Raw genomic sequence first — 193,025 nt, 5'->3', positions numbered from 1 at the left:
CGACTAAACAATCGTTCTACTGCCTACTGCCTACTGCCTTCCTACTTTCTACTTCCTACTCCCCTACTCCCCTACTCCCCTACTGCCTAACTCCTGAGGTCCCCCATGCCTTCCCACTTTCTCGGCATCGATGTCGGCACCGGCAGCGCGCGCGCCGGCGTCTTTGACGAGCGCGGCGAGCTGCTCGCTTCCGCCAAGCGCGACATCGCGCTCTTCGTCGAGCCCGGCGAGATCGCCGAGCAGTCGAGCCGGGACATCTGGCAGGCGGTGTGCGCCAGCGTGCGCGACGCGGTCGGGAAATCGGGCGTCGGTCCCGGGGAAATCGGCGGCATCGGCTTCGACGCTACCTGTTCCCTCGTGGTGGTCGGCGATGATGGCGAGGCTTTGCCGGTCGGTCGCTCGGGAGATAGCGACATGAACATCATCGTCTGGATGGACCACCGCGCCCTCGACCAGACTAGGCGCATCAACGCCCTCCGGCACCCGGTCCTCGACTATGTCGGCGGCGTCATTTCGCCCGAGATGGAGACGCCGAAGCTTTTGTGGCTGAAGGAGAACCTGCCGGCGACCTTTGCCCAAGCGCGGCATTTCTTCGACCTGGCCGATTACCTGACCTGGCGCGCCACCGGCAGCCTTGCCCGCTCGGTCTGCACGCTCGCCTGCAAATGGACCTATCTCGGCCACGAACGGCGCTGGGACGAAAGCTATTTCCATGCCGTGGGGCTTGGTGAGCTTGCCGACGAGGATTTTGCCCGCATCGGCACCGACGTGGTCGATCCCGGCACGGCGCTGGGCGCCGGCCTGACGGAAGCGGCGGCCGCTGAATTGGGACTGGTCGCAGGCACGGTTGTCGCTGCCGGGCTGATCGACGCTCACGCCGGCGGCGTCGGCACCGTGGGGGCCGCGGGCGACGCCGGCACCATCGCCTCGCGCATGGCCTATGTGCTCGGCACCTCTGCCTGCACCATGGCAAGCAGCGAAGGGCCGGCCTTCGTTCCGGGGGTCTGGGGACCCTATTATTCCGCCATGGTGCCCGGGCTCTGGCTGAGCGAAGGCGGCCAGTCGGCGGCCGGAGCGGCCATCGATCTCCTGGTGCATTTCCACCCGGCCGAGGCCGAAGCCTCCGCGCGTGCAGCTGCCGAAGGCAAATCGCTGGTCGATTGGCTGGCCGCGGCCGCCACGGCGGGCTCGCCCGACCTGTCGGCCGCCGCCACGCTCGCGGGAAGCATCCATGTCGTTCCCGAATTCCTCGGCAATCGCTCGCCATTGGCCGATCCGGACGCGCGCGGCCTGATTGCCGGACTCGGCACCGACCGTTCCGTCGAAAATCTCGTCGGCCTCTACGTGGCCGGGCTTTGCGGCCTCGGCTACGGCGTGCGCCAGATCGTGGCGGCGATGGCGTCATCCGGTCTTGCCGTCGACACCATCGTCATCAGCGGCGGCGCCGGGCAGTCGCCGCTGGTGCGGCAATTGCTTGCCGACGCCGCCGGCTTGGCGGTCGCCGCGTCGCAATCGCCCGAACCGGTGCTGCTGGGCGCTGCGATGCTCGGAGCTGTCGCGGCCGGCCGGTATGCGGACCTTTCAAGCGCCATGCCTGCCATGTCCCGGCTTGGCGATGTTTTCACCCCGGCGACCGGTGAAATGCGGGCTTGGCACGACAAACGTTACGAAGCCTTCCTGTCGCTGCAGGCGGTGGGACGCAGCATACGTTGAGAGACCGTTTTGTTTCTGCGCGATTCCGGACGCTTGGACCAAGCGCGAAGGTTCGCTTGCCCCAACGAAGCAATCGCAGACTCCGGAGATCAGCGCAGCGTCCGAGCTTCGTCATCCACGGGCGGAGCGGGAGCGCAGCGGACGCGTAGACCCGAGGATCCATTCCGTGACCTTGGCCGTGGGATGCAGCGGAGTAGAATTCTGCACCGTAGAAGCGCCTCAAAGTAACGGAATGATTCCAGGGTCTGCGCGCGTCGCTTCGCTCCTTGCTCCGCCATAGAATGACGAAATCGCGAAGGCCACGGCCAATCTCAAGGTTGCAATTGCCATTCAAAATTCTACGCCGAATTACATCCGGCTGGTAATCCAGGAAAAGTGGACGCGGTTTTCCGGTTGTCAGGCCCATCCTCGGCTCTACGCGTTCGCGGTGCTCCCGCTCCGCCCGTGGATGACGAAATCCAAGCAAAATCCGCGTGACAAAAGTTGACGTTTACGTAAAAAGAAGGCGTGAGGCCGGCCCAAAGGTGGATGGCTTCGCTTCGGCCATGCGCCTACGCTCGGCCGGAATGGGAGGAGCGGACATGTATCGCGCGCCGGTCGAGGACATCGCCTTCACGCTGAAGCAGGTGGCGGGGCTGAAGCCGGCGCTTGACGCCGGCATTTTTGGCGATCTCGGCGAGGACCTTGTCGACGCGATCCTGGCCGAGGCAGGCCGCTTCGCCAGCGAGGAAGTGGCCCCCCTCTACAAGATCGGCGACGAGCAAGGCGCTGTGCTGAAGGACGCCGCCGTCACCACGCCGCCCGGCTGGAAGGAGCTCTACCGGCGCTGGATCGAGGGTGGCTGGAACGCGCTGTCCGGTCCGGAGGAATTCGGCGGCCAAGGCCTGCCGACCATGCTCGGCGTCGCCGCGCTCGAAATGTGGAACTCCGCCGCCATGGCCTTCGGTATTGGTCCGACGCTAACCATGGGCGCGGTCGAGGCGCTCGACAAACACGCATCGGAGGAACTCAAGGCCAAATACCTGGCAAAACTCGTCTCCGGCGAGTGGATGGGGACGATGAACCTGACCGAGCCGCAGGCGGGCTCGGACCTCGCCGCCTTGCGTACGCGCGCCGAGCCGGTCGGCGACGGCACTTACCGCATCTTCGGGCAGAAGATATTCATCACCTATGGCGAGCACGATTTCACCGACAACATCGTGCATCTGGTGCTGGCCAGGCTGCCCGACGCGCCGGCCGGCACGCGCGGCATCTCGCTGTTTTTGGTGCCGAAGTTTTTCGTCAACGACGACGGCTCGCTCGGCGCCCGCAACGACGTCTTCTGTTCCGGCCTCGAGCACAAGCTTGGCATCCATGCCTCGCCGACCTGCACCATGATCTACGGCGACGCTTTTCAGGGCTCCACACCCGGCGCCATCGGCTGGCTGATCGGCGAGGAGAACAAGGGTCTGGCCTGCATGTTCACTATGATGAACAACGCCCGCCTTGCCGTCGGCATGCAGGGCGTGGCCGTGGCTGAGGCCGCCACGCAGAAGGCGATCGCCTATGCCAACGAGCGCCGCCAAGGCAAGGCTTCCGCTGATACGGGCGCTGGCATGGCGCCGATCGTCCATCACCCCGATGTACAGCGCAACCTGCTCACCATGAAGGCGCTGACTCAGATCGCGCGCTCGATCAGCTATTCCTGCGCCCACGCCATCGACCGCGCGCGCGTCGGCCAGGGCGAGGCCGCCGCCAATTGGCGCGACCGCGCCAGCCTGCTGACGCCGCTTGCCAAAGCCTTCTCGACTGACATCGGCGTCGAGGTTGCTTCTCTCGGTGTCCAGGTGCATGGCGGCATGGGCTTCATTGAGGAGACAGGTGCCGCAGCGCTTTATCGCGACGCGCGCATCGCGCCGATCTATGAAGGCACTAACGGCATCCAGGCGATCGACCTTGTGGCGCGAAAGCTGCCGCTCGGCGGCGGCGAGCATGTGCATTCCTATATCGGCGAATTGAAAGCGGTGGCCGATGCGGTGCGTATCTCCAACATTGAGGGTTTCGGCCGCACCGCCGACAATCTCGACCGTGCGCTGGCCGATCTCGAAGAGGCGACGCGTTTCCTGCAGAAGCTCATGGCCGATGGCAAGACCGACGCCGCGATGGCCGGTGCCACGCCCTATCTGCGCCTGATCTCGCTCGCTGCCGGCGGCGCCTATCTGGCGCAGGCCGGGCTGGCCGACCGCGGCCGCGTCGCGCTCTGCCGCTTCTTTGCCGAGAACCTGCTCGGCGAGACGCGCGCCCTGAAGGAGCGTGTCGTCAATGGCGCCGAGAGCCTCGCCGCCGCCGGCAAGCAACTGATTTCCGCTTGACGTTCACAAGGAAAAAATCGTGACAGACCATATCCTCGTCGAGCGCCAGGGCGCCGTGCAGATCATCCGCATCAACCGCCCGGACAAGAAGAACGCGCTGACGCGCGCCATGTATGCGAAGATGTCGGCGGCGCTGGCCGAAGGCGATGCCGATCCGGCGGTCCGCGTCCATGTCTTCCTCGGCGTTCCAGGCGCCTTTTCCGCCGGCAACGACCTGGCCGATTTCCTGGTCATCGCCACAGGCGGCGAGGGCGGCAACGAGGTCTGGGATTTCCTGATGGCGCTGGCCAAGGCCGAAAAGCCGATGGTGTCGGGCGTCGACGGCATCGCCGTCGGCATCGGCACCACGCTCAACCTGCATTGCGACCTGACCTTCGCCACGCCGCGCACGCTGTTCCGCACGCCCTTCGTCGATCTCGGCCTGGTGCCTGAAGCCGGCTCCAGTCTGATCGCGCCGCGGCTGCTTGGCCGGCAGGGCGCCTTCGCGCTGCTCGGCCTCGGCGAAGGCTTTTCGGCCGAGCGCGCCAAGGCCGCCGGTATGATCTACGATGTCGTCGCGGAAGAGGCCCTCGAAAGCGCCGTGTTGGCGGCCGCCGCCGACATCGCGGCCAAGCCGCCAGAGGCGCTGAAGATCGCGCGCGACCTGATGCGCGCGCCGCGCGAGGAATTGATCGCCCGCATCGAGGTCGAAAGCGAGCATTTCCGCGAGCGGCTCAAGTCGGATGAGGCGCGCGGGGCGCTCACCGCCTTCATGACGCGCAAGAAGGGCTGAGCCCTTCGCCTGCGGCACCGTTCAAGGATAAAGCCGCGTCTTGTCCCAGCCGGCGGCGTTGCGCGAGAAAAGGATGCGGTCGTGCAGGCGGAACGGCCTGTCCTGCCAGAACTCGATCGTCTGCGGCAGGATGCGGAAACCCGACCAATGTTTCGGTCGCGGGATCTCGCCGATGGCGTAGCGCGCCGTGTATTCGGCTACCGCCTTTTCCAGCGCGAACCGGCTTTCCAGCGGCCGCGACTGTTTCGAGGCCCAGGCGCCGATGCGGCTGCCGCGCGGGCGTGTCGCGTAATAGGCGTCGGCCTCGGCGTCGCTGACGATCTCCACCGGCCCGCGTATACGCACCTGGCGGCGCAGCGATTTCCAGTGGAAGCACATCGCCGCCTTCATGCTGCCAAGAATCTCGCGGCCCTTGGCGCTCTCGAAATTCGTGTAGAAGACAAATCCCTTTTCGTCGAACCCCTTGAGCAGCACCATTCGCACATCCGGCATGCCGTCGGCGTCGACGGTTGCCAGCGCTACGCCGTTGGGATCGTTGGGCTCGCTTTTGGTGGCGTCCTCCAGCCATGCGGCAAAGAGCCTGAACGGCTCCGCGGCCTCGGTGAAGTCACTGCTTGTTAACTCAGTTTCGTTCATAGTTTTCCGAATTTTTACCGTTGCGGGAGGAGTTGGCCGATTGTCGCGTATCGCGCAAGCTTTTGACAGCAGGCAATGGGGCGTTATCGCTTCTGCCAGCGTCAAGGCTGTGGTCGTGACGTTGGCGCTTCCGCTTGCCGCTTGCGGTGCCGGCGGCTTCAGCCTCGAAAAGGCCGACGTCGACCGCTCGATCATCACCTCCAGCGCGCCATCCTCGCCGGCTGCCCCGGCGGCTGATAAGGACTCCGACCAGACCACCATCGGCAACGCCGTTTCCTCCGCCGACTTGAAGGAGCTTGCCGGCCAAGCGGTGCCATGGGCCAATGCCGGGACCGGGTCCCGCGGCGCGATCACCGAACTGGTGGAACTGAAGGATGGCGGCCTGACCTGCCGCCGCTTCAGCGCCACGCGCGAGAGCTTCGACGGCGTCGCCCTCTACAAGGGCGAGCTGTGCCTAGCCGAGGCCGGCGGTTGGCGCATGCAGGAATTCAAGGCGCTCTGATTATCCGGCACTCCGATTTTCGGGCGCCATTGCCCTTGCGCCACTGGAATTTCTTCCTATGCGAGCGCATATAGGAGGCGACTCATAAATCCATTCTCTCATGCAGGCAGGAAGCATGCGCGACCCCTATGAGGTGCTGGGCGTTGCCAAGAACGCATCGGCCAAGGACATAAAATCGGCTTACCGCAAGCTCGCCAAGAAGTATCATCCGGACCAGAATCCGAATGATCCGAAGGCGAAGGACCGTTTTGCCGCCGCCAACCAGGCTTACGAGATCGTCGGCGATGAGAAGACGCGCGCCGCCTACGATCGCGGCGAGATCGACGCCGACGGCAAGCCTAAATTCCAGGGCTTTGAAGGCGCAGCCGGCGGCGATCCGTTTGCCGGATTCCGCCGTCAGCAAGGCCCCGGCGGCGCGCATTTCGAATTTCGCAGCGGGCGCCCGGGCGGCGATCCGTTCGACGGCAACAGCGACATCTTCAGCCAGATTTTTGGCGATGCCTTCTCCGGCGCCCGCGGCGCCGGCCGGGCCGACCGCCGTCAGCCGGTCCAGGCCGCGGACCTCAACGTCACCATGGATATCAGTGTCGAGGAGGCAGCCACCGCCGATAAGGTGACGGCGATGTTCCCCGACGGCCGCAAGGTGGCGGTCAAGCTGCCGGCCTATGTCGAGGATGGCCAGACGATCCGCTTGAAGGGCCAGGGCGAGCAGGGTCCGGGCCAGCCTGGCGACGCGCTGGTCAAGATCCACATCCGCCGCCATTCGCGCTATCGCATCGAAGGCCGCGACCTGCATGTCGATCTTCCCGTCGATCTGGCCGATGCGGTGCTTGGCGCCAAAGTGGCGGTCGAGACGCCGACCGGCAAGCTCGCGGTCAACGTGCCCGCATGGTCGAGCTCGGACAAGGTGCTGCGCCTCAAGGGCAGGGGCCTGCCGGAAAAGGCAGGCGGCCATGGCGATCTCTATGCCCATGTTCGGCTGATGCTGCCGGAGGGCGGCGATGCCGAGCTCGAGGCCCTGATGCGCCGCAGAAAAGGCTGATTGAGGGAATTTTGTTCCTGTTGCAGTGTCTTTTGAGCGCTTGAAGGGGCTTTGTGCCTGTGCGATAGGCTCTCCACAAAGCAGATATTCTTGCGGAGAGCTTGCACATGGCGGGTGGACAGGGCCTGATGGCCGGTAAGCGGGGCCTGATCCTGGGCGTCGCCAACAATCGGTCGATCGCTTTCGGCATCGCCAAGGCCTGCGTCGATCACGGCGCCGAAATCGCTCTGACCTATCAGGGCGAGGCCTTCAGGAAGCGCGTCGAGCCGCTCGCGGCCGAACTCAACGCGCATGTCGCAGGCCATTGCGACGTCACCGACCCGGAAAGCCTCGACGCGGTCTTCGCCGACATCGCCAAGCACTGGGGCAAGCTCGACTTCCTCGTCCACGCCATCGCCTTTTCCGACAAGGACGAGCTCACCGGCCGTTATGTCGAGACGACGCGCGACAATTTCCTGCGGACCATGGACATTTCGGTCTATTCCTTCACCACCATCGCCAAGCGCGCCGAGCCGCTGATGACCGATGGCGGCTCGCTTTTGACGCTGACCTATTACGGCGCCGAGAAGGTGATGCCACATTACAACGTCATGGGCGTCGCCAAGGCGGCGCTCGAGGCCAGCGTACGCTATCTCGCGGTCGATCTCGGGGCCAAGAAGATCCGCGTCAACGCGATCTCCGCCGGTCCGATCAAGACGCTGGCCGCCTCCGGCATCGGCGATTTCCGCTACATCCTGAAGTGGAACGAGTACAATTCGCCGCTGAAGCAGACGGTCACCCAGGAAGAGGTCGGTGATTCCGGCGTCTATTTCCTGTCGGACCTGTCGCGCGGCGTGACCGGCGAGGTTCATCATGTCGATTCCGGCTACCATGTCGTCGGCATGAAGGCGGTCGACGCGCCGGATATCTCGACCGTCAAGGACTGATCCTCTCCGCTTATCCAGCGTCCAAGCAACTTCCAGGAAAAGTGCGAAGCGGTTTTCCGTCCGGAATTGCTTGAAAAGCAAAAAGCGCCCGACCTTGGAAGACCTGATGTATCCGCTCGTCTACATCGCGCGTCACGGCCAGACCGAGTGGAATGCCGAGCGCCGCCTGCAGGGCCAGGCCGATACCGATATCAACGAACTTGGCCGCGAGCAGGCGACGCAAAACGGCCGACGGTTGGCGGAACTCATCGGAAATCCTGCGGATTTCGATTTTGTCGCCAGCCCGATGCGGCGCACGCGCGAGACGATGGAGCTGATGCGCGCTGCGATGGGGCTCGATCCTTCCGCCTACCGCACCGATCCACGCCTGGTGGAGCTAAGCTTCGGCGACTGGCAGGGTTTCACCTTTGCCGAACTCGAAAAGCGTGTCCCGGGTTCGACCAAAAGTCGCCGCGCAGCGAAGTGGGATTTCCAGCCGCCGGGCGAGGGCGCGGAAAGCTACGAAATGCTGCTCGAGCGGATAAAGCCGTGGCTGGACGCGCTACGCCGGCCGACGGTCTGCATCACCCATGGCGGCGTCATGCGCTGCTTCTTCCGCTTGGTCACTGGCATTTCCAAGGAGGAGGCCGCCAGCCTCGATGTCCCGCAGGACCGCCTGCTCCGGCTGGAGGGCCGCAGCCTGGAGTGGCTTTGAAGGCACTCCGCTTCGTCATTCTAGGGCGAAGCAGGAGCGAAGCTCCGTCGCGGAGACGCTAGGCGCGGCCTGGCGAATTCAGGTCAGGCCGAGTCGAAAATGGTGGGTTCCGAGAACCGGCCTACGCCGGCCGTAGCCTTCATAGCGCGGAGACCCTCATGAGAGCTTCGGCCGGCGAAGGCCGGAGCGGAGCGTACTTTTCATACGTGAGCACCGGAAGCGCAGGAAGCCGCCATTTGCAGGCCGGCCTCACCTGAATTCAGTTCTGGTCGCTGTCGGGCAACTGCATGTCCGTCACGACATTCTCGCCATTGGTCACGTCATAGGCGATGACGATGTCCATGCCGGGCTTCAGCGAGTCGATGTCGGTCTCGGCGTTGAGCTTGTAGGCCTTGCCGTCGTCGAGCGTCAGCGTCAGCGTGTCCTTGTCGACCTTCTTGATCAGGCCTTCGGTCTGGCCGGCGAACGCGGCGGCGGTGGAAATCAGCAACATGGCGCAGGCCGCGCCAATCAGGGTACGCATCGTCGTCCTCTTTAGGTCATTGCGCCGGCTTGTCAACGGCGGGTCCTCAACGGCGGATGGGAAGAGAGCAGAAACCAACCGAATGTGTCAAAACTAAATCCGCCACATCACAGTTTGATGCACACCCGATCAGCGTTTGACCACTGTGGAAAACGCCAATAGAAGGCAGCCTTAACCGGGTTCCCTCACCGGGCAGGGCGTATCCTCATGTCGCACAACACATTCGGCCACCTCTTTCGAGTCACCACCTGGGGTGAAAGCCATGGCGCCGCGCTCGGCTGCGTTGTCGACGGCTGCCCGCCCGGCATCCGCTTCAAGCGCGAGGATATCCAGGCCGAGCTCGACCGCCGGCGGCCCGGACAGTCGCGCTTCGTCACCCAGCGCCGCGAGCCGGACGAGGTGAAGATCCTGTCCGGCTTCATCCTAGACGAGGACGGCGAGACGATGATCACCACCGGCACGCCGGTGTCGATGCTGATCGAGAATGTCGACCAGCGCTCCAAGGACTATGGCGAGATCGCCCGCCAGTATCGGCCGGGCCATGCCGACTACACCTACGACGTCAAATACGGCCTGCGCGATCACCGCGGCGGCGGCCGCTCTTCGGCGCGTGAGACGGCAGCGCGGGTGGCGGCGGGCGCCCTGGCGCGCAGGATAGTGCCCGGCATGGTGGTGCGCGGCGCGCTGGTCTCGATGGGCGAAAAGTCGATCGACCGCGCCAACTGGAACTGGAATTTCGTCGGCGACGCCGAGAACCCGTTCTTCACCCCGGATCCGGCCTCGGTCCCGGTCTTTACCGCCTATCTCGACGGCATCCGCAAGGCCGGCTCTTCGGTCGGCGCGGTGATCGAGATCGTCGCCGACGGCGTGCCGCCCGGCCTCGGCGCGCCGATCTATGCCAAGCTCGACCAGGATATCGCCTCCGGCCTGATGTCGATCAACGCCGTCAAGGGCGTCGAGATCGGCAATGGTTTCGAGGCGGCCCGCATCACCGGCGAACAGAACGCCGATGAGATGCGCATGGGCAATGACGGCAAGCCGGTGTTCCTGTCCAACAATGCCGGCGGCATACTGGGCGGCATCTCGACCGGCCAGGCGATCGTCGCCCGCTTCGCCGTCAAGCCGACCTCGTCGATCCTGACCCCGCGCCAGTCGATCGACAAGGATGGCAAGGATGTCGAGGTGATGACCAAGGGCCGCCACGACCCGTGCGTCGGCATCCGCGCCGTGCCGATCGGCGAGGCCATGGTTGCCTGCGCGATCGCGGATCATTATCTGCGGCACAGAGGACAGACAGGGAAGGGCGTAGGCAGTGGGGATTAGGCAGTAGACCGCCCGACACAGCCATTTTCTTTCTTCTACTGCCTACTGCCTACTGCCTACTGCCTACTGCCTACTGCCTAATTCCTGCGAGCGAAGCGAGCGCCGATGCCCTACGACCAGAAGAAGATCGTCGAAGCGATCCGTGCTTTCGAGCGCGGTGAGATCGTCGTTGTCATGGACGATGACGGGCGCGAGAACGAGGGCGACCTGATCGTCGCCGCCGTCCACTGCACGCCGGAGAAGATGGCCTTCATCGTGCGCAACACCTCCGGCATCGTCTGCACGCCGATGCTGCGCGAGGACGCGAGGCGGCTGAACCTCGCGCCGATGGTGGCGGACAATGATTCCGCGCACACCACTGCCTTCACGGTCAGCGTCGATTTCAAGCATGGCACGACAACAGGCATTTCCGCCGACGACCGCACGCTCACCGTGCGCAACCTTGCCAATGGCAATGTCGGCCCGTCGGATTTCGTGCGTCCCGGCCACATCTTCCCGCTGATCGCGCGCGAAGGCGGCGTCTTGATGCGCTCCGGCCATACGGAGGCCGCGGTCGATCTCTGCAAGCTCGCCGGCCTGCCGCCGGTCGGCGTCATCTCTGAGCTGGTCAATGACGACGGCACGGTCAAGCGCGGGCCGCAAGTGCAGGCCTTTGCCGAGGAACATGGGCTGAAGCAGGTCTCGGTCGCCGACCTCATCGCCTATCGCCAGCGCAAGGAGACGCTGGTCGAACGCGTCGCCTGCTCCGACATCGACACGCCCGGCGGCAAGGCCCAGGCCTTCACCTACACGCTGCCCTGGGATTCCATGCACCATCTCGCGGTCGTCTTCGGCGATATCCGCGATGGCGAAGAGGTGCCGGTACGGCTGCACTCGGAAGATGTCGTCACCGACGTCTTCGGCACCAGCCACCGGCTCGACGGCATCATGAAGGCCATGGGCGAGCGCAGGCGCGGCGTCATCGTCTATCTGCGTGAAGGCTCGGTCGGTGTCGCCCATCAGGAGCGTAAGCGGCCCGCGAGCGGCGACCGCGAGGACCATGAGGAAGCCCGCCGCCGCGAGAACGAATGGCGAGAGATCGGTCTCGGCGCCCAGATTCTCAAGGACCTGGGTATCTCCTCGATCAACCTGATCGCCTCGCGCGAGCGCCACTATGTCGGCCTCGAGGGATTTGGCATCCATATCGCCAAGACCGAGATTCTGTAGTCCGTCGAAGGACCTGACGCGCCAGAGGTCCTAGCGGCAGTCTGATTGATGGAGCCTCCGCGACGCAGGCGATTGGCGGAAGCCTCCGCGACGTCGTCATCCACGGGCGGAGCAAGGAGCGAAGCGACGCGCGCAGACCCGAGGATCCATTCCGTGACCTCGAAGCGCCGCGACGGTTTCAGAATTCTGCTTCGCTGCGCTCTACGATCAAGGTCGCGGAATGGATCCTCGGGTCTGCGCTCCGCTTCGCGTCGCTCCGCCCGTGGATGACGAAGTCATTGAGGCTCCGGCTAACCGCCAACGTCTGCGATGATGATCGGACGGCCGAATAACCGTCACTCCGCCGGAACCACCGCCTCGCCCCTGTCCACATCGCAATCATCCGTCGCCAGCCGACATTGGCCGGCGAGCACGGTGACCAGCGCGATGGCGCCGGCCGCGACCGAAACCGAAAACCCGTTCTGCGGACCGAAAGTGTCGACCATCCAGCCGGCGGCGAAGGAACCCAGCGCCATGCCGATGCCGATGCCGGTCGTCACCCAGGTGACGCCTTCGGTGAGCATCGCCGGCGGCACGTGGCGCTCGATCAGGCCGAAGGCGGTGATGAAGGTCGGCGAGATCGCGACGCCGCTGACGAAGACGGCGAGCGCCAGCGTCGGCACCGTGTCGGCAAAGAGCAGCGGCAAGGTGGTGAGCGCGATCACGGTGACTGCAAGGGCCAATTGCCGCTGCAGCGGCACCTTGAGGCTGAGCGCGCCGACGATGATGCCCAGCACGAAGGATCCCAGTGCATAGACGCCGATGACGAGGCTCGCCGCCTCAGGCTGGCCAAGCTCCTTGGTGATCGCCACCGTCGTCACTTCCGTCGTGGCGAAGGTCGCGCCGACGAATATCAGTGCGAAGGTGATGATCTGCACCGGCCGCAGGCGGATCGCCGAGCCGGCCGCGCCATGTTCGGCCGGGCGGACCGGCGGCTCGGACGAGCGCTGCAGCAGGAATGCCGCCGAGCCGAGCGCAAGCAGCAATGTGCTGACCACTATGCCGGCTTCCGGGAACAGCGCGGCGCTCAAGCCCACCGACAGCGAGGCGCCGGCGACATAGACCAGTTCGTCGGCGGCCGATTCGAAGGCGAACGCCGTGTTGAGCTCCGGCCGGTCGCGGAAGATCTCGGTCCAGCGCGCCCGGACCAGCGCCGGGATGCTGGGCATGGCGGCGGCAAGTAGCGCCGAGCTGAACAACGTCCAGATAGGCCAGTGCTGGTTGGCCGCGACGATCAATGTCGCGAAGGAAAGCACCGAGACGAGCGTCATGGGTGCTGCGATCGCCGTCTGGCCACGTCGGTCCACCAGCCGCGACACTTGCGGCGACAGGAAAGCATTGACCAGCGCATAGGTCGCCGAGACGGCGCCGGCCAGCCAGTATTCGCCATGTGTCTGCGACAGCATCGCCACGATGCCGATCGGGGCCATGGCGATCGGCAAGCGCGCGATGAAAGCCGCCGCGGCGAAGCCTTTCGTGCCGGGAGCCCGAAAGATGTCCGAATAAGGGTTTCGCATGATCCTGCTCCTCGACAACGGTGCATACTAAAATTACATACGCTGCGTATGACTGTGAGATAGTTCATACGCCACGTATGTCAATTGGCATACGAGGCGTATGTGAGTAGGGCCAGAACCATGCACAGACCGCGCAAGGAGATGATCGCCGAGACGCGCGCCAAGCTGATCGCGGCCGCTCGCCATGCTTTCGGCACGATCGGCTATGCCGAGGCCTCGATGGACGATTTCACCGCGTCGGCCGGCCTCACGCGCGGCGCGCTCTACCATCATTTCGGCGACAAGAAGGGACTGCTGCAGGCGGTGATCGCGGAGATCGACGGCGAAATGGCTGTGCGGGTGAACGAGGTGGCTTCGAAAGCGCCCACCCGCTGGCAGCATTTCGTCGACGAATGCACCACCTATATCGAGATGGCGCTCGAGCCGGAAATCCAGCGCATCATGTTCCGCGATGGCCCGGCGGTGCTCGGCGATCCGGCGCAGTGGCCGAATGCCAGCGCCTGCACCGCCTCGATGACCAACCATCTGACCAGGCTGCAGGAAGAGGGCGAGGTCGTTCCGGAGCTTGATCCCGAGACGACCTCACGGCTGATCAATGGCGCCAGCAGCCAGGCCGCGCAGCGCATCGCCAATTCGACGGACCCCGAGGCGACCTCGAAAAAAGCGATCACGGCCTTCAAGCAGTTGCTCGAAGGCTTGCGAAAGAAGCCTTGACGGCACGCTCGGGTAACCGAGCCACCGGCTTATGCACCGGTTTCGGGCCGGCGCAACCCTGCCGCGATTGACAATCGCCGGGGCGAGCGCATCCTCCACCGCCAACTCTGAAGGTGAGGGGAGTCGGGGCCATGTGGGACTTCAGCATCGCCAGATCCGTGTCGATCATGATGCGGACATGGCCGTTCATCGTCTTTCGCATGATCGTCTATTTTGGCATCACGGTCGCCTACATCATGGCGACCGGTACGGGCGCCAGCGTCGGCTACGGCGTCGGCCACATCTCCACCGATCCCGACGGCCCGATGTCCTTCGCGCTGTGGGGTGGCGTGGTCGGCTTCGGCGTCGTCTCGATCGCCGTCTACTGGATACGCGAATACATCCTCTATGTGTTGAAAGCGGGCCATATCGCTGTCATGGTGCATCTGATCGACGGCCAAGATGTCCCCGACGGCCAGGGCCAGATCGCCTACGCGAAGGAAGTGGTCACCCAGCGTTTTGCCGAGGCCAACATCCTTTTCGTCGTCGACCAGCTGGTCAAGGGCGCCATCCGTGCCATCACCGGCCTGATCGGCGGCATCGCCGCCTTCCTGCCCGTTCCGGGCTTGAGCGGCATCGTCAGCTTCATCAACACGGTGATCCGCCTGTCGCTGACCTATGTCGACGAGATCATCCTCGGCTACAACATCCGCATCAATTCGAGCTCGCCTTTCGAGACGGCAAGGCAAGGCGTCGTGCTCTACGCGCAGAACGGCAAGCACATGGTCAAGAACGCCGTCTGGCTGGCGGCGATCATGTGGGGAGTGTCCTTCGTCATCTTCCTGTTGATGCTAGCGCCTGCGGCCGCCATTCTGTGGGTCATGCCGGGCCAGCTTGCCGGCTGGGCCTTCGTGCTGGCCATCGTCTTTGCCTGGGCCTTCAAGGCAGCCTTCATCGAGCCCTTCGCCATCGCCTCGCTGATGCAGGTCTATTTCGAAGCCATCGAAGGCCAGGCGCCCAATCCCGAATGGGACCGCCGGCTCGCCGAGACCTCGTCCAAATTCAGGGAACTGCGCGACAAGGCGCTGGGCTCTTTTGGCGGCGGCTCGCGCTGGGATACGCCGAGGGCCGCCTGATCATGGCTTTGATGCGCTGCCGAGCTTTGCGATTGCCGATTTAAGCGGCGCCTCGCCGGCGCCGCGAAACGTCTCGCTCATCACCAGTTCGGGCAGCGGCAGGCGCTTGCCCCAGCCATGCGCCTCGAGGTCCGGCTTCGGCGCGAAGGCCGAGACGCGGCCGACGCAAAGATAGGCGATCGGCGTGACATGCTCCGGGATCGCGAGAAGCCGCTTCAATGCCTCGGTTTCGATGATGCTCACCCAGCCAACGCCGACGCCTTCGGCCCGCGCCGCCAGCCAGAAATTCTGCACCGCGCAGACAGTGCTGTAGAGATCCATCTCCGGATTGTGCCAACGCCCGAGAGGCGAGTCCTTCGAGCGCTGCCGGTCGCAGGTGATGCACAGGTTGAGCGCGCTTTCGCAGATGCCCTCGAGTTTCAGCTTGCGGTAGAGCGCCTGGCGTTCCGCGTCGATCGCCGGCAACTCCTGCTCGCGCGCGGCGAGGAACAGGTCGCGCACTTGTCTGCGCCGCTCGGCGTCGCGGATGACGATGAAATTCCACGGCTGCATATAGCCGACCGACGGGGCGTGATGCGCGGCGGTGATGAGCCGCGCCAGCACATTGTCATCGAGATCGTCGGGGACGAAATGGCTGCGCACGTCGCGCCTGGTGAACATGGCCCGGTAGACCGCGTCGCGCGCCAATTGGTCAAAGTCGTCGCCGCTCGCGGCGATCGCTGCTGCCGTCATCGCTTTTCCCCTTGCGACAAGCAGTTCCCCGCCTGACCAAGCGGAAAACCATGTCTGCCGGGCCGGTCTTCTGGCTCGGGATCGTCCCGCATCCGGCGCCTTCCCGTCTTCGACAGTGGCGTTTGCCGGCGCGGTCCCCCTTACAGTGTTGGGCACGCCACGGAATTCAACCGTGTTCCCGATTCTCCCGCGTCGCGGGCACCTGGCAGCGACGCGACCTTACAGAGAAGCTTGGGCCGCGCCAATGGCGTTAGCGACACGGCAAGACGCGATTTTCCCCAGCCATTCGGCTGCCAAACATGGTCATTGCGGTCATAGGTCCCTAGATTAGGCGCCATGGCCACCCGTCTCTACACGCATCCGATCTTCCTCGAACACCTCACGCCGCCCGGTCACCCCGAGCGGCCCGACCGCCTGCGCGCCATCGAGCGCGTGCTCGACGACGAGGCTTTTTCGGCGCTCGACCGTGTCAAGGCGCCGGAAGGCGACGAGAAAACGATCCTCTATGCGCACCCGCAGGATTTCGTTGAGCGCGTGCGCGGGGCGATCCCTGAGAGCGGGATCGTGTCGATCGACGCCGATACCAGCGCCAGCCCGAAAAGCTGGCAGGCCGTGGTGACGGCGATCGGCGGTGCCAACGCGGCGGTGGACGACGTCTTCGAGGGCCGTGCGGCAAACGTCTTCGTCGCCGCGCGTCCGCCTGGACATCATGCCGAAAAGACCACGGCGATGGGCTTCTGCCTGTTCAACACGGCGGCGATCGCCGCCCGATACGCGCAGAAGAAACACCAGGCCGAGCGCGTCGCCATCGTCGACTGGGATGTCCACCACGGCAACGGCACGCAGGACATCTTCTGGGACGACCCGTCGGTTCTCTACTGCTCGACGCACCAGATGCCGCTTTACCCAGGCACCGGCGCGAAGAGCGAGACCGGCGCCGGCAATATCGTCAACGCGCCGCTGGCGCCGCAGACCGGCAGCGATCTCTTCCGCGACGCCTTCTTGTCGCGCGTGCTGCCCTCGATCGACGCGTTCGCGCCGGACCTGATCATCATTTCCGCCGGCTTCGATGCGCACCATCGCGACCCGTTGGCCGAGATCAACCTGACCGAGGACGATTTCGACTGGGCGACCGGGCAATTGATGGAACGCGCCGGGCGCCATAGCTCCAACAGGCTCGTCAGCCTGTTGGAAGGCGGCTACGATCTGCAGGGACTGGCATTTTCAGTCGCCGCCCATGTCGGGCGGCTGATGAAGGGATAGGGTATGGCATTGGAAGGCAATGAGGACGTCAAGGCGATGAGCTTCGAACAGGCGCTCGACGCGTTGGAGAAGATCGTCGATGATCTTGAGCGCGGCGACGTCCCGCTCGACCAGTCGATCAAGATCTATGAGCGCGGCGAGGCGCTGAAGGCGCATTGCGACCGGCTGCTGAAAGCGGCCGAGGACAAGGTCGAGAAGATCAGATTGTCGCGCGACGGCAAGCCAGTGGGAACGGAGCCGCTGGATGCCGACTGAGGTGTTGATATTCAGGTGAGGCCGGCCTGCAAATGGCAACTTCCTGCGCTTCCGGTGCTCACGTACTTCAAGTACGCTCCGCTCCGGTTCTCGGAAACCACCATTTTCGGCTCGGCCTGACCTGAATCTCAACACCTCAGCGGATGATCTCAGACCGGGTAAGGGCAAAGAAAGCAGGTAAGGAGTTCAAGCCATGTGCCGCAACATCAAGACCTTGGCCAATTTCGAGCCGCCGGCGACCAATGACGAGGTGCATGACGCAGCGCTGCAATTCGTGCGCAAGCTGAGCGGCTCGACCAAGCCGTCCAAGCGCAACGAGCATGCCTTCTACCATGCCGTCGAGGCGATCGCCGCTGTCGCGCGCGAATTGATCGATTCGCTCGAAACCAACCAGGAGCCGCGCAACCGCGAGGAAGAAGCTGCCAAGGCGAAGGCCAGGTCTGCGCTGCGTTTCGCCTGAGGATACGACATGAGCTTCTTTCCGGGAAACGATCCCGAACCCGGCGATGCCTTCGCCTGCGACCAGATCGAGCTGATGGTCGTTCCGAACGCCAAGGACATTGGCGGCTTCGAGGTGCGCCGCGCCCTGCCGACGGCAAAGCGCCGCCTGGTCGGGCCGTTCATCTTCTTCGACCGCATGGGCCCTGCGATCCTGCGCGCCGGCCATGCGCTCGACGTGCGCCCGCATCCGCATATCGGGCTGTCCACCGTCACCTATCTGTTCGACGGCAGGATCAGGCATCGCGACTCGCTCGGCACCGAAATGGTGATCGCGCCGGGCGACGTGAATCTGATGACAGCCGGGCGCGGCATCGTTCATTCAGAGCGCACGCCACAGGAATTGCGCGGCGCGCCGATGTCGGTCTCCGGCCTGCAGACCTGGCTGGCGCTGCCCGACGGCAAGGAGGAGATTGCTCCGGTATTCGCGAATACGTCGGTGGCCCGCTTGCCGCAGATCGATGCCGAGGGTGTCAGCGGCCGCGTCGTCATTGGCGCGTTCTCAGGCCTGCGCTCGCCCGTGGCGACCGCTTCCGACACGCTCTACGCCGATCTCAGGCTGGCCGCCGGCGCCAGCGTGAAGATTCCGGCCGATGCCGAGGAGCGCGCCATCTACACGCTGGAAGGCGACGTCTCGATCGCCGGCGATGTTTTCCCGGCCGAGCGGCTCCTGGTGTTCAAGCCGGGCGAGGAGATAGTCGTTTCCTCCGAACGCGGCGCGCATTTCATGCTGTTCGGCGGCGCTTCGCTGGGCTCCAAGCGCTACATCTGGTGGAATTTCGTCTCGTCCTCCAAGGAACGCATCGAGCAGGCCAAGCAGGAATGGAAGACGGGCCGCTTCGATATCGTTCCTGGCGATGAGGAAGAGTTTATTCCGCTGCCCGAGAACTAAGGTGTGTTGATATTCAGGTGAGGCCGGCCTGCAAATGCCGGTTTCCTGCGCTTCCGGTGCTCACGTACTTTGAGTACGCTCCGCTCCGGTTCTCGGAATCCATCATTTTCGGCGCGGCCTAACCTGAATCTCAATACACCTTGCAGCGTAGCACGCGTCACTGACGCACATTTACATTCGCCCGCCGGCGGACTATTGCCGCGCATGATTATGGCGCAATCTGCTGATAGCGCCGTGTTCGATCGATAAGGCAGGACGCGCCCGAGTGAAGCCAGACACGCCGCTGCTCGATAAGGTCCGCATTCCGGCGGATTTGCGGACGCTTGATGAGAGCGCGCTGCCGCAGCTTGCCGCGGAACTCCGCGCCGAGCTCATCGACGCCGTGTCGCAGACCGGCGGCCATCTCGGCGCCGGCCTCGGCGTCGTCGAACTGACCGTCGCGCTGCATTATGTCTTCAACACCCCGCAGGATCGGCTGATCTGGGACGTCGGCCACCAGGCCTATCCGCATAAGATCCTGACCGGCCGCCGCGACCGCATCCGCACGCTGCGCCAGGAAGGCGGCCTCTCTGGTTTCACCCGGCGGGCCGAGAGCGAATACGACCCGTTCGGCGCCGCGCATTCCTCGACCTCAATTTCGGCCGGTCTCGGCATGGCCATGGCCCGCGACTTGTCGGGCGGCCGCAACAATGTCATTTCCGTCATCGGCGACGGCTCGATGTCGGCCGGCATGGCTTTCGAGGCGCTGAACAATGCCGGCGCGCTCGACGCCCGGCTGATTGTCATCCTCAACGACAATGACATGTCGATCGCGCCGCCGACCGGCGCCATGAGCGCCTATCTGGCGAGGCTCGCCTCCGGCAAGGCCTATCTGGGCCTTCGCGATTTCGGCAAGAAGCTGACATCCTATCTAGGCAAGCGCGCCGACCGCGCCATCACCCGTGCGGTCGAGCATGCGCGTGGTTACGTCACCGGCGGCACCTTGTTCGAGGAGCTCGGCTTCTACCATATCGGCCCCATCGACGGTCACAATCTCGAACATCTGATCCCGGTGCTGAGGAACGTCCGTGACAATGGCAAAGGCCCAGTGCTGATCCATGTCGTGACCCAGAAGGGCAAGGGCTACGCGCCGGCGGAAGCCGCGGCCGACAAATATCACGGCGTCAACAAGTTCGACGTCATCACCGGCGCGCAGGCCAAGGCGCCGGCCAACGCGCCCGCCTACACCAAGGTCTTCGCCGAAAGCCTGATCCAGGAAGCGCGCGAGGACGACCGCATCGTCGCCATCACCGCCGCCATGCCGAGCGGCACCGGTCTCGATCTCTTCGGCGAGGTGTTTCCGAAGCGAACCTTCGATGTCGGCATTGCCGAGCAGCATGCGGTGACCTTCGCCGCGGGGTTGGCCACCGAAGGCTACAAGCCTTTCGCCGCCATCTATTCAACCTTCCTGCAGCGCGCCTACGACCAGGTCGTCCACGACGTTGCGATCCAGAAACTGCCGGTGCGCTTCCCGATCGACCGCGCCGGTTTCGTCGGTGCCGACGGCGCCACCCACTGCGGCGCTTTCGATACGACCTTCCTGGCCACGCTGCCGGGCTTCGTTGTCATGGCCGCCGCCGATGAGGCGGAGCTGCGTCATATGGTGCGCACCGCGGCGGCCTATGATGACGGCCCGATTGCCTTCCGCTATCCGCGCGGCAACGGCGTCGGCGTCGACATGCCGGAGCGCGGCTCGCTGCTGGAGATCGGCAGGGGCCGCATCCTCAAGGAAGGGACCAAGGTCGCGCTGCTTTCCTTCGGCACGCGGCTGCAGGATTGCCTGTTGGCGGCCGAGGAACTTGGCGCTGCCGGTCTTTCTACTACCGTTGCCGACGCCCGCTTCGCCAAGCCGCTGGACGAGGATCTCATCCGGCGGCTCGCCCGTTCGCATGAGGTGCTGGTGACCGTGGAAGAGGGCGCCATCGGCGGCTTCGCCAGCCAGGTGCTGCACTTCCTCGCCCATGAAGGCCTTCTCGAAAGCGGCCTCAAGGTGCGCCCGCTGATGCTGCCGGACGCGTTCACCGACCATGCCAAGCCGGAGAAGATGTATGCCGATGCCGGGCTGGATTCGGCAGGCATCGTGTGCACGGTCTTCGCCGCGCTCGGTCGCGGCGTGCAGGCGCAGCGCGCCTGAATCAGAACGTCAAGACGCTGAATCGGTTTGCCGGATGCCAGATGTAAGTATCTGTTAACGCTCCCGTTTGGCGGTTCGCTTACCCTGTCTCTTGGCCGATTTTCAACGGCGCCCTGCTAAAAGCTCGGGCCAGGCAGGGAGACAACCAAAAATGAAAACGCTTCTGTGCGGAGTGGCCCTTTTGGCGGCCGTGACGGCGCCGGCGACAGCGGAGACGCGCTACGACCGCAACCTTGAAAAGGCGGTGCTGGACATCGTTGCTGGCAAGATGGGCAACATCCGCGGCGGCTTTTCCTATAAGCAGGTTCCTCAACTCGTCGTGCTGCCGGATGCAGGTCTCGTCGCGCCCACTCCGGTTGAGCCGCCGCGCAAGCAAGCCTCCGGCAATGACGGCCTGATGCCCGCCGTCGAGCGCCAGATTTCGCGCACCATTTTCTAGAACCACATATCGCGCACGCAGCGGCCGTCGCGCGGCAGGTCGTCAAAAGTGTCGAGGCCGTCGAAATGGTCGATCGGCAGGTCGGCGACCTCCTCGGGCGGCGCAAGCCTGACATTGACAGCGATACGCGTGCGGCCGCTTTCGCCGGAGCGCAGGCCACGCCAGGCGACCACGCAGGCGCAGGTCGGACAGAACAGGATTTCCAGCGCGGGCTCCGCCACCTCGGCGCGTGTGTACGATTTCAGCGGTCCGGCGACGCGGATGCGCTCATCGACATAGTCATAGGCCCAGAGCGCGCCGTAGCGGCGGCAAAGCGTGCAATTGCATGCGGTGATTGCGCCGGGATCGCCTTCCAGCGTCCAATGAACTGCGCCGCAATGACAGGTACCCCTCAGCATTGCCACCTCCACCGGCTGACGAACCGCCTGTTCCTCTCGGCATTCTGCAGCCTCTTGGGCCATATTCAACCATTGCGTTCGCGCCCGGCTTTCGCCAATGAAGGCCGATGAGTTCCCCTTTGCCAGCCAGCCGGCGCCAGCGGCTCGACGAATTGCTCGTCGGGCGCGGTCTGTTTGCCAGCCGTTCGCGCGCCCGCGACGCGATCGAGCGCGGCACGGTGACGGTTGACGGCGCCGTCGCCCGCAAGCCCGGCCAACCCGTCGCTTCGGACTGCCTGATCGCCATCGATGATCCGGCGCAGGCCTATGTGTCGCGCGCGGCGCTGAAGCTGATCGCCGGCCTCGACCGTTTCGGCCTCGATCCTTCCGGCAGCGAAGCGCTCGATGTCGGCGCCTCGACGGGCGGCTTCACCCAGGTGCTGCTCGAGCGCCGCGCGGCCCATGTCACGGCGATCGATGTCGGTCACGGCCAGATCCATCCCGACATTGCCGGCGACCCGCGTGTGACGGTGATCGAAGGACTGAACGCCCGCGATCTGACGGCAGCCGATCTCGGCGGCCGCGTTCCCGCTTTCCTTGTCTGTGACGTCAGCTTCATCTCGCTGAAGCTGGCGCTGCCGCCGGCGCTGGAATTGGCGGGTGAGGGCGCCAAGGCAGTTCTGCTGGTCAAGCCGCAATTCGAGGCGGGCCGCGAGGCCATCGGCAAGGGCGGCCTGCTCAAGGATCCGGGCGATGCCGGGCGCATTGCTGCAAATTTGCGCGACTGGCTGGCCGGCATTCCCGGCTGGCGCGTGCTGGGACTCGAGCCGTCGCCGATCGAAGGCGGCGACGGAAACCGCGAGTTCCTGCTAGCCGCCATGAAGGACGGGCGATGAGCACACGCTTCACCATCGCGAGGCTCGGTTCGCAGGGCGACGGTATCGCCAATGCCGAAGGCGGGGAGGTCTTCATCCCGTTCACGCTACCGGGCGAGACGGTAACGGCCGCGCGCCAGAAGGACCGCGCCGCGCTGATGTCGGTATTGGAAGCCTCGCCGCTCAGGATCGACCCGGCCTGCCGCCATTTCACCGAATGCGGCGGCTGCGCGCTGCAGCATTACGAGGCCGAAGCCTACCGGCAATGGAAGCGCGAGAAGGTTGTGCAGGCGCTGAAGGCCAAGGGCATTGCTTGCGAGATCGCCGCGCTGGTGCCTTGCGCGCCGCACACCCGCCGCCGCGTCACCTTCAGCGCCAGGCGCACGGATGCCGGCATGCTGCTCGGCTTCGTGCGTGCGCTGTCTTCCGAGATCATCCCGATCGAGGAATGCCCGATCTCGCTGCCCGCGATCGTCTCGGCGCTTGATAAATTGCGCGCCCTGGCCGGGTTGGTCTGCGCCACCCCGAAGGCATTTCATATGACGGTGACCGTCACCGCTTCAGGCCTCGACGTGGCTGTGCACGATGCCGGCAAGCTTGGCGACCATCAGCGCCGTATCGCGTCCAATTTCGTCATGGCCGAAGGCCTGGCGCGGCTTTCCGTCGACGGCGAGATCGTCGTCGAGCCGAAGAAGCCGGTGGTGCAGTTCGGGCCCGTCGCGGTCGCCGTGCCGCCGGGCGCCTTCCTGCAGGCGACGGAGGCCGCCGAGCGGGCGATGGCAAGCCTCGTCGGCCAGCATCTGTCGCGCGCCAGGAAGGTCGCGGACCTGTTTGCCGGCTGCGGCAGCTTCGCGCTCAGGCTCGGCGCGCAATCCGAGGTCCATGCCGTCGAGGGCGATGCGCCGGCGCTTGCCGCGCTCGACCGCGCCTTCCGCTTTGCCAGCGGCCTGAAGCGCGTGACCAGCGAACGCCGCGACCTGTTCCGCCGGCCGCTGACCTTCAAGGAGTTGAACGCCTTCGACGGGCTGGTCTTCGATCCGCCGCGCGCCGGCGCCGAGGACCAGTCGAAGCAGATCGCCCGTTCCGACGTGCCGCTGGTCGCCGCGGTGTCCTGCAATCCGGTGACGCTGGCACGGGACCTGCGCATCTTGATCGATGGCGGCTACAGGCTGAAGAGCGTCACGCCGATCGACCAGTTCCTGTGGTCGCCGCATGTCGAGGCCGTCGCGCTTTTGGAGAAGCCGAAGCGGCGGCGGTAGCTCGCGGCCGGAGGCTCGCGTGAAAACTGTGAAGCCTCTGTTCTTTCGACGAAATTGCGCCCTAAAGCCGCCTTTTTGCAGGGTCTTAATTCTGTGGTTAGGGAAACATTCCTGCCTCTCCGGCGTTATCGCGTTGGACGAAATGGCGGACAAGGATGGCGGATTGCAATGCGCTCGCTTCGGAAAGTCATCGGCCTTGTCGTCGTTCTCATCGCGTTCGCCGTCGCGTCCACGACGGGCGCGCTCGCCCAACAGCAGAAACGTCTCGCATTCGTCATCGGCAACGCCGCCTATCCGTCGGATGCGCTGGTCACCTCTGCGAATGACGCCGGCCTGATTGCGCAGACCCTGCAGGCAGCAGGGTTCGATGTGGTCGGCGCGCGCGATGTCGACCAGGAATCGTTACGCGGCGCGTTGCGCGATTTCCTTGGAAAGGTTTCCGCCGCCGGTCCGGACGCGACCGTTTTCGTATACCTCGCCGGCCGCGGCGTGCAGTTCGAAGGCGAGAACTATTTCTTGCCGGTCGACGCCCAGATCGCCAATCCGGCCGACGTGCCGCTGCAGGCCATGCGGCTCTCCGATATCACCAAGTCCCTGGCGGGATTGCCGGCAAAGGTCAATATCGTCGTCCTCGACGCGGCACGGCCTAGTGCTCTTCCGAAAATGAGCCAGCCGCTGGCCGGCGGTCTCGCTCTGGTCGACCCCGACCCCAACATGCTGATTGCGTTCAACGCGGCGCCCGGAACGGTTGCGCCGGAAGGGAAGGGCCCATACGGCGCCTATGCTCAGGCGCTCGCCGAGATGATGCGCGAAGGGGGCTTGTCGCTTGACGATGTTTTCGACCGCACGCGGCTACGCGTCAACGAGGTGACGCAAGGCGCCGAAATCCCGTGGGACGCCTCGAAGATCAGCGCGCCTTTCGTCTTCTTCGAACGCGCTCCGGACGCGCCGCCGCCGAAGGTTTCGGAGGCCGAAGAACGGGCCAACCGGACCAGGCCGATCCGCGACTTCAATGCGCATGACGCCTATGTCGCGGCACTCGACCGCGATACGATGCGCGGCTACGAGGAATTCCTCGTCGCCTATCCGCACGATCCGATGGCCAAGCGTGTGCGCGCCATCATCGCTGCGCGGCGCGAGGCGATCACCTGGCGCGAAACATGGCTGCGGGATACGCCGGAGGCTTATTGGTCCTACCTCGAGCGCTATCCGCACGGGCTGCATGCCTGGGACGCTCGCCGCCGGCTGGAGCATTTCGACGCCGAGCTCGAGCCACCGACGAGCTTCACCGTCATCGTCTACGACGTGCCGCCGCCGCCGCCGGAGGAAATCATCTATGTCGACAGGCCGGTGCTCTATTTCGACGATCCCGATTTCGACTTCGAGCCGCCGCCGCCGATCGACGTGATATTCCTGCCGCCGCCGCCACCGGATTTCGTCGTGCTGCCGCCGCCCCCGCCGCCGGTCGATGTTTACGTCCTGCCGACGCCGGTCTTCGTCCCCGTGCCGGTCTGGGTCAGGCCGCCGCGTGACATCGTGCCGCCGCCGAACGACATCATCTTCAACAACATTCACAACACGACCGTCATCAACAACAACACGACGATCAACAACGAGCCGGCCAATCAGGCCGGACAGCCGAGCGCCAATGCACCGAGCGGTCTCACCACCGGGCAGAAGATGGCGGTTGGCGCGGGCGCGGCCGCGCTGGCGGCCAAGGTGGCGCTGCCGCCGGTGCTGCAGAAAAGGGCGGTGCTGTTCAAGCAAAATCAGGGCGGCCAGCCGCCGAAGCCGGGCCAGGCTGCCACGCAGGGCCAGCAGCCTGGTGCCACGCCGCAATCGCTGAAACCGGGCCAGGCTGTCACGCAGGGCCAGCAGCCGGGTGCGACGCCGCAGGCGAAGACGATGGGCAAGCTCTCGACCGATCACGCCTTGCCGGGAGCCGACGGCAAAGCGCTGCCGCTCGTCAACGGCAAACCGGTGCTCAACGGCCAAAACGCGCCCAACAGGAAGGTGCTGGGCAAGCAAGGCACGGTGAGTGGCAACCAGCAGGCTACCGGGAATGCCGGCGCCCCCGTTACGGGCAATGACCAGCAGAACGGAGCCGTCAACGGTCAAGACAAGAATAACAAGTTCCGCAAGTTGCCGACCGTCAATGGCGCGCCGGGCGAGAACGGGCAGAACGCCCAGCAGAGGTTCGGGAAGAACAATCCGAATGCGTTGTCCGGCCAGAACGAAGGCAGACCGAGGAAGCTGACACGCAAGGATCTGTCGGCAGGCCAGACAGCTGTCGGCCCGAGCGATCAAGGCACGGTCAACGGAGGCGATAGAGGTAAGAAGCTCCGCAAGCTGCCGACCGTCAATGGCGCGCCGGGCGAGAACGGGCAGAACGCCCGGCAGAGGTTCGGGAAGAACAATCCGAATGCGTTGTCCGGCCAGAACGAAGGCAGACCGAGGAAGCTGACACGCAAAGATTTGTCGGCAGGCCAGACAACTGTCGGCCCGAGCGATCAAGGCTCGGTCAACGGAGGCGACAGGGGCAAGAAGTTCCGCAAGCTGCCGACCGTGAATGGCGCGCCGGCCGACAACCGGGCGAGCGTGCAGGAGCGGCTCAGGAGAAACAATCCGAGTGTGTTCTCCGACCAGAATCAGGGTTCGGCCAACGCAAACAGGAAGTTTCGCAGGCTGCCGAACGCCGAAGAGGGTTCCGCCGGCGCAGGCATCAACGTCCAGCGCAGCTTCAAGCAAGAAAGGCCGAACGTGCAGGTGCTCAGGCCGCAAAGGCCGGAGTTCCAGTCGCAGCCAAGGCCTCAGATGCAAGAGAGACGCCTGCAGCAGTTGAGGCCTGAGCCTCAGATGCAAGAAAGACGCTTGCAGCAGCTACGGCCTCAGCCTCAGATACAGGAACGGCGCCTGCCGCAGCAGCCCAAGGAGCAGCCGCCGCAGGGAAACAAGAAGCCGACCTGCGGGCGTCCTGGCGAGCCGCCCTGCCAGCAGTAGGCCAGCAAGGCTTGCCTGGCCGCAGGCGGCAACGCCCGTTCATGGGCCGGATTTTCCGGCCTATGAATTTGCGAGGTGGAGAATGTGACGGATCAGTCCGTCAAAGCAGACAAGACCGCTCTGGTCACGCCGGGAGCGATTGCGGGAAAGGTGAAAGGTTCGGGCTCGCCGACTTCACCATAGCTTTCCGTGCAGAATTGCATCCCCGGGCGAGAGAGCGGCTCGCCGTTTCCGTGAAACGCTCTGGCCCTTACGAACTCGGAGACAGTCGTTTCGCCGTGCCGCCGCGCTGGTTGATCGACACCCAGGTGTTCGGGTTCTGCTGCGACTGGCGTTTCAGGAAATAATAGCCGGTGGCGTTCCAGGGGCGGATTTCGTCGACCAGATTGTCCAGCACGAGATCGCCCTTGTCGGTCTTCACCGTCAGAATGGTGTGGCCCTCATTGTGGAGGTCGCGCACCACCGTCATCAGCAGCGCCTGCCGGGGGAAGCCGGCTTCCAGGAGCAGCTTGCGCTTGTAGAGCGCGTAGATCTTGCAGTCGCCCTTGCCGTCCGTCGGATAGTCCCAGTGGTCCATCGTCGTGCCCCAGTGGTCGTAATTGCTGACGGGCTTGATGGAACGGTTCGCCTTCTGGTTTACCCGCTTGAGGATGCCCATGTTCTGCGCTGTCAGCCTGACGCTTGTGGCAGGCAGGGCAGGCACTTTGCATTCCTTCGGCCGGCGACGACAGAAATCGAGCCAGCCATATGGGACGCTGGTGCTGCCGCCGACTGCGGCGGAACTCGCAGCCGTTAGCTTGAACAGCGACGACTGCGCCGCTGCGGGGCCGACTTGCAGCGATGATGCGCCAACCAGGGAAACGAGGCCAATGAGGAAAGAAGAAGTCAGGACGCCAGGGGAACGCTGCATTGCCGACACCACCGCAACGAGAAGACTGGCGACAAGCTAATGCGCAAACGCTCGCCCCGCCAATTAAACAATTAATAATGTCCTAACACGATTGTGTTCACTTCAAGGTGGAGGATGCATTCACGCCGGAATCAACCGCCTGGCGCGCGGAGACTGCTCGGGATGGTCGTTCGTCAGGCAGTGGACGACAGACCCTCAAACCCTGGTGCCGCCCACCGTCATCTGGTTCATCCGCAGATGCGGCTGGCCGACGCCGACAGGCACACCCTGTCCGGCCTTGCCGCACATGCCGATGCCGGTGTCGAGCTTCATGTCGTTGCCGATCATGCTCACGCGGTGCATGGCGTCGGGCCCATTGCCGATCAGCATCGCGCCCTTGATCGGCTGCGTTACCTTGCCGTTCTCGATCATATAGGCTTCGGTGCAGCCGAACACGAACTTGCCCGACGTGATGTCGACCTGGCCGCCGCCGAAGGAAACGGCGTAGATGCCGTTCTTGACCGAGGCGATGATCTCTTCCGGCTCCATGTCGCCCGAGGTCATGTAGGTGTTGGTCATGCGCGGCATCGGCTGGTGCGCGTAGCCTTCGCGGCGGCCGTTGCCGGTGGCCTTCATGCCCATCAACCTGGCGTTCTGGCGATCCTGCATATAGCCGACGAGCTTGCCGTCCTCGATCAGCACGTTGCGCGCCGAGGGCGTCCCTTCATCGTCGACGGTCAGCGAGCCGCGCCGCTCGGGGATGGTGCCATCATCGACCACGGTGACACCCTTCGCCGCCACCTGTTGGCCCATCAGGCCGGCGAAAGCTGATGTCTTCTTGCGGTTGAAGTCGCCTTCGAGCCCGTGCCCGACCGCCTCGTGCAGCATCACGCCCGGCCAGCCGCTGGACAGCACGATGTCGAACGTGCCCGCCGGCGCAGGGACGGCCTCGAGATTAACCAGCGCCTGCCGCAGCGCCTCGCTGGCGGCATGCTTCCAGCTTTCCTCGCCGACGAACTCGCCAAAACTCTTGCGGCCGCCCATGCCGTAGGAGCCGCTCTCCTGCCGGTCGCCATCGCCGACCACCACGGAAACGTTGATCCGCACCAGCGGGCGGATGTCGCGCACAATCTGGCCGTCGCCGCGCACGATCTCGACATGCTGCCACGAGGCGGCAAGCGACGCCGTCACCTGGCGCACGCGCGGATCCTTGGCGCGCAGCCAGCCGTCGATCTCCTGCAACAGCTTGGCCTTGGCCTCGAAGGAAGGCGAGGGGATAGGGTTCTCGTCGCCATAAAGATGGCGGTTGGTGCGGGCGGGCGCTCCGGCCAATGTGCCGGAATAGCCGCCTTTGACAGCCGAGACTGCATCCGCCGCGCGCAACAGCGAGGCTTCGGAGAGATCGCTCGAATGCGCATAACCGCTGGCCTCGCCGGCCACGGCGCGCAGGCCGAACCCCTGGTCGGTGTTGAAATTGGCCGTCTTCAGCCGGCCATTATCGAACATCAGCGCTTCGTTCTCGCTGTATTCGAGGAACAACTCGCCGTCGTCGGCGCCCTTGATGGTCTCGGTGACGATCTCCTTGACGCGATCGTCGGAAATGTCGAATTGGCCGATCAGGCTGTTCATGGCAAATCCATTCGTGGAAACAAATCGTTCCTCGGCATGTAGGCGCGAAGCCGCCGTCGCACAATCGCCAACTGGGTCAAGCCGACGATTGCGCCGCCATCACTTGCCGCTGACGAAGTCCTTGATGTTGCCGGCCATCGCGTTCCAATTGGAAAACTGCTCCTCGAGATTGGCCCTGGTGATGCCGCCGGCAAAGCTGACATCCATCCTGAAATTCGAGCCGTCGCCCGAATAGGCCCTCACCCACCGGTATTTTGCGTTCCAGGCGTTGGCTTGGTCAGCGGTAAGCGGGTCGGCGTAGCCGGTCGCGAATTGCAGCGACTTGCAGTTCTCGCGGTCTTCGCAGCCGTAGAAATAGATCAGGTATTTAACGCCGTCGATCCGCCCCGAAATCATCGGATCGCCGTTGTCGTCCTTGCCCATCCTGGCGGAACCGAAGCCCTTGGCGATATCGAGGATCGCCGCCGGGTCGGGGCTCTGGAGGATTTCGGCGTCCTCGGCCCGGGCGACCGAAACCGCACCGGCCAGCGCCAGCCCAGCGATGAAAGCGGACAATGACGTGCGCATGGAGCCTCCTGCCGCCAAATCCGCATTCGCCATCCGACCTCAGCGTCGGAAATGGCCGCGGTGGATGGGCAAGAAGATCAAGGTAGGGCGGCGAAGCCGTCCGCAAAGCCCTTGAGGTCGACGGGAATACCGATGCCTTCCTCGGGCGTCTGGAAGACGATGAAGGTGGCCGACGTGCCGCTCTTCAACGTGTCGAGCAGCGGTTTTTCAAGGATCACCTCGGCGTAGCAGCCGTCCTGGAAGCAGCGCACGAAATAGGCGCGGCCGATATCCTTGCCGTCGACGTTGAGGCCAAGCCCGTTGGGCAGGAGCACGCCGAGCGGCGCCAGCACGCGCAGGATCTCGGCCTTGTTGTCGGCTGTGCGCAGCACCACGACCGAAAGCCCCATTTCAGGGCGGTCCTCGGCGACGACGTTCTGCATCATCACGCATTGCTCTGAGGTAGCACCTGCAGGCGTATCGCAGATGATCGACCACGCGCCATGCGTCGACTTCACCGTGCCGCTCGGCGGCTTGGCGTCGTTAGGCGAGGCGGGGGCGCCGACGGCTACGCCGACACCGAGCAAGGCGACGGCAAGGACGACCTTCGCCAGGGTTCTCGAAAGCCAGGAAGTCATAACGGCTCCATTGCGAATCACGGCACTTTAAGCCGCGCCGGGGCCAAGTAAAGGACGAGACCTCCGCCGGTCCGCCCCGATACCGGCAATTGCATGCTTTTCCAAAGCAAATTCGCCCGAATTGCGACCGTCGCGCATATAGCATGGCGGGCGCCGAACGCAGCCTTCGGCCTGCGCGCAAAAATGCCGCACGGTTTCCTCCGCTCCTTTCTTGCGGAGGGAAATAGAGTATGGTTTGAACCAGCCTCGGGACAGCCCGGGATTCCCAATTCCGGTGTCGTCCGTTATTGGTGCGACCAGATCGCGGGAAGTGGGAGACGAGAGGGCGATGAGGAAATTCCTGGCAAGCGCTGAATTCTTGGCAGGTACGGCAGCTTCGGCCGTGCTCTTCTCCAGTGCGGCGGCTCGTGCCGACCAGCCGCGGGAATGGGAGATGACCTTCCAGGCGCCCGCGACCGACATGATGCGGCAGATCGAGCGGTTTGGGAACTACACCATGTGGTTCATCGTCCCGATCACCATCCTTGTGCTGGTGCTTCTGCTGGTCTGCATCGTCAGGTTCCGCGCCAGTGCCAATCCAGTGCCGTCCAGGACCAGCCACAACACGCTGATCGAGGTGATCTGGACGGTCGGGCCGGTGATCGTGCTCCTGCTCATCGCCATTCCCTCCTTCCAGCTGCTCACGGCGCAGTACACGCCGCCGGAAGAAGCCAAGCTCACCGTCAAGGCGACCGGCAACCAGTGGAACTGGGATTACGAGTACCAGGTCGACAAGACCTTCTCCTTCAACTCGGCGGTTCTTCAGGATGCCGACCGCGCCAAGGCCGGCAAGGAAGATCGCGCCCGCTATCCGCGTCTGCTGGCGGTCGACAACGAGCTGGTCGTGCCGGTCAACACCATGACCCGCGTGCTGATCACCGCCACCGATGTCATCCACTCCTTCGCCGTGCCGTCCTTCGGCATCAAGATGGATGCCGTCCCCGGCCGCACCAACGAGACCTGGTTCAAGGCGGAGAAGGAAGGCCTCTACTACGGCCAGTGCTCGCAGCTCTGCGGCAAGGACCATGCCTTCATGCCGATCGCCGTGCGCGTCGTGTCCGATGCGCAGTTCAAGACCTGGCTGGATACGGCCAAGACCGACGTGCCCGCCGCCAACAAGGCGCTGATGGCCGAGATCGATGGTACCAACAAGGTAGCGGCCGCCGGCAACTGATGCTGCGGGTTAGCAAGATTTAGGGAACGGAGCGGAACATGGCAGAGGCTGCAGCTCACGATCACGGCGACCACAGGCCGCATGGCTGGGTCCGCTGGGTCTACTCGACCAACCACAAGGACATCGGCACGCTCTACCTGATCTTCGCGATCATGGCCGGCATCATCGGCGCCGCGCTCTCGGTCGCCATCCGCATGGAGCTGCAGGAGCCGGGCATCCAGATCTTCAGCGGCCTGGCGCAGATGGTCTACGGCATGCAGGGCGACGCCGCCGTCGACGGCGGCAAGAGCATGTACAACGCCTTCGGCGCCGCGCACGGCCTGATCATGATCTTCTTCATGGTCATGCCGGCGCTCATCGGCGGCTTCGCCAACTGGATGGTGCCGATCATGATCGGCGCGCCGGACATGGCCTTCCCGCGCATGAACAACATCTCGTTCTGGCTGCTGCCGCCTGCCTTCATCCTGCTGCTCTCCTCGATGTTCGTGCCGAGCGCGCCGGGCGCCTTCGGCGTCGGCGGCGGCTGGACCATTTATCCGCCGCTCTCGACGTCCGGCCAGCCAGGCCCGGCGATGGACCTGGCGATCCTCTCGATCCATATCGCCGGCGCGTCGTCGATCCTCGGCGCCATCAACTTCATCACCACCATCTTCAACATGCGCGCTCCCGGCATGACGCTGCACAAGATGCCGCTGTTTGCCTGGGCGGTGCTGATCACCGCTTTCCTGCTGCTGCTGTCGCTGCCGGTTCTGGCGGGCGCCATCACCATGCTGCTCACCGATCGCAATTTCGGCACTGCTTTCTTCGTGCCGGATCAGGGCGGTGACCCGATCCTCTTCCAGCATCTGTTCTGGTTCTTCGGCCATCCCGAGGTGTACATCCTGATCCTGCCGGGCTTCGGCATCATCAGCCATATCGTCTCGACCTTCTCGAAGAAGCCGGTGTTCGGCTATCTCGGCATGGCCTACGCCATGGTCGCGATCGGCGCCGTCGGCTTCATCGTCTGGGCGCACCACATGTACACGACCGGCCTGTCGCTCGACACGCAGCGTTACTTCGTGTTCGCCACCATGGTCATCGCGGTGCCGACCGGCGTGAAGATCTTCTCCTGGATCGCCACCATGTGGGGCGGTTCGATCTCCTTCAAGCCGCCGATGCTGTGGGCGCTGGGCTTCATCTTCCTGTTCACCATCGGTGGCGTCACCGGCGTTCAACTGGCCAATGCCGGTCTCGACCGCTCGCTGCACGACACCTATTTCGTGATCGCCCACTTCCACTACGTGCTGTCGCTGGGCGCGGTGTTTGCCATCTTCGCCGGCTGGTACTACTGGTTCCCGAAGATGACCGGCTACATGTACTCGCCGGTTATCGCCAACACCCACTTCTGGGTGACCTTCGTCGGCGTCAACCTGATCTTCTTCCCGCAGCACTTCCTCGGCCTCGCCGGCATGCCGCGCCGTACCGTCGACTATCCGGACGCGTTCGCCGGCTGGAACATGGTGTCGTCCTACGGCTCCTACATCGCGGCCGTTGGCGTTGCGATCTTCCTCTACGGCGTGTTCGAGGCCTTCCAGAAGAAGCGCGTCGCCGGCGCCAACCCGTGGGGCGAGGGCGCCACCACGCTCGAATGGCAGCTGCCTTCGCCGCCGCCGTTCCACCAGTGGGAACAGCTGCCGAAGATCAGGTAGGCAGCGTCCCGACGCATACGAGGCCGCCGGCTTGCCCGGCGGTCTTGGCCAACGGAATGATGGACTTTAAGTACGCATGGCCCTTGCCGAAGACAGATTGATGGAGGAAGCGGGTTTTCGCATGTCGGAAGCGACCGCAGGCGATTTCTTCGCCCTCCTGAAGCCGCGTGTCATGTCGCTGGTCGTCTTCACGGCCTTTGTCGGCATGATCGCGGCGCCCGTCGCCATCAATCCGCTCATGGCGGTGATCGCCATCCTCGCAATCGCCATTGGCGCCGGTGCTTCCGGCGCGCTCAACATGTGGTACGATGCCGACATCGACGCCGTGATGACGAGGACCGCCGGCCGCCCGGTGCCGTCCGGTCGCGTCACCCCAGGCGAGGCGTTGAGCTTTGGCCTTGTGCTGTCGGTGCTGTCGGTGATGACGCTCGGCGTGCTGGTCAACTGGCTGTCGGCATCGCTTCTCGCCTTCACCATCTTCTTCTACGCCGTCATCTACACCATGTGGCTGAAGCGCTGGACGCCGCAGAACATTGTCATCGGCGGCGCCGCCGGCGCCATCCCGCCGGTAATCGGCTGGGCCGCCGTGACCGGCTCGGTCAGCCTCGAAAGCGTGATCCTGTTCCTGATCATCTTCCTGTGGACGCCGCCGCATTTCTGGGCGCTGGCTCTCTTCAAATCCGACGACTACGCCCGCGCCGGCATCCCGATGATGCCGAATGTCGCCGGCCATGCCTCGACCCGTAGGCAGATCTTTGCTTATGCGCTGATCCTGGCGCCGGTCGGGGTGCTGCCCTGGGCGCTCGGCTACACCACGGCCGGCTACGGCGTCGTCTCGGCGGCCCTCGGCGCGGGCTTCGTCTGGTATGCCTGGAAAGTGCTTGCCATGGCCGACGACGATCGCGCGATGAAGCCGGCCAAGGCCCTGTTCGGCTACTCGCTGCTCTATCTCTTCGCTATCTTTGCCGCCTATCTCATCGATTGCGTGATTGGGCGCGCCCTCATGATGGGGGGAGCATGATCGTGGCTGACAAGAAACTCGAACTGGTCACGCTGACCGAACGCCAGCAGAAGGCCCGCCGCAACCGCTCCATCGCCATCGGTCTTGCGCTGGCAGCGCTGGTCGTCGTCTTCTATGCCGCCACCATCGTGCGCTTCGGTCACAGCGGAGCCAGCATCACCAGCTCCGGCCTGCTGGGAGGCGGCTGATGGGCGGCGAGACCAGCAGCAAGCCCCGCAAGGTGAACAACGGCATCGTCGCCGCCGTCTGCCTCGCCTTCTTCACCGGCATGGTCGGCATGGCCTATGCGGCGGTTCCGCTCTATAAGATGTTCTGCCAGGTCACCGGCTATGGCGGGACCACGCAGCGCGCCGAGAAGCAATATGCCGGCCGCGTGCTCGACCGTGATATCACCATCCGCTTCGATGCCAACACCAACGGCATTCCATGGCAGTTCGAGCCTGTCGCCCGCTCGGTGACGATCAAGATCGGCGCGACGGCGCAGGCGCATTACAGCGCCACCAACAAGTTCGACCGCACCATCACTGGCCGCGCCTCGTTCAACGTGCAGCCGGAAATGGCCGGCGCCTATTTCAACAAGGTGGAGTGCTTCTGCTTCACCGACACGACGCTGAAGCCCGGCGAGACGCTGGACATGCCGGTCGTGTTCTATGTCGATCCAGACATCGTCAACGTGCCGGAACTCAAGGACTTGAAGACCATCACCCTGTCCTACACGATGTTCCCGGTCGAAAATAAACAGCCGGTCGCCTCCTCGGCGCCGGCCGCTGGCAGCAGCAACAAAGTTCCAGATTCCGACGCAAGCCTCGGGGGTTGATATGGCAGACGCGCACGCAAAACCACAACACGACTACCATCTCGTCAACCCGAGCCCCTGGCCTTTCCTGGGCTCGATCGGCGCGCTGGTCACCGCCATCGGCGGCGTCTGCCTGATGCAGTATCTGAAGGGCGGCAACTTCCCGGTCTTCGGCCACAACATCGCCAATCCGTGGCTGTTTTTCATCGGGATGATCATCGTGCTCTACACGATGTTCGCCTGGTGGTCGGACACCATCAAGGAAGCGCATGAGGGTCACCACACGCGCGTCGTGTCGCTGCATCTGCGCTATGGCATGATCATGTTCATCGCCTCCGAGGTGATGTTCTTCGTCGCCTGGTTCTGGGCCTTCTTCGACGCAAGTCTCTTCCCCGGCGAGGCGAACCAGTATGCCCGCACCGCCTTCACCGGCGGCGTGTGGCCGCCGAAGGGGCTTGAAGTCCTCGATCCCTTCCACTTGCCGCTCTACAACACCATCATCCTGCTTCTGTCGGGCACGACGGTGACCTGGGCGCACCACGCGCTTCTGCATGGCGACCGCAAGGGCCTGATCAACGGCCTGGTGCTGACCGTCGGCCTCGGCATGCTGTTCACCATGGTGCAGGCCTACGAGTATATGCACGCTCCGTTCGGCTTCAGGGATTCGATCTACGGCGCCACCTTCTTCATGGCGACCGGCTTCCACGGCTTCCACGTCATCATCGGCACCATCTTCCTGCTGGTCTGCCTGATCCGCGCGTGGCGCGGCGACTTCACCCCGAAACAGCATTTCGGCTTCGAGGCGGCCGCCTGGTATTGGCACTTCGTTGACGTGGTCTGGCTGTTCCTGTTCAGCGCAATCTATGTCTGGGCCTCCAACGGCGCACTGATCGAAGGCCATTAAACCGACTGGTTTAGGAATCCCAAGGGGCGGCTGCGGCGACGTGGCCGCCTTATTCTTTGGGGCAAAAAGGTCTAGGGTGGGAACATGAGCGAAGACAAGGCGATCTGGCCACCTATCGATCCGATCTCGGCCGGTCTGCATGGCCGCTGTCCGCGCTGCGGCGAAGGCAAGCTGTTCTCGGGTTTCCTCACCGTCGGCAAGCGCTGCTATAATTGCGGACTCGACTATTCCTTCGCCGATGCGGGCGACGGGCCGGCCGTGTTCGTCATCCTGATCATCGGCTTCGTCGTCGTCGGCCTCGCATTGTGGATGGAGGTGACGTTCAGTCCGCCGCTCTGGCTGCACTTTATGTTGTGGATACCGCTGGCGCTGGTGCTCTGCCTGACGGCGCTACGCCTGATCAAGGGCGTGCTGATCACCTTGCAGTATTCGAAGAAGGCCTCAGAGGGCAGGCTGGATTCCAACGAATGAGCGAGACGACCGGTTTGGTTGGCGGCCCTTCGCGGCCGCGCACGGCGTTGCTGCTTGGCCTCGGCCTTGTCCTGTTCGCCGTCCTGATCGGGCTCGGCACCTGGCAGGTCCAGCGCCTGCATTGGAAGGAAGGCCTGCTCGCAACCATCGACAAGCGCACCCATTCCGCACCGCTGGCTCTAGCGGACGTGGAGAAGGAATTCGCCGCTTCCCATGATGTCGACTACACGCCCGTGACGGTAACAGGCACTTTCCTGCATCAGGGCGAGCGGCACTTCTTTTCCACTTGGCAAGGCGACAGCGGCTTCAACGTCTACACGCCCCTGCAGCTCGAGGACGGCCGCTTCGTGCTCGTCAACCGCGGCTTCGTTCCCTATGACCTCAAGGATCCCTCCAAGCGCCGGCAGGGCGAAGTCGCCGGCAAGGTGACCGTGACCGGACTTGCCCGCAATCCGCTGCCTGCAAAGCCGTCGATGATGCTTCCCGACAATGACGTCGCCAAGAACATCTTCTATTGGAAGGACCGCGACGTCATGGCGGCGACCGCCGGTCTGCCTGCCGGGTTCGTGCTGGTGCCGTTCTTCGTCGATGCCGACAAGACGCCGAATCCTGGCGGCCTGCCGGTCGGTGGCGTCACCATCATCGACCTGCCGAACAACCATTTGCAATATGCCGTCACGTGGTACGGGCTGGCCGCCGCCCTTGCAGCCGTGCTGATCCTGAGGTTGCGCCGCCCGGCGAAGGAGCAGTGAGCGTCCTCGCTCTTGACAGGGCAGGGGTGCGCACCTCATTTCGCCTAATCAAACAGATAGAGCATGATGTCGTCCGAAAACCGCCTCACACTTTTCGGCATCATGTTCTTGGTTCCGACTGAATCGGCCTTGCATTCATGACCCAGAAAAAGCCACCGCTGACGATCAGGCTCTGCCAGCCGCGCGGCTTCTGCGCCGGTGTCGACCGCGCCATCCAGATCGTCGTGCTGGCGCTGAAGAAATACGGTGCGCCGGTCTATGTCCGCCACGAGATCGTGCACAACCGCTACGTCGTCGAAGGGCTGCAGAGCCTGGGCGCCGTCTTCATCGAGGAACTGTCCGAGATTCCGCCGGAGCATCGCCAGTCGCCCGTGGTCTTTTCCGCGCATGGCGTGCCGAAATCGGTGCCGGCGGACGCGCAGGCGCGCAATCTCTTTTACCTCGACGCCACGTGCCCGCTCGTCTCCAAGGTGCACAAGCAGGCGATGCGCCACCAGCGGCTTGGTCGCCATGTGCTTTTGATCGGCCATGCCGGCCACCCGGAGGTGATCGGCACGATGGGCCAATTGCCGGAAGGCGCGGTGACGCTGATCGAGACGGAGGCTGACGCCGCGCGTTTCGTGCCTGTCGACGCTTCGGCGCTGGGCTTCGTCACCCAGACGACCTTGTCGGTCGAGGACACGGCGGGCATCATTCGCGCGCTCCAGGAGCGGTTTCCCGAACTGCATGCGGCCGCGGCCGAATCGATCTGCTACGCCACTACCAACCGCCAGGAAGCGGTGAAGGAGACAGCGGCCGGCGCCGATCTTTTCCTTATCGTCGGCGCTCCCAATTCGTCCAATTCGCGTCGTCTTGTCGAAGTGGCGGAGCGCGCGGGCGCCACAATGTCGCTTCTCGTGCAGCGCGCCGCCGAAATTCCGTGGGATGAGATCGCCGGGATCAGGACGCTCGGCCTGTCGGCCGGCGCCTCGGCGCCGGAAATCATCGTCGACGAGATCATCGACGCGTTCCGGCAACGCTTCGACGTCACCATCGATCTGGCCGTCACGGCCACGGAAACGGAGGATTTTCCGGTGATGCGGGTGTTGCGCGATGTCGAACTGACGGCGGCCGACATGGCCTTCGTCAACGGAGCGGCGTGAAACCGGATGGCCGTCTACACCGACGTCAACGAAGGCGAGCTGACCGCATTCCTCAAGGCCTATCCGGTGGGTGAGCTGCTCTCCTACAAGGGCATCGCCGAAGGCACCGAGAATTCCAATTTCCTGGTCCACGCCTCGACCGGCTCCTACATCCTGACGCTCTACGAGAAGCGGGTCGACAAGGCCGACCTGCCGTTCTTTCTCGGCCTGATGGGCCATCTTGCCAGGAAAGGCATTTCCTGCCCGCTGCCGGTCACCGCGCATGACGGCACCGTCATCGGCACGCTGGCCGGCCGGCCCGCCGTCATCATCACCTTCCTCGAAGGCCTGTCGCTCAGGCGGCCGACGGCGGCGCATTGCGGCGAAGTCGGCAAGGCGCTCGCCAGCCTGCATCTTGCCGGCCAGGATTTTCAGATGCGAAGGCCGAACGCGCTGGCGATCGAGGGCTGGCGCAAGCTCTGGGCTGCCTCGCGCGAGCGCGCCGACGAGGTCGAGCCAGGGCTGGCGGCCGAGGTCGACGCCGACTTCAGCGATTTCGAGCGCAACTGGCCCACCGGCCTGCCGAAGGGCATCATCCATGCCGACCTGTTCCCGGACAATGTCTTCTTCCTCGGCGAGAAACTGTCCGGGCTGATCGACTTCTATTTCGCCTGCGACGACCTCTACGCCTATGATGTCGCCACCTGCCTCAACGCCTGGTGCTTCGAGAAGGATTTTTCCTTCAACCTGACCAAGGGGACGGCGCTGCTGGCCGGCTACCAGTCGGTGCGGCCGCTTCAGGGCGACGAGAAGGCGGCGCTGCCGATGCTGGCGCGCGGCTCGGCGCTGCGCTTCATGCTGACCCGCCTCTATGACTGGCTGACCATTCCGGATGGCGGGCTGGTGATGAAGCGCGATCCGACCGAATATATCCGCCGCATGCGCTTCCATCGCGCCATCAAGTCGCCATCCGAATACGGGCTGACATGAACAAGCAGATCGAGATCTTCACCGACGGCGCCTGCTCGGGCAATCCCGGGCCGGGCGGCTGGGGCGCAGTGCTTCGCTACAACGGCGTCACCAAGGAGCTGTCCGGCGGCGAGGCCGAGACCACCAACAACCGCATGGAGCTGCTGGCCGCCATCACCGCGCTCAACGCGCTGAAGGAGCCTTGCGCGGTCGACCTCTACACCGACAGCAAATACGTCATGGACGGCATCTCCAAATGGATCCACGGCTGGAAGAAGAACGGCTGGAAGACCGGCGACAGGAAGCCGGTCAAGAATGGCGAGCTCTGGCAGGCGCTCGATGAGGCCAACCGGCGTCACAAGGTCGTCTGGCACTGGGTTAAGGGCCATGCCGGCCACCCGGAGAACGAGCGCGCTGACGAACTGGCCCGGCAGGGCATGGCACCGTTCAAGAAGGGCCCGGTGAAGCCTGTTTTGGCGGCGCAGCCCGCAGCGCAGCCGAAGCGGCCGGCGGTTGCGAAGGCGCGACGCTCGACCCAGAGCTACTGATCGGCCATCGAGCCCGCATCTGATCGGAGAAAGTTTGCCTTGCCGATCGCCTATTACATTACCCATCCGCAGGTTCGGATCGACGCCAACATTCCGGTGCCGGAATGGGGGCTGTCTGACATCGGCCGGGCAAGGGCTGTTGCGATGCTCGATCAGCCCTGGATCGGCTCGATTGGGCGCATCGTGTCGTCCGCTGAACGCAAGGCGGTCGAAACTGCGAAAATCCTGGCGAAGCATCTTCATCTTGAGGTCGAGGTGCGGGAGCGGATGCACGAGAACGACCGGTCGGCGACGGGCTTCCTGCCGCCGCCGGAATTCGAAGCGGTTGCCGACGAGTTCTTCGCCAGGCCGCACGACAGTATCCGCGGATGGGAAAGGGCGATAGACGCACAGCAGCGCATCATGGACGAAGTCGACGCCGTGCTTGGCACCGGCCTCACCGGCAACTTGGCTTTCATTGGCCATGGAGGCGTGGGGACACTTCTGCTGCTTCTGCTCGATTCCCGCCAAATCAGTCGTGTCGCGGATCAGCCGGCGGGCGGCGGCAATTACTTCGCCTATGACATTGAGGCTCGCCGCATCCTGCACGGCTGGCGCCCCATCGACGAACTGGCGCCGCATAGCGGCATTTGATCGTCAGCGGATCAGCAGCGCCGTCGAGAACATGCCGAGCGCGAACACCGTGTGCGCCAGGAGGTTGAGCGCGCGCACATTCATCGGATTGGGAAGCTTGGACGCCGCCCAGCCGGCGCCCATGCCCGGCGCAAGCAGGAACCAGCCCGCCCCGACCGTGACGATGCCGAGGATGAAGGCCGGCAGGAATGTCGGCGCCGCCAGCCAGCCCGCGCCGGCGAGCACGACAAGGATCACGCCGTAGAGAATGCCGACGAGGTAGTGGAATGCCCAGCCGAGCGCCTTTTCATGCGCATAAGGTGCCGCCTTGCCGATATCGTCGTGAAAAACCCTCTTCGGCAGATGCCGCACCCAGCGTCCGACCATGCCCCAGTTGGGCAATGGCAGGCCGAACGCCTTGTTGAGGACGATCGCCCAGACATCCATGAATACTGTGGCGCCGATGCCGATCGCCACTGCGCGCCAGACGGTGTCAAACATCAGAGCATGATCCTGAACCGAAGGTCAGCGAACGCAAAAAGTGGAACTGGTTTTCGGACAAGATCATGGGGCCAACGAAACCTGACCTGATCTAGAGCTGCTCGAGGATTTTTGCCGCGCCACTCTCGTCGACGCCCGGCTTGGTCTCGACATTGAGCGCCACGACCTTGCCGTCGTCGACGATCATTGAGAAGCGCTTCGAACGCAGGCCCATGCCGGCCCCGGAAAGATCGTTGTCGAGTCCCACCGATTTGGCGAAATCGCCGCTGCCGTCGGCGAGATAGAGGATCTTGCCTTCGCCGCCGGTGAACCGCGCCCAAGCGCCCATGACATGCACGTCGTTGACCGAGACGACGGCGACCGTGTCGACGCCGCGGGCCAGGATGGCGTCATGATTCTCCAGATAACCAGGCAGGTGGTTGTTGCTGCAGGTCGGCGTGAAGGCGCCGGGAACGCCGAACAGCACGACTTTCTTGCCGGCGAAGATCTCATCGCCGGTGATCGACTTTGCGCCGTCCGCGGTCATGGTCTTGAAGGTCGCTTCGGGCAGTTTTTCGCCAACCGCAATGGTCATGGGGTGCCTCGCTTGGGGGATGGGAAGGATCGATGCCTTCGATATCGGACTGCGCGGGCTCCGGCAACTCTTCAGAGCAATTCCAGGAAAAGTGTGCAGCGGTTTTCCGTCCGGAATTGCGGCTCAGAAAGACCCTGGATCAAGGGAAAGGCAGCAGCCCGTCCACCGAACCCTCGGCACTGGTCAGCGTGTAATACAGCCCGCCATCGGTCGGCGCCGCCGACGGCCGGTCGAGGATCGGCACGGTGAAGACGAGCTTGCCATCCTTCTGACTGCGCACCGGCGCGCCGAACATGTAGTCGCGCTCGCCGGCGATGAAGAGATCGACGGATTGCGGATCGCCGGGCGACTGCGCCTGGACGACAAGGGTCTCATGGTCGCTGGACAGCACGCTGATGCCGAAATCGGACCGGGCCGGGGAGGGCAGCGTTGCAAGTGCGGTTTTCACCAGGGCCGCGTCGGTCGCGTTATCGGGGTCGGACCCGGGATCGACGCTGAGCCGGGTCTGCACTGGAATGCAGATCGTCTCGCAGATGCCGAGGAAGATATTGGCATCGATGGTCGCCGGCTGGTCGGGCGAAGACAGCGTGAACGTCACCGGCAGCGACACCGGACGATCGTAGCCGGCCCATTTGCCATAGCCGTCGTCATGCCGCTGCGGCGGCGGGAACGACAATTGCGCGTCGGCGACATTGGTGCTGCCCGATATGTCGAGTTGCGGCGGCACGCCGGCGTCGCCTGGATCGCGCCAATAGGTTTTCCAGCCGGGCTTCAACGCGATGTCGAGCACGCCGTGGATCTTGCCGGCCTGGTCGGGCTTGCCGGTGGTCACCAGCCGAACCTTGCCGCCTTCACTGTTGTACCAGTTCGAGGAGGAGGCCTCGGCCGATGGGCTTGTAGCCCACCCGAAAACGACGCCGAGAACCAGTAATTTCATGTATCGCATGCGGTGATTTGACCGTCCGTTCTTGGCCGCGCAATGACTTCATCGCTCTCCCGGTATCATATTTGCGTGACATCGGGGACTGGCACCATCTTTTCGGCGCTGCCGAAACGCGTTACGCTGAGGCCATGGACTTGCTGCGCCACAAGAAGTCGGCCGCCGGACGCGGTTTCCTCGACGATCAGTTCCTGATTGCCATGCCCGGCATGAAGGACGACCGTTTCGCGCGCTCCGTCATCTACATCTGCGCCCATAGCGACGAGGGCGCGATGGGCCTGATCATCAATCAGACGCAGCAGATGCTGTTTCCGGACCTGCTTGTGCAACTCGGCATCATGAACGAGCAGGAAGCGATCCGCCTGCCGGCGCATACGCGCGATTTCGTCGTGCGCAACGGCGGGCCCGTCGACCGCAGCCGCGGCTTCGTGCTGCATTCGGGCGACTATCGCGTGGAATCCTCGCTCAACGTCTCCGACGATATCTGTCTGACGGCAACCGTCGATATTCTGCGCGCCATCTCGACCGGCCGCGGCCCGCGCCATGCCCTCATGGCGCTCGGCTATTCCGGCTGGGGCGCCGGCCAGCTCGAAACGGAGATCTCCGAGAATGGCTGGCTCACCTGTCCGGCGACGCCGGAGCTTCTCTTCGACACCGATATCGAGCGCAAATACGACCGTATCCTTGCCTCGATCGGCATCGACCTCGCCCATCTGAGCGCCGCCGCCGGGCACGCTTAGCACGTTCGTCATCCTAGGGCGGAGCAAAAGCGACGCGCGCAGACCCTAGGATCCATGCCGTTACATCGAGCATAGAGTGCAGCGGTGCAGAACTCTGCAACGCTTTTCAATGCGTTAACGTCACGGAATGGATTCTCGGGTCAAGCCCGAGAATGACGATGTGATGGACGTAACGGCCAATCGCAGAGTGTCTCGCTACTCGATTGGAACGACCGGCCGTATCAAGCGCGCCAACCTAAGCCTGGGTCAGCGGATACTGCTCCCTCAGCGTCTTCAGCACCTGGTCGCCGGGCATCGGCGCGCCGAACATGAAGCTCTGCACATATTCGCAGCCCATCTGGCGCAGCTCCAGCGCGTCGCTTTCATCCGAAATGCCTTCCGCCACGACCGAAAGCCCCAGCTCATGCGCCATGTTGACCATCGATTTGAGCAGCACGGCACGCTTCGGCGTGGCGTCGTCGACGAAGCTCTTGTCGATCTTGATGGTGTCGAAGGGGAAGCGCGTCAGGTAGGAGAGCGAGGAATAGCCGGTGCCGAAATCGTCGAGCGACAATCCGATGCCGAGCTGCTTCAGCTTGGTCAGCACATGCGCGGTCTGCTCGGGATTGTCCATCACCAGGGACTCGGTGAGCTCCAGCCGGAAGCAGCGCGGTTTCAGATTGGCGCGCGCTATGACCGAGCGGACGTCGCTGACCAGGTCGCGGCGGATGAGCTGGCGGCTGGACAGGTTGACCGACACCGACAGCGGCGCGTCGCCGATCTGCTTCTGCCAGGTCGCGAGGTCCTCGGCCGCCTGCTGCATGGCGAACAGGCCGAGCTGCACGATCAGCCCGCAATTCTCGGCGACCGGAATGAAGTCCCCCGGCGGGATCATGCCGCGGCGCGGATGGTCCCAGCGCAGCAGCGCCTCGAAGCCGGCGACGCTGCCATCCTCCAGCCGCACGATCGGCTGGTAGGCAAGCGTGAACTCGCGCCGCTCGATAGCGCGGCGAAGGTCGGATTCGAACTGCAGCCGGTCGGTGCCGACGGTGCGGAAGGCGGGACGGAAGGGCTCGATCCTGTCGCCGCCGAAACGCTTGGCCTGGTGCATGGCAAGCTCGGCGTCCTTGACCATGTCCTCGGCCGAAGTCTGCGCCGTCGTCCAGGTGATCAGGCCGATCGATGCGGTGAGCACGATTTCTCGCTTGGCGAAGGTGATCGGATTGTTGATCGCGTGCTTGATGGCGTCCGCCATGGCAGCGATGCGGGCCGGGTCCTGTTCCGAAAGCAGCATCAGCGCGAACTGGTCGCCGGCAAAGCGCGACAGCGAATCCTTCGGCTTGAGCAGCCGGTGCAGCCGGCGCGCGACGGTGAGCAGAATGGTGTCGCCGGCGGAGATGCCAAGGCCGTCATTGACCTGCTTGAAGCGATCGATGTCGATGATGAAGACCGTCGGGCGCACCTTCTCCTCGGTGCGGGCGATCGAGATGATCGCTTCCAGTCGGTTCATGAACAATTCGCGGTTCGGCAGGCCGGTCAAATTGTCATGCACGGCGTCGTGCAGCAGCCTTTCCTCGGATTTCTTCTGCTCGGTGACGTCAATCATGGTGCCGACGCAGCGGATCACCTCGCCGTCGGAGCCGATCACCGGGCGGGCGCGCAGCGAGAACCAGTGGTAATGGCCGTCGGCGCCGCGCAGGCGGAAGTTCTGCGCTACCTTGCCGCGCCTATGCTCCAGCACCACGTCGAGCGTGGTGCGGAACGTGTCGCGGTCGTCGGCATGCAGCACCGGCAGCCAGTTGCGGGCCGCACCCCCAAGGCTGTTGGGCGCAAGGCCGAGCTGCAGGCTGATGTCGGGCTTGGTCACCACGCGGTCGCGCAGCACGTCCCAATCCCAGACGATGTCGCCCGAGCCGGCGACGGCGAGCGCCTGCCGCTCCAGGTCGGAGAACAGGCCCTGATGCAGCGCGCCGCCGGCAAAGGCGTGCTGCATGACCGTGAAGCCGATCAAGAGGATGATCAGGATCAGCCCGCCGCCCAGCGCCGGCTGGGCGATGTCGTTGTCCAGCATGCCGGTGATCGCCATCCACGATCCGCATAGCCATAGCAGCACCATCACCCAGCTCGGCACCAGCATGATCGCGCGGTCATAGCCGCGGATGCCGAGGAAGATGATGAGGCCGAGGCCGGTGAGCGCGGTGGCGGCGAACGAGATGCGGGCAACGCCGGCGGCGACCGCCGGATCGACGATGGCCACCCCCGCGATCAACAGCAGCCCGAGGATCCAGACCAGCGCGCCGTAGCTGAAATGACCATGCCACCGGTTGAGGTTGAGATAGGCGAACAGGAACACCACGAAGGTTCCGGCCAGGGCCACCTCCGTGCCGGCCCGCCAGATCTGCTCGTTGCCGGGCGATATCTCGATGATCTTGTTGAGGAAGCCGAAGTCGACGCAGATATAGGCCAGCACCGCCCAGGCGAGCGCCGCGGTCGCCGGGAACATCGAGGTTCCCTTGACCACGAACAGGATCGTCAGGAACAGCGCAAGAAGCCCCGAAATGCCGATGACGATGCCGCGGAACAGCGTGTAGGAGTTGACCGAGTCCTTGTAGGAATCCGGCTCCCAGAGATAGACCTGCGGCAGTTTCGGCGAGGCGAGCTCGGCGATGAAGGTCACCACCGTTCCGGGGTTCAGCGTCACCCGGAATACGTCGGCGTCGGGGCTTGTCTGGCGGTCGAGCGCGAAGCCCTCGCTGGGCGTGATGGCGGCGATGCGCGTGGAGCCGAGATCCGGCCAGAAGATGCCGGAATTCACCAGCCGGAAATGCGGCGCGACGATCAGCCGGTCGAGCTGCTGGTCGGTGGTGTTGGCGAGCGCGAAGACGGCCCAGTCGCCGCTCGAGCGAGCATCATTGGCTTCCACTTCGATGCGCCGCACGATGCCGTCGGGGCCGGGCGCCGTCGAGACCTGGAAATTCTCACCCTGGTTCCGGTAGATTTCCACGGCGCGCGATAGGTCCAGCGCCTTGTCGTCGCGCGCGATTTTGATCGGCTCGACGGCAAAAGCCGGCATGGCCGAAAAAAGCGTGACGACGACCGTCATGATGAGGGCGAATAGCGACGCTAATCGCGGAAAATTCGTCACAATCAGCCCTTCGTTCCATCGCCCGGCGGATCGTCCGCGATCCGGGCGTAGAGGTAGTGATCCTGCCAGATGCCGTTGATCCTGAGATAGGATCGCAGAAGTCCTTCGCGCCGGAATCCGGCTTTTTCAAGCACACGGATCGACCGGGCATTTTCGGGAATACAGGCAGCTTCGATCCGGTGCAACCGCAGCGTATCGAAGGCGAAGCGCGACACCAGCTTGACCGCCTCTGTCATCATGCCGCGGCCGCCGAAGCGTTCACCGATCCAGTAGCCGATATGGCCGCTCTGCGCGACGCCGTGGCGGATGTTGCCGAGCGTGATGCCGCCGGCGAGCTTGCCGCTCGATTTTTCGAAGATGAAGAAGGCGATAGCCGTGCCCTGGGCATAATCCTCGCGGTAGCGGCTGATGCGCAGGCGCCAGGCATTGCGGTCGAGCTCGTCCGGCTGCCAGCGCGGCTCCCAGGGTTCGAGGAAGGCGCGGCTTTCGCCGCGCACCGCCGACCATTCGCGATAGTCGTTGGTCAAGGGCACGCGCAGCGTGACCTTGTCGCCCTTCAGTGCCGGCAGGTCGCGGCGAAAGAAAGGGAGCGCGAACACGGTTTTGGTCGAAGATCAGACGGCGAGCCGGCGGGCCGTCGTCTGCGGGCCCGCAAGCGATTCGAGGATCGCCTCGTAGGGCGCCAGCGTGCCCACGGGACCGACCGCGGTAAGCGTCGGTCTGGTCGAGAACAGCCGCGAGGAGAGATCGGTCAGCCGCTCGACGGTCAGCGCCGAAAGCCGCTCCATCAATTCCTCTTTGGCAATCGGCCGCCCGAACAACAGCAGTTGCCGGGCAATCTGCGAGGCGCGGCTCGCTGGGCTTTCGGCCGACATGATCAGGCCGGCGCGATATTGCGCCCGCGCCCGGTCGAGCTCGTCCTGCTGGATGCTCTCGCCGGCCTTCTGCAATTCGCCGATGATCACCGGCACCAGCTTGGCGATGTCGCTCTGCCCGGTGGCGGCATGCACGCCGAAGATGCCGGTGTCGGAAAAACCCCAGTGGAAGGCATAGACTGAGTAGCAGAGGCCACGCTTCTCGCGCACCTCCTGGAACAGCCGCGACGACATGCCGCCGCCCAGGATCATCGACAGCACCTGCGAGGCGTAGAAATCGCGCACATGGTAGGCGCGGCCCTCGAAGCCGAGCACGATCTGCGCATCCATCAGGTCGCGGTCCTCGCGGAAGTCGCCGCCGACATATTGCGCATATTGCGGGATATTGCCCGCCGCCTTGGCGCGGAAGCCGCCAAGCCGCTTCTCGACCTCGCGCACGAAATTGTCGTGCTTGACGTCGCCGGCGGCCACGACGACCATCCGCTCCGCGTCATATTGGCGCTCGATGAAGCTGTGCAACTGTTTGGAGGTGAAGGATTTGACCGTCTTCGGCGTGCCGAGGATCGAGCGGCCGATGGTCTGATGACGGAAAGCCGTTTCGGTGAAGCGGTCGAAGACGATGTCGTCGGGCGTGTCGTGCGCGGCGCCGATCTCCTGCAGGATCACATGCTGCTCGCGCTCCAGCTCGTCGGGATCGAATTCGGATTCCTGCAGGATGTCGGCCAGGATATCGACCGCCAGCGGCACGTCGTCGGAAAGCACCCTGGCGTAGTAGGAGGTCGTCTCGACGCTGGTGGCGGCGTTGATCTCGCCGCCGACATTCTCGATTTCCGAGGCGATCTCGAATGCGCTGCGGCGCTTCGTGCCCTTGAACGCCATGTGCTCGAGCAGATGGGCCATGCCATGCTCTTCGTCGCGCTCGTTGCGGGCGCCTGACTTGACCCAGACACCAAGGGCAACCGATTCGATGCTTGGAAGGGTTTCGGTGGCGACTGTCAGGCCGTTCGACAGACGGCTTACCTCAACACCCATATGGCAAGTACTCCCTAACGCGCCGCCCGCGAGTGGCGGTCCACGTAATCTTCCACCATTTTCAAGTCGGATGGAAGTATCGTGTATTTTTCGTCGGCTGTCATCAAGCCGCCTAGCCATGCGGGCAGGGCAGGGGTGATGCCGCTCGCGGCCTCGACCGCCGCCGGGAATTTCGCCGGATGCGCGGTGCCGAGCACCACCATGGGCACCGCGCCGGAGTCCTGGGTGGCGGCGACACGGACGGCTGCGGCCGTATGCGGATCGAGCAGGTAGTTGCTCGCCTCGAGCGTCGCGCGGATGGTGGCGGCGACCTCGTCGACGCTAGCGCGGCCGGCATCGAACTCGGCGCGGATGCGCTTGAGCTCGCCCTCCTCGATGGTGAAGGCGCCCGACTGCTTCAAGCCGTTCATATAGCGCCGCACCGTCTCGGCATTGCGGCCCGCGGCCTCGAACAGCAGCCGCTCGAAATTAGACGACACCTGGATGTCCATCGACGGCGAGGTCGTGGCGAACACGCCCTTGGTGCGGTATTCGCCGCTCGCCAGCGTCCGCGCCAGGATGTCATTGTCGTTGGTGGCGATAATCAGCCGCTCGATCGGCAGGCCCATGCGCTTGGCGGCGTAACCGGCGAAAATATCGCCGAAATTGCCCGTCGGCACGGTGAAGGAGACCGGCCTGTCGGGCGCACCGAGCGACAGGGCCGACGAGAAGTAATAGACGATCTGGGCCATGATGCGGGCCCAGTTGATCGAATTCACACCCGACAGCGACACCCTGTCGCGAAAGGCGTGGTCGTTGAACATGTCCTTCACCAGGCCCTGGCAGTCGTCGAAATTGCCTTCGACCGCCAACGCATGGACGTTTGCCGCGCTCGACGTCGTCATCTGGCGCTGCTGCACCGGCGATACCTTGCCGTGCGGGAACAGGATGAAGATGTCGGTGCGGTCGCGGCCGGCGAACGCATCGATCGCGGCACCCCCGGTGTCGCCCGAGGTCGCGCCAACGATGGTGGCGCGTTTGCCCCGTTCCGAAAGCACATGATCCATCAGCCGCGCCAGCAACTGCATCGCCACGTCCTTGAAGGCCAGCGTCGGGCCGTGGAACAGCTCGAGGATGAAGGTGTTTTTCCCGGTCTGCACCAGCGGGCAGACGGCCTGATGCCGGAAAGTCGCATAGGCCTCGCGCACCAGCCGCTCGAAGACGGGCGCCGCGATCTCGCCGCCGAGGAACGGCGTCAGCACGCGGATGGCAAGGTCCGGATAGGCAAGGCCGCGCATGGCGCGGATGTCGGCGGCCGAAAACTGTGGCCACTCGCGCGGCACGTAGAGCCCGCCGTCGCGCGCCAGGCCGGCCAGCACAGCGTCGGAAAATCCAAGCGCGGGCGCATCCCCGCGGGTACTCACATATTGCATCGTCAAAGGCCTATTGCTGCCGGTCGCGTCATCCACGGCAATTGGTTAATTTTCCGAGCCCGCTCAGTCGCATTTTTGCCGCGCGGTTGCTATACGTCACCGGCTTTGTGAGAGGGAAGTGCAGTTTCATGGCGTTTTATTCGGTCAACCGTCGTTTTGTCGCGGGTCTGGCGCTCACCGGCTTTATGCTTGCCGCCGCCGGCTGCCAATCGAGCGACAATGGTATTCTTAACTTTGGTTTAACCAAGAAGGATCCCGTCGCGCCGCCGCCGCCGCAGGATCCCAAGATCCTTGCCAGCCAGCTGCGAGCCTATTGTCCGAAGGTGACGCTGCGCGACGGCACTGCCTATTTCAACACCTATGCCAAGGGCACGACGGCGAAGCCCAAGAAAAAGAAGGTTGACGCCGCGGCCGACGCCGAGGCCGAGGCAGCCGCCGCGGCCGCACAGACCGGACCCAACGGCCAGCCGATCGATCCCGCTCACGATCCGTCGAAGATTATCTACCAGGCGTCGATCACCGACGTGACGCGCGATTGCACCCATGCCAACGGCCAGATGTCGATGAAGATAGCCGTCGCCGGCAAGATCGTGCCGGGGCCGATGTTTGCGCCCGGCACCGTCACCATGCCGATCCGCATCGCAGTTCAGCATGGCGACGAGGTGCTTTATTCGCAGCTGCATCCGTACCAGGTGCAGGTTACCGACCCATCGGCCGCTACCCAATTCGTCTTCGTCGACAGCAATGTCGTGGTGCCGGAGCCGACCGCGCGCGACTACCAGGCCTATGCCGGCTATGACGAGAACACGCCGGTCGCCTCGGCGGACAAGCCGAAAGGCAAGAGGAAGAAGCGCGCTCCGGCGACCAACTGAGCAAGGGCCAGGATTCGAACGATCCTCAAGCGTCTTCCGACCACTCCGACAGCGCCGCGATCGTGCTGTTGAGCTCCGCCCAGCGCCGGATGACCGTTTCGGCGCCGGCCTCGGTCAGCGCATCGGCATGGCCCGGATAGCTGTGCCCGGCGCCGGTGAAGCCGATGACGCGCATGCCGGCGGCCCTGGCGCCGGCGATGCCGTGCACGGAATCCTCGATCACGAAAGTGTTCTTCGGCTTGGCGCCGAGCTTTTCGGCGGCGTAGAGAAACACGTCCGGCGCCGGCTTGGTCTTCTTGCTGGGAATATCGAGGCCCGAAAAGATGCGGCCGGCGAAGAACGGCAGCAGCCGCACCTTCTCCAGCATGAATTCGACCCGCTCAGTGCGTGAATTGGAGCAGACGGCGCGCGGCGCGGTTACGGCCGCCACCGCCTCGCGGGCGCCGTCGATGATGCGCACGTCTGCGCGCAGCTTGCGGTCGACGAGTTCCTCCTCGCGGTCGATCAGCGAGGCCTGGAACGGGATCCGCGACTTCTCCTCGACCCGCAACATGATGTCCTTGAAGGTCAGGCCGGCATAGGTCTCGGCAAGCTCCTCGGCCGAAATCTCGAATCCGGCCGACGTCAGAAGCTCGGCATCGATGCGCGCGGCAATGATTTCGGAATCGACGAGCACGCCGTCGCAATCGAAGATGACAAGGTCTGGCTGGGGCATGGCAATCCGGACGTTGAGAAGGGGAGCGTGGCATGGCTGGCCCAAGCGGTGCGGCATACACCAACAGGCCGCTCTTCGCAAACCGAGCAAGCGTCTGGAGCCTTCACTGAATGTTTACGCTGATCGGTAACCATAACAGTCAGTAAACCGTAACGCGTGCTTTGGGTGTTTTGATGTCTGCCATGCGTCTTCTCGACGAGCTTTCCCACGCTCCCCAGCGGTCCGAATGGCTGGATACCATCCTGAAAGGCGATTGCGTCGCCGCGCTTGACCGCCTGCCGGAAAAGTCGATCGACATCATCTTCGCCGACCCGCCCTATAATCTGCAGCTCGACGGCGACCTGCACCGGCCCGACCAGTCCAAGGTCGACGCCGTCGACGACGACTGGGACCAGTTCGAGAGTTTCGAGGCCTATGACGCCTTTACACGTGCCTGGCTGCTCGCGGCGCGCCGCGTGCTGAAGCCCAGCGGCACCATCTGGGTCATCGGCTCCTATCACAACATCTTCCGCGTCGGCGCCCGCATGCAGGATCTCGGCTTCTGGATCCTGAACGACATCGTCTGGCGCAAGACCAACCCGATGCCGAATTTCCGTGGCCGGCGCTTCCAGAACGCGCATGAGACGATGATCTGGGCCTCTCGAGACCAGAAGGCCAAGGGCTACACCTTCAATTACGAGTCCCTGAAAGCCTCGAACGACGACCTGCAGATGCGCTCCGACTGGCTGTTCCCGATCTGCACCGGCGGCGAGCGGCTCAAGGACGAGAATGGCAACAAGCTGCATCCGACGCAGAAGCCGGAGGCCTTGCTTGCCCGCATCATGATGGCCTCGACCAAGCCGGGCGACGTCGTGCTCGATCCCTTCTTCGGTTCCGGCACCACCGGCGCCGTCGCCAAGCGCCTGGGCCGCCACTTTGTCGGCATCGAGCGCGAGCAAGCCTATATCGATGCCGCCAATGAGCGCATCGCCGCGGTACGGCCCCTGGAAAGCGCCGATCTCACCGTGCTGTCCGGCAAGCGCGCCGAACCGCGCGTCGCCTTCATCAGCCTGCTCGACAATGGCCTGGTGGCCCCGGGCGCGACGCTCTACGACGCCAAGAAGCGCTGGGCGGCCAAAGTGCGCGCCGACGGCACGCTGGCCATCGGCGACAGCGCCGGCTCCATCCACAAGATCGGCGCCGAGGTGCAGGGGCTGGATGCCTGCAATGGCTGGACCTTCTGGCACTATGAGCGCAGCGGCGGCTTGACCCCGATCGACGAGCTGCGCCGCATCGCCCGCCTCGGCATGGAGCGGGCAGGGGGCTGATTCGCCTGAAGCTGAACCAAAACATCAACGGATCGCCGCAAGCGATTCAGATCAGGCAGCAATCCCCAGCCGCTCAAGGTCTGCTTTAAGCGTCTCGGCGTCGGTGAACAGCACCGCCTGCCAGCTGGCGGCCTTGGCGCCGTCGACATTCTTCTGGCTGTCGTCGATGAATAGCGAAGCCGCCGGATCGAGCCCGAACGAAGCGACGTGATAATCGTAGATGGCGCGGTCCGGCTTGATCAGGCCGATGTCGCCGGAGACCGTGATGCCGCGCGGCTTTTCAAGGAACGGAAAACGGGCGCGAGCCTCGCGGAATGTGTCCGACGCCCAGTTGGTGAGCAGGGTCACGTCGCGGCCGTCATCGATCAGGCCCTCGAGCAGCGCGACGCTGTCGTCATAGGCATGCGGCACCATATCGTGCCAGTGGCGGCGGAAGTTGCGGATGTTCTCGGCGTGGTCGGGATGTTCGGCGATCAGCGCCGCCTCGGCCTCTTCCCATGTCCGCCCGCGATCCTGCTCGATGTTCCAGGCGCTGGTGCAGACATTGTCGAAGAACCACCTCCGCTCCTCGGCATCGGGGATCAGGCGGCTGAATGGAATGTCCGGATCATAATGGATAAGCACCTTGCCGATGTCGAAGACGATATGGCGGATTTCGGTCATTGCGGTCCTTTCAATGCGGGTGCTGCTTTTTGGTCGCGCCCGGTATGGCCGTCTCGATTACCTTTTTCATGACGGTGGGCAGCGCTTCCCCCGAAATTTCATGGGCCACCGACCAGAAATGCCCCGCCGGCGCATCGCGCTTGACGTGGGCATGGAAGATTTCGAGCTCGAGAGCGAAATGGGTGAAGACGTGGCCGATCTGCCCGGCGCGCCGCCAATCGGCGGGAAAAGGCGCGGCATCCGCCGTCGTCGCGCCATCCACCCTGGCGGTCCAGGCGGTGGTCGGCACCTCCGTCATGCCGCCGAGTAGGCCCTTATCGGGCCGCTTGCGCAAGAGGATGGCGCCGTCGTCGCGCTCGGCGACGAAGGCGGCACCCTTGCGCAGCGGCTTGTCGTCTTTCGGCAGGCGGACCGGAAAGCGTTCCGGATCGCCGCTGAGAATGGCGCTGCAATCCTCGCGCACCGGGCACAGCATGCAGCGCGGTCGCTTCGGCGTGCAGATCGTCGCGCCGAGATCCATCATCGCCTGGGCGAAATCGCCGGGCCGCGTTTGCGGGACCAGCTTTTCCACCAGGGCGCGGATTTGCGGTTTGGCTTCGCTAAGCGGCGTCTCGATCGAATAGAGCCGGGCCACGACCCGCTCGACATTGCCGTCGACGACCGCCGCCGGCCGATCGAAGGCGATCGCCGCGATCGCCGCCGCGGTGTAGGCACCAATGCCGGGCAATTCGCGCAGGCCCGCCTCGGTGTCGGGAAAACGGCCGCCTCGCAGCGCCACGAGGTCGGCGCAGGCCTTCAGGTTGCGCGCCCTTGAGTAATAGCCGAGCCCGGCCCAGGCCTTCATCACGTCCTCGGCGGGTGCCGCCGCCAGCGCCTCGACCGTCGGCCATTTCTCGACGAAATTGCGGAAATAGGCTTTTACCGCCTCGACCGTGGTCTGTTGCAGCATCACCTCGGACAACCAAACGCGATAGGGGTCGGGCCTTGCGCCTCGCGCAAACGCGCTTGGCGTCACACGCCAGGGCAGGTCACGATGATGCGCATCATACCAGGCAAGCAGGCGGGCCCCGATATCCCGGGATCCAGCTTTGCTGGCATCTCCGGATCCCGCGTCGCCGGATGCGGCCTGCTGTGATGCCTTGCGGGTCTGGTTTAGTGGTGCCATTGATCGGATGAACTGGGGACTGGAGAACGCACATGGCAGGGAAAAGGCCCTTCGGCAATCCCGTTCCGGTCAGCGATCTCGCGACCGAGATCCTCGATCCGGTGCTGAAGAAGCGCGCCGGCATCTCGATAGGGTTGGTACAGTCCTGGGAAGAGATCGCCGGACCGCGCCTTGCTGCCTACTCGCGGCCGGAAAAGATCCAGTGGCCGCGCCGGCTGCATGAGGACGACCCGTTCGAGCCGGCGACATTGATCATCGCCTGCGAGGGCATGGCGGCGCTGCATCTGCAGCACGAGGCCGGCGAGGTGATCAATCGCGTCAACGCCTTCCTGGGTTTCAATGCGGTCGGCCGCATCAAGATTCTGCAAAAACCGGTGCTTTCGCAAAAGGCGCGCCCAAAGCCGGCGCCGCGGCCTTTGAGCGAGGCGGAGAAATCGAAGCTTTCGCGCATGGTCGGCAAGATCGAGGACGACGGCCTGCGCGGTTCGCTGGAGCGGCTCGGCGCCACAATTATGGGTGAAAGGAAGCCCAAAGGGTCGTAAGAAGCGTCATGAATGCGTTACCGATCTCGCGCATTCGTGATGCTTGTGATCAAGTTTCCCGATTAGATTGGGGATCGCGATGCCTTAATTCGCGCCAACTCTCGCCTTTTCTAGCCCTTGCATTGCAAAATCCAACCGATATCAGGTGATTCGCATGAACCGTGCCCCGTTTGGCAAAAGTCTGTCTCGCAGAAACCTTCTGACCACGCTGGCTGCTGTTCCTGCGGTGGCGCTGCTTGCAGCGTGCAGCGACTCCGGCGAGGAGGCCAAGGCCGCCGATGTGAAGCCGGCCAACCCGTCGACGCCTGCCAAGCCGGCCGCGACGCCGGCGGCGGCCCAGGTGCCCGAGGCGCAGGGCACCGTCGACATGGCGGAGCTGCTGAAGCCCGGCGCGCTGCCCGACAAGCAGCTCGGCAAGGACGACGCCAAGGTCACAATCGTCGAATACGCATCGATGACCTGCCCGCATTGCGCGCATTTCAACGACACCACCTTCCCTCAGTTGAAGTCGAAATACATCGACACCGGCAAGGTCCGTTACATCCTGCGCGAATTTCCATTCGACCCGAGCGCTGAGGCCGGCTTCATGCTGGCGCGCTGCTCGAAGGATAATTACTTCGCCATGGTCGACGTGCTGTTCAAGCAGCAGCCGAGCTGGGTTGGCGTCAGCAACACCAAGGAAGCGCTGCTGCAGATCTCGAAGCTCGCCGGTTTTACACAGGAGTCCTTTGAGTCCTGCTTGACGGACCAGAAACTTCTGGACGATGTGAGAGCAGTCCAGAAACGCGGAGCGGACGAGTTCAAGGTCGACTCGACGCCGACCTTCTTCATCAATGGAAAGACCTACAAAGGGGCGATGTCGATTGAGGAAATGTCGGCCATCATCGACCCTCTGCTCTGACATCCAGGCCGCGCCGAAGCGGTCCGGCTTCGGCGCGCACCCCTGTAGTGTTGGGCGGCGCGAATGAAGTTTTCGCGCCTTCGCCTCCTTGGTTTCAAGTCCTTCGTGGAGCCCGGCGAGTTCGTCATCGAACGCGGGCTGACCGGCATTGTCGGGCCGAACGGCTGCGGCAAGTCGAACCTCGTCGAAGCGCTGCGCTGGGTGATGGGCGAAAGCTCCTATAAGAACATGCGCGCGTCCGGCATGGACGACGTGATCTTCTCGGGCTCCGGTGCCCGGCCGGCGCGCAACACCGCCGAAGTCACGCTTTTCCTCGACAACACCGACCGCACGGCACCCGCCGCCTTCAACGATGCCGATGAATTGCAGGTGTCGCGCCGCATCGAGCGCGAGGCGGGCTCGCTCTACCGCATCAACGGCAAGGAAGCGCGCGCCAAGGACGTGCAGCTTCTGTTCGCCGACCAGTCGACCGGCGCGCGCTCGCCCTCGATGGTCGGGCAGGGCCGCATCGGCGAGCTGATCCAGGCCAAGCCCCAGGCCCGTCGCGCGCTGCTCGAAGAAGCCGCCGGCATCTCCGGCCTGCATACGCGCCGGCATGAGGCCGAGCTCAGACTGAAGGGTGCCGAGCAGAATCTCGAGCGGTTGGACGACGTCGTCGGCGAGCTGGAGGGCCAGATCGAGAACCTGAAGCGCCAGGCGCGCCAGGCCTCGCGCTTCAAGAATCTCTCGGCCGATATCCGCAAGGCCGAGGCAACGCTCTTGCATCTGCGCTGGACGCTGGCCAAGACGCAGGAAGGCGAGGCGCGTTCAGCACTTGCCGTCGCCACCACGCTGGTCGGCGACCGCGCAGCCGCCCAGATGGCGGCGGCCAGGGAGCAGGGCATCGCCGCGCACCGGCTGCCGGATCTTCGCGACGCCGAAGCCGCCGCCGCCGCCGCCTTCCAGCGCCTGTCGATCGCCAAGACCCAGATCGAGGAAGAGGCCGGCCGCATTCGCGCCCGCCAGACCGAGCTCGAACGCCGGCTGCAGCAGCTCGACGCCGACATCGCCCGCGAGGAGCGGATGGTGCGCGACAATGCCGACATCCTCGAGCGCCTGCGCACCGAGGAAGCCGAGCTCAACTCGGAAAATGCAGGTGCTGCCGAGCGCGAGGCGACCACGCGCGCCGCCTTCGAGCAGGCCGGCGCGACGCTCTCGCAAAGCGAGGCAAAACTTGCCGCGCTGACCGCCGAGCGCGCCGAGGCGGCTGCCTCGCGCCACCAGATCGAGCGCACGCTGCGCGAGACCGCCGAACGCCGCGACCGCTTCGCCCGCCAGCTTGCCGAGGTCGACCGCGAGCTGTCCGATATCGTCGCGCGGATTTCCGGCCTGCCCGATCCGGCCGAAAAGCGCCTGCTGGTCGAGGACGCGCTGGCTCGGCTGGAAGAGAGCGAGGCCGGCGCCATTTCCGCCGAGCAGGCCGTCGCCGAGGCTCGCGCGGCCGAAAGCGCCGCTCGCCCACCGCTGCAGGATGCAAGGGCCGAACTGGCGCGCATCGAGACCGAAGCGCGCACGCTGGCGAAGATCCTCAATGCCGCCAGCGGCGATCTCTTTCCGTCCGTGCTGGAGCAGATCAATGTCGAGCGCGGCTATGAAACCGCGCTTGGCGCGGCCCTCGGCGAGGATCTCGACGTCCCGCTCGACCGCAGCGCCCCGGTGCATTGGGGCGAAAGCGCGGTGCAGCCCGGCGATGCGGCGCTGCCTGAAGGCGTGAAGAGCCTTGCCAGCGCCGTGCGCGCGCCGCCGCAGCTTGCCCGCCGCCTCGCGCAGATCGGCATCGTCGACGGCGCCGACGGCCGTCGTATTCAGGCCCAGCTTGCGCCCGGCCAGCGGCTGGTCAGCCGCGACGGCGCGCTCTGGCGCTGGGACGGCCTGACGGCGAGCGCCGATGCCCCGACCGCCGCCGCGCAGCGGCTGGCGCAGAAGAACCGCCTGGCCGAGCTCGACGCCGAAGCCGTGCAGGCGACGCGCGTCGTGCGCGAGGCCGAGGAAGCGCTGGCTCGCGCCGAGCAGGGGATGCGCCTGGCAAGTGAGGCCGAGCGCAATGCGCGCCAGGCCGGCCGCGATGCCCAGCATGCGCTGGATGCCGCGCGTAACGCGCTGGCCGAGGCCGAGAAGGCTGGCGGCGAGCTGTTGAGCCGGCGCGCCGCGCTAGAAGAGGCACGCGCTCGCATCGTTGACAGCCACGAGGAGACGCAGGCCTCCTTCCTCGAAGCCGAGGAGATGCTGAAGGACGCGCCCGATCTCGGCGACCTGCAGCTTCAGCTCGAACAGGCTTCCGCCAACGTCTCGCGCGACCGCGCCACGCTTGCCGATGCACGCGCCGTGCATGAAGGGCTGCGGCGCGAGGCTGAGACGCGCATGCGCCGGCTGGACGCCATCGGCGCCGAGCGCAAAAACTGGGTGGAGCGCGCCGAAAATGCCTCGACGCAGATCGCCGCCCTTGGCGAGCGCAAGGCAGAAGCCGAAGCCGAGCGCGAGCGGCTGGCCGATGCGCCCGACGAGATCGACGCCAAGCGCCGTGCCCTGCTGACGCAGCTTTCCGAGGCCGAGGCGCTGCGCAAGGCTGCCGGCGACCGCCTGCAGGAGGCGGAAAACAAGCAGGCGGAGCTCGACAAGGCGGCCACCGCTGCCATCCAGTCGCTCGCCGAATCGCGCGAAACCCGCGTTCGCGCCGAGGAGCGGCTGACCGCGGCGGATGAACGCCGCGCCGAGGTCGAGGCGCGCATCCAGGAGGCGCTGAACACGCCGCCACATCTGGTCATCAAGCATACCGGCCTCGAAGCCGACGATCCGATGCCCGACATGGCCGAAATCGAACGCCAGCTCGACCGGCTGAAGATCGAGCGCGAGCGGCTCGGCGCCGTGAACCTGCGCGCCGAGGAGGAGCAGAAGGAACTGTCCGACAGGCTGGAAACCATCGTTTCCGAGCGCGAGGACATCATCGAGGCGATCCGCAAGCTGCGCCAGGCAATCCAGAGCCTCAACCGCGAGGGCCGCGAGCGGCTGCTGTCGGCCTTCGAGGTGGTCAACGGCCACTTCCAGCGGCTGTTCTCGCATCTCTTCGGCGGCGGCACGGCCGAGCTGCAGTTGGTCGAGTCGGAGGATCCGCTGGAGGCGGGGCTGGAAATCCTCGCCCGCCCGCCCGGCAAGAAGCCGCAGACTATGACGCTGCTTTCCGGCGGCGAGCAGGCGCTGACGGCGATGTCGCTGATCTTCGCGGTGTTCCTCACCAACCCCGCGCCGATTTGCGTGCTCGACGAGGTCGACGCGCCGCTCGACGATCACAATGTCGAGCGCTTCTGCAATTTGATGGACGAGATGTCGAAGACCACCGAGACGCGCTTCGTCATCATCACCCACAACCCCATCACCATGGCGCGCATGGACCGGCTGTTCGGCGTCACCATGGCCGAGCAGGGCGTCAGCCAGCTGGTCTCGGTCGATCTGCAGGCTGCCGAAGCGATGCGCGAGGCGAGCTGAAAGCTCGGCCGGTTCAGGCCGGCGAACCTGCTCTACTTCTCCGCAGCCGTAGCAGGCGCCGTATAGCGGCGGCGCACGGCGTCGATCACCAGCTTGCGGCTCTCGTCGGCCGACAATGTCTTGTTCTTCTCCGCCTCAGCCGTTTCTCGGGCGAGGTCCTTGTCCCTGATCTGTTGGCGGAACCATTTGGAATAGTCGCCGGCGCGCAGATGGTATTCCCATGTCTTGTCGTCGATGCCTTCCGCCATCTGCGCGAAGATAATGAGATTGTGGGCCCTGAGGTTCATCGCCTTCCTCGGACCGGTGAAGTAGAAGCTGCCTGCCTCGTCGAGCTCGCCTTCGGCATATTTGCGGCTGTGGCGCTTCAGCGACTGGTCCGGCTCGATTGCCTTTACCGTGATCGGCTTCTTGCCGTCGTGCGGCCGCCAGAACAGTACCCGGTCGCCCTTGGGCAACGGAATGCTCTTTGGAGCCTGGAGCCCCGTTTCCTTGCAGAAGGTCTTGATCACGCCCTTCGCCTTGGGCCCAAGCGCAATCACCGCCGTCACCAGGCCGAGCGCATCGGTCGAGATCGCTTCCGGATGGACAGTAATCAGCACTGTGCCGGGTAGCTCGATCGAAAGCACGGATCGCGTATCCCCACGTCGCTTGGGCATCAAATGATGCGCCTCGTCGATGATCAGCCAGTGCGGCCTTGCCGTGCGATAGCGGACATTGCCGAGGCCCGGCAGCAATTCAGCGAAGAAATCGGGCCTCTCATCGACCTTCAACGCCAGGCCGTTGACCACGATATTGGTCTGCGGTTTCTCGATTAATTCCAGCAACTGTTCCTTGTTCGGTGCAGTCGAGCCGTTGCCGAGCGGCACCGCGCCTTTCAGTCCGTCATAGTCGCCCTCGGGGTCGAAAATGCAGAATTGCAAACCCTTTTCGACCAGCCGCTCGGTGAGCGCCGTGGCCAAGGTCGATTTGCCGATGCCCGAGCTGCCGGCGATCAGCACTGTTTCCATCGGCGACAAGTAGATGTCCTTGCCGCGTGAGGTCCCGAGCAGCACGCCGCGCAAGCGTTTTTTAGCCAGCAGATGATCGTGCTTGACCAGCCTGCGGATCAGCTCCTCGACGCCCTTGCCGCGCGTTTCCTTAGTGACGAGGTCGGCGGTTTCCTTGACGGCGGGCAGCGCATTGGCCACCGCGACGCTGCAGCCCGAAGCCCTGAGGAAGGCGTGGTCGTTTTCGGCGTCGCCGACGGCCACGACATTGTGCGGCGACAGCTTCAGGTCGTCGAGCGCCGCCGCCAAGCCGGTCGCCTTGTTGATGCCGGAAGGCAGGATCATAACCGCGCCCTTGTTGAAGATGATCTCCAGCTCCAGCCCAAGCTGCTTGATGACGTCGAGCACGGTGGCTTGGTGCGGCTCCCAGGTGGCGACGATCGAGCGGCCGACGGACAGCGGCTTCACGCCGCGCTTCTTGAGCCTGTCGACAAGATCCGCGGAAGGCGAGGGGGCGATCGTGCGCTCTTCCTCGCTGGCCGGCGTGTAGACCAGCGCGCCGTTTTCGGCGACCACCTTGTCGAACAGGGAAAGTTCGGGAAACACCTCCTTGAGATCGGGCAGTTCCCGCCCGGTGACCAGGATCAGCTTGCGCCCGGACTTCTTCAGCTTCTCCAGCGCCGAGATCGTGCTGGCCGCGACCAGGCCATCATGCGCCAGCGTGCCATCATAATCGGTGGCCAATGCCATGAAATACATCGGTTGAAACCTCTCCGAACGGTGTTTGTCGGTCCGTCTGGAACGAACAACGCCTGTCGGCGGAAAAGGTTTAGGCCGATGGTTGGCGTCGAAACGATCGCTGTGTTTCGCCCAGCTCACGGCCCATACAGCGCGCCGCCCAGCCGAATTGGAGCGTACGCCGATGGGAACCCGGTCGGCAGGATCACGTTCGGTCTTGACGAGGTTGCTCCCGCACAAGCGCTCGAGCTGGAGTGAGAGGCCGATCCGATGTATGTCTTTCTGGAGGTCCTGACCGTCGTCCTTGTGGCCGGTGCGATGGCCATGGCGCTCGCCCACGCGCTGGAGCTGCCGGGCAAGTTGCGACTCGGCAGGCCAGAGTATTTCGTTGTCCAACGCATCTACTACCCGGGTTTCACGATTGGAGGCGGCATCGCGGAGATCGGTGGGATCCTCGCGACTTTTGCGCTGATGCTGACGTCGAGCGGTGCGCTCCATGTCTGGCTGATCGCCGGCGCCTTGATCGCGCTCCTCGCCATGCAGTTTGTCTTCTGGTTCATGACCCAGCCGGTCAACAAGCACTGGCTGCAAGACGTGGAATTGAACGCGCCGGCCAAGCGCTTCTTCGCGACTGAAGGCAGCGACGGAGCTCCGCTCCCACCAGCGCAGGAGTGGACGGCGCTGCGCAACCGCTGGGAACTGTCGCATGTTATCCGCGCGGCACTGGCGATGCTGAGTCTGATCCTGCTCACCACCGCAATCGCCATTCAAGGCGCCTGATGTCCGACCGGCTTTCCGGTCAAACCACGCGATGCTTCAAACGCCTTGGCCGATCGTCCGTTCGAGCTTGGCGTTGATGTGGAGGTTGGCTGGGGCGCCAGGATTCGAACCTGGGAATGTCGGTACCAAAAACCGATGCCTTACCACTTGGCGACGCCCCAGCAGGCGGGCATGCCGCGCTGCGCGCGGCCTTATAGGACGAGGCGACGCAAAGCTCAATGCCGGGAGATCAACTAAAATCGGCAGTGACGCGGGGCCGCCATTTCCGCCAGTTCGTCGCCCGATCGCCGGCGGTGGATCGTAAGCCGCACACGCCGCGCGCCAGCTTCGGGCGGTGCGGGCGCGGGAGCGGCTCAGCTCCGCGTTCAGGGACGCAGGCGATGCATCCTTGCCTAGGCCTGGGCCACGCGCGCGCGGCAATCCTCCAGGACGGCCGCAAGCGTATCCTCGAAGGGATGCTCGGGCGCCCAGCCGAGCAGGGTCCGGGCGCGGGTCGCATCGCCGACGATGCATGGCAGATCGCTCGGCCGCAGCCGCAGCGGATCCTGCTCCGTGACGATCTTGACGCTGCTGCGGGCCAGCAGCCGATCGAGGATGTCTCCCATCCGCCAGGAGAGGCCGGACGCAAGGTTGAAAATGGCGTTCGGCGCAAGATCGCGGCTCTTCAGAACCGCGCGCGCATAGGCGTTGGCGATGTCGCGCGCATCCAGGAAATCGCGCCTCGCATCGAGATTGCCGACGCGGATCACCGGCGGAGCCAGGCCCGCTTCGATCCGGGCGATCTGCATGGCGAAGGCCGGCACGGCAAATGCCTCGGTCTGGCCCGGGCCCGTATGGTTGAACGGGCGCATTCGGACACACTTCAATCCCTGGCGCGAAAGCGCGCCGAGCGCGAGGTCGGCCGCGGCCTTGGTCACGGCGTAGTCGTCGATCGGAGCAAGCAGCGTGCCTTCGTCGAGCGGGCGTCCGGTCTTGGCGCTTTCGCCATAGACCAGGCCCGATCCGACATGAACCAGCCAGCAGTCCGGTGCTTTGTCGAGGATGGCATGGGCCACGTTGAGCGCGCCGTCCACATGAATGCGCCATGTGTTGCGGGGATCGGCCTGGGCGGCACCCAGGGCCGCGACCGCCGCCATGTGAATGACATGGGTGGGCTGGTGACGGGCAATGGCATCATGGACGGCGGCCGGATCGGTCACGTCCAGTTCTTCGACCTGGCCGAAGGCGGGATGCGGTCCACCATCCTTGGAGGTCGCGGCAATGACAATTTCGCGGCCGCAAATCCTGCGCAGCGCGTCGCCCACATAGGGCCCGACGAAACCGTTGGCGCCGGTTATCAAAACGCGCATGCCGGCCTCACGGACCACGACGAATTGTCCGCATGCGGATGCGTGACGGAAGACGGTGCGTCAAGTCATCGACCTGTTGATGCAAGAGCTTCCTTTCAATTCCTGGCAGCCGAGTGGCGCGCCAGATCGGCGTCCACCATTTCGCGGATCATATCCTCCAGGGAGATCGTCGCTTCCCATCCGAGCTTCGCCTTGGCCTTGGCCGGATTGCCGCGAAGGATTTCGACTTCCGCCGGCCTGAACAGGTCGGGATCGATGACAAGATGGTCATCCATCTCCAGCCCGACATGCTCGAACGCGATCCTGCACATATCGCGCACCGTCGTCGTCCTGCCGGTGGCGACCACATAGTCGTCGGGCTGATCCTGCTGCAGCATCAGCCACATGGCGCGGACATAGTCCCTGGAGTGGCCCCAGTCGCGCTTGGCGTCGATGTTGCCCAGGCGCAGTTCCTTGGCCATGCCCTTCTTGATGCGCGCGACGGCGTCCGTGACTTTGCGTGTCACGAATTCGATGCCGCGAAGCGGCGATTCGTGATTGAACAGGATGCCGCTCGAAGCGTGCAGGCCGAAGCTCTCGCGATAATTGACGGTGATCCAGTGACCATAGACCTTCGCCACCGCATAGGGAGAGCGGGGATGGAAAGGCGTGGTCTCCGACTGCACCGGCTCCTGGATAAGGCCGTACATCTCCGACGACGACGCCTGGTAGAAACGCGCTTCGGGGTTCTCGAGACGCAGCGCCTCGAGAACATTGGTGACGCCGATACCGGTGACGTTGCCTGTCAGGATCGGCTGCTGCCACGAGGATCTGACGAAAGACTGTGCGGCCAGGTTGTAGACCTCGTCCGGTCTTACGTCGCGCATGGTTCGACTAAGACCCGACAAGTCCGTCAGGTTGCCGTCCACGATCCGCACATCGTTTTCGATCCCCAGCCATTTCAGGCGCATGGTGTTGACGTCGGCTGTGCTCGACCGCCGCGCCAGCCCGTGGACTCGGTAACCCTTCGAAAGCAGGAGCTGGGCCAGATAGGCGCCATCCTGCCCCGTAATGCCGGTTATCAACGCCGTTCTTGTCATCGATGCTCTCAGGGCTCGAGCGAGACGTGGGGCACGAGTCCCCGTTATTGTAGAGCGGGCCGCGCCCCAAGCCTGCGGCGATCGCCGGCTCCATCTTCGTTATACGGCTTCTGATTCATCTGCCAGTGTGGTGTCGCGCGCTCGTTCCAGCGCCATTGCCACAATCTCGCTCGCCCTGTCATGGCTGGCGGCCTCGGCATAGCACCGAAATTCGGGAGCGTTGCCGGAAGGCCGCAGATGGATGATCTCGCCGCTGGTCATCCGTGCCCTGAGACCATCGGTCTCATCGACGTCCAAGACGCTGCCGAAGGGGGCAAGGAAGTGTTGCAAAGCATCACGGTCGGCGAGCTTTCGCATCAAGCCGCGCGATTTCTCGACAGGGAAGTTCTCGAGCCGTTCGCTGGCGCAGACCGGAAGGCTCCAGGTTTGGCGCAGGCCGGAAAGCGATTTTCCGGACGATGCCATCGTGCCTAGCACCGCCAGGATCGGCAAAAATGAATCCCGTGTCGGCAACGCCGACAAGATCTTGCCGTTCACCACGCAGTCCGACCCCAGAAGAACCCCGCCATTGGCTTCGAAGCCGACGATAATGCCGCCTGCCTGCCGCGCGGCCTCCATTTCCGCTATGACGAAAGGGGATCCGACCTTCGTTCTCCTGACGCCGAATCCGAAAGCATCGGAGATGCCTGAATTGGAGGTGATCGGCGTCACCACAATGTCGGCCTTAAGGAACAGCGCCGTGGCCAGCCCGATCAGGTCGCCGCGGAACAGTTCGCCACTGTCGTCGATGACAAGCGGACGATCGGCATCGGCGTCGGCCGAGAGCACCGCGTCGAATTCGAATTCGCGCACCCAGCCTTGCACCCTCGCCATCGTTTCCTGGCCGACGGCCTCCGTATCGACGGGCACGAAGGTTTCCGTTTTCCCGACGGGGATCACCTCGGCGCCGTAGGACCGCAGGACCTCGACCAGCAACTCCGCCGCAACCGTGCTGTGCTGGTAGACGCCGAGCTTCATTCCGGAAAGGGCGCCAGGGGGCAGAATGCCATCGACACGATCTCGAAAGGCCGCGAGCGCCTGTTCATGGCCGGCTTGCCGGTTCGCATGGGCCGGAGGCCAGGGATATCGATCCGACAGTTCCGCAACGTGACTGGTGATGGCGGCCTCGTCCGCCTTGTCGATCTCGCCCCTCGGCCCATAGAATTTGATGCCGTTGCGGTCGGCGGGAATATGCGACCCCGTCACCATAAGCGCCGCAGCGCCATGCAGGCGGGCGTAAAAGGCGAGCGCGGGCGTGGGGATGGGACCGCAATCGACCGGCTGGAAGCCGGCCGCGGCCAATGCTGCCATGCAGTCTTCGGCAATCGTTGGACTGCTGTCGCGCAAATCGTGCCCGACGAAGACCTTGCCATGCTGAAATCCGGTCGACCGCAAGCGCCGGGCGAAACCCTCGGTATAAAGTCCGCTTGGCCTTCCCACCAATTCGGAAGCCAAACCCCGAACGCCGCTTGAGCCGAATTTCATCAGTCTGCTTTGCTATTGGAAGATTGCCGCCGCTCAACGGAATGAGCCCGGCTGCCCCCGGCTGTCAACATCAAAAACAACTCGAAATCCGCGTCTTTCCTGGAGCAATTCCAGGAAAAGTGTGAGCGGCTTTCCGTCCGGAATTGCGTAAATCAAAGAGTTAGAGCGGTTTACCGTTTCAGTAAAACGGTGAAGCGCTCTAATGTCCCCAAACGGCCAGTTCGTTGCCGGCCGGATCAGTGAAGTGGAACCGCCTGCCGCCCGGGAAAGAAAAGATCGGCTTGACGATGGTGCCGCCGGCACTCTCGACCGCGTCCAGCGTTTCCTCGAGATTTTCGGAGTAGATGACCGGAAGCGGCTTGGCCGGCGCTTCGCCGGCATCTGCCTGAAAGCCGCCGTCGAGGCCTTCGGCAAAGGCTGCGTAAGTCGGACCGTAGTCGGTGAACGACCATGAAAAGGCGGCGCTGTAGAAAGATTTTACGCTGTCCAGCGTGCCGCCCGTCGCCGGCAGTTCAAGATAGTCGAGTTTTCCATTGAGTTTCATCACGCTACTCCACTGCGTTCCCGTTATGTTCTATATCGGTCGTTTCCCTCCAGCAAGTCTTTTTGACGCAGCTTTTGCTTAATCGATTGTAGCCGCAGTGGTTGCTTGCCGGTGCCTTGCCTTTCGCAGTGCAGCATCCTATCGCTCGGAGCGGGGAAGGCGGGAAACGGCCATCATCCGGATGTTTCTATCTTCCACGAACTGGAGGGCAAGCATGACCAAGTGGGTTTACACCTTCGGCGACGGCGCCGCCGAGGGCCGTGCCGGCGACCGCAACCTTCTCGGCGGCAAGGGTGCCAATCTGGCCGAGATGTGCAGCCTTGGGCTGCCGGTGCCGCCCGGTTTCACCATCACCACGGAGGTCTGCAACGCCTATTACGCCAACGGCCGCACCTATCCCAGCGGGCTTGAGACGGATGTCGTCTCCGCTCTCGACCATATCGGCCGGATTACCGGCCGCCGCTTCGGCGATCCGTCGAAGCTGCTTCTGGTCTCCGTGCGCTCCGGTGCTCGCGCCTCGATGCCCGGCATGATGGATACTGTGCTCAATCTTGGCCTCAACGACGAGACCGTCGAGGCTTTGGCCGCCGATTCCGGTGATGCGCGTTTCGCCTATGACAGCTACCGCCGCTTCATCCAGATGTATTCCGACGTCGTCATGGGCCTGGACCACGAAGTGTTCGAGGAGATCCTCGAGGACCAGAAAGCCAGTCTCGGCCATGAGCTCGACACCGGCCTGTCGGCCCAGGAATGGCAAGGCGTGATTTCGCTCTACAAGGCCAAGGTTGAGGAAGAGCTCGGCAAGCCGTTCCCGCAAGATCCGCAGGAACAGCTCTGGGGCGCGATCGGCGCCGTGTTCTCGAGCTGGATGAACAACCGCGCGATCACCTACCGGCGCCTGCACGACATCCCGGAAAGCTGGGGCACCGCCGTCAACGTCCAGGCCATGGTATTCGGAAATATGGGCGACACGTCCGCGACCGGCGTCGCCTTCACGCGCAATCCCTCGACCGGCGAGAGGCAGCTCTACGGCGAATTCCTGGTCAATGCCCAGGGCGAGGACGTGGTGGCCGGCATCCGCACGCCGCAGAACATCACCGAGGCGGCGCGCATCGCCGCCGGCTCCGACAAGCCGTCACTGCAGAAGCTTATGCCTGACGCCTTCCAGGCTTTCGTCGACATCTCCGACCGGCTGGAAAAGCACTACCGCGACATGCAGGATCTCGAATTCACCATCGAACGCGGCAAATTGTGGATGTTGCAAACCCGCTCCGGCAAGCGCACCGCCAAAGCTGCGCTGAAGATTGCCGTCGAGATGGCCAAGGATGGGCTGATCACCAGGGAGGAGGCGGTCGCCCGCATCGATCCGGCCTCGCTCGATCAACTGCTCCATCCGACCATCGACCCGAATGCCGCGCGCGATGTCATAGGCATGGGCCTGCCGGCGTCGCCCGGCGCCGCCACCGGCGAGATCGTTTTTTCCTCCAGCGATGCCGAGGACGCCAGGGCGCAAGGCCGCAAGGTAATCCTGGTGCGCATCGAAACCAGCCCGGAGGACATCCACGGCATGCATGCCGCCGAAGGCATCCTCACCACGCGCGGCGGCATGACCAGCCACGCCGCGGTGGTGGCACGCGGCATGGGCAAGCCCTGCGTGTCCGGCGCCGGCTCGCTGCGTGTCGACTACAAGGCCGGCACGCTGCTCTCGATGGGCCAGACTTTCCGCAAAGGCGACATCATCACTATCGATGGCGGCAACGGCCAGGTGCTCAAAGGGGCGGTCGCCATGCTGCAGCCGGAGCTGTCGGGCGATTTCGCCGCCATCATGGAATGGGCCGACGCCGCGCGCCGCATGAAGGTGCGCACCAACGCCGAAACGCCGCTCGACGCCCGCATGGCGCGCTCTTTCGGCGCCGAGGGCATCGGGCTTTGCCGTACCGAGCACATGTTCTTCGATGGCGACCGTATCGTCGCCATGCGCGAGATGATCCTGGCCGACACCGAGAAGGACAGGCGTGCGGCCTTGGACAAGCTCTTGCCCATGCAGCGCTCGGACTTTCTCGAGCTGTTCGAGATCATGGCCGGCCTGCCGGTGACGATCCGTCTGCTCGACCCGCCGCTGCACGAATTCCTGCCGAAGACCGAGGCCGAGCTCGCCGAGGTCGCCTCCGCCATGAACGTGTCGGCCGACAAGCTCAGGCAGCGTACGGAAGCGCTGCACGAATTCAACCCGATGCTGGGCCATCGCGGCTGCCGGCTCGCCGTCTCCTATCCCGAGATCGCCGAGATGCAGGCGCGCGCCATCTTCGAGGCGGCGGTCGAGGCCGGCCACAAGGCCGGCGCGCTGGTCGTGCCGGAGATCATGGTGCCGCTGGTCGGCCTGGTGAAGGAGCTGCAATACGTTAAGGCGCGCATCGATGCGGTCGCGCAAAGCGTCATGCAGGAGACCGGCACCAAGATCGACTATCTGACCGGCACGATGATCGAATTGCCGCGCGCGGCGATCCGCGCGCATGTCATTGCCGAAGCGGCCGAATTCTTCTCCTTCGGCACCAATGATCTCACGCAGACCACGTTCGGCATCTCGCGCGACGATGCGGCGTCCTTCCTCGAAACCTACCGGCAGAAGGGCATCATCGAACAGGATCCGTTCGTGTCGCTCGACATTGACGGCGTCGGCGAGCTGGTGCGGATCGCGGCCGAAAAGGGCAAGGCGACGCGGCCGGGCATCAAGCTCGGCATCTGCGGCGAGCATGGCGGCGACCCGGCCTCGATCCGCTTCTGTGAGGAAGTCGGCCTCGACTATGTGTCGTGCTCGCCCTACCGCGTGCCGATCGCCAGGCTGGCCGCCGCGCAGGCGGCCGTGGCGGCAGCGAAGGGCGCGACAAAACGCGCCTGACATCCCGACACCTTACGGTTTTGTATGCAATGTCACGCGAACGTGCGCGTGACGGCCCTGAATCTCGACACCGTTCCAAGCGACTTTTCGACACCGAATTTATTTGTGTCGGAAAACCCATGTTGCAGATTTCCCCATCCGTTTACCGATCGATCCTAATCCTGCAGACCAAGTTCATTGGCGACATCGTGCTTGCCTCGGCGTTGGCGAAGAACCTGCAGCTTCAATATCCGGGCGTCAGGATCGTGTTTCTCTGCGAAGCCCATTTCGCCGGCTTCCTGACTGCCCATGGCATAGCTTCCGAGGTCGTCCCCTTCAGCCGTGCCAAGATGCGTGGCTCGCCGCTCGAGCGAGGGCGCGAGCTCTTCCGGATGGTGCGCACGTTGCGGCAGCACCGCTTCGATATGACCGTCGACATCACAGATTCCAAGACCTCGCGGATCATTTCCGGACTGGTCAACGCTCCGGTCAGGGTCGGCTATTTTCCGACGGAGCGGCCTTTGCGCTGGCACGAGCGTCAACCCGCCAACGTCAGGATGAAGCCGTTCGGATTCGGCAAGAAGCACTATCTCTACCGTTATTTGTCTCCGCTGGAGGCGCTGGGCATCGATCTGCGCGTCAGGGCGCCGGCCATCCGGCCGCTGCCCTTCGAGACGACGCGCGTCCTGGCCTTGCTCGCCAGGCACCAGATCCAGCCAAACGCTTTTGTTGCGGTCCATGCCGGAGCAAGCTTCGCGGGGCGGCGCTGGCAGCCGGAACGCTTTGCCGAGACAATCGACAGGATCGTCCGCGAAACCGGCCTGCGCGTGGTCCTGGTCGGCGGTCCGGACGAGGTTGAGGCGACCGACAGGATCATGGCCGCGGCGAAGACGCCCGTCGTCAACCTGGCGGGCACGCTGCGGCTGGAAATGCTGCTGGCGCTGCTCAGGGAGGCGCGGCTGTTTCTCGGCAACGAAAGCGGACCGATGCATATGGCAGCAGCGGCCGGAACGCCGGTCGTCGGCCTGTTCGGCCTGACCAACCCGGTCCTTTGGGCGCCGGTCGGCGTGCCCAGCATTTCGTTGCGGCCATCGATGCCTTGCGACTGCATCGGGGGCGATCTGTGCCGCCGAACCGACCCGAGCAAGGCATGCTGCGTCTGGCGCCTGGAAGTCGATCCGGTGGTGGACGCGGCGCTGGAACTCCTGGCGCGCACCCAGATGGTCCTGGAAGCCGCGGTCTGACATTTGCTGGAATTGCGGACCGCCCGCCGGCCGCGTCCCCCGCTTTGCGCAAGCCAGGAAAAAGTGTGAAACGGTCAGGTCCTGGGACTTCGCCTTGGCCTTGCGTCCGGAATTGCGTCAAAGACGACGAAATAGCGCATTCTCCGCGGTTTCCGAGAAACGGTGAAACGCTCTATCCGCGCGCGAGAGTCCGATGGTCCGCGACCGTGTCGTCTTGTATAAGATCACGTGAAAATGCGCCTGATGGTTCCACATGTCGACATCTCAACCCAGCTTCGCGAACTCCGGTCTGTCCGGAGCTCAGACACCGATGTTGCGGGCTCCCTTTGCAGTCCGCTCGATCCTGATCTTGCAGACGAAGCACATTGGCGATCTCGTTCTTGCCTCCGCGCTGGCGAAGAACCTGCAGCTCGAATATTCCGACGCCCGCATCGTCTTCCTCTGCGACGCCCGCTTCGGCGGTCTCCTCACCGCCAACGGCATCGCCTCGGAGGTTGTGGCCTTCCGCCGTTCCCATATGCGCGGCACGCCGCTGCTACGCCTGCAGGAACTCGTTCTCACGCTCTTTAAGTTGCGCCGCTACCATTTCGACATGGCCATCGACATCACCGACACCAAGACGTCGCGGTTCATCTTGGGGCTGGTCGGCGCACGGGTTCGCGTGGGATATCACCCGTCCGAAAGGCCCCTGGGTTGGTTTGCGCGCCAACCTGCCAATGTGAAGGCCAAGCCGTTCGGGTATGGCGAGCAGCACTTTCTCTATCGTTATCTTTCCCCGCTGGAGGCACTTGGCGTGGACTTGCGCGCGCGGGCTCCCGCCTTCCGGCCGCTGCCGTTCGAGACGACGAAAGCCTTGGCGCTGCTGGACAAGCTGCACCTTCGGCCGAACGCCTTTGTCGCGGTGCATGCCGGGGCAAGCTTCCCTGGGCGCCGCTGGCAGCCCGAGCGCTTTGCCGCCGCAATCGATCGGATAGCGGCCGAAACCGGTCTCGACGTCGCCCTGGTCGGCGGCCCGGACGAGAACGAGGTGGCCGAGAAGATTCTGGCGACTGCGAAGACGCCGATCGTCAACCTGGTCGGGGCGCTCCCGCTCGAAACGTTGCCGGCGCTGTTCAAGCAGGCGCGGCTGTTTCTCGGCAACGACAGCGGCCCCATGCACATGGCTGCCGCGGTCGGCACCCCCGTCGTCGGCCTGTTCGGCCTGCAGAGCCCGATCCACTGGGGGCCAGTCGGCGCGCCGAGCGTCGCGGTATGCCCGTCCATGCCTTGTGACTGCGTCGGTGGCGACCTGTGCGAACGGCCCGACCCCAACAAGGCATGCTGCGTTTGGCGTCTGGAGGTCGACGCGGTCGTCGAGGCAGCGCTCCAGTTGCTGGCCCGAACCGAGATGCCTCTGGAAGCAGCGGTATAAGCGAAAGCAAATTTTCGCGATTGCTGTTTTTACGCTGTTTGCCGTCCCGATTTTCGCCTAGATGCCGGTCTTCTAGAGACAAGTTTTTGACGCGGCGCGCAGGATGATGCCGAGCGTGCCGGTTTGGAATGAATGATGGGTCTGCTTCGAAACTCCCTTTGCGCGATGGCGCTGTTCGCGGCGTCGGCGGGCAATGCCGCGACGCTGCTCGAACCGACGCTGCATCTGAAGCCGCAGGGCGTTGAAGGCGGCGGTCGCGTCGCCTTGACGCTCGATGCCTGCGGCGGAACGACTGACACAAGGATACTTTCGGCGCTTGTCGACAACAGGATACCAGCGACGATCTTCGTTACCGGCATCTGGCTGAAGCGCAATGCCGAGGCCGTCGAGATCATGCGGGCGCATCCCGACCTGTTCGAGCTGGAAAATCACGGCGGCCGCCACGTTCCGGCGGTCGATACGCCGCGGAAAATCTTCGGCATCCGCAGCGCCGGCAGCCCGGACGCCGTGCAGGCCGAGGTTGAATCCGGCGCCGCCGCCCTGGCCGGCGCGGGCGGCCCTGCGGCAAAATGGTTTCGCGGCGCCACCGCCGAATACAGTCCCTCGGCGATCGCCATGATCCGCAGGCTGGGCTTCAAGATCGCAGGCTTCTCGGTCAATGGCGACGGCGGTTCGCTGCTCGGCGCGAAGGAAACGGCGCGCCGCATCGGCGCCGCCAAGGACGGCGATGTCATCATCGCCCACATCAACCAGCCGACCCATGCCGCCGGCGAGGGCGTGGTTCAGGGCTTGCTGGCCTTGAAGCAGAAGGGCATGACCTTCGTGCGCCTCGACGATGCCGAGGGCGTCGGCAATGACGGCACCACCGATTGAGAGCGCGGCGCGAGGGTGGCGACCGCTGAATTTTGGCGGCCACATCATTCCGAGATCGACCTAAGCGCCCCTCTCTTTACGGCTCAGTCCGGCGTGGCTTCGACCGTCACCTTGTTCGTGTAGAACGCGCCGTGATTGCGGATCTCGACCATTTCGTCGAACGGATGCTCATAAGCCCACATCGCGTTCTCGCCGGCTTCGCCGGCCGGCTGGACGCTCCAGTAGCTGGCATCGCCCTTGTATGGGCAATGTGTCGAATGGTCGGTCGGGGTGAGCTTGCCGAAATCGATATCGTCGAACGGGATGTAGAAGACGGCCGGGTAAGGTGGCTCCGAGAGAACCTTTGCCGCAGTCGATGTGGCGATGATCCTGTCGCCGGCCCGGACCGTGACGGTGCCGCGATAAGGTTCGACGGTGATCACCTTGTCCGGGTTGCGCTGGAAGCCGGGGGCTGGATTGGCAAGCTTGTCCATGAATGGTCTCCTGGAGCAATTCTAGAAAAAGTGCGAAGCGGTTTTCCGTCCGGAATTGCGTCAAACAAAGAGAGAGCGTTTCGTTGTTTCCGCGAAACGGTGAAACGTTCTCAGGGGAGACTTACATGTGTCGGGCAGGCGGGTCGCGCAAGCGCGCGTCACGCTTGGCGTCATCACCATTCATTGAACGTCTGCTTCCGGTCGTCAGGCGGCCGTCTTGAAGGCGTCCATGAGGCCGGCATAGGCGGCGGCAATGCCCGCGACCGGATTGGTGCTTCTCGCCGCCGTCTCGACCTTCAGCGCGCCGCCGGTGGTCGGCAGCGTGAGCAGCAGGAACTGACGATTGTCGGCGTTGCCGATGCAGGCCGCGGCGACATGCTCGCCCTCGGCGCCGTTTTCAACGCGCATCTTGAACAGCAGCGTTCCGCCGACGGCCTCCAGCGCACCGCCGACGACTTCGGCAAATTCATCTTCGGAAACGGTTTTGATGTCCGGCGTCAGATCGTCCAGACTTTCGGCAAGCGTGCTTTCGAGGGCTTTTTCGTCGAGCTGCGGGTCCATGCGAATCTCTCCATTCGCCAATCTCACCCAGCCCGTTAACGAAGCTTAACGGCGACGATGGCCGGATTATGGCGGTTTTCCCGGTCCTTCGATCCATCCACTGGCTTCGACTTATGGCGGCTGGACAAACCGCCGGTTCGTTTCACAATGCGTGAAACAAATGACGCGAATGCGCAAAGGGAGGAATTGATGCTTGGATTGATGCAGGAATGGCCGCTGCTTTGCCATAAGCTGCTCGACCATGCGGAACGCCAGCACGGCAGCCGGGAGGTCGTGTCGCGTTCGATCGAAGGCCCGATCGTGCGCACCAGCTATGCCGAAATCCATCACCGTTCGCTCAAGGTGGCGCAACGGCTGGAGCGTGACGGCTTCAGGCTCGGCGACCGCATCGCGACCCTTGCCTGGAACACCGCCCGCCATATCGAGGCCTGGTACGGCATCATGGGCATCGGCGCGATCTATCACACGCTCAACCCGAGGCTTTTTCCTGAGCAGATCGCCTGGATCATGAACAACGCCGAGGACAAGGCGATCTTCGTCGACCTGACCTTCGTGCCGATCCTGGAAAAGATCGCCGGCGCGGTCCGATCGCTGCGACGGGTTATCGTGCTGACCGACCTGGCGCATATGCCGCAAACGTCGCTGCCGAACGCCGTCGCTTACGAGGAATGGCTGGCCGAAGCCGACGGCGCCTTCACCTGGAAGACGTTCGACGAGAATACCGCCGCCGGCATGTGCTACACGTCGGGCACGACGGGCGACCCGAAGGGCGTTCTCTACAGCCACCGCTCCAATGTCCTTCACGCCTTGATGGCCGCCATGCCCGACGCCATGGGCATGTCCACCCGAGACGTGATCCTGCCGGTCGTGCCGATGTTTCACGCCAATGCCTGGGGGCTCGGCCAGAGCGGGCCGATGATCGGCGCCAAGCTGGTGATGCCGGGCTGCAAGATGGACGGCGCCTCGATCTATGAGCTGCTCGACACCGAAAAGGTGACGTTCAGCGCCGCCGTGCCCACCGTCTGGATGATGCTGCTGCAATATCTGGAGGAGACGGGAAAGGAGCTGCCTTATCTGAAGAAGGTCGTCATCGGCGGGGCGTCCTGTCCGCGCGCCATAACCGCCAAGTTCCAGGACAATTACGGCGTGCAGGTGGTGCATGCCTGGGGCATGACCGAGATGTCGCCGCTGGGCACCCTCTGCACCTTGAAGCCGCAATATGAGGCGCTGACCGGCGAGGCGCGGCTTGACGTGCAGGGGAAGCAGGGTTTTCCCCCCTTCGGCGTCGAGATGAAAGTGACAGACGACGACAACAACGCGCTGCCCTGGGACGGCAAGACCTTCGGACATCTCAAGGTGCGCGGCCCCGCGGTGGCCCGAGCATATTATGGCGGCGCCGGCGCCGAGCAGTTCGACGCCGACGGCTGGTTCGACACCGGCGACGTCGCCCATATCAACGCCAGCGGCTATATGCAGATCACCGATCGCGCCAAGGACGTCATCAAGTCCGGCGGCGAGTGGATATCGACCATCGATCTCGAGAACCTTGCCGTCGGCCATCCGGACGTTGCGGAGGCAGCGGCCATCGGCATCCCGCATTCCAAATGGGGCGAGCGGCCTTTGCTCGTCGTCGTGCGCAAGCCCGGCAAGGAGCCGACCAAGACCGACATCCTCGCCTTCATGAACGGCAAGGTGGCGAAGTGGTGGATGCCCGACGACGTCGCCTTCGTCGGCGAAATTCCGCACACCGCCACCGGCAAGATCCAGAAGACCAGTTTGCGTGCCCAGTTCAAGGATTACCGCCTGCCGACGGATTGACGAAAAATGTTCGATCTTTCGGCTTCAAGCCGGCGCCAAAAACCTCTAAGTCTCGGTTCGGACTGGGGTAATGCGGCAGACAATGGCTACAATTCCTGAACGGCAGACGTCGAAGGCGGCCGGCTGGTCGCGGCGGATCGGGGCATTCTCTTTCGTCCTTTTGCTCACCGCCGTTGCCGCTTACAGGCTGGGTCTCGTCGAGACGCCGCCTTTCCTGTGGGTCCTGGCGCTCGTGGCGCTGCTGGCTGCGCTTGCCCTGTTGCTGGCCGGTCTCGGCTTGGCCAGGGTCTGGAGCTTCGGCGATCGCGGCGGCCGCGATCTCTCCATCGGCGCGCTGCTGGCGCTGCTGGTGCTGGCACCCTACGGCGTCGCCGTCTACTGGGCGACGATCTATCCGCCGCTGCGCGACATCTCGACCGATCTCGACGATCCGCCCGCGTTAGACACGAGCGACCGCACCGCCGACATGAACGAGCTGTCGCCGCCGACCCCGGGCGAACAGGCCCTGCAGGCCGAGGCCTATCCGCTGGTCAGCGGGCGCAGCTACAATCTGCCTTTCGAAACCGTCGTCGACGCTGTCGAAACCGTGCTCGACCGCCGCGACTGGCAGTTGACGGCGCCTTATCCCGACATCAACGGGCAAAGCGAGGCGACGATCAACGCGCTGGCCAGGGGCTTTGTGCTCGGACTACCGGCCGACGTCGCCATCCGCATCACCGACGACGGCGAGCAGGTCATCGTCGACATGCGCTCGGCCTCGCGCTACGGCCGCTACGACCTTGGCGACAACGCCGCCCGCATCACCGATTTCCTTGGCGAGCTGGACCAGCAAGTCGCCGGGCAGGTCGGCGCGGCGCCGGCTGAGTGATCACGCGGCGGGGCTGAAAATGCCGTCGATCGCCGGATCGCCTTCTGTGGCCACGAGGCCGCGTGCAACCAGATCCTCGAGATGGGCAAGCACCGAAAGACCGGCGGCGCCGTATAGCCGCGGGTCGGTGTCGCGATAGATCGCCGCGACCATTTCCGCGATCGTCCGGTCTCCGGCGCGGATGCGCTCCAGGATCGCCCTTTCGCGCATCTTGCGATGCGTCTTCAGGCCGCGCATGAAGCTTTGGGGCGCGGCCACAGGTCCGCCGTGGCCAGGCAAAAGCAAGCGATCGTCGCGCGTCAAAAGCTTGTCGAGGGAGCTCATATAGTCGGCCATGGCGCCGTCCGGCGGCGCGACGATCGAGGTCGACCAGGCCATGACATGGTCGGCTGAAAACAGCGTTCCGGTTCCCTCGAGGGCAAACACGGCGTGGTTGGCGGCGTGGCCGGGCGTCAGCACGGTGCGGATGGCCCAGCCGTTGCCCTCAGTCAGCGCATTATCGGCCAGCACGACATCGGGAACGAAGGCGAGATCGGCGCTGGCGTCGAGCGGATTGACCTCGCCGATGCGCAAGGGGCGCGCCGGCCGATGCGGGCCTTCGGCAAGCGTTGCCGCGCCGGTGCGCTCTTTCAGCCGCGCCGCCAAAGGCGAATGATCGCGATGGGTGTGGCTGACGAAGATGTGGCTGACCGGTCGGCCGCCGATCGCCTTGAGCAGTGTTTCGAGATGGGCGTCGTCTTCCGGCCCTGGATCGATCACCGCCAGCGTGTCGCTGCCGACGAGATAGCTGTTGGTGCCGTGGAAGGTGAAAGGACCCGGATTTCTTGCGGTGATGCGCAGCACATCCGGCGCAACCGGAACCGCCCGGCCGTAGGCGGGAGCGAAGCTGGTGTCGAATTCAAGGGCCATGCCTGCGGGCTCCGTTGCGATGCGGCAAAGTGATTGCCGTCCGATACGGAAGCCAATATAGGAAAATCAATGGATGTCGCCCAAAACTGCGCAGCGGTTTTTGGGAGAACGACATGCATCAAGACAATTCTAAAGCGCGTCGCCTGAATGCGTTTCTGCGCGATGGGCTTTAAGAGCCAGCTAATCAGCCACCCGGCAAATCAGCCAGAATGGGGAAGACCATGGCAACTGCAACCACGATGCGCCCGCTTGTTTCTCTCACCCTGCCGGATCGGGGTGTTGCCCGGCTGGCGACCCAGCTTTTCCTGGCGCTCGCCGGAACCCTGCTGCTGACGCTTTCGGCCAAGACCAAGGTGGTGCTCGGCCCGGTCGACATCTCGCTGCAGACGCTGGCCGTGCTGCTGATCGCCTCGGCCTTCGGCCTGCGCCTTGCCGTCGCGACGCTCCTTCTCTACCTCGCCGAGGGCGCTTTTGGCCTGCCGGTCTTCCAGGGCACGCCGGAAAAGGGCATCGGCATTGTCTATATGCTGGGCTCGACGGGCGGCTATCTCGCCGGCTTCGTGGTCATGGCGGCGATCGCCGGCTGGGCCGCCGACCGCGGCTGGGACCGCGACCCGTTCAAGCTGTTCGGCGCCATGCTGATAGCGGAGGTTGTCATGATGGCCATGGGCTTTGCCTGGCTGGCCACGCTCATCGGGCCGGAAAAGTCCTGGCAGTTCGGCGTCCTGCCCTTCATCGTCGGCGACCTGATCAAGGTGGCTTTGGCCGCCAGCCTGGTGCCGGCCGTGTGGACATTGCTCAAGCGCGGCTGAGAACAATCGACGAGAAAAGGGCCGGCGGGCGACAAGCGCCCGCCGGCCCTTTTTCATGGCGCAGTCGGATTTCGCTCGAAACCGCCTTATACCAGATGATAGAAAGCGATGAAGTAACGTCGGGAAGCAGTCAAAGCCGACATTGACAAGCCAGCGCCCGAAAACTAAGCACGGGCAACTTGGCGTCGAGGCGGGGGCCGCGGTAGTTCAAGGAGAGCTTGTTGAAAGGAATTATCCTTGCGGGTGGCAGCGGAACACGTCTTTATCCGCTAACATTAGCGGTTTCTAAGCAAATATTGCCGATCTACGACAAGCCGATGATCTATTACCCGCTGAGCGTGCTGATGCTCGCGGGAATTCGCCAGATTCTGGTCATTTCAACTCCGCGCGACTTGCCGGTCTTCCAGGCGTTGCTGGGCGACGGTTCTGAATTCGGGCTGGAATTGTCCTATGCCGTGCAGGCGCAGCCCAACGGCCTCGCCGAGGCCTTCATCATCGGCCGCGACTTCATCGGCAAGGACAGCGTGTCGATGATTCTCGGCGACAACATCTATTTCGGCGGTGGCCTGTCGCAGCTCTGCCGCGAGGCGGCGACGCGCGACGGCGGCGCATCGGTCTTCGCCTATTATGTCGACGATCCCGAGCGCTATGGCGTGGTCTCCTTCGACAAGGCCACCGGCAAGGCTCTGACGATCGAGGAGAAGCCGCAAAAGCCGAAGTCCAACTGGGCCGTCACCGGTCTTTATTTCTACGACAACAAGGTAGTCGATATCGCCTCGACGATCCGCCCTTCGGCGCGCGGCGAGCTCGAGATCACCGCGGTCAACAATGTCTACCTCGATCGTGGCGAGTTGCATGTCCACCGCCTCGGCCGCGGCTATGCCTGGCTGGACACCGGCACGCATGACAGCCTGCTCGAGGCATCGTCTTTCGTGCGCACGATCGAGCATCGCCAGGGCATCAAGATCGCGTGTCCGGAGGAGATTGCGCTGGAACAGCGCTGGATCAGCGCCGACAAGGTGCTGGATCGCGCCGCGCGGCTCGGCAAGAACGAATATGCCGCCTATCTGCGCCGGCGAGTGGCCGATCTGATGGAGGAGCGCGGTGCTTGAGGTCAGGCGGCTCGGCCTCGACGGCGTGCTGGAGATCGTGCCGAAGCGGCATGGCGATGCGCGCGGTTTTTTCAGCGAGACCTGGAATGCCGAGCGCTTCGCCGAAGCCGGCATCGATCTCGTTTTCGTGCAGGACAATCACTCCTATTCCGCCGCGGCCGGCGTGCTGCGCGGCCTACATTACCAGCTGCCGCCGCGCGCGCAAGCCAAGCTGCTGCGCGTCATCCGTGGCAGCGTGCTCGATGTCGCGGTCGACATCCGCCGTTCTTCGCCCACTTTCGGCAAATGGGAAGCGCTGGAGATATCGGCCGACAAGGGCAACCAGGTCCTGGTGCCGCAGGGCTTCGCGCATGGTTTCGTAACGCTCGTGCCGCATACCGAGGTGCTCTATAAGGTGACCGACACCTATTCGCCCGGGCACGACCGCTCGATCCGCTTCGACGACCCGGCGATCGGCATCGCATGGCCGGAGATCGCGGGCGGCTTCCAGCTTTCGGACAAGGACCGCAACGCGCCGCTGCTCGGCGCGGCGGAGGTGTTCGCGTGAGGAGGGACGGCGGCATGAATTTCCTGGTCACCGGCGGCGCCGGCTTCATCGGCTCGGCCGTGTGCCGGCATCTGTGCGCCAATCCGGCCTACCGCGTCACCAATCTCGACAAGCTCACCTATGCCGGTAACCTCGCCTCGCTGCGGCCGATCGAGAACGCGCATAATTACCGCTTCGAGCACGCCGACATCTGCGACGAGCGCGCGGTGCTGGAGATCCTGCGCCGCGACGATATCGACATCGTCATGAACCTCGCCGCCGAGAGCCATGTCGACCGCTCGATCGACGGTCCAGGCGCCTTCATCGAGACCAACATCGTCGGCACCTACCGCATCCTGAACGCGGCGCTGGAATATTGGCGCGGCCTGTCCGACGAGCGCAAGGCGGGATTCCGCTTCCATCATGTCTCGACCGACGAGGTCTTCGGCGACCTGCCCTTCGACGGCGGCATGTTCGTCGAGGAGACGCCCTATGCGCCGTCCTCGCCCTATTCGGCCTCCAAGGCAGCCTCCGACCATCTGGTGCGGGCCTGGCACGAGACCTACGGCCTGCCGGTGGTGCTTTCCAACTGCTCGAACAATTACGGCCCCTACCATTTCCCGGAAAAGCTGATCCCTCTGGTCATCCTCAACGCGCTCGACGAGAAGCCGCTGCCCGTCTACGGCGCCGGTGCCAATGTGCGCGACTGGCTGTTCGTCGAGGACCACGCGCGCGCCCTGGAGCTGGTGGCGACCAGGGGGCGGCCGGGCGAGAGCTACAATGTCGGCGGCAATTCCGAGCGCACCAATCTCGGCGTCGTCGAGGCGATCTGCGACCTGCTCGATCTCAGGCGGCCGCGCGCCGGCGGCAAGCGCCATCGCGAACTGATCACCTTCGTCACCGACCGCCCCGGCCATGACCGGCGCTATGCGATCGACGCCTCCAAGATCGCGCGCGACCTCGGCTGGGCGCCGCGGGAGGATTTCGACAGCGGCCTGGCCCGGACCGTCGACTGGTATCTCGACAACAAATGGTGGTGGGGGCCGATCCGCGAGCAGCGCTACGATGGCGCGCGGCTGGGCCGGGCTGCGGCGCGCCCGGTCGAGAACGCCCCAGCCGAGAATGCCTTGATCGGCAACGCCCCGATCGGCACTGCAAAGACCGAAAGCGGCCCGGCGGGGGACGCGGCCGAGAGTAGGAAGGTGACCACGTGAGGCTTGCCGTCACCGGACGCGAAGGCCAAGTTGCCGCAAGCCTGGTCGAGGCGGCGCGGGGTCGCGACGATGTCGAAGTCGTCGCCGTCGGCCGCCCGGCGCTGGACCTTGCGCGACCCGACACCGTGCTCGCGGCCCTTGAAGCGGCAAGGCCCGACATCGTCGTGTCCGCCGCCGCCTACACCGCCGTCGACCAGGCCGAGGACGAGAAGGACCTGGCCTTCGCCGTGAACGCAACCGGCGCCGGCAAGGTAGCGCAAGCCGCCGCAAGGCTCGGCGTTCCCGTCATACATCTGTCGACCGACTATGTCTTCGACGGCGCCAAGGACGGCGCCTATGTCGAGACCGACCCGACCGCCCCGCTCGGCGTCTACGGCGCCTCCAAGCTCGCCGGCGAGGAGGCGGTCGCCGCGGCCAACCCGCGCCACCTCATCCTGCGCACGGCCTGGGTCTACAGCCCCTTCGGAAGGAACTTCGTCAAGACCATGCTGAGGCTGGCCGCCGACCGCGACGAGATATCGGTCGTCGCCGACCAGTGGGGCAATCCGACCTCGGCGCTCGACATCGCCGACGCGATCCTGCATGCGGCGCCGAGGCTGGTCGGCGACGGCAGTTTCGCCGCCTTCGGCGTCTATCATCTGGCGGGCGAGGGCGACACCAACTGGAGCGGCTTTGCCCGTCACATCCTCGACACAAGCCGGGCGTTTGGTGGCCCGCACGCGAAAGTGCGAGATATCGCGACGGCGGATTATCCGACCAAGGCCAGGCGGCCGCAAAATTCGCGGCTTTCGAGTGCGAAGTTTGCAAGCGTGTTCGGGTGGCAGGCGCCGGGGTGGCGCGAGTCGAGCGAAAATGTGGTTCGGCGGCTGGGGGGCGGCGAGACGAAACAGGCATTGAGTGCATGAACAAGCATCCAGCACCGGAGCAACTGCGCGATGCGAGCGCGCAGTCGGCCGATCAAGCGGCGCCGAAGAAGGGCGCCAGGGCCAAGTCCGCGAAGACCAAGCCCGCGAAGCGCACCTGCATCATGGTGCTCGGCATGCACCGCTCGGGGACGAGCGCGCTCACGAGGGTGCTCAGTCTGCTTGGCGCGGAACTGCCGAAGAATTTGCTCGGGGCAAATCCGACAAACCCAACGGGCCACTGGGAACCCTCGCAACTGATCGAGTTGCACGACCAGATGTTGGAGGAGGCGGGCAGCAGATGGGATGACTGGCGGAGCTTCGATCTCGGCAACTTGCCGAACGCACGAGCCCAATTCTACAGAGCCGAGATCGCACGCATTATCGACGAGGAATATAGCGATGCGTCTTTTTTGGTGCTCAAGGAGCCGCGCATCTCACGTTTTGTGCCGCTCTACGCGAACATTTTAAAATCGATGAAAATCGACGTGCGGTACGTTCTGGCAAGTCGCAATCCGCTTGCGGTCATAGCTTCGCTTGGCAAACGGGATCGCTCAACACCAGGCTTCGGTGCCCTGCTTTGGCTTCGCCATGAACTTGACGCGGAGCGATCGACGCGGGGTTCGCTGCGTGCGTTCGTTTCCTACGAGGGGATAATGCAGGACTGGCGGCTAAGGCTGGACAGGATTGCGGAGGCGCTTTCGGTTACGTGGCCAAGGCCGATAGAAGAGGCCGCAGCTGAAATTGATGCCCATATATCCCAGGACCATCAACACCATGCGGCGTCTGATGGCGCGCTCTTCGCCGACGAGCGTGTCGCCAGCTGGGTCAAAGATGCCTATTCGGCACTCAGGGCTTTGGAGACAGACCCCAATGACCCCGACGCCATGGAGGTTCTTGATCGCATCAAGTCTGGGTTCGACGCCGTCGCCCCGGTTTTCGGCGAAGCGTTTTTTCCTGAGCTGCAGGCACGACAGCAGGTTCTTTCCGAAGCGCAGGTGGGTTTGCAGCGAACTTTAGAAGACCAAGCGACCAGGGCTGCTCAGCTTGCAGTTGAGATTCAGCAGAAAAACACAGAGATAGCCCGATATGGTCGCCGTCTTGCGGAAGCTCAAGCCGCAATGGATGAGGTAATCGAACGTAACGCCGAAGAGAAAGAGAAACTTAGCTCCAATCTTTCGACGGCTATAGAAAACAATTTAAGATTATCAGAAATGTTGAATAAAGCTAAGTCGGAAATTATCGCGGAGAGAGTTCGAGCGTTGTCGGAGCGCCAGAACGGCGCGCTCGAATCTCAGATAACGCAAGAAGATATTTCGGGCCTCTCTGGTGGGAAAAGTGATCCTTTGCGAATAGCCCGGCCGGAGCGAATGAATGCCACTAGGCTTTTCCGGCGCTTACGGCAGTCCCGTACGCATCGTGGCAGCTGGTTAAATGTGGCAAAGGCTATCTATAGCAGGGTAGCTCTGAAAGGGGTAAGGCAGACCACCCTCGATGGGCTCTCCCTTCTTCGTCTTCCAGATGCCCAAATCGCCGAAAATCTTCTTAGGGAAAAAGAAGAGGTGTCATCTCGCCTTAAGCTGTCGACGTTTTCAACGTCCAGTCTTTCCGGTCCAACCATATCCGTGTTGATGCCGGTTTACAGGTCGCCACCCAAGTTTCTGGAGCGGGCGATACTGTCCGTAGTAGCTCAGGAATACCAAAATTGGGAGCTCGTGATAGTCGACGATTGTTCGCAAGACAGTGAAATCACGAACCTCCTGGAGAGGTACGCTTCTCTCGACAGTCGGATAAAGGTGAGCGGTCTTCTTGAGAATGGAGGCATATCCGAAGCCACCAATCGCGCGCTAGATCAGTCGTCTGGTCAGTACATTGCCCTCTTAGATCATGATGATCTCCTTACAAAGGATGCGCTTCTGCGTATCGCAGAAGTTATAGTGGAAGATCCTGCTGTCGATTTCCTCTATTCCGACGAGTGCAAGATCGATGCTGATGATCGCCCTGTGGAAATTTTTTGCAAACCGGACTGGAGTCCTCATCTCCTATTCAACTGCATGTATACCGCTCATCTAACTGCGTATCGAAAGAGCCTTGTTCATGAGGTTGGCGGCTTCCGCAGCGAATATGATTTCTCGCAAGACTATGATCTGGCCTTGCGGGTATCAGAGTGCTTCAAGAAAGTCGTGCATATAGAGCGTGTTCTCTACGGTTGGCGAATGATCGAAGGGTCGGCGTCGGTAGGCGGGAAGGACTATGCTCGAATTTCAAATGTCGCCGCGCTCGAAGATGCAATTCGGCGCCGAAATTATGGTGGTCAAGCATTGGCTCTGCCATATGCGAACCGAGTTTATCGAGATTCAAGTCTCTTTTCGGATGTATTTGTATCAATTGTAATCCCATCCGATAGTGCGGAGAATATCAAATCCTCAATAGATTCAATCTTTAGTAAAACAGATTATGGCTTCTTCGAAATCGTCGTTGTGACGAATACGAAAATAGCGGAAAATTTATCAAAAGAATATAGAAAAGTTAAATTTTCCATATTTGATAAAGTATTTAATTTTTCTGAAAAGTGTAATCAGGGAGCGCGCGATTCGCTCGGAAAGTACATAGTATTCTTTAATGATGATGTTCGGGTAATTTCGAGGGATTGGCTTTCGAGCTTACTGGAGATCGCGACGCTGGAGGGCGTCGGCGTCGTAGGCCCGAAGTTGCTCTATGAGAATGGTTTGATTCAGCATGCGGGAATGGTGACCGGGGTCCGGGGGCTAGTTGGAACTGCGTTTCATTGCCTCCCCGACATGACAGCGGAACATTACAACTTTGCTCAGTCCGTCCGCGATGTGTCTTTAATTTGTGGCGCGTGCTTGATGATAGCTCGTGACATATTTTTCGAGATTGAAGGGTTTGACGACGAGAATTTCCCGATCTCACATTCTGACGTCGATCTGTGCCTTAAGGTAAGAGATAGAGGATACAGCTGCGTTTACTCACCATATTCACGCTTATACCACATAGGTCATGCATCTATCGGCGAGGAAGAAAAGAAAGACACGAAGCACAAAAAGGATAAGGCTGATATCAACCTTATAAAAAGGTGGACAAACGCGATTAGCCGAGACCCTTTCTACACCAGGAAGATGAAAGCATTGTTATATCACGACTCGCAGGAGGAATTTCAGGTATATCCTGGAACCAGAGCGGTTAGCCAATTAGATCGCCTGTATAGCACTGGCCGGGATATATTAATAATTTCTCATGATATGACTGAAAGTGGTGCGCCGCGCGTTGTTCTCGATCTAGCTAAGGCGCTTTCAGATGCAGGAAACTTCGTTGTTGTGGCTGCGCCTACCGACGGCCCGATGCGATCGTATATCAACGAGCTTGGCATAACGGTTATCGTTGATGAACTTCTCCTCGCGCGCCATGAAACCGTTCTCAAGTTCGGCAGGAATTTCGATGCGGTAATCGTGAATACGGTGGTCGGGTGGCCGGTTGTATCTCAGCTTGCCGAAGCGGTACCCACCTTTTGGTACATCCACGAAAGCGAATTCGCGAAGGATCTTTTCTCATCGAATCTAGATGCCAGGCAGGCTCTGGAGAAAGCTGCAGGCGTCTGGGTCGGGAGCCAGATTGCCGGCCGCGCGGTCGAGCCGTTCTTTCGGGACTATTCCGTTGTCCCGTATGGCACGTCGACGATCGGCTCAGTTCCGAAGCTTCAGGAATCGAAAGTCAGCGAGACCGACAGAGTCGTCATTTCGGTGCTGGGCTCTTACGAGCCACGCAAGGGGCAGGACTTGGCGATTCTGGCTCTGGATAAGTTGGAGAAAAACGCTCGGCGTATGTGTGAGTTGCGATTGGCTGGCCGAATTCTCAACCTGGGGTACTACACCCAGATTAACGAGATGGCGGACATTAGAGTGGGTGTTTCGATGGAGGGCGCTCTCAGCCATGCGGAATACGAGAGGGCGCTGCATGAAACAGACATACTTCTTGTCTCTTCGCGCGATGACACGCTGCCACTGGTCTCGATCGATGCTCTGCGGTGTGGAAAGATTCTAATATGCTCGACCACCGTCGGGACCGCTGAGTTTATTAAGGATGGCGTGTCCGGTTATGTGGCCGAGGATCCCAGTCCAGCTAATCTCGCGGCTGCCCTCAAACGGGCGATTGGCGAGAGAACAAAATGGTGCGATATCGGAGATGCTGCCAAGGCAGTTTTTGAAGCCCATTTTTCGTCGGAAGCCTTTGCTCGCGAAATACTGCAGCGTTTGACATCCCGTTTGGACAGAGACGAAAAGCGTGCGGCATGAGCCAGTTTGAAGCTGTGCCCTACCGCCCTGACTGTCCGAAGCTGAATGAAATGGACCCGATGCCGAAAGGGGCACGTGGATGATCGGCATTTTTGGAGCTTCCGGATTTATTGGGCGAAACCTCGTCGATCTTTTCGCCCAGAAGAAAGTTCCATTCCGCGGCTTTGTTCGGCGGGAGCGGTTTGTCCAGTCGCCCAATATGACACTTGTTGATTTCGATGATCCTTCAACCTATCGCGATCATCTCAGCGGCCTGGACGCAGTAGTGCTGCTTGTCAGCGCATCCGTTCCGGCCACCTTTGCAAATGATCTCGTTTCCGAGGTGAACCGGAACGTCCTCCCGCATATCAAATTCCTGCAAAGTATCCGCGGAACCTCAATACGACATGTGATCTATCTCTCGTCGGGTGGAACTATCTACGGAGTGCCCCAGCAGTCGAGCATCACTGAAGCCCATCCAACACTCCCTATAAGTACCTACGGATGCGGCAAGCTTATGATTGAGAATGCCATAAGAACGATGTCAGTCGGAGGAGAATGGAGTTACTCAATTCTTCGCGCATCCAACCCCATTGGTAAATATCAGTCGCCTGAGAAGGGACAGGGCCTTGTGGCTGCTGCCGTCCGAGCTGCCTTTCTTGGTGTGCCGATTGATATTTGGGGTAACGGCGAAGCTTTGCGCGATTACATGGACGTACGGGATCTTTGCGTTGCCATTGATACGATGCTGAGACCGCAGTTGCGGCGAAACGCAATATACAACGTTGGCTTGGGGAGGTCGTTCACTGTAAATCAGATAATCGATCTTTGCTCCTATGCGTGCGGCCGGCCGGTCCGCCGAAATTACATTTCTGAAAAGCCGTTCCTTGTCAAAGATGTAGAGTTAAACTGTGATGCCATACGCCGCGATACGGGATGGAGCGCTGTTTATGATGTTTCTGACGCAATACAGAGTTTAGTTCTCGAGTACGAAACAAAGATTCAGCCCGTAACATGAACTTAAGTTTGCTTATAATTTCCTTGATTCGCCGTGAAGTTGTCGGACGGTATCGCGGTTCTGCGCTTGGCCTGCTGTGGTCTCTGCTGAATCCATTGTTTATGCTTGCTGTATACACCTTTATTTTCGGCGTAGTTATGAAGTCTCGATGGACGATGCCTAATCAGCAGAGCGCCACGGATTCCACTGGTGAGTATGCGGTTGTCCTGTTCTGCGGACTGATCGTCTTTCAGTTTTTCGCAGAGGTCATTTCGCTGGCGCCCAGCTTGATTGTAGGCAACGCAAACTATGTCAAGAAGATCGTCTTCCCGATCCAGATACTGCCGGTAGTTTCGGCCGGCGCGGCGTTATTCCATACCGCTGTCAGCCTGCTTGTGCTGCTTGTTTTTGCTTACGTCGTGTTCGGTCATGTTCCGCTGTCGGTGTTTCTGGCGCCGTTAGCATTTATGCCGCTAGTTGCCCTGGTTCTAGGTATAGCCTGGGTGTTGGCATCGGTCGGCGTTTATTTTCGTGACATGGGCCAGATCGTGGCGCCACTGATAACAGCAACAATGTTCTTGTCGCCGGTTTTCTTCCAGAGAACTGCGCTGCCGACTTGGCTTCAACCTTGGCTTTCGCTCAACCCGTTGGCAATTCCGGTCGAGAGTTTCAGAAACGTAGTCATTTTCGGCGTACAACCGGACTGGGCAGCACTCGGTTATTATTCACTGGTGGCAATTGTGATTGCGTATCTCGGCTACCAGTTTTTCCAAAAGACCCGCAGGGGCTTTGCCGATGTCCTTTAAAGCGCTCGACATCGGCTCTGATCGCCACGGACACCTAGATGTTGCCATTCGGGTGCGCGACGTATCCAAACACCACGTCATGTTTGAGCGGCCGGAGGATCGGTTCAAACAGATGGTGATCCCGCGCGTTGAGCGTTTGGTCGGCAGACCACCGCGCCGCTATTTTCGTGATTTCGCCGCTTTGTCTGGCATTTCATTCGAGATAGGTCGGGGCGAAACGGTTGGCATCATCGGCCGCAACGGCTCGGGTAAATCAACATTGCTGCAGATTGTCTGCGGCACGCTTCCGCCAACCAGCGGTTCGGTTGAGGTGAACGGCCGCATAGCGGCCCTGCTTGAACTTGGAGCTGGTTTCAATCCAGAATTCACAGGCCGCGAAAACGTCTTCCTCAACGCCTCGATTCTCGGCATTCCACGTAAGGAAATGGAATGGCGTTTTGACGACATCGCGCGCTTTGCCGATATCGGACCTTTTGTCGACCAACCGGTGAAGACATATTCGTCCGGCATGTATGTGCGCCTGGCCTTTGCGACTGCGATCAACGTCGATCCGGACATTTTGGTGGTGGATGAGGCTCTGTCAGTGGGGGATGAGGCGTTCCAACGCAAATGTTTCGCCCGCATCGAAGACATTAAGGACAAGGGCGGTACTATCTTGTTCGTTAGCCACAGCGCTCAGACTATCGTACAACTGTGCAGCAGAGCGATGCTTATTGATGCTGGCGAGAAGATACTTGAGGGCCGACCGAAAGCTGTGGTGAGTCAATATCAGCGGCTGGTGAACGCAAGTGCTGATGGCGCGGCGGAAATCAGGGCGGGCATCGTTGCCATGTGGAACCCAGCGTCATCGCCCCTTGACCCAGCTGGAGCAGATCTTGACACAGGAGCTAGACTTGATCCGGGCGCTGAAAATTCGCAGCGATCCATCGACCAGGCTGAACGTAGTAAACTCGCAGCCGAACAAAATATAGAATCTTCAGACCGATTTGATCTATCGCTGATCTCAAAGTCGACAGTCTATCAAGAGGAAAGAGGCGCTCGAATTCACGGCGTTCGCATTCTCACCGTAGGTGGCGAGCAGGTAAACGTTCTCAGGCTCGGACGACGATATGTCGTGGAATATTCGTGCGATTTTTCTATCGACGCCACACGCGTGGGGTTCGGCATCGGCATCACGACGGCTACAGGCCTTCATGTGGCGGGCGCGAAATGCCAAGCGTCTCGAATCGACGTGGCGAGGAAAGGTTCATCCATTAGGTCGCGCTTCGAATTCACGTGCCTGCTGCTGCCTGGTCATTACTTCGTAACGTGCCAAGTGCGCGGATTGCCGGAGATGGACGAGGTTCCTCTTCATCGAGTCATTGATGCTCTCACCTTCAAAGTCGCCGAGGAACATGACAATCTAGCTGCTGGCCTCGTCGATCTCTCTATGGTCGTAGCAGTTGATCGGTGAGCAAATGTCCGTGCCATTAACTGGGCTCGAAGCGCAATTCCCGGCTGTTTCGATCGGTAGCAACGGAACGACGTTGTCGTTCGTGCATGCTTGGCCTTCGACATTCAATATCGGGGACTATCTTTCTAGCCCCCGTCATTATTTCGATTTCGAGTGTTACCCAGCGTCAGAAAGTGGGTTCTCTCGAGTTCTTATTTTGGGCGGTGGTGCCTTCAACGACATTGGAGCCTACGCCAGTTCTTTGGTGGAGGCGGACCAGAAAATCGCATGGGGCATTGGCCGGAGCGTCCCGTCGCCAGAGGATTTCGGGAAATCCGGTCCGTCAATCCCGGCGAATTTTTCCGCCTTTGGCTCAAGGGACCGCGCCCTTGTTGCAGCCAACCGTCCTTTGGTCCCTTGCGCCAGCGTGATGGGAGACATTGTAGATATCCCCCGCGGAGATGCGCTGGGTTTTTTTCTCAATCAGAATCCGGCTGTCAGTGGAGAGTCGCTCGTCGACATCTTTTCGACGATCGATTCTGAGGCGGTAGTCGGCACCAATTCACTTTCGGAAACCGAATTCCGGGCCAAGTTCGCGCTGACCGCAAAGATTGTGACCAACTCCTACCATGTCGCCTATTGGGGGCTTCTATCAGGTCGACAAGTTGCTTTGATCGGCTACTCCTCCAAATTTGCCAGCATTTTAGACCTCTTCGAACTTCCCGACAGCGTCGTCCAATATCAACGCGGCGACGGTGTCAGACTGTTGGGAGCAATTGAACGCGCGCTACGGAGTGATTCGTTTTCTCGCCTCGCGTCGCCGATGGAAACCAAACGGGCTTTTCGACAGGCCAATGTCGACTACGCTCAGCACCTCGTGACCACCGGCCTTTTCCGGCAAATTGAAGCCTTGGATGAATCGAGTATTCGTCGGAAGAAGCGGGAAATCGAGGTCTGGCGAGCATATTCGCTCACCCGCCGCTAAGCTAAACTTCCCATTTGGTCGGTTCCACAGTATGCAGCATTTGGAACCGCCGGAAGACCGTATTGTTCATATGAAGCCTGCGAAATATCTCGTTGAGAATACTTGAGGCGGTGGTTGGTTTGTCGCAAATGGATTTTAATCTTGCGTTCAGGTTTGCCACCATGTCTCCGCCGCCCACCATGAAAGGCGTTACGCCGTCAAAGAGTGTTATGCCGCTCTCCGGAAAACGCTGATATTCCTCGGCTTCTGTGGTCTTCATCCAAATTTCGGTTTCATAGAGTTTGACCGTATTCACCAGGAGCGATCCGGCCAGCGCCAGCGCGCGCTCGGCTCTGTCGGAAGAATAGTCAGCAATTGTATCGCAAGCTGAGACAAGCCATCGCGTACTCAATCGCTGCAGCAACAACGTCTCGCATTCTTGCCACATCTGTTGGAAACGTTTCCAGCTACGCTCCTCCGCTACGCCTCGGCGTAGAAGAACGTTCATCGCGGCATGAGCAAATTCAATTTCGGTTCTCCCGATGAATTCCCGCCTTACCATCTCAAGATGCTCCGAAAGATCTTGCTTACGTCCAACCGGAAGAGAGGGGGCCTCTCCAAGGACCACGCTACTTGCAAGGTCGTGAAGTTGACGAGTGAAGAGGGGCTCTAGACCTCCAACAGATCCCCGGCTGCGTTTCTGGAAAGCCCGTCTGATCCGAAACATCTAAGATTCTCTCTTGTCTCCGTCAAAGGTCGATATCGCGAGTCTCATGTAGCAATGCCGACTTGGGGAAGAGCGCGCAAACGCTAGAGATTGATGTCGCCAAAGCTTGTTTGGACCTGTTATGGAGGCCCGATGTTCGGGACGCTTCGCCTCTTTCTGGCAATACTGGTTGTCTACACCCATCTCGGGCCACCGCACGGCTCTTCGCTCGGAAAGCACGCGGTGTTTGGCTTCTATGTCCTATCTGGCTATCTGATGACACGGGTCTTGAATGAAATCTATCGGTTTCGCATAGGCCCGTTTGCGCTAAACCGATTCCTTCGCCTTTACCCTATGTACCTTCTGGTGGCGGTTCTGTCGGTGCCGGCAGTGATTTTTTTGGACGACCCTGGTGAGTTTAACAATAGGTACGGAATGCCGGATGGCGCCTGGCCGTGGCTGCAGAGCTTTCTTTTGCTGCCGACAGTCAACATGCCACCGTTCCGGCTGGTTCCGGTGAGCTGGTCGATTGCCGTGGAATTGATCAACTATGCGATATTGTGTGCTTTTTCTGCGCGCAATTCACGCTTCGCGTGGATGGCCTTCGTTGTGTCTGTTGCCGTGCATGCGGTGGTCCTCCTGGTCACAGATGACCACAACGTACGCTATTTCCCATGGTATGCAGCGATGCTGCCATTCTCGGTCGGTGCGCTGAGCTACTTCTATGGTAAGGACGTTATGCAAGCATTGGCGCGTTTGAGTCGGCATTGGCGACTGATGGTTGGGGCTGGCTGGGCCGGCATTCTGGCGATAGCATTTTATCTCGGTGCCATTGACCGCCTGGCGCCAGAAATTGTCTCCTATCTCAGCATAGTATCCATGGGTACGATCGTTATCGCACTGCAAGATTTGAAGCCTGGCAATGCAGACAAAGCTATGGGTGAACTGGCCTATCCCATCTTCTTGACGCACTATCTAGTGGCGGTTGCTGTGGATCGTCTCATCCTTGGCTCGATGCCGAGAGGCTTGATCCTGTTTTTTGTGTCGCTGATTGTGATGCTAGTACTGTCTCAAGTGCTGGTAGTGCTCCAACGTGCCTTTGTCGATCCGATCAGAGACCGGGTTCGTGAGGAAGGCCGGGCAAAGCAGCCGTTCATTGCAACCGCCACTATGCGCCGTTCTTTCTAAGTACAAAGAGTGCCTCGTTCCTGATCGCGGACTCAAAGCATTTCTCAAAGCCGAACAATGCAGATAGCCGGTCGAGATGTTCCGAAAACGTCTCCCTCATCCACGTATGGACATGGATATCTATGCGGTTCTTCAGACCGTTTTCGGCCGCTGGCATCAGCTCGAAATCTGCAAACGCCGGTTGCGAAAGCGGGTGCACGTAGCGGCAGTGTTCAACATATGCCGCCAGGAGTGTCGGTTCCCCGCCGGTCCTCAAATCTTCCATGAGATGATCGAATGATGTCGGCGGTCGGTAGCGGTCGGTAGTGAATCTCATATCTGGCACCGCGATGATGTAGACTCCTCCAGGTTTCAATCGGGCTAATCCTTCGCGGATAGAGCCAAAGGGATTGGCCAAATGCTCGATCACATGCGCCGAAATGATGAAGTCGAGGCTATTAAGCTTTGTCCCGGCAAAGGTCTCCGCATCGATAAAGCCACCTTCGGTGATATTTCGGTCTGCAAAGTGATTCCTCAACGTCTCATTGTCGCGGATATCGCCGTAGATTACAGTGGCCATCGACGGCACCGGAAAGGGGCGATTGCCCGCACCGACTTCGATCCCGACGCCATTGACAAAGGCATTAGAAATCAGCGTCCTTGCACCAACGACCTCGTTAAGACCCGTCTTGTCTTCGACGCGCCGACGATCACGATGTAACGCTGCAGCGACATTAGCTAGTTCGCGGTGCGGGCGTTCCAACCAAAACTCTACCATCTCGTCCGCATGTGTTTCGGTCACGGGTGAACGGCTCCTGCCTGCAAGTTTTCGAATCACGCCGATCGGCCACTGAAGGAAAGGGAATTTCCGAGCGATTTCCGTGCTTCGCATCTTGCGTTCCCTACATCATTCTTTTTGGTAACCCAAGAGTGGGCGGTGACACATTAATTTTCCAATCCGGACGCACGTGATGGAGATACTATTGGTACGTGCCAAAAACCTCTGGCCGTCCCGTCCTAGGCGATTACCGGGCGACGGGGTCGGAGATTTGCAATCTTAAGTAGCGGTGGGCGATATTTTGTCCGCGGCCGTTCTGATAGTGTGCCCGCGCCAGCCTGCCGAATACGCCGGCATCATGGCCACCGAGACCGCCGCCCGGATCGAGGAGGGGCGTATCAGCATCGTCTGCGCAGTATCCATCGAGAAACCAGGAAATTGAGCATCGTCGTGACGACAAGCGTTGCAAAGAACGCCGCCGCTCGGCTTTGCAGCGCTCGCTCGAGAAGATGAAGGCTTACCAAGCCTGCCACAAACACCGCGGCGACCGAGCCGCCGACCGTCAGCCGGTCCGTCAAGCCGGTGCGCCCGCCGGGAAAGACGCGGCCGGGATAGAACGCCATCACGAATGCGAGGCCTGCGAGCCAGGCAATCGTGTAGGAAACGCCCGACGACAGCATCGTCAGGCCGGCAAAGTAGACGGCACTCGTCAGCGCGGTGTTCAGTCCTCCCGCCGCAAGAAAACGGATCGCATCCGAGCCTATCCGGTCATCGGTCATCCGGCCCGACCGTCGCGAGGAAATCCGAATAGTCCCTGATATAATCGCTTGCGTCATATGGATGCGAGGCCATGACGAGCAAGACCGTGTCCGGCTGGAACTTGTATTGGATACCCCACACGCCGGGCGGCAGATAGAGCCCGACCGAGGGATCCGCCAGCGACACTTCCTTTCTGCCGTGACCGTCATCGACGACCACCGACAGGCGGCCATGGGTGGCAATCAGGAATTGCTGGCACTGGCGGTGGGCATGCTCGCCCCTGACCTTGTCGGAACGAACGCCGTAAACGAGAAACGAGCGCAAGGGCTTGAAGGGCAGGTTCTGTCCGAACTCGAGCGGGGCCAACTCGCCGCGAAGGTCGCTGAAATGCGGCAGCCGCCAGAGCTCGCATCCGCCGACGCCCAGCGCCATCCTGTCGCCCGCGGCGCCGGGGGCCGCTTGCGTCATCACAGGCTCGACCTGCGGACCGGTCTGATAGCCGACGATGACGGCGGGATTTCCAACCACGACGGCGTTGGCCGGCACGTTCTTGGTCACCACGGCGCCGGCGCCGATCATCGCCTGGCGGCCAATCGTTATGCCCGGCAGGATCGTTGCGTTGGCGCCGATCGACGCGCCGTCCTCGACGATCGTCTGGAGAAACTGCTCCGGATAGTGTTTCGAACGCGGGAAGCGGTCGTTGGTGAAGGTCGCATTCGGGCCGACGAACACGCGATTGCCCAGCCGGACGCCGTCCCATAGCTGAACGCCGCTTTTTATCGTGACGTCATCGCCGACGCTCACGTCATTTTCGATGAAGACATGATCGCAGATGTTGCAGTTCGCGCCGATCACGGCGCCTGGGAGGACGTGAGCAAACGCCCATACGCGTGTTCCGTTGCCGACGCGCGTGCTTTCGCAGATACCGCGGTCATGGACGAAAAATGGTTTGTCGTTCATGCGGACGTCCCGTCAACAATGCGGCTTATTATCCGCAATGGGCGCGATTTGGTATTTTCAACCGCCCGCCAAAGATAACAGCCAAGGATGCCTTGCACCGCGAGGATCGCTGATCCAAAGCCCACGATCAGCAGCACCAGGGTCGTGTATCCGGCCAGATCGATCTTGCCCAGCAAGCGGGCGACGACGGTGATCACGGCAAACACAAGACTGAGCACGCAGCCCGCAATGCCTACCCAGAGTATGAAAACGATCGGAAAATCGGAAAACGAGAAGATCGAATCCATCATATATCTGAGCCGGCGCCCAATGCCCCAGGCACTCTTCCCATGCTCCCGCTCGCGCCGCCGGTAGGGCACGAACTCCCGCCTGAACCCGACCCAGAACAGCTGAACCACAAGCGAGCTGTTTGGCTCCTCGATTGACAGGATCGCATCGAGCGCCTGGCGGTTGCAGGCAAATATATCCACGCCGCCGCTCGGCATGCTGGGCAAGATCAGCCTGCGGTAGACGCTCCAGAAGGCCCGGGACAGGAAACGTGTCAGAAGGGGATCGTCGCGGCCGGTTCTGCGGCCAAACACGACGTCGGCCGTATCCTTTTCCAGCATCGAAAAGAATTCGACAATGAGTTCGGGCGGCTCCTGGAGGTCGGCAGCCATCGCGGCCACATGTTTGCCGGATGCATGCTCAAGCCCCGTCCGAATGGCCGTGAAGGAGCCAAAATTCCGGCTGTGGAAGATAATCTTGTACCTGTAGCTGGCGTCCTTCAAAGCCCTGACCAGCAGGCCGCCCGACTGGTCGGGCGATCCATCGATGACGAAGACAAACTCGATGTCGCCCTCATACATGGCGTCGAATTTGGCGACGGCCTGCAACAGGGAAGGAATGTTCGGCTCATTGCGGTAAATGGGAAAAACAAGAGAGCGCGCAGTCACATTGCCTCCCATTCGCTCAGGGCCCCGCCCACTTGCTCGACCTCGTCATTCGTCATGTCCGGGTAGCACGGGACGGAACAGAGACGACTGATGCTTGCCCTGGAGATTGCGAGATTTTCGGTCCCTTTCATGGGCAGGGCAGCCCAACCAACCTGATCGCAATCGAGTACGGGATAGTGGACATCGGTATCGACCCCGCGCTCCTTCATGAAAGTGCGGAATGCGTCCCGGTCGTCACACAGCAGAACCGCGAGGTGTGCGACGGCGCCGTTGCCGCCGTCAAGGAATTTGAGCCGGCGTCCGGTGGCGGCCTTAAATCGGCCAAGGATGCTACGGCGTTGTTCGTTGCGGCTGTTCAAGTCCGGAAGCAGCACATCCAAAATCGCGGCCTGGACCTCGTCCATGCGAGAGTTGCGCCCTCCCGGCAGGGCCACATGATATTTGGAACTCCAGCCATATTGATGAAGCTGACGAACGCGCTCCGCCAGTCTTGGGTTGGAGGTGAGGACTGCGCCGCCGTCACCCATCGCGCCGAGATTTTTGGTCGGATAGAAGCTGAAAGTTGCGATGTCTCCAAGCGATCCAGCCGTTTCACCCCTAATGCGAGCACCATGTGCCTGGGCGCAATCCTCGATGAGCGGTATGTGCGACATGCCGGCATTGACAAGTCCTGCCCGGATAGCTGGTACATCGACCACGCCGCCGTAAAGATGGGTAACGACAATGGCAGCCGTGTCGGTACTCACCGCTTCCAGCACCGACTGGACGCTTGCAAGTTGGCTGGCTGGTTCGATATCGACGTAGTGTGGAATGAGGTCGTTGTGCCAGCACGCGCAACTGGCATATCCCCCGGCATTCGCCGCCACGATCACCTCGCGTCCATGCGCATCGCCAAGCCCGACGATAGAGCGTAAGGCGAGTTCAAGGGCGTCCGTTCCGTTTGCGACGAGGATGCAATCCGAGGCTCCTGCAAACGTCGCAAAGTTCGCTGCGAATCGCTTCCCTGCCGCGCCGTTGAGCCACCATCCGGACCGCAGCGTGCTCGCTACTTCGCGCGCGATTTCAACCTCATAGCGCTGGTACAGACGCTTGAGATCATTCATCGGAACGGCATTCGGCTTCGTCATCAACAACTCGACGGCGTGTCTTGTTCGTTCCGGCGTGTTCGCCGGCAAACATTCGGAAATTCAGATGATTCTGACATGACTCAGTTAAGAATACTTGCATCGCGGAAACAGCGGAAAGCCGGAACCGCGTGCCCAACTATTGAGATTCCGGCTCGGTCGCGACAAGCTGGCGTCATTTTGTGGGACGCTGCGAGCCTAGGGGCTGGCCAAACCGCTTCCGCAGACCTGATCGGCACCGCCGTCAGCGACTCCACTCGGCCGCTCGCCGAGCTCGCTGAAGCCAAAGATGGAAGCCGGATCGTCACATCGTGACATTTATTAGCTTTCCCTGTTGGGTATCTGACAGTTTCTCTGAACGACTGGCAATCCAGCCTGAGTTATTGCGGCTTCAAGTCAAATCATCCGCACAATCGAATATCGCCCAAAAAACCTCTAGCCCTCCCGCCCTCTCCGCGCTAAGGCGGTAACCGGGTGACGGGGTTGGGGATTGCAATCTGAAGTGGCGGTGGGCGATGTGTTTTGTCCGCGGCCGTTCTGATAGTATCACCGCGCCTGGAGTCAGTACTGCCCAATGACCGCATACGTAGAAGCCGTATCGGAACTCCGACCGAGGATGCGGCGCGCCATCATCATGGTCCAGGATCTCGTCATGGTCCTGGTCGCGGTGGCGCTTAGTCTCATCCTGTCGCAGTCGCGGCTTTCCTTCGACGCGTTCTCCGTCGGCGGGCTGGCCTGCTGGGCGCTCATCGTGCTCATCGCCCATCTGCTGTTCCGATCCAGCGGCCTCTACAACACCGTCTGGCGCTTTGCCTCCACGCCCGACTTTTTCAACATCCTCAAGGGCTGCGGCAGCCTGACGGTGGTGCTCTATCTGGCCTCGCTTACCTTCCGCTTCTTCTTCCAGCCGGTCGCCGGCCTCAACGAGCGCCAGTTCATCGTCTTCTTCCTGGTCTCCTTCACCATCATCTCGGCGCCCAGGCTCTATTATCGCTTCCTGCGCGACGGCGCGAGCTGGCGCATCCTGCGCCGCGCCGCCGGCGATGCCTCGACCAAGCAGGCGCTGTTCATCGGCCGGCTGGGCGAAGCGGATCTGATCGTGCGCTTCACCCGCACGGCGCAGCCCGCCGAATACGCCATCGCCGGCATAATGGCCACCGAGAGCGCCGCGCCGCTCGGCACGCGGATCCAGGGCGTTCCGGTCGTGGCGCTGCGACCGCGCCTGGTCGAGGTGCTGGAAGACTATGTCAAAGGCACGCAAAGCCTCGACCTCCTGATCTTCGGCCAGGGGGTCGAGCGCGAGATCGAAGACTATGCCGAGCTGGTGCGCGTTGCCCGCCATAGCGGCATCGCCGTCGTCCAGTTTGCAGGCCTGTCGGAACTGGGGCAGGGCGGCAAGCTGGTTCTCGATGCCGTCGAGATGGAAACCATCATGCGCCGTTCGGCGGTCGCCACCGATACCACGCGCATCGGCGCCTTCGTCGGCGGCAAGCGCGTGATGGTCACCGGCGGCGCCGGCTCCATCGGCCGCGTGCTCGTCAAGCGCGCGCTGGAGCTGGGCGCCGAGGCGGTGCTGGTGGCCGACAATTCCGAGTTCGGCATTTTCCAGCTCGATCAGCAGACCGACGACGCCGACCGCGACCGGCTGACCAGCCGCATCGTCGACGTCGCCGACCGGCCCCACATGACGCGCCTCGTCAGCGAGTTCAAACCCGCGATTATCTTTCATGCCGCGGCTCTGAAGCATGTGCCGCTGCTCGAGGAGAACTGGGAAGCGGCGATCGAGACCAATGTCTTCGGCACGCTCGCCTGCGCCGAGATCGCCGCCGAATGCAGGGTGCCGCAGTTCCTGCTGATTTCCAGCGACAAGGCCGTCGACCCGACCTCGGTGCTGGGCGTCACCAAGCGTGCGGCCGAACAGATCGTGTCCTCGCTGCATGAGGCCCAGGCGGCCTCGCCGCCGCCGCGTGCCGGCGCGGCGAACGGCCATGCCGGCCCCGTTGATCTGCGTCATTCGGGCACGAAATTCATCGCCGTGCGCTTCGGCAACGTCTTCGGCTCCAACGGCTCGGTGGCGACGGTCTTCCAGGCGCAGATCGAGGCCGGCGGGCCGGTCACCATCACCGACCGGCGCATGACCCGCTATTTCATGACCATGGCCGAGGCCGTCGACCTCGTCATTATGTCGGCCGCCGATGCCGAGCAGCGCCAGGGCAAGGACGACTACGCCATCTACATGCTCGACATGGGCAAGCCGGTGCCGATCCTCGAAGTCGCCGAAACCATGATCCGCATGGCCGGCAAAAGCCCCTACACCGATATTCCGATCCGCTTCACCGGCATCAGGCCAGGCGAGAAGCTGCACGAGACGCTGCACGCCGAGAACGAGGAGGTGGTCAAGCTCGACACCGCCAAGATCTTCGGCCTCAGGACCGGCGTCGTCGAATGGCCGAGGATCGAGGCGGCCCTGCCGGCGCTGGCGGCCGCGATGCAAGCTCGCGACAAGACCGCGGCACTTGCCATCCTGGCCGGGCTCTATCGGGCGGAAGAAGACATGGGCGGCGTGCGCGAAGAGGCGGTGCCGAAAGCGGCCGGGCAGGTCGGTTAAAACTTTGCCGCGGGCCCGCAATTAGCTATTGAAAACCTTTCAAGCACCTCGCGGGCAAGTGATTCCAAAGCCGTGACCAGCAAAGATCAGCGCGTGGCCGTTCTCATGGGCACGAAGGATGGCGCGGCCTATATCGGCGAACAATTGGAATCCTTGGCTACGCAATCCTGGCCGCTCGTCGATCTCTGGGTCTCCGACGACGGCTCGTCGGACGCCACGGCCGCGATCGTCGAGGCGTGGCGATCCCGCTGGACCAAGGGGTCGCTGACACTTTTGCAGGGCCCGCGAAGGGGCTTCGCCGCCAATTTCCGCTCCATGATACTCGATCCGCGCATCGATGCCGACTGCTACGCCTTTTGCGACCAGGACGATGTCTGGGAGCCGGATCGGCTGGAGGCCGCCATCCGCTGGATGGAGGGAGAGGACATGGAAACGCCGCTCCTGTTCTGCTCGCGCACGGCGACTATCTCTGAGGCCGGCGCTCCGGCCGGCTACTCGCCGCTCTTTCGGCGCCCGCCGTCCTTCCGCAACGCGCTGGTGCAAAGCATCGCCGGCGGCAACACCATGCTCTTCAACCGCAAGGCGCGCGACCTTCTGGCAAAAGCGTCAGCCAGAACCGAATTCGTCAGCCATGACTGGTGGGCGTATCTCATCGTCACCGCCGCCGGCGGCAAGGTCCGCTACGAGCCGCGGCCGCTGGTCAGATACCGCCAGCACGCGGCAAACCTCGTCGGCGCCAACGTTTCATGGAAAGCGAGGTTTTCAAGGCTGGGCCGCCTGTTCAAGGGCCAGTTCGCCACCTGGACGGACACCAATCTGCGCGGCCTAGCCGTCAACCGCGACCTCATCGCGCGCGATGCAGCGCTTTGCCTTCGCCTGTTCATCAGGGCGCGCAAGGGCAATGTCTTCAGGCGCTTCGGCCTGCTCGGCAAAAGCGGTGTCTACCGGCAGACATTCATGGGCACGGTCGGGCTCTATGTCGCTTTCCTCTGGCGCCGGATCTGAGCCATGACGGCAAAGCGCGCGCTCGACCTGGCGGTCGCCGTTCCGATGCTGGCGGTGGCGTCGCCGGTCCTGCTTGTCGCGATGCTGGCGATCCGGGCGACGTCGACCGGCCCCGCCATCTTCTCGCAGATCCGCGTCGGCCGGGGAGGAGCCCTCTTCGCCTGCCACAAGCTGCGCACCATGTATCGGGAAACCCCTTCCTTGCCCACCCACGAGGCGCCGTCCGGTTCGGTCACCGCGGTCGGCAAGGTTCTGCGCGCAACCAAGATCGACGAACTGCCGCAGCTCTGGAACGTGCTGAAGGGTGAGATGAGCCTTGTCGGCCCTCGTCCATGCCTGCCGACGCAGGCGGAACTGATCGAACGGCGCAAGGAACTGGGCGTGCTGGCAGCACTTCCAGGCATCACAGGGCTGGCGCAGGTCAAGGGCATCGACATGTCCGATCCAAAACTTTGCGCGGAAACCGATGCGGCCTACGTCAAGGCCGCCTCGACCGGCCTGGACCTCAAGATATTGCTGGGCACGTTCTTCCGCACATAGAGCGGTTCACCGCTCACGGAAGCGGCGAACGGCTCCTCTGTCGCGCCAGTTCTTCAAGCCGGCCGAGTGTGTCGGCCTCCCGTTCCCAGCCTTCCGACGCAAGCAACGACGAATCACAGACCTGCGTCGCCACCAGAGCTTGCCACGCGGCCCGTCTGCCGCTGAGCGTGGCCAGCATTCGGAACGGCCAGGCCGGCACGGGAAGGAGCCGGGCCGGCCGGCCATATCCGCGCCGGAACGCGGTGACGATTTCGGACACCGCAACCGGCGAAGCATCGCCCAGCACATAAGTTGGGAGCGGCGCCGTGGGACGGCTCAAAAGATGCGTCACGGCGCCGGCCACGGCGTCATGCGAGACGAGCGAACGAACCGCCGTCAGAGCGGCTGTCGGCAGCGGCAGGCCGGTGGCGGCCAACCGCATCAGCCCGCGCAGATTTCCCTTCATGCCTTCGCCATAGGCCGGCGCCAACCGCAGCGCCGTCGCGCCGGCGCGTCCGGCCGTTGCAAAAGCCTCCAGCATTGCGATCTCGCCTTCGCGCTTGGAGCGCCCGTAAGCGCATTGCGGGGCAGGGGGCGTGGCCTCGTCGATCCTGCCGCTGAACCTTGCCCCCACCACGGCGCGAATCGAGGAGAGATAGACGAAGCGCCCGTGGATACGCGTGGCCGCCGCTTGGGCCAGCCGTCCGGTCAGCGTCGCGTTGACGGCTCGCAAGTCGGCCGCGCCGGCACTGCGGTCATTATTGAGCGCCGCGCAGTGAACGACATGCGTCACGTCACGCATCAGGGCCAGAAAGGCCTCCTGCGGTGCATCGGTACCGGGCAGCGCGACGGCATCGTCCTCGCCTGCCAGCCGCTGCGGCAGGCGCGATGCAATCCGTATGTCGAATCCGGCCTCGCCCAACCGGCTGACGATCCGGCGTCCAATGAAGCCCGTCGCGCCGGTGACCAGGACCTTCATGGTTGCGGGCTGGCGCCCGGCGCCATGGTGGGCGCGCTTTTTCCGGTCGGTTCTATCGTCCGTCCGGAAGCAAGGTAGGTTCCCGAGATCAGGAACACCATTAGCGTCGCGTCGAGGATATCGTGGCCGACCAGGATTCCGGCCATTCCGCCGGTGAGATAGGTGATGACGGCGACCAGGATCATCGTCGCGCCGAACCTCTCCACCGGATCGGCGCTGCGGCGCAGCGTCCGTGCCGCGTTCCGTGCGGCAACGACGAAGATCGACGCCAGGGCCAATGCCCCCAGCAGGCCGGCCTCGACCAGCGCCGTCAGGAAGCCGTTGTGGAAATGGCTGAAACCCTGCTGTAGGCCGAACTGGTCCTGCAAGCCGTGCTTCATCAGCGCCCGGCTCGCCGAGATGCCGTGGCCGAAAATCGGCATCTCGCGAAACGCGGAAAAACCGATTTCCCACATCGCTACGCGCAAGCCGAGCGCGGTCGAATGGTCGCCATTGACATTCAGCGCATCCCAGTCGCTAACCAGGAAATCGGCCCGGTCCAGGATGACGCGAGAGCCGATGGCGGCAATCACAAGGGTGACCACGACGCCAATCGCCACGAAGCGCGCCACGCTGGCGCCGGTAAACCGGCGGCGGTTGATGAGAAGCACGACGATGCCGGCAATCGGCACGGCCATCCAGATCATGCGCGATCCCGAATAGACGATCGCCAGGGCTCCGGCTATCGCTGCCAGGACCTGCAGCTTCCAGCGTTTCTCGATGCCTGACAGCGCGCCGGCAAGGCATGTCATGGCGGCAAGGCACGTGACGGTAGCGAAGACGATCGGATTGCCGGCGCCGCCCTCCGCCCTCACACCGAGCCGGTGGGACTGGAACACGGCCATCGCGAGCGCGCCGAAGCAGGCCGCGGTGCTGGCCAGAATGGCGATGCGTGCCAGCGCGGTCTTCTCGGTGATGCTCCACGTCGAATAGGAGAGGGGGAAAAGCAGGAAGGTGATCAACGGCAGGAAGAACCGCAAATCGGCAGCAAGCGTGCCGTTGACGATCGAAGCGAGAACCATCGCCGCGCAATAGGCATAGATCGCCGCCGTGACGGCGAGCATCGGCCGGTCGATATTGAAGCGTCGCCGCTTCGCGGCCACCAGCATCGCCGACCACACGCCACCGGCATTGAAGGCGATGCTGACCAGCGATCCAAGCACCGGCGGCGAAAAAAAGCAGACGATCGAGAAATAGATGTTGATCTGTGCGGGCGTGAGGTGGCGCCGGAGCGTTGTAGACGGGTTCAAATGCTTGCTTCGCAATTCCAGGTTGCGCCCGGATCCATCGAGCCAGCCAAAGGCCGCCTCGCCGGTCTCCGTTTGCCGCGCCTTGCCCGTACCCCGAACCCATATAGCGGCTGGCGCCGATCCGCGATAGTGCGGTCGACAATGTTGCGACAGAAATCCCCTGGTCTGGCGAGGATCGGGGAACTCAGGAATTTTCTGGGCGCCACGGCTTTTCCCGCTCAGCGCTTTCGATGGCTCCGGCAGGATTTTCCGCTTTGCCGGGCGTGTTTGGAAAATTCGTTCTCCAATCACTGCGCGCCGTGCGGGTCTTGCATTGTTATCGGCGGCACCGATCTGTTAGAACGCCCGCACGAAACAGTTTGTCCGAAGTGAAGTTTGCACCCGGGTGGCACGGGATTGCCCCTGCGGTGCAAGATTCCGCCCGACGGCACGAGAGAACGCTCGACGCTCCATGAATATCGCGCTCACGCATCTGCAGCGGCTCGAGGCCGAATCCATCCACATCTTCCGCGAGGTCGCGGCGTCTTTCTCCAAGCCGGTGATGCTCTATTCGGTCGGCAAGGATTCTTCCGTGCTGATGCATCTGGCGATGAAGGCCTTTTATCCGGCCAAGCCGCCTTTCCCGTTCCTGCATGTCGACACCACCTGGAAATTCCGCGAGATGATCGCCTTTCGCGATCAGATGGCGCAGAAGCTAGGCTTCGACCTTTTGGTCCACGTCAACGAGGATGGTGTGCGCGACGGCATCAATCCCTTCGACCATGGTTCCAACACCCACACCCATGTCATGAAGACGGTGGCGCTGCGCCAGGCGCTCGACAAATATGGCTTCGACGCGGCGTTCGGCGGCGCCCGTCGCGACGAGGAGAAGTCGCGCGCCAAGGAGCGGATCTTTTCCTTCCGCAACGCCCAGCACGCCTGGGACCCGAAGAACCAGCGGCCGGAAATGTGGAAGATATTCAACACCCGCATCGCGCCGGGCGAATCGATCCGCGTCTTTCCGCTGTCCAACTGGACTGAGCTCGATATCTGGCAGTACATCCTGCAGGAGAACATCCCAATCGTGCCGCTCTATTTCGCCAAAGAGCGGCCGGTGGTCGAGCGCGACGGCATGCTCATCATGAAGGATGACGACCGCATGCAACTGCATCCCGGCGAGGCGGTCGAGAACCGCCTGGTGCGCTTCCGCACGCTGGGCTGCTATCCGCTGACCGGCGCGATCGAGTCGGATGCCGACACGCTGGAAGCCATCGTCGGCGAGATGCTGACCGCACGCACCTCCGAGCGCCAGGGCCGCCTTATCGACCGCGACGAGGCCGGCTCCATGGAAAAGAAGAAGCGCGAAGGGTATTTCTGATAATGCGCCACATGATGGCCAAGAGCCTCGCCCCCACCGATTCGATCCGCGACTACATGGCCGCGCAGGAGAAGAAGTCACTGCTGCGCTTCCTCACCTGCGGCTCGGTCGACGACGGCAAGTCGACACTGATCGGCCGGCTGCTCTCCGACACCAAGCAGATATTCGAGGACCAGCTCGCCGCGCTCGAAAAGGATTCGCGCAAGCACGGCACGACCGGCGACGACATCGACTTCGCGCTGCTGGTCGACGGGCTGGAGGCTGAGCGCGAGCAAGGCATCACCATCGACGTCGCTTACCGCTTCTTCGCCACGCCGAAGCGCAAGTTCATCGTCGCCGACACGCCCGGTCATGAGCAGTACACGCGCAACATGGCGACCGGCGCCTCGACAGCCGATCTCGCGATCGTGCTGATCGACGCGCGCCAGGGCGTGCTTCGCCAGACCCGGCGTCACTCCATCATCGCCTCGCTGCTCGGCATCCGGCATATCGTGCTTGCGGTCAACAAGATCGACCTCGTCGGCTTCGACAAGACCGTGTTCGACCGGATCGTCGCCGACTACGGCGAATTCGCCAAGGAACTGGGCTTCATGAGCGTCGCGCCGATCCCGATGTCGGCGCGCTTTGGCGACAACGTCACCAGCCGCTCGGAGCGCACGCCCTGGTATTCCGGGCCGTCGCTGATCGAGCATCTGGAAACCGTGTCTGTCGACGAGGCCGCCGTCGAGCTGCCGTTTCGCTTCCCCGTCCAGTATGTGAACCGTCCGAACCTCGATTTCCGCGGCTTTGCCGGCACCATCGCCTCGGGCACCGTCTCTGAAGGAGACGAGGTCGTCGTCGCGAAATCCGGCAAGGCGTCCCGGGTCAAGCGCATCGTCGCGCAAGGCGGCGACCTTGAGCAGGCGGTCGCTGGCCAGGCGATCACGCTCGTCCTCGAGGACGAAGTGGAGGTATCGCGCGGCAATCTGCTGGTGTCGCCGGCCGCCCGTCCGCAGGTCGCCGACCAGTTCGCCGCCAACATCGTCTGGTTCGACGAGCAGGCGCTGCTGCCCGGCCGCTCCTACATCCTGCGCACCGAAACCGACCAGGTGAGCGCGACTGTCACCGACCTGAAATACCGGGTCAACGTCAACGATTTCGCGCATGAGGCGGCGAAGTCGCTCGACATCAACGAGGTGGGCGTCTGCAACCTGTCGACCCGCGCGCCGATCGCTTTCGATCCCTTCGCCGAGAACCGCACCACCGGCGCCTTCATCCTGATCGACCGCATCACCAACGCCACTGTCGGCGCCGGCATGATCCTGCATTCGCTGCGCCGTGCCGAAAACATCCACTGGCAGTCGCTCGATGTCGGCAAGCGCGGCCGTTCCGACCTGAAGAACCAGCGGCCGGCCGTGTTCTGGTTCACCGGGCTTTCCGGTTCAGGCAAGTCGACCATCGCCAATCTGTTCGAGAAGAAGCTGTTCGCGTCCGGCCGCCACACCTACATCCTCGACGGCGACAATGTCCGCCACGGCCTCAACCGCGATCTCGGCTTCACCGACGCCGACCGCGTGGAAAACATCCGCCGCGTCGCCGAGGTGGCCAAGCTGATGGCCGATGCCGGCTTGATCGTAATCGTCTCCTTCATCTCGCCCTTCAGCGCCGAACGGCGCATGGCGCGCGAGCTGATGGCCGAGGGCGAGTTCGTCGAGGTGTTCGTCGACACCCCGTTCGAGGAATGCGCCCGCCGCGATCCGAAAGGCCTCTACGCGCGCGCCTTGAGCGGCGAGATCAAGAATTTCACCGGCGTGGATTCTCCTTATGAAGCGCCGCAGAATCCGGAAATTCACTTGAAGACCCTCGGCAGGAGCCCGCAGGAAATGGCGGAAGCCTTGGAACACTGGCTGACCGAGCGCGACATTGCCGAGGAGCAGTATGACAATGGCGGCGGTATCTGACGAGGCGATGCTCGGCGTCTTCGAGCGCCTGGCGCTGGAAGCGGGGCGCAAGGTGATGCGCGTCTTCCATGAAGGCTGCGCCGTCGACAGCAAGGCCGATACTTCGCCGGTGACGGAAGCCGACCGCGAAAGCGAGAAGATCATCCTGGCCGGCCTGCGCGCCGCCTATCCGGACATCCCCTGCGTGGCCGAGGAGGAGGTCGCAGCGGGAATTGCAACGCCCGATCTCGACGGCGCCTTCTTCCTGATCGATCCGCTCGACGGCACCAAGGAATTCGTCAACCGCCGCACCGATTTCACCGTCAACATCGCGCTGATCCGCCATGGCGTTCCGGAAGTCGGCGTCGTTTTCGCGCCGTGCACGGGACGCTTTTTCTCCGGGCGACCGGGCAAGGCCGAGGCGCTGGAGGTCGATGCCGACTATCGCATCGCCGGCCGCCGGCCGATCACGGTGCGGGCAGGGGGCACGCCGCTCGCGGTCGTCGCCAGCCGCTCGCACAACACGCCGGAAACCGAGGAATTCATCCGCGATCTCGGCGCCGCGGAAATCGTCTCGATCGGCTCGTCATTGAAATTCTGCCTGCTCGCCGCGGCGGAAGCCGATGTCTATCCGCGCTTCGGCCGCACCATGGAATGGGACACGGCCGCCGGCGACGCAGTGCTGCGCGCCGCCGGTGGCATGACGCGCACGCTGGACGGCCAGCCGCTCGTCTACGGCAAGCGTAACCAGGCCAGCGACGGCGATTTCGCCAATCCGCATTTCATTGCGCGAGGGAAGGGCGCGTAACCTCGCCGCTTGAGGGGGGATGGCCGGCAGGTCAGAAGGGGATCGGCGCCGACATTTGCGTTTCGCTCCGGCGCGATTCGTCGCAAGCTGCGCCTGACGAGGAGCCCTTTCGCACCCTTACAAGAGGTCTGCGTTGCTGATCTTAGGCCCAGTCATCCACGGCGGTGCTGTGGGCACGTCCTCGATGGCGCCAACCTTGCGGGCCCAAGTCGTAAAGGCCTTGTGCGCGGCCTCGACTGGTTTCCGACCGTCATAGGCCGAGTAGCACGCCTCGCAGGCCGCCGCGTGAAGCAGGCCACGTCTCTCCACAGGCCATTCTTCCAAAAACTCAATGGCATCCATCACGCAGTCAATCTTTTGGATGTAGCCATTCTCCCCTACGAAAACTGGCTGCTTGAAAGCATCACTTTCCATAGTGACCTCCCTTCAACAACTGACCCCGTTGATCGTTTCCGCAGATGCACCGCTAATATTCGAACACCTGCACGCCCGGCTGGGGACAAGAGAAAAGATTGGAAGCAGCTCTTTTCAGTTCAAGAGGAGCCTGCGAGACGTCGCCAGCAGAACCTCGATGCTACAGTGAGCATCGATGGCAGGCCCTGCTGTCCCGGTTCCTAAGAACGAACGACCAGCGGCACTAAGCCCTCGTGCCGTTCGCCGAGATAGCAGACGACCCGGTCGCCGACGCGCTGGAAATTGAGGTCGACCTTCGCCTCGCCCACGGCTAAGTGCCGGATGACGATGTTGTCGATGCCTATCGGCAACCGTGGGCGTTCGACATTGATCTCGCGCTTCCAACCATCGATGCGGATCCCCAGGCAGGCCTGCAGCATCATGAACGCGGAACCGGCCGACCATGCCTGCGGCAGACAGGCGACGGGATAGGCGATCGGCGCATCCCCGATCGCCCGCGTAAAGCCGCAGAACAGCTCCGGAAGCCGCATATTGAACCGGACCGCCGCCTCGAACATGCTGCTCATAAGCTTCACGACGCTGGTGCGCTCCTGGTAGCGGGCTAGGCCGGCGGCACAGATCGCCGTGTCATGCGGCCAGATCGAGCCGTTATGATAAGACATCGGATTGAACGGAATCTCATCGTCGGCCAAGGTGCGAACGCCCCAACCGCTGTGCAGATGCCCCGACAGCAACTGCTCGGCAATTGATTTCGCCCGTTCTGCCGAAGGCAGCCCAACATAGAGCAGGTGACCCGCGTTGGAGGCGCGCACCGCGCATTGCCTGCCTTCTCCATCGATTGCCAAAGCGTAGAAATTGCGGTCCGGCATCCAGAACCGGGCCTCCACTGCGCTGCGTATTTTTTCTGCCATGGCGCTCCAGTGCGCCGCCTTGGCGGCGTCTCCGCGCTTGGCTGCCAAGGCAGCCATGCCTTGATAGGCTGCGAAGACGTAGCCTTGCACCTCGACCAGTGCGATCGGACCGCGAGGTATTTTGCCGTCGGCATGGAAGATAGCGTCGGCGCTGTCCTTCCAGCCCTGGTTGAAGAGACCCGTGTCCGCCGCCCTATTATAGGTCACGAAACCGTCGCTGTTGCGGGCACCGACTTCCTCCATCCACGCGATTGCTGCGCACAGCGAATCCCACATGCGATCGACGAACTCGTCATCGCCCGTACGATCGGCGTAGGACCAAGCCAGGTAGACATAGAGCGGAGTGGTGTCGACGCCGCCATAATAGCGGCCGAACGGCAGCTCGCGCAGTATAGCCATTTCCCCTTTGCGCGTTTCATGCATGATCTTGCCGGGCTCGGCATCGTCGAACACAGAGGTCTCCGTCGATTGATAGCGGCCAAGGAACGCCAGCACGCCGCGGGCAAGCTCGGGGTTGAGCCACAGCATTTGCAAGGCGGAAATGACGCCGTCGCGGCCGAAGGCAGTCGAAAACCAGGGAATACCGGCGTACGGATATGGCCCGGTCTCCAGATCGGTGGTCAGCAGGGCGATGTCGGCACGTGTGCGCGTGAGCCAGTCATTGAACACGCGGCCGGAGCTGAAAACAGTGGCGCCCTGTCGACGCTTTGAGCGCATTGCAAATCGCGCTCGCGCCGCGGCGGCGCGGAACCGATCACTGGACGGGATTTCTTCGTTCTGACCGACTTCCAGATACAGCGCCTTCTTGTCGTGCCTCCCCACCAGAATGAGAAACTCTGCATGATGGGGATGGATCTGGTCGGGCCTCATCGAAAACGCGATGACGGATTGGCGCGCCACATTATCGAGGCCCTCGTAGCAAAATGTCACGCCTGACTCGCCGACCAAGGCGTCATGTGCGCGACCGCGCCGGCTGCGCGTAGTGCCGCGCACCTCGAACATGTCGCGGAAATCGGCATCGAAGTCGAACCGGACCGGCAGCAACACCTCACGCGCGGAGTAATTCGTGAAAGTGACTCGCTCGTACATGCGGTCGTGCCAGATGAATCTGGTCCGCTCGATGTGCACGACCCCAGGCAGCGTTTCACTGCCGTCGGGCCCGATGGTAGCCAAATTTGTGAGATTGGCGGTGAATAGGATGTTGTCCTGCGACAGCGACGCTCCGAGCAGCGACGGCATGCGGCCGCCTATGAACAGCCGGAAACGCGACAGCACTCGCGTATCATCGCGGAAAAGCCCGTCGCCGCTGCCGCGTATGTCGCCATAGCTGTCCGCGACGACGAAGCAGTCCTCATGCTTCAGCGCAAATTGCCTATGCGGCTCGCGCGGGGCCGATTCATCGAGTGCGGGGAGAGCGACCGCTGGATTAAGCTTGCGTTCTTCGACTTCGATGCTCATCTCAACCCTCCTGTTAGACGGCCGATGCTGGCGCTCATCGCATATGCCTGCGCCCGACCATCTCCTATCGACAGTATCTCGCATCAATGCTGCGATGCCCATGATCTCGGAGAGCGTCATTGAAATCTTGGCGGATGTTCGGCGAAGCTTCCGCTGCTCGACCTGATCGAACGCGGCGGGAACCCGGCAGCCTAGCCGACAACTTGTCTTAAGCAGTGCTGGCTATCTCAGCTGCGTTTGCGGCGAAACCGTTTCGCGGGCCGAGTGGAAATTGCTCGCCGCACGCCAGCAAGCTGTAGATCCCCAAATAGTCGCTGCACATGCGCCCGACCGTGAATCGCGTTTCAAAAGTTTTCCGCACTCGTGCGCGATCGAGACTGCCTATCCGCCGCACAGCTTCGACGGCTTCGTCAATGCTTTCCACTATCAGTCCGGACACGCCATGATCGATGACCTCCGGAACGGCTCCGCGGTTGAAGGCAACCACCGGGGTGCCGCAGGCCATCGCCTCGATCGTCACGAGGCCGAACGGCTCCGGCCAATCGATCGGGAACAGCAGCGCCGTCGCATTGCCCAAAAATTCCGCCTTCGCACGCTCATCAATCTCGCCAATGAACTCGACATTCGAATGTCGAAGCACCTGGGGTTCGACCTTACCGCTCCAGAATGATTGGTCCACTGCGTCGATTTTGGCCGCGATCTTGAGCGGCATCCCGACGCGCGCGGCGATTTCTATCGCGGCTTCCGGGCCTTTTTCGGGTGAGATGCGACCGAGGAACGCGAGGTATCCAGAGGCTTTCGGCCGGAATGGGAGGATGTCGTTCGGCAGGCCGTGATAGACCGTTCCAAGCCAGTTGACCGGCGGCATGGGCCGGCGCTGGTCATCCGAGATCGAGACCAGTGGAATGTCGTTGAACATCGCGTAAAGCTGCGCCAGGTCCGGAAGGTCGAGCCGGCCATGAAGCGTGGTAACGGTTCGCTGCGCGAACTCTCGAATTATCGGGAAATGGAGAACGTCGACGTGGAAATGCAGCACGTCGAATTCATTCGCCCGTCTGCGAACCTCTTCAAGCATCATGACGTGGTAAGGAATGGGATTCTGTGCTTTCTGATTCAGGCGTAGCGCAACGTCGCAACATGCCACCAGTTCGGCCGAAGTACGTGAATCGCCGCTGGCGAACAAAGTCACGTCATGGCCCCTTCGAACCAACTCTTCCGTTAAATAGGAAACGATGCGCTCGGTCCCGCCATAGAACTTGGGTGGCACGGACTCAGTCAGGGGTGCGATCTGGGCAATCTTCATGTGCAGGGCATCCTGGAACGAAAGTCGGCCTTCAACGAACCGGGGACGGCAGCGGTTACTCCTTCTCCCGGTTCGCCGTTCTCGCGAACTTTCGGACTGCTAATTTGTTCCCGGCATCAATCACTTCGCCGTGGCATCGTATGCAAAAGTGAAAGGGCGGAATGTAAACTGCCGGACGGGCAAGCCCGTTGGCGAACATGGCGGCGATCGAGGCGCCGGTCAGGCTGACAAAGAAAGACCGCAGAGCATGTACGCTGCGGCTGATGCAGTGCGGCCGCATTCAGGCTTGGCCTTGCTAATCAATGAGGAACATCCGCCCGCTTGATCCGCGAGCATCCCCGATTCTGATAGCGCCACATTCGCATCCCGAGATATGCACCGGTACCCCATCTGAGCGTGAAGAAACCGCGGCTGTGAGTCCTATGCGATGGCGACTCCTCTGTCGCCTTGAGCGACACTGAGGGAGATCAGGCCGCCGCTACATGCGCCGAGTTCGAGCCGATGTAATTGCGGATCGTCTCGATGATGCGGTCCTGATCGGCCTCGCTCAAATAGGCATGCATCGGCAGGCAGAGGATCTGCTTCGGCAATTGCTCCGAGACCGCAAGGCCGGTCGGTGTCCGCGGATAGTGCTTGTAGGCGACCTGCTCGTGCAGCGGCTTCACATAATAGATCACCGACGGGATGCCCTTTTCGCCGAGATGGGCCTTGAGCCCGTCGCGCTTCGGCGTCTCGATGGCGTACTGCGCCCAGGCGGAGCGGCCGTGGCCGAGATTGCGTGAGGCCTTGACGATGTCGCCAAGGCCCTTGGCATAGCGGTCCGCGACCACCTGCCTGGCCACCATCTCGTCCTCGAGGATGGCGAGCTTTTCGATCAGGATCGCCGCCTGCAGCGTGTCGAGGCGCGAATTGATGCCGACGCGGACATTGTCATATTGCGTCTCGCCCTTGCCGTGGAAGGCGAAGGAACGCAGCTTGTCGGCCAGCGCAGCATCGTTGGTGAACATCGCGCCGCCATCGCCGTAGCAGCCAAGCGGCTTGGCCGGATAAAAGCTGGTCGAGCCGACATGGCCGAAGGCGCCGCACATGGTGCCGTCGGCGGAACCGCCCATCGACTGCGCAGCGTCCTCGATCACCAACAGGTTCGCGCGCTTGGCGATCGCCATGATCGCCTCGTAGTTCGCGGAGAGCCCGAACAGGTCGACCGGGATGATCGCCTTCGGCTTCAGCCTACCTTCCTTCTTGATCATCTCGATCGCCGCCTCGAGGCTGGCGATGTCGATGTTATAGGTGTCGCGGTCGACGTCGACGAAGACCGGCTCGGCCTTGGCGAGCGCCACCACCTCGGCGGTGGCTGCGAAGGTGAAGCTCGGCACGAACACGGCATCGCCCGGGCCGATGCCGGCGGCAAACAGCGGCAGGAGCAGCGCGTCGGTGCCGTTGGCGCAGGCGATCACATGCTTGACGCCGATATAGGCGGCAAGCTTATTCTCGAATTCCGTGACCTGCGGCCCGAGGATATAACGGCCGTCCTCGACGACGTGGTCGATCGCGGCCTTCAGCCGGTCGCGGATACGTTCGCGCTGCGCGCCAAGATCGATGAACTGCATGTCGCCCTCGAAACTGCCTGTAAAACCGGCCCGCTGGTAACAGACTTGAACCGGCTGAGAAAGCCGGTGGCGGCCGGCGCAAATTGCTCAGGTGTCGCAGCCTGTTGCCGATTTTGCCGGCGCAATGCCTGAAAAACCCGGAAATCCGAGCCGCAAGAGGCGTTTTCCGGCCCCTCCCATCGCGTCGTTCCACCGGTGGGAAACATAAAGTGATCGGCCGCGAAGGGCGGATTCGCGTCCGCTCCCACGCTGGATCAGGCGATTTCGTGCCGCCAGGGCGGGTTGGCGCCGGCCCGCGAAACCGTCACCGCCGCCGCCTTGGCGCCGAGCTCCAGCGCCTTGCGGATCGCATCTTCCGGCAGGTCGCCGATCGCCGCCTTGGTGAGCAGGCCCTGTTCGTGCAGGGAGGCCAGAATGCCGGCGTTGAAGGTGTCGCCTGCGCCGACCGTGTCGATGACCTTCACTTTCTGCGGCATGACGGTGACCTTGTGCGCCTTGCTGTAGCCGACGGCGCCTTCGCTGCCATGGGTGACGACGATCAGCTTCGGCCCGCGCTCCAGCCAGTTGCGCACCACATCCTCATGCGAGCCGGCCTCGTCGAACCATTTGAGATCCTCGTCGGAGAGTTTCACGATGTCGGCCATCGCCATCATCTCGCGGATACGCCTCAGATGCTTCGCCTTGTCGGGGATGAAATTCGGCCGGATGTTGGGGTCGAGCATCATCACCCGACTCCGGTGCTCGCGCCGCATGAATTCCTCATAGGCCGATCCCGCCGGCTCGGAGATCAGGCTGATGGCGCCGAACAGCATCGCCTCGATCTCGGGCCCGAGCTTCGGCAGGTCCTCGATGGTCAGCATGCGCCCGGCGGTGTTCTCGTCATAAAAGGTGTAGGTCGCCTGGCCGTTGGTGAGCCGCACGAAGGCGAGTGTCGTCGGACGCGGCGAGGTGTGCGCATAGGTGGAGCTCACCTTGCTTGCGCCGAGCGCCTCGCGGAACTGGCCGCCGAACAGGTCGGAGGAGAGGCCGGAGAAGAAGCCGGCCGGAGCGCCGAGCCGGCCGAGCGCGATCGCCGAGTTGAACACCGCGCCGCCGACATAGGGCGCGAAGGCCGCTTCGCCTTGCGTCGTGGTGCGCGGCAGCATGTCGATCAGGGCTTCGCCACAGCAAAGGATCATGTCGTCTTGGTCTCCGGCGGATGGATCACGCCCTTGCGAATGATGATGTTGGCAAAGAGCCTGGGTTCGCTGGTCGCAACGATGGCGTGCGCCGCCTTGACGCGTGCATAGAAGTCAGGCCCGGCCAGAGCAACCACCTTGTGGCCCGGCGCACGCCTGGCGCAAACCGATTCCATCTCATGATGCACGGCGTCGGCCAGCGCCGGGTCGCCCTTCACCGAGGCACGAAACAATGCCTCCGGCACAGCCTCGTCCACCGGCAGCACACTAAGCACGGCGTCGAGGACGGCTATGACGTGGTGGCCGTCGGCGCGAATCAGCCGCCGTGCCTGTTCCTCGGCCGGATAATTGCCATCGACGATCGCGATCTCGTCGCCATGGCCCATTGCCCTGAGCGTCGCCAGGAACTGGGGCCCGAGCAGCGACGGGATGCCGATCAGCATGTCAGGCGCCTCCGGACGTGTGAGGCCCGATCAGGAAGCGCTCGGAGAGCGGCAGGCTGGCGCCGCCCATGGCGCGTGCGTGAATGCCGACCGTTCCCTCGCGCACGACAGGCAGTTTCAGTCCTTCGGCATCGACACGGGCGATCGCTTCCGTCACGGTATCGACCAGCCGGCGCCGCACATCGAGTGGCATCCAGCCGTCGATAACCGCCGCTTCGAAATCGATGACCGACGAGGCAGCGACAATGGCATAGGCCAGCGCCCGCGAGGCGCTGGCGATCCACTCGTCGAGATCGGCGCCGATCTCGCCCCATTCCTGCGGCGAGGTCCACAGATAGGAGCCGTCGATGCCCTTGGCGGAGAGCGCCTTTTCCAGCATCGCGATCGAGGCGACGTCGATGAGCTGCGTCGGCTTGCCGTCCGGTCCGGGCACCGGCATCGAGCCCAGTGCGCCGGCGTTGCCGTTCGGCCCGCTGTAGAGGCGGCCATTGAGCACGATGCCGCCGCCGGCGAAGGCGCCGATATAGAAATAGACGAAATCGCGCGCTGCGCCCGCTCGTCCGAAGACGAGCTCCGCGCCGCAAGCCGAAGTCGCGTCGTTCTGCAGGTAAACCGGGAACTCGCACTGCCCCTGGATGTCGGCGCGGATGTCGCGATGGCGCCATTCGTCCATGATCTCGCGCGGCGCGCCGGCCGTGTCTGCCCAGTTCCATAGCTCGAACGGCATGGCGATGCCGAGCCCGGCAATGCGCTTGTCCTGCGCCGGCGTCAGTTCGCCGCGCATCGTCTTGATGCCGGCAGTGACGAATTCGACGGTCTCGCGCGGTGCGGGATAGCGGTAGGAATGCTGCAGCATGGCGCGCACATTGCCGAGGAAGTCGATCAGCACGAGCTCGGCCGAGCGCCTGCCGATCTTGAGGCCGATGAAAAAAGCGCCTTCCGGATTGAGCGCCATCGGAATCGACGGTTGGCCGATCTTGCCGCGCAGCGGCGCCTGGCGCACAAGCAGCTTGTCTTCCTCGAGCTCGCGCATGATCACCGACACCGTCTGGGCCGACAGCCCGGTCATGCGCGCAATGTCGGATTTGGCCAGGCTGCCATGCTGGCGCACCAGGGACAGCACGAGCCGTTCATTATGGTCGCGCATGCCGCTCTGGTTGGTGCCGCGGTGCAGCCGGCTCTCCAAAGCCTCGGGCGAACCGTGCCTCGCAATGCCGGTCTCCACCCTGTTTCCTCCCGTCTGTTTCCCCTCGATGCTTTTCGTTCAGAATGGGTGAACAGCGCAAGGCTGTCAATAATAAATAAGAGTGATTTAATTATTGACAGCCGTTGCGGACTGGTGTCTTTTGATCTGGCGTCCACGCTGGGAGAAATGGTTGGATGCGTTTGAGGCGCCGGGTTGGCCGGCGTCCGGAATGGTTCCACTGGGAGGAAATCGTGACCAAGAAATCGCTGCTGAAATCCACCGTATTCGCGGCGGCCGGGCTGGGCCTGCTCGCGTTCGCCTCGTCCGCGTCGGCCGCGGGCGTCGGCGCCTGCCTCATCACCAAGACCGACACCAATCCCTTCTTCGTCAAGATGAAGGAGGGTGCGACCGCCAAGGCCAAGGAACTCGGCGTCGACCTCAAGACCTATGCCGGCAAGATCGACGGCGACAGCGAGAGCCAGGTCGCGGCGATCGAAAGCTGCATCGCCGACGGCGCCAAGGGTATCCTGATCACGGCTTCCGATACCAAGGGCATCGTGCCGACGGTGAAAAAGGCGCGTGACGCCGGCCTGCTGGTGATCGCTCTCGACACGCCGCTCGATCCGATCGACGCCGCCGACGCCACTTTCGCAACGGACAATCTCGAAGCCGGCAAGCTGATCGGCGCCTGGGCCGCCGCTACGCTTGGCGACAAGGCCAAGGACGCCAAGATCGGCTTCCTCGACCTGACCCCCTCGCAGCCGACCGTCGACGTCCTGCGCGACCAGGGCTTCATGATGGGCTACGGCATCGACGTGAAGGACCCCAACAAGATCGGAGACGAAACCGATCCGCGCATCGTCGGCCATGACGTGACGAACGGCAACGAAGAGGGCGGCCGCAAGGCGATGGAGAACCTTCTGCAGAAGGACAACACCATCAACGTCATCCACACCATCAACGAGCCGGCCGCTGTCGGCGCCTATCAGGCGCTCAAGGCCGTCGGCCTCGAGAAGCAGGTGCTGATCGTCTCGGTCGACGGTGGCTGCCCGGGCGTGAAGTCGGTCACCGAAGGCGTCATCGGCGCCACCTCGCAGCAATATCCGCTGCAGATGGCGGCGCTCGGCATCGAGGCGATCGCCGCCTTCGCCAAGGACGGCACCAAGCCCAAGCCGACCGAAGGCAAGAACTTCTTCGACACCGGCGTCAACCTTGTCACCGACAAGCCGGCCAATGGCGTCAAGTCGATCGACACCAAGGAAGGCCTGGCCAAGTGCTGGGGCTGATGCTCTGAGAGGTCCACGAACCGTGCGGCTGGGGGCTTGATCCCCGGCCGCATCGGGTGGACGATGCGCTTTCGTCAAAGCGCGACAATCCTGGCGACAAGACCGGAATAGGCGTCGACGGCGTGTGCGGCAATGAGAGGCCGTATGCAGACGGGAGGACATATGTCTCAGATACAGGAATTCGAGAAAGTACTTACGGGAAGCGACACCAGCGTCGCCGCCTTCGACGAGCACAAATCGGCCGTCAAGCGCGCCCAGCACTTCCTGCACTCCACGCCGGCGGCGGTGCCGCTGATCGTGCTGGTTCTGTCGGTCATCATCTTCGGCATCGCCATCGGCGGACGTTTCTTTTCGTCCTACACGCTGACGCTGATCCTGCAGCAGATCGCCATCGTCGGCATCCTCGGTGCCGCGCAGACATTGGTCATCCTGACCGCGGGCATCGATCTCTCGATCGGCGTCATCATGGTGATTTCGGCGGTGATCATGGGCAATTGCGCGGTGACCTATGGCATGCCGGCCATTCTCGCCGTGGCGATTGGACTTGCCGCCGGCGGCGCCTGCGGACTGCTCAATGGCCTCCTGGTCGCCTACATGAAGCTGCCGCCCTTCATCGTCACGCTCGGCACCTGGAACATCGTCATGGCCACGAATTTCATCTATTCGGCCAATGAGACGATCCGCGACACCGACGTCGACGTCCAGGCGCCGCTGCTGCACCTGTTCGCGGTGAGCTTCAGGGTCGGCTCTGCCGTGCTGACCCTTGGCGTCATTGCCATGGTCCTGCTGGTGATCCTCCTGTGGTACGTGCTCAACCACACCGCATGGGGCCGCCATGTCTACGCCGTCGGCGACGATCAGGAGGCTGCGAAATTGTCGGGCATTCAGACCAAGAAAGTGCTGATGACGGTCTATGCCCTTGCCGGGCTGATCGCCGCTTTCGCGGCTTGGGTCTCGATCGGCCGCAACGGCTCGGTCTCGCCGTCGGCCGCTGTCACCGACTACAATCTGCAGGCCATCACCGCGACGGTGATCGGCGGCATCTCGCTGTTCGGCGGGCGCGGCTCGATCCTCGGCACGCTGTTCGGCGCCATGATCGTCGGCGTCGTCTCGATGGGCCTCAACATGCTGGGCGCCGATCCGCAATGGAAGGTGCTGCTCACCGGCGTGCTGATCATCGGCGCCGTGGCGATCGATCAATGGATCAGAAAGGTTTCGGCATAGTCATGACCCAGGAGCCCATTCTCACAGCGCGCGGCCTGATCAAGCGCTATGGCCGCGTTACCGCCCTCGACAATGCCGATTTCGACCTCTATCCGGGCGAAATCCTCGCCGTCATCGGTGACAACGGCGCGGGCAAATCATCGCTGATCAAGGCGATCTCCGGCGCGGCCGTGCCCGACGAAGGCGAAATCCGGCTTGAGGGCAAGCCAGTTGCCTTCAAGTCGCCGATGGAGGCCCGGGAAGCCGGCATCGAAACCGTCTACCAGAACCTCGCCCTGTCGCCGGCGCTGTCGATCGCCGACAACATGTTTCTCGGTCGCGAGATCCGCAAGCCAGGTCCGCTTGGCAGCTGGCTGCGCATGCTCGACCGTCCGGCGATGGAGAAGCGTGCTCGCGACAAGCTCACGGAGCTCGGCCTGATGACCATCCAGAACATCAGCCAGGCGGTGGAGACGCTTTCGGGCGGCCAGCGCCAGGGCGTGGCGGTGGCGCGTGCTGCCGCTTTCGGCTCGAAAGTGGTGATCATGGACGAGCCGACGGCCGCCCTTGGCGTGAAGGAAAGCCGCCGCGTGCTGGAGCTGATTCTGGACGTCAAGAAGCGCGGCCTGCCGATCGTTTTGATCTCGCACAACATGCCGCATGTCTTCGAGGTGGCGGACCGCATCCACATCCACCGGCTTGGAAGGCGTCTCTGCGTCGTCGATCCTAAGCAGATTTCCATGTCGGATGCGGTGGCGCTGATGACCGGCGCCAAGAAGCCGCCGGAGGACGCGCTGGCGGCTTGATCCCCACGACATGTCCCTGTTGCCGCAGGCGGGCTGATGGGTCGGTTGAGTAAATCGATTGAACCTATGCTGCAACGCACTAAGATGGGCTGGGAGGAACGGTGAAAGCCGCTATGATCAGGCCAGTTGAACGAGAGGCAGCATGACATCCGCCATGACGATCGAAGTCCCTGTTCTCGACAATCCCGACCCCAAGACGCTCGCCGAAGAAGTCTTGATGTCGCTCAAATACCGGGTCGGCAAGGACACAACCGTCGCCACGCCCTATGACTGGCTGACCGCTTCGATCAAGGTGGTGCGCGACCGCATCGTCGATCAATGGATGCAGGCGACCAGGGAGGCTTACGACCAGCAGGAAAAGCGCGTCTATTACCTTTCGCTCGAATTCCTGATCGGGCGCCTGATGCGCGACGCCTTCTCCAATCTCGGCCTGATGGAGAACATGCGCGAGGCGCTGTCCTCGCTCGGCGTCGACCTCGACCTGATCGCGGGGCTCGAGCCGGACGCGGCACTCGGCAATGGCGGCCTCGGCCGTCTCGCCGCCTGCTTCATGGAAAGCATGGCGACCGTCGACATCCCCGCCCATGGCTACGGCATCCGCTACGCCAACGGCATGTTCCGCCAGGAAATCCACGGCGGCTGGCAGGTCGAGCTGCCGGAGACCTGGCTCGATCACGGCAATCCCTGGGAGTTCGAACGGCGCGAGCGTTCCTTCGAGGTCGGCTTCGGCGGCTCGGTGGAAGCGATCACCTCCAAGGATGGCCGGCTCGAACGCCACGTCTGGAAGCCGACCGAGCATGTGTTGGCCGTCGCCTATGACACGCCGGTGGCCGGCTGGCGCGCCAGGCGCGTCAACACGCTGAGACTCTGGTCCGGCATGCCGATCGACCCGATCCTGCTCGACAAGTTCAATGCGGGCGACCACATCGGCGCGCTGGCCGAGAGCAACAAGGCCGACGCGCTGTCGCGCGTGCTTTATCCTGCCGATTCCCACATGGCCGGCCAGGAGCTGAGGCTGCGGCAGGAATATTTCTTCTCCACTGCCTCGTTGCAGGACATCGTGCAGCGGCATTTGAGCCAGTATGGCGACCTGAAATCGCTGCCCGACAAGGCGGCGATCCACTTGAACGACACCCATCCCGCGGTCGCCGTGCCGGAGCTGATGCGGCTCCTGATGGACGTCCACGGCATGGACTTCGACCAGGCCTGGGACATCACCAAGCGCACCTTCGGCTACACCAACCACACGCTGTTGCCCGAAGCGCTTGAAAGCTGGCCGGTGCCGCTGTTCGAGCGTCTGCTGCCTCGCCACATGCAGATCGTTTACGCCATCAATGCGCAGGTGCTGCTCGAGGCCCGCGCCACCAACCAGTTCTCGGGCGATCAGATCGCCCGCATCTCGCTGATCCAGGAAAATGGCGACCGCCGCGTGCGCATGGGCAATCTGGCCTTTGTCGGCTCGCATTCGATCAACGGCGTCTCGGCGCTGCACACCGAGCTGATGAAGGAGACGGTGTTCGCCGATCTCCACAAGCTCTATCCCGATCGCATCAACAACAAGACCAACGGCATCACGCCCAGGCGCTGGCTGATCCAGTGCAATCCCGGCCTGACCTCGCTTGCCCGCGAGGCGATCGGCGACCGCTTCATGGACGACATCGAGGCGGTCAAGGATCTCGATCCGCTCGCCGATGACGCGGCTTTCCGTGAGAAATTCGCCGGTGTGAAGCGGCAGAACAAGGCGCGGCTCGCCAATCTCGTCGCCGACCGGCTCGGCATCAGGATCGATCCGTCAGCGCTGTTCGACATCCAGGTCAAGCGCATCCACGAATACAAGCGCCAGCTGCTCAACATACTGGAAGCGATCGCGCTGTACGATCAGATCCGCTCGCATCCGGAACGGGACTGGATGCCGCGCGTCAAGATCTTCGGCGGCAAGGCGGCGCCCAGCTATCACAACGCCAAACTGATCATCAAGCTGGCCAACGACGTCGCGAAGGTCATCAATGGCGATCCGTCGGTGCGCGGCCTGCTGAAGGTGGTGTTCGTGCCGAACTACAATGTCAGCCTGGCCGAGGTGCTGATGCCGGCCGCCGATCTCTCCGAGCAGATTTCGACCGCCGGCATGGAAGCTTCGGGCACCGGCAACATGAAGTTCGCGCTGAACGGCGCCTTGACCATCGGCACACTCGACGGCGCCAATGTCGAGATCAAGGAACATGTCGGCGACGACAACATATTCATCTTCGGCCTCACCACCGCGGAGGTCGCCGAGCGGCGCGCCAATGGCTACAATCCGCGCGGCGTGATCGAGACCTCGTCCGAGCTGTCGCAGGCGGTATCGGCCATTTCCTCCGGCGTCTTCTCACCCGACGATCCCGACCGCTATCGCGACCTGATGAACGGGCTCTACCAAAGCGACTGGTTCATGGTGGCGGCCGACTTCGATTCCTACGCCGCCTGCCAGCGCGAGGTCGACGCCGTGTGGCGCAACAGCCCCGACTGGTACGCGCGCGCCATCCGCAACGTCGCCCGCGTCGGCTGGTTCTCGTCCGATCGCACAATCCGTCAATATGCGAAAGACATCTGGAACGTGCCCGTCTGATATGATTGCATGAGCCACAAAGAATGTGGCCAGATGCATGTCGCCCAAAAGTGCGTAGCGGTTTTGGGACCACGACATGCACCAAGACAAAGAACGGCGCATGCCGGAGCGAGGCATGCGCCAGAACAAGGTGCCCGGGGAGGGCGACCGTTTGATGAGGAAGCCGCGCGCGACCGCTGCGACAAGCGGGCCGGACGGACTGGCGCCAGCCGGCGATGTCGCGGCGATTGTCGCCGGAACGCACGGCGATCCCTTCGCGGTCCTGGGCGTGCATGAAGCCGGCAAGGGCTTCATTGCCCGCTGCTTCGTGCCCAATGCCGAATTCGTCACCGCCTACACGCTGACCGGCAAGGAGGTCGGCGAGCTTTCCCGCAGCGACGATGCCGGCTTCTTCGAGGGCAAGGTCTCGATCCGCAAGCGCCAGCCGCTGCGCTATCACGCCAGGAATGCCGGCGGCGATTGGTGGCTGACTGATCCCTATTCCTTCGGCCCGGTGCTCGGTCCGATGGACGACTATTACATGGCCGAGGGTTCGCACTTACGGCTGTTCGACAAGCTCGGCGCCCACATCGTCGAACATGAGGGCGCCACCGGCGTGCATTTCGCCGTCTGGGCGCCCAATGCGCGGCGCGTCTCCGTGGTCGGTGCCTTCAACGACTGGGATGGTCGCCGGCACACGATGCGCGACCGTAAGGACACGGGCATCTGGGAATTGTTCATTCCCGATATCGGCGCGGGCAAGCCCTACAAGTTCGAGATCATTGGGCCCGACGGCGTGCGCCTGCCGCTGAAGGCCGACCCGTTCGCCTTCGAATCGGAATTGCGCCCGGCGACCGCCTCGGTGACGGCGCCGCCCATAGCGCATCAATGGGGCGATGAGGCGCATCGCAATTATTGGCAGAAAGCCGATCCCCGGCGCGAGGCGATCTCGATCTACGAGGTCCATGCCGGCTCCTGGCAGCGCCGCGACGACGGCACGTTCCTCTCCTGGGACGAGCTCGCCGCGCGGCTGATCCCCTACGTGGCCGACACTGGCTTCACCCATATCGAGTTCCTGCCGATATCGGAGCACCCCTATGACCCATCCTGGGGCTACCAGACCACCGGGCTTTATGCGCCGACAGCCCGCTTCGGCGACCCCGACGGCTTCGCCCGCTTCGTCGACGGCGCGCACCGCGCCGGCATCGGCGTCATCCTCGACTGGGTGCCGGCGCATTTCCCGGTCGACGAGCATGGCCTGGTCCATTTCGACGGCACCGCGCTCTACGAGCATGCCGATCCGCGCCAGGGCTTCCATCCCGACTGGAACACCGCCATCTACAATTTCGGTCGCCGCGAGGTGGTGTCGTTCCTCGTCAACAACGCGCTGTTCTGGGCCGAGAAATACCATGTCGACGGCTTGCGCGTCGACGCGGTCGCCTCGATGCTCTACCTCGATTATTCGCGCAAGGCCGGCGAGTGGATCCCCAACGAGAAGGGCGGGCGTGAGAACCTGCAGGCCGTCAGCTTCCTGCAGAAGATGAACAAGGAGGTCTACGGCCACCACCCCGGCGTGATGACGATCGCCGAGGAATCGACCTCATGGCCGAAAGTGTCGCATCCCGTGCATGAAGGCGGCCTCGGCTTCGGCTTCAAGTGGAACATGGGCTTCATGCACGACACGCTGGAGTATCTCTCCAAGGAGCCGATCTTCCGCAAGCACCATCACAACGACATCACCTTCGGCCTGGTCTACGCCTTCTCGGAAAATTTCGTGCTGCCGCTTTCGCATGACGAGGTCGTGCACGGCAAAGGCACGCTGCTCCACAAGATGGCAGGCGACGACTGGCAGAAGTTCGCCACGCTGCGCGCCTATTACGCCTTCATGTGGGGCTATCCCGGCAAGAAGCTCCTGTTCATGGGCCAGGAATTCGCCCAGCGCCGCGAGTGGAGCGAGGAACGCGCGCTAGACTGGGACCTGCTCGAATTCGCACCGCATCGCGGCGTCTGGCAGACGGTGCGCGACCTGAACTATCTCTACCGTTCGCGCCCGGCGCTGCATGCGCGCGACTGCGAGCCGGAGGGCTTCTCCTGGCTGATCGTCGACGACCGCGACAATTCGGTCTTCGCCTGGCTGCGCAGCGCGCCGGACGGCAATTCGATAGCTGTCATCTCCAATTTCACGCCGGTGCCGCGCGAGAACTATCGCGTGCCGCTGCCGAAGGCGGGAAAATGGCGCGAGATCATGAATACCGACGCCGAGGTCTATGGCGGCTCCGGCATGGGCAATAGCGGCATGGTCGAGGCAAGCGGGGAAGGAGGCGGCGTATCGGCGACGATGCTTTTGCCGCCGCTGTCGACGATCATGCTGGAATTCGTCACGGATTGAAGCAGATGATGTCTCATCCTGCTCTTGCAACAGTCCGGGCAGCTTGTTTGGGAGGGTAACAGAATGGCAGAGATCAGAAGAACCCAGCCGCTGGCACGCGATGCCATGGCCTATGTGTTGGCCGGCGGCCGCGGCAGCCGCCTCAGGGAGCTGACCGACCGGCGCGCCAAGCCGGCGGTCTATTTCGGCGGCAAGACGCGCATCATCGATTTCGCCCTCTCCAATGCGCTCAACTCCGGCATCCGCCGCCTCGGCGTCGCCACCCAGTACAAGGCGCACTCGCTGATCCGCCACCTGCAGCGCGGCTGGAACTTTCTGCGGCCCGAGCGAAACGAAAGCTTCGACATCCTGCCTGCATCGCAGCGCGTCTCGGAAACGCAGTGGTATGAAGGCACGGCCGACGCCGTCTACCAGAACATCGACATCATCGAGGCCTACGGCCCCGAATACATGGTCATCCTCGCCGGCGACCACATCTACAAGATGGATTACGAACTGATGCTGCGCCAGCATGTCGACGCCGGCGCCGACGTCACCGTCGGCTGCCTGGAAGTGCCGCGCATGGAGGCGACCGGCTTCGGCGTCATGCATGTCGACAAGAAGGACAACATCATCGCTTTCGTCGAAAAGCCGGCCGATCCGCCCGGCATTCCGGACAAGCCGGAATTCGCTTTGGCGTCGATGGGCATCTATGTCTTCAAGACCAAGTTCCTGATGGAGCAGCTGCGCCGCGACGCCGCCGAGCCCGGCTCCAGCCGGGACTTCGGCAAGGACATCATCCCTTACATCGTCCAGCACGGCAAGGCGATCGCCCACCGCTTCGCAAAATCCTGCGTGCGTTCCTCGCACGAGGCCGAACCCTATTGGCGCGACGTCGGAACGGTGGACGCCTATTGGGAAGCCAATATCGACCTCACCGATATCACGCCCGAGCTCGACCTCTACGACCGCGATTGGCCGATCTGGACCTATGCCGAGTTGAAGCCGCCGGCAAAGTTCGTGCATGACGAGGACGGCCGCCGCGGCGAAGCGATCTCCTCACTTGTCTCCGGCGACTGCATCGTTTCCGGCGCCTCGCTGCGCCGCAGCCTGATCTTCACCGGCGCGCGCATCAATTCCTATTCCAAGCTCGAGGAAGTGGTGATGCTGCCCGACGTCCAGGTCGGCCGCAACGCGAGCCTCAAACGCGTCGTCATCGATCACGGCGTCCACATCCCGGAAGGACTGGTTGTCGGCGAGGACCCGGCGCTCGACGCCAAGCGTTTTCGCGTATCGGAGAAGGGCATCTGCCTGATCACGCAGGACATGATCAACAAGCTGTCGACCCCGTAGGGTCGATCAGCAAGCTGTCGGCCTGGTGAGGTTGATCGGCTGTCAACCTGACAAGGTTGATCAGCAGGTTGACGAGGTCGATCAGCAGGCTGACGACTGGATCAACAGGTTGTCACTTTGACCTGTCATCTTGAGATCGGAATGTGGAGCGCATGCAGGTTCTGTCGGTCACGCCCGAAATCTTCCCGCTGATCAAGACCGGCGGGCTTGCCGACGTCGCCGGCGCCTTGCCGATCGCGCTTGCCGGCAAGGGCGTGGCGATGCGCACCCTGGTTCCGGGCTATCCCGTGGTGATGGCGGCCTTCGCCAAGAAGAAGGCGGTCTACCAATATCCGCTGCTGCAGGGCGCCAAGGCTTCGATCCATGCCGCCAAGATCGGCGATCTCGATCTCTTCGTTTTGGATGCGCCGCATCTCTTCGATCGCCAGGGCGGCCCTTACGGCACCGCCTCCGGCGCCGACTGGCCGGACAACTGGCGCCGCTTCGCCGCGCTCAGCCAGGCCGGCGGCGACATTGCCGGTGGCGCGATCTCCGGTTACCAGCCCGACATCGTGCATGCCCATGACTGGCAGTCGGCGATGACGCTTGCCTATATGCGCTACGGCAAGGCGGTCGGCGTGCCGTCGCTGATCACCGTGCACAATCTCGCCTTCCAGGGCCAGTTCGGCGCCGGCATCTTCGGCGAGCTCGGCCTGCCGAGCGTGGCGATGCAGCTCGACGGCGTCGAATATTATGGCGGCGTCGGCTTTCTCAAGGCCGGCCTGCAAGCCGCCTGGGCCATCACCACGGTCAGCCCGACCTATGCGCAGGAGATCCGCTCGCCGGAATTTGGCATGGGCCTCGACGGTCTGATCAACATGCGCGCCAGCGACCTCTACGGCATCGTCAACGGCATCGACGTCGACATCTGGAACCCGCAGACCGACAAGCATCTGGTCGCCAATTATTCGGCCGAGACGCTTGCGGCGCGCGGCAAGAACCGCAAGGCGGTCGAAGAGCGCTTCGGCCTGGAAGCGGATGGCAGCCCGATCGTCTGCGTCATCAGCCGGCTGACCTGGCAGAAGGGCATGGACATTCTGGCAGCGGTCGTCGACGGCATCGTCGCCGCCGGCGCGCGGCTGGCGATCCTCGGCTCCGGCGACGCCGGCCTCGAAGGCACGCTGCTTGCCGCCGCCGCCCGCCATCGCGGCCGCGTCGGCGTCGTCGTTGGTTACGACGAAGAACTTTCGCACGTCATGCAAGGCGGCTGCGACGCCATCATCATTCCGTCCCGCTTCGAGCCCTGCGGCCTCACCCAGCTCTATGGCCTGCGCTATGGCTGCGTGCCGGTCGTCGCCAGGACAGGCGGTCTGGCCGACACCATCATCGATGCCAACGAGGCCGCCTTGTCGGCCGGCGTCGCCACCGGCTTCCAGTTCGCGCCCAACAATGGTGCCGCGATGCTCCATGCCATCCAGCGGCTGGTCGAGCAGCATGCGCGGCCCGCGACCTGGGCCTCGATCCAGCGCCAGGGCATGAAGGCCGATGTCTCCTGGGACAAGAGCGCCGAAAAATACGTCGAACTCTATCGCTTGCTGCTTTCAAAAAGGGCTGCCTGAGGCATGATCAAAACCGTCCCGACCAAACCCTATACCGACCAGAAGCCAGGCACCTCCGGCCTGCGGAAAAAGGTGCCGGTGTTCCAGCAAGAGCACTACGCCGAGAACTTCATCCAGTCGATCTTCGATGCGCTGGACGGTTTTCAGGGCAAGACGCTGGTGATCGGCGGCGACGGCCGCTTCTACAATCGCGAGGTCATCCAGAAGGCGATCGCCATCGCCGCCGGCAACGGCTTCGGCAAGGTGATGGTCGGGCAGGGCGGGATTCTGTCGACGCCGGCCGCCTCCAACATCATCCGCAAATACAAGACCTTCGGCGGCATCATCCTGTCGGCCAGCCACAATCCGGGCGGTCCGCACGAGGATTTCGGCATCAAGTACAATGCCGGCAATGGCGGCCCGGCGCCGGAAAAGATCACCGACGCGATCTTTGCCAAGTCGAAGCAGATCAAGAGCTTCAAGATCGCCGATATCGGCGCCATCGACATCGACACCATCGGCACCGTCAAGGCCGGCGACATGACGGTCGAGATCTGCGACCCGGTCAAGGACTATGCCGAACTGATGGAAAGCCTGTTCGACTTCGACGCGCTGAGGAAGCTCTTCAAGTCGGGCTTCCGCATGCGCTTCGACGCCATGCATGCGGTAACCGGCCCCTATGCCAAGGAGATCCTCGAACGCCGGCTCGGCGCGCCGGACGGCACCTGCCGCAACTTCAAGCCGCTGCCCGATTTCGGCGGCCACCACCCGGACCCGAACCTGGTGCACGCAAAACACCTCTATGACGAGATGATGGGGCCCGACGCGCCGGATTTCGGCGCGGCTTCCGACGGCGACGGCGACCGCAACCTGATCATCGGCAGAGGCATCTTCGTCACGCCGTCGGACTCGGTGGCGATGCTTGCCGCCAATGCCAAACTGGCGCCGGGCTACAAGGACGGTCTGAAAGGCATTGCCCGCTCGATGCCGACCAGCGGCGCCGCCGACCGCGTCGCCGAAAAGCTCGGCATCGGTATCTATGAGACGCCGACCGGCTGGAAGTTCTTCGGCAATCTGCTCGATGCCGGCATGGCGACCATCTGCGGCGAGGAAAGCGCCGGCACCGGCTCCAACCATGTGCGCGAGAAGGATGGGCTGTGGGCCGTGCTTCTGTGGCTCAACATCCTCGCTGCGCGCGGCGAGAGCTGCAAGGACATCGTAACCGGGCACTGGGAGACCTACGGGCGCAACTACTATTCGCGCCACGACTACGAGGAGGTCGAGAGCGATCGCGCCAACGCGCTGGTCGACGAGCTACGCGCCAAGCTCGGCTCGCTGCCCGGCACGACCGTGCGCGGCCTCAAGATCGCCAAGGCCGACGATTTTGCCTATCGCGATCCGGTCGACGGCTCGGTGAGCGAGCACCAGGGCATCCGGATCCTGTTCGAGGGCGGCTCGCGCGTCGTGCTTCGCCTCTCCGGCACCGGCACCTCGGGTGCGACGCTGCGCGTCTATATCGAGCGCTACGAGCCGGACAAGGCAAGGCACGATCTCGACACGCAGGAAGCGCTCGCCGATCTCATCGCCGCCGCCGACGACATCGCCCGCATCAAGAGCCACACCGGCCGCAACAAGCCGAGCGTGATTACTTGAGGGTGGCGTGGCGCGACTCCCCCTTCTCCCCTTGTGGTAGAAGGTGTCGCCGAAGGCGACGGATGAGGGGTGCTCCAGCTTGGCGCAAACCGGCGCTCGCATCGCCGGCGCCTCATTTCTTCCAACACCCCTCATCCGTCTCGGCGCTGCGCGCCGATCCACCTTCTCCCACAAGGGGAGAAGGGGAGGCGCCCGCATGACCCTCGGCGCCACCATCACCCCCGAAGGCATCCGCTTCGCCGCCTGGTCGTCATCCGCGAGACGTCTTTGGGTCTCGATCTTCGACGACACCGGCGCGCTTGAAACCGACCGGCTGGAGCTCAACCCCGAAGGCAGGGGCGTGCACGCGCTCCTTGTCTCCGGCCTTGGCGACGGCGCGCGTTACGGCTTCCGCGCCGACGGCGACTATGCGCCGGAGCGCGGCCTGTGGTTCGACCCGAACAAGCTTCTCACCGACCCCTATGCCGTCGAGGTCGATCGTCCATACCAATATCATTGGCGGCTTGCCGCCAAACGCAACGAAGGCGCCGACACCGCTCCGCTGATGCCGAAGGCGATCGCGCGTTCGCTGCCCAAACCGGTGCCGCCCCAGCCGCCGCTGTTCCGGCCTGGCGGGCTGATCTACGAGCTCAATGTCCGCTCCTTCACCAAGCTGCATCCGGACGTGCCGGAAACCCAGCGCGGCACCATCGCGGCACTCGCCCATCCGGCCATCATCGAGCACCTGAAGCGTCTCGGTGTGTCGGCCGTCGAATTGATGCCGGTCACTGCGTCGATCGACGAGCGGCATCTGCCGCCATTGGGGCTGAGCAACGCCTGGGGCTATAATCCCGTCACCTTCATGGCGCTCGATCCGCGCCTCGCGCCCGGCGGTCTCAAGGAACTGCGCGACACCGTCGCCGCTCTGCGCCAGGCCGGCATCGGCACCGTTCTCGACCTCGTCTTCAACCACACCGGCGAAAGCGACCGGCTCGGGCCGACGTTGTCGCTGCGCGGACTGGATGCGATAGGCTACTACCGGCACCAGGCGGACGGCAGGCTGGTCAACGACACCGGCACCGGCAACACCGTCGCCTGCGACCATCCGGTTGTGCGCGAGATGGTGCTCGACACGCTGCGCCACTTCGTCCGCTTCGCCGGCGTTGACGGCTTCCGCTTCGATCTGGCGCCGGTGCTCGGCCGCGTCGACGGCGCCTTCGATCCGGAAGCGCCGCTGCTTCGGGCCATTGCCGGCGATCCCGTGCTCTGCGACCGCGTGCTGATCGCCGAGCCTTGGGATATCGGTCCGAGCGGCTACCAGCTCGGAAATTTCCGGCCGCCATATCTGGAATGGAACGATCGTTATCGCGATGATGTCAGGCGCTTCTGGCGCGGCGATGCCGACGCGGTAGGCGTCTTGGCCACAAGGCTTGCAGGTTCTTCCGATGTCTTCGGCAGGGAAGGCCAACCGGCGAGCCGTGCGGTCAATTTCATCGCTGCACATGACGGCATGACGCTGGCCGACATCGTCGCCTACGAGCGCAAGCACAACGACGCCAACGGCGAGCACAATCACGACGGCCACAACGACAATTTGTCATGGAACAACGGCGCCGAGGGCGAGACGGACGACGCGGCGATTGCCAAGGCGCGGTTCGACGACCAGCGCGCGCTGCTGGCGACACTTTTCGCCTCGCGCGGCACCATCATGCTGACCGCCGGCGACGAGTTCGGCCGCACGCAAAAAGGCAACAACAACGCCTATGCGCAGGACAATGCCATTACCTGGCTCGACTGGGCCGGCCGCGATCAGGCGTTGGAGCGATATGCCTCATCGCTCTCTGCGATGCGTCGTGCCTTTCCCGCGCTGTCGGACATGCATTTCCTGACCGGAAAGCCGGCTGATGCTTCGACCATTCCGGATGTCGAGTGGCTGACGGAGACGGGCGCGCCGCTCGACGAGACGGAGTGGAACGATCCCGATCGACATCGCCTCGTCATGATGCTCGGCGATAGCGGAGGCAGTCGCCTTGCCGTTATGGTCAATGGCGACCGCCGCCAATGCGTCTTCACCTTGCCGGTCCGGGACGGCTACGAGTGGGGCCCGGCGATCGAGGCGCAGCCGGTCGATCTTGCGCGGCCGCTGCCCGGCCGCAGCGTCAATTTCATGATCGAGCGGCGTGCCGCTCAATCGCGCAACGGGAAGGGCTTGTGATGGCTGCCGAAAATTCCGGGCAAGGGAGCGAATGGTGGCGCGGCTGCGTCATCTATCAGGTCTATCCGCGCTCCTTCCAGGACACGACCGGCAACGGCAGCGGCGACCTCAAGGGCATCACCGCGCGGCTCGCCCATGTCGCGTCGCTCGGCGTCGATGCCGTCTGGCTCTCGCCCTTCTTCAAGTCGCCGATGGCCGACATGGGCTACGATGTATCCGACTATCGCGACGTCGATCCGATGTTCGGCAGCCTGCAAGATTTCGACGCGCTGGTCGCCGAGGCTCACCGGCTCGGCCTGAAACTCATCATCGACCAGGTGATCTCGCATTCTTCCGACAAGCATGAATGGTTCGTCGAGAGCCGCGCCAGCCGCGACAATGCCAAGGCGGACTGGTACGTCTGGGCTGACGCCAGGCCGGATGGCAGCGCGCCCAACAACTGGCAATCGCTGTTCGGCGGGCCGGCCTGGGAATGGGACGCCACCCGCCGGCAATACTACATGCACAATTTCCTCGCCGCTCAGCCGGATCTGAACTTCCACAATCCGGACGTTCAGGACGCGCTTTTGGACACCGTGCGCTTCTGGCTGGAGCGCGGCGTCGACGGCTTCCGGCTGGACACCGTCAACTACTATGTCCACGACCGCTGGCTGCGCGACAACCCGCCCTTGGCCGCGAGCGTCGCCGGCACCAATGGCGCCACCAGCACCTACGCCTTCCAGGAGCATCTCTTCGACAAGACGCGTCCCGAGAACCTCGACTTCCTGAAACGTTTCCGCGCGCTGCTCGACGAATATCCAGACCGCGCCGCGGTCGGCGAGGTGGGTGACGAGGAGCGCTCCTTGCAGACGCTCGCCGCCTACGTATCGGGCGGCGACAAATTGCAGATGTGCTATACGTTCGACCTGCTCAGTCCGCAATTTTCCGCCGCCCATGTGCGCGGCTGCGTGGAGGCGTTCGAGACGACTGCCCCGGACGGCTGGGTCTGCTGGGCCTTTTCCAACCATGACGTCGTGCGCCATGTCAGCCGCTGGACGCGGCAAGGCGAGAACCCGGACGCGGTGGCGAAGTTCTCGATCGCGCTGCTTGCCTGCCTGCGCGGTTCGATCTGCCTCTATCAGGGCGAGGAACTGGGGCTGGAGGAGGCGGAGCTAGCCTATGAGGATCTGCGCGATCCGGTCGGCATCCGCTTCTGGCCGGGCGTGAAGGGCAGGGACGGCTGCCGCACCCCGATGGTCTGGCAGGCGGAGGCGGACAATGCCGGCTTCTCGACGGCCAAGCCCTGGCTGCCGGTGCCGCAGGCGCATCGCGCCCGGGCGGTCGACGTCCAGAATGTCGAGGAGCGGTCGGTGCTTGCCGCCTATCGGTCGATCCTTGCCTTGCGCAAGAGCCATCCGGCACTGATCCAAGGCTCGATCCGCTTTCTCGAGGCCGAGGGCGATGTGCTTGCTTTCCTCCGTGAGCGCGACGGCGAAAGGCTGCTTTGCGTTTTCAATTTCTCGACTGAGGCAACAGGCTGGGCGCTGCCCACCGAGATCGGCGAAGCCGAGATAACGGCATTTGACGTTGACGCCGCCGGCGTTCTTACCGGTGTTGTCGAGGACAGCGTGCTGGCGCTGCCGCCTCTGGGCAGTTTCGTCGGCAGGATTGGCTGACGGCGGACTACTGCACCAGCACAGAACGCCCGCAGGTCGCGCCGGTCACGCGCACATCGGCCTCGCCGACATGGACGCCCAGAGCTCCAAGCACATTGTAGAGGAGGTCGTCGACCGGCGCGGTTACGCCGTTGAGCAGCGTCGTCACCGCTGGCTTCACCGTGCCGAGCAGGGCGGTCAGATCGATGCCTAGGCCCAGCGCATTGATCGAAAGCGTCAGGTTGTCGACCAGCGACGTCGTCAGCGACTGCGTCAGGTTCTTCGTCGACACCGTCTTGGTCGCCTTGTTGGCGATGTCGGTGGCGTTGTAGGTCAGGTTGGTCGGCGTCATGTTGGTGACCGAGAAGGCCGACGAGCCTGTCACCTGCAGCACCGGGACGAGCAACAGCTTCAGGTCCGCGATATCGGCGTCGGAGAATGATTGCGGCTTGGTGAAATCCGCGAAGCCGCTTGCGCTGCTGTTGGCCAGATGGGCTGAGACCACGCCCGGCTGCGCGACGATCGAAACCTTGATGCTGGAGGGGCCGGTCGGGCAGCTGATATCGGTCAGCTTCGCTTCGGCATAGGCCACTTCGACGTTGAGCGGCAGGTGGACGGCGACAAGACTGGTGCCGCCGCCGAGATTGGGATTGCCAAGTGTCACGTTGGCGTTGAGCTTGATGCGGGTCTGCGCCGTGCGCACCACGGTGCCTGCCTCTCCCACCGCCAGCCAGGCCGAGTTCTGCATCGGCTCGCCGATGGCGATCGCAAGCGTCGTCGATGCCAGCCCCGGTATGGTGGCGCCGAGATTGACCGCGACCTGATTCGTTCCATTGGCCAGAGCGGCAGCCGCGGTAAGCATGCTGAGCGCGCTGGCTGTCACGTTAAGGCCGGCCGGCTTTTGCCCGATGCCGAGATCGCCGACGGAGCCGAGATCGATGAGGGTGCTGAGCGGAATCCTGACCGTATTGGTGGCGCTGGAGGCCATGGTCTGCAGAGCGAGTTTGGCTGTGCGGTCGAGCCCCGGCACATTGGCCATTGCCGTGGCGATCTGGCCGATCGTTGCTTTGGAGGCGAGCACGTCGTTGTAGGAAACGCCGGTCAGATGCAGTTGCGTCGCCAGCGCATCGGTGAACGAAAGAACGTCGACATCGGCCGACACCAGTGAATTGTAGTCCATCACGCTGAGCGAGATGTTGCCGCCGAGAAGGCCGCCGAGAAGCGCGTTGAGAATGCCGCCATTGAGGCTGGCGAGCCGCGAGCCGACCGAAAAAGCCGCTTGCGGCTGCGCGCTGGCGATAGCGGTCGTGCCGAGAGTGGGCGGCGCCATGATCGAGCCCGCGAAATAAAGCGTACCCTGTTTCTTGAGCGTAACCTGGACCGCATTGTAGGGCAGCTTGCCCGCCTCGAACCGGCTGCCGGCGGCAATGGTGCTGACGCCCGTGTAGCGCCCCGGCACGACCTGGACGACGGCCTTGCTGGCGGTCGGCGCCACGGTCGCGCCTTGTTGCTGCACGGCGACCGAGGTGATGCCGTTGTCGCTGAGCGCGGTCAGCACCGCCTGCTGGGCGTTGGTGATGTTCGAGGCCGCGGTGATGGCGGCAAGGTCGACGATCGACTGCGCGGCGCGGCGCTCGTTGTAAAGGGAACCTTCGTCGATCGCGAAGGCGGTCAGCGCCAGCGCTACCGGCGTGCACAGCGCGGTCATGACGGCGAAATTCGCGCTCCGGTCGGCGAGCAGCCGTCGCGTCGCCGCCATGAATGCAATTCCAGGAAAAATGCGAGGCGGTTGAGTTCGGCGACCTCGCCGTAGCCTTCCGTCCGGAATTGCGTCACTGAAAACAGATGGAGCGGTCTGGCCTTTTCGGGAAACGATAAGCCGCTCCAGCCCCCCCTTGATGGGCATCATATGCCTCCGACGCGGATCGTCGATTGACGTTGGATCGTCGTGCCCGGCAGCGGCAGCGTCCGGAACAGGTTCCAGATTGGCAGGTTGCGTGCATCGTAGGTGACCGAGACGACGAACTGGCTGCCGTCGACGGCGCTGTCCTGCGCGTTGACAGTCAGCTTGTTGGCGTCGACGAACGGATAGCCCGAGACATCGTGAGTGATGAAATCGGTAACCAGCGCCTGCCGCTCGGTCTGGTTGAGGCCGGCAATCGCGGTGCGCGCCGCGTCGGCGGCGATCTGCTGCACCGAATGACTGGCGCCGAAATAAATTCCATATGCAACCATGCCGAGCAGAAGCAGGATGAAGACCGGCGCCAGCATGGCAAATTCGATTGCCGACGTGCCCGTGGCGTCAGCCCGGAAACGAGACCACGGAACAAGCAATTTTCGGTTCTTCAGCATGGCGCGGAGAATGCCAAAGGCCGCCTGCAAAAACAGAAAACAGCTGGAACAACCGGCAGGTGTGCCAAGTTGAAAGAAAGCTCTAAGCTTTAGGTTTCGCTGTTTTAGCGCTATGGCGCTCACTTTGCGTCAAGCAGGCAATGGTTGAAATAAGATTTCGCTCTGTCTAGTCTCCTGCCACCAGCCGCCGGAAGGAACCGGCGGCACGCCTGAAACGGGGCCGGTTCAACGGTTCCGAGGTGTCAAAACTTAAGAAGGCGCGGCTGAGGGGCTGCGCCGACAGGGAGAAACTTCATGCTGAAAGACATGCTGAAGGCGACGGTGTTCGCCACCACATTGGCTTTGGCCGCCGGCACATTCTACACGCCTGCCTTCGCCGAAACCGTCTACAACCGCGGCGCCGCCGCCGAGGCGGAGACGGTCGATCCGCACAAGACGTCGACTGTCTACGAAGCCGATATCATACGCGACCTGTTCCAGGGCCTCGTCATGCACGACCAGAAGACGAATCTCATACCGGGCGCCGCCGAAAGCTGGACGGTGTCGGATGACGGCACCGTCTACACCTTCAAGCTGCGCAAGGACGGGCTCTGGTCGGACGGCACCCCGGTGACGGCGGACGACTTCGTCTATTCGTTCCATCGACTGGAAGATCCGGCCACCGCTGCAGAATACGCCTCGATGCTCTATCCGGTGAAGGGCGCCGAGGACTTCAACACCAAGAAAGGCAAGGCCGAGGAGATGGGCGTGAAGGCGATCGACGCCAACACGCTTGAAGTCACGCTGAAGGCTCCGACGCCCTACTTCCTGGAGATGCTGACCCACCAGGCGACCTATCCGGTCAACAAGGCTTCCATGGACAAGCTCGGCGCCGACTGGATCAAGCCGGGCAAGCTGGTCTCCAATGGCGCCTATACGCTGGCGGAGTGGGTTCCCAACGACCATATGAAATTGGTCAAGAACCCGAAATTCTGGGACGCCGCGAGCGTCAAGCTCGACGTGGTCAACTACATCCCGACCGAGGATCGCTCGTCGGCGATGAAGCGTTTCGAGGCGGGCGAGCTCGACAGCTATGGCGACCTGCCGACCGAGCAGCTCGCCGATCTCAAAACCAAATTCGGCGACCAGGTCCGTGTCGGGCCGTATCTCGGCACTTATTATTACGCGGTCAAGACCGACAAGGCGCCTTGGGACAATGTCGAGTTGCGCAACGCCATCTCGATGGCGATCGACCGCGACTTCCTCGCCGAGAAGGTCTGGCAGAACTCGATGCTGCCCGGATATTCGATGGTGCCCCCGGGCATCGAGGGTTACACGCCGGCACTGGCCAAATACGCCGACATGCCGCAGATCGACCGCGAGGATGCGGCCAAGAAGATCCTGGAAAAGCTAGGCTATACACCCGAGCATCCGTTGAAGATGGAGATCCGCTACAACACCTCGGAAAACCATAAGAACACGGCGGTCGCCATCCAGGAACAGCTGAAGCCGCTCGGCGTCGAGGTGACGCTGCTCAACACCGACACCAAGACCCATTACAGCTTCCTCGAGCAGAAGGGCAACTACGACGTCGCCCGTGCCGCCTGGATAGCCGACTACAAGGATCCCGAGACCTTCCTCGGCATCTCGCGCAAGGCGAGCGGCAACAACTACTCGAACTACAACAGCCCCGCCTATGAAGCCGCCATGGACAAGGCGGCTGCCGCAGGCGGCAAGCCCGAGGAGCGCATGAAGGACCTCGCCGCAGCCGAGCGCATCCTGGTCGACGACGTCGGCGAGATCCCGCTTCTCTACTACAGCTACCACGACATCGTTTCCTCGAAGCTGCACGGCTTCGACGACAATGTGATGGACATTCATCCGTCCCGCTTCATCTCCAAGGACTGACAAGAAACCTTGGCCGTGCCGCCGCTCTCTTTTTGGGAGCGGCGGTCGCGGTCTGTCGTCGTGCCGGGCCGAAAGTCGGATTGGATTTTCGGGCTGCCCGGTGCGAAGATCAGAGATGCCGGCGCGCCACGGATCTTCGACTGGAGAGCCTGTCGCCCTGGCTGAAGCGGGGCGCCGATGCTGCGTTATGTCTTCCGGCGGCTGTTGACCGCCATCCCGACACTGTTCGTCATCGTGACGGTGGCGTTTTTCCTGATCCGCGTCGCGCCAGGCGGCCCATTCAACCAGGAGCGGGGCCTGAGCCCCGAGATCAGGGCCAATCTCGAAGCCCAGTTCGGCCTCAACGATCCGCTCTGGCTGCAATATGTCCACTATCTCGGCAATCTTTTGCGCGGCAGTTTCGGCCCGAGCTACAATTTGCCGGATTTCACCGTCACCGAACTCTTCGCCAAGGGCCTGCCGATCTCGGTGCAGATCGGCACCTCGGCGCTGGTGCTGGCGCTGCTGCTGGGCTCGACCCTTGGCACGATCGCGGCGCTGAATCAGAATAAGCTTGCCGACTATTCGGTGATCGCTTTGGCCACCGCCGGCAGCACCATCCCCACCTTCGTCACCGCGCCGTTGATCCAACTCCTCTTCGGGCTGTCCTGGAAGCTATTGCCGATCGGCGGCTGGGGCGACGGCGCCTTGATCAACAAGGTCGGGCCGGTGCTGACGCTCGCCCTGCCGCAGATCGCCATCGTCGCCCGCCTGATGCGCGGCTCAATGATCGAGAGCCTGCGCTCGCATCATATCCGCACCGCCCGCGCGCTCGGCCTGTCCGACTGGTCGGTGGTGGTCAAGCATGCGCTTCGCGGCGCCGTGCTGCCGATCGTCTCCTTCACCGGCCCGGCGGCGGCGGCGCTGCTCACCGGCTCGATCATCGTCGAGACGATTTTCTCCATACCCGGGGTCGGCCGCTACTTCGTCGATGCCGCCCTCAACCGGGACTACACGCTTGTCATGGGAACCGTGGTGGTGATCGCGCTCTTCACCATCGTCTTCAACCTGATCGTCGACCTGCTCTATGCGGTCGTCGATCCGAGGGTGCGCTATGACTGACCTCGCCGTCACCGTGCCCGAGCCGATTGTCGGCCGCTCGCTCTGGGGCAATGCTTGGGCGCGGCTCAAACGCAACCGCGCCGCGATGCTCAGCCTCTATTACCTGGCCTTCATCGCCGTCATCAGCATTTGCGGTCCGTGGGTCGTGCCGCATGCATACACCACCATCTATGGCGACTATGTGCGCATGCCGCCGAGCTTTTCGGCCTATCCGAAACCCGACATGATCCAGGGTGCGCTGGGCGACGCCATCAAGCGCATGCGCGCCGACATCAAGGAATGGCATCAGGACGGCAATCGCGTCATCGTCACCGTCACCTCGACCAAGCCGATCGACGACCGCAACATCCGCTATCTCGACCGCTCCGACGCCTTCGACGACACCAGGATCGAGAACAAGTCGCCCGACGGCCTCGAGGTGACGATGAGCTCGGCCGTGAAGCAGCAATATTTCTTCTTCGGCACCGACAACACCGGCCGCGACCTGCTTTCGCGCACGCTGATGGCCGGACGCATCTCTTTGGCCATCGGCCTGCTCGCCGGCGTCGTCGCCGGCGTAATCGGGGTCATCTACGGCGCGACCGCGGGCTTCTCCGGCGGCAAGATCGACGAGGTGATGATGCGCATTGTCGACGTGCTCTATTCGCTGCCGTTCATCTTCTTCGTCATCATGCTGGTGGTGTTTTTCGGCCGCAACTTCGTGCTGATGTTCCTGGCCGTCGGCGCTGTGTTGTGGCTCGACATGGCGCGCATCGTGCGCGGCCAGGCGCTGTCGATCCGCAGGCAGGAATATGTCCAGGCGGCGGAGGCCATGGGCGTCGGCCAGCGCGGCATCCTGTTGCGCCATGTCATCCCCAACCTGCTTGGCCCGGTGGTCATCTACATGACGCTCTTGGTGCCGCAGGTCATCATCCTGGAGAGCTTCCTGTCCTTCCTCGGTCTAGGCGTGCAGGAACCGATGACCAGTTGGGGCGTGCTGATCTCGGTCGGCGCCAAGAACATCGGCTACGCCAACTGGCTGCTTTTGTTCCCGGCCTTCTTCCTCGTCTCGACGCTGTTTGCCCTGAATTTCGTCGGCGACGGCCTGCGCGACGCGCTCGATCCCAAGGACCGCTGAGATGACTGGTTCCGAAACGATCCTCAGCGTCAAGGACCTGCGCGTCCGCTTCCAGACCCTCGACGGCACGGTCGAGGCCGTGAAGGGCATCAACATCAAGGTCAACGCCGGCGAGACGGTCGCCGTCGTCGGGGAATCCGGATCCGGCAAAAGCCAGACGATGATGGCGGCGATGAGCCTGCTTTCTTCCAATGGCGAGGCGACCGGCCAGGTCGACTACCGCGGTCGCAATCTCCTGACGATGTCAAAGAGCGAGCTGAACCAGGTGCGCGGCCGCAAGATCAGCATGATCTTCCAGGAGCCGATGACCTCGCTCGACCCGCTCTACACCATCGGCAACCAGCTGATGGAACCGATCAGTCGACACCGCGGGCTGAACGCGGCCGCGGCGCGGGAAGAGGCGCTGAAATTGCTCAGGCTGGTGCACATTTCCGATCCCGAACGGCGGATGAAATCCTATCCGCACGAGATGTCGGGCGGCCAGCGCCAGCGCGTCATGATCGCCATGGCCTTGGCCAACGATCCGGACATCCTCATCGCCGACGAACCGACGACGGCGCTCGACGTCACCATCCAGGCGCAGATTCTGATGCTGCTGGCCGAACTGCAGCGCAAGCTCGGCATGGCCATCGTCTTCATCACCCACGACCTCGGCATCGTGCGCCGTTTCGCCGACCGCGTCTATGTCATGCGCCTGGGCGAGGTGGTGGAGGAGGGCGATGCGGAAGCGCTCTTCGCCAATCCGCAGCATGCCTACACCAAAATGCTGCTCGCGGCCGAGCCGACGGGCACCAAGGCGGCGCCGCCCGCCAGTGCGCCGGTGCTGCTCGAAGGCCGCAATGTCGAAGTCGTCTTCAAGATCGGCGGCGGCTTTCTTGGCGGCGAGCCGCTGATGCTGCGCGCGGTGGACAGGATCTCGATCCGGCTGAAGCGCAACCAGACGATCGGCATCGTCGGCGAGTCCGGTTCAGGCAAGTCGACGCTGGGCCGCGCGCTGCTCAGGCTCTTGCCCAGCGACGGCGTGATCCGCTTTGGCGACCGCGACATTTCGGACGCGGACCGCCAGGCGATGCGGCCGCTCAGGCGCGAATTGCAGCTCGTGTTCCAGGATCCGTTCGGCTCGTTGTCGCCGCGCATGACCGTCGGCCAGGTGATCACCGAGGGCCTTTTGGTGCACGAGCCCTCATTGACCGGCAAGCAGCGCGACCAGCGCGCCGTCGAGGCGCTGCGCGAGGTCGGCCTCGACCCCAATGCGCGCAACCGCTACCCGCATGAATTCTCCGGCGGTCAGCGCCAGCGCATCGCCATTGCCCGCGCCATGATCCTGAAGCCGAAAGTGGTGGTGCTCGACGAGCCGACCTCGGCGCTCGACCGTTCCGTGCAGAAGCAGATCGTCGAGCTGTTGCGCAAGCTTCAGGCCGACCATGAGCTGTCCTACCTCTTCATCAGCCACGACCTCGCGGTGGTCCGCGCGATGGCCGACTACATCATCGTCATGAAGCAGGGAAAGATTGTCGAGGAAGGGCCGACGCAAGAAATCTTCGACGATCCGCGCGAAGCCTACACCCAGACGCTGATGAACGCCGCGATCGATACGGCACGGTTCAGGATGAGTGCTTGAAGCCGGGGCAAGCTTAATCTCGCTCGGCTTACGGCGAGGACGGGCACCTCCGGTTCCGCGTCGCGACGATCACCTGCTGCTGTTGCTGCAGCCGTTCGATCCGGGCGGTTTCGCGATTGGCTATCGCCGTCTTCACGCGCTCGCCGCCCAGCAACCATGTCGGCACGCTGGTGTTGGCGACCTTGCCGCGAGCGATTGCGGTGCGTGAAATATCGGTCGCGGTGTCGCCGACCGCATTGTTGAGCTCGGGGCAGTTCATTTTGTCGTAGTTCGCCGGGCTGATCGACGCGGTGGTCGATGAGCAGCCCGCCGCGAACAAGAGGACCGCAATTGTCGGTAGAATGGCCGTCGGCGTGAACTTCATACTCTCAACCCTGGTTCGCCGTCCTGCGGTCCCGCGCATCCAGGAGCATGGCGGGTTGCCATTAGGCCAAAGTGAGAAACCGTTGTCGAGCGTTGTCGCACGATTCTGTTTTCGAAGATCAGACATCGTTCGAGCGACGGTATTGGCATAATATGCCATCCCCCTATATCATGCCTGTTGAATTGGAGCTGATACCGCGATGCCGACCCGCAATGTTGTCCTGACGGAACACCTCGAAGAGGTGATCGATCGGCTGGTGAAAACCGGGCGTTATCAGAACGCCAGCGAGGTATTGCGTGACGGCTTGCGGCTGATCGAGCAGCGCGAGGCGAGGGAGTCGGCAAAGCTGGCTGCGCTCAGGGAGGCAGCCAGCATCGGTTTCCACGACATCGAGCAAGGCCGTTTCGAGGATATTGCTGGAGACAGTCTCGAAAAATTTATGAATGGCCTGGGGCGGCAGGCAAGCTTACGCGCGAAAAAACCAGGCTTGTAACGCCATGGTCCTGTACCGGCTTTCAGCAGCCGCGAAGGAAGACATCGTTCAAAACTCGCCTACACGGAAGTCAATTTCGGCGAGATCGCGCGTGTCCGTTACGAAGGGTTGCTGATTGCGGCGCTGCGCGACATTGCTGCCGATCCCGAACGGGTGGGCAGCATCGCCCGCGCGGACCTGGGAAGCAATATCCGCAGCTATCACTTGCGCTATAGTCGGGATCGAGCATGGACCGAACACGGCATTGTTCTGCGACCACGCCATTTCCTGCTCTACCGGATGACGCTTGAGGTCATCGGAATTGGCCGCGTTCTCCACGACGCGATGGAACTCCGGCGCCATCTGCCGGAGAGCTACGGCGACGATTGACGGCAGTCCGGATTTCAGACGGATGGCGATTTCGGGAAAGGCCAAGTGCTTGTTTTTTCTGGTCGGAGTGGCAGGATTTGAACCTGCGACCCCCTCGTCCCGAACGAGGTGCGCTACCAGACTGCGCTACACTCCGTGACCAGACCGCGGGCTTATAGCTGCCACGTTCCGATCCTGCAAGCGGCAATGGCAGTCCTTCTGTCGCATTTCCTTTCTTTCGCGGAGCTTGCCCGAGTGGCATAGGATTTGGCTGTCGGGTAAAGGTGGGCTTAAAGGCTTTTGTCGTAAGTCCGACCCATGGGAGCCGGACTTTTGACAGGGTCGTTCATGAGCCAGCGCATCGTCAGTTTCGTCATGAGCGGCGGCGTCGGGTCGCGGCTGTGGCCGCTATCGCGCGAGGACAACCCCAAGCAGTTCCACGACTTCTCCGGCGATGGCTCGATGCTGGCCAAGACCGTGCGCCGGCTGGCGGCGCGCACGCAAGGCGAGACGCCGATTTTCCTGATCGCCTCGGAGCGTCACGCCGACCGCGTCCATGCCGACCTTGCCGGCATCGATCTGGCCGGCGGCGGACCGCTGTTCGAGCCGACGGGCCGTAACACGGCCGCCGCCGTGGCGCTGGCCAGCCTGCGCACGCTCTCCGACTATGGCGACGAATTGGTTCTGGTGGTGCCGTCCGATCATGAGATCTCGACGGCCGCTCAGTTCTGGCAGAGCATCGAGGCGGGCGCGGCCGCGGCAAATACCGGGCGGCTCGTGGTGTTCGGCCTGAAACCGACCCAGCCCGAGACCGGCTACGGCTATATCGAGGTCGGGACCGGCAGGGACGGCGTCTTCGACGTCTCGCGCTTCGTCGAGAAGCCCGATCTTGCCACCGCGCAGGCCTATGTCGACGCCGGCAGCTTCTACTGGAACACCGGCATCTTCCTGTTTCGCGCCGGCGCAATGCGCGACGCCTTCGCGGCCCATGAACCGAAAATCTGGCAGGCGACGGAGGCCGCCTACGAGGCTGCGACCAGCGATCTGTCCGGCCTCTATATGCCGCTGGACCTTTATTCCGCGATCCCGTCGACCTCGATCGACTACGCCATCATGGAGCAGGCGAAAGATATTGCCATGGTGCCCGCCGGCTTCCGCTGGAACGATCTCGGCTCCTGGCAGTCGCTGCTCGATGTCGGCCCGTCCGACAAGGGCGGCAACGTCATCGTTGGAGACGTCGTCGCCATCGATTGCGAGAATTCCTATATCCGCAGCGAGGGTCGGCTGCTGTCGGCCATCGGCATGAAGGACGTGGCGATCGTCTCCACGGCCGATGCGACGTTCGTCGCGCCGGTCAGCCACAGCCAGCACGTCAAGAAGATCGTCGAGCAACTGGAGAAATCCGGCCGGCTCGAAACAAGGTTCACGCCAGCGCATGACCGCGTCATCGAGAGCGGCGCCTGGCGGCGGCGCGTGCGCCACTGGCTGTTCGAGGAGACGCTGCCGCTATGGTCGACGCTCGGCGTCGACGAACGCCATGGCGGCTTCCACGAGGCGCTGGGCTTCGACGCCGCGCCGCTGATGAAACCCAAGCGCATGCGCACCCAGGCGCGTCAGGTCTATGCTTTCGCGGTCGCCAAGGAGCGCGGCTGGGAGGGCCCGGCCGACCGGCTGATCGCGCACGGCATCGGCTTCATGGCGGGGCAGGGCCGCACCGATCGCGGCGGCTGGGTGCGCACGCTCAACATCGACGGCTCAGTCGCCGATCCGGTCGAGGATGCCTACGACCATTCCTGCGTGCTTCTGGCGCTCGCCCACGCCCATATGTCGGGCCATCCCGACGCGTTGCGGCTCGCAGAGGAGACATTCGCCTTCCTCGACGCGCATCTGGAGGATGCCCGCCTGACCGGCTTTCTGGAAACCTCCGACGGCGCGGAGGAACGGCGCTCCAATCCGCACATGCATCTGCTCGAGGCCTTCCTCGCCTGGCACAAGGCGACGGGCGAGCGCGCCTATCTGCGCCGCGCGGCACGCATCATCGATCTTTTCCGCAGCCATTTCTTCGATGCCGAAAGCTGGACACTGGGTGAATATTTCGACGACGGCTGGAAGCCGGCGGCGGGCGAGAAGCGGAGCTGGACCGAGCCTGGCCATCACTTCGAATGGGCCTCGCTGCTGGTCGATTTCGCCGCTCGCAGCGGCCAGGGCGAACTCACCGCTTTTGCGCGCAAGCTCTATGCCTCGGCCGTTGCCAACGGCCTCAACCGCGCCACCGGCCTCGCCTATGGCGCCGTCTCGCGCCAGGGACTGCCGCTCGACACGGTCTCGCGAAGCTGGCCGCAGGCCGAGGCGATCAAAGCGGCAATCGCGCTGGACGGCTCGGGCGGACCGGACCTCAAGCCCGAGATCGAGGCGCGCGTCGGCCGCCTGTTCCGCTGGCACATAGATCCGGCGCCGCTCGGCCTGTGGATCGACCGCATCGACGAGCGTGGCCGTTCGCTGGCGACCGACGTGCCGGCCAGCATCTTCTACCACCTAGTCTGTGCGCTGACGCAGTATCTGGATGGAACGGCGGAGAAGTCTCAGTAGGGCGCTGCCACGTCCCCCGTCTCGACATAAACCGCCTTCAGCTGCGAATAATGCGACAGCGCGGCCAGCGAATTCTCGCGGCCGATCCCGGACTGCTTGATGCCGCCGAAAGGCATTTCCACCGGCGTGAGGTTGTAGGCGTTTATCCAGCAGGTGCCAGCCTGCAATTCGGCGATGACGCGATGCGCGCGCGGCAGGTCGCGCGTGAACACGCCCGCCGCCAGCCCGAATTCGGTATCGTTGGCGCGCTCGATCACCTCGTCCTCGCTGTCGAATTTGAGCACGCTCATCACCGGTCCGAAAATCTCCTCGCGCGCGAGCCGCATGGTGTCAGCGACATTGGTGAACACCGTAGGCTCGATGAAAAAACCGCCTTCGAAACCCTGCAGTGACGGCAAATTGCCGCCGCAGGCTAGGCTGGCGCCATCCTGCTTGCCGGCTTCGATATAGGAAACGACCTTGTCCTGCTGCGCCTTGTTGACCAGCGGACCCATCTGCGTTTCCGGATCGAGCGGATCGCCGATGCGGATTTTCTTGGTGCGCTCGACAAGCCGCTCGACGAAGCGGTCGTGCAGGCCTTTCTGCACGAAGACGCGCGTGCCGTTCGAGCAGATCTGGCCGGTGGAATAAAAGTTGCCGAGCATGGCGCCGCCGATGGCGTTCTCGAGATCGGCGTCGTCGAAGATGATCAGCGGCGACTTGCCGCCGAGCTCCATCGTCGCGTGCTTCATTTTCGAGCCGGCAAGCGACAGCACCTTGCGGCCGGTCGGCACCGAGCCGGTCACCGAAACTTTTGCCACGACATCATGGCCGACGAGACCTGCGCCGACATCGCCATAACCCTGCACGACGTTGAACAATCCGTCGGGCAGCCCCGCTTCGCTGTATATTTCGGCCAGCGCCAGAGCCGAAAGCGGCGTGTTCTCCGACGGCTTGAACACCATGGCATTGCCCATGGCCAAAGCCGGCGCCGACTTCCAGCCGGCAATCTGGATGGGATAGTTCCAGGCGCCGATGCCGACGCAAACGCCGAGCGGCTCGCGTCGCGTGTAGGCGAAGGGTCCGCCGAGATCGATCATCTCGCCATTGAAGGCGGCGACCGCTCCGGCGAAATATTCCAGGCAGTCGGCTGCCGAAGGGGCGTCGGCCACCAGCGTCTCTTGGAGAGCCTTGCCGGTGTCCAGCGTCTCGATGCGGGCCAGATCGGCATTGCGTGCGCGCAGGATGTCAGCTGCGCGGCGCAGGATGCGGCCGCGTTCGACAGGCTTCAACCGTGCCCAGGCCGGCTGCGCGGCCCGGGCGGCTTCGATGGCGAGCTCCAGAACGTTCGGCGTCGCTGAATGCAGCGTTGCGATGGTCTCGCCCGTCGCCGGATAGATCACCGGCAGCGGCGCACCGCCTTCGTCCTCGATGTAGCGGCCGTTGACGTAGTGCGATGCCGTCGGTTGGGCGCGCATGGCTTTCTCCAGAACTGTTGGCCGATCGGGCGGTCTGCCCGACAATGCCCTATCGGTCCGCCACCTGCCAGCGCGGATTGATCCACGGTTCCTGGTTGGATGGCGCCAGCGGCGTTCGGCCAAGGATGTGGTCGGACGCCTTCTCGCCGGTCATGATCGAGGGCGCGTTGAGGTTGCCGTTGGTCACCCGCGGGAAGATCGAGGAGTCGGCGACGCGCAGCCCCTCGACGCCGATCACCCGGCATTCCGGATCGACGACACTGGTCAGGTCGTCGGCGCGGCCCATCCTGCAGGTGCCGCAAGGATGGTAGGCGCTCTCGGCATGGTCGCGGATGAAGGCGTCGAGCTCGTCGTCCGACTGCACATGGCTGCCCGGTGAAATCTCTTTGCCGCGAAAGCCATCGAAGGCTTTCTGGCCGAAAATCTCGCGCGTAAGCCGGATGCAGTGGCGGAACTCGCTCCAGTCGTCCGGATGCGACATATAGTTGAAGCGGATCACCGGCTTGGCCTTCGGATCGGGCGAGCGCAAGCTCACCGAGCCGCGGGACTTCGAGCGCATCGGGCCGACATGCGCCTGGAAGCCGTGCGACTTCGCCGCCGACTTCCCGTCATAGCGCACGGCCGCCGGGATGAAGTGGTACTGGATATCGGGGTAGTCGACGCCAGCCTGCGAACGCACGAAGGCTGCCGCCTCGAAATGATTGGTGGCGCCAAGGCCGGTCTTGAAGAACAGCCATTGCGCGCCGATCAGCGCCTTGGAGAAGGGATTGAGCACCGAGTTCAGCGTGATCGGCTTGGTCGATTCCTGCTGGATATAAAGCTCCAGGTGGTCCTGCAGATTGGCGCCGACGCCCGGCCGGTCGGCAACCACCTGGATGCCGTTTTCCTGGAGATGCGCACCCGGGCCGATGCCTGACAGCATCAGGATCTTCGGCGAATTGATCGACGACGCCGCGACGATCACCTCACGCCGCGCCTTAACGACCTGAATCTTTTTGTCAGCTTCGATCTCGACGCCGATCGCGCGTTGATTCTCGATCACCACGCGCCGGGCGAAACCCTTGAGCAGCCTGACATTTCCGCGTCTGAGAGCCGGCTTGAGATAGGCGTTCGCCGCCGACCAGCGGCGGCCGCCCAGAATGGTCTGTTCCATCGGCCCGAAACCTTCCTGCTTGGAGCCGTTATAGTCGTCGGTGAGTTCGAACCCGGCCTGGCGGCCTGCCTCGACAAAGGCGCCGTAGAGCGGATTTTTCCGCGTGCCGCGCTGCACATGCAGTGGTCCGCCTTTGCCCCGCCAGCCGTCCTCGCCGCCGTCGCAGTCCTCCATGCGCTTGAAATAGGGAAGCACGTCGGCGAACGCCCAGCCTGCGGCGCCCTGTTCGGCCCAGTGGTCGAAGTCATGCGCATGTCCGCGCACATAGACCATGCCGTTGATCGAGGACGAGCCGCCGAGCACCTTGCCGCGTGGGGTGGCAAGCACGCGCCCGCCGAGATGCGGCTCCGGCTCGCTGGCGAAACCCCAGTCGTAAAGGCTCATATTGAGCGGGATCGACAGCGCGGACGGCATCTGGATCAGCGGCCCCATATCGGTGCCGCCATACTCAATGACGATCACCGAGTGCTTGCCGTCTTCCGACAGCCGGTAGGCCATGGCCGAGCCGGCTGAGCCGGAGCCGATGATGACGAAATCCGCTTCAAACATTGTTCATGTGCGCCATAAAGTCGGCGAGCGAGACATTGCCGCCGGTTGCAACCACAAGGACGGTCTTGTCCTTCACATCCACCTTGCCGCCGAGCAGCGCCGCGAGCGATGCCGCGCCCGAAGGTTCGAGCACCAGCTTCATCCGCTCGAACGCGATCTTCATCGCCCGCCGCACCGAGGCGTCGTCGACGGTGACACCGCGCACCCCGGCAGCGCTCACCGCCGCGAAGGGCGCGTCGCCGGGCTTGCGCGCCATCAGCCCGTCGCAGATCGATTTCGGCCCGATCGGCATGGTCTCGATCGCGCCATGCGCCAGCGACGAGCCCATGCCGTTGAAACCTTCCGGCTCGACGGCGATGATCTCGGTCTTGGGCGACAGATAGTGGAAGGCCAGCGAAACACCGCCGATCAGTCCGCCGCCGCCGACCGAGCAGAACACCAGATCGGCCTGCGCCTTCTTCATTGTCAGCTGATCGAGCGCTTCAAGTCCCGCGCCGGCCTGGCCGGCGACGATCTCAGGATCGTCGAAGGGATGCAGCAAGGTGAGGTGCTCGCTCTCGGCGATCTCGCGCGCCTTTGCGGCCGCAACTTCCTCGCGGGCCCGATCGCCATGGTCGGTCAGCACCACGCGCGCGCCATAGCCGGCGGTCGCGTCGCGCTTGGTGGCGGGCGCGTCGATCGGCATGACGATGGTGACGGGAATGCCCAGCGCCTGGCCGGCCGCCGCCAGCCCTTGCGCGAAATTGCCGGAGGAATAGGCGACGACCCCCTTTTTCGCTTCATCCGGCGAAAGCCGGTTCAACCGCCAATAGGCGCCGCGCACCTTGAAGGAGCCGGCCCATTGCAGCGACTCCGGCTTGACGAAGATCCGCGCTGCACCTGTCTCTTTTGCGAGCGCCGCCGACTCCAGCAGCGGCGTCACCTGCGTGGCCGTCGAGGTGACGGCATAGGCCTGTTTCAGATGGTCGAGGGTGGGAACGAGAACGTCAGCCATTATTCGCCTCTCGGATAGCGTTTGCTCTCTTCGAGATTGTCGAGGTTCATGTGATTGCGCATGTAGCGTTCCGACGCCTTCTGCAGCGGCTGGAAATCCCACGGGTAGTAGGCGCCGTTGCGCAGCGCCGGATAGACGACCCAGCGGCGCGCCTGGCTTTCGCGCACGGCGGCGTCGAAGGCGGCCATGTCCCAGCGGGCCCTGACCTTGTCCATGAACGCCGCCACCAGGGCTGCGTTCGCCGGATCGTCGGCGAGGTTGTCACGCTCGAGCGGATCGGTATCGAGATCGAACAGTTGCGGCGCGTCGAGCTCGCAATGGATGAATTTGTATTTGCCCTCGCGCATCGCGACCAGCGGCGCGTAGGAGCCTTCGGCCGCATACTCCATCAGCACCGGCCCGCTTCGCGCCTTGCCGTCGAGCAGCGGCAGCAGCGACTGACCGTCGGTCCACGGTTCGATCGCGGCGATGTCTATGCCGGCGAGGTCGCAGAGCGTCGGCGTCACGTCGAGATTGGAAACCGGTGCCTCGATCAGCCCGGCCGGAACGTCCTTGCCGGCAATCATCAGCGGCACGCGGGCAGATCCCTCGAAGAAGCTCATTTTGAACCACAGGCCGCGTTCGCCCAGCATGTCGCCGTGGTCCGAGCAGAACAGGACGATGGTGTCGTCGAGCATGCGGGTACGCTTGAGGACGTCCAGAATCTCGCCCAGCTTGTCGTCGACATAGGAAATGTTGGCGAAATAGCCGCGCCGCGAGCGGCGCACCTGTTCCGGCGTGATCTCGAAGGCCTGATAGTCGCTGGCCCGGTAGAGCCGTTGCGAATGCGTGTCCTGCTCGTCATGCGGTATGAACGGCGTTTCAGGATCGAGCGCCTGGCAGTTCTCGTAGAGATCCCAATACTGCTTGCGCGCCACATAGGGGTCGTGCGGATGCGACAGCGAAACGGTAAGGCACCAGGGGCGGTGACCCGCATCGTCCTGCTCGCGCGACAGCTGATAGAGCTTTTGCGTGGCCAGGAACACGACCTCGTCGTCATATTCCATTTGGTTGGTGATCTCGGCGACGCCGGCGCCGGTGACCGAACCCAGATTGTGATACCACCAGTCGATGCGCTCGCCGGGCTTGCGATAGTCCGGCGTCCAGCCGAAATCGGCGGGATAGATGTCGGTGGTCAGCCGCTCCTCGAAACCGTGCAACTGGTCAGGCCCGACGAAGTGCATCTTGCCGGACAGGCAGGTATAATAGCCGGCGGCGCGCAGATGATGGGCGAAGGTCGGAATGGAAGACGTGAACTCGGCGGCGTTGTCATAGACCCCGGTGCGCGACGGCAACTGCCCGCTCATGAACGAAGCGCGGCCAGGCGCGCAGAGCGGCGAGGCGGTGTAATTGTTGGCGAAGCGCGCCGAGCGCGCGGCAAGCGCCTTCAGGTGCGGGGCATGCAGGAAGTCCGCCGGGCCGTCTGGAAAGAACGTGCCGTTGAGCTGATCGACCATGACGATCAGGAAATTGGGTCGCCGGGTGGTCAAGGCAGGCTCCGTCCGTTGAGCTTGGTTTCGAGATAGTCTTCCACGAGCGCAATCGCGGTCTGCGCGTCGGGCACGCCGTCCTTCAGCGCGCGGCGGATGTAGAGCCCGTCTATCAGGGCCGCGGTCGCTTCCGCCACGCGGTCGGCCTCGGTCCGAGGCAGGATGCCGGTCAGCCCGCTCATCAGGTTCGAATGGAGCCGCCGCGCATAGATGCGCAGCAGCCGCCGCAGTTCAGTCGATTTCTGCGCCTCGACATAGAAGGCGAGCCAGGCGGCGATGATCTGTGGCTGAAACTGATCGTCAGAAAAGCTGACGGCGACGACGGCCGAGACGCGCTGGCGCGGCGTGGCGGCAATGCCGAACGCGCGCCGTGTGTCGGTGTTGAGTTCGGCCAGGATGTGCCGCATCGTCGCGAAGAGCAGCTCGTCCTTGGCGCCGAAATAATGATGCGCCAGCGCCGACGATACCCCGGCGCGGCCGGCGATCTCCGACATCGTCACGTCCAACGACCCGCGCTCGCCGATCGCCGAGATCGTCGCGTCGATCAGCGCCTTGCGGCGCACTGGCTCCATTCCGATTTTCGGCATTTTGGAATCCGGTTCTGCGGTTAGATTATTTTTTATTGACGGATCAATCAATAAAAAATCGAGTGGGATCAACCTTTCATTTCGATCTGGTCCATGCCTGGGGCTGGAAAACGGTTCACTATTGAACAATATTGAATCACGTGCCGCGCGCGATCGTGGTAGGCTGCGGCGCAAATGGAGGCTGCCATGACCGCATGCATCGTCGGCTGGGCGCATTCGCGCTTCGGCAAGCTCGAAGGCGAGACGCTGGAGGGCCTGATCACCAAGGTCGCCGTCGAAGCGCTCGACCACGCCGGCATCGGTCCGGACGATGTCGACGAGATCGTGCTTGGCCATTTCAACGCCGGCTTCTCGCCGCAGGATTTCACCGCGAGCCTCGTGCTCCAGGCCGATGACCGGCTGCGCTTCAAGCCGGCGACGCGCGTCGAGAACGCCTGCGCCACCGGCTCGGCCGCTGTCCGTCAAGGCATCCGCGCCATCGACGCCAACGCCGCTCGCATCGTGCTGGTGGTCGGCGCCGAGCAGATGACGACTACGCCCGGACCCGAGATCGGCAAGAACCTGCTCAAGGCCTCCTACCTGCCGGAAGATGGCGACACGCCGGCTGGCTTCGCCGGCGTCTTCGGCAAGATCGCGCAGGCCTATTTCCAGCGCTATGGCGACCAATCGGACGCGCTTGCCATGATCGCCGCCAAGAACCACAAGAATGGCGTCGACAATCCCTACGCCCAGATGCGCAAGGATTTCGGCTACGAGTTCTGCCGCCAGGAAAGCGAGAAGAACCCGTTCGTCGCCGGTCCGCTGAAGCGCACCGATTGCTCGCTGGTCTCCGACGGCGCCGCGGCGCTCGTTCTCACCGACACGGCGACGGCGCTGAAGATGCGCCGCGCCGTAACTTTCCGCGCCAACGAACATGTGCAGGACTTCCTGCCGATGTCGAAGCGCGACATCCTCTCCTTCGAGGGTTGCGAGCGCGCCTGGGAGCAGGCGCTGAAGAAGGCTGGCGTCACGCTCGACGACCTCTCCTTCGTCGAGACGCATGACTGCTTCACCATTGCCGAGCTGATCGAATACGAAGCGATGGGGCTCGCCAAGCCAGGCGAGGGCGCCAGGCTGGCGCTGGATGGCACGACCGCAAAGGACGGTCGGCTGCCGGTCAACCCGTCCGGCGGCCTGAAGGCCAAGGGCCACCCGATCGGCGCTACCGGTGTCTCGATGCATGTGCTGACAGCCATGCAGCTCACCGGCGAAGCCGGCGGCATCCAGGTGCCGGGCGCAAAACTCGGCGGCATCTTCAACATGGGTGGCGCGGCGGTCGCCAACTACGTTTCCATCCTCGACCGGATCAGGTAGAAGCGGCCCGCGTCAAAGCGGCGCCGCTGGGCGCGCGTGCGGGAGGCAATATGACAAATCCGGTTCTGGTCGAAGTCACGCGCGGCGCTGTGGTCGAAAGCGCCCACCGCGGCGCGGTTTCCATCTTCGACGCCGACGGCAAGCCCGTCTGGGAGATCGGCGATACGGACCGCCCGGTGTTCCCGCGCTCGGCGGTGAAAGCAATCCAGGCATTGCCGCTGATCGAATCGGGTGCCGCCGATGCCTACGGCTTCGGCAACCGCGAGCTGGCGCTGGCCTGCGCCTCGCATTCGGGCGAGCCGGCCCATGTCGAATTGGCCAACGCGATGCTCGCCAGGGCAGGCCTCGACAGGACGGCGCTGGAATGCGGTGCGCACTGGCCCTCGAACCACGACGCCACCATTGCGCTCGCTCGCGCCGGCAACATGCCCAACGCTTTGCACAACAACTGCTCCGGCAAGCATTCCGGCTTCCTGTGCACCTGCGTGCATGCCGGCATTTCCCACGCCGGCTATGTCAAAGCCGGCCACGCTTTGCAGGAGATGGTCCGCGACGCCATGCAGTCCGTGACGGGAGCGGCGCATGACGTCGACCATTGCGGCATCGACGGCTGCTCGATCCCGACCTACGCCGTGCCGTTGAAGAATTTTGCTCAGGGCTTTGCCCGCATGGCGACGGGCAGCGGCTTTGCGCCCGAGCGCGCCAAGGCGGCGAAGCGGCTGCTTTCGGCCTGCATGGCCGAGCCGTTCCTGGTCGCGGGCACCGGCAGGGCCGACGTCGCGCTGATGCAGGCAGCACCCGGTCGCATCTTCGTCAAGACCGGCGCCGAAGGCGTCTATTGCGCGGCATTGCCCGAACTTGGCCTCGGCATTGCCTTGAAATGCGATGATGGCGCAGGCAGGGGAGCCGAAGTGATGATCGCCGCAGTACTGGCGAAGTTGCTCCGCGACGATGAGGCGGTTGCGGCAAAGCTCACCGAGCTTGCCGATCCTCCGGTCGAAAGCCGCGTCGGCGCCAAGGTCGGCTTGCTGCGGCCGACGGCGGCGCTCAGCTAGCTGTCTTCAGCGACAGCACCAAAGTCATCCGATTCTTTGGCGAAGCCTGAAAGCCATAGCGCTCATAAAACGTCTTGGCTTCATCCGATATGGCATGAACCAGCAGACCGCGAATGCCGAGAATGGCTGCCGCTTGGCCCGTCCGCAGCACCGCGTCCTGCAGCAGAGCAACGCCCAGACCCTTGCCTTGCCAGTTCGCATCGACGGCCAAACGGCCAAGCACAGCCATGGGCACGGGATCGGGCATATTGCGCCGGATCGAACCGGGCGCATCCGCCAGGTCAAGTCCGCCCGATGAAAGGCAGTAGTAACCGACGACGTGCGTACCTTCCGCAACCACATAGGTTCTGGACGCCCCGCTGACTTGATTGGCGCGCGCCCGCCGCCGAAGCCACTGATCCAGGCTGTCGGTCCCGCTTTGAAAAAGGTCGAGCTCGTGCGCATCGGCTAAAAGGGCTGGCGCCGAAAGCATCAGTCCCGCCAAGGCTTGGGCGCATTCATCAGGCGGGCGAATCCCTCGCCGCTCGGCGGCTGGTCGAGGATATCGAGATAGTGCCGATAGCTTTCGGCATCGACCTTGACGAGCGTCTGGTCGAGCAGCGTGTCTTCGGCTGCACGGTAGGCGGCGTCGATCATGAAGTCGGAGCGGGTTTTTCCCCGTATCTTCGCGGCGCGGTCGATCAGGATGCGGATATCCTCGCGGATGCGCAGATTGACGGGCCTAGCGTGGGTGTCCTGGTTTTTGGTGGCCATGGCGATGTATCCTTCCATCGCCGATATAGCATTTTGCATACACAACGTGTATCTAAATCTGAGATTGCCAATTTCATCGCTGGCGACCTGGACGGCGTCGGTTCTACGCAAAACCGAACAGCAGCGAGTTCATGTTTCTGCTAGTCTCCCTTACCACCAATTGATGCTGGGCGCTGGCTATGCTGGAAGCGGACAAGGTGTTTGCCGGGTCAATCCCGGAAAATTACGATCGCCATATGGTGCCGTTGATTTTCGAGGCCTATGCCGCGGAGGCCGCGCAACGGGCGGCATCCTTCTCACCCTTGGCCATTTTGGAAACCGCCGCGGGCACCGGAGCCGTCACCCGCGCCTTGGCGCCGAAACTCTCTCCTGGTGCCAGCTACACCGTAACCGACCTCAACCAGCCGATGCTCGATTATGCGGCTTCGCGCCAGGGGCCTGACAGCCGCATTACCTGGCGCCAGGCGGATGCCCTGAAGCTGCCTTTCGAGGATGCGGCCTTCGACCTCGTCTGTTGTCAGTTCGGCGCCATGTTCTTTCCCGACCGTTCCGCTGCCTATCGCGAGGCAAAGCGGGTGCTGAAGCCCGGCGGACATTTCCTCTTCAGCGTCTGGGATCGCATCGAGGAGAATATATTCGCCGATGACGTGACGAATGCTCTCGCCAGGATATTTCCGCATGATCCGCCGCGCTTCCTGGCGCGCACGCCGCACGGTTACCACGACAAGGCGCTGATCCGCGGCGATCTGGAGGCAGCTGGGTTCCGCGATGTGACGATCGATACCAGGGCCGAGCAGAGCCGCGCATCCTCGCCACGCGTTCCAGCCATCGCCTACTGTCAGGGCACCGTGCTTCGCAATGAGATCGAGGCCAGGGAGGCCGGAAGATTGGAGTCGGCAACTGACTACGCCGAAGCCGCAATAGCCGACAGACATGGTAGCGGCGAAATTGCCGCCAAGATCCAGGCGCATATCATCGTGGCCGTGGCCTAACTCACCTTGTTGCGCTCCACGGTGAGATGCGCGTAGCCCGTATCGGTTGACTGCGTGAGGTCCCCGGTCACTGGATCGGCCCAGCGCTGGCCGACAATGGCGCCGTTTTTCGCGCCGTCGATGACATTGTCGGAGATAACGGCGCTGCCAGAACCTTCGACGACCGAAACGACGATGCCGGTGCCCGCCTTGCGGATGATATTGCCTGTCGCCACGACATTGCGCAGATACGGACCCCAGCCGAGCTGCATGCCATAGAGCGGCGCGTTCTCGACGACGTTGCCGGACACCGTCGTGTCGGCCTCGGCGCTGATGCCGACGCCGAAACCGGGCGGATCGGCGGTGTAGGGGCCGGTGGTCGAGAGGTTGCGCACGATATTGTTCGAGCAGACGGCCATCCGCCCGCCTTCGTTGAAATTGACGATCGAGATGCCGTTGGCGGCGCCGTCGACCAGATTGTTGCTGATGATTGCGCCTTCGAAGGAGAATTCCGAATAGATCCCGGTTTCGCCCGAGCGCGAGCAGGTGTTGCCGGTGATCTGCAAATTGCTTGAGCTGTTGGCGCGGACCGCGGTGAAAGCACAGTCGGAGACGACGTTGCCGGAGATGATGACGTTGCCGGCGCGGAAGGCGTTGATGCCGTTGCCGTTCTGCCCGGTGCCGCCGCTGCGCGCGCCGATCCTCTGGACGCGGTTGCCGCTGACGATGGTGCCGTCTTCCGCAGCCTGCCAGCGATGCACCAGTATGCCGCCATTGGCGCAGTCCGAAATGTTATTGCCCGAAATCTCCAGCCCGTCGGCCTCGACTGAATAGATGCCGGCATCTGCAGCACCCGAAATATCCGAGCGGCCGACGCGACCGACGGCATGCTCGAGCGCCAGCCCGTTCTTGCCGCTGCCAGTCACCTGGCAATTGTCGATGACGAGATGGGCGACACGGCGCAGGTCGAGCAGCCCCTGCGTGTAGTCGGCTAGCCAGCGGTTGGCGCCGTCGAGCACCAGCCCGCTGAGCTCGATATGCTCGGCTTGTTCGGCCATCATCAGATGGCCGTTGCCGCCATAGACGATGCGCGTCGCGCCTGGCACGCCCGACAGGCGCACGCGTGCGGGCAGCTTCAGGTTTGAGACGAGATAGCTGCCCGGCGCCAGGAATACCGGCTGGTCGCGGTCGCTGGCCTCGGCCAGCATCCTGGCAAAAACCTTGCTCTGGTCGTCGACCGCGCCCGGCTGCACGCCGATTTCCGTGGCGTTGATCGAGCCGCGCATCGCGGCCATCTCGATGCCCGGCAGCGACTTGGCCGATGCCTTGCCGGCAAAGACGCCGGCGACGGCGAAGCCGGCGGTCCGGGCAAGCAGCGTTCGTCTGTTCAACATCGGCACAGGTCCTGGCGTTTCGCCCTGTCTGTCGCACGAATCGTGCCAAGGCGGGCTCATCGGCAAACCGCTTGTGCAGTCGCCTCGCCAAGCCTAAGTTCACCGCATGAGCAGAGCTTTCACGCGCGAAGAAGACAGCGAAAACGCCATTGCCGGCGTCGGCGAACGGCCGGTCAGCACGCACCGCAACCTGGTGACGGAGCGCGGCCTGGCGATGATCGAGGACAATCTCGCCGAGCTGCGCGACCTGATGGCCAAGGCTGAAAGGCGCGGCGACCGCGAGCGCCTCGCTGTCGTATCGCGCGACCTGCGGTACTGGACCGCGCGGCGCGAAAGCGCGGAGCTTTCCGTGCCGGAGCCGGGCAGCGACGTGGTGCGATTCGGCATGGGCGTGACGCTGGAAGGCGACGACGGCAAGAAGGTGCATTGGCGCATCGTCGGCGAGGACGAGGCCAATCCGTCGAAGGGCAGCATTTCCCATGTCTCGCCGATGGCCGTGGCTCTGTTCGGCAAGAAGATCGGCGAGGTCGTGACCGTCAACGGCAAGGAATGGGAAATCGTCAAGCTCTCGGACAAGGTCGAGAACTAGCAGCCAAGCCTAATTGCCAGCTGCTGCAATCCAGCTTCGTATTTGTCCACGACATCGCGAGCAGCGTTCATTTGCCGTTTGTAGTTGTCGTGCGGATTGGCCTTAGAATGACGCCGTCGTCGGTTTCGACGATCTGGAGCTCATCGCCGACCTAAAGGTTCAAGCTGTCAAGCATTTCGCGTGGCAGTAGCAAGGCCCCCGATCCGTCCTCAAGCCTGTGGATGGTTGTCTTGAACATCATCACGCCATGGTTGCATCTATTTCCATAGAACAGCCTTTTGGCCAAATCAGCAGCCCTCGCTAGTCGGCCAGCAACCGATCCATCAGCCGGTTGGCCGCTTCCGGGATGACGGTTCCCGGCGGGAAGATCTCTGCCGCGCCTGCGGCCAGCACCGCGTCGTAATCTTGTGGCGGAATGACGCCGCCGGCGACGATCAGCATGTCGCCATGGCCGAGCTTCTTCAGCGCGTCCTTGAGCTCGGGGATCAGCGTCAGGTGCCCGGCGGCTAAGGAGGAGGCGCCGATGATGTCGACATCGTGCTGCACCGCGAGCTTCGCGATCTCGTCCGGCGTCTGGAACATCGGCCCGACGGTGACATCGAAGCCCAGATCGGCGAAGGCGCTGGCGATCACCTTCTGGCCGCGGTCGTGGCCGTCCTGGCCCATCTTGGCGACCAGGATGCGCGGCTTGCTGCCGGATTTCTTTTCGAACGCTTCGATCTTCTCCTGCAGCCGCTCAAGCGCCGGGTTGTCGCCGAGCGCCTCGCGATAGACGCCGGAGATCGTCTGCACCGCCGCCGTGTGGCGGCCGAATACTTTTTCCAGCGCCAGCGAAATCTCGCCGACGGTAGCGTTGGCGCGCGCCGCGCGGACCGCGAATTCGAGCAGGTTCTCGTCGCTCTCGGCGGCACGGGTCAGCGCCGCCAGCGCATCCTCCAGCGCCGCGACGTCGCGTGTGCCTTTCAGCCGCTGCAGCTTCGCCAATTGCCTGGCCTTCACCTCAGCATTGTCGATCTTCAGCACATCGACCTCGATATCCGCTTCAGGCTGGTGCGCGTTGACGCCGACCAGAATTTGCTCGCCGGAATCGATGCGTGCCTGGGTACGCGCGGCGGCTTCCTCGATACGCAGCTTCGGAATGCCTTTCTCGATCGCCGCCGCCATGCCGCCGAGGTTTTCGACCTCCTCGATATGGGCAAGCGCGCGCGCCGCCAGATCATGCGTCAGCCGCTCGACATAGGCCGAGCCGCCCCATGGATCGATCATGCGCGTGGTGCCGGATTCCTTTTGCAGGATGAGCTGCGTGTTGCGCGCGATGCGCGCCGAATGGTCGGTCGGCAGCGCCATTGCTTCGTCGAAGGAATTGGTGTGCAGCGACTGGGTGTGCCCCTGCGTCGCCGCCATCGCCTCGATCATCGTGCGGGTGATGTTGTTGTAGGGATCCTGCGCCGTCAGCGACCAGCCCGAGGTCTGGCAATGGGTGCGCAGCGACAGCGAGCGTTCGTCCTTCGGCGCAAAATTCTTCTTCATCAGGTTCGACCACAGCAGCCTTGCGGCCCTGAGCTTGGCGACCTCCATGAAGAAGTTCATGCCGATCGCCCAGAAGAAGGACAGGCGCGGCGCGAAACGGTCGATGTCGAGGCCGGCGGCGACGCCGGCGCGGGCATATTCGATGCCGTCGGCGATGGTGTAGGCAAGCTCCAGATCGGCCGTCGCGCCGGCTTCCTGCATGTGGTAGCCGGAGATCGAGATCGAGTTGAACTTCGGCATATGCCTGGAGGTGTAGGCGAAGATGTCCGACACGATCCGCATCGAAGGTTTCGGCGGATAGATGTAGGTGTTGCGGACCATGAACTCCTTCAGAATGTCGTTCTGAATGGTGCCAGTGAGATCGTTCTGGGCGACGCCCTGTTCCTCCGCCGCCACGATGTACAGCGCCATGATCGGCAGCACCGCGCCATTCATCGTCATCGACACCGTCATCTCGTTGAGCGGAATGCCGTCGAACAGCTGGCGCATGTCGAGGATGGAATCGATCGCCACGCCCGCCATGCCGACATCGCCGGCGACGCGCGGATGGTCGCTGTCATAGCCGCGATGCGTGGCGAGATCGAAGGCGACCGACAGGCCTTTCTGGCCGGCCGCGAGGTTGCGCCGGTAGAAGGCGTTGGATTCCTCGGCTGTCGAGAAGCCGGCATATTGCCGGATCGTCCATGGCTGCTGGACATACATGGTCGGGTAGGGGCCGCGCATGAAGGGCGGCAGGCCGGGATAGGTGTCGAGGTTGGCAAGACTCTTGAGATCGCCTTGGCCGTAAACATGCTTTACGGCGATGCCTTCCGGCGTCATTCGCTGGCCTCTGAGCTCGACCGGCGCGCGACGCGGCTCCGACCAGCCGATCTGGCTGAAATCCGGGATCATGATCCGGCTCCGATCGACTGATCGATGCGCACCGGAAACAGCGGCTCGCAGGTCGCCACGCCTTCGGTCAGGGCCGGGCGCCGCTCCTGCGGCAGCGTCTCGACCGGACGCTCCACCGGCGCGCGGTAAAGCGTCGTGCCGACAATGCTGCGTTCGCCCGATCTGTAGGCGCCGTTGCGCTTGGCGGCGGCCGTCTGCACTCGGTTCTGGATATAGCCCTGCTGCAGGCTGGCGAGCACGCCGCCCTCGGCCTCGATGCGCTGGAATTCTTCCCAGGCCGCGGCGCAGAGATCGTTGGTCAGCGCCTCGACCGAACCGGAGCCGCAGGCCGGATCGGCGACATGGCCGATATGGCTTTCCTCGGCCATGACCAGCTGCGCGTTGCGGGCGACGCGGCGGGCAAAGCCGGCCGGCAGCCCGTGCGCGATGGTATGCGGCAGGATCGAGATCGAATCGGCGCCGCCGGTTGCCGCCGCGAAGGCCGCGATCGCCGTACGCAAAATATTGGTCTCCGGGTCGGCCATCGTCATCATGCGATAGGAGGTCTCGGCATGGATGCTGGCGGTCGAGGCTGGGATGGAGCAGGCTTCCTGGACGCGCGCCCAGAGCTTGCGCAACGCCCGCACCTTGGCCATCGACAGGAACTGGTCCTGGTCCACGCTGAGCGCGAAGCCGATATAGGGCGCCGCATAGACCAGCGGCTGGCGCGCCTTCTCGAACATTCTGAGATAGGACACGACCGATGCCATCATCGTGCCAAGCTCCTGCGCCTCGGTGGCGCCGGCATTGTGGAAGACGCGGCCGTCGGCCTCGAGCAGCACGCCCGGCACGCCCATCGAGAAGAAATGCGCCAGCGACTGCGGCATCGATTCCTGCAGCGCCTCGATCGAGGTGCGCAGCCGCCCGGTTCCGGCGAAGATCGCTGCCGGGTCGATGCCGAAGGAAAGGTTGAGCTTGGCCGGATCGGAGCGGCGGCGGCTCAGGAAAGCCAGCAGCCAGTCGGCCACGGCGCGACTCCAGGGGTGCGCGTCGATGCGCACCTGAACGCGGTTGAGCGGCACGCCGTCGAGCACCCTTTCCAGCGCCTCCGCGGTGCGCGGCAAGCCGTAGCCGAAGGCATTCGGCGCACCTTCGAAGACAAGCGACAGGCCAGTGGCACCTTGGGCGATGTCTTCCAGGGCTTGCGCGCTGGCCCGGGCGACATCCGGGTCGTCGACGCGCTGACTGACGATCCAGGGCGCGGTCGGATTTGTACGCGGCAACGGCTCGGCGGTCGTCGAGCGTTGGCTGAGCGGCTCGATGCGGATGCCGTCATCGGTGTGGGAGACGAGCTTTTCCTCGAAGGAACCGCCGGCAAGCGCCTTTTCCGCCAGCGCCTGCCAACGCTTGGCGTCCGGGTTCGGAAGGTCGACATCCCTGGTCAAGGCGCCGGCGCCCATCGCTCTCCTCGCTTCTCGGTCGCATCAGCCGGTCAAGCCAATCTAAGGTCAGGAACCGGATATCACAATGCATCATCCGGCCGGGTTCTCTCGGCCAGCCAATCGATTGCCAAACATGCACCGAATCCGCAAGCGCCAAAGGCCAAATTCGCTGCTCCCCAAAATCGAGACTGGGCATTGCCGCATGCGACCGGCGTTACTATACCTCGGGAGAGGCCTTTGAGCGGAACAGATTGCGGAGACCGGACATGGTTGACGAGACCAGTATCTTCATCGGCGCCAGCCGCAAGCCCGACGATTCCTATCAGCGCGCCGAAGAGCTGCTGCTGCGCTACGGCAACCGCCACGGCCTCGTTACCGGGGCCACGGGCACCGGCAAGACCGTCAGCCTGCAGGTCCTGGCCGAGGGCTTTTCCAACGCCGGCGTGCCTGTCTTCTGCGCCGATATCAAGGGCGACCTTTCCGGCATATCCATGATGGGCGAGGCCAAGGATTTCCTGGTCAAGCGCGCCGAGCAGGTGAAGCTCGATCCTTATCAATTCCAGGAATTCCCTGTCATCTTCTGGGATCTGTTCGGCGAGCAGGGCCATCCGATCCGCGCCACCATTTCGGAGATGGGCCCGCTGCTTTTGTCGCGGCTGATGAACCTCACGGAAGCTCAGGAAGGCGTCATGAACATCGCCTTCCGCATCGCCGACGAGGAAGGCCTGCTGCTGCTCGATCTCAAGGACCTGCAGGCGCTGCTCGCCAACATCGCCGAGCGCGCCGACGAACTCAGCGCACGCTACGGCAATGTCACCAAGCCGTCGGTCGGCGCCATCCAGCGCACGCTGCTGGTGCTGGAGAGCCAAGGTGCCGCCAACTTCTTCGGCGAGCCGGCGCTGCGCATCGCCGACATCATGCGCACCACCCGTGACGGGCGCGGCGCGATCAGCGTTCTGGCGGCCGACAAATTGATGATGAATCCCAGGCTCTACGCCACCTTCCTGCTCTGGCTGATGTCGGAACTGTTCGAGGAACTGCCCGAGGTCGGCGATCTCGACCGGCCGAAGCTGGTGTTCTTCTTCGACGAGGCGCATCTTTTGTTCGAGGACGCGCCGAAGGTGCTGATCGATCGCGTCGAGCAGGTGGTGCGACTGATCCGCTCCAAGGGCGTCGGCGTCTATTTCGTCACCCAGAACCCGCTGGATATTCCGGAAAAGGTGCTTGCCCAGCTCGGCAACCGCGTCCAGCATGCGCTGCGGGCCTATACGCCGCGCGAGCAGCAGGCGGTGCGCACCGCGGCCGAGACCTTCCGGCCCAATCCCGATTTCGACTGCGCCACCGCCATCACCCAGCTTGCCACCGGCGAGGCGCTGGTCTCGATGCTGGAGGACAAGGGCGTGCCGGCCATGGTCCAGCGCACGCTGATCCGGCCGCCGTCATCGCGGCTCGGCCCGATCACGCCCGAAGAGCGCCGCAAGATCATCGCCGAGAGCCCGGTCGCCGGCCAGTACGACGAGGCCGTCGATCGCGAATCGGCCTTCGAAATGCTGCAGAAAAAGGCCAAGGAGGCGCAGGACGCCGAGGCTCAGGCACAACAGCAGAACAGCGGCGGTTCGCGCTGGACCATTCCGGGCTTCGACGATGTCCTGGGGACAGGCAACCGGCGGTCTTCCAACCGCCAGACCGTGGCCGAAGCCGCCATCAAGTCGGTGGTGCGCTCGGTCGGCTCGTCCGTCGGCCGCGCTATCGTGCGCGGAATTTTGGGAAGCCTGGCGCGAGGCCGCTGAAGCAAAGAGACGGTACCGCGCGGAGCGCGACGCGAATCACGCCTGTAAGCTTTGACGTCGGGCGAAACCCGCTTGCCGTCGCGCGAATCCGTCGCGGAAATGCGCCGCCCCGGAAAGCTGCCCTCGTTACCTCGCGACGATCAAATCTTACCTGCCGACGGGTAAGCCGCATCAGCGGCAGCTAAAACTTTTCGCAAGGGAACTTTTCCCAGCAGAACCGCAATTTCATGAAATACCGGACGCGCCAAATCATGGCCTTTGACGTGCTGTTGCCGGGGGGCAAACTGGATAGCGCCGACAGCACGTGCGATCACGAATTATTGTGGCCCGGAACCGAAAGCGCCCGCTAAGGTTGGGCCAAGACTGCGGAGGGCTGAGCATCAGGAGTCCAAGTTGCGGCGCGATGACGATCTGCAAGCTTGGTATTCGGAAATTCCTCCTGAAAGGCGGCCGCTGCTGAACGCGAAAGGTGGGCTGTCGCTCGGCCACGCTCGCCTCGTGGCGCAATTCCTGAGCGAAAACTTTTCGCGCAAGCTTTCGCTCGCCGAAATGGCCGCTGTGTGCGGGCTGTCGCCTTACCATTTCGCCCGTGCTTTCTCCAAGACGTTCGGCGTGACGCCGCATCAATATGTTCTTGCCCTTCGCCTTGACTTTGCCGAGAAGCTGCTGGCCGACAGGCGCATGTCGATCACGGACATCGCCTATCTGAGCGGCTTCTCGAGCCAGAGCCATCTCACCACCACGATGAAGAAATACCGCGACGTAACTCCAATGCAGGTGCGAGAGAGGCTGGTTCAATCGGGGGCCGGCAGGCAGGGCTAATTCCCGCGCAGTTATCTATGGATCGGCTTATAAAAGGTATTACTAAAGTAATTTTGCGTTAACCCATGGAAGACCTACGGTATATTTTCAGATAAACAGCAATTTGTTGGAATACGAGCCCCGGAAAACCTGTCTTTCTGCAGCAAATCCGGTATTCGGATTCTAAGCTGGCCGAGGGGACATGAGCGACGACACGGCGGTTCGCCGGAGCCTTTCCGAGGAGATCGGTTACTGGCTGGAGTCGGCATCGAGGACGCTTGAGAAGCGCTATGGAGATGGCGTGCCCCTGGCCAAGCAGGACATGCTGCTGGCCCATTATCTCTACGGCCTCACGACCGTCGTTCACGCGCATGACGCACCTGCCGTCCATCTGGCGGCGGTGCGGTCCTATCTCGAGCGGCTGATCCCGCCGGAGCGGGTTGCCGCGGCGCTTCAGGCTGTGCCCGAGGCGGGTGACGCCTGGCTTGAAAACACGCTCGATCGCGTCGAGGCGATCGGGGAAAAACAGGGCCACGCGCTGCTCGCGCGCGGCGCCGATGTGATCGTCCCATTTTCGAGCAGACACGCTTTGGCGGCAGGGTCGGCGGAACCTGCCGTTATCGAGCGCGACCCACCCAAGGAGGCATTCTCGCAATGAACTTCAGGCAAGAACGTATCGCTCAGCGCGGGTCGGCCCGATTTGCTGGAAACTGGGTCTCCGGCGCCACCGACAGCCGCTCGCTGCGTCGTCGCCTGATGGCGGCGCTGCGCAATGCGCATCGCGTGCTCGGCATGCGACGCAAGGGACGTGGGCTCGGCAAGCTCGGCGTCGGCGCAAGCCTTGGGTATATTGCATCGGCCGCCGCTTTGTTCCTGTTCGCGGCGCCGGCGCAAGCGCAATATGCCGCTGGCGGCGGGTCCGCGACCGCTCCCGAGACCATAGCGATCGGAAATGGCTCAAACGCCAGCCTCAACTGGGCCATAGCGCTCGGCTTCCAGGCCCAATCGACGGCGCAATACTCTGTCGCTATCGGCCGAACCGCGTCGGCCACCGGCCCCGGCGGCGCGGTGGCGCTGGGCTCCGGCACAATTTCGAACAACGTCAATACGGTAGCGATCGGCGTCAGCTCCAGTGCAACCGCCGCGGGCGCCAGCGCCCTGGGAACCTTCTCCGTTGCTTCGGGTGGCAACGCCACAGCCGTCGGCGTCAGTTCCTTGGCCAGCGGCGCCACCTCCTTCGCCGGCGGCTGGGGGACCCAAGCCACCGGGCTGCGCAGTACCGCGATTGGCAATTCATCTGTTGCGTCGGGAATAGATGCCTTTGCTCAAGGTACTTCCGCCACCGCAAGCAACCAGAATGCCATCGCGATCGGCTTCCAGTCGGTCGCTACACAGATCAACTCCATCAATATCGGCGGGCGCACTCTTGCGGGAGCGGGCGCTACTGCGCAGGGCGCCATCGCTCTTGGCACCGATGTGACGGCGTCTCAGCAAAACACCGTTGCCATAGGCATCCTGACCAAGGCAACGGGAACGAGCGCCACGGCGATGGGCAACACGGCGAGCGCCTGGGGCAACCAGTCCATCGCACTCGGCTTAGGCGCGCAGGCGGGCGTTCAGGCCAACACGGCGCTACCGAACAGCATCGCGATCGGCACCAATTCGCTCTCTTCCGGCGCTTTCGCCGTCGCGATGGGCAGTGCTTCAATTGCGAGCGGCTCCGCCGGCACCGCGGTTGGCAACACCGCCGTTGCCAGCGGCCAAAACGCGTCCTCGTTTGGGTCCGGAGCGAATGCGACGGGAGACAATTCGCTTGCTGCCGGCGTGAGCGCCAACGCGGCTGGCGCACAGTCCGTGGCACTCGGCATCGGGACCGTAGCCAGCGCCGACAATTCCACCGCCGTCGGACGTGACACCCGCGCCACTGGACTCAACAGTACCGCGCTCGGCCGCGGCGCCCAAAGCAGCGCCGTGAACTCCATCTCTCTCGGCGCAGGGACGAGGGCGTCCGGGATAGGCGCCGTCTATGTCGGCTCGAGCACTTTTGCAACGAGCGCCAGTGGAGACAACGCCATCGGCATCGGCACGGACGTGACGGCATCTGCGGGCGACGCCCTTGCGATGGGACGCGAGAGCCAGGCGACTGCAGCCAACGCCGTCGCGGTCGGTCTGCAGTCCGCTGCGCTCTCCGCCGACTCCATCGCCATCGGAACGGGCGCGACTACCGATGGCGGCAAGGCCGTGGCCATCGGCGCCGGCAACACCGCCTATGGCGACGGCGCGGTGGCCATCGGCGATCCGAGCTACGCCAGCGGTACCGGCGCCTTCACCGGCGGCGCCAATAACATCGCCAACAGCGACGGCACGGCGACCGCTACCGCCGCCAATATGGCCAACGGCGCCGTTGCCATCGGCAACAGCAACAAGGCGATCGGGCAAGGCTCCGTGGCGCTGGGCAACGGCTCTACCGCGGGCGCCGCCGGTCTCGCCGGCAATGTCGCCCTGGGCGACGGCGCTACTGCGGCGGCAAGCTCCGGCGACGTGGCGCTCGGCTCCGGCTCGGTAACCGCCGCAGCAGTCGGCACCAGCGGCACGACGATCGGCACCACGACCTACGCCTTCGCCGGCACGACGCCGACCTCGACCGTCAGCATCGGCGCTCCAGGCGCGGAGCGGACCCTCACCAATCTCGCCGCGGGCCGGCTCAGCAACGCCTCGACCGACGCCATCAACGGTTCGCAGCTTTTCGCCACCAATCAGCAGGTGACGCAGAACACGACCGATATCGCCAACATCGGGAATACGATCACCAACATCAACACCGGTGCCGGCATCAAGTATTTCCACGCCAATTCGACGCTGCCCGACTCCCAGGCTCTGGGGACGGATTCGGTCGCGATTGGCCCCAGTGCCGTGGCCAACAACGCCGGCGACGTGGCAATCGGCCTGAATTCGGTATCCGGCACCACGACGGTTGTCGGCGGCACGACGATCGGCGGCGTCAACTACACCTTCGCCGGCGGAACGCCGGCCGGCGCATTCTCGGTCGGCTCGGTGGGCGCGGAGCGCCAGATCCAGAACGTCGCGGCCGGGCGGTTGAGCAACTCCTCGACCGACGCGGTCAATGGCTCGCAGCTCTTCGCCACTAACCAGCAGGTGACGCAGAACACCACCGACATCGCGGCCAACACCGCCGACATCACCACTCTCGGCAACACGATCAACAACATCAACACCGGCGGCGGCATCAAATATTTCCATGCCAATTCGACGCTTGCCGATTCCCAGGCTCTGGGGACCGATTCCGTCGCGATTGGCCCGAATGCCGTCGCCAACAATGCCGGCGACGTGGCGATCGGCCTGAATTCGGTGTCCGGAACCACGACCAATGTCGGCGGCACGACGATCGGCGGCGTCAACTACACCTTCGCCGGCGGAACGCCGGCCGGCGCGTTCTCGGTCGGTTCGGTGGGCGCGGAGCGCCAGATCCAGAACGTCGCGGCCGGGCAGTTGAGCAACTCCTCGACCGATGCGGTCAACGGCTCGCAGCTCTTCGCGACCAACCAGCAGGTGACGCAGAATACGACCGATATCGCCGCCAACACCGCCGACATCACCACGCTCGGCAACACGATCAACAATTTTGCCGGCGACACCTCGACTGCATATACGGACGCCAATGGCGACGGCATCCGCTACGTGCGCACCAACGACACCACGCTGCCGATTACCGACGCCTTCGCGCAAGGGGTTGGCTCCTCGGCGCTCGGCTATCAGGCGACCGCATCCGCCGCCAATTCCCTGGCCCTCGGCCGCGGCACCGCGGTCACCATCGCCGACGGCGTGGCGCTGGGCTCCGGCTCGGTTTCGGATCGCGCCGTCGCGCCCGCGTCGGGATCGATCCTCTCCGGCACCGGCCTCATTCCCTACAACACCGCGGATATGAGCCTGCTCGGCGCCGTCTCGGTGGGAACATCCACCGCTTATCGCCAGATCATCAACGTGGCCGATGGCACGCAGGACCAGGACGCGGTCACGCTCCGCCAGCTGAAGGGCGCGCTGAGCTCCTTCGCGGTAACGGGGACCATGTACTTCCACGCCAATTCGACCGCGCCGGACTCGCTGGCTGTCGGCGCCGAGTCGGTCGCGATCGGCCCACGCACCACCGTCAACGGCGACAACGGCATCGGCATGGGCAATGGCGCCATCGTCCAGCAGACGGCGCCGGGCGGTATCGCGATCGGCCAGAACGCGACCTCCAACCAGGCCGACAGCATCGCCTTCGGCACCAACTCGACCGCCAACGGCGCCCAGTCCATGGCGCTCGGCGCCGGCGCCACGGCCAACGAGCCGGGCAGCGTCGCTCTCGGCGCGGGTTCGACCACCGCCGCCGCAGTCGCCACCACCGGCACGACGATCAACAGCGTCAACTACACCTTCGCCGGAACCGCTCCGACGAGCACGGTGAGCGTCGGCAGCGTCGGCAACGAGCGCACCGTTACCAATGTGGCGGCGGGGCGGATCAGTGCCTCCTCCACCGACGCCATCAACGGCAGCCAGCTCTATGCCACCAATCAGGCTGTCGAAGCAGTGCAGGGAAGTGTCGGCAATCTGAATGAATTCGCCGTCCAGTATGACAAGAACCCGGACGGCACCAAGTCCAATTCGCTGACGCTTGTCGGCGGCGACGTGAATGCGCCGGTCGTCATCCACAATGTCGGCGCGGGCACCGCCGATACCGATGCAGTCAACGTGCTACAGTTCAACAACGGGCTGGCGACAACGTTCGACAACTCCAAGGCCTACACCAACCAGGTGGCGGCCACCACGCTGCAGCAGGCCAATGCCTACACCGACTCCAAGCTCAGCCAGCTCAACATGGATATGGGCGAGGCTCGGGGCGAGGCGCGTCAGGCCGCCGCGATCGGCCTTGCGGCCGCCTCGCTGCGCTACGACGACCGTCCGGGCAAGTTGAGCGTGGCGGCCGGCGGCGGCTACTGGCGCGGCGAAGGCGCCGTGGCGTTCGGCGCCGGTTACACCAGCGAGGACGGCCGGGCGAGAGCAAACGTTTCGGGTACGACGGCCGGCGGGCACTGGGGTGTCGGCGCGGGCGTCAGCTTTACCCTGAACTGAGTCCATTGATGACCAGGCAGACGGCCCTTGCCGTGATATCCGGGACTTGCCTCCTTCTGTCCGGCGCGCACGCGGCCGGGCAGCAGGCGGCCCAGCCTGCCTATCGGATAAAACCTTCCGACGTCGCGGTGCCCGCGGGCGTGAAGCTTGGCGACTATCAGCGCACCACTCGTCCGTTCGAGAACTGGACGCTGATCTGCGACGAGAACCTGCAGGCCAGGAAGAAGGTCTGCAACATCGGCCAGTCTTTCATCGATCAAAGCCAGGCGTTGGTCTTCAGCTGGTCGCTCGCGGCCGACGAGAAAGGCAAACCCTTCATGATATTGCGGACTCCGAGCGCGGCAGGTAAGGGCAGCAAGCTTTCGCTGAGACTTGCCGGCCGCAAACAGCCGGTCGACGTTCAACTGCAGGGTTGCGATGCGTCGGTCTGCGTCGGCTATGTGCCCGTCGGCCCGGTGCTGCGCGAGCAGATCGGCAAGGAGACCACGGTCCAGGTTTCCTATTCCCTGCCGTCGGGGGCGACCGTCAACCTTGATGCCCCGTTCAAGGGACTCAAGACCGCGCTGTCGGCCATCAACTAGAAAGACTTCGAGATGACACGCCAATCCATCGAGGACAGAATCCTGTCGCACACCCAGCCGGCCGCGCTGCCGGAGCCGCCGGCAAGTCCGCCGCCACAGCGTTCGCCAGGCTGGCGCCTGGCGCGAAACACGGCGCTGCTCGGCGCGTTCGCGGTCTTGGTCGCGGCGGCGGTGGTCCTGTCGTTCCGTCTCTATCCCGCGCTTGGGACATTCGTCGCTGGCACGGCCTCCGCGCAGGCGCAGGCGCCCATCCAGGGCAAGCCGACCGAAGCCGTGCCCGCGCCGGTCGACGCCTCGGCAAACAAGAATCCGTTTCAGGCGCATGTCGCGCAGGCAGGTGTCCGCACCTGCGCCAATCTCTTTGCCGCGATGGGGCAGGCTCTGACTGCCGGGTCGACCTATGCGATCCAGACGCAATGGGACAAAACCTCACCCGACACCCATGCCGTGCAGGCCGTCGCCGGGATGAGCTACAACCTGCCGGACTACAAGACGCAGGCCGCGGGCGTCGTTTTTGCCTCGCCTGTCGGCCAGAGCTGCGAGGGTGGCTTCATGCGCGTGGCGCCGTTCCCGCGCTCTTGCCAGGAAGTCGTCGGGACGCTTCCGAAGGGCAGCCTGCTGGCGGACAATCTTTCGAACTCGATGCTTTTCAACCTGGCCGACAATGCCGGCCAGGCGCTGCTGGTCCCAACCGGCAACACTTGCATCGTCGTCTCGGTCGCGCGCATGGGCGGCTAGAGCCGGGCATGACAGTCGAATAGCTGCAACTGGAGCACGAAGATGCTGATCAATCCCCGCCTTTCGATCCCGCTGCTTGCGGCGCTCGCCGGGCTTACGATTGCGAGCAACGCGGCTGACCTGATCGCCCCATCACCGCCGGCGCAGACCGGCGAGGAAAAGGGCATCTGGGGCGCGATCGCCTACTCGCCGGGCGACGGCCGTCACGGCTTTTTCTGGGGCGCCGACAAGCGGCAAGAGGCGGAAGACATTGCGCTCAAGCATTGCGAGAATGCAGATGGCAAGGGCTGCCGGGTGGTCGAGGTGTTCCGCAACCATCGCCATTGGGACGATGATGACGGCACCGGCTTTCCCTATGAGCACTGCGCGGCGCTTTCGGTAGGCAAGAGCCGTGGCGAGGCGACGCCGTTCTGGAGTGCAGCATCAGCCGCGACCCGCCGCGAAGCCGAGGAGAAGGCGACAGCCCAGTGCGGAGGCGAGAGCAAGGAGTGCAAGATCCGCGAGTGGGTCTGCACCTGACTTGCTGCGGAACTCAAGCAGCCAAGGCGGTTGGCCGATATCGCGCCGTTCACACTGGAATGAGTGGCGCGACCTCGCGGTCTGAAGGCCGGTCGCTGGATGAGAGGCCGGACACGACACCGGCGCGATCGGCGGCGTTGCGGTTCTGGCTCATCTTGCGCTTGCCTTCGAGCTTTGTGATCGGCATGCGCAGGCCGACAATGCCCTTCAGCTGCGATTGGATGAAATCCGCCGGCGCGTCCGACACCGCCCAGGGCGCGGCGCGCTCGCCTTCATGCAGGTTGGTCAGGCGGGTCACGACCTCGAGCAGCCTGTCGGCGTCCTCGAAGAATTCGATCGGCCCGTGGGCGTGGACGGCGACATAGTTCCAGGTCGGGACGACCTTCCCGGTCTCCTGCTTGGTCTGGTACCAGGCCGGCGTCACATAGGCATCCGGGCCCATGAATATCGCCAGGCCGTCGCCCACCAGCGGCACGCGCCACTGCGGGTTTGCCTTTGCGACGTGCCCGTAGATCACCCCATGCTCACCCTCGTTCTCGTCGAGCAAAAGCGGCAGATGCGTAGCCAGCGGACCTTCCGCCGTGGCGGTGATCAGCGTCGCCAGACGCGCCGCGCGGATCGTAGCCATTAGGCTCTCTTGATCGTCGTCGCGGAACGCAGGCGGGATGTACATGATGAAACTCCTTGCGTTGCACAGCAAGATGCCGGAAAGCTGGCTTGCTTGGAACATCCAGTTTTGAAGGTTTTTGGTGGTCCAGTTGGAGCAGGACGGCGTCGCGCGTCGCATCATCGCGGCCATCAAGACGCGGATCCACAGCGGCGCCTACAGGCCCGGCGATCGCTTGCCGTCGACGCGGGCCTTTGCCGCCGAATGGGGCGCGTCGCGGACCACGGTGACCGCGGCCTACAGCCAGCTCGATGCCGAGGGCTATCTGATCATCCGGCAAGGGGCGCGCGCGATCGTTGCTCCGGGGCTGGAGAAGGCGTCGGGAGAAGCGCCCGTCGCGGCCGCTTCGCCACGGCACCTGTCGGCATTCGCGCGACGGTTGCTGACCCTGCCTCCGACGGCGTTGGCGCAGCCGGCCAAGATTGCGGATTTCCGCTATGGCGACCTGTCCGGAGCGGACTTTCCCGTGCTGGCCTGGCGGCGGGCGTCGAACAAGGCAATCGTCAACCGCGCCGCGCGGCTGCGCTATGGCGACCCGCAGGGCTCTTCCGGTCTGCGTAATGCGCTTCAGGCTTATCTCTGGCGGGCTCGCGGCATCAATTGCACGCCGGACCAGATCGTCATCGTCAACGGCTCGCAGCAGGGGCTCGACCTCTGCGCGCGACTGCTGCTCGACCCCGGTGACCCCTTTGTGATCGAGAACCCGGGCTATCTGCTGGCACGCCACGCCTTCGTGGCGGCGGGAGGCATTGCCGTGCCCGTTCCTGTCGATGCCGATGGGCTACGGACGGAAAAGCTGCCGCCGGCCCGTCTCGCCTATGTGACGCCCTCGCACCAGTTTCCGCTTGGCGGCATGCTTTCGGCGACGCGGCGGCGTTCGCTGCTGGCCTGGGCCGCCGGCACGAGGGCCTATATTGTGGAAGACGATTATGACGGCGAATACCGTCACGACATCAGCCCCATTCCGCCGCTGCAGGCGCTGGACGCGGACACGGTCATCTATGTCGGCACGTTGTCCAAGACGCTCTCGCCGACCTTGAGGCTCGGCTATCTCGTCGTCCCCGTCAGCCTGCGCCGGGCATTCGGCGAGGCCAAGCGCCTGACCGACCGGCATGCTCCGATGCTGGAGCAGGACGTGTTGGCCGAGCTGCTGGCGAGCGGCGCCTATGAGCGCCACGTGCGCAGCATCCGCAGGAAGAACGCCGAGCGCAGACAGGTCCTGCTGAAGGCTTTGACTGACCATCTGGGGCCGCGGGTCACTGTCGCCGGAGCCGACACCGGCCTGCATGTCGTCGCCTGGATGAACGGCATCGATGCCGGACGCGAACCGGCGATCATCGCCGCGGCGCGCGCTGCCGGCATCGGCCTCTATCCCGTGTCGCCCCTTTATGATCCGAGCGAACCCAGGCCGGAAACGGCCGGCTTCATCCTGGGCTACGCCGGGCTCGACGCGGAGGCCTTGCGACGCGGCGTTGCGGTGCTGGCCACGATTTTGGCCGAGCACCGCTGACCGATTAGCGTCTTAGAAAATCTCGTTGGTGAGGCGCTTCACCGGGCCGAGCAGGATCGAGCCCGTCGGCACGCCATTGTCGATCGGGATCGCCTTGCGCTCCGGCATGTCCTCTTCAGGCGCGCCGATATTGGCCGTCACGATGACCGGCGTCTTGGTCGGCACGCGGTCGTAGAGGTCGATGATGTCTTGGTTGATCAGACGTACGCAGCCCGACGACACCGACTTGCCGATCGACCACCATTCGGGCGAGCCGTGCAGGCGATAGAGCGTGTCCTGATTGCCCTGGAAGAGATAGAGCGCGCGCGCCCCGAGCGGGTTCTTCAGGCCGCCTGGCATGCCGCCATTCTTGGCGCTGAATTGCGTCAGCTCCGGCTGGCGGGCCACCATCTCGTCCGGCGGCGTCCATTTCGGCCATTTCTGCTTCCACTGCACGACCGCGTCGCCGGACCATTCGAAGCCGGCGCGGCCGAGGCCGACGCCGTAGCGGATCGCCTGGCCGCCCTCGCGCACCAGGTAGAGGAAGTGGCCGGTGGTATCGACGACGATGGTGCCCGGACGCTGTCCGGTCGGATCGGGGACGATCTGGCGCAAGAATCTGTGATCGATCTTGTTGACCGGGATGGCCGGCAGGTCGAAGCCATTGTCCGACATCGCACCATACATCGTCTCATAATCGCCGAGCGGCGGCTCGACATAGGCGGGCGGCGGCGGCTGGACGGGGGCTGGTGCAGGACCGGTGGTGGTGCAGGCGGACACGGCGGCCGAGGCAGCGCCGAGGGCTGTGAAATTGAGGAAGCCACGGCGGCTGATGCGGAAGGAAGCGTCTGACATGGTTGCCTTTTCTAGGTCTTAATTCGCAAGAAAGCATGAACCCGCGGGCACGTCGCGGCGGCATTCATAACAGTCGGCGGCGATAGGCGGTTCCAATTCTGGCCTGAGGGTGGACAGAAAAAGGCGAAGCTGTGACTGCGCCACAGCTGTTGCCCTGGAGCAACAGCGGCGTCAGACCTCCGCCAGGAGACCTTCGAGCGAAGGCAAGATCAGCCCCGGCGGGAGGTCGCGATACTCGTCCGGCTGGTTGGTCCGGTTGATCCAGACCGTGCGAAAACCGAATCTCGTCGCGCCGGCGATGTCCCAGCGGTTCGACGACTGGAACGAGACCGCGCCGGGGTAAAGCCGCCAGCCGGTGACCACCATGTCGTACACCGACGGGTCGGTCTTGAAGCGTTTGACCTGGTCGACCGAAAACACGTCGTCGAGGATCTGATCGAGCGCCGCGGATTTGACCGCCGCGTCGAGCATTTCCGGCGAGCCGTTGGAGAGGATCGCAAGCTTCGCGCCCGACGCTTTGAGCGCCTTCAGCACGGCAGGCACCTCGGGGTAGCAATCGAGCCGCCAATAAGCTTCGAGCAATTTCGTCCGCAGCGCCGGATCGGCCGAGGGCACTTTGCACAAAGCGAAATCCAGCGCCTGCTCGGTCAGTTGCCAGAAGTCGGCGTACGCACCCCCCATCAATGTCCGCACCCAGGAATATTCGAGCTGCTTGGCGCGCCAGATTTCGGAGAGAAGCTGGCCGTCCGGGCCGATCTCGCCGGCATGACGGCGCACGGCGGCATGCACGTCGAACAACGTGCCATAGGCGTCGAAGACATAGGCAGCATGATGCATGTCCCAAGTTTTGCGGCGCGCAGGCTTGCCGCGCAAGCATTGATTGCGGCCAAGTGCCTCTGGCCCCAACGATTTTTCCCGATGTCAATTGACGCCAACCGTCAAAGCATCGTCCTATGGCGGACTGAAATCACTCAATTGGACGGCGACCATGACACTGGCGGCGGCGGCGCAAACCGCGACTTGGACCTATGTGGACGGCGACTGGTACGAGGGCAACGTCGCCATTCTCGGGCCGCGCAGCCACGCCATGTGGCTCGGCACCAGCGTCTTTGACGGCGGCCGCTGGTTCGAGGGCGTCGCGCCCGATCTCGAGCTGCACTCCGCTCGCGTCAACGCCTCCGCGATCACGCTTGGCCTGAAGCCTTCGATGACGACGGAAGAGATCGTCGGCCTGACTTGGGACGGTTTGAAGAAATTCGACGGCAAGACGGCGGTCTATATAAGGCCGATGTATTGGGCCGAGCATGGCGGCTATATGGGCGTGCCGGCCGACCCGGCCTCGACCCGGTTCTGCCTCTGCCTCTATGAATCGCCGATGATCCCGCCATCCGGCTTTTCGATCGGCGTCTCGCCGTTCCGGCGCCCGACCATCGAGACCATGCCCACCAACGCCAAGGCCGGCTGCCTCTACCCCAACAATGGCCGTGCCATTCTGGAGGCCAAGAACCGCGGCTTCGACAACGCTTTGGTGCTCGACATGCTGGGCAATGTCGCCGAGACCGGGACCTCTAACATCTTCCTGGTCAAGGACGGTCATGTGATGACTCCGGCCCCGAACGGCACGTTTCTGTCGGGCATCACCCGCTCGCGCACCATCAGCCTGCTCGGCGATTACGGTTTCAGGACCACCGAGAAGACGCTGTCGGTCCGCGATTTCCTCGAAGCCGACGAGATATTCTCGACCGGCAACCACTCGAAAGTGGTGCCCGTCACGCGCATCGAAAACCGCGACCTGCAGCCCGGTCCGGTGGCCAAGAAGGCGCGCGAGCTCTATTGGGAATGGGCGCATTCGACGTCCGCCGCCTGACCCGCTGGAGCGTTTCACCGTTTCAGGGAAACGGCGACCGCTCCATCTTCCTGTTTTGCGCAATTCCGCACGGAAAACCGCTTCGCACTTTTCCTGGAATTGCTCTAAAAAGTCGCTCGGCGCTCCATTCCGGAGTTGCCCCGATCCATTCCAGACCTATCTTAGCCCGGTAGTATCACCGGACTTTTTTCCTCGAGGGAGTACCATCCATGGCTTTTGAGTTGCCCGCCTTGCCCTATGACTACGAGGCCTTGCAGCCTTACATGTCGAAGGAGACGCTGGAGTATCACCACGACAAGCACCACAAGGCCTATGTCGACAACGGCAACAAGCTGGCGGCCGAGGCCGGAATGGGCGACCTGTCGGTCGAAGAGGCCGTGAAGCAGTCCTTCGGCAAGAATGCCGGGCTCTTCAACAACGCCGCCCAGCACTACAACCACATCCATTTCTGGAAATGGATGAAGAAGGGTGGCGGCGGCAACAAGCTGCCGGGCGCGCTGCAGAAGGCCTTCGACAGCGACCTCGGCGGCTACGACAAGTTCAAGGCGGATTTCATCGCCGCCGGCACCACCCAGTTCGGCTCCGGCTGGGCCTGGGTCTCGGTCAAGAACGGCAAGCTGGAAATCTCCAAGACCCCGAACGGCGAGAACCCGCTGGTCCATGGCGGCTCGCCGATCCTCGGCGTCGACGTCTGGGAGCACTCCTATTACATCGACTACCGCAACGCGCGGCCGAAATACCTCGAGGCCTTTGTCGACAGCCTGATCAACTGGGACTACGTCCTGGAACTTTACGAGAAGGCCAAAGCCTGAGTGATTTTGATGAGAAGCCCCGGTTCGCCGGGGCTTTTCTTTTTCAGGAGAAACCCGGCAAAATCGTCGCGGCGCCGGGGAATAATCCCACCATCACGCCCGTTAACGTCAGAGCAGTTCCAGGAAAAGTGTTGAACGGTTTTCCGTCCGGAATTGCGCCAGCGAACCCTCTTCATCCACGGAGCCAATTGAATGAGAAAGCTTGTCATCGCCATCTCTATGCTTGTCTTTGCCGGCTCGGCCTATGCCGACCCAATCCAGGGTCGCCAGGCCTTGATGAAGGAACGCGGCAAGCTCGCCGGGCAGATCTCGAAGGTGGTCAAGGGCGAGACGCCTTTCGATGCCGCCGCCGTGCTGGACGCGCTGAAGGCACTGCAAGCCAATGCCGAGAAGTTCGATGTCGACACGCTGTTCCCTGCCGGCTCCGACAAGGGCGACACCACGGCCGCGCCGAAGATCTGGGAAGACATGGCGGGCTTCAAGACGGCCGAGGACAAGTTCCTGGCCGATACCAAGGCCGCGGTCGCTTCCCCGCCGGCCGATGTCGACGCGCTGAAGGCGCAGCTCAACACGCTGGGCGGCGATTGCGGCACCTGCCATCAGACCTACCGGATCAAGAAGAGCTGATCGCTTGACGATGGCCTGGCTGAAGAAGCTTGTCGGCGCCGTCATCGTGCTTGGCGCCGCCGCGGCTGGCGCCAGCTGGGTTCTGTCGGCACCGGTCAGGCTGGACGCCGGCACCGTCGCTGATCTTGGCCCTGGCGACGCCGCCAGGGGAAAGCGGATCTTCTACGCCGGGGGCTGCACCTCCTGCCACGCCAGACCTGGCGCCCAGGGCGACGCCCGCCTCGAGCTCGTCGGCGGTCTGGAACTCAAGACGCCGTTCGGCACCTTCGTCCCACCCAACATCTCGCAGGACCGGAAGGACGGCATCGGCGCCTGGAGCGAGGCGGACTTCGCCAATGCCATGCTGAAAGGCGTCTCTCCTTCCGGCGAGCATTTCTATCCGGCCTTTCCCTATGCCTCCTATGCGCGCATGAAGCCGGCCGACATCGCCGATCTCTACGCCTTCATGAAGACGCTGCCGGCGATTGCCGGCAAGGCGCCGGATCACAGGCTTCCCTTCCCCTTCACCATCCGTCGCGGCATTGGCCTCTGGAAGCTTGTCTATCTCAGCCCCGAACCGGTGATCGCGCTGCCAGAGGGCGCGCCGGACAAGGTTCTCGCCGGCCGCTACCTGGTCGAGGGTCCGGGCCATTGCGGCGAATGCCACACGCCGCGCGATTTCGCCGGCGGCGTCAAGAAGGCCGAGTGGCTGGCGGGCGCCGTGGCCGCCGAAGGCTCGGGCGTTGTGCCCAATATCACCCCGCAGGGCGGCACCAAGGACTGGTCCGAGGCCGACATCGCCAATTACCTCGAAACCGGCTTCACACCCGATTTCGATTCGGTCGGCGGCTCTATGGTCGACGTGCAGCGCAACATCGCGCAACTGACCGCCGACGACCGCGCGGCGATTGCCGCCTACCTCAAGGCCGTCCCGCCGCACCCCAACGGCTATCCGGCGCGCAAGCCGGCGAGTTAACCTGCGCACGCGGCGTCAAACCCGCGACCATACATGATGGCGTAAAGCGGTTAGGCATGCCCAATCGGTGGCGAATTAGTTGACTTGAATACTCATGTATTATAGGCGCTTCGGGCCAATTCCCGAGGACCGAAGCTTGCCCACGCCCTCCATCGACCTTGTGTCCGAATTCACCCATGACGAGCAGCGCGTGGCGCTTGTCCTCGCCGGCGGACGCATGCTGTCCTACAGGGAACTCGGCGGTCTTGCGCTAGACTTCGCGTCACAGTTGGGACGAAGACAAAAGCGGCTCGTGGCGATTGCGGCGGAAGCTTCGGAGCACGCAGTCGCCGCCTATATCGGAGCCCTGCAGGCTGGGCACGCAGCGGCCATGCTGCCGCCGTGCGACAATAGGCTTTGGGACGATTTCCAGGCAGCCTTCCAGCCGGATTTCACCTACAGGCCAATTGACGGCCGCTGGCGTCTCGTTGAGGAAGCTCGATCCGCTGGAGATGCGGAGCCGCTGCATCCCGATCTCGCGCTGCTGCTGATGACATCCGGCAGCTCGGGCGCCGCCAAGGCGGTCAGGCTTTCCTACGGCAATCTCGAATCCAATGCACGCTCGATCGCGGCCTATCTCGAGCTCTCTTCCTTCGACCGGGCCGCTCTCGTGCTGCCTCTCCACTATTCCTATGGGCTGTCGGTCCTCAATTCGCATCTGATTGCGGGCGCTAGCGTCCTCTTCACCGGCATGTCGGTCATGGACAGCGACTTCGTCAGCACGATAGACCACGGCGGCTGCACGAATCTGTCTGGTGTCCCGTATTCTTACGAGCTTCTGGAACGGGTGCGTTTCCGCGACGCTGAGCTCAAGGCGTTGCGCATGATGACGGTGGCGGGCGGAGCGCTTGGCCCGGACCTCATCCGCCTTTATCGGAACCACATGGTCGCCAGGGGCGGCCGCTTCTTCGTCATGTATGGCCAGACCGAGGCGACGGCACGCATGGCTTTCGTGCCGCCGGAGAGCCTTTCCGACAAGGAGGATCGGATCGGCGTGGCGATTCCGGGCGGCAGCCTCGGTATCGTCGACGCTGCAGGCGAGCCGATCAGCCAACCAGGCATTCCCGGAGAGCTCGTCTATCGCGGTCCGAACGTAATGATGGGTTACGGCACGCGGCGCCTCGACCTCGCGCGCGGCGCAGAGCTCGAGACCCTGAACACTGGCGACATTGCCGTACGGGACCAACATGGTTTCTTCCGCATCGTCGGGCGCAGAAGCCGCTTCGCCAAGATCGCAGGCCTCCGGATCGGCTTCGATACGATGGAGCAGGCGCTGGAGCGCGCCGGCGTTGCCGCCGCGGTGGTTGGCGATGATCGGGGATTGCAGGCCTACGTGATAGGCGCCCACCCGACGGGGAGAAGAGCACGGCGCATTCTTGCCGAGATCAGCCACCTGCCAGCCAATCTGGTTTGGGTTGCGACGCGCGAGGACTTTCCCAGACTTGCCTCTGGCAAGATCGACTATGCCTGCCTCCAGCAGGAGATGTTGGAAGGGCGAACGGAAATCCGCTGTGAGCGGGGCGGTCTGCTCGGTGCCTACGCCCGCGTATTCTATCCCCTGGCCGTCGGTCGCAATGACAGCTTCGTCTCTCTTGGCGGGGACTCCCTTCGATTCCTGCAATTGGCTCTGGAACTCGAGCGTCTCGGCATGAACCTGCCGGACGGATGGGAACGCTTGAGCATTGCCGAGCTGGCAAACCGCCAAGCGGCGGGACTTCCCGAACACCGGCACGCAAGCGAGATGCCGGCCGATTTAGTGCTGAGGGTTATCGGAATCCTGCTGGTGGTCGTGCATCACGAAACGCTGTGGCCCATCCCCGGCGGCTCCGGCGTCATGATGCTGCTGGCCGGCTACAGCCTTGCTCGTTTCCAGTCGGCCCATTTCCTTGCCGGTCGAATTGGGCACGCGCTCAAACCAGCGATCGACGTCCTGATCCCGTATTTTCTCATTGTCGCCGCTTACGCTGCAGCCTGGCGGACGATCCCCTGGGCTTCGATGACGCTTACTGGGAATTTCGGCTATGCCGAACCGGAGCGTCACGAGATGATTCCGTACCTTTACTGGTTCATCGAGGCCTATTCGCAGACGCTCCTGCTCTTCGCTCTGATCTTTGCCATTCCTGCAGTCCGCAAGCTTGCCCGGGCACACCCCTTCGTTTTCTCGCTCGGCCTTTTGGGGGTTGCCGCTGTCGCGCGCTTTTCGTCCCCATCGCTCGTCGACCTAGGCAACCGCCAGATATTCACGATCTATTGGGTTTTCCATTTGGCCGTATTCGGTTGGGGTGCCGGTTTTGCCGATACTCCGGCGAGAAAGCTGGCTCTGACTGCGCTTGCCGCCGCTATGCTGGGTTATTTGGCCTTCTGGGAGTCGGTCTGGTTCGGGACGACGGTCAAATATCTGATGATCTTCGCGGCGCTTTTGGTCCTTCTTTACCTGCCGCGCGTTCGCCTGCCGGCCGGGATAGGGCGGGTGGTTGCCCAGGTCGCCGTCGCGGCGTTTCCGATCTACCTTTTCCACCGTTTCGTCCCGGAAATATTGATGGCGTCCGCCGCGGGCAAGCTGCCGGTTCCGATCTTCCAGCTGCTCGCGATCGCCGGTGGCATTGCCTTAGGCATTGTTTCCGGCAAGGCCTTGGCAGGCATCCGAAACCTGCGTGGCAGATTGGCCCTGGGACGCCAGCCGGAATTGCTCTCCGCCTGATCCACGCTCGTGCCGCTCTAAATCAAAGTGATAGAGCATGACGTCGTCCGAAAACCGCCCCACACTTTTCGGCATCATGCTCTACGGGTGGCGGTCGCCCAGGAAGTCGAAGCCGTTCTCGAAAAAGTGGTTGTAATCGCAGGTCAGCTCCTCGCCGGGAGCGATGTCGCGCAACGCGTAGGCCTCTTCCGGAGAGGAAATGTCGCAGTTCGGGTCGTCTGCGTGGTTCATATAGCGGGCATCGTCCGCCTCGAAGACGATGAAGTTGGGATCGCGCCGGTCCGGATAGGAATAGCGGTCGAGATAGGACTTCACCGGACCGGATTCGCCCTCATAGGTCTCAACGGGAATGCGTCGATCGAACCTTGGATCGAGCTTCCAGATCAACGTGCCCCGCGCAATGCGGTGTTTGGCGAAGACGCCGATGCCCTGGATGGGCGATTTGTCGAGATAGACGTCGACGAGCAGCATAGCGAACCTTGCGAATGTATCTGGACGCGGCCCCGAAATGGCCACGACCGAAAACGACGGCGCATTGCCTAGCGCGCGAGCCGTGCGATTGCGAGTAGAAAATCAGGCCTTGCCTGTCACTTTCAAGGCAAAGGCGTAAATATAGGCGATCTCCTCCAGCCGCGAGAAGCGACCCGAGGCGCCGGCATGGCCGGACTCCATGTTGATCTTGAACAGGACCGGGTTGCCGCCTGCCTTGCGTTCGCGCAACCGCGCCACCCATTTCGCCGGCTCCCAATAGGTGACGCGCGGATCGGTCAGGCCCGCCAGCGCCAGGATCGGCGGGTAGTCGAGCGCCGCCACATTGTCATAGGGCGAATAGGCCGCGATCGTCTGGTAGTCGGCGGCGGACGCGATCGGATTGCCCCATTCCGGCCATTCCGGCGGCGTCAGCGGCAGGCTGGCGTCGAGCATGGTGGTCAGCACATCGACGAACGGCACCTCGGCGACGATGCCGCCGAAGCTTTCCGGGGCCAGGTTGGCGATCGCCCCCATCAGCATGCCGCCGGCGGAGCCCCCCTGCGCCACAATGCGGTCGTGCTCAGTGTAGCGCTCGGCAACGAGATGGCGGGCGCAGGCGATGAAATCGGTGAAGGTGTTCATCTTCCTTGCCCGCTTGCCGTCCTCGTACCAACCGTACCCCTTGTCCTTGCCGCCGCGCACATGCGCGATGGCATAGACAAAGCCGCGGTCGACCAGCGACAGGCAATTGGTGTTGAAAGCGGAAGGAACGGTGATGCCATAGGAGCCGTAGCCGTAAAGCAGGCAGGGCGCCGAACCGTCGAGGGGCGTGTCGCGATGATATAGCAGCGAGATCGGCACCAACTCGCCGTCGTCTGCCGGCGCCATCAGCCGGCGCGTGACATAGTGCGCAGGATCGTGGCCGGAGGGCACTTCCTGCGTCTTCAAAAGCACGCGTTCGCGGCTGCGCATGTTGTAGTCGAACAGCTGCGCCGGCGTCGTCATCGACGAATAGGTGAAGCGCATCACTTCGGTGTCGTATTCGTAGGAGCCGGAGAGACCGAGCGAAAAAGCTTCCTCGTCGAAAGAGATGAAATGCTCCTCGCCGCTGGCGCGCTCGCGCACGACGATGCGCGGCAGGCCTTCCTTGCGCTCGAGCCGGACCATGTGATGCTTGAAGCCGAGCACCGACAGGATCAGCCGGCCGGGCTCGTGCGGCACCAGTTCCTGCCAGTTGGCGCGCCCGGGATTGTCGACCGGCGCGGTCATGATCTTGAAGTCCTTGGCGCCGTCGGCATTGGTGAGGACGAAGAAGACGTCGCCGCCTTCTTCCAGATCGTATTGCAGGCCGGTCTCGCGCACCGCCACAAGCTTCGGCTCTGCGGTTGGATCATCGGCGGGCAGCAGGCGGTATTCCGACGTTTCATGATCGTTGATGCCGATCATGATCCAGTCGTTGGCGCGCGTGCCGCCGACGTCCATGAAGAAGCCCGGATCGGTCTCCTCATAGATCAACCGGTCGTTTTCGGACCTGTCGCCCAGCGCATGGAAGAACACTTTCGACGGACGATGGTTGTCGTCGAGACGGGTATAGAAGAAGCCGCCGTCGCTGGCGTCCCAGACCCCGCCACCGCCCGTATCCGGGATCTGGTCGGCAAGTTCTTTGCCGCTCGCAAGATCGCGCACGCGCAGCGTGAAGAACTCCGAACCCTTGTCGTCGAAGCCCCACAGCAGCTTCCCGTGGTCGGCCGAATGGTCGACGCCGCCAAGCCGGAAATAGGGCTTGCCCTCGGCTTCCGCGTCGCCGTCGAGCAGGATCTCCTCAGTGCCGCCGTCGCGCGGCGTGCGGAAATAGCGCGGCTGCTCGCCGCCCTGCCGGAACGACGATCCGTAGGCATAGCGGCCGTCCTTCATGGGCACCGTCGAGTCATCCTCCTTTATGCGCCCCTTCATCTCGGCAAACAGCCTGGCGCGCAGGTCCGCGGTGCCGGCCATGAGCGCGGCCTGATAGGCGTTCTCGGCATTGAGATGGGCGCGGATGCGGCCGTCGAGCAGGGAAGGGTCGCGGAACACGGCCTGCCAGTTGTCGGCCCGCATCCAGGCATAGTCGTCGCTGCGGGTGATGCCGTGATGCGTGTCCGAAACCGGGTGTTTCTCAGGGGTCGGCGGGCTGGCGGCCGGGAAGGCGGAAGTCAAGGCGGAAGCTCTGGTCATTACGTCTCGCTGCGGAATTTGCTTGAATGACGAATGAACACGCCGCTCAGCGGCGGTTCAACGGGCGCGGTTCAAGGTGGTACAGAAGCTAAGTCGAAGGGGGAAAGATGAAATCCTGTGTTTCTACTGCAATGTCAGTTGCCGTCGTAGCGGCAGGTCTGGCTTTTTCCAGCCAGTCTCATGCAACCGTCTTTGCCGCCTGGCAAGTGGCGGGCGTGCCGTTCGGTGATACGCTCAATGCTCGAAAATATCCGTCCAATACATCGCAGAAACAGGCCGCCTATCCGAACGGCACCGTGCTGCAGATGACCGGCCGCTGCACCGGCGGTGTAAACCTGCTCGATATCGGCCGGCAGCCACAATGGAAGCAGCGCCAGGCGATCCGCTATCGCTGGTGCGAGATCTGGCACGATCCGGCGCAGAATGGTCATTTCGTCACCGGCTGGGTCTACGGCAAATACATCGCGCCTTACTGATGGATTCCGTCGCGTCGCCTTGTCGGTCCAGCCGCCAAGGCGGTATCCTTGCGCTTCGCTGTGCCGCAGGATTCGTTGTGCAGGCGAAAGGGCACCCAAGCATTAGCCAAGCATTGAACGTGGTGTCGCGTGGCGATCGGATGTCTAACATGAGGATGACGCAACGTCATGCCATGCTGGTCTGACCAGAAAAATCTCGCGAAGTTACACGGCGCACGAATTTTTGAAGCTGAATCGGCAATAGTTGATGAATATCGACCAATATAAGTCAATATGCGAATTGACTTACTTTCAATGCGGCGTCATTAAGATAACCGACGCGAATCTCAGAGCCTTTCCTGAACGAAATCCGCGCGATGCCCGATCCATAAAAAAGGGCGCAGTTTTAGAAACAACTCTCGTTGGGGCCTTAGCACTATGGAAATCGTCGAAACACCTTCGAAAAACGGTGACGCGCTGATCGAGCTGACCGCCGATGTCGTCGCCGCCTATGTCAGCAACAATCCGGTGCCGGTTGGGGAACTGCCGAACCTTATCGCCGACGTCCATGCCGCGTTGGGCCGCGTCGGTGGCTCGTCGGAGCAGCCGTCGGCTGAGAAGCAGAAGCCGGCCGTCAATCCGAAGCGCTCGGTCCATGACGACTACATCGTCTGTCTCGAGGACGGCAAGAAGTTCAAGTCGCTGAAGCGGCATCTGATGACCCACTACAATCTCACGCCGGAAGAGTATCGTGAGAAGTGGGGCCTGGACGCCAACTATCCGATGGTCGCCCCCAATTACGCTGCCGCCCGCTCGCAACTCGCCAAGAAGATGGGTCTGGGCCGCAAGCGCAAGGGCCGTTGATAGGTCTCAGCTCGTCAAGCAGTTCGACGGCGCCCTTGCGGCGCCGTTTTGCTTTCCTAATGGGAGCGATATCGGCCGGATCAGGCCGTCTGCTTCAGCGCCGCTTCCGCATCGCGCTTGATGCGCTTGACCATCGAACGCAGGCCGTTGGCGCGCTGCGGCGACAGATGCTCGTCAAGGCCGAGCTCCTTCAGGGTCGCTTCGGCGTCCGTGTTCTGGATTTCGCTTGCCCGCCGTCCCGAAAACAACGCCAGCATGATGGCGACGAGGCCACGCACGATATGGGCGTCCGAATCGCCATGGAAGCCGATCACCGGATCGGCGCCCGCTCCCTGCTTGGTGGTGAGCCACACCTGGCTCACACAGCCAGGCACCTTGTTCGCAGCCGTGCGCTCCTCCTCAGGGAAAGGCGGCAGGCTCTCGCCGAGCTCGATCACATAGCGATAACGGTCCTCCCACTCGTCGAGCAGGGAAAAGTCGTCGCGGATGGTCTGAATCGAGGTGGCCATTGCCCGCATATAGTGGCCCGACACGGCCGCGTCACGGAAAAAGAAAGACGCCGCGGGCGTCGAGAGGTCGGACGGGGCCCGCGGCGTTAGAGCAATTCTGGGAAACGTGCGTAGGCGGTTTTTGCGCCAGGAATTGCGCTAAAATTGAAGTGCCGAGCGAACGGCCGGAAAGAATTCAGTTCTTCGCCGTCAACATCACCGGAATGTTGACCTTGGTCGGCAACACGATGTCCTCGGCGACGCTGCCGGTGGTCGTGACGGAGCCATCCGCGACCTTCGTTTCGGGCGTGCCTGCCTGCCCGGACTGCCCGGACTGCCCGGACTGCTGGTCGTCGATCATGGCCGCGGCGATCTTGGCCGTTTCCTTGGCGCGAACGGTGATGGTGTACATGGCCGATTTGCCGGTCTCGCAGACATCGGGCTTGCGCTCGCAGAGCCCTGCAATGTCGCCGACCGCCTCGCGCGCCGCAAACAGCGCCTGGATCGGTCCGACGCTCTGCTGGCCGTTCTCGCCCGGGCCGACGCCGAGCGGCAGCGCCAGCAGCACCAGCGAAAACCAGAAAGCCATCCTGATCAGAAAGCCCATCTTACTTGCCTCTCATCCGGGATGGAATGATGCATCCATCCGTGACGGATCACGCATCCATCGGCATGACCTCTTTTATGAGCACGATAGTGGCATGGTCACGCAAAGGACGGCTTGCATCGAAGCCGCGAATTTTCCTCAAATTTTAGGCAAATTCGAAAGGATCGGTTTTGACATGGGCTTGTGTCGAATCTCATCGATTTCGTTAACTTTACGATAACCATGTATCACATTGTTATTAAACGATTTTACTCCAGGAAGAACTTAGTCGGTTCAAGTTCCAGCCCGTTTTGGCACAGGCCTTGCGGCTAACCCGCCGTTTACCATGGCGCCAACTCGGCATGCTTTGCCGGGCTGGCATCACAATATTTGCCTTGGCGCGGTCGCCGGCTTCGCCAGCCTTATCCATTCCTTAAACGCTGGATGCGAGTTTCAAGCCAATTGATGAGTCACCTGCCAGGCAGGCGTTTTTCACGACCGGGTACGCGTGCGTTGAGTTCTATTTCAGCCAGATACGTTCAATTGCCTGGCGCGGTTTCCGCCGGCTGCGAACGCATGGTTCACCCGACCGTGACGGGTGAGGCGGAACGCCTGCGCCAGCGCCGCTTCATCGGTGTCATGCTCGCCGCGCCCTTCCTTGCCGCGGGCGCCGCGGTCACGCTGGTCACTTCAAGTGTCGGCGCTGCCGTCACGATAGCCGCGATCTTTGCCGCTTTCGGCCTGTGCTGGTTCGCGGCGCTTCTGGTGGCGGCCACCGGCCATATGGCGCTTGCCGGCCGCATGGCGGTCGTGTTGGGTGGGCTTGCCCTAGCCGGCGCTATCGCTGCGGCGGGCGGATTGGCCTCGCCGGCGGCACTCCTTGCTGTCGCATTGCCGGTCGAAAGCTGGTGGGTCTCAGGGTCGCGGCGCGCCGCACTGACGGGCGCGCTGGCGGCGCTTGCCGCTATCGTGCTGCAGCCCTTTGCCGGGCAGTTGCTGCCGTTCGGCGAGATCGCCGCCTGGCATTGGCTGCTGCCGCTCGCCTGGGCGCTGACGCTGTTGCCGCGGGCCGCCGCCTTCGCCAGCCCGGCCGGCTTAGGGTCGGCGGAGCCTGCCGGCGATCGTCTCGAGGACGTCATCGACGCCGTCGTGCTGCGCCTCGGGCGCCAGGGCGAAGTGGTCGACGCGTCCGCCAAGACGCGTTCGATCCTGAAATTGGCGCCCGAGCTTCTGCTCGGCACCGGCCTGTTCGACCGCATCCATCTTTCCGACCGCGTCGCTTATCTCACCGCTCTGGCCGACATGCGCGAGGGCGCGCCGAAGCGCCAGCTTGATCTGCGCATCCGCTTGCCGCGCGAGGGTTCTGGCGCGGTCGACAATTTCCGCCCGTTCAGCCTCGAGCTGCTGCACGGCGCGGTCGACCGCGACGTCTTCACCCTGGTTCTGCGCGAAAATGACGATATCGCAGCACTTCGCGAGGAGCTTGCGCAGGCGAGGGAAGCCGCTGCGGCTGCCGAAGTGGCCAAGGGCCGCTTCCTGGCCGTGGTCAGCCACGAGCTGCGCACGCCGCTCAATGCCATCCTCGGCTTTTCCGACATGCTCCTGCATGAGATGTTCGGGCCCTTCAAGGATCCGCGTCAGAAGGAATATGTCGGCCTTGTCAGGGAGTCCGGCCAGCATCTTTTATCGGTCGTCACCTCGATCCTCGACGTCTCGCGCATCGAGGCGGGCGCCTATGCGACCGAGCTGGAGCCGTTCCGCTTTGTCGAGGCCGTCGACATGTGCCGCTCGATGATGCGACCGCTGGCCGACGCCAAGAGCATAGTTCTTGCCACGCAGATTGCCCCGGATGCGGGCGAGATCAATGCCGACCGCCGGGCGGTCCAGCAGATTCTGATTAATCTCGCCTCGAACGCGGTGAAGTTCACGCCCGATGGCGGCAGCGTGGTGATCGGGGCCAAGCGCGTCGGCTCGCACCTGCATTTCTGGGTGAGCGATACCGGTATCGGCATCGCCGAGGAGGACATGGCCAATCTCGGCAAGCCGTTCATGCAGATCCAGAACGACTACACGCGTCGTTTCGAGGGAACCGGACTCGGCCTGTCGCTGGTCAAGGGCCTGGTGGCGCTGCACGAGGGTACGATGTCGATCGAGAGCGCGCCGGGTGAGGGCACCACGGTGACGATCGGCCTGCCGGTGAACGGGCCGAAGCGGCGATCCGGTGCGCCATCCGGCGTGCTGGCCATGCCGGCGGCCAAGCCGAAGGGGGACGCAAATGGGGAGAGGAATGGCTCGCTCCGCAAAACGGCCTAAGGTGGTCGAACCCGAGCGCGGCGTTCTTGCCGAGGGCGCGGTTGCCGTCGGTCAACTGATCGCCAGCAATCCGGTTCTGGTCGGCGGCTCGACCGCTTTTCTGGTGACGCTTTTCTACGTCTCGGCCAATGCGCTGTGGTATCAGCCCTTTCCGCATACGGGCGCGTTCTTCGCCACCCGAAGCATCGAGAACTTCCCGCATACGGTCTCCGACGAGCCGGAGACCACCATCAACATCGTGCGCCAGGCGCCGGCGCAGCCGACGGTCAAGCCGGACCCGGTCGTCCAGCAGGTGCAGGGCATCCTGAAGGACCTCAACTTCTACGACGGCACGGTCGACGGCCTCACCGGACCGGCCACGCGCAAGGCCATTCAGGCCTACCAGCTGAAGGTCGGGCTGCCGGGGTCGGGCGAGATCGACACGGCGCTGCTCGATCAGCTTGGCGCCCGCCAGACGACGGCGGCCATTCCCCATCCGGCGCCGCGGCCGGCCGATGGTGCAGTCGCCGCGTCTGCCAAACCGCAGGTGATCCAGGTCTCCGCTCCGGCCGATGGCGCCACGCAGCCGCCCGACGCCCGCATCGTCAAGATCCAGGCCGGCCTCAAGGCGTTCGGCAATGGCGACATGCAGCTCGACGGCAAGGTCGGCGCCCGCACCAAGGCCGCGATCAAGGAATTCCAGGCCTTGTTCGGACTGCCCGAGACCGGCGAGCCGGACGAGGCCGTCTATGTCAAAATGCGCGAGATCGGCCTGACGAACTGAGCGGCAGCGATCGTTTCGGTTCTTTCATCCTTGCTGTAAGAAACCGCGCATGACATCCAGGACCTTCCCATGCGCGTGACCACCGATCTCTGGGTCTCGGCCCTTATGCGCCGCGTGTTCGGCGCCGGCGGCTTCGCCGCTGTTGTCAAGCGCGGCGCGACCGAGGCTGGCGCCGTCTTCGTGTTGTCGCGCGGGCGTCTGGGGGAGGTGACCTTCTACGGGCCGGCGCCGCAGACCAGCTACGATTCGGCCAAGCCCGATGAGCGCTTTTTCGCCGTGCTCGGCACGAGCGACGACAGCTCGGCCTTCGATGCGCGGCTGGAGCGGGAGAAAAAATTCGATCCCGACATCTGGGTGGTCGAGATCGAGGGCGGGACCGTTCCCGTCGAAGAGCTTCTTTCGGTGAAGGCCGACTAGGGCGTTTTACCGTTTCATGAGTCGGGAATCGCCATGACAGCAAGAGCGCCGACCGCAGCCGAGGAAGCGCAGAAAGTTCACGCCGCTTCCCCGTTCTGGGCGGGAAACCGGGCGGCGAAAACTTCTTTGGCCGCAAACAGCCCGTTGAGCGCCGCGGGAAAGCCGGCATAGACCGTCATCTGGATGATGGTTTCGACGATTTCGTCCTTGGTCAGCCCGACATTGAGCCCCTCCTCGACATGGACTTTCAGTTGCGGGGTAGCGGTTCCCATCGCTGTCAGCGCCGCGATGGTCGCGATCTCACGGGCGCGCAGATCGAGACCGGGGCGGCTGTAGATGTCGCCAAACGAGAACTCGAACACGTAGTTCGCGAAGTCGCGGGCAATGTCAGCAAGAGCGGCAATGACTTTGTGGCCGGCTTCGCCGTCGATTTCAGCGAGCGCCCGCTTGCCGCGTTCCAGCCGGCTTTCGCCGATGTTCGGGGATTGATGCGTCATAGTCCTTCATCCTCTGTTTCACGCCGGCATATCCGGCGATCTTGGTGTCGAGGACGAGAAGGCAGGCTTGCAGTTTGGCCACATGCGCACGGACACGCTCACGGTGCTGCTTGAGCAGCGCGCCGCGCTCCGCTTCGGTGTCGGCGCCGCGCTCCCGCAAGGCCGCGTAACGCAGCATTTCCCGAATAGGCATCCCGGTCATTTTGAGCCGGTCGAGAAATTCTATCCAGGTCAGGATTGATGCGTCGTAGTCACGTTGGCCCGATTGGTCCCTGTCGGCATGGGGAAGCAGCCCGATCCGCTCATAGTAACGGATTGTGTAGGCAGACAGTCCCGAACGCTTCGCCAGCTCGCCAATCTTCATCAATGCCATTCTTTCGTCACGACGCCCAGAAAGCTACGAGTTAGAGCGCACTCTAAGTCAAGAGGCGTTGTCACTTTGTCGTGTCGCGGAAATGCCCGGTCTCGCGACGAACATCGGCTCGTTGATTTTAAAATAAAAAACCGATCAGGATGCCTTGACGCTGGCACTCGCCGCGTCGCTGTTCGAGGCTGCGCGGCTCTCGATATCAACCGTATCGGAAGCACTGCCGCGGATCGCCCGCGAAAGCGTCTCGGCCTTCCAGGCACGTACCTTGTCCAGCGCCGTCTCGCGGTGCAGCAGCCGATAGCTGTCGAGGAACAGGCGGATCGCCTGCGGATGCGGGAACTCGCCGGGATAGACCGCGACTGCGATCAGGAAGGCCCTGTCTTCGCTGAGGTCGAGGGCACGCAGCGCCGCAAGCAGCGCGACATAGCCCGATTGCCCGGTCACCGAGCGGGCCGTCGCGAAGTCGATCTCCAGCGCATCGGCCAGCGCGGTCTGGAAGAATGCCAGGTTCCCCGTCAGCGCCGTCTCGCGCAACTTCACATAGGTCGGCTGGCCAAGGAAGGTGTTGACGTCGGCAGCGTCGCCGGTCGGGCGCATCATCGCCCGCAGGCGGCGCCGCGCGTGCTCCGCGGCTTCGCCTGGCGCGGGACGGTCGGTATCCGCCTTGGCCACGGGCTCGGGTTTCGGCGCAAGCCTGGTGACCGTCTCGGGCGGCCGTGCCTTGACCAGCGTCGGCCTTTCCAGCACGCGGATCAGGTCGGCGATCGTCGGGTTGAGCTCCTTGCGGCGCGCAATGGCGCGCGCATGCGGCAGGCCGTGCCGGCCGATCAGCGCGATGAGGTCGATGTCGCTCAGCGCGTTGGAGCGGGTGAGCAAGGGGGCTGCGATCTCGACCGGCTCTTCAGCCAGCCGCCGCACCAATGCCGTCGGTGCGTAGTCGCATTCGGAAAGGGCGGCAGCGACGTAGCGGCGCGACTCGACCGAAACTTCGTCGAACAGCGGCAGCGTCAGGTCTTCGAGCTGGGCGATCTCTCGGCGCGAGGGACGCGTCAGCGAGCAGAAGGCCGACACGGCGGCGCGGAACAGCCTTTCGGCCTTTCCCGCTTCGGTCCGGATAGCGATTTGCCTGAAATCGGAAGATGACACGGAGGATACGCCCGATACTCGACACAATCCCGAACCGCGCAATCCGGCCGGGCCGGTTTCGCACCTTCAGGAAAACAAACGTCAAATTAGCCGCGATCCGTTAGCGCTCCGTTAACCCTCTACGCCCCTTAATCAACTTTGGAGGCGTTGCGTTGTGCTCCGGTCAAACCGAGAGGAATGCGCGAACCATGGGCATGGTCCTGTCTTTTGTGCCGCGAGCGGCACCAGTAAATCGAGCAAGTCACGACACCACGACGGCGGCGGCGGTCATCATTTTCCCCGGCGTCCGTTACGAGTTGCATCCGCAGGCCGGTGAGGCACGACCCGGCGACAGCAGCTCCGACAGGCCGGGCTCTCCGCCTCCTGCCAAGCCGCATCACTGATCGGGCGCCTTTCTCAGTAGTCCTGCAATTCGCAGGCGCCCTGATCGAGGAAGCGTGACACGATCGGCTTCCAGCTCCCGTCCGGCACAAAGGCGCGGACGACGAAAATGCCTTCCTCGATCGGCGCCTCGACGAAGATCGCGCCCTGCAGATCCTCCGGAAGGTCGCGCCGCACGTCGATCATCTGCGCCGGCGTCAACACCACCGCGTCGAGCTTCTCGCCATTGGCGTTGTGGTCGTTGAAGGAATAGATGTTGTGGCCGTTGCGGTCGTAGACCGAGGCCGACCAGAACGGCACGTCGCCCGGCGCCCTGATCCTGACCAGCCCGTCGGCAAGGTTGAAGCGGCAGGCGGCCGCATAAAACAATGGATCCACCGATTTCACCACCGGCGCGCCGCCGGCCTCAGCGTCTAGCCGCGTCATCTTGTAGAAATCGGATGCCATCGCCAGGCGCGACCAGGCATCGCGTTCGGAAAATTCCGGCACCAGGAACAGCACGACGATGTGCACGATGCCGGCGCCGAGCAGGCCGAGGATCAGGGCATGCAGCAGTCTACGCATTGCAGCCCGCCTTCAGGATGCGCGGCAGTGTCACGTCCGAGAGGCCGGTGCTCGAGGCGATCGGCGTGTCGTAGAAGGTCAGCACGAAATACATCTTGCCGGAGCCGCCGGTCAGCAGCCAGTTTCCGGGCGCCGGGCGGCTGCCGACGGAGATGACAACGGAATTGTCGGGCTGGCGCAGCACTTCGTAGGATTGCAGCGCCGACTGCCTCGGCTTGCCTGTGTCGATCACGCCAAGCGACTGGTCGGCGGCATAGAGCGTCCAGAAGCGGGCGGTCGGATAACCGCCTTCGATCGTATAGGTGCATTCGCGTTTCAGCGGCTCGCCGGCATCGTCGCGCTCGGCAACGAAGGCAAGTCCCTCGGCCTGGCCGAGCGCCAGCACGCCCTCGCGTGCAACGCGCGCCTTGGAATAAGGGTCGGCGGCCAGTGTCCCGACTTCCGGGAAAGCGGTCCATTGGCCGATGCGGATCGCGCCCACGCCGTCCTGCGCGTTGAGCGCATACCAGACGCTGTAGCCGCCAAGCCCGATGGCTATGGCAAGCGAAAGCAGCGTCAGGATGGCGTTCTTGAGCATGAGAGCCGCAAACAGAGGAGGTTGCCCGGGATATCGCGGCGCGGGGTGCCGTGGCAAGCCGGCTTCACGCCAAGGCCGTCCTAAAGCGCCGAAAGCGTCTCCGGCATGGTGGGCGCAACGAGCGCCGGCGCGGCCTGGAACGCCTTGGTCAGGTCCCGCAGCGTCTGGCTGGTGCGGCTGGAAAGCACCGGCGGGCGTTCGGCCTCGGCTTGCGCCGCCGCCGCATCGGCTTCCTTCTTGGCCGCTTCCTCTGCTTTGGCCGCGACCTCCGGATCGACCCAAGGATGATCGAGACCGGGGATCGGCTTCAGATCGATGTTCTGATGCGCGTAGACCATCAGCCGCTGCCAGACCATCGCCGGCAGCGAGCCGCCTGTCATCTTGTTGGTCGCCGTGAAGTCGTCATTGCCGAGCCAGACGGCGGCTGTGTAATTGCCGGTGAAGCCGACGAACCAGGCGTCGCGGTAGGATTGCGTCGTCCCGGTTTTGCCGGCAACGACGATGTTCGGAAGCTGGGCGCGTCTCGCGGTGCCGATAACCCGCACCCCCCCCAGCCAGGTGTT

169 protein-coding genes, 2 tRNA genes, 1 pseudogene and 1 riboswitch are annotated in these 193,025 nt (G+C 63.3%); of the genes and pseudogenes, 100 read left to right on the top strand and 72 right to left on the bottom strand.

Annotated features, from left to right (window positions below; all coding sequences use genetic code 11):
• Positions 1-105 precede the first annotated feature (105 nt).
• The 3 genes from LB525_RS19295 (at position 106) to LB525_RS19285 (ending at position 4,836) form a co-directional block, all read left to right on the top strand.
• On the top strand, positions 106-1,713 hold the full coding sequence (locus tag LB525_RS19295) for an FGGY-family carbohydrate kinase (RefSeq protein ID WP_224545904.1): 1,608 nt from the start codon (positions 106-108) through the stop codon (positions 1,711-1,713).
• Positions 1,714-2,294: 581 nt separating this feature from the next.
• Positions 2,295-4,064 (top strand): acyl-CoA dehydrogenase family protein, encoded by a 1,770-nt coding sequence (locus tag LB525_RS19290; protein ID WP_224545901.1) that lies wholly within the window; start codon positions 2,295-2,297, stop codon positions 4,062-4,064.
• Between the two features lie 19 nt (positions 4,065-4,083).
• Positions 4,084-4,836: a crotonase/enoyl-CoA hydratase family protein gene (locus LB525_RS19285; protein WP_224545899.1), complete on the top strand. Its 753-nt coding sequence runs from the start codon at positions 4,084-4,086 to the stop codon at positions 4,834-4,836.
• A gap of 21 nt (positions 4,837-4,857) precedes the next feature.
• Here LB525_RS19285 and pdxH read toward each other — a convergent pair whose 3' ends face one another.
• Positions 4,858-5,577: a pyridoxamine 5'-phosphate oxidase gene (pdxH, locus tag LB525_RS19280; protein ID WP_411962463.1), complete on the bottom strand. Its 720-nt coding sequence runs from the start codon at positions 5,575-5,577 to the stop codon at positions 4,858-4,860.
• Between pdxH and LB525_RS19275 the strand changes: the two genes are divergently transcribed.
• From LB525_RS19275 to LB525_RS19260, 4 genes are all read left to right on the top strand, one after another.
• On the top strand, positions 5,513-5,974 hold the full coding sequence (locus LB525_RS19275) for an RT0821/Lpp0805 family surface protein (RefSeq protein ID WP_224526416.1): 462 nt from the start codon (positions 5,513-5,515) through the stop codon (positions 5,972-5,974). The two genes, pdxH and LB525_RS19275, sit on opposite strands and share 65 nt — an antisense overlap.
• A 115-nt stretch (positions 5,975-6,089) precedes the next feature.
• The gene (locus LB525_RS19270) at positions 6,090-7,016 is read left to right on the top strand and encodes a DnaJ C-terminal domain-containing protein (protein WP_095767150.1); all 927 of its coding nucleotides are present in this window, start codon (positions 6,090-6,092) and stop codon (positions 7,014-7,016) included.
• 107 nt (positions 7,017-7,123) lie between these two features.
• The gene (fabI, locus tag LB525_RS19265) at positions 7,124-7,942 is read left to right on the top strand and encodes an enoyl-ACP reductase FabI (protein WP_095766743.1); all 819 of its coding nucleotides are present in this window, start codon (positions 7,124-7,126) and stop codon (positions 7,940-7,942) included.
• Between the two features lie 106 nt (positions 7,943-8,048).
• Complete coding sequence (locus tag LB525_RS19260) at positions 8,049-8,636, top strand: histidine phosphatase family protein (RefSeq protein WP_224545897.1); 588 nt, start codon at positions 8,049-8,051, stop codon at positions 8,634-8,636.
• A 259-nt stretch (positions 8,637-8,895) separates the two neighbouring features.
• Here LB525_RS19260 and LB525_RS19255 read toward each other — a convergent pair whose 3' ends face one another.
• The gene (locus LB525_RS19255; RefSeq protein WP_041002438.1) at positions 8,896-9,159 is read right to left on the bottom strand and encodes a DUF1344 domain-containing protein; all 264 of its coding nucleotides are present in this window, start codon (positions 9,157-9,159) and stop codon (positions 8,896-8,898) included.
• Between the two features lie 207 nt (positions 9,160-9,366).
• Between LB525_RS19255 and aroC the strand changes: the two genes are divergently transcribed.
• Together aroC and ribB are read left to right on the top strand one after the other, a co-directional pair.
• A complete protein-coding gene (aroC, locus tag LB525_RS19250; protein WP_224545894.1) occupies positions 9,367-10,482 on the top strand; it encodes a chorismate synthase in 1,116 nt (371 codons plus the stop codon).
• 105 nt (positions 10,483-10,587) lie between these two features.
• A complete protein-coding gene (gene ribB, locus LB525_RS19245; RefSeq protein WP_095766746.1) occupies positions 10,588-11,688 on the top strand; it encodes a 3,4-dihydroxy-2-butanone-4-phosphate synthase in 1,101 nt (366 codons plus the stop codon).
• Positions 11,689-12,023: 335 nt separating this feature from the next.
• On the opposite strand, the gene LB525_RS19240 is transcribed toward ribB, so the two are convergent.
• Positions 12,024-13,244, bottom strand: coding sequence for an MFS transporter (locus tag LB525_RS19240; RefSeq protein WP_224545892.1), 1,221 nt, complete (start codon positions 13,242-13,244; stop codon positions 12,024-12,026).
• A 120-nt stretch (positions 13,245-13,364) separates the two neighbouring features.
• Between LB525_RS19240 and LB525_RS19235 the strand changes: the two genes are divergently transcribed.
• Together LB525_RS19235 and LB525_RS19230 are read left to right on the top strand one after the other, a co-directional pair.
• A complete protein-coding gene (locus tag LB525_RS19235; RefSeq protein WP_095766748.1) occupies positions 13,365-13,958 on the top strand; it encodes a TetR/AcrR family transcriptional regulator in 594 nt (197 codons plus the stop codon).
• A gap of 131 nt (positions 13,959-14,089) precedes the next feature.
• Positions 14,090-15,073, top strand: coding sequence for a hypothetical protein (locus LB525_RS19230; protein ID WP_224545889.1), 984 nt, complete (start codon positions 14,090-14,092; stop codon positions 15,071-15,073).
• On the opposite strand, the gene bluB is transcribed toward LB525_RS19230, so the two are convergent.
• The gene (gene bluB / locus LB525_RS19225; RefSeq protein ID WP_224545887.1) at positions 15,074-15,805 is read right to left on the bottom strand and encodes a 5,6-dimethylbenzimidazole synthase; all 732 of its coding nucleotides are present in this window, start codon (positions 15,803-15,805) and stop codon (positions 15,074-15,076) included.
• Between the two features lie 42 nt (positions 15,806-15,847).
• Positions 15,848-16,026, bottom strand: a riboswitch (cobalamin riboswitch).
• A 115-nt stretch (positions 16,027-16,141) separates the two neighbouring features.
• On the opposite strand from bluB, the gene LB525_RS19220 reads away from it, so the two are divergent.
• The 6 genes from LB525_RS19220 to LB525_RS19195 all read left to right on the top strand — a co-directional run bounded on the left by LB525_RS19220 (position 16,142) and on the right by LB525_RS19195 (position 21,325).
• Positions 16,142-17,068 (top strand): histone deacetylase family protein, encoded by a 927-nt coding sequence (locus LB525_RS19220; RefSeq protein WP_224526390.1) that lies wholly within the window; start codon positions 16,142-16,144, stop codon positions 17,066-17,068.
• Between the two features lie 3 nt (positions 17,069-17,071).
• Entirely contained in the window at positions 17,072-17,323 is a 252-nt protein-coding gene (locus LB525_RS19215) for an exodeoxyribonuclease VII small subunit (RefSeq protein WP_095766752.1), read from the top strand.
• Positions 17,324-17,516: 193 nt separating this feature from the next.
• Positions 17,517-17,783, top strand: a complete 267-nt coding sequence (locus LB525_RS19210) for a DUF2277 domain-containing protein (protein ID WP_095766753.1) — start codon at positions 17,517-17,519, stop codon at positions 17,781-17,783.
• 9 nt (positions 17,784-17,792) lie between these two features.
• Entirely contained in the window at positions 17,793-18,713 is a 921-nt protein-coding gene (locus LB525_RS19205; protein WP_140847990.1) for a pirin family protein, read from the top strand.
• Positions 18,714-18,978: 265 nt separating this feature from the next.
• Complete coding sequence (gene dxs, locus LB525_RS19200; protein WP_224545884.1) at positions 18,979-20,886, top strand: 1-deoxy-D-xylulose-5-phosphate synthase; 1,908 nt, start codon at positions 18,979-18,981, stop codon at positions 20,884-20,886.
• A gap of 151 nt (positions 20,887-21,037) precedes the next feature.
• Positions 21,038-21,325 carry a hypothetical protein gene (locus LB525_RS19195; protein WP_224545882.1) on the top strand — a complete coding sequence of 96 codons (288 nt, stop codon included), beginning with the start codon at positions 21,038-21,040 and terminating at the stop codon, positions 21,323-21,325.
• Here LB525_RS19195 and LB525_RS19190 read toward each other — a convergent pair.
• A complete protein-coding gene (locus tag LB525_RS19190; protein ID WP_224545879.1) occupies positions 21,322-21,723 on the bottom strand; it encodes a GFA family protein in 402 nt (133 codons plus the stop codon). The genes LB525_RS19195 and LB525_RS19190 overlap by 4 nt on opposite strands.
• A 107-nt stretch (positions 21,724-21,830) precedes the next feature.
• Between LB525_RS19190 and LB525_RS19185 the strand changes: the two genes are divergently transcribed.
• From LB525_RS19185 to LB525_RS19175, 3 genes are all read left to right on the top strand, one after another.
• On the top strand, positions 21,831-22,598 hold the full coding sequence (locus LB525_RS19185) for a TlyA family RNA methyltransferase (protein WP_224545877.1): 768 nt from the start codon (positions 21,831-21,833) through the stop codon (positions 22,596-22,598).
• Complete coding sequence (locus LB525_RS19180; protein ID WP_224545875.1) at positions 22,595-23,836, top strand: class I SAM-dependent RNA methyltransferase; 1,242 nt, start codon at positions 22,595-22,597, stop codon at positions 23,834-23,836. The genes LB525_RS19185 and LB525_RS19180 overlap by 4 nt, the downstream gene beginning before the upstream one ends.
• A gap of 168 nt (positions 23,837-24,004) precedes the next feature.
• Positions 24,005-26,836, top strand: a complete 2,832-nt coding sequence (locus tag LB525_RS19175) for a caspase family protein (protein WP_224545873.1) — start codon at positions 24,005-24,007, stop codon at positions 26,834-26,836.
• Between the two features lie 250 nt (positions 26,837-27,086).
• Here the strand turns inward: LB525_RS19175 and LB525_RS19170 are convergent, their stop codons facing one another.
• The 4 genes from LB525_RS19170 to LB525_RS19155 all read right to left on the bottom strand — a co-directional run bounded on the left by LB525_RS19170 (position 27,087) and on the right by LB525_RS19155 (position 30,538).
• Positions 27,087-27,746: a transglutaminase-like cysteine peptidase gene (locus LB525_RS19170; protein ID WP_224545871.1), complete on the bottom strand. Its 660-nt coding sequence runs from the start codon at positions 27,744-27,746 to the stop codon at positions 27,087-27,089.
• 195 nt (positions 27,747-27,941) lie between these two features.
• The gene (gene tldD / locus LB525_RS19165) at positions 27,942-29,354 is read right to left on the bottom strand and encodes a metalloprotease TldD (RefSeq protein ID WP_224545869.1); all 1,413 of its coding nucleotides are present in this window, start codon (positions 29,352-29,354) and stop codon (positions 27,942-27,944) included.
• A 99-nt stretch (positions 29,355-29,453) separates the two neighbouring features.
• Complete coding sequence (locus LB525_RS19160) at positions 29,454-29,921, bottom strand: YbjN domain-containing protein (protein WP_224545867.1); 468 nt, start codon at positions 29,919-29,921, stop codon at positions 29,454-29,456.
• A 77-nt stretch (positions 29,922-29,998) separates the two neighbouring features.
• Positions 29,999-30,538, bottom strand: coding sequence for an invasion associated locus B family protein (locus LB525_RS19155; protein WP_095766761.1), 540 nt, complete (start codon positions 30,536-30,538; stop codon positions 29,999-30,001).
• 211 nt (positions 30,539-30,749) lie between these two features.
• Between LB525_RS19155 and coxB the strand changes: the two genes are divergently transcribed.
• The 12 genes from coxB to LB525_RS19095 all read left to right on the top strand — a co-directional run bounded on the left by coxB (position 30,750) and on the right by LB525_RS19095 (position 40,654).
• Positions 30,750-31,751, top strand: a complete 1,002-nt coding sequence (coxB, locus tag LB525_RS19150; protein WP_411962584.1) for a cytochrome c oxidase subunit II — start codon at positions 30,750-30,752, stop codon at positions 31,749-31,751.
• Positions 31,752-31,789: 38 nt separating this feature from the next.
• Positions 31,790-33,439 (top strand): cytochrome c oxidase subunit I, encoded by a 1,650-nt coding sequence (gene ctaD, locus LB525_RS19145; protein ID WP_224545864.1) that lies wholly within the window; start codon positions 31,790-31,792, stop codon positions 33,437-33,439.
• A gap of 76 nt (positions 33,440-33,515) precedes the next feature.
• Positions 33,516-34,460 (top strand): heme o synthase, encoded by a 945-nt coding sequence (locus LB525_RS19140; RefSeq protein WP_224545862.1) that lies wholly within the window; start codon positions 33,516-33,518, stop codon positions 34,458-34,460.
• A complete protein-coding gene (locus tag LB525_RS19135; protein WP_224545860.1) occupies positions 34,457-34,648 on the top strand; it encodes a hypothetical protein in 192 nt (63 codons plus the stop codon). Before LB525_RS19140 ends, LB525_RS19135 begins: the two co-directional genes overlap by 4 nt.
• Positions 34,648-35,277 carry a cytochrome c oxidase assembly protein gene (locus LB525_RS19130; protein WP_224545858.1) on the top strand — a complete coding sequence of 210 codons (630 nt, stop codon included), beginning with the start codon at positions 34,648-34,650 and terminating at the stop codon, positions 35,275-35,277. The genes LB525_RS19135 and LB525_RS19130 overlap by 1 nt, the downstream gene beginning before the upstream one ends.
• A 1-nt stretch (position 35,278) precedes the next feature.
• Positions 35,279-36,160, top strand: a complete 882-nt coding sequence (locus tag LB525_RS19125; protein ID WP_224545856.1) for a cytochrome c oxidase subunit 3 — start codon at positions 35,279-35,281, stop codon at positions 36,158-36,160.
• 84 nt (positions 36,161-36,244) lie between these two features.
• A complete protein-coding gene (locus LB525_RS19120) occupies positions 36,245-36,631 on the top strand; it encodes a DUF983 domain-containing protein (protein ID WP_140541534.1) in 387 nt (128 codons plus the stop codon).
• Entirely contained in the window at positions 36,628-37,383 is a 756-nt protein-coding gene (locus LB525_RS19115) for an SURF1 family protein (protein WP_224545854.1), read from the top strand. Before LB525_RS19120 ends, LB525_RS19115 begins: the two co-directional genes overlap by 4 nt.
• Positions 37,384-37,520: 137 nt before the next feature.
• Complete coding sequence (gene ispH, locus LB525_RS19110; RefSeq protein WP_140541535.1) at positions 37,521-38,525, top strand: 4-hydroxy-3-methylbut-2-enyl diphosphate reductase; 1,005 nt, start codon at positions 37,521-37,523, stop codon at positions 38,523-38,525.
• 6 nt (positions 38,526-38,531) lie between these two features.
• Positions 38,532-39,494 carry a homoserine kinase gene (locus LB525_RS19105; RefSeq protein ID WP_224545852.1) on the top strand — a complete coding sequence of 321 codons (963 nt, stop codon included), beginning with the start codon at positions 38,532-38,534 and terminating at the stop codon, positions 39,492-39,494.
• Positions 39,491-40,021, top strand: coding sequence for a ribonuclease HI (rnhA, locus tag LB525_RS19100; protein WP_095766771.1), 531 nt, complete (start codon positions 39,491-39,493; stop codon positions 40,019-40,021). The genes LB525_RS19105 and rnhA overlap by 4 nt, the downstream gene beginning before the upstream one ends.
• Positions 40,022-40,060: 39 nt before the next feature.
• Complete coding sequence (locus LB525_RS19095; protein WP_224545850.1) at positions 40,061-40,654, top strand: histidine phosphatase family protein; 594 nt, start codon at positions 40,061-40,063, stop codon at positions 40,652-40,654.
• Between the two features lie 3 nt (positions 40,655-40,657).
• On the opposite strand, the gene LB525_RS19090 is transcribed toward LB525_RS19095, so the two are convergent.
• From LB525_RS19090 to LB525_RS19080, 3 genes are all read right to left on the bottom strand, one after another.
• Positions 40,658-41,134 carry a DUF2938 domain-containing protein gene (locus LB525_RS19090; protein WP_224545847.1) on the bottom strand — a complete coding sequence of 159 codons (477 nt, stop codon included), beginning with the start codon at positions 41,132-41,134 and terminating at the stop codon, positions 40,658-40,660.
• 91 nt (positions 41,135-41,225) lie between these two features.
• Positions 41,226-41,708, bottom strand: coding sequence for a peroxiredoxin (locus LB525_RS19085; protein ID WP_224545845.1), 483 nt, complete (start codon positions 41,706-41,708; stop codon positions 41,226-41,228).
• A gap of 139 nt (positions 41,709-41,847) precedes the next feature.
• Positions 41,848-42,654 carry a protein-disulfide reductase DsbD domain-containing protein gene (locus LB525_RS19080; protein WP_318012412.1) on the bottom strand — a complete coding sequence of 269 codons (807 nt, stop codon included), beginning with the start codon at positions 42,652-42,654 and terminating at the stop codon, positions 41,848-41,850.
• 125 nt (positions 42,655-42,779) lie between these two features.
• On the opposite strand from LB525_RS19080, the gene LB525_RS19075 reads away from it, so the two are divergent.
• Positions 42,780-43,388 carry a YqgE/AlgH family protein gene (locus LB525_RS19075; protein WP_095767156.1) on the top strand — a complete coding sequence of 203 codons (609 nt, stop codon included), beginning with the start codon at positions 42,780-42,782 and terminating at the stop codon, positions 43,386-43,388.
• A gap of 235 nt (positions 43,389-43,623) precedes the next feature.
• On the opposite strand, the gene LB525_RS19070 is transcribed toward LB525_RS19075, so the two are convergent.
• Genes LB525_RS19070 through thrC form a run of 4 tightly spaced genes read right to left on the bottom strand, consistent with a single transcriptional unit; the run spans position 43,624 to position 49,831 of the window.
• Positions 43,624-46,512, bottom strand: coding sequence for an EAL domain-containing protein (locus tag LB525_RS19070; RefSeq protein WP_176476983.1), 2,889 nt, complete (start codon positions 46,510-46,512; stop codon positions 43,624-43,626).
• 2 nt (positions 46,513-46,514) lie between these two features.
• Complete coding sequence (locus LB525_RS19065) at positions 46,515-47,111, bottom strand: GNAT family N-acetyltransferase (RefSeq protein WP_140541542.1); 597 nt, start codon at positions 47,109-47,111, stop codon at positions 46,515-46,517.
• Positions 47,112-47,126: 15 nt separating this feature from the next.
• On the bottom strand, positions 47,127-48,419 hold the full coding sequence (locus LB525_RS19060; RefSeq protein WP_224545841.1) for a M16 family metallopeptidase: 1,293 nt from the start codon (positions 48,417-48,419) through the stop codon (positions 47,127-47,129).
• A gap of 14 nt (positions 48,420-48,433) precedes the next feature.
• A complete protein-coding gene (thrC, locus tag LB525_RS19055; protein ID WP_224545839.1) occupies positions 48,434-49,831 on the bottom strand; it encodes a threonine synthase in 1,398 nt (465 codons plus the stop codon).
• A gap of 128 nt (positions 49,832-49,959) precedes the next feature.
• On the opposite strand from thrC, the gene LB525_RS19050 reads away from it, so the two are divergent.
• On the top strand, positions 49,960-50,703 hold the full coding sequence (locus LB525_RS19050) for a hypothetical protein (RefSeq protein ID WP_224545837.1): 744 nt from the start codon (positions 49,960-49,962) through the stop codon (positions 50,701-50,703).
• 25 nt (positions 50,704-50,728) lie between these two features.
• Here LB525_RS19050 and LB525_RS19045 read toward each other — a convergent pair whose 3' ends face one another.
• Positions 50,729-51,418 carry an HAD family hydrolase gene (locus LB525_RS19045; protein ID WP_140847323.1) on the bottom strand — a complete coding sequence of 230 codons (690 nt, stop codon included), beginning with the start codon at positions 51,416-51,418 and terminating at the stop codon, positions 50,729-50,731.
• A 173-nt stretch (positions 51,419-51,591) separates the two neighbouring features.
• Between LB525_RS19045 and LB525_RS19040 the strand changes: the two genes are divergently transcribed.
• The gene (locus tag LB525_RS19040; RefSeq protein WP_224545835.1) at positions 51,592-52,725 is read left to right on the top strand and encodes a site-specific DNA-methyltransferase; all 1,134 of its coding nucleotides are present in this window, start codon (positions 51,592-51,594) and stop codon (positions 52,723-52,725) included.
• A 51-nt stretch (positions 52,726-52,776) separates the two neighbouring features.
• Here LB525_RS19040 and LB525_RS19035 read toward each other — a convergent pair whose 3' ends face one another.
• Both LB525_RS19035 and mutY read right to left on the bottom strand, forming a co-directional pair.
• Positions 52,777-53,388 carry an HAD family hydrolase gene (locus LB525_RS19035; RefSeq protein ID WP_224545824.1) on the bottom strand — a complete coding sequence of 204 codons (612 nt, stop codon included), beginning with the start codon at positions 53,386-53,388 and terminating at the stop codon, positions 52,777-52,779.
• A gap of 10 nt (positions 53,389-53,398) precedes the next feature.
• Positions 53,399-54,553, bottom strand: coding sequence for an A/G-specific adenine glycosylase (mutY, locus tag LB525_RS19030; RefSeq protein WP_224545822.1), 1,155 nt, complete (start codon positions 54,551-54,553; stop codon positions 53,399-53,401).
• Positions 54,554-54,585: 32 nt separating this feature from the next.
• Here mutY and LB525_RS19025 point away from each other — a divergent pair, with 32 nt between their 5' ends.
• From LB525_RS19025 to smc, 3 genes are all read left to right on the top strand, one after another.
• A complete protein-coding gene (locus LB525_RS19025; protein ID WP_224545819.1) occupies positions 54,586-55,095 on the top strand; it encodes a DUF721 domain-containing protein in 510 nt (169 codons plus the stop codon).
• 154 nt (positions 55,096-55,249) lie between these two features.
• Positions 55,250-55,996 carry a DsbA family protein gene (locus LB525_RS19020; protein ID WP_140847337.1) on the top strand — a complete coding sequence of 249 codons (747 nt, stop codon included), beginning with the start codon at positions 55,250-55,252 and terminating at the stop codon, positions 55,994-55,996.
• A 63-nt stretch (positions 55,997-56,059) separates the two neighbouring features.
• Positions 56,060-59,518: a chromosome segregation protein SMC gene (smc, locus tag LB525_RS19015; RefSeq protein WP_224545815.1), complete on the top strand. Its 3,459-nt coding sequence runs from the start codon at positions 56,060-56,062 to the stop codon at positions 59,516-59,518.
• A gap of 32 nt (positions 59,519-59,550) precedes the next feature.
• Here smc and LB525_RS19010 read toward each other — a convergent pair whose 3' ends face one another.
• On the bottom strand, positions 59,551-61,263 hold the full coding sequence (locus LB525_RS19010; RefSeq protein WP_224545813.1) for an HAD family hydrolase: 1,713 nt from the start codon (positions 61,261-61,263) through the stop codon (positions 59,551-59,553).
• Positions 61,264-61,512: 249 nt separating this feature from the next.
• Between LB525_RS19010 and LB525_RS19005 the strand changes: the two genes are divergently transcribed.
• Positions 61,513-62,022 (top strand): anthrone oxygenase family protein, encoded by a 510-nt coding sequence (locus LB525_RS19005; protein ID WP_224545810.1) that lies wholly within the window; start codon positions 61,513-61,515, stop codon positions 62,020-62,022.
• A gap of 86 nt (positions 62,023-62,108) precedes the next feature.
• Here LB525_RS19005 and LB525_RS19000 read toward each other — a convergent pair.
• The 5 genes from LB525_RS19000 to LB525_RS18980 form a co-directional block, all read right to left on the bottom strand.
• Positions 62,109-62,183: transfer RNA gene (locus tag LB525_RS19000), tRNA-Gln, on the bottom strand.
• Between the two features lie 231 nt (positions 62,184-62,414).
• A complete protein-coding gene (locus tag LB525_RS18995) occupies positions 62,415-63,371 on the bottom strand; it encodes an NAD-dependent epimerase/dehydratase family protein (RefSeq protein ID WP_224526323.1) in 957 nt (318 codons plus the stop codon).
• A gap of 95 nt (positions 63,372-63,466) precedes the next feature.
• Positions 63,467-64,450 carry a GDP-mannose 4,6-dehydratase gene (gene gmd / locus LB525_RS18990; RefSeq protein ID WP_224545800.1) on the bottom strand — a complete coding sequence of 328 codons (984 nt, stop codon included), beginning with the start codon at positions 64,448-64,450 and terminating at the stop codon, positions 63,467-63,469.
• 99 nt (positions 64,451-64,549) lie between these two features.
• Complete coding sequence (locus LB525_RS18985) at positions 64,550-65,974, bottom strand: phosphomannomutase (RefSeq protein ID WP_224545798.1); 1,425 nt, start codon at positions 65,972-65,974, stop codon at positions 64,550-64,552.
• A 199-nt stretch (positions 65,975-66,173) separates the two neighbouring features.
• Entirely contained in the window at positions 66,174-66,518 is a 345-nt protein-coding gene (locus tag LB525_RS18980) for a VOC family protein (RefSeq protein WP_224545796.1), read from the bottom strand.
• Positions 66,519-66,732: 214 nt separating this feature from the next.
• Here LB525_RS18980 and ppdK point away from each other — a divergent pair, with 214 nt between their 5' ends.
• From ppdK to LB525_RS18960, 4 genes are all read left to right on the top strand, one after another.
• A complete protein-coding gene (gene ppdK / locus LB525_RS18975) occupies positions 66,733-69,417 on the top strand; it encodes a pyruvate, phosphate dikinase (protein ID WP_224545794.1) in 2,685 nt (894 codons plus the stop codon).
• Between the two features lie 119 nt (positions 69,418-69,536).
• The gene (locus LB525_RS18970; protein WP_224545792.1) at positions 69,537-70,640 is read left to right on the top strand and encodes a glycosyltransferase family 9 protein; all 1,104 of its coding nucleotides are present in this window, start codon (positions 69,537-69,539) and stop codon (positions 70,638-70,640) included.
• 310 nt (positions 70,641-70,950) lie between these two features.
• Positions 70,951-72,051 carry a glycosyltransferase family 9 protein gene (locus LB525_RS18965; protein WP_224545790.1) on the top strand — a complete coding sequence of 367 codons (1,101 nt, stop codon included), beginning with the start codon at positions 70,951-70,953 and terminating at the stop codon, positions 72,049-72,051.
• 135 nt (positions 72,052-72,186) lie between these two features.
• On the top strand, positions 72,187-72,924 hold the full coding sequence (locus tag LB525_RS18960; RefSeq protein ID WP_095766799.1) for a polysaccharide deacetylase family protein: 738 nt from the start codon (positions 72,187-72,189) through the stop codon (positions 72,922-72,924).
• 83 nt (positions 72,925-73,007) lie between these two features.
• Here the strand turns inward: LB525_RS18960 and LB525_RS18955 are convergent, their stop codons facing one another.
• Positions 73,008-73,397 (bottom strand): DUF427 domain-containing protein, encoded by a 390-nt coding sequence (locus tag LB525_RS18955; protein ID WP_095766800.1) that lies wholly within the window; start codon positions 73,395-73,397, stop codon positions 73,008-73,010.
• Positions 73,398-73,601: 204 nt separating this feature from the next.
• On the bottom strand, positions 73,602-73,958 hold the full coding sequence (locus LB525_RS18950; RefSeq protein WP_224545788.1) for a hypothetical protein: 357 nt from the start codon (positions 73,956-73,958) through the stop codon (positions 73,602-73,604).
• Positions 73,959-74,147: 189 nt separating this feature from the next.
• On the opposite strand from LB525_RS18950, the gene LB525_RS18945 reads away from it, so the two are divergent.
• Positions 74,148-75,776, top strand: a complete 1,629-nt coding sequence (locus tag LB525_RS18945; RefSeq protein ID WP_224545786.1) for a fatty-acid--CoA ligase — start codon at positions 74,148-74,150, stop codon at positions 75,774-75,776.
• A gap of 82 nt (positions 75,777-75,858) precedes the next feature.
• Positions 75,859-76,644: a DUF1499 domain-containing protein gene (locus LB525_RS18940; protein ID WP_140846211.1), complete on the top strand. Its 786-nt coding sequence runs from the start codon at positions 75,859-75,861 to the stop codon at positions 76,642-76,644.
• On the opposite strand, the gene LB525_RS18935 is transcribed toward LB525_RS18940, so the two are convergent.
• A complete protein-coding gene (locus tag LB525_RS18935; RefSeq protein ID WP_224545783.1) occupies positions 76,645-77,553 on the bottom strand; it encodes an MBL fold metallo-hydrolase in 909 nt (302 codons plus the stop codon). It lies immediately after the preceding gene.
• A 221-nt stretch (positions 77,554-77,774) separates the two neighbouring features.
• Here LB525_RS18935 and LB525_RS18930 point away from each other — a divergent pair, with 221 nt between their 5' ends.
• The 10 genes from LB525_RS18930 to LB525_RS18885 all read left to right on the top strand — a co-directional run bounded on the left by LB525_RS18930 (position 77,775) and on the right by LB525_RS18885 (position 90,631).
• The gene (locus LB525_RS18930; RefSeq protein WP_140846213.1) at positions 77,775-78,365 is read left to right on the top strand and encodes a biotin transporter BioY; all 591 of its coding nucleotides are present in this window, start codon (positions 77,775-77,777) and stop codon (positions 78,363-78,365) included.
• Positions 78,366-78,586: 221 nt separating this feature from the next.
• Complete coding sequence (rfbA, locus tag LB525_RS18925) at positions 78,587-79,477, top strand: glucose-1-phosphate thymidylyltransferase RfbA (RefSeq protein WP_224545781.1); 891 nt, start codon at positions 78,587-78,589, stop codon at positions 79,475-79,477.
• Complete coding sequence (gene rfbC, locus LB525_RS18920) at positions 79,470-80,024, top strand: dTDP-4-dehydrorhamnose 3,5-epimerase (RefSeq protein WP_224545779.1); 555 nt, start codon at positions 79,470-79,472, stop codon at positions 80,022-80,024. The genes rfbA and rfbC overlap by 8 nt, the downstream gene beginning before the upstream one ends.
• Before the next feature lie 14 nt (positions 80,025-80,038).
• The gene (gene rfbB, locus LB525_RS18915) at positions 80,039-81,217 is read left to right on the top strand and encodes a dTDP-glucose 4,6-dehydratase (RefSeq protein ID WP_224545917.1); all 1,179 of its coding nucleotides are present in this window, start codon (positions 80,039-80,041) and stop codon (positions 81,215-81,217) included.
• Positions 81,214-82,122, top strand: coding sequence for a dTDP-4-dehydrorhamnose reductase (gene rfbD / locus LB525_RS18910; RefSeq protein WP_224545777.1), 909 nt, complete (start codon positions 81,214-81,216; stop codon positions 82,120-82,122). The genes rfbB and rfbD overlap by 4 nt, the downstream gene beginning before the upstream one ends.
• Positions 82,119-86,432 (top strand): glycosyltransferase, encoded by a 4,314-nt coding sequence (locus LB525_RS18905; RefSeq protein WP_224545775.1) that lies wholly within the window; start codon positions 82,119-82,121, stop codon positions 86,430-86,432. The genes rfbD and LB525_RS18905 overlap by 4 nt, the downstream gene beginning before the upstream one ends.
• Before the next feature lie 79 nt (positions 86,433-86,511).
• Complete coding sequence (locus tag LB525_RS18900; RefSeq protein WP_224545773.1) at positions 86,512-87,429, top strand: NAD-dependent epimerase/dehydratase family protein; 918 nt, start codon at positions 86,512-86,514, stop codon at positions 87,427-87,429.
• The gene (locus LB525_RS18895) at positions 87,426-88,214 is read left to right on the top strand and encodes an ABC transporter permease (RefSeq protein ID WP_224545771.1); all 789 of its coding nucleotides are present in this window, start codon (positions 87,426-87,428) and stop codon (positions 88,212-88,214) included. Before LB525_RS18900 ends, LB525_RS18895 begins: the two co-directional genes overlap by 4 nt.
• On the top strand, positions 88,204-89,667 hold the full coding sequence (locus LB525_RS18890) for an ABC transporter ATP-binding protein (protein ID WP_224545769.1): 1,464 nt from the start codon (positions 88,204-88,206) through the stop codon (positions 89,665-89,667). Before LB525_RS18895 ends, LB525_RS18890 begins: the two co-directional genes overlap by 11 nt.
• Complete coding sequence (locus LB525_RS18885) at positions 89,657-90,631, top strand: hypothetical protein (protein WP_224545767.1); 975 nt, start codon at positions 89,657-89,659, stop codon at positions 90,629-90,631. The genes LB525_RS18890 and LB525_RS18885 overlap by 11 nt, the downstream gene beginning before the upstream one ends.
• A 1-nt stretch (position 90,632) precedes the next feature.
• Here LB525_RS18885 and LB525_RS18880 read toward each other — a convergent pair whose 3' ends face one another.
• Positions 90,633-91,172: a hypothetical protein gene (locus LB525_RS18880; protein WP_224545765.1), complete on the bottom strand. Its 540-nt coding sequence runs from the start codon at positions 91,170-91,172 to the stop codon at positions 90,633-90,635.
• A gap of 297 nt (positions 91,173-91,469) precedes the next feature.
• On the opposite strand from LB525_RS18880, the gene LB525_RS18875 reads away from it, so the two are divergent.
• Positions 91,470-92,504, top strand: coding sequence for an acyltransferase family protein (locus LB525_RS18875; RefSeq protein WP_224545763.1), 1,035 nt, complete (start codon positions 91,470-91,472; stop codon positions 92,502-92,504).
• On the opposite strand, the gene LB525_RS18870 is transcribed toward LB525_RS18875, so the two are convergent.
• The 5 genes from LB525_RS18870 to LB525_RS18850 all read right to left on the bottom strand — a co-directional run bounded on the left by LB525_RS18870 (position 92,485) and on the right by LB525_RS18850 (position 97,042).
• A complete protein-coding gene (locus tag LB525_RS18870) occupies positions 92,485-93,285 on the bottom strand; it encodes a class I SAM-dependent methyltransferase (protein ID WP_224545761.1) in 801 nt (266 codons plus the stop codon). The two genes, LB525_RS18875 and LB525_RS18870, sit on opposite strands and share 20 nt — an antisense overlap.
• A 374-nt stretch (positions 93,286-93,659) precedes the next feature.
• Positions 93,660-94,040, bottom strand: coding sequence for a hypothetical protein (locus LB525_RS18865; RefSeq protein WP_224545759.1), 381 nt, complete (start codon positions 94,038-94,040; stop codon positions 93,660-93,662).
• The gene (locus LB525_RS18860) at positions 94,030-94,980 is read right to left on the bottom strand and encodes a WxcM-like domain-containing protein (RefSeq protein WP_224545757.1); all 951 of its coding nucleotides are present in this window, start codon (positions 94,978-94,980) and stop codon (positions 94,030-94,032) included. Before LB525_RS18860 ends, LB525_RS18865 begins: the two co-directional genes overlap by 11 nt.
• Positions 94,977-95,915 carry a glycosyltransferase family 2 protein gene (locus LB525_RS18855; protein ID WP_224545754.1) on the bottom strand — a complete coding sequence of 313 codons (939 nt, stop codon included), beginning with the start codon at positions 95,913-95,915 and terminating at the stop codon, positions 94,977-94,979. The genes LB525_RS18860 and LB525_RS18855 overlap by 4 nt, the downstream gene beginning before the upstream one ends.
• Positions 95,912-97,042 (bottom strand): DegT/DnrJ/EryC1/StrS family aminotransferase, encoded by a 1,131-nt coding sequence (locus LB525_RS18850; RefSeq protein WP_224545752.1) that lies wholly within the window; start codon positions 97,040-97,042, stop codon positions 95,912-95,914. Before LB525_RS18850 ends, LB525_RS18855 begins: the two co-directional genes overlap by 4 nt.
• A 571-nt stretch (positions 97,043-97,613) precedes the next feature.
• On the opposite strand from LB525_RS18850, the gene LB525_RS18845 reads away from it, so the two are divergent.
• From LB525_RS18845 to LB525_RS18835, 3 genes are all read left to right on the top strand, one after another.
• Complete coding sequence (locus LB525_RS18845) at positions 97,614-99,647, top strand: UDP-N-acetylglucosamine 4,6-dehydratase (RefSeq protein WP_224545750.1); 2,034 nt, start codon at positions 97,614-97,616, stop codon at positions 99,645-99,647.
• Positions 99,648-99,740: 93 nt separating this feature from the next.
• Positions 99,741-100,652: a glycosyltransferase family 2 protein gene (locus tag LB525_RS18840; protein WP_318012411.1), complete on the top strand. Its 912-nt coding sequence runs from the start codon at positions 99,741-99,743 to the stop codon at positions 100,650-100,652.
• A 3-nt stretch (positions 100,653-100,655) separates the two neighbouring features.
• Positions 100,656-101,192 carry a sugar transferase gene (locus LB525_RS18835; RefSeq protein WP_224545748.1) on the top strand — a complete coding sequence of 179 codons (537 nt, stop codon included), beginning with the start codon at positions 100,656-100,658 and terminating at the stop codon, positions 101,190-101,192.
• A gap of 13 nt (positions 101,193-101,205) precedes the next feature.
• On the opposite strand, the gene LB525_RS18830 is transcribed toward LB525_RS18835, so the two are convergent.
• Positions 101,206-102,150, bottom strand: a complete 945-nt coding sequence (locus tag LB525_RS18830; RefSeq protein ID WP_224545746.1) for an NAD-dependent epimerase/dehydratase family protein — start codon at positions 102,148-102,150, stop codon at positions 101,206-101,208.
• Positions 102,147-103,439 carry an O-antigen ligase family protein gene (locus tag LB525_RS18825; RefSeq protein WP_224545745.1) on the bottom strand — a complete coding sequence of 431 codons (1,293 nt, stop codon included), beginning with the start codon at positions 103,437-103,439 and terminating at the stop codon, positions 102,147-102,149. The genes LB525_RS18830 and LB525_RS18825 overlap by 4 nt, the downstream gene beginning before the upstream one ends.
• A gap of 451 nt (positions 103,440-103,890) precedes the next feature.
• Between LB525_RS18825 and cysD the strand changes: the two genes are divergently transcribed.
• Genes cysD through cysQ form a run of 3 tightly spaced genes read left to right on the top strand, consistent with a single transcriptional unit; the run spans position 103,891 to position 107,523 of the window.
• Positions 103,891-104,796: a sulfate adenylyltransferase subunit CysD gene (gene cysD / locus LB525_RS18820; protein WP_224707448.1), complete on the top strand. Its 906-nt coding sequence runs from the start codon at positions 103,891-103,893 to the stop codon at positions 104,794-104,796.
• A 2-nt stretch (positions 104,797-104,798) separates the two neighbouring features.
• A complete protein-coding gene (cysN, locus tag LB525_RS18815) occupies positions 104,799-106,736 on the top strand; it encodes a sulfate adenylyltransferase subunit CysN (protein ID WP_224545719.1) in 1,938 nt (645 codons plus the stop codon).
• Between the two features lie 7 nt (positions 106,737-106,743).
• Positions 106,744-107,523 carry a 3'(2'),5'-bisphosphate nucleotidase CysQ gene (cysQ, locus tag LB525_RS18810; protein ID WP_224545912.1) on the top strand — a complete coding sequence of 260 codons (780 nt, stop codon included), beginning with the start codon at positions 106,744-106,746 and terminating at the stop codon, positions 107,521-107,523.
• A 117-nt stretch (positions 107,524-107,640) separates the two neighbouring features.
• Here cysQ and LB525_RS18805 read toward each other — a convergent pair whose 3' ends face one another.
• From LB525_RS18805 to LB525_RS18775, 7 genes are all read right to left on the bottom strand, one after another.
• On the bottom strand, positions 107,641-107,937 hold the full coding sequence (locus LB525_RS18805; RefSeq protein ID WP_224545718.1) for a DUF982 domain-containing protein: 297 nt from the start codon (positions 107,935-107,937) through the stop codon (positions 107,641-107,643).
• Between the two features lie 200 nt (positions 107,938-108,137).
• Positions 108,138-110,306 carry an amylo-alpha-1,6-glucosidase gene (locus tag LB525_RS18800; RefSeq protein WP_224545717.1) on the bottom strand — a complete coding sequence of 723 codons (2,169 nt, stop codon included), beginning with the start codon at positions 110,304-110,306 and terminating at the stop codon, positions 108,138-108,140.
• A gap of 208 nt (positions 110,307-110,514) precedes the next feature.
• Positions 110,515-111,609 (bottom strand): glycosyltransferase family 4 protein, encoded by a 1,095-nt coding sequence (locus LB525_RS18795; protein WP_224545716.1) that lies wholly within the window; start codon positions 111,607-111,609, stop codon positions 110,515-110,517.
• Positions 111,610-112,076: 467 nt separating this feature from the next.
• On the bottom strand, positions 112,077-113,219 hold the full coding sequence (locus LB525_RS18790; protein WP_224545715.1) for a DegT/DnrJ/EryC1/StrS family aminotransferase: 1,143 nt from the start codon (positions 113,217-113,219) through the stop codon (positions 112,077-112,079).
• Positions 113,220-113,473: 254 nt separating this feature from the next.
• Positions 113,474-114,397 (bottom strand): carbohydrate kinase family protein, encoded by a 924-nt coding sequence (locus LB525_RS18785; RefSeq protein ID WP_224530021.1) that lies wholly within the window; start codon positions 114,395-114,397, stop codon positions 113,474-113,476.
• Positions 114,394-114,840, bottom strand: a complete 447-nt coding sequence (locus tag LB525_RS18780; protein ID WP_095766828.1) for an RbsD/FucU family protein — start codon at positions 114,838-114,840, stop codon at positions 114,394-114,396. The genes LB525_RS18785 and LB525_RS18780 overlap by 4 nt, the downstream gene beginning before the upstream one ends.
• 1 nt (position 114,841) lies before the next feature.
• Entirely contained in the window at positions 114,842-116,065 is a 1,224-nt protein-coding gene (locus tag LB525_RS18775; protein ID WP_224545714.1) for an ROK family protein, read from the bottom strand.
• Between the two features lie 260 nt (positions 116,066-116,325).
• Here LB525_RS18775 and LB525_RS18770 point away from each other — a divergent pair, with 260 nt between their 5' ends.
• From LB525_RS18770 to LB525_RS18725, 10 genes are all read left to right on the top strand, one after another.
• Positions 116,326-117,312, top strand: coding sequence for a sugar ABC transporter substrate-binding protein (locus LB525_RS18770; protein ID WP_411909284.1), 987 nt, complete (start codon positions 116,326-116,328; stop codon positions 117,310-117,312).
• A 162-nt stretch (positions 117,313-117,474) separates the two neighbouring features.
• Positions 117,475-118,536: an ABC transporter permease gene (locus LB525_RS18765; RefSeq protein WP_140541596.1), complete on the top strand. Its 1,062-nt coding sequence runs from the start codon at positions 117,475-117,477 to the stop codon at positions 118,534-118,536.
• A 2-nt stretch (positions 118,537-118,538) separates the two neighbouring features.
• The gene (locus tag LB525_RS18760; protein WP_176477005.1) at positions 118,539-119,321 is read left to right on the top strand and encodes an ATP-binding cassette domain-containing protein; all 783 of its coding nucleotides are present in this window, start codon (positions 118,539-118,541) and stop codon (positions 119,319-119,321) included.
• Between the two features lie 142 nt (positions 119,322-119,463).
• Positions 119,464-121,926 carry a glycogen/starch/alpha-glucan phosphorylase gene (locus LB525_RS18755; RefSeq protein ID WP_224545713.1) on the top strand — a complete coding sequence of 821 codons (2,463 nt, stop codon included), beginning with the start codon at positions 119,464-119,466 and terminating at the stop codon, positions 121,924-121,926.
• 154 nt (positions 121,927-122,080) lie between these two features.
• Positions 122,081-124,294: a 1,4-alpha-glucan branching protein GlgB gene (glgB, locus tag LB525_RS18750; RefSeq protein ID WP_224545910.1), complete on the top strand. Its 2,214-nt coding sequence runs from the start codon at positions 122,081-122,083 to the stop codon at positions 124,292-124,294.
• Between the two features lie 63 nt (positions 124,295-124,357).
• The gene (glgC, locus tag LB525_RS18745) at positions 124,358-125,626 is read left to right on the top strand and encodes a glucose-1-phosphate adenylyltransferase (protein ID WP_140635175.1); all 1,269 of its coding nucleotides are present in this window, start codon (positions 124,358-124,360) and stop codon (positions 125,624-125,626) included.
• A 152-nt stretch (positions 125,627-125,778) separates the two neighbouring features.
• Positions 125,779-127,224 carry a glycogen synthase GlgA gene (gene glgA, locus LB525_RS18740; RefSeq protein WP_224545712.1) on the top strand — a complete coding sequence of 482 codons (1,446 nt, stop codon included), beginning with the start codon at positions 125,779-125,781 and terminating at the stop codon, positions 127,222-127,224.
• A 3-nt stretch (positions 127,225-127,227) separates the two neighbouring features.
• Entirely contained in the window at positions 127,228-128,856 is a 1,629-nt protein-coding gene (locus tag LB525_RS18735; protein ID WP_224545711.1) for an alpha-D-glucose phosphate-specific phosphoglucomutase, read from the top strand.
• A gap of 196 nt (positions 128,857-129,052) precedes the next feature.
• Positions 129,053-131,050 carry a glycogen debranching protein GlgX gene (glgX, locus tag LB525_RS18730; RefSeq protein WP_224545710.1) on the top strand — a complete coding sequence of 666 codons (1,998 nt, stop codon included), beginning with the start codon at positions 129,053-129,055 and terminating at the stop codon, positions 131,048-131,050.
• Positions 131,050-132,705 (top strand): alpha-glucosidase family protein, encoded by a 1,656-nt coding sequence (locus LB525_RS18725; protein WP_224545709.1) that lies wholly within the window; start codon positions 131,050-131,052, stop codon positions 132,703-132,705. The genes glgX and LB525_RS18725 overlap by 1 nt, the downstream gene beginning before the upstream one ends.
• 7 nt (positions 132,706-132,712) lie before the next feature.
• Here LB525_RS18725 and LB525_RS18720 read toward each other — a convergent pair whose 3' ends face one another.
• Both LB525_RS18720 and LB525_RS18715 read right to left on the bottom strand, forming a co-directional pair.
• Positions 132,713-134,443, bottom strand: a complete 1,731-nt coding sequence (locus tag LB525_RS18720; RefSeq protein WP_224545708.1) for a TadG family pilus assembly protein — start codon at positions 134,441-134,443, stop codon at positions 132,713-132,715.
• Between the two features lie 146 nt (positions 134,444-134,589).
• Entirely contained in the window at positions 134,590-135,036 is a 447-nt protein-coding gene (locus tag LB525_RS18715; RefSeq protein WP_140541604.1) for a TadE/TadG family type IV pilus assembly protein, read from the bottom strand.
• A gap of 294 nt (positions 135,037-135,330) precedes the next feature.
• Here LB525_RS18715 and LB525_RS18710 point away from each other — a divergent pair, with 294 nt between their 5' ends.
• The 4 genes from LB525_RS18710 to LB525_RS18695 all read left to right on the top strand — a co-directional run bounded on the left by LB525_RS18710 (position 135,331) and on the right by LB525_RS18695 (position 140,762).
• Positions 135,331-136,923, top strand: coding sequence for a peptide ABC transporter substrate-binding protein (locus LB525_RS18710; RefSeq protein WP_224545707.1), 1,593 nt, complete (start codon positions 135,331-135,333; stop codon positions 136,921-136,923).
• A 177-nt stretch (positions 136,924-137,100) separates the two neighbouring features.
• Complete coding sequence (locus LB525_RS18705; protein WP_224545706.1) at positions 137,101-138,024, top strand: ABC transporter permease subunit; 924 nt, start codon at positions 137,101-137,103, stop codon at positions 138,022-138,024.
• The gene (locus LB525_RS18700) at positions 138,017-139,141 is read left to right on the top strand and encodes an ABC transporter permease (protein WP_224545705.1); all 1,125 of its coding nucleotides are present in this window, start codon (positions 138,017-138,019) and stop codon (positions 139,139-139,141) included. The genes LB525_RS18705 and LB525_RS18700 overlap by 8 nt, the downstream gene beginning before the upstream one ends.
• Position 139,142: 1 nt before the next feature.
• Positions 139,143-140,762, top strand: a complete 1,620-nt coding sequence (locus LB525_RS18695) for an ABC transporter ATP-binding protein (protein ID WP_224545704.1) — start codon at positions 139,143-139,145, stop codon at positions 140,760-140,762.
• Between the two features lie 28 nt (positions 140,763-140,790).
• Here LB525_RS18695 and LB525_RS18690 read toward each other — a convergent pair whose 3' ends face one another.
• Positions 140,791-141,126, bottom strand: coding sequence for a hypothetical protein (locus LB525_RS18690; protein ID WP_140845723.1), 336 nt, complete (start codon positions 141,124-141,126; stop codon positions 140,791-140,793).
• A 199-nt stretch (positions 141,127-141,325) separates the two neighbouring features.
• Between LB525_RS18690 and LB525_RS18685 the strand changes: the two genes are divergently transcribed.
• On the top strand, positions 141,326-141,619 hold the full coding sequence (locus LB525_RS18685) for a type II toxin-antitoxin system ParD family antitoxin (protein WP_140845724.1): 294 nt from the start codon (positions 141,326-141,328) through the stop codon (positions 141,617-141,619).
• A gap of 48 nt (positions 141,620-141,667) precedes the next feature.
• On the opposite strand, the gene LB525_RS18680 is transcribed toward LB525_RS18685, so the two are convergent.
• Both LB525_RS18680 and LB525_RS18675 read right to left on the bottom strand, forming a co-directional pair.
• Positions 141,668-142,033 carry a hypothetical protein gene (locus tag LB525_RS18680; RefSeq protein ID WP_224545703.1) on the bottom strand — a complete coding sequence of 122 codons (366 nt, stop codon included), beginning with the start codon at positions 142,031-142,033 and terminating at the stop codon, positions 141,668-141,670.
• 14 nt (positions 142,034-142,047) lie between these two features.
• Positions 142,048-142,124 (bottom strand) — tRNA-Pro (locus LB525_RS18675).
• Between the two features lie 191 nt (positions 142,125-142,315).
• Here LB525_RS18675 and LB525_RS18670 point away from each other — a divergent pair.
• Entirely contained in the window at positions 142,316-144,556 is a 2,241-nt protein-coding gene (locus LB525_RS18670; RefSeq protein WP_224545702.1) for an AGE family epimerase/isomerase, read from the top strand.
• Here the strand turns inward: LB525_RS18670 and betB are convergent.
• Genes betB through betI form a run of 5 tightly spaced genes read right to left on the bottom strand, consistent with a single transcriptional unit; the run spans position 144,550 to position 150,825 of the window.
• Entirely contained in the window at positions 144,550-146,013 is a 1,464-nt protein-coding gene (gene betB / locus LB525_RS18665) for a betaine-aldehyde dehydrogenase (RefSeq protein WP_224545701.1), read from the bottom strand. The two genes, LB525_RS18670 and betB, sit on opposite strands and share 7 nt — an antisense overlap.
• Positions 146,014-146,062: 49 nt before the next feature.
• Positions 146,063-147,715 (bottom strand): choline dehydrogenase, encoded by a 1,653-nt coding sequence (betA, locus tag LB525_RS18660; protein ID WP_224545700.1) that lies wholly within the window; start codon positions 147,713-147,715, stop codon positions 146,063-146,065.
• Positions 147,708-148,709 carry a threonine/serine dehydratase gene (locus tag LB525_RS18655; RefSeq protein WP_224545699.1) on the bottom strand — a complete coding sequence of 334 codons (1,002 nt, stop codon included), beginning with the start codon at positions 148,707-148,709 and terminating at the stop codon, positions 147,708-147,710. Before LB525_RS18655 ends, betA begins: the two co-directional genes overlap by 8 nt.
• Positions 148,709-150,238 (bottom strand): choline-sulfatase, encoded by a 1,530-nt coding sequence (betC, locus tag LB525_RS18650; protein ID WP_224545698.1) that lies wholly within the window; start codon positions 150,236-150,238, stop codon positions 148,709-148,711. The genes LB525_RS18655 and betC overlap by 1 nt, the downstream gene beginning before the upstream one ends.
• Positions 150,235-150,825 (bottom strand): choline-responsive transcriptional repressor BetI, encoded by a 591-nt coding sequence (betI, locus tag LB525_RS18645; RefSeq protein ID WP_224545697.1) that lies wholly within the window; start codon positions 150,823-150,825, stop codon positions 150,235-150,237. Before betI ends, betC begins: the two co-directional genes overlap by 4 nt.
• Positions 150,826-151,011: 186 nt before the next feature.
• Here betI and LB525_RS18640 point away from each other — a divergent pair, with 186 nt between their 5' ends.
• Positions 151,012-152,178 carry an acetyl-CoA acetyltransferase gene (locus LB525_RS18640; protein ID WP_224545696.1) on the top strand — a complete coding sequence of 389 codons (1,167 nt, stop codon included), beginning with the start codon at positions 151,012-151,014 and terminating at the stop codon, positions 152,176-152,178.
• A gap of 50 nt (positions 152,179-152,228) precedes the next feature.
• Positions 152,229-153,233 (top strand): asparaginase, encoded by a 1,005-nt coding sequence (locus tag LB525_RS18635; RefSeq protein ID WP_224545695.1) that lies wholly within the window; start codon positions 152,229-152,231, stop codon positions 153,231-153,233.
• Here the strand turns inward: LB525_RS18635 and LB525_RS18630 are convergent.
• Positions 153,226-153,705, bottom strand: a complete 480-nt coding sequence (locus LB525_RS18630) for a GNAT family N-acetyltransferase (RefSeq protein WP_224545694.1) — start codon at positions 153,703-153,705, stop codon at positions 153,226-153,228. The two genes, LB525_RS18635 and LB525_RS18630, sit on opposite strands and share 8 nt — an antisense overlap.
• Entirely contained in the window at positions 153,705-153,986 is a 282-nt protein-coding gene (locus LB525_RS18625; RefSeq protein WP_224545693.1) for a DUF1778 domain-containing protein, read from the bottom strand. The genes LB525_RS18630 and LB525_RS18625 overlap by 1 nt, the downstream gene beginning before the upstream one ends.
• A gap of 179 nt (positions 153,987-154,165) precedes the next feature.
• Here LB525_RS18625 and LB525_RS18620 point away from each other — a divergent pair, with 179 nt between their 5' ends.
• Positions 154,166-154,978: a class I SAM-dependent methyltransferase gene (locus LB525_RS18620; RefSeq protein WP_224545692.1), complete on the top strand. Its 813-nt coding sequence runs from the start codon at positions 154,166-154,168 to the stop codon at positions 154,976-154,978.
• On the opposite strand, the gene LB525_RS18615 is transcribed toward LB525_RS18620, so the two are convergent.
• Positions 154,975-156,351 (bottom strand): TIGR03808 family TAT-translocated repetitive protein, encoded by a 1,377-nt coding sequence (locus LB525_RS18615; protein ID WP_224545691.1) that lies wholly within the window; start codon positions 156,349-156,351, stop codon positions 154,975-154,977. The two genes, LB525_RS18620 and LB525_RS18615, sit on opposite strands and share 4 nt — an antisense overlap.
• Positions 156,352-156,457: 106 nt before the next feature.
• Here LB525_RS18615 and greA point away from each other — a divergent pair, with 106 nt between their 5' ends.
• Positions 156,458-156,940 carry a transcription elongation factor GreA gene (gene greA / locus LB525_RS18610; RefSeq protein WP_224545690.1) on the top strand — a complete coding sequence of 161 codons (483 nt, stop codon included), beginning with the start codon at positions 156,458-156,460 and terminating at the stop codon, positions 156,938-156,940.
• A 300-nt stretch (positions 156,941-157,240) separates the two neighbouring features.
• Here the strand turns inward: greA and scpA are convergent, their stop codons facing one another.
• Together scpA and LB525_RS18600 are read right to left on the bottom strand one after the other, a co-directional pair.
• Complete coding sequence (scpA, locus tag LB525_RS18605; RefSeq protein ID WP_224545689.1) at positions 157,241-159,361, bottom strand: methylmalonyl-CoA mutase; 2,121 nt, start codon at positions 159,359-159,361, stop codon at positions 157,241-157,243.
• Positions 159,358-160,800, bottom strand: coding sequence for a methylmalonyl-CoA mutase subunit beta (locus LB525_RS18600; RefSeq protein WP_224545688.1), 1,443 nt, complete (start codon positions 160,798-160,800; stop codon positions 159,358-159,360). Before LB525_RS18600 ends, scpA begins: the two co-directional genes overlap by 4 nt.
• A gap of 248 nt (positions 160,801-161,048) precedes the next feature.
• On the opposite strand from LB525_RS18600, the gene LB525_RS18595 reads away from it, so the two are divergent.
• The 7 genes from LB525_RS18595 to LB525_RS18565 all read left to right on the top strand — a co-directional run bounded on the left by LB525_RS18595 (position 161,049) and on the right by LB525_RS18565 (position 170,344).
• Complete coding sequence (locus tag LB525_RS18595; protein WP_224545687.1) at positions 161,049-162,572, top strand: helicase HerA-like C-terminal domain-containing protein; 1,524 nt, start codon at positions 161,049-161,051, stop codon at positions 162,570-162,572.
• A gap of 393 nt (positions 162,573-162,965) precedes the next feature.
• Entirely contained in the window at positions 162,966-163,394 is a 429-nt protein-coding gene (locus LB525_RS18590; RefSeq protein ID WP_224545686.1) for an AraC family transcriptional regulator, read from the top strand.
• 181 nt (positions 163,395-163,575) lie between these two features.
• Positions 163,576-164,031 carry a hypothetical protein gene (locus LB525_RS18585; protein WP_224545685.1) on the top strand — a complete coding sequence of 152 codons (456 nt, stop codon included), beginning with the start codon at positions 163,576-163,578 and terminating at the stop codon, positions 164,029-164,031.
• Positions 164,028-168,506, top strand: coding sequence for a YadA-like family protein (locus LB525_RS18580; protein WP_224545684.1), 4,479 nt, complete (start codon positions 164,028-164,030; stop codon positions 168,504-168,506). The genes LB525_RS18585 and LB525_RS18580 overlap by 4 nt, the downstream gene beginning before the upstream one ends.
• An 8-nt stretch (positions 168,507-168,514) precedes the next feature.
• Entirely contained in the window at positions 168,515-169,087 is a 573-nt protein-coding gene (locus LB525_RS18575) for an invasion associated locus B family protein (protein ID WP_224545683.1), read from the top strand.
• Between the two features lie 12 nt (positions 169,088-169,099).
• Positions 169,100-169,825: a hypothetical protein gene (locus LB525_RS18570; RefSeq protein WP_224545682.1), complete on the top strand. Its 726-nt coding sequence runs from the start codon at positions 169,100-169,102 to the stop codon at positions 169,823-169,825.
• Between the two features lie 42 nt (positions 169,826-169,867).
• Positions 169,868-170,344 (top strand): DUF4189 domain-containing protein, encoded by a 477-nt coding sequence (locus LB525_RS18565; RefSeq protein ID WP_095766862.1) that lies wholly within the window; start codon positions 169,868-169,870, stop codon positions 170,342-170,344.
• A 49-nt stretch (positions 170,345-170,393) separates the two neighbouring features.
• Here LB525_RS18565 and LB525_RS18560 read toward each other — a convergent pair whose 3' ends face one another.
• The gene (locus tag LB525_RS18560) at positions 170,394-171,017 is read right to left on the bottom strand and encodes an FMN-binding negative transcriptional regulator (RefSeq protein ID WP_224545681.1); all 624 of its coding nucleotides are present in this window, start codon (positions 171,015-171,017) and stop codon (positions 170,394-170,396) included.
• 76 nt (positions 171,018-171,093) lie between these two features.
• Here LB525_RS18560 and LB525_RS18555 point away from each other — a divergent pair, with 76 nt between their 5' ends.
• Positions 171,094-172,521, top strand: a complete 1,428-nt coding sequence (locus tag LB525_RS18555) for a PLP-dependent aminotransferase family protein (protein ID WP_224545680.1) — start codon at positions 171,094-171,096, stop codon at positions 172,519-172,521.
• 12 nt (positions 172,522-172,533) lie between these two features.
• Here LB525_RS18555 and LB525_RS18550 read toward each other — a convergent pair whose 3' ends face one another.
• The gene (locus LB525_RS18550) at positions 172,534-173,355 is read right to left on the bottom strand and encodes a L,D-transpeptidase (protein ID WP_095766864.1); all 822 of its coding nucleotides are present in this window, start codon (positions 173,353-173,355) and stop codon (positions 172,534-172,536) included.
• A gap of 171 nt (positions 173,356-173,526) precedes the next feature.
• Positions 173,527-174,192: a haloacid dehalogenase type II gene (locus LB525_RS18545; protein WP_095766865.1), complete on the bottom strand. Its 666-nt coding sequence runs from the start codon at positions 174,190-174,192 to the stop codon at positions 173,527-173,529.
• 151 nt (positions 174,193-174,343) lie between these two features.
• Between LB525_RS18545 and LB525_RS18540 the strand changes: the two genes are divergently transcribed.
• The gene (locus LB525_RS18540; RefSeq protein WP_224545679.1) at positions 174,344-175,222 is read left to right on the top strand and encodes a branched-chain amino acid aminotransferase; all 879 of its coding nucleotides are present in this window, start codon (positions 174,344-174,346) and stop codon (positions 175,220-175,222) included.
• A gap of 209 nt (positions 175,223-175,431) precedes the next feature.
• A complete protein-coding gene (locus LB525_RS18535; RefSeq protein ID WP_095766866.1) occupies positions 175,432-176,034 on the top strand; it encodes a superoxide dismutase in 603 nt (200 codons plus the stop codon).
• Here LB525_RS18535 and LB525_RS18530 read toward each other — a convergent pair.
• Positions 176,013-176,243, bottom strand: coding sequence for a hypothetical protein (locus LB525_RS18530; protein WP_224545678.1), 231 nt, complete (start codon positions 176,241-176,243; stop codon positions 176,013-176,015). The two genes, LB525_RS18535 and LB525_RS18530, sit on opposite strands and share 22 nt — an antisense overlap.
• Here LB525_RS18530 and LB525_RS18525 point away from each other — a divergent pair.
• From LB525_RS18525 to LB525_RS18515, 3 genes are all read left to right on the top strand, one after another.
• Positions 176,227-176,661 carry a c-type cytochrome gene (locus LB525_RS18525; RefSeq protein ID WP_224545677.1) on the top strand — a complete coding sequence of 145 codons (435 nt, stop codon included), beginning with the start codon at positions 176,227-176,229 and terminating at the stop codon, positions 176,659-176,661. The genes LB525_RS18530 and LB525_RS18525 overlap by 17 nt on opposite strands.
• Before the next feature lie 10 nt (positions 176,662-176,671).
• Entirely contained in the window at positions 176,672-177,616 is a 945-nt protein-coding gene (locus LB525_RS18520; protein WP_224545908.1) for a cytochrome c, read from the top strand.
• A 136-nt stretch (positions 177,617-177,752) separates the two neighbouring features.
• Positions 177,753-180,356, top strand: coding sequence for an AMP-binding protein (locus tag LB525_RS18515; protein WP_224545676.1), 2,604 nt, complete (start codon positions 177,753-177,755; stop codon positions 180,354-180,356).
• An 81-nt stretch (positions 180,357-180,437) separates the two neighbouring features.
• Here the strand turns inward: LB525_RS18515 and LB525_RS18510 are convergent, their stop codons facing one another.
• Positions 180,438-180,827 (bottom strand): SET domain-containing protein, encoded by a 390-nt coding sequence (locus LB525_RS18510; RefSeq protein WP_095766869.1) that lies wholly within the window; start codon positions 180,825-180,827, stop codon positions 180,438-180,440.
• Between the two features lie 102 nt (positions 180,828-180,929).
• On the bottom strand, positions 180,930-183,041 hold the full coding sequence (locus tag LB525_RS18505; protein WP_224545675.1) for a S9 family peptidase: 2,112 nt from the start codon (positions 183,039-183,041) through the stop codon (positions 180,930-180,932).
• A 107-nt stretch (positions 183,042-183,148) separates the two neighbouring features.
• Here LB525_RS18505 and LB525_RS18500 point away from each other — a divergent pair, with 107 nt between their 5' ends.
• Both LB525_RS18500 and LB525_RS18495 read left to right on the top strand, forming a co-directional pair.
• Complete coding sequence (locus LB525_RS18500) at positions 183,149-183,517, top strand: SH3 domain-containing protein (RefSeq protein ID WP_224545674.1); 369 nt, start codon at positions 183,149-183,151, stop codon at positions 183,515-183,517.
• Between the two features lie 417 nt (positions 183,518-183,934).
• Positions 183,935-184,360 carry a MucR family transcriptional regulator gene (locus LB525_RS18495; protein WP_040991330.1) on the top strand — a complete coding sequence of 142 codons (426 nt, stop codon included), beginning with the start codon at positions 183,935-183,937 and terminating at the stop codon, positions 184,358-184,360.
• Positions 184,361-184,440: 80 nt separating this feature from the next.
• Here LB525_RS18495 and LB525_RS18490 read toward each other — a convergent pair whose 3' ends face one another.
• Both LB525_RS18490 and LB525_RS18485 read right to left on the bottom strand, forming a co-directional pair.
• On the bottom strand, positions 184,441-184,869 hold the full coding sequence (locus LB525_RS18490) for a SufE family protein (RefSeq protein WP_224545673.1): 429 nt from the start codon (positions 184,867-184,869) through the stop codon (positions 184,441-184,443).
• A gap of 175 nt (positions 184,870-185,044) precedes the next feature.
• Complete coding sequence (locus tag LB525_RS18485) at positions 185,045-185,455, bottom strand: DUF5330 domain-containing protein (protein ID WP_224545672.1); 411 nt, start codon at positions 185,453-185,455, stop codon at positions 185,045-185,047.
• A 555-nt stretch (positions 185,456-186,010) separates the two neighbouring features.
• On the opposite strand from LB525_RS18485, the gene LB525_RS18480 reads away from it, so the two are divergent.
• The 3 genes from LB525_RS18480 to LB525_RS18470 all read left to right on the top strand — a co-directional run bounded on the left by LB525_RS18480 (position 186,011) and on the right by LB525_RS18470 (position 188,927).
• Positions 186,011-187,747, top strand: coding sequence for a PAS domain-containing sensor histidine kinase (locus tag LB525_RS18480; protein WP_224545671.1), 1,737 nt, complete (start codon positions 186,011-186,013; stop codon positions 187,745-187,747).
• The gene (locus tag LB525_RS18475) at positions 187,722-188,510 is read left to right on the top strand and encodes a peptidoglycan-binding protein (RefSeq protein WP_224545670.1); all 789 of its coding nucleotides are present in this window, start codon (positions 187,722-187,724) and stop codon (positions 188,508-188,510) included. The genes LB525_RS18480 and LB525_RS18475 overlap by 26 nt, the downstream gene beginning before the upstream one ends.
• 69 nt (positions 188,511-188,579) lie before the next feature.
• Positions 188,580-188,927, top strand: coding sequence for a DUF1491 family protein (locus LB525_RS18470; protein ID WP_224545669.1), 348 nt, complete (start codon positions 188,580-188,582; stop codon positions 188,925-188,927).
• Between the two features lie 77 nt (positions 188,928-189,004).
• On the opposite strand, the gene LB525_RS18465 is transcribed toward LB525_RS18470, so the two are convergent.
• From LB525_RS18465 to LB525_RS18440, 6 genes and pseudogenes are all read right to left on the bottom strand, one after another.
• Positions 189,005-189,424: a carboxymuconolactone decarboxylase family protein gene (locus tag LB525_RS18465; RefSeq protein ID WP_224545668.1), complete on the bottom strand. Its 420-nt coding sequence runs from the start codon at positions 189,422-189,424 to the stop codon at positions 189,005-189,007.
• Entirely contained in the window at positions 189,360-189,788 is a 429-nt protein-coding gene (locus LB525_RS18460) for a MerR family transcriptional regulator (protein WP_224545906.1), read from the bottom strand. The genes LB525_RS18465 and LB525_RS18460 overlap by 65 nt, the downstream gene beginning before the upstream one ends.
• A 144-nt stretch (positions 189,789-189,932) precedes the next feature.
• Positions 189,933-190,940, bottom strand: a complete 1,008-nt coding sequence (locus LB525_RS18455; protein ID WP_224545667.1) for a DUF2336 domain-containing protein — start codon at positions 190,938-190,940, stop codon at positions 189,933-189,935.
• Positions 190,941-191,336: 396 nt separating this feature from the next.
• Complete coding sequence (locus LB525_RS18450) at positions 191,337-191,885, bottom strand: DUF1254 domain-containing protein (RefSeq protein WP_140845761.1); 549 nt, start codon at positions 191,883-191,885, stop codon at positions 191,337-191,339.
• Entirely contained in the window at positions 191,878-192,462 is a 585-nt protein-coding gene (locus LB525_RS18445) for a DUF1214 domain-containing protein (protein WP_224545666.1), read from the bottom strand. Before LB525_RS18445 ends, LB525_RS18450 begins: the two co-directional genes overlap by 8 nt.
• An 80-nt stretch (positions 192,463-192,542) precedes the next feature.
• Positions 192,543-193,025, bottom strand: a pseudogene (locus LB525_RS18440) (penicillin-binding protein); the annotation flags it as partial.

The organism is Mesorhizobium sp. CA16, assembly GCF_020165175.1.
In the GTDB taxonomy this organism is placed as follows: domain Bacteria; phylum Pseudomonadota; class Alphaproteobacteria; order Rhizobiales; family Rhizobiaceae; genus Mesorhizobium.
Note: the sequence above shows the minus strand (reverse complement) of the source record. Positions and strands in the feature narration are given on the sequence as shown.

Excerpts from the sequence above, each read along its gene's own strand:
- LB525_RS19295 (WP_224545904.1), top strand. The coding sequence starts at position 106 with ATGCCTTCCCACTTTCTCGGCATCGATGTCGGCACCGGCAGCGCGCGC.
- LB525_RS19290 (WP_224545901.1), top strand. The coding sequence starts at position 2,295 with ATGTATCGCGCGCCGGTCGAGGACATCGCCTTCACGCTGAAGCAGGTG.
- LB525_RS19270 (WP_095767150.1), top strand. The coding sequence starts at position 6,090 with ATGCGCGACCCCTATGAGGTGCTGGGCGTTGCCAAGAACGCATCGGCC.
- fabI (WP_095766743.1), top strand. The coding sequence starts at position 7,124 with ATGGCGGGTGGACAGGGCCTGATGGCCGGTAAGCGGGGCCTGATCCTG.
- LB525_RS19260 (WP_224545897.1), top strand. The coding sequence starts at position 8,049 with ATGTATCCGCTCGTCTACATCGCGCGTCACGGCCAGACCGAGTGGAAT.
- LB525_RS19255 (WP_041002438.1), bottom strand. The coding sequence starts at position 9,159 with ATGCGTACCCTGATTGGCGCGGCCTGCGCCATGTTGCTGATTTCCACC.
- aroC (WP_224545894.1), top strand. The coding sequence starts at position 9,367 with ATGTCGCACAACACATTCGGCCACCTCTTTCGAGTCACCACCTGGGGT.
- ribB (WP_095766746.1), top strand. The coding sequence starts at position 10,588 with ATGCCCTACGACCAGAAGAAGATCGTCGAAGCGATCCGTGCTTTCGAG.
- LB525_RS19240 (WP_224545892.1), bottom strand. The coding sequence starts at position 13,244 with ATGCGAAACCCTTATTCGGACATCTTTCGGGCTCCCGGCACGAAAGGC.
- LB525_RS19235 (WP_095766748.1), top strand. The coding sequence starts at position 13,365 with ATGCACAGACCGCGCAAGGAGATGATCGCCGAGACGCGCGCCAAGCTG.
- LB525_RS19230 (WP_224545889.1), top strand. The coding sequence starts at position 14,090 with ATGTGGGACTTCAGCATCGCCAGATCCGTGTCGATCATGATGCGGACA.
- bluB (WP_224545887.1), bottom strand. The coding sequence starts at position 15,805 with ATGACGGCAGCAGCGATCGCCGCGAGCGGCGACGACTTTGACCAATTG.
- LB525_RS19220 (WP_224526390.1), top strand. The coding sequence starts at position 16,142 with ATGGCCACCCGTCTCTACACGCATCCGATCTTCCTCGAACACCTCACG.
- LB525_RS19215 (WP_095766752.1), top strand. The coding sequence starts at position 17,072 with ATGGCATTGGAAGGCAATGAGGACGTCAAGGCGATGAGCTTCGAACAG.
- LB525_RS19210 (WP_095766753.1), top strand. The coding sequence starts at position 17,517 with ATGTGCCGCAACATCAAGACCTTGGCCAATTTCGAGCCGCCGGCGACC.
- LB525_RS19205 (WP_140847990.1), top strand. The coding sequence starts at position 17,793 with ATGAGCTTCTTTCCGGGAAACGATCCCGAACCCGGCGATGCCTTCGCC.
- LB525_RS19195 (WP_224545882.1), top strand. The coding sequence starts at position 21,038 with ATGAAAACGCTTCTGTGCGGAGTGGCCCTTTTGGCGGCCGTGACGGCG.
- LB525_RS19190 (WP_224545879.1), bottom strand. The coding sequence starts at position 21,723 with ATGCTGAGGGGTACCTGTCATTGCGGCGCAGTTCATTGGACGCTGGAA.
- LB525_RS19185 (WP_224545877.1), top strand. The coding sequence starts at position 21,831 with ATGAGTTCCCCTTTGCCAGCCAGCCGGCGCCAGCGGCTCGACGAATTG.
- LB525_RS19180 (WP_224545875.1), top strand. The coding sequence starts at position 22,595 with ATGAGCACACGCTTCACCATCGCGAGGCTCGGTTCGCAGGGCGACGGT.
- LB525_RS19175 (WP_224545873.1), top strand. The coding sequence starts at position 24,005 with ATGCGCTCGCTTCGGAAAGTCATCGGCCTTGTCGTCGTTCTCATCGCG.
- LB525_RS19170 (WP_224545871.1), bottom strand. The coding sequence starts at position 27,746 with ATGCAGCGTTCCCCTGGCGTCCTGACTTCTTCTTTCCTCATTGGCCTC.
- tldD (WP_224545869.1), bottom strand. The coding sequence starts at position 29,354 with ATGAACAGCCTGATCGGCCAATTCGACATTTCCGACGATCGCGTCAAG.
- LB525_RS19160 (WP_224545867.1), bottom strand. The coding sequence starts at position 29,921 with ATGCGCACGTCATTGTCCGCTTTCATCGCTGGGCTGGCGCTGGCCGGT.
- LB525_RS19155 (WP_095766761.1), bottom strand. The coding sequence starts at position 30,538 with ATGACTTCCTGGCTTTCGAGAACCCTGGCGAAGGTCGTCCTTGCCGTC.
- ctaD (WP_224545864.1), top strand. The coding sequence starts at position 31,790 with ATGGCAGAGGCTGCAGCTCACGATCACGGCGACCACAGGCCGCATGGC.
- LB525_RS19140 (WP_224545862.1), top strand. The coding sequence starts at position 33,516 with ATGGCCCTTGCCGAAGACAGATTGATGGAGGAAGCGGGTTTTCGCATG.
- LB525_RS19135 (WP_224545860.1), top strand. The coding sequence starts at position 34,457 with ATGATCGTGGCTGACAAGAAACTCGAACTGGTCACGCTGACCGAACGC.
- LB525_RS19130 (WP_224545858.1), top strand. The coding sequence starts at position 34,648 with ATGGGCGGCGAGACCAGCAGCAAGCCCCGCAAGGTGAACAACGGCATC.
- LB525_RS19125 (WP_224545856.1), top strand. The coding sequence starts at position 35,279 with ATGGCAGACGCGCACGCAAAACCACAACACGACTACCATCTCGTCAAC.
- LB525_RS19120 (WP_140541534.1), top strand. The coding sequence starts at position 36,245 with ATGAGCGAAGACAAGGCGATCTGGCCACCTATCGATCCGATCTCGGCC.
- LB525_RS19115 (WP_224545854.1), top strand. The coding sequence starts at position 36,628 with ATGAGCGAGACGACCGGTTTGGTTGGCGGCCCTTCGCGGCCGCGCACG.
- ispH (WP_140541535.1), top strand. The coding sequence starts at position 37,521 with ATGACCCAGAAAAAGCCACCGCTGACGATCAGGCTCTGCCAGCCGCGC.
- LB525_RS19105 (WP_224545852.1), top strand. The coding sequence starts at position 38,532 with ATGGCCGTCTACACCGACGTCAACGAAGGCGAGCTGACCGCATTCCTC.
- rnhA (WP_095766771.1), top strand. The coding sequence starts at position 39,491 with ATGAACAAGCAGATCGAGATCTTCACCGACGGCGCCTGCTCGGGCAAT.
- LB525_RS19090 (WP_224545847.1), bottom strand. The coding sequence starts at position 41,134 with ATGTTTGACACCGTCTGGCGCGCAGTGGCGATCGGCATCGGCGCCACA.
- LB525_RS19085 (WP_224545845.1), bottom strand. The coding sequence starts at position 41,708 with ATGACCATTGCGGTTGGCGAAAAACTGCCCGAAGCGACCTTCAAGACC.
- LB525_RS19080 (WP_318012412.1), bottom strand. The coding sequence starts at position 42,654 with ATGCGATACATGAAATTACTGGTTCTCGGCGTCGTTTTCGGGTGGGCT.
- LB525_RS19075 (WP_095767156.1), top strand. The coding sequence starts at position 42,780 with ATGGACTTGCTGCGCCACAAGAAGTCGGCCGCCGGACGCGGTTTCCTC.
- LB525_RS19060 (WP_224545841.1), bottom strand. The coding sequence starts at position 48,419 with ATGGGTGTTGAGGTAAGCCGTCTGTCGAACGGCCTGACAGTCGCCACC.
- thrC (WP_224545839.1), bottom strand. The coding sequence starts at position 49,831 with ATGCAATATGTGAGTACCCGCGGGGATGCGCCCGCGCTTGGATTTTCC.
- LB525_RS19050 (WP_224545837.1), top strand. The coding sequence starts at position 49,960 with ATGGCGTTTTATTCGGTCAACCGTCGTTTTGTCGCGGGTCTGGCGCTC.
- LB525_RS19045 (WP_140847323.1), bottom strand. The coding sequence starts at position 51,418 with ATGCCCCAGCCAGACCTTGTCATCTTCGATTGCGACGGCGTGCTCGTC.
- LB525_RS19040 (WP_224545835.1), top strand. The coding sequence starts at position 51,592 with ATGTCTGCCATGCGTCTTCTCGACGAGCTTTCCCACGCTCCCCAGCGG.
- LB525_RS19035 (WP_224545824.1), bottom strand. The coding sequence starts at position 53,388 with ATGACCGAAATCCGCCATATCGTCTTCGACATCGGCAAGGTGCTTATC.
- mutY (WP_224545822.1), bottom strand. The coding sequence starts at position 54,553 with ATGGCACCACTAAACCAGACCCGCAAGGCATCACAGCAGGCCGCATCC.
- LB525_RS19025 (WP_224545819.1), top strand. The coding sequence starts at position 54,586 with ATGGCAGGGAAAAGGCCCTTCGGCAATCCCGTTCCGGTCAGCGATCTC.
- LB525_RS19020 (WP_140847337.1), top strand. The coding sequence starts at position 55,250 with ATGAACCGTGCCCCGTTTGGCAAAAGTCTGTCTCGCAGAAACCTTCTG.
- smc (WP_224545815.1), top strand. The coding sequence starts at position 56,060 with ATGAAGTTTTCGCGCCTTCGCCTCCTTGGTTTCAAGTCCTTCGTGGAG.
- LB525_RS19010 (WP_224545813.1), bottom strand. The coding sequence starts at position 61,263 with ATGTATTTCATGGCATTGGCCACCGATTATGATGGCACGCTGGCGCAT.
- LB525_RS19005 (WP_224545810.1), top strand. The coding sequence starts at position 61,513 with ATGTATGTCTTTCTGGAGGTCCTGACCGTCGTCCTTGTGGCCGGTGCG.
- LB525_RS18995 (WP_224526323.1), bottom strand. The coding sequence starts at position 63,371 with ATGCGCGTTTTGATAACCGGCGCCAACGGTTTCGTCGGGCCCTATGTG.
- gmd (WP_224545800.1), bottom strand. The coding sequence starts at position 64,450 with ATGACAAGAACGGCGTTGATAACCGGCATTACGGGGCAGGATGGCGCC.
- LB525_RS18985 (WP_224545798.1), bottom strand. The coding sequence starts at position 65,974 with ATGAAATTCGGCTCAAGCGGCGTTCGGGGTTTGGCTTCCGAATTGGTG.
- LB525_RS18980 (WP_224545796.1), bottom strand. The coding sequence starts at position 66,518 with ATGAAACTCAATGGAAAACTCGACTATCTTGAACTGCCGGCGACGGGC.
- ppdK (WP_224545794.1), top strand. The coding sequence starts at position 66,733 with ATGACCAAGTGGGTTTACACCTTCGGCGACGGCGCCGCCGAGGGCCGT.
- LB525_RS18970 (WP_224545792.1), top strand. The coding sequence starts at position 69,537 with ATGTTGCAGATTTCCCCATCCGTTTACCGATCGATCCTAATCCTGCAG.
- LB525_RS18965 (WP_224545790.1), top strand. The coding sequence starts at position 70,951 with ATGTTGCGGGCTCCCTTTGCAGTCCGCTCGATCCTGATCTTGCAGACG.
- LB525_RS18960 (WP_095766799.1), top strand. The coding sequence starts at position 72,187 with ATGGGTCTGCTTCGAAACTCCCTTTGCGCGATGGCGCTGTTCGCGGCG.
- LB525_RS18955 (WP_095766800.1), bottom strand. The coding sequence starts at position 73,397 with ATGGACAAGCTTGCCAATCCAGCCCCCGGCTTCCAGCGCAACCCGGAC.
- LB525_RS18950 (WP_224545788.1), bottom strand. The coding sequence starts at position 73,958 with ATGGACCCGCAGCTCGACGAAAAAGCCCTCGAAAGCACGCTTGCCGAA.
- LB525_RS18945 (WP_224545786.1), top strand. The coding sequence starts at position 74,148 with ATGCTTGGATTGATGCAGGAATGGCCGCTGCTTTGCCATAAGCTGCTC.
- LB525_RS18940 (WP_140846211.1), top strand. The coding sequence starts at position 75,859 with ATGGCTACAATTCCTGAACGGCAGACGTCGAAGGCGGCCGGCTGGTCG.
- LB525_RS18935 (WP_224545783.1), bottom strand. The coding sequence starts at position 77,553 with ATGGCCCTTGAATTCGACACCAGCTTCGCTCCCGCCTACGGCCGGGCG.
- LB525_RS18930 (WP_140846213.1), top strand. The coding sequence starts at position 77,775 with ATGGCAACTGCAACCACGATGCGCCCGCTTGTTTCTCTCACCCTGCCG.
- rfbB (WP_224545917.1), top strand. The coding sequence starts at position 80,039 with ATGAATTTCCTGGTCACCGGCGGCGCCGGCTTCATCGGCTCGGCCGTG.
- LB525_RS18905 (WP_224545775.1), top strand. The coding sequence starts at position 82,119 with ATGAACAAGCATCCAGCACCGGAGCAACTGCGCGATGCGAGCGCGCAG.
- LB525_RS18900 (WP_224545773.1), top strand. The coding sequence starts at position 86,512 with ATGATCGGCATTTTTGGAGCTTCCGGATTTATTGGGCGAAACCTCGTC.
- LB525_RS18895 (WP_224545771.1), top strand. The coding sequence starts at position 87,426 with ATGAACTTAAGTTTGCTTATAATTTCCTTGATTCGCCGTGAAGTTGTC.
- LB525_RS18890 (WP_224545769.1), top strand. The coding sequence starts at position 88,204 with ATGTCCTTTAAAGCGCTCGACATCGGCTCTGATCGCCACGGACACCTA.
- LB525_RS18880 (WP_224545765.1), bottom strand. The coding sequence starts at position 91,172 with ATGGTAAGGCGGGAATTCATCGGGAGAACCGAAATTGAATTTGCTCAT.
- LB525_RS18875 (WP_224545763.1), top strand. The coding sequence starts at position 91,470 with ATGTTCGGGACGCTTCGCCTCTTTCTGGCAATACTGGTTGTCTACACC.
- LB525_RS18865 (WP_224545759.1), bottom strand. The coding sequence starts at position 94,040 with ATGACCGATGACCGGATAGGCTCGGATGCGATCCGTTTTCTTGCGGCG.
- LB525_RS18860 (WP_224545757.1), bottom strand. The coding sequence starts at position 94,980 with ATGAACGACAAACCATTTTTCGTCCATGACCGCGGTATCTGCGAAAGC.
- LB525_RS18850 (WP_224545752.1), bottom strand. The coding sequence starts at position 97,042 with ATGACGAAGCCGAATGCCGTTCCGATGAATGATCTCAAGCGTCTGTAC.
- LB525_RS18845 (WP_224545750.1), top strand. The coding sequence starts at position 97,614 with ATGACCGCATACGTAGAAGCCGTATCGGAACTCCGACCGAGGATGCGG.
- LB525_RS18835 (WP_224545748.1), top strand. The coding sequence starts at position 100,656 with ATGACGGCAAAGCGCGCGCTCGACCTGGCGGTCGCCGTTCCGATGCTG.
- LB525_RS18830 (WP_224545746.1), bottom strand. The coding sequence starts at position 102,150 with ATGAAGGTCCTGGTCACCGGCGCGACGGGCTTCATTGGACGCCGGATC.
- cysD (WP_224707448.1), top strand. The coding sequence starts at position 103,891 with ATGAATATCGCGCTCACGCATCTGCAGCGGCTCGAGGCCGAATCCATC.
- cysN (WP_224545719.1), top strand. The coding sequence starts at position 104,799 with ATGCGCCACATGATGGCCAAGAGCCTCGCCCCCACCGATTCGATCCGC.
- cysQ (WP_224545912.1), top strand. The coding sequence starts at position 106,744 with ATGCTCGGCGTCTTCGAGCGCCTGGCGCTGGAAGCGGGGCGCAAGGTG.
- LB525_RS18805 (WP_224545718.1), bottom strand. The coding sequence starts at position 107,937 with ATGGAAAGTGATGCTTTCAAGCAGCCAGTTTTCGTAGGGGAGAATGGC.
- LB525_RS18800 (WP_224545717.1), bottom strand. The coding sequence starts at position 110,306 with ATGAGCATCGAAGTCGAAGAACGCAAGCTTAATCCAGCGGTCGCTCTC.
- LB525_RS18795 (WP_224545716.1), bottom strand. The coding sequence starts at position 111,609 with ATGAAGATTGCCCAGATCGCACCCCTGACTGAGTCCGTGCCACCCAAG.
- LB525_RS18790 (WP_224545715.1), bottom strand. The coding sequence starts at position 113,219 with ATGCAGTTCATCGATCTTGGCGCGCAGCGCGAACGTATCCGCGACCGG.
- LB525_RS18785 (WP_224530021.1), bottom strand. The coding sequence starts at position 114,397 with ATGATCCTTTGCTGTGGCGAAGCCCTGATCGACATGCTGCCGCGCACC.
- LB525_RS18780 (WP_095766828.1), bottom strand. The coding sequence starts at position 114,840 with ATGCTGATCGGCATCCCGTCGCTGCTCGGGCCCCAGTTCCTGGCGACG.
- LB525_RS18765 (WP_140541596.1), top strand. The coding sequence starts at position 117,475 with ATGTCTCAGATACAGGAATTCGAGAAAGTACTTACGGGAAGCGACACC.
- LB525_RS18760 (WP_176477005.1), top strand. The coding sequence starts at position 118,539 with ATGACCCAGGAGCCCATTCTCACAGCGCGCGGCCTGATCAAGCGCTAT.
- LB525_RS18755 (WP_224545713.1), top strand. The coding sequence starts at position 119,464 with ATGACATCCGCCATGACGATCGAAGTCCCTGTTCTCGACAATCCCGAC.
- glgB (WP_224545910.1), top strand. The coding sequence starts at position 122,081 with ATGAGGAAGCCGCGCGCGACCGCTGCGACAAGCGGGCCGGACGGACTG.
- glgC (WP_140635175.1), top strand. The coding sequence starts at position 124,358 with ATGGCAGAGATCAGAAGAACCCAGCCGCTGGCACGCGATGCCATGGCC.
- glgA (WP_224545712.1), top strand. The coding sequence starts at position 125,779 with ATGCAGGTTCTGTCGGTCACGCCCGAAATCTTCCCGCTGATCAAGACC.
- LB525_RS18735 (WP_224545711.1), top strand. The coding sequence starts at position 127,228 with ATGATCAAAACCGTCCCGACCAAACCCTATACCGACCAGAAGCCAGGC.
- glgX (WP_224545710.1), top strand. The coding sequence starts at position 129,053 with ATGACCCTCGGCGCCACCATCACCCCCGAAGGCATCCGCTTCGCCGCC.
- LB525_RS18725 (WP_224545709.1), top strand. The coding sequence starts at position 131,050 with ATGGCTGCCGAAAATTCCGGGCAAGGGAGCGAATGGTGGCGCGGCTGC.
- LB525_RS18720 (WP_224545708.1), bottom strand. The coding sequence starts at position 134,443 with ATGGCGGCGACGCGACGGCTGCTCGCCGACCGGAGCGCGAATTTCGCC.
- LB525_RS18715 (WP_140541604.1), bottom strand. The coding sequence starts at position 135,036 with ATGCTGAAGAACCGAAAATTGCTTGTTCCGTGGTCTCGTTTCCGGGCT.
- LB525_RS18710 (WP_224545707.1), top strand. The coding sequence starts at position 135,331 with ATGCTGAAAGACATGCTGAAGGCGACGGTGTTCGCCACCACATTGGCT.
- LB525_RS18705 (WP_224545706.1), top strand. The coding sequence starts at position 137,101 with ATGCTGCGTTATGTCTTCCGGCGGCTGTTGACCGCCATCCCGACACTG.
- LB525_RS18700 (WP_224545705.1), top strand. The coding sequence starts at position 138,017 with ATGACTGACCTCGCCGTCACCGTGCCCGAGCCGATTGTCGGCCGCTCG.
- LB525_RS18695 (WP_224545704.1), top strand. The coding sequence starts at position 139,143 with ATGACTGGTTCCGAAACGATCCTCAGCGTCAAGGACCTGCGCGTCCGC.
- LB525_RS18690 (WP_140845723.1), bottom strand. The coding sequence starts at position 141,126 with ATGAAGTTCACGCCGACGGCCATTCTACCGACAATTGCGGTCCTCTTG.
- LB525_RS18685 (WP_140845724.1), top strand. The coding sequence starts at position 141,326 with ATGCCGACCCGCAATGTTGTCCTGACGGAACACCTCGAAGAGGTGATC.
- LB525_RS18670 (WP_224545702.1), top strand. The coding sequence starts at position 142,316 with ATGAGCCAGCGCATCGTCAGTTTCGTCATGAGCGGCGGCGTCGGGTCG.
- betB (WP_224545701.1), bottom strand. The coding sequence starts at position 146,013 with ATGCGCGCCCAACCGACGGCATCGCACTACGTCAACGGCCGCTACATC.
- betA (WP_224545700.1), bottom strand. The coding sequence starts at position 147,715 with ATGTTTGAAGCGGATTTCGTCATCATCGGCTCCGGCTCAGCCGGCTCG.
- LB525_RS18655 (WP_224545699.1), bottom strand. The coding sequence starts at position 148,709 with ATGGCTGACGTTCTCGTTCCCACCCTCGACCATCTGAAACAGGCCTAT.
- betI (WP_224545697.1), bottom strand. The coding sequence starts at position 150,825 with ATGCCGAAAATCGGAATGGAGCCAGTGCGCCGCAAGGCGCTGATCGAC.
- LB525_RS18640 (WP_224545696.1), top strand. The coding sequence starts at position 151,012 with ATGACCGCATGCATCGTCGGCTGGGCGCATTCGCGCTTCGGCAAGCTC.
- LB525_RS18635 (WP_224545695.1), top strand. The coding sequence starts at position 152,229 with ATGACAAATCCGGTTCTGGTCGAAGTCACGCGCGGCGCTGTGGTCGAA.
- LB525_RS18630 (WP_224545694.1), bottom strand. The coding sequence starts at position 153,705 with ATGCTTTCGGCGCCAGCCCTTTTAGCCGATGCGCACGAGCTCGACCTT.
- LB525_RS18625 (WP_224545693.1), bottom strand. The coding sequence starts at position 153,986 with ATGGCCACCAAAAACCAGGACACCCACGCTAGGCCCGTCAATCTGCGC.
- LB525_RS18620 (WP_224545692.1), top strand. The coding sequence starts at position 154,166 with ATGCTGGAAGCGGACAAGGTGTTTGCCGGGTCAATCCCGGAAAATTAC.
- LB525_RS18615 (WP_224545691.1), bottom strand. The coding sequence starts at position 156,351 with ATGTTGAACAGACGAACGCTGCTTGCCCGGACCGCCGGCTTCGCCGTC.
- greA (WP_224545690.1), top strand. The coding sequence starts at position 156,458 with ATGAGCAGAGCTTTCACGCGCGAAGAAGACAGCGAAAACGCCATTGCC.
- scpA (WP_224545689.1), bottom strand. The coding sequence starts at position 159,361 with ATGATCCCGGATTTCAGCCAGATCGGCTGGTCGGAGCCGCGTCGCGCG.
- LB525_RS18600 (WP_224545688.1), bottom strand. The coding sequence starts at position 160,800 with ATGGGCGCCGGCGCCTTGACCAGGGATGTCGACCTTCCGAACCCGGAC.
- LB525_RS18595 (WP_224545687.1), top strand. The coding sequence starts at position 161,049 with ATGGTTGACGAGACCAGTATCTTCATCGGCGCCAGCCGCAAGCCCGAC.
- LB525_RS18585 (WP_224545685.1), top strand. The coding sequence starts at position 163,576 with ATGAGCGACGACACGGCGGTTCGCCGGAGCCTTTCCGAGGAGATCGGT.
- LB525_RS18580 (WP_224545684.1), top strand. The coding sequence starts at position 164,028 with ATGAACTTCAGGCAAGAACGTATCGCTCAGCGCGGGTCGGCCCGATTT.
- LB525_RS18575 (WP_224545683.1), top strand. The coding sequence starts at position 168,515 with ATGACCAGGCAGACGGCCCTTGCCGTGATATCCGGGACTTGCCTCCTT.
- LB525_RS18570 (WP_224545682.1), top strand. The coding sequence starts at position 169,100 with ATGACACGCCAATCCATCGAGGACAGAATCCTGTCGCACACCCAGCCG.
- LB525_RS18565 (WP_095766862.1), top strand. The coding sequence starts at position 169,868 with ATGCTGATCAATCCCCGCCTTTCGATCCCGCTGCTTGCGGCGCTCGCC.
- LB525_RS18560 (WP_224545681.1), bottom strand. The coding sequence starts at position 171,017 with ATGTACATCCCGCCTGCGTTCCGCGACGACGATCAAGAGAGCCTAATG.
- LB525_RS18550 (WP_095766864.1), bottom strand. The coding sequence starts at position 173,355 with ATGTCAGACGCTTCCTTCCGCATCAGCCGCCGTGGCTTCCTCAATTTC.
- LB525_RS18545 (WP_095766865.1), bottom strand. The coding sequence starts at position 174,192 with ATGCATCATGCTGCCTATGTCTTCGACGCCTATGGCACGTTGTTCGAC.
- LB525_RS18540 (WP_224545679.1), top strand. The coding sequence starts at position 174,344 with ATGACACTGGCGGCGGCGGCGCAAACCGCGACTTGGACCTATGTGGAC.
- LB525_RS18535 (WP_095766866.1), top strand. The coding sequence starts at position 175,432 with ATGGCTTTTGAGTTGCCCGCCTTGCCCTATGACTACGAGGCCTTGCAG.
- LB525_RS18525 (WP_224545677.1), top strand. The coding sequence starts at position 176,227 with ATGAGAAAGCTTGTCATCGCCATCTCTATGCTTGTCTTTGCCGGCTCG.
- LB525_RS18530 (WP_224545678.1), bottom strand. The coding sequence starts at position 176,243 with ATGACAAGCTTTCTCATTCAATTGGCTCCGTGGATGAAGAGGGTTCGC.
- LB525_RS18520 (WP_224545908.1), top strand. The coding sequence starts at position 176,672 with ATGGCCTGGCTGAAGAAGCTTGTCGGCGCCGTCATCGTGCTTGGCGCC.
- LB525_RS18510 (WP_095766869.1), bottom strand. The coding sequence starts at position 180,827 with ATGCTGCTCGTCGACGTCTATCTCGACAAATCGCCCATCCAGGGCATC.
- LB525_RS18505 (WP_224545675.1), bottom strand. The coding sequence starts at position 183,041 with ATGACCAGAGCTTCCGCCTTGACTTCCGCCTTCCCGGCCGCCAGCCCG.
- LB525_RS18500 (WP_224545674.1), top strand. The coding sequence starts at position 183,149 with ATGAAATCCTGTGTTTCTACTGCAATGTCAGTTGCCGTCGTAGCGGCA.
- LB525_RS18495 (WP_040991330.1), top strand. The coding sequence starts at position 183,935 with ATGGAAATCGTCGAAACACCTTCGAAAAACGGTGACGCGCTGATCGAG.
- LB525_RS18490 (WP_224545673.1), bottom strand. The coding sequence starts at position 184,869 with ATGGCCACCTCGATTCAGACCATCCGCGACGACTTTTCCCTGCTCGAC.
- LB525_RS18485 (WP_224545672.1), bottom strand. The coding sequence starts at position 185,455 with ATGGGCTTTCTGATCAGGATGGCTTTCTGGTTTTCGCTGGTGCTGCTG.
- LB525_RS18480 (WP_224545671.1), top strand. The coding sequence starts at position 186,011 with ATGGTTCACCCGACCGTGACGGGTGAGGCGGAACGCCTGCGCCAGCGC.
- LB525_RS18475 (WP_224545670.1), top strand. The coding sequence starts at position 187,722 with ATGGCTCGCTCCGCAAAACGGCCTAAGGTGGTCGAACCCGAGCGCGGC.
- LB525_RS18470 (WP_224545669.1), top strand. The coding sequence starts at position 188,580 with ATGCGCGTGACCACCGATCTCTGGGTCTCGGCCCTTATGCGCCGCGTG.
- LB525_RS18465 (WP_224545668.1), bottom strand. The coding sequence starts at position 189,424 with ATGACGCATCAATCCCCGAACATCGGCGAAAGCCGGCTGGAACGCGGC.
- LB525_RS18460 (WP_224545906.1), bottom strand. The coding sequence starts at position 189,788 with ATGAAGATTGGCGAGCTGGCGAAGCGTTCGGGACTGTCTGCCTACACA.
- LB525_RS18450 (WP_140845761.1), bottom strand. The coding sequence starts at position 191,885 with ATGCGTAGACTGCTGCATGCCCTGATCCTCGGCCTGCTCGGCGCCGGC.
- LB525_RS18445 (WP_224545666.1), bottom strand. The coding sequence starts at position 192,462 with ATGCTCAAGAACGCCATCCTGACGCTGCTTTCGCTTGCCATAGCCATC.